Origin of the sequence: Desulfobaculum bizertense DSM 18034 (genome assembly GCF_900167065.1) — a bacterium.
Classification (GTDB): Bacteria; Desulfobacterota; Desulfovibrionia; order Desulfovibrionales; family Desulfovibrionaceae; genus Desulfobaculum; species Desulfobaculum bizertense.
This window is the reverse complement of the sequence record NZ_FUYA01000005.1, coordinates 1-229,261: the sequence shown is the minus strand read 5'-3', so window position 1 is coordinate 229,261 and position 229,261 is coordinate 1. Positions and strand designations below refer to the sequence as shown.

Below are 229,261 nucleotides of genomic sequence, written 5' to 3'. Positions count from 1 at the left end.
ACCACCTCCCGCTGGGGTGGCCAGAGCCCGTTCACCAACTTTACCTTTGACATTGTGCCGCCCAAGCACATGGAAAAGGAAGCTGTTATCCTTGGCGGTAAGCTGATCGATTCCACCTATGGCGAGTACGCTAAGGAAATGGAAATGATCAACCGCGCATTCCTCGAAGTTATGCTTGAGGGCGACGCTGACGGTCGTATTTTCTCCTTCCCGGTTCCGACCTACAACGTGACCAAGGACTTCCCGTGGGAAAGCGATGCTGGTCATCTTTTGCTGAAGATGACTGCCCGTTACGGCGCTCCGTATTTCCAGAACTTCATCAACTCCGACCTGAATCCGGAAGACGTCCGCTCCATGTGCTGCCGTCTCCAGATGGACCTGCGCGAGATCCGCAAAAAGACTGGCGGTCTCTTTGGCGCTGGCGATCTGACCGGCTCCGTCGGTGTTGTGACACTGAACTTGCCCAAGCTGGCGTACCTTGCTGACAACGAAGAAGACTTCCTTGATCTTGTCAAAGAGTATGCTTGTCTCGCCAAGGATTCTCTGGAGTACAAGCGTAAGCTCATTACCCAGAACCTTGAGGCTGGCATGTTCCCGTATTCCCGCCGTTACCTCAAGAATGGCTACAAGGGCCATTTCTCCACTATCGGCGTGATCGGTGGTCATGAAGCGTGCCTGAACCTGCTTGGCAAGGGCATTGAGTCCGAAGCTGGCCTGCGACTGATGCGCCGTACCCTGAAGCACATTCGTACTCTGCTCGTGCAGTTCCAGGAAGAAACAGGCAACCTCTACAACCTTGAGGCTACTCCGGGTGAGGGAACCTGCTACCGTCTGGCAAAGATCGACAAGGATCTCTACGAAGACATCAAGACCTCTGGTTCTGACGTCCCGTATTACACCAACTCGACTCTGCTGCCTGTGGGCAAGACTGATGACGTTGTTATGGCTCTTGAGCACCAGAATCAGCTCCAGACCGTGTACAACGGTGGTACCGTATTCCACACCTTCCTCGGTGAAGCTGCTCCGAGTGAGGAGAGCGTGAAGAGCTTCCTGCTCCGCGCAATGGGCAACACCAAGATTCCGTACATCTCTGTGACTCCGACGTTCTCGGTGTGCGAAGAGCACGGCTACATCTTTGGTGAGCACTTCAACTGCCCCAAATGCGGTTCTGAGACGGAAGTCTACACCCGTGTTGTGGGCTACTACCGTCCTGTGAACCGCTGGAACAAGGGTAAGCAGGAAGAGTACCGGGATCGTAAGGAATACTCTATGGATTCCTTTTGCGAGACCGATGAAGAGCTTGCAGAAGAAACGGCCACAGCATAAGCTGAATTTACGGGAACTGGAGGGAGATTCCCTCGTTCAAACTGGGAAGGACTGTTGACGTGATTTTGAATGCACAGCAGCTGAAGGCACTTCGCCAGCGGAATGACGAGGAATTGCGAAAGGGACAGTATGCAAAGCATGGCTATCCCGCCCATACAATTCGAGACCTCTTGCAGACCGTAGAGGCCGTCAAAAAAGAAAAGAAAAAATGGCAACGCTTGGCCTCGGCTCGAGGTAAGACTTTGGAAGAAATACTGAGTCTTATTGAAAAGCAAAATTCTGGGTCCATGTAAGTTGCGAAATAAATAACAAAAGGCTGAAAGATTTTTCTTTCAGCCTTTTTTCATGTCGAAAATTTATCGTGTAAAATTTTTTGATAGAGACAATTTAAAGCGTCAAAATTTTTTCCAAAAAGGTCGTTTTGAGGTGGTTGGGCCGGGAATATCCTTTTGTACCAGGGGCTAAAAGAAATTTTAGAATTGATTTGAACCTCTATTCAGACAGCGCTATGCTCTCCTTAGATCATGTGATTTAAATCACAAAAAATAGAAGGAGGTCGAGCCATGAAAATAGCTGTAGAAATTACAGTGTTCGACCAGGTTATCACGAAAGTCGTCGACTATCCTGGTAGGCCGACAACACATGCGGAAGTCATCCAGTGGCTGATGGGCCAGACGGATTTTAAGTGGGCGGATTATGAACATGCACCGCTCGAAGATAAAATGATGTTCCATTACACAGATGGTCCGACACAATAAGCTGGACCTTTCCACACGGGAAAGAGAAAGCCCTCGCGTTGAGTGGGGGCTTTTTTTGTGGGGAAGTGGAACTGATTTTTGAACCTGAGGGATTTTAGCGGTGTTTATGGGGGGCAAGGTAAACAGACATGAGCTGATGCGAGCAGGTGCGTGTTTTTCGGCGTGCGCATTGCGTCCCTTTGGAGAATGCGAGAAAAGGCAGCGTAGCAGGGCGCGAAATTGAGAGAAGGAGAAAAGGCGGGCGCCAGTCAGGTGTGTCTGCTCTGGCAGGGCACAGGCATAAGCGGAAAGGTCTGCTCCATTCGCATAAAAAAGCCCCCGTGTGGGGGCTTGGTCGCTAGAAAAAAATAAAACTTTGCCGTTCGTTGGGAAGTGACCTGTTGCTTTGCAAAAGCAGTGAATTGTCCCGAATTTCCATTTTCTGGAGCAGGCTGTTTTCCCAGAGGAAAACCAGTGCCTTTTCGAGGCGCTCCGAAAATTTCTTTTCTGGATAACTCAGGTTGGCCAGTCTCCTGATTCGGTCCAGACTGATGCTACACGGATTGCCAGAAGCAAAGGCGAGTCCGTGGAGCCACTTGCACATGCCCCGGGCACCAATTTCATCTCTCTCCCGCAGGAACATACGAAGGGCGAGCCTGTCTCGAAAAGCGGCGTCTACGGCTGGGTGGATTTCGAGGAAGCAGCTTTTGCTATGGGTATCAAAAAGCAGTGAGCTGATGCACTGCATCCACATGCAGTACCGGGCGTTTTCTATGAGAATACGCGAGGATTCCAAGCGCTGGAGGCTTTGGGTAATACGCTCGCGACTTTTGAGACCGGGCCGAAGGCCCAGCTCATACTGCATCTCTTTGAGATCAAGGCGTGCAACGGCCTTTTCTGCGTTCCCCTGTCTGTGCCCGTGGTCTATGGCGTTGAGCAGAACGTCCAGATCGAACTGGTCAAATGCTTGCCCCGTAAAAATAAAACGCCGGGACGTCGAGGGAATATTGAGCGCAAATTGTTGATTGTCGTTTCGCTTTCGTCCCCAGCTTGCACGAAACAGGTTCGACGCAAGAATACTCACTGGAGTCAAAAGCAAAAAACGGTTTTCAGCAGGAGTCAGCCCAGTCTGGGCTGTGTTCTGTGACGCGTTGCTTCCGGCAATGTACCAGCCGGGGCTTTCAAAGTATCCGTCATCAGCAAAGAACATGGCTCACACTCCTTTGCACCTTTTTGCGGCGGCGTTCCGAAAAAAGGGAAAAGCGTGACAACCTTGAGTGCCGCTCCAGCGGGTCAGGCGAGCCTTATCCTGACGCGTGCATCTGGCAGCCAAAGTCAGGGAAGAGTCCCCGCCAGCACGAGGCTGGCAGGAACTCTGTAGTGACACTTACATGTCTGCGGGGAGGTCCTTGAGTTCTGCATAAGAGAACACCGGGCCGTGCACGCAAACGTATTTGGAACCGAGGTTGCAGCGACCACACAGGCCAACACCGCATTTCATGCGGCGTTCCAGTGTCGTGATGATCTGCTCATCCTCGAAGCCAAGCTTTTTGAGTGCCTGAATCGTGAACTTAATCATGATAGGCGGTCCACAGGTGATGGCGACCGTATTTTTCGGTGTCGCGTCCATCTTTTCCTGCAGGACGTTCGGAATCAGGCCAACCTCGTGGTCCCAGTTCTCGGCCTCGCGGTCGATGGTCAGGACGGTGTGCATGTCTTCGCGCTCCAGCCAGTCAGGAAGGTCAGCCTTGAAGGCCATGTCCTGAGGGCTGCGAGCACCGTACAGCAGAGAGATTTTGCCGTAATCCTTACGATTATCCAGCATGTACATAAGCAGGGTACGCATGGGAGCCATACCGATACCACCACCGATGAACAGGATGTCTTTTCCTTTCATGTCCTCATAGGGGAAGAAATTCCCCAGAGGTGCGCGAACACCAATCTGGTCGCCAGCCTTGAGCTGGTGCAGGCGGGTGGTCACTTCGCCAACTCGCATGACCGAGAACTGGAGGTAGTCCATTCTGGTCGGGGAGGAGTTGATAACAAAAGTTGCTTCACCAACGCCAAAAACAGAAAGCTGTCCAACCTGACCCGGCTCGAAGTGGAAATTCTTCATGCGCTCCGGGTTATTCAGGGTGACGCGGAACGTTTTGATGTTTCCGGTTTCCTCAATCACTTCCTGAACTGTTGCCATTTCAGGGAGGTAGAGGTTCTTCATCTTCTGTTCAGGATTACTAGTCATTGACGGCCTCCTTTGCGGCAGGCTCGCTCTTCAGCGCTTTTTTGAGAATCTCGCGGATGTCCATGCCAACCGGGCAGCTCCGTACGCAGCGGCCACAGCCAACACAGGCAAGAGCGCCATCATGATCTTCCGGATAGTAGGAGAATTTGTGTCCAACTCTGTTGCGGAAACGTTTCAGCTTGCCAGCTCTGGGGTTGTGTCCACTGCCTTCGAGGGTGAAGAGTGCGGACATACAGTTATCCCAGGAGCGGATACGAGTGCCAACGTTGCCCTTGCTTTCATCAGTGATGTTGAAGCAGTAGCAGGTCGGGCAGACGTAGGAGCAGGCACCACAGCTCAGGCATTTTGAGGTGATGTCGGTCCAGAAGTCTTCGTCCTCAAAGAGATCAAGAACTTTTTCCTGAATATTGGAGAGATCTGTTTTTTCTCCCAGAGCTTCGCGTGCGGCCTTGTGGGCAGCTTTGGCGTCAGCAAGGTCTGTGTCGTCAGCCGCACGGAAGTGCTCCGTGTCGACCAGCTCCTGACCAAGGGGAGAAATGGCGTCTGCAACATAGCCGCCAGTAACGGGGGTCAGCAGAACATCGACACCGTCGGTGCCTGCCGGGTCGCCACCAACCCAGTTGCAGAAGCAGGAAGAGTCAGGCTGCGTGCAGGCAAGAACCACAAACGCGGCTTTGTCGCGGCGTGCAGCATAGTATTTGTCGGTATGTTCCGGGTCTGTGTAGACACGGTCAATGACCTTGAATCCTGCGACGTCACAGGGGCGGGCGCCCACAATGACAGTTGGCTCAGCTTTGACAGTTTCCTGAACGTCCAGTTTGACCTGTCCGGGATTTTCCGGGTCCTTCACATAGCGGAATGCCATAAGCGGTTCGCTGCGAGGGAACAGGATTCCTTTTGGAGAAACCGTGCTGACTTTCTCAAGGCAAAGCGTGGCGTCGGTGCTGTAGGGGCGGAAAACAACGGCGTCGTTTTCTTTGACCGGAGCAACAACACGGCGCTTTTCAGAAAGCTTTTCAAGCCAGGGACCGAGGTTTTCTGTGCTGAGGAACTTGGCTGTAGACATTACCAGCTCCTTTCCTTGATGTTTTCTTCTTCCTTCTTGAAGCAGAGCAGCGGCGGCGTTGCTTCAATGTCGGTACCTGCCTCATAATCAAAGATGCGCTTCACTTCGCGATTCATCTTCTGACGCAGGGACAGAAGCGGGATGCCTACAGGACAAGCGCGTTCGCATTCGCCACATTCCGTGCAACGGCCTGCGGTGTGGAAGACGTGCATGATCTGGAACATCAGTTTTTCGCGAGGAGAATCATCCTGGCTGATCCAGTGCGGCTCGCGGCTGTCTGCGGCGCAGTGGTCGCGGCAGACGCAGAGCGGACAGGAGTTACGGCAAGCGTAGCAGCGAAGGCAGCGGGACATCTCTTTTTCCCAGAACTGGAAGCGTTCTTCGAGGCTCATGTCCTCAAGCTCTTCCAGAGTCTTGCAGCGGGCTTCCGGGTCAGTGCCTTCGGCTGGGGCCTTGCTTCCGGCGAATTCGTCGGAAATCAGGGCGTCCGGGTAGGCACAGGTCAGACATTTGTCTGCGGCAACCTGCTCGCGGGGGAAGTCATGGACTTTGTCGCCACAGGTGGCGTGTACCGTTGTGCCGTCCATTTCGATTTTGTCGACCTGTGCGCCGTCCAGAAGGTGCTGGAGTTTTGCAGTGGAGACAACACCATCACAGTGGAAACCGAAAATGGTGAGGTCTTCACGGGAGATCAGGTCTTCCTGGAGCAGCTCAATCACGGTGCGGCTGTCACAGCCCTTTACCACGATACCAACTTTTTTCCCTTTCAGGTCGGGGAGGTAACGGGCGAGGTTGTGGACACAGCTCGGTCCAAGCACGAGGTCCTCAAGGTCCTCTTCTTTACGGATAAACAGCGGCGAGGCGTGCAGTGCATCACGGCCTTTGCCCCATGCAATGATGAGGTCGAGGTCGGGCAGCGCCTTGCGCAGCATTTCTTTCAGTTCGGCAGAGCTAGGCACTTTGCGTCTCCTTTTCTTCCACAGGCATGCTTGCCTGGGCCATTGCCTGGAACTTGGCAAGTTCCTTGGCAACTTCTCCGGCTTCAAATGTCGGAATGGGGCCAAGCTCGTGAATCTGTTCGGTGAACTTGGTCACAACTTCCTGCCAGCGCTGGCCCTCGGACGCGGAGACCCATGTGTACTCAAAGCGTGCGGGGTCAATGCCAATGATGGGCAGGAACGACTTGAGCAGCTCAAGACGGCGACGGGCATAGAAGTTGCCCTCGGAATAATGGCAGTCATTGGGATGGCAGCCAGAAACGAGAACACCGTCAGCACCGCTCAAAAGTGCCTTAACAACAAAGAGTGGGTTCATTCTGCCGGAGCAGGGAACTCGGATAATACGCAAGTCAGTTGGCTGAGTGAACCGGCCAATACCAGCAGTATCTGCACCGCCGTATGAGCACCAGTTGCACAGGAACCCAACGATGCGTCGTTCTTTACCTTCTAAAACTGGCATAAGGCATCGACCTCTGCGAGAATCTGGTTATCTGTGAAGTGCGAAAGCTGAATGGCACCCTGCGGGCAGGTGGATGTGCAAATACCACAGCCCTGACAGACCGTTTCAATGACAGATGCTTTGATCTGGCCACGGAATTCGATCATTTCGATAGCACCAAACGGACAGGTCTTTGCGCATTTACCGCAGCCAACGCAGCGGGTCATGTTGACGCTTGAGACCTGAGGATCGCTTTCGAGCTTATCCTTGGAAAGGAGTCCAAGAACTTTACCCGCAGCGGCACTGCCCTGGGCAACAGAGGACGGAATGTCCTTGGGACCCTGACAGGAACCTGCGAGGAAAACGCCAGCCGTATTTGTTTCAACTGGGCGCAGCTTGGGATGGCCTTCCATGTAGAAGCCATAGCTGTCGTAGGAAATACGCAGCTTTTCGGCGAGTTCAGAAGCACCTGTTGCTGCTTCGGCACCAACGGCCAAAACAACCATGTCAGCTTCGACCTCAACCTGAGAACCAAGCAGGGTGTCCGCGCCACGGACAATCAGTTTGTCTCCGCTGGGGTAAATCTTGGAGACGCGGCCTCGGATGTAGTTTGCTCCGTATTCTTCCTGAGCACGGCGGACAAACTCATCATAGGCCTTTCCTGGGGCACGGATGTCCATGTAGAAGACGTAGGACTGGGACTCCGGCAGATGGTCTTTTGCCAGAATAGTCTGTTTTGCCGTGTACATGCAGCAGAAGCCAGAGCAGTAGGGGCGGCCAACAGAAGGATCTCTGGAACCAACGCACTGAATAAAGACAATGTCTTTTGGCGTCTTGCCATCAGAGGGGCGCTTGATGTGCCCGCCCGTCGGGCCAGAAGCCGAGAGCATGCGTTCGAACTGGAGAGAGGTGATAACATCAGGATAGCGGCCTGCACCGTATTCGCCATAGACAGTCCAGTCGAAGAGATCAAAACCGGTAGCGGCAATGATGGCGCCGACTTTTTCGGTGATGATTTCGTCTTTCTGGCTGTAGTCAATAGCGTCGGAAGGACAGACCTTTGCGCAGACACCGCATTTTCCCTTGGTCAACTTGATACAGTAATCAGGGTTGATGGCTGCCTTTTTGGGGATAGCCTGAGGGAACGGAATGTTGATTGCCGTTGTGGGGGCAAGGTGCTCGTTGAAGGGGTCGTCGGTCTTTTTGGCCGGGCACTTTTCAGTACACAGACCACAGCCCGTACATTTGTTCCAGTCAACGTAGCTTGCTTTTTTGCGGATCTGAACGTCGAAGTTGCCGACGTACCCGTCTACCTTGTCTACTTCGGACAGGGCATAGAGCGTAATTTTGGGGTGCTGGGCAATCTCAACCATACGTGGTCCAAGAATGCAGCTTGAACAGTCAATGGTTGGGAAAGTTTTGTCGAGTTTAGACATCTTGCCACCGATGCTCTGGGTCTTTTCGACCAGAACAACATCGAGGCCAGCGTCAGCACAGTCGAGCGCAGCCTGAATGCCAGCAACACCACCGCCAATGACCATGACCTTATGGGTCACGTCAAACTGGCTGGACTGGAGCGGGCGGTCATTACGCAACTTCGAAACAGCCATCATCACAAGGTCAATAGCCTTGTTGGTGTTGGCTTCCATATCTTTGCCAATCCACGAAACGTGTTCGCGGATGTTTGCCATTTCAAACATGTAGCGGTTCAGCCCGGCGCGCTCCACAGTCTTGCGGAATGTGGCTTCGTGCATGCGGGGTGAACAGGAAGCAACGACAACACCATCAAGCTGGTGTTCCTTGACTGCTTCCACAATGGATTCCTGTCCGGGTTCGGAACAGGTGTACATGGTATCTGTGGCGAAGACGACTTCCGGAAAACTCCGGGCAGCCTCGGCGACTTGTTTGGTGTCCACAGTGCCAGCGATGTTGCTGCCACAGTGGCACACGAATACTCCGATTCTCATCTGCGCTTCTCCTCAGGTCTCTAGCGAGCCGCAGCCGCTTCCGCAGTCTGCTTTCCCATGTTTTTGAGCACCCGGTCTGGGCTGACGTAGAGCTTGTCGAGAGCGAGAAGCTTTTCGTCGAGGCCAAGGGCCAGCCCAATGAGCTGGGTGTAATAGAATACGGGCATTCTGTGGTGGGACTTGTTGGCTCTGTTAATCTGACCCTGCCGCATGTCGAGGTTCATCTGACACAGTGGGCAGGCTGTGACGACTGCATCGGCACCAAAGGCCGCAGCCGTATCCAGAATGCGTCCAGAAAGCGTGGTCACGACCTTTTTGCGAGTCATGGCAACGGATGCACCACAACACTCGGTCTTGAGCGGGAACTGGACGACTTCGGCCCCAAGGGCCTCCATGAGAAGATCAAGCGCCATCGGATTTTCCGAATCACCAAAATCCATCAGCTCTTCTGGACGGTTGAGCATACACCCATAATAGGGGGCAACTTTCAGGCCTTTGAGGGGCTTGACCGTGCGGGATTTCAGTTCTTCTGGACCAATCTCTTCAAAGATAATCTGGAGGACGGATCGAGAATCAATGTCTGTGGGGATAGAGCCATCAACAAGCTTTTCCACACGGGCACGGAATTCATCATTCTGCAACTTGTGCTGGGTCGAGCGCAGGTTTTTGAGACAGCTCGGGCACGGAGTTGCAATTTTCTTGTGGCCCATCTGGCCAGCAAGCATGATGTTTCGTCCTGTCAGGGCAGCGGAAAGTGCGGGGTCCACGGCGTGTGCTGGCGTGGAACCACAACAGCTCCAGTTAGGAATTTCTTCAAGTCCAACGCCAAGCCGTTCGCAAACAGCCTGGGTGGAGATTTCGTACTCTATGGATGATCCTTTGTTGGAGCAACCGGGGTAGTAGGCGATTCGACTCATTATGCGTTCTCCTGTTCGTAACGTTCGAAAATCTTCTGGATTTCCTCACGTCCCTGAATGTCTTCCGGCTTAAAGGACATTTTGCCCTTGAGCAGGACCGACGGTCCAAGGTCGGCGTTTGCGAGCAGGCGGCCTGTACGCGTCATCCACGCTGTCATGAGTCCGATTTCGAAGATGCGTCCGTGTTTCTTTACGGAGTCGAGGAAGCATTCCCAGAACTTGCGAATATCTTTTTCTGCGACAATGCCTTCCTTGCCTGCGATGTTACGCAAGGTGTCCATAATGCGGGCCACATCGATGTCGTTGGGGCAGCGCGCCGTGCAGGTCTCGCAGGACGCACAAAGCCAGATCGAGCGGGATTTCAGAACTCGGTCGCGCTGACCGGCCTGAAGAAGCCGCATAATCTGGCTGACGGGAATGTCATAAGCAAAGTCAACGGGGCAACCAGCTGTACACTTGCCACACTGGTAACAGTGCGAGAGCACCTGGCCACTTTTACGTTCAACTTCGTCCACAAACTCCCGGTCATATGAGCTGTTTACTCTGACTGGTTCCATCTGTGTTTCCTGATCTGATTTGTGGGAGAAGACCCACCTTCAATAAAGCGGGTCTTCTTCCTGCCAAAAATCAACGTATGCTTCCCAAGTGTGGGGCACTTGAGAGGTACGTTAGAGCCTTAGAAGGCTTCTTCGTAAATCCGGTGAACCTCCCGGTCGGTTGGACGGCGGGGATTGGTCAAAGAACAGGCATCCTTCTGGGCGTTCTGCGTCATGATTTCGATATCCTTGGGGGATACCTTCTTGCCATAACGGGTTCCGAGTTCGGAAATGGTCGCCGGAATGCCAACGTCCTTCGACAGCGTCCGGATCGATTCGATGAAGACTTCTGCCGCGTCTCGCTTCGACATACCTGTGATGTCCTCTCCCATCCAGGTAGCCATCTCAGCGAATTGGTCAACACATGCAATAAGGTTGTATTTCTCAACGTGAGGCAACAGGATGGCGTTGCATTCGCCATGGGGCAGATCGTAGAATCCACCGAGCTGATGTGCCATTGCGTGTACGTGGCCAAGGCTGGCGTTATTGAAAGCCATGCCAGCCAGGTACTGGGCATAACACATTGCCTCACGAGCCTCTATATCCTGGCCATTTGCGACCGCGCGGCGCAGATTGTGTGCAATCAGGCTGATTGCTTTCTGTGCGCAGGCGTCGGTCAGCGGGGTTGCTGCTGTAGACACATAGGCCTCAACAGCGTGAGTCAGGGCATCCATGCCAGTAGCTGCGGTCAGCGCCGGGGGCATGCCCATCATCAAAAGTGGGTCATCCAATGCAATGCCAGGAGTAACGCGCCAGTCAACGATTGCCATTTTCACCTTGCGGCTGGTGTCCGTAATGATGCAGAAGCGGGTCATTTCGGAGCCAGTACCTGCCGTGGTGTTCACTGCAACGTAGGGAGGCATCGGGTTCGAGGATTTATCAATGCCTTCGTAATCGTGAATCTTGCCGCCATTGGCGACAACCAGGCCAACACCTTTGCCGCAGTCATGTGAGCTGCCGCCGCCAAGTGTGATGAGCGAATCGCACTTGTGGTCCTGATAGGCCTTGACGCCTTCAGCAACGTTTGTGTCGGTCGGATTCGGCACTGTGTCATCATACACAACACAGTCCATACCATTATCCTTCAACAAATCAACAATCTGCTTCGTGATTCCAATCGCTGTGATGCCCTTGTCCGTCACTAACAGGGGCTTCTTGCCACCGAGAGCCTTGATGCGAGCAGGAATTTCCTTGTGTGCACCAATACCCACCAGAGTCACGCTAGGAATAAAGAAACCGTTAACTTCTTCGCGTACTGCCATGTCACACCGTCCTTGTATTGAAGATAATGTTTCAGCATGCCGTTATTTCTCATGAGTACTTTTCTATAGGCAAGTATCGGGCCAAAGTGAAAAGTGAGGAAACACGCGGGTTTTGTGAAAACAGCAATGGACAAATTGTCTCATTGTTTACCTGCAAAACATGGAATCGGGTGCATTTGGATGCAAAAATATGTCAAAGAACCTTGGGAAGGGGCGTGGTACAAGCTTTTTGGAGTGGTGTATCGTTTTGATCCACTCTTTATCGATACTGTGTCATGCCGTCTCTATGCAATAAGTATATACTATGTTTCGTATATATTTCAAAAAATAAAAAACAGCCAGCAATAATTTCTTTTTTAGAAAAAATTACTGACTGTTTTTTACTGTTACAGGGTTTTACAGAGCTTCAGCATAGATGTTTTGGACATCGTTCAGGGTCAGCTTGCGTGGGTTGGTCAGCACGCAAACGTCTTTCTGGGCATTTTCTGCCATTGTTGGAATGTCTTCGGAGCGCACATCCTTTCCATAGCGTTTGCCGAGTTCGGTAATGCTCGTTGGAATGTTTACATCACGAGACAGAGTCTTGATTGCTTCGAGGCAGAGTTCTGCGGCCTTGCGTGCAGACATGCCGTGGGTGTTTTCTCCCATCCATTCTGCCATTTCTGCGAAGCGATCAAGATTTGCAATCAGGTTGAACTTCTCAACGTACGGGAGGAGGATGGCATTACATTCGCCGTGCGGCAGATTGTAGAATCCACCGAGCTGATGTGCCATGGCGTGTACGTGGCCCAGGCTGGCATTATTGAAAGCCATACCAGCCAGGTACTGGGCGTAACACATGTCTTCACGGGCCTGGATGTCTTGTCCATTTGCGACTGCGCGACGCAAGGACGAGGCAATGAGCTTGATAGCCTTTTCGGCACAAGCATCCGTCAGAGGAGTGGCCGCAGTGGAAACATATGCTTCGACAGCGTGGGTCAGAGCGTCCATACCTGTTGCAGCCGTAAGTGAGGGCGGCATGCCGACCATGAGCAGCGGATCGTCAAGGGCAATGCCCGGAGTGACGCGCCAGTCAGCAATAGCCATTTTCACCTTACGGGAAGTATCTGTAATGACCGCAAAGCGGGTCATCTCGGAACCAGTACCAGCGGTGGTATTGACCGCAACATACGGGGGCATGGGCTTGCTTGCCTTGTCGATGCCTTCGTAGTCGTGGATGCATCCACCATTGGAAGCGACAAGGCCAATGCCCTTGCCACAGTCATGGGAGCTGCCACCACCAAGGGTGATGATGGAATCGCAGTCCGCGTCGCGATAGACCTTGAGGCCTTCCTCGACGTTATGGTCAGTCGGATTCGGAACGGTTTCGTCATAGACAACGCAGTCCATGTCCTGTTCCTTCAAAAGATCAACGATCTGCTGGGTAATACCCACGGAGGTGATACCCTTGTCCGTGACCAGCAGAGGCTTCTTCCCACCAAGAGAACGAATGCGAGAGGGAATTTCCTTGGATGCACCAATACCGATGAGAGTTACACTAGGAATAAAGAAACCGCTTACGTTTTCCTGCACTGCCATGATCTACCTTCCTTGTATTGGGGTGGAGATTTTTATCTACAGAAAGAGTGATTTGTTCCGTCACTTTTCTCTAGGCATAAACCGGGCCAACCCTGAAAACACAAGGAATAGCACCAAATGTGTTCTTAACAGCTTGTTTCTGTGTGATTTTTCCGTTGCCTTCTGACGCAGTCTTTTATGCTGTATCAAGCTCGTGAAAAGTTCCACGTGGGATTTGCCCCGCCAGCTATGCAAAAAGCTGGATCGTGTCGAAATGGGACAGTGAAAAAACAAGCTGTGTCAATGCGACCCAAACCGGTGAAAACCGTTTTCTCATAGGGCCAAATAAAAAGAAAAAAAGTAATAAATTTGTGTCTACAGGTGAAATTTTTCGATTTTTCTGTAGAGCGTTTTTCTGCCAATCCCAAGGGCCTGCGCTGTTTTTTGGCGATTGCCATTATAAAACTCCAGCGCTTTGGAAATATGCTCCCGTTCCATGCGCTCCAGAGAGAGAACTCCAGCTTCCTGATCGGCTGCGGACTGGTCTGCAATCTCCTGAGGGAAGCACTTCCGGGTGATGGTGCCATTTTCGGAAAGGATGATGCTCCGTTCCAGCACATTGCGAAGTTCGCGGACATTGCCTGGCCAGTCATAGGCCAGAAGGCACTGCATGGCTCGTTCGCTGACAGTGTAGGGGCGCTGCCCCATCTGTTCACTCAGCTTGCCAAGGAAGAATTCAACGAGCAGGGGAACGTCTTCGCGGCGATCCTTGAGCTGTGGAATATGAATATTGAACACGTTGATTCTGTGGAACAGGGCTTCATGGAACCGGCCTTCTTCGACCTCGAGAGCAAGGTTTCTGTTGGTCGCAAACAAAAAGCGGATATCAACGGTTCGCTCTTCCTTTTCTCCCACGCGCCGGTAGGTGTGGGCTTCCAAAACGCGCAGCAGTGAGGCCTGAACTTCGATGGGCAGTTCGCCAATTTCATCAAGAAAGAGGGTGCCGGTGTGCGCAAAGGTCATCAGACCTTCTCGGTTTTCCGTTGCGCCCGTAAATGACCCACGGGTGTGTCCAAACAACTCACTTCGGGACAGCTCGCGTTGCAGGGTGGCGCAGTTTTTGACGACCAGCGGCTTGTTGGAGCGGGTACTGGCGAGATGCACGCTTCTGGCGACGACATCTTTGCCTGCACCAGATTCACCTGTAATGAGCACCGGAACTGACGTGGGCGCGACTTTGTCGATAAGGAAGCGAATGCGTTTGATGGATGATGAACATCCAACCAGCTGCGCACCTGTACTGTCCTTTTGGGTGTGCTTGTAGCTTCTGTTTTCTCGCTGGAGGCAGCAGCGCTGCCATGCGCGGTCAACAAGCAGCTCCACCCGGTCAAGACGGAATGGCTTGGTAATATAGTCGTACGCTCCGCAGCGAATGGCTTCTACAGCATTATCAATATTGCCGTGTCCGGTGACCAGAATGACTTCCACATCCGGGTCCATGTCTTTGAAGTCTGTCAGCAGTTCCAGACCGTCACCGTCAGGCAGTCGGATGTCGGAAATAATGACGTCAAAGTGTTCCTGCCGGGCGTTTTGCCGGGCAGATTCTGCGGTGCTTGCAGTGACAATGATTCTTTCCGGGCTGCTGAGTTCTTTTTGCAGCAGGCGAAGAATTGGCTCTTCATCATCAATAATCAAAACTTTATATGGATCAGACACGGTTACCTTCCGTAATGGTTGGAAGTTTCACAGTGAAGCATGAGCCTTGATCCGGGCAGCTTTCCACAAGAATCTCTCCGCCGTGGTCCCGCACGATGGTGTAGCAGGTGGACAGGCCAATACCGATGCCCTTGCCCACGGGCTTGGTGGTAAAAAATGGCTCAAAGAGCATGTCCCGGTTTTCCGTCGGGATGCCGCAGCCTGTGTCTCGAACCTGGAGGCAGACAAAGTCGTCAGCAGCAGTGGTTTCAAGATGAACTTCACCTTTTGGCCCAATGGCATCCAGAGCATTGGTCAGCAGGTTGAGTGTCACCTGTTTGAGCTGTGCTTCGTCTCCCATGATGAGTGGCAGAGATTCATCGAGCTGCATGTCGTGGCGGACGTTGGGAAGCTTGCGGAACTGATGGTGCAAGAGCTTCATCGTGTCCGAGGCCACCTGATTGAGGCTCACAGGCATAAAGTCAGACATCACAGGGCGGCTAAACGTGAGCAGGATTTTAACGATTTCCTGACAGCGAAGGCATTCTTTCAGGATGGTATCGGTGTAGTCACGCAGGTCCTCGGCAAGGTCATCAGGAACGGTTTCCTTGAGCCGGGCCAGTCGGCGCTGAATGCCTTCTGCGTAGCCTGCAACAGCCGCAAGAGGGTTGTTGATTTCATGAGCAACACCAGCCGCGAGAACGCCGATGGTTGCCATTTTTTCTGCCTGATAAAATTTGGCCTGAAATTCTTTTTGCAGGGTCACATCACGCTTAAAAATAAGAATTCTGTGTTCAGAGAAATCAGGGCTTTTGAGTGGTGAGGCCACCATGTCGAACTGCATGTTCCGGCCATTGATACGAAAAATTGCCGTCTCCCGACACACCGCATTGGTCGAGAGAGATCGAAAAGCCGGGCACTCCGGGCAGGGGTGGTCGCAATGCCGAAAAATACTGTGACAGGTTTTCCCAATGGGGTTGATGCCCGGGAAAAGCTGCTCAAAAACGTGGTTTACGGAGATGATGGTCATGTCTTCAGAGAGCACCATCATCACGTCGGTGATGCCATCAAGAATTGCGGCAATTTCCCGGCGCTGATTGTCCAGCTCCTGATTGCTGGATGTCAGTTCCTTAATTGTTTTTTGCAGTTCCTGAAAAAAGTTGAGCTTGCTGTGCTCAATACCAATAAGGTCTTGGAGTGAGGTCTTGTTTGGCATTACCACGCCTCCAGACAAATATTGAGCAGGTCCTGCCAGTCTGCTTCGCGGGGATTGGTGACCGCGCATGCGTCATGGACTGCCATTTTGCAAATCTGTTCGAGATACGACCTGTCTGGAACAATATCCCGAAGGCGAACCGGTATTTTCATGCGCTCAAACATAACCGCGAGGCTCTCGCAGCCCTGTTCGGCAAGGGTTTGCGATGATTCCATGCGAACGCCCACAATGGTCCGGGCAATGTTCGCCATTTTTCGCGTACAGCTTGGAATGTTGTAGCGCATGACCGCCGGGAGCAGGATGGGGTGAACCATGCCGTGCAAAACGTCAAATCGACCACCAAGAGAGTGGGCCAGAGCGTGCCCAATACCAAGACCAGCGTTACTAAACGACATGCCCGCTTCGGTGCTGGCGATGGACAGGTTTTTGAGCGCATCAAGATCTTTGTCCTCTGCTGCGCGGGTGATGCTGTCCAGAATAAGCCCTATGGCATTGAGCGCCTGAGATTCCGTAAAGGGTGAAGCGAGCCGCGAAACATAGGATTCGATGGCGTGTGAAAGTGCATCAATGCCAGACGCCAAAATCAGTTCGCGAGGGTTGGTTGCCAAAATCTGCGGGTCAATGATCGAAATGTTTGGGACCAGAGAACGGCTGATGATGGACATTTTTACGTGCCGTTCCATATCTGTGATGATGGCGTACTGCGACACGTCCGAACCACTGCCTGCGGTGGTCGGAATAAAGATCATTGGCGGAAGAGGGCGCATGATTCTGTTTGCGCCTTCGTAGTCCCGAATTCGTCCCCCATTGCTGACGATGGTTGCAATGCCTTTTGCCCCATCAATAGGACTTCCACCACCTAAGCCAATAATGGCATCGGCGTTTTGCTCAAGGTAAAGCTCTGCGCCCTTGTGAACCTGCCAGTCGCGGGGATTGGAGGAAATTTCATTAAAAAAGACACACTCCAGCTTATCCTTCCGGAGTATATCAATAATGCGTTCAACCCAGCCGGAAGCTTCCAGACCGGGATCGCTGACCAAAAAAATGCGCCTGGCTCCAAGCCGGTGCGCACAGGAGGCAAGGTATTTGATGCTGCCGTTCCCAAAAATAACTTCGGGAATGGCAAACTTGGTGATCTGCATGCTCTGCTCCTCTCAGGAAAATCTCTCACCCATAGAAATTTTTCCATGAAATTCAAACTTATTCCTATAACGAAGTGTGAAGTCAAGTCAGGAAATTGGAAAGCCAACACCTGAGAGATACGAATTTTCTTGCAGAGTGCAGAACTTTTCTATGCTTTAGAAAAAAATACGGGTGCCAAAGGATGGCGAAGAACTTCTTCATCCAAGGAGCAAATGAGAGAGGGCTGGGACGTATGTCAGCACCAAAACCGTCAAAAAGAGCAAAAGGAAAAACGGGATGGTGGAGCGGTAAATGGTGAGAATGGAACTTTCGAAGCGATAGCTGGCAATGAACAGATTCATGCCAATGGGTGGAGTGAGGTAGCCAAGCTGCATGTTGGCGAGAAAAATGATGCCCAGATGGATGGGGTCAATGCCATAACTGAGGGCGATGGGAAGCAGGATGGGCACCACAAGGACGAGAGCTGAAAAAATGTCCAGTACCGCGCCGAGCAGAAGCAGGAAGATATTGAGCAGGAGTAAAAAGGCCATGCGAGACTGGATGCTGCCCTGTACGAGAGAAAGTAGCCGTTCCGGGACTCCGGCATCAATGGCTGCATTGGTGGATGCAAAGGAAAAGCCCAGAATAACGAGGATACCTCCAACAAGTAGCATGGAGCGGCGCGTCAGGTCGACCAGCTCCCGAAGGCTGATTTCGCGCAGGAGAAAGACTTCAACAAGGACAACATAGAGCGCGGTAACGGCTGCGGCTTCGGAAATGGCAAAGTAGCCACCATAGATGCCGCCAAAGATGAGGAAGGGGAGCGGAAGTTCCCAGATGGATTCTTTGAGGGCGAGTCCAATGCGCCGAAATGAGAATATTTTGAGTGTGCTTCGGCGGTCCCGGTTGACCCAAAAACTCCAGAGGCACAGAACGCCAACCATGAGCACGCCGGGGATGATGCCTGCCAGAAACATTTGGTCCATTGTGAAGCTTCCGGCGAGGTTGCTTTGCTGAACAATAACGCCATAGAGGATGAGCGGAAGAGAGGGCGCGAACAGCAGGCCAAGGCTTCCAAGGGTCGTGACCAGACCAAGGCTGAAACGTGCCTGATAGCCGCCCTGAATAAGCGCCGGGTGCAGGAGCGCCCCAAGGGCAATAATGGTTACGCCAGAAGCTCCGGTAAAGGCTGTAAAAAAGGCTCCCAGAATAAGGGAGACAATGGCGAGTCCGCCGGGCATCCAGCCGAGCAGGGACTCAGAGAGTCGCATAAGCCGTCCCGGTGCTCCTGATTCGCTCAGGATGTATCCCGCGAAGGTAAACAGCGGAATGGCAAGAAGCACAGGCATTTCAGCAAGGCGGTAGAACTCAATGGGCAGGGCAACAAGCTCAATGCCGTTTGCCGCATAGTTGAGCATGGCGCCAGCGGCTATAACTGCGAAAAGAGGCGCGCCAAAGAGCGCTATGAGTATGAGACCAAGTCCGAGAAGCATCATCATGACGATTGTGGCCTGTGTTGGGCGCAGCAGAGAAGCGCCCGGCTGTGCTTGATGAAAAAGACAAAATAGCGCCACGAAATGGCAGCAAAGCCTGCGGGCAAAATCCACTGCACGGTCCACGCTGGAACGTATCCAAGAATGAGTGAGCCAAATTCTTTTTCGAGCAGGAAGAACTGCAAGGCGTACCACGCAGCCAGCGCCATCACCACTGTGGTGAAGAGGTCTGTTATGACACGGACAAGGAGCATGGCCCGGTAGGGCAGGATGTGTGAGACCACATCAAGAGCGATGTGCTTGTCGTCTCGGCTTGCTGCAACGGCTCCGGCAATGGCAACGGCAAAGAGCAGCAGGCGCAGAAGTTCATCCATCCAGACAAAGCCGCCGCCTGTGGTGTTGCGCAGGGCAATGCGGAGAAAGGACAGGACCAGCATACTTAGGAGCACGAGCACAATGCTCCAGTTTTCTATGCTGCGGCCCAGTCGTTCCAGCGGACGCTTGCGCTCCATGCCTACTGTCCTCCTCGCATGGCGGACAGTTTCTTCTGGATTCTGGCATAAAGCGTGGCGTCAAAGGCTCCCTTGTCTGCAAGGTCCTGCATGACTTTTTCTGTGATACCCCGGATTTTGTTCACATCCTGTGGCGTCAGCTCAACGATGTCCATGCCGCGGGATTTCAGAACCTTGAGCGCTTCGGTGTTGTCATGCGCCGTTCCAGCATCAAAGGCCCGCATAGTGGCATTGAGTTCTTCCCGGACAATGTTCTGGTCTTTAGGACTCAGCTTTGCAAAAGCCTTTTGGGCAATGCCCAGAACGCCAAATGTGTAGGTGATCGGCGTCTTGGTCAGAGCCTTGGTTCGGGTGTGCCACTGCATAACAATTGCTCCCAGAGGGGGCGCTGCAATGATGTCCACGAGTCCTGCCTGCAAACCTGTCAGAACATCGGTGATGGGAAGGGTGACAGGGGCAATGCCAAGAGCATCCATGACGGCGTAGGACATGGTGTCGCCCTGCGGAATCCAGACTTTCTTTTTGCGCAGTCCATCGAGCGTGGTCATTGGTTCATCGCTCATAATGAACGCAGCACCGCCAGCGGCAAAATGGAAGGTCTCAAAGCCTTTACTTTTCAGCTCCTTGTGCAGAATGGGGTCCAGTTCTTTTCTGACAGCATTCATTTCTGCGTCATTCCGATAGATAAATGGCAGGCTGTAAAGCCGCAGGTCAGGGCAGACATCCGAAAGCTGCCCAAAGGTGAACATGCTTCCCTGAAGCTGTCCGATGCGGATTTTGCGCAAAACATTGTTGCCATTTCCCATGACTCCGCCACCAAAGTATTTGATCTGTACACGTTTTTCTGTGCGGAAGGCGATGCGGTCAGCAACGGCCCGCATGTCATTCATCCATGCAGTCCCTTCGGGGGCATTTGAGGCAATCTTGAAGGTCACGGCCTGTGCTGGGAGCGCGAAAATGCAGGTCAGGATGCACAGGGTAAGACACTGGAAAAAGCGGCGCATAAAAGCCTCCATCTAAAAAATATTGGCAGCAGATGCTGCAAGTTCTTTTGCCTGTCTTTGGGCCAGTACATTGAGCAGAGTCAGGCCCGGTTCATGAGGATTGGCTTCGAGAATTTCGGAGATAAGCCTGTCAAAGAGGGGTTTGTCATAGGTCCCTATTGCATAGGATTTGGCATAGGCGAGCTTGGCTCCGAGGTCGCGCCCGGATGAAATGTGGAGTGCCCGGTCAAAGTGTTCTTTTGCCAGCTCTGGTTTGCCTCCAAGAGAAGGCGGACGAAGCATAAGCAGGATGCCAGACCAGACATGTGCGGCACCAGAGGCATAGCGCTCATCCAGGGCGAGCATACGGTCGAGAGCAACCTGAATATTGGGGAGTCTGGTTAGGGCTGCGAGGTCTGTTTTGTGCGCATCAAGCCAGACAAGCTGACCAAGAACATAGGCATAAAGCAGCGGCAAATCGTCGCGGTCCAGAGTTGAGAGGTCCTGAGTAAAATCGTCGAGAGGAGCGTCTGGGGAACTGCGTTTGCCAAGCCGGAGCGACAGGGCCGTGAGTCCGTAGTGCTCTGCCTTGTCTGCGAGCAGGCGCTTTTGTTCTTCGTTTTCGGCAAAGGCGTTTGCATAGAGTGCATAGAGTTTGGTCCCGGAGGCATGGAGTTCTGCATCGTCAGGGTTCTGAGCTATCATGCTGTCGAGTAGAATCATGTAGGCCGGGGCACCTGCTTTGACGATGGCTGGGTCATCTTGCTCCAGGATGGCACCAGAGAGGGAATCGCCAATGCGTGCAGGTCGGAACGGTGAGCAGGCCATCACGAGGAAAAGAACTGGAACGAGCGAGAGAATCGCCCGAGCACCAGCCGTGTGGAAAAACCTGTGTGCTTGCGTCATGAAAAGCCCCTTGCAAAGGAATTGAGAGAGGCACTCAGAATACATGAAAATGAGGAGCAGAGGCAAGGTGCGAAGGGAAAAAGCTGAGCGAGAAGCGCGGAGGGCATAAAAAAGGGAACCCTCACAAGGAAGGTTCCCAAAAGAGATGTGCGATATACAGAATTTATTCTGCGCACAGTGCGTCGTCGTTGCACGCGGCCTTTTTCATGGCGAAGTAGTTGCGGGTTTCGCGAACAACAACACCAGACAGGCCAAGCACACCAATCAGGTTCGGGATAGCCATAAGGCCATTTACGATGTCTGCCAGCACCCAGATTGTTTCGAGCTTAATGAAAGAGCCAGAGGCGATAAGCATGATGAAAACAACCTTGAAAGGCATGATGCCTTTGACACCAACGAGATATTCTGTGCAGCGCTCACCGTAGTAGTTCCATCCAAGGATGGTGGTGAAGGCAAAGAAAATCAGGCCGATGGTGACGGCATACTGGCCGAGCTGTGTTCCCAGACCAAGATTGAATGCTTCGTTGGTCATGGCTGCACCAGCGAGGTTCGGATCGTACAGTGCTCCGGTCATGACCAGAACAATACCGGTCATGGAGCAGATCACGATGGTGTCGAAGAAGGTACCGGTCATGGAAATGAGTCCCTGACGAACGCAGGAATCAGTTCTGGCGGCAGCAGCTGCAATAGGAGCGCTACCAAGGCCGGATTCGTTCGAGAACACACCACGGGCAATACCATTTCGCATTGCCATCATCATGGTGATACCAACTGTTCCACCAAAAGCAGCCTGTGGGTTGAATGCGGATTCAACGATGAGGCTGATTGTGGGGATGATCTGGTCTGCATTCAGCACGAGCACCACAATGGATGCAAGGATGTAGAATACAGCAGCAAAAGGCACGATGCGCTTTGCTGTCTCGGAGATGCGCTTGATTCCGCCAAGGGTAACCATCGTGACCAGAATGGTCAGAACAGCAGCGGTGACGATTTTGGGAAGCCCAAAAGTGCCAGCGCTTGCCTCAGAGATGGCGTTTACCTGAGCGAAGGTTCCGATACCAAGGAATGCGACGCCGATGCCAAAGACGGCAAACATACGGGCAAGAAACTTATTCCCCAAACCGCGTTCGATGTAATACATCGGACCACCAGACATCTGTCCGTTGGCGTCCTTAACGCGGTATTTCACTGCGAGCACGCCCTCAGCGTACTTCGTGGCCATGCCAAAAAAGGCAGCGAGCCACATCCAGAGCAGAGCACCGGGTCCACCCGCCTTCAGGGCAGTGGCAACACCGACGATGTTACCGGTACCGATGGTGGCGGAAAGTGCGGTACACAGCGCTGCAAAGGGTGACACATCACCGCTGTAATGCGAGTTTTTTTCACGTGTGAACACGTACTTGAGGGCCAGAGGCAGTCGCAGGATCTGAATGAGTCCCAGCCGCAGCGTAAGAAATACTCCTGTTCCGAAAAGCAGGAGGAGAAGCGGGGGGCCCCAGACAAATGAGTCAATACGTTCGAGTAGCTGCAAAACGTCCATTTCTGATGTTCCTTCATGGGATACATGGTTAAACAATCAGGAAATGAATGATGCGGCCACTGGAGTGGGAAAGTAATGGGGAAAATACAAGAGAACAGGCACAAGGACGTGCCTTCCTAAAGCTTTTCTCCTCTGTCCTTTTGCCTGAGAGTTTGACCGGGGAGGGGATCTCCCGGTTTGCTCCTTCGGCGCTTCCTTCGTGGAAGTCTCTCCAGAGGCTCGTCAAGTAGCAGTCCTTTTGCCTGAAAGATTTACTTCTTCGGCGCTCCCGCCTGGGGAGTCTCTCCTACTACTGTCATCCGATTTCCGAGTCAGATTTGAGCTATACGCTCGCACTTTTTGCTTTGCAAGAAAAAAGAGAAAAATTTTTCACATAATCTTTTATAGCTTGTTAAAGTTATTGGGAAAAAATCTGCTATCTCTGGCTTTTCCCGGCATCCTCCTCTGTCCTTGTCCCTAAAAGAACTAAAGATAATTTTTACAAAAGCCGATAGGGAAGCCTAGGGGAAATATTCCAATTATTTTGCTTTGTTATTGGACATCCTTTGGTAATGCGATATATAATTTTTTTCAAAAAAAATGCTAATATGTTGTTTCCTAAGGGAAAAGCTCGCATCACGCAGCGCCATAATGCGCTGCACACATCTGAATGAGTGAGGGGTTTCATGAGGCTTAACTTCAATCGGAAGCTTATGCTTGGCATTAGCTTGATTATCATTCCGTTAATCTTGCTTGTTATGCTCATGAATCTGCACGTGGCAAAAAAAGCACTGACACTTGTGGGTTCGGAATTTTTGCGCAACACCGCGCAGGAACTGAAATATGCCGCAAAAATGCGGGATGAATCCTTACAGACCTCGCTCTCAAACGAGATCGTACGGCTCAAAAAAGACACTATGCGGCGAGGGGTATTTGTTCTTGAACCGACCAGAACCCGTACCGTCAACATCACGAATCAGAAAACAGGGCGAAGTGAATCCGCGACTTTTGGCGCGCTCAGCTATGGCGGGCAGGATGTCTTTGAGAACAACCGCTATGTCGACGAAGTCTTTTCTCTTTCTGGTCATCACTGTACAATTTTTCAGGTACTTCCGGGCAAGCTGTTGCGCATTGCTACAAGTATTCGCAAAGCTGACGGGAGTCGGGCTATTGGTACCTACATTCCAGAGTCCAGCCCCGTGTACAAAGCCGTGACAAACGGTCAGACGTACACCGGACGGGCCAAGGTCATTGGGCGCGATTTCCTTACGGCCTATACTCCAGTGCAGGATACAGAAGGGCGCACAAGCGTCGTGCTTTTTGTTGGCATGGAGATTATGGCTCCAAGCCTGCATGACATGATTAATTCCGTTTCTGTAGCCGGAAAGGGCTATGCCTATATTGTGGATGAGTCAGGCAGGTTTGTTGTGCATCCCCGCTCCGAGGGCAAGCGTTTTCAGGATGTGAATCCCAAGGGCTGGGCGGCAATCAAGGCCACTGACACTGGGGAGCTGCACTACACGAGTTCGCAGAACTCCAAACGCGTTGCATTTGTCGAGCATTTCAAGCCTTGGGGCTGGTACATCGTTGTGACGCTCAGCAAAGAGGAGCAGATGCTTGGTGCTGACAGGCAGCTTATATATGCCTCTCTCGGAACTGGAGCTGTGGGGCTGGTTCTCGCCTTATGCGCCTTTGCAATTTTCCTGAGGCGGCAGCTTCAGCCTCTGGAGCAGCTCTCTCACGCAACGCAGGCCATTTCTGAAGGAAATTTGGATGCCAAGTGTCATTATGATGGAAACGATGCCATTGGCACCACGGTCCGATCTGTTCGCAAGATGGTCGTGCAGCTCAAGGACCGTTTGAGTTTTGGTCAAGGTGTCCTTGATGGCATTTCGCTTCCCTGTTCTGTCGTGAACGCCAAGAATGAGATGGTGTTTATTAACCATCAGAAAATGGACCTGATGGAGCGGACCGGGAAGCCTGAGCAGTTTTATGGTAAAAGTTCTGGCGAGTTTTTCTTTTTTGATGCCTCCAAAAAGACGCTTGCCATGAAGTGTATGGAAGCCGGAAAAGTTTTGAGTGCTGACATTAATATGACGACAACCTCCGGCCAGACCTTCGTTATTAATTCAACATGTGCCCCAATGTTTGATCTTGATGGAAACCCTTTTGGGGCGCTTGTGATGTGGTTCGACCTGACTGAAATCAAGCAGAAAGAAGCGCAGATTGTTGAGCAGCGTGATCGCATTGCTGAAGCGGCTCGACTTGCAGACAAGGTGGCAGAGCAGGTCTCGTCTGCCTCTGAGGAGCTGGCTGCGCAGATTGAAGAATCGAACAATGGTATTGAGTTGCAGCAGCAGCGCACCAGTGAGGTTGCGACTGCCATTGAGCAGATGAATGCGTCTGTTCTTGAGGTCGCCCGCAATGCTGGCAATGCCTCCGGGCTTGCTGACGACACCCGGCGGACAGCACAGGATGGATCGCGTCTTGTGACAGAAGTTTCTGCCATTGTTGAGGATGTTTCGTCCTCTGTCGATGAACTCAAGACAGATATGGCAGAGCTTGGCGAGCAGGCAGAAGGTATTGGTACTATCATGGGCGTTATTTCCGACATTGCAGACCAGACAAATCTGCTTGCCCTGAATGCCGCCATTGAGGCTGCGCGTGCCGGTGAAGCTGGTCGCGGGTTTGCCGTCGTCGCTGACGAGGTGCGCAAGCTTGCAGAGAAGACCATGAATGCGACCCGCGAGGTTGGCCGCTATATTGAAAGTATTCAGTCAAGCACGAATAGGAGCATTCGCAGCAGTGCCGAGACCGTTGATGCGGTCAAGGAAAGCACTGTGAGAGTTAAGGACTCTGGTGATGCTCTCAACAGAATTGTTGAGATGGTCGAGTCAAGCGCGGATCAGGTTCGCGCTATTGCAACTGCCGCAGAAGAGCAGTCTTCCGCGAGTGAGCAGATTAACCATTCTACAGAAGAAATTACCACCGTCGCCCACGACAACGCGGAAGCAATGTCTCAGTCTGCTCAGGCTGTCGTTGACCTCGCGAAGCTTGCCGAAGAACTTAAGCAGATTATCTCTGACATGCGTCAGTAAGCATGTTTGTGTTGGATGGATGGTGGATGTTGGTTGGGGGGGATGTTGGTTGGGGGGGATGTTGGGGGTGCTGCCCCCAAACCCCGGCCGGGGCCAGCCCCGGACCCCGCGTAAGGGAATGATTCCCTTACGTATCCTCATCGAGTTTAAAAGCCGTGCAAGCTTCGCTTGCTCGGCTTTTAAACTTGGGTGAGAATGCGATAAGAACGTCTTTCTCTTCTGCGAGTTCGCCACCGTTTTCTTTCTGAACGCTCGCGTTCAGAAAGAAAGGGGGTGAGGCAGAAAAAGGCAGAAGAACACGCAATCGGGAAACGCCACTAGGCCGAAAAAAGGGGCCGGATGAAGGGGAAAGCCAAAGGCTTTCACTCATCCGGCCCCTTTTTTCGGGCGAAAGCGGGATTCCCAAGGGCCTCGTCCTTGGGCGGGGTCAAGGGGCAGCGCCCCTTGCAGAGGTGCGGGGACAGAGTCCCCGCCCACCCCAGCGCCCCTTGCAGGGCTTGGGGCAGCGCCCCAATAAAACACAGCCCGACTTAGCTCCATAAAATGAGTTGTGTACTTGAAAAAGGGTGAGAACTGCGGTTTAGTAGGGGAGCGTTCTGGAATTTCCGAGGTTAACCGGTAGCATCTACAAGAGGTGACCATGATTGAGAAGGTTGTCATAATGGGAGCAGCGGGACGGGATTTCCACAATTTTAATGTCTATTTTCGGGACAATCCGCGCTACCACGTTGTTGCGTTTACTGCTGCCCAGATAGAAGGGATAGAGGGTCGGCGGTATCCAGCGGAGTTGTGTGGTGCGGGGTATCCTGAGGGCATTCCCGTTGTGCCGGAAGGTGAGATTCGAGAAGTTATACGGACGCATAAGGTGGATCTTGTTGCGTTTTCGTATTCTGATGTTCCATACCAGCAGGTGATGCACCGAGCTTCCGAAGTGATGGCAGAGGGTGCAGATTTTATAATGATTGGCGCGAGCTATACAATGCTCAAGTCGAAAAAGCCTGTTGTTGCGGTGTGCGCTGTGCGTACAGGCTGCGGCAAATCGCAGACGACGCGTAAGGTGTGCGAGATTCTGCAAGCGCGGGATAAACGCCCAGTCGTGGTGCGCCACCCAATGCCATATGGGGACATCCCGCAACAGATCGTACAACGCTTTGCGAGCATCGAAGATATTGATCTCCATGATTGCACGGTTGAGGAGCGGGAAGAGTACGAGCCTCTGGTAAGCATGGGCGTCGTAGTCTTCGCAGGCGTGGATTACGGACAAATCCTAGCAGAAGCGGAAAAGGAAGCGGACGTGATTGTGTGGGACGGGGGCAATAATGATACCTCGTTTTATAAGCCTGATGTGCAGATTACGGTCTTTGATCCTCATCGCGCGGGGCATGAACTCCTGTATTATCCGGGCGAAACCAATATGCTACTTGCAGACATCGCAGTCATTAATAAGGTACATACTGCGGAAGTTGAAGGCGTGGAGCAGGTGCGCGCGAATATCCAGAAGGCGAACCCAAAGGCTGAGATTTGCCTTGCTGCATCACCTGTGGACGTGCAGGCGGCTTCACTCATTAAGGATAAGCGAGTGCTGGTTGTTGAGGACGGGCCTACCCTGACTCATGGCGAAATGGGATTTGGTGCTGGCGTGCTGGCTGCCGAGAAATTCCAGGCCGCAGAATGCGTTGATCCGCATCCCTTTGCTCAGGGGGGAATCCGTGATGTTTTTAAAAAGTATCCACATATTGGGGCTGTGCTTCCGGCAATGGGCTATAGCCCAGAGCAGTTGAAAGATCTGGAAGCAACAATAAACGCTGTGGACTGCGATATGGTGCTTTTTGGTACTCCGGCACGACTGGGGCGCTTCCTGGAAATCAAGACGCCATACCAGCATGTGAGCTACGGATATGAAGATACCGAAGAGCCATTCTTGGAAGATATTCTTATGAAGAAACTCCAGCCTGTTCTGAAAGAAAAGCTGGGAGACTAGAAAAAGATGAAAAGGCCGCCAAGAGCGGCCTTTTTTTATATGCCAAGTCCTCGGGCTGTGGTGACAAGAAAGTCCTGAACATTGGTCAGAATGGAGCGGGCAGAGAGGGACCCGCGATTGGCGAGTTTGTTGATGACAAATTCACTCATGTCGACGCTGTAAAAGAAAACCGGCCGAATTTGACCTTCTTTGGTGAATGTATAGCTGGGGGTCATGTTGCCGACGGCGATGGTGTGAAGCTGGGTTGCAAGAGCCATGACTGTGGTTGCTTTCTGAACGATGTTTCGCATGGCATCCTGCGCGGCATAACAGTCCGCATAGACCTCAGGCAGTGGGCCGTCGTCGCGGATTGAGCCTGCAAGGACAAAGGGAATGCCCTTGTCGTGCAGGGCGTTCATGACGCCATTTGTAATGCTGCCGTTGTCGATTGCGGCTTTGATTGAGCCTGCTTTGCGAACAACGTTGAGGGCATCAAGATGATGATAGTGACCGTGCGGAGAAGACTGCTTGGTGTAGATTTCCTGTCCGAGGGCGGTGCGGTAAAGCGAGGCTTCAATGTCGTGCGTTGCAAGGGCATTGCCCGCAAGGAGCGCATCGACAAAGCCTTCCCGGACAAGATGCTCAAGAGCTTCCCGCGAGTCATGGTCAAAGACGACAGCAGGACCCATAACCCAGACGATGGAACCATGCTTCCGCTCATGGCGGAGCAGGCTGTAGAGTTCGTCGTAGTCGATGGAAAAAGAGCTTTCACGAGTCATGCGGGTCCGAAAGGCAAACTGGGCTGTGCTTCCGGGTGGGGCAGGAAATGGTTCGCTGTGAACGTAAATCCCGTCTTCGCCGTTTTCGTGGCGGCCAACGCAAACCATGTCGCCCTGGCGCAGGCGCCGAGGTTCGACAACGGAGAGCGCTCCGTCGAGGTTGACCACAACGCAGTCCATGCGAGAACATACAGGCAAAGACCACTGCCCTTGGTTCGTCTGGAAATATTCAGGGAAAATAGATGTTGCGTGAAAGTCGTCAGGGGCGACGCCATCACATGGAGCGGGTTCAAAGCGGGCGCACGGAGCGTTTTTGAACGTCGGCAAAGAAAAGTCTGGCTCCTGATAGCGCGGCAAAGAAAAAGACATACAACCTCCTTTGACTTGTGCAGTGCGGGGCTGCGAAAAAGGCGCTGCAAAAAAAGGGACTCTGTGTCACTGTGAGGCAGTTCTAAGAAAAGTGCAAGGCAGTGGAATTGTTTTCATGATCGCATGTATGACCAAAAAAGTCGGATTGCGAACAACGTCAAATTGGAGTAGCTCTTCGTCCTGCTATGAAAAAGAAACTGTTTTGGGAAAAGTATTGCTCTTCCGAGCTTGCACAGCTTCGAGACTCGTCTGCACTCCGGGAGCTTCCACCTGTGGAAGATGGGGCAGACCTGAGACTTCGGTTCGATGGCAAAGAGTTGTTGAACCTTGCCACGAATAACTATCTGGGGCTTTCCACACACCCCGCGGTGTGCGATGCAGCCTCTCGTGCAGCTCGTGAACAGGGGACAGGCAGCGGAGCCTCGCGCATTGTCACGGGGAATTCTTCTCTGTACGAAAAGCTGGAGCGGGAGATTGCCAGCTTTTTGGGAACAGAATCAGCGCTCGTCATTGGCTCTGGCTACGCTGCAAATCTTTCATGGCTTGGAGCACTGGCCGGACGAAACACTGTGGTGTTTTCGGACCGCCTGAATCATGCGAGCATTGTTGATGGCATCCAGTTGTCGCGGGCAAAGCATGTGCGGTACCGCCATTGCGACATGAAACACCTTGCGGACTTGCTGGAGAAGCACCGCGATGTGGAACAGAAAATTTTGGTCACGGATTCCGTGTTTAGCATGGATGGTGACTGTGCGCCGCTTCGGGAGATTGTGGACCTGTGCGAAGAGCATGGGGTTCTGCTGGCCCTTGATGAAGCTCATGCCTCAGGAATCTGGGGTGAAGGTCGTGGCCTTGCTCATGCTCTGGGCCTTGCTGATGCCGTCGACATCCATATGGGAACGATGAGTAAGGCATGGGGCGGTTATGGGGCATACGTTGCAGCACGCGCTGACATTGTTGCTCTTGTCCGAAACCGGGGCCGTGGATTTGTTTTTTCAACGTCCCTGCCGCCGTCAGTTATTGCAGGCAATTTTGCCGCACTCTTCCGCATTCGCCAAAACCCGAATGAAGGCCAACGCCTTTTGGGTATGGCACAGGAACTGCGCGAGGTGCTTGGCAAGCTTGGATTTGAGACTGGCGGTTCCGAAACTCAGATTATCCCTGTGCTGATGGGACGCAATGAGGATGCGCTTTTTGCGAGAGATTTCCTTTTGACCAAAGGCGTTTTCGTGTCTGCAATCCGGCCACCGACAGTTCCGGCAGGAACCGCACGGCTGAGACTTTCGCTTCGTGCTGACATGGTGCAGGAGGATCTTGAACTGGTGAAATCCGCGTTTACAGAGCTTGCAAAGGAAATTCAGAGCCATGAATAGGCTGACATTTGTCTCGGGCTGGGCTGGGCACCCGGATTTGTTTCCGCGTCTGAGTCAGGCTGCACAGTTCCTTCATCCCTTTGTTTTGCAGACTCCAGAAGAGATTCAGGACGCACTGCGCGCAGGCGAGGGGGAAATGCTTGTGGGTTGGTCCACGGGGGCACATCTTGTGCTCAAGGATTTGCCAGAGTTGAGCAAGCGCTATGAACAGATTGTGCTTATTGCACCGTTTTATCAGTACACGCGATGCCTGTACCGAAGCACAGTGCTGAAGATGATTGAAAATTTTGACAAGAATCCCGTGCGAACTGTGCGGGCCTTCTATCGGACCTGTGGCGTGCGGGGTGCGGATGCTTCATGGTGCGATGCGTATCGTGACGAACTGCGCGCAGGACTAGAATTTTTGCTGGATTCAGAGGCCGTGTTTGCACCAGACAAAGAGTACCCTCATGTGCTGGTACTGGCAGGGCTTTCTGATCAGATTGTGCCCGTTTCTGAGGCTGTAGAAATCGCAGGCAAATTGCCTCGGGCACAGTACCGGGCGCTGACAACTGGGCATTATGTCCCAGAAGAGGAATTAGAGAAAAGTGTTGAGGAAGCCACTGGTCGCTCGCTCTTTTAGTCGAGCTGGAGCGCACTATCGTGAGGCTGCAAAGGTGCAGCGCAAAGTCGCACAGGACTGTGCTGCCAATGTCCCTGCCGGAGAGTATGACCGGGTCATCGAACTCGGTGCGGGGCAGGGGCTGCTTGCCCAGTACCTGCATGGCCGTATTTCGTGGAAGCAGTACCTTGGGCTGGACATTGCCGAGGGGATGCTCCGTGAAGCTCCGGACCGTGCGGGAAATGAGCTTGCAGTTGTGGCGGATGGTGAAGAATTGCCCTTGCCGGAAGGCTGCACAGATCTGCTGCTGAGTTCGTCAATGTTCCAGTGGTATCGAGATCCAGCGCATTCACTGCCAGCAAATTTGCGTTTGCTGCGGCCCGGTGGCGTGTTTTCTTTTGCCATGTTTGTTTCGGGAACACTTTCCGAGCTTGCGGCTGTGAGTGAACATACGGGCTTTGGCCGTGTTCTGCCCATGCGAGATGAGCAGGAATATCTGTGGAGTATCTCTGGGACGCCGGGCATTCGGTGCTCTGAGCTGGTCTGGGAGGTGCAGGAAAGCTATGCTTCTGCGCGGGACATGCTTCGGCAGCTCAAGCAGTGTGGCTTTACGGGAGCTGGAGCAGGAAGAGCTTTTCCTCGTGAGCAGTACCTGCGCTTTTTGCAGGAGTACAGCCGACACTATTCTCAGCCAGACGGGAGTGTTCGCGCAACGTGGCGAGTTCTTTTTGTGTGGGGCGAGCGAAAGCCAGAAGAATAGGCAAAGAGAAATTTTAAAGAAAAAACGGCGCAGTCAGGAGATGATCCTGTGCGCCGTTTTGTGCGTTATGCAAAAGCGTTGGCAAATGCTGCGGCAAGTGCGTGGGGGCTGAGTTCGAGTTGTTCGACCTGAGCCAGAACAGGAACTTGTCCGTATTCTTCGATGGCCTCTGCATTTTCCGGATGCCGTGGGCCATTGAGAACGACACCCGCAATGGGAATGTCGCTGGCTCGGAGCGCATGCAGGGTCAGCAGGGTGTGATTGATGGTTCCAAGGCCTGAACGGGCGACGACAAGCGCCGGGAGTTCGAGTTTTTTGACAAGATCAATGGTCAGGACTCCGGGGGCAAGAGGAACCAGAATGCCACCAGCACCTTCGACCACAAGCGGCGTTTCTGCTGGAAGTGAGGTGAAACTCGTGGGCAGCTGGATTGTGTCCAGATCAATGCGTACCCCGTCGCGAACCGCAGCCTCGTGCGGAGAGAGCGGCTCAGTGAGCCGGTAGCTTTCTGGCAAAAAGTGTTCGTCAGAAAGGCCCGTGAGTTCCTGCACAGTTTTCGTGTCGGAATCAATTTCGCAGCCACTTTGGACAGGTTTCCAGTAGTGGGCCTTGAGTCCAAGGGTCAGCAGAGCGCTGATGACTGTTTTCCCCGCGTCGGTGTCTGTGCCTGTGACAAAAATGCGGTGTGGGAGTGTGCTCATCCAAAAAACCTCGAATCTGATACCGCTTCACAGACCGCAGCGCAGAGCTTGGACAAGTCTTCCGGGCTGATGATGTACGGCGGCATGATGTACACAAGTTTGCCAAAGGGACGAATCCAGACGCCTTTGTCCACAAAGAATTTTTGCAGACGGGCCATGTCCACAGCCTTGTGCGTTTCCACGACGCCAATGGCACCAAGGGCGCGAACATCGGCAACCGTAGGCATAAAGCTACAGGGGGCAAGTTCTTCCCGGAGCTGTTTCTCAATGGCGAGAACGCGTTTTTGCCATGGCGTCTTTTCCAAAAGGGAAAGGCTGGCATTGGCAACGCTACAGGCAAGGGGATTTCCCATAAATGTTGGGCCGTGCATGAGGACGGGCAGACTGCCTTCTGAAATACCGCGAGCAACTTTTTCGTTGGCAAGGGTTGCGGCCATGCTCATCATGCCGCCAGTCAGAGCCTTGCCTACACACATGATGTCTGGTTCAATTCCTGCGTGCTCGCAGGCAAAGAGCTTGCCACTGCGTCCAAAACCTGTGGCGATTTCGTCTGCGATGAGCAGAATATCGTTCTCATCGCAGAGTTCGCGCACCCGGCGCAGATAGTCTGGCGAATAGAAGCGCATTCCGCCTGCACCCTGTACAACAGGTTCCAGAATGAGAGCTGCAATGTGGTCGTGATGGGAGAATATTTGTGCCTTGAGTGCATCAAGGTCGTCTTCGGTACACGCTTCGTCAAATCTGGGGCGGGGAGCCGGGGCAAAATAGTGCTTTGGCAGGACGCGCGAAAAGACGCTGTGCATGCCGTTGACCGGGTCGCAGACGCTCATGGGCTGGAAGGTGTCGCCGTGGTAGCCACCGCAGACCGTGAGTAGGGAACTGCGTTCTGGTTTGCCCTGAGAAATCCAGTACTGAAAGGCCATTTTAATGGCGACTTCGACAGAAACGGAGCCGGAGTCACTATAAAACACGTACTGTAGTGATTCTGGAGTCATGCGGACAAGCTTTTCCGCCAGCTCAACTGCTGGGCGGTGCGTGATGCCGCCAAACATGACGTGGGACATTTTTTCGGCCTGAGAACTCAGGGCCTGCACGAGTGCTGGGTGAGAGTAACCATGAATGGCTGCCCACCAGGAACTCATCCCGTCAATAAGTTCCTCTCCTGTTTCCAGCGTGAGGCGAACGCCTTGTGCGGAACGGACCGGATAGACCGGCAGGGGGGCTTTGAGCGAAGTGTATGGGTGCCAGATATGCGTCTGGTCAAAATCAAGTAGTGATTGCAAATCGTCGAGCATGACGTGACTCCTTTTGGGCTGTGCCCGTCATGGTTGTGGGCGATGCAGGGCGATATGTCAACAGCCTTGTCTGGATGGCACTTTGTTGAAAAATGAAATAATTTTATGTTCGTACAGTCTGTTTTTATGGCTTGGTGCGGGCACGTGTGAATATGGAGTTCGACAGAGTGAAGATTCTTCTTCTTGATAACTACGACAGTTTTACGCGAAATCTGGAGCATCTGCTTGCAGTTTCGCTGAATACTCGGCCAAGGATTGTGCCGTACTCTGCGATTGCGCAGGAGCAGCCAGAGCCGTGGGACATGATTGTGCTTTCGCCGGGACCGGGACGACCAGAAGAGTATCCCGGGTATGAGCGTTTCCTTGATTCGGGCACGCCCGTGCTCGGCATCTGCCTTGGTATGCAGATTATTAATGTCCACTTTGGGGGAAAGGTTTCCCGACTTGCGGGCTGTGTGCATGGCGTTGCGGATCGGATTGTCTGGCAGGGGGGCGAAACAGACGTCGCCCGCTATCATTCGCTGTATGCTGCAAAGCCTGCCCCTGAGCTTTTGGTGACGGCAAAAAACGCGGATGGTGTCCCCATGATTCTTGAACATCCAACGCGTCCTGTTCTTGGCTTCCAGTTCCATCCAGAATCGTTTTTGACCACTGACGGAGGAAAGTTCATTGAATACGCCTGTTCGTATTTCGCACGTTTCGCATGAGGATTTTGTGCGCTTTGCTGCATGGCTGGTGCGTGAGCGTCAGGCGGATGCGTTCCTGTCTCACCCAGAGCCGAAGCATGGTGAAACGTGTTGGGTTGGGGTGGACGTTTGTGCAGAATGCCCTTTGCCTCAGGGGACGCCTCGCGAGAGTGTTTCGGCATTTCTTTTTGATACGCCCGGCACTGCTCTTGGCTGTGTGCCGTATGAATTTGGCCTGCCTCAGTGGGACATAAAGAGTACCAAGCCTCAGGCTGCACCAGATGGATGTTTTCGAAAGTATCGTCTGCTTGTGGTCTATGACTGTGTCACTGGCGAGCTGTGCGCTGAGGGGGATGAGGTCCTCGCTCGGGAGCTTTTGGAAAAGGGGGACTGGCGACACGTTTCTCCTCCTGATGCCGTGTGCTGCGCAAAAGATCTTGAGGCGTCAATGGGTGCCACAGCGTATGAGAATGGGGTTCGAGAGACTCTGGAGCGCATCAAGGCTGGGCAGGTCTATCAGCTCTGTCTGTCCTCGGCCTACGAAACAGTTTTGGACGCGTGCGATCCCGTTTCACTCTTTTTTGCCCTGTGGCAGGAGTGCCCGGCGCAGTATTATGCGTATTTTCATCTTGGGGAAGAGCGGGTCATAAGCTCTTCTCCAGAACGATTTTTGAGCGTTCGCGATGGTAATGTTTTGTCTCAGCCTATTAAGGGAACGCTGGCTTTTGAGGAGTACAGCCCAGAGCTGGACCGGCTGGTGACGGATTCGCCCAAGGAAAGTGCCGAGCTGTCCATGATTGTGGACCTGATTCGCAACGATATTTCTGCCAACTGTGAATACGGCTCTGTGCAGGTGGATGGGCACAAGTCCACGTTTGTCGTGGACTCGCTTATCCAGATGTATAGTAATGTGCGGGGGCGGCTCCGTCCTGACCGCAGTTGCTGGGATCTTTTTTATGATGCCTTTCCCGGTGGCTCTGTCACGGGCTGTCCCAAGCGTTCTGCAATGCACTGCATTGAGGAACTGGAACCACATTCCAGAGGTGTTTACTGTGGCAGTATGGTGCTGATTCGGGATAAAAAGACAATGGAATCCAGTATCATCATACGCACAGCTCTCTATAACACCCAGTCCAACCGTTTTGTTTTTCATGCAGGCAGTGGTATTGTTGTTGCATCTGAACCAGAGGCGGAACATCAGGAAACACTGGCAAAAGCAGAAAAATTCTTTCAGGTGGTTCAAGAGTGATTTTTTATGATGGGCACAATTTTGTTGATGGCGGGCTGTCGCTTCCTGTAGACGGCGCAGCATTTCGCTATGGAATTTCTTTTTTTGAAACGCTGCTGTGGGATGGGGACCATGTGTGTCAGCTTGAAGCACACTGTGCCCGTATCCATGCCAGTCTGCGTACATTTGGCTATGCGTATGATGCTCCAGACTATGCGCAGCTTTTGACTGAACTCGCAAAGCGAAACGGGTTTGGGGGCAAGAGCGGACGCCTTAATATTATTTATGCCGTCCGCGAGGGACTTGGTGTGACGCAGACCATGCGGCCTGTTTTGACCATTGCTCCTTACACGATTGCGCCAGCAGAAACAGTGCAGAAGCTGTGTTTTTGCCCTCAGGTCCATCAAAGTTGGCTCGCAGCACACAAGACGGCAAATTACCTGCCGTACATTCATGCTCATCAGCAGGCCAATGCAGCAGGATTTGACGATGCCATTTTGTTGACTGCTGATGGATACGTTTTGGAAAGTTCGTCGTCTGCCCTGTGTTTTTTTGACGGCGAGCAGTACATAAGCCCGCTTGCCCCGCCAGAGTCTGGGGCCGCAATCCTTCCTTCAACAGCGCTCGCCTCTGTGCGGGACATGCTGCATCCTGTTTTTCGTCCGGTGCATCGCTCTGAGCTGGCGAATTTTCAGCATGTCTATGTGCTGAATTCGTTGCGTGCGATGTTGGCCGTGTCTCAGATTGAAGGACACGACTTTGCCATTGATGTGACGCCCTGTGCTCCTGCGAGGGCATTCATCCACTCCCCAGACCAGAATTTTCTTCTCGACTAAGGGTTCTCCCTGCAAGTATGGCGCATTGCGCCCCCTTTGTGCTATCCTTTTGATGGATCATTTTCTTATGCTGCATGCTGTTTTTAAAGCGCGGAGGCTATGGTGAAGAACGGTGTATTTCAGAGCTGGAAAAGCTTGCGTCGCCTGCATAAAATTCTTTTGGTGTCTTTGCTGTGCTTTGTGGTGTACGTGCTGGTGGGCTTTTTTGTCGTGCCGCCAGTGACGCGCTCTGTTGTGGAATCACAGCTCACCAAGGCCCTGAATCGTCCTGTTACCCTTGAAAAGGTGCGTTTTAATCCTTTGACTCTGCATACGCAGGCAGAGGGGCTGGACATCAAGGAACCATCAGGGGACACAACCTTTGTGTCTTTGGGAATGCTTGATTTAGACATTGCGTGGCTCTCAGTTCCCAAGCTGGCGCTGGTGGTGCAGACCTTGCGTTTGGTCGATCCCTATGCACGCATTGTGGTTGATGGGGAGCAGAGTAATTTTGCAGACCTGCTTGTTTCTGATGCTCCAGAGGAGCCAAAGGAAGCTTCTGGGCCTCCGCCGCTCGTCATTCATACAATTGAGATTGAGGGGGGAAGCGCAGACATAGACGACCGTGTACATGGGGTTGAAAACAGTCTGCGAAAGCTCCACCTGTTTATTCCTTTTGTGTCGAGCCTCGAAAAAGACAGACAAACATTTGTGCGCCCAGAGTTGTCTGGTGTGCTCAATAATGAACCGTTTCGACTGGATGGAAATACTCGTCCCTTTGACCCTGCGCTGACTTCGCGTTTTGTGATTGATCTTACTCAGGTCGATTTGCCGTATTATCGAAAGTACATTCCATACACCACGCCGCTTGAATTGACGCGGGGCAAGCTTGATTGCCGTATTGCTGTTGATTTTGAGTTTTCGGAAGAAACGCTTCCGGCCATCATCGTGAGCGGAACTGCCAACGTGAAGGACTTGGCATGGCAGGAAAAGGGCAAGGATATGGTCGGACTGTCTTCGCTGGACCTCCAGATTGATCGGCTGGACTTGCGCCGGAATGTTGCCCGAATCCGTAAGTTTGGGGTTGATGGGCCTTTTGTGAACCTTGTGCGAAATGCTGATGGAACGCTGAACGTTCAGAGCTGGACACCGGAGCAGCCTGCTCCGGTTGCCAAAACGAAAAGTGATGATTCGGTAAAGCAGAAGACAAAAGCGCAGCCAAAGGCAGAAATAGATGCTCAGCCAGAGCCAAAAAAAGAGGCTCCAATCGCTCCGGAGCAAAAGCCAGAGCCGCAGACTTCGCTTTCTCTGACGTCGAGTGCTTTTGCAGCCGAGGCCGAAACTGCCCCTGCTGCCGCTCCTGAGAATCCTCAGCATTCAGCCAAAAAGGCCGGACCATCCAAAGCTGGACCGTCAAAGGCTGGGCCGCCAGCAAAAGCAAGGGCGAAGGGTGTACCAGCCTCAGAGGCTGAAAAAGCAAAAGATGTTGTCACGAATTCTGAAGTGACTGCGAAATCTCCAAGCCCTGCGAAGTCGGCTGGAACTGCCGAGGAGGCTCCGCAAGAGAACCCGGTTGCCCCTGCTGAAACGCAAGGTGGAGCAGCAGAGCCGGAGGATAGTGCGGAGGCCCAGGCTTTCCGCGTGATACTGAATGATTTTTCGGTAACGAATGGGCAAATTTCGTTTACTGACCTTGCTATGGGGAAGTTTACGAAAAAGATTTCACCTCTCGCCATTCACGTGACCGATCTTGATACGAAAAAGGGCCACCTCACCCCGATCAAGGTGAATTTTGGTTCTCCCAAGGGAGAATATTTTGAGCTGAACGCGTCTGCTGACGTGGGTGAGCTGACGCACAGCGGAACCGTGACGTTGCGGGGGCTGAATATTCCTGACTATGCGCCGTATTTGAAAGCGGCAGTGCCTTTGACCATAAGCAAGGGTATTTTGGGTGCGCAGGCTTCTTGGTCCGGTGGGACAGACCCCAATTCCATTCGCATCAAGGACGCAGGGGTCACGCTTTCTGATCTGCTCATAAAAGATCCCAAGGGCAAGACCACTCTGATTCAGTCAAAGACTCTTGCTGCAAAGGGGGCGAAAGTGAGCCTCAAGGCTCAGCAGGCATCCATTGCAGAGTTGCTTGTTCAGGGGCTGGATGCTCGCCTGACGCAGACAAAGCAGGGCATTGATCTGGTGAATTATTTTGTGCCACCTGCGGGGAAGGGGAAAAAGAGCGCTTCCGCGTCTTCGTCATCTTCCAGCAGCGGTTTGCCGTGGAAAGCAACGCTGGGCGTGTTGCAGCTTAAGGATTGTGCCGTAAAGTTTCGCGATGCGGCGCTCATGCGGCCAACGGATGTGGCGCTGAGCAAAATTTCTGGCACCGTGAAAGGCATTTCTGCGGCTATGGATGCTCCGCTTGATTTTTCCATACGTGCAACGGCCATGCGGGGTGGAAGTATTGAAGCCGCAGGGCAAGGCACTGTCAGCCCGCTCAAGTTTGCAGGCAATGCACAAATCAAGAATTTGTCGCTTGCAGCCCTAACAGGATACCTGCACGAAAACGTGGATATGGATGTCGCGGGAGGTCGACTGTTTGTCACAGGCGACTGGTCCTTTACTCAGACAGACAAAACCAATGCGACATTTACGGGGGCAGCGACTCTGTCGCGTCTGCGCCTGCGTGATGGGCAGACCCGTGAGCGCTTTGCGAGCCTTGGCAAGCTTGATGTACGGGATGTCGATTTTCGGCTTCTGCCGCTTCGGGTTGATATTTCCAAGATTGAAATCAAAGACCCAAACGTGAAAATTGAGCGGGAAAAAGATGGGCGCATCAATCTTGCCCGGATGGCGGGTAAACCTGCTCCTCCGGCAAGTGATCGCCTGAACGTAAAAGAGCTTGCTCCTGACGTGGACCTCAAGGACGAGCTTCATGTCTATAAAACGGCTCCGGGGCAGGATGCTCTTGAGGCAGAGTTTGCGGCAGAACGACGCGCACGGCAGAAGAAGACAGAGCGACCGGCTCAGAGCACAGGTGCTGTGCTGAAGGCTCCTGCTCAGACCGATGAACTTGATTCTGCCGCAGTGGAGGTCCCAACGGGATCGATGCCGCCTGTGACCATCAATGAAATCGTGCTTTCAGGCGGTGAAATCGCTTTTGAAGACAAGACGATTAGCCCGAGCTACGCGACTGCACTGCATGAAGCAGAGGGAAATATCACGGGCTTTTCGACTGTGGCTGAAGCTCCTGCTGAAATCGTTGTGAACGCGCGGCTTGGTGTGGGCGCTCCGCTGAATGTCTCCGGCTCCATAACGCCTTTTGGCTCAGAATTTAAAACCAAGCTGAACATCAAGGTTCAGGGGGCAGAAATGCCGCCTGTTTCGCCATATACACTGGAGACCATTGCGTATCCCTTTGCGACTGGAAAGCTGACTGCGGATATTGACGTGGAGCTGACAGGGCCGAACATCAAGATTGAAAATAACATGCTCTTTACCAATCTTGATGTAGGAAGCAGAGTGGATAATCCTGATGCCATCAGTTTGCCCATGCAGCTGATTCTTTCGCTTTTGCGTGGGCCTAGTGGGGATATTGATTTGAATATCCCGGTGAGTGGTCGGCTCGATGACCCGCACTTTAGCCTTGGGCGAACCTTCCTCAAAACTTTGTTCAACCTGCTCTTTAAGGTTGTGACCTCGCCGCTGACGGTTTTGGGCAGTATGTTTGGTGGAGGCGAAGCTGCAAACGTGGTGGCCTTTGATCCGGGATCATCATTCCTGAATCCTACGGCGATAACCAAGCTTTCGGCTTTGGCCAAGGCCATGACTGCCAAGCAGTCAATGAAACTGGAACTGGCGGGCTATGCTGATCCCAAGATTGACAAGGCCTCTTTGGGCAATGCAACGATTCGTGAAGCCGTCCGCCACGAAAAGTATCTGGAGCTTCAGGAGCAGGGAAAGGCCCCGGCTTCGGAGCTTGAGGTCAAGGTGAATGAAGACGAGTATCCCAAATTCCTGCGCATTGCGTACGAAAAGGCACCGTTTGCCAAACCCGGATTCCTTGGCATTGACTCTGAGCAGCCTGTCGAAAAAATGGAAGAGCTGTTCAAGGAACATGCGAACAGACCGGGCGCATTGAACGAACTGGCATTCCGCCGAGGTGAGGCTGTCTTGCGCTACCTCAGAGTCGAAGGAAAGATTGATCCGGGGCGGCTCTTTATGAAAAAGCCTGCGGCCATTGATAAGGCTCCGGTCAAAAACGGTACAGGGAATGTTGTTGTGCTGGATACGAACTAGAGTTGGCACACACAGAAGAAATATAGCCCCGTGGCAGAAATGCTGCGGGGCTTTTTTGCGGAGAAAAAAGGCCCCCCGGCAGAAGCTGGGAGGCCTGGAGTGTTTTGGTCTTGGCTAGATTTCGAAGAGCATTTCGAGATCGTCGCGGGTCAGATTCTTAAAGGAATCCTTGCCCGGAATGATTGCGTCGGCAATGCCTTTCTTTTCCTGCTGGAGAGTCAGAATCTTTTCTTCAACAGTACCGGAGCAGATCATCTTGTAGGAGAAGACCTGTCTGGTCTGGCCAATACGGTGTGTTCGGTCAGTTGCCTGAGCTTCCACAGCCGGGTTCCACCACGGGTCGTAGTGGATAACGTAGTCTGCGGAGGTCAGGTTCAGACCCGTACCACCTGCTTTCAGCGAAATCAGGAAGATTGGAATTTCTGGGGTGTTATTGAATCTGTCAACCTGATCAAAACGGTCCTTGCTGGAGCCATCAAGATAGCAGAACGGTGTCTCGTTGATCTGGAGCCACGATCTGATGATGTGAAGCATGGAGACGAACTGGGAGAAGACCAGAACCTTGTGGCCTTCTTCGATGATGTCGGAAACCATGTTCTTGAAGGCGTCGAATTTGCCCGAAGGCAGGTTGGTCGAGACACCCGGAATATCCAGCTTGAGCAGGCGAGGGTGACAACAAATCTGGCGCAGCTTGAGCAGTGCGTCCAGAATGGACATTTGGCTCTTGGCCATGCCCTTTTCGTCCACGTCTGCCAGAACCTGATCGCGAAGCTTTTTGGCGAGCATGGAGTACAGCTCCATCTGCTCTTCGGCCAGCGCGCAGTACTGCACGCTTTCGATCTTCGGCGGAAGGTCCTTTGCCACCGCGCTCTTGGTACGGCGCAGAATGAACGGCTTTACGCGGGTCCGCAGGTAGTCCAGTGTTTCTTCATCGCCATCCTTGATGGGTTTGATGATGCCACGCTGGAACGAATGCTGGGAACCGAGGAAACCGGGCATCAGGAACTCGAAGAGACTCCACAGCTCAAAGAGGTTGTTCTCGATGGGCGTACCAGAGAGGCAGATGCGCAGATCAGAATCAATCATGCGGACCGCTCTGGAGGTGATGGTGTTCGGGTTCTTGATGTTCTGTGCTTCGTCAAGAATAAGCGAGGTGAACTCGTAATTTTTCAGTTCCTCAAGGTCTCGGCGAAGAAGTGCATAGGTCGTGAAAACGAGCTGTGCCTTGGGAATTTTTTTGAACAGGTGGTCGCGGCGAGCACCATAAATCGTCAGACGCTTGAGCTGGGGAACAAATTTTTCTGCTTCTCGCTCCCAGTTGGGCAAAACAGAGGTCGGCACAACGATAAGGCTGGGCTTGGTGGCTCCATTTTCAGTAAGATGCAGCAGGAATGACAGGGTCTGAATGGTTTTACCAAGACCCATTTCGTCAGCCAGAATGCCACCAAAGCCGTATTCGTTCAGGAAGTTCAGGAAGGATACACCCTGAACCTGATACGGGCGAAGCGTTGCATTCAGCGTCTCAGGCTGGTTCACCGGAGTGATCTGCTCAAAGCTATGGATTTTTTCTTTCAGGTTATCCCAGAAACCGTCGGTGACAGCATCGGGAAGATCTTCCAGAATTTTGTCCAGCACAGGAGCTTCGTACTGCTTGAACTCTTTTTGCGGCGGCTTTTCAGGATCGAAGCCCATAGTCTTGAGCTTGTGTCCAAGCTTTTCGAGCCACTTTTCAGGCAGGCTTGTGTAGGAGCCGTCCTTGAGCTGAACGTAGCGCTTTCCGCTGGTCCATGCTTCCCAAATGATGTCGATCGGCACCCGGTGGCCGTCGTATTCGACGTTAAGATCAAGGGTGAACCAGGAATTGTTTTCCTCTTCCTGTTCATCACTTTTGACCTCGGCCACGATGTTCGGGGTGCTCAGGCGGACCTTGTAGCGGGTGAGATTCTTTTCACCGTAGACGCGGTACTTTTCGACAAGGGCAGGGTAGTTGTCGAGCAGGAAACTAATGGCTTCTTCTGGTTCGAGGAACCATGTATCCGTGTCTCTGGGCTGGAACCCCATCTCCAGAAGCGTCGCAGTCAGTTCCGCTTCTTTTTGCTGCTGGCGCAGGATGAGGTAAGACTTGCCCTCATAAGAGTAGCTGCCTGTCTGGAGGTCCGGATCTGGTCCGGGAAGCGCTGCTTCGCCGTGTTCTGTCTCGTAGGCGTTGTGAATGCGCAGGGTCAGCAGACTTCCTTCCTCATCAAGGAAGAGCTTTGGTGCGTATTCTGCCGGGATGAAGAACGGACTCATTTTTTCGATGAATTCGTCCTGTCCGTGTACGTCCGACGACGGAAGTTTGGTCCAGACTCGATCAAGAAATTCGGAAATGTCATTGTTTTGAATGACAGGGCTGGACTGGGTCATGTCCCGAATCAGCTCAGGAGACAAGCCTGTCTGAACCGGGTAAAAAGTCTGTTTGTAATATGCCCAGATAGGAAGCTGCCCATAGAAGTAGACCTGCTCGTCACGGATGGAAAAGGGAATTTTCCCTTCGTGGTCAAGCAGGACGTCGAAGGCGACGCCGTCTTCGCTGATAACGGGGGAGAGCTTGAGGCGCATTGTGCGTGGCTCAATGCGAATAATCTGCTCGGAGTCTTCCCGGAAGATGTAATATTCATCTTGAATAGCCCAGAAAAACCAGGAGATCAGACCTTCGGGAATGTCAACGCGGTGTCCTGCGTAATCAAGGTAGCGGCTGATTTGCTCGGCAACCTGAGGCAGACGAGGAGAAACCTCGCACCAGTCGTCATTGTTGATGATCTGCTCAAGGGTCACTTCATTTTGCACGGTGGACAGGCCAGATTTGTTTTGGCGTGCCCGGTAGAATGCGACCTGAAGTCGGCCCGGTTCTGGGAAAAATCGAAAAATGAGGTAATGTTTACCAGCTTCTGGCTCCGGCTCGGTAGCAAAGTACGAGCGGAAGCACTGCCGCCAGTCCGAGCTTTGCTGCGGGGCGGTGCCTTCTTCTTTGACTTCAAAAGTCTGGTAAAGTTTGAGTGCGGTTGCTCCGACGTGCTTGCACACGCCAGAAAAGGAATCCGGGCAGTTACAGTAGAAATTAACAGTTCCCTCAGAGAGGTTAAGACCAAGCTCAGAACTATAGGCCTGAAAGTCTTCTCCTTCTATCTGTCCTTCTACGTCCCAGTATCCTTCCCGTTTGTTAAGGGAAAGTTTCTGGACGCCATTGTTGCTCACAATCTGTCGAGCGCCGTCCAGAATGTAGTCGGGTACGGTAAAGTTGATGAATTCCTGAAGAAGATTTTCTACAATCTTCTCATCAGCATTGTCCATAATCTTGTTAGCCTCTCACTTCTCGCTGGATTGAGCTTCGGCACCCTTCGGCGGGTATGCGGACCTTGGAAGAGCCTTTGAAGCCTGCGCGATTATATACATCTGCGTATGTTTTTCAAGGGGCCTTGGCATTTTGCTGACTCTGCTTCATACTCATGAACAGACGTATGAGTTGGCAGAGTGTCAAGTTTACCCTCTTTTGATCAATTCGGAAAGCACACAAGGAAAATGATATGGCTGCCCGCAGCTTGGCTATTCGTGTATTTATTGTTCTAATATCCTGTTTTCTTTGCGCTTGTGGCTCAGGCGCGGAGCAGGATAAATCTGCATCGTCAGCCTCTGGTTCCCAAAGTGCACAGACTGAGTCTGACGCACAAGGTGGTCAGGCAAGTGCGCAAATCCCCTCTTCTCCCGAGCAGGGGGGCATGCTTGTGCGTGGTCTTATTGGAGAACCTTCCAATCTCCTTTCTCCACTGGCCTCAGATTCTGCATCAATGGAAGTGACTTCAATGCTCTATGTGTCTCTTGTTCGCTACAACAAAGACATTGAGCTTGAGCCGTATGCAGCCAAGTCGTACGAGGTCCTTGATGGGGGCAAACGTCTTCGCTTTGTCTTGCGGCAGGGCATCCTGTGGCAGGATGGTCAGGAGCTGACCGCTGATGACGTCGAATTTACGTGGCGAATGATGGTTGACCCCAAAACACCGACGGCATACTCAGAAAATTATAAGCGGGTCAAAGAATTTCGGAAAATTGACCGATATACTTTTGAGATTGTGTACGACAAGCCCTTTGCCAAGGCGCTTGTTTCGTGGGCAATGGACATTATGCCCAAGCATATTTTGCAGGGCGAAAACCTCATGAATACCCGCTACAGCAGGAATCCTGTTGGCGCTGGTCCTTTTGTCCTCAAGGAATGGAAAGCCGGACAGTCTCTTGTTTTGGCTGCCAACCCTCAGTATTTTCTTGGCCGTCCACATCTTGATGGCATAGCATTCAAGATTATTCCAGATAGCGCAGCCATGTTTCTTGAACTGGAGTCCCAGAATCTTGATTATATGGGGCTGTCTCCGCAGCAGTATCTTTTCCAGACCAAAGGTCCGTCCTGGGAACAGAACTTCAAAAAGTTCAAATACTTGTCCTTTGGGTATAATTTTGTGGGCTGGAATTTTAAAAAGAAACTGTTTCAGGACAAGCGGGTTCGTCAGGCCCTTGCCTATGGCGTCAATACAGACGCGGTTATCAAGGGTGTCTACATGGGCTTTGCCGAGCCGACCGTTGGCCCGTATAAGCCGGGAACATGGGTGTATAATACAAAGCTGAAGCCGTATCCGTATGATGTTGCCAAGGCAAAGGCGCTTTTGGCGGAAGCTGGTTGGACCGATTCGGACGGCGATGGAGTTTTGGATAAGGACGGCAAGCCGTTCTCGTTTACGATTCTGACGAACCAGGGCAATGAGCAGCGAATTAAAATAGCTACGATTGTGCAGGCAAATCTTAAAGATTTGGGCATCGTGGTGAAGATGCGGACTGTGGAGTGGGCCGCGTTTTTGAAGCAGTTCCTTGATACCGCGAACTTTGATGCGGTGGTTATGGGCTGGACCATTCCGCAGGACCCGGATATTTATAATGTTTGGCATTCTTCAAAAGCGGTTGCTGGTGGCCTGAATTTTATTCGTTACAGCAATCCGCAGCTTGATGAGCTTGTGGCCAAGGGACGAGACCTGATGGATCAGGCCGAACGCAAGGCTGTTTATGACAGGGCGCAGGAGATTCTTTATAAAGAGCAGCCCTATCTGTTCCTGTGTGTCCCACAGGCTTTGCCTGTTGTTTCATCCCGTTTTCAAAATGTTTCGACGGCACCCGCGGGGATTTCTCATAACTTGGAATGGTGGTGGGTGCCGAAAATGATGCAGCGCCATACTCTGGAGCCGTGATCTCAAAGGAAGCACTGGCATAATGATACGAATTCACGAAATACTTGAAAAAACAAAGGGCTTTTTACCTGAAAAAGATCAGGCCCTTATTCAGAAGGCGTACGTGTATTCTGCAACGGCTCATGCCGGGCAGACGCGACGCTCTGGTGAACCATACCTGTCGCATCCTCTGGAAGTCGCCAACACACTGGCAGACATGCGACTGGATGGGGCGACCATTGCGGCTGGCCTTTTGCACGACACAGTAGAAGATACCAAAGCTTCCATTGAGGACATCGACAGTCTGTTTGGGGAAGAGGTTGCAGACATTGTTGATGGTGTGACCAAGATTAGCCGGATGCAGATGTCGTTTGATTCCAAGGAAGCTGCACAGGCCGAGAATATTCGCAAAATGGTGATGGCCATGAGCGAAGATATTCGCGTGCTGATGGTGAAGCTCTGTGACCGCCTGCATAACATGCGGACCATGCAGTTTATGCTTCCACACAAGCAGCGGTCCATTTCCCGCGAGACCTTGGATATTTATGCTCCGCTAGCGAACCGTCTTGGTTTGCACCGCATTAAGGTTGAACTGGAAGACCTGAGTTTGCAGTATCTGAAACCGGATGTGTACACCCAGCTGAGCAAGGGCTTGCATGAACGGTCTCAGGAAGGGCAGGCGTACATTGATCGGGTTATCGCCCTGATTTATAAAAAGCTGACGTCAAATAGCATCTCTGGTCGAGTGACAGGGCGCATCAAGCATATTTACAGCACCTATCACAAGATGCAGCAGCAGGGTCTGACTCTGGACAAGGTTCACGATATTATTGCTTTTCGTGTGATTGTTCAGAGCATCAAGGACTGCTACGCGGTGCTTGGCCTTGCTCATGCAGACTGGAAGCCTGTTCCCGGGCGCTTCAAGGATTACATATCCATGCCTAAGGCGAATATGTACCAGAGTCTTCATACGACGGTCATTGGTCCTGAGGGTGAGCGCATTGAGATTCAGATTCGTACGGAAGAAATGCACCGTATTGCAGAATATGGTGTGGCGTCGCACTGGAGCTACAAGGAAGGGAACAAAGCGCAGTCCAAGGACATGGAGCGCTTCTCGTGGTTGCGGGAAATCATGGACTGGCAGAAGGAAGAATCTGATCCCAAGGAGTTTATGAAGTCATTGCGCTTCGATCTGTTCAAGGACGAAGTGTACGTTTTCACACCCCGTGGTGATGTGAAAGAACTTCCTGATGGGGCCACCCCTGTGGACTTTGCGTACCTGATTCACTCCGAAGTTGGAGATCACTGCGCAGGTGCACGAGTCAATGGCCGACTGGTTCCGCTGGCGAGAAAGCTTCGAAATGGCGATACGGTTGAGGTTATTTCTGACTCGAATCGTCGTCCGAGCCGGGACTGGCTCAAGTTTGTCAAAACAGCAAAGGCCAGAACTCGCATTAAGCATTTTATCCGGACTGAGGAACGGGCGCGTTCCATTGCTCTTGCCCGTGAGATGCTGGAGAAAGAAGGCCGAAAAATGGGCCTGAATGTGGCCAAGCTCATTAAGTCAGGTGATCTGGAAAGCGTTGCCGCAGAATTTTCGTTCAAGACTGTGGACGAGCTGTTTTCTGCGGTGGGGTATTCCCGTCTGACGCCGCGTCAGGTTTTGAACCGTCTTATGCCCGCGCCAACGGCGACCGTGGCAGAGACAGATCTTTTGCCGGATGAGCGTTCTGCTCAGCCTCAGCAGCAACAGGAACAGCAGGAGCGGGGCACAGACAATATTAAAATCAGTGGCGTGGATGATGTCCTGATTCGTTTTGCAAAGTGCTGTAATCCTGTCCCTGGTGATCCGATTATTGGATACATTAGCCGAGGAAAAGGCGTGACGGTTCACACTGTGGACTGCCCGAATACCTCGAACATGGAGCCAGAGCGTTTGCTGAATATTTCGTGGGAGAATGAGCAGGATCGCTTGTATTCCGCGAAGATTCGCATTCTGTGCAAGGATGAGCCGGGGATGCTTTCACGCATTGCCAGCAAGTTGTCTGCTCAGGAGGTGAATATTGATTCTGGGAATTTCCGTTCCAATGTGGATGGGAATTCAGAACTGGTGTTCATCATTGGGGTTCGAGACTCCAAGCATTTGTATAAGACGCTGGATGTCATCAGTGCAATTCCGCACGTGATTGAAGCCGTTCGTGTGACAACACGGGCGCCATCCTGATAGCGCGTCGTCTACAAAAAAATAAAAGGCCCGGATTACCGGGCCTTTTTTGTGTCTGGAAAAGGACAGGGTGACGATGCTGGAGAGAGGGAGAGAAGGATTGCGTTTCTCTCGAAGTGCTTTACCACCGCCGCGGTGTCCTCTGAGGAGCTCCAGTCACATGTGGACTCGCCTAAACGTTTGGACACAATACCAGTTCATCTATATGCCGCACGCCACGCAGGAAGAGAGCAGTGCATGGCAGAGGACAAAATTTGACGGAAATATACTTCGGTGCAGGTGGGGGACAAGGTGGGGGAATCGTCTGGGGGAACCCACCTACACCGAAAAGTTTTCTGACGAGACCTTGTTTTGCCGCTCAGGGTCTATGCCGCCAGAATCCCAAACTGCGGAAGAATGCGTCGCAAAACATCATACTGATGCGCTGCGAGAGCATCGTGGAACAGTTTCCAGCTACTGCGATAAAAACCGTCCCACATATGGAACTCTGGACCTTGGGGCGTGCTCGCGACGGCACGGCCAAGAGCCTGGAATTGCCACGAATTTGGACCCTTGTGAATGTACTGAGGTACGACTTCATAGCCAAAGTCTTCACGAAGGGAGCGTAACCAGTTTTCGTGGCGAGAGTTGCCATCTTCCTCAGTAAATTTTTCAAAATTCATGCGAATGAGGGCCAGAGCTGAGTCTGAGAGACCCTCGGTGTTTTCAAACTGGGCATTCCGGGTTCGGAATGCGCGGGCAGCGCGGCACATCATGTCAGCGGCATGAAGAAATTCCAGCGTATTGTTTCTTGTATGCCGATGACCATACGCGTCCTGATATGACCAGCTGAGGTATGGCAAATCAGGGTACGATAGTGCTGCTCCGTGCCCAAGTGGGAGCGCATCTCCCACGAATTGGCCTGTGGCCTTGTCAAAGCAGTCGCCAAAGTAGGTGCAGATTTTTTGGAACCACGGCCGGGTTGCATCGGATTCGTGGCGAATGTCACGAATGTCGTTATGGGGATGGTTGATTCCTGCAAATTCTTGATGTGCCCATGTGTCCGCATACACATGGAGAGTGACTCCAAGGCGCATCAGGGCGTACTGTGCATCAGCATCGCGAATGCAGGCCCGAACCATTTCCCGGGCAACCTCACTGTCTGGCTTGCAAACAAAACGCTCTGCTGGATGTCCCTGCTCGTTCGTATTGCCGGGCAGGAAGTGAAAAGGAATCCAAACAAGATGGTTCGCAAGTTCCTTAAAGTTCCGGTAATCAAGCATCTCGTGTGCGGAGCAGATGCGTGCAAACATCTCTCCATCATCAAAACGCACGGGATGGGAATTAACCGCATCATCAACATACTGGGCAGCATACGCAATCTGGCTTGCATCTTCATGCCCAAAACCAGCCTCGCGGGCGACGACATAGCTGACAGTATGGTGAAAATCTATCTGCATAGCACCTTCCCAGTGAGAAAGAGAATATCTAAAGGTCTATATTGCAGAAAGTGCTGTGTCAAGGTGGTTCCAAAAGATTACGAGAAAGTAGGCTCTTATGTAAAAAAGGTAGGGAAGGTAGGGTGTTTTCTGCGGGAGCTGTGGGTAGGGCAAAAAAAGACTGCCTGCATCCAGAAGGCACAGGCAGTCGAATAGGACTTTGGATATTTTAGCGCGCGTCGAGCAGAGCCTCGGCGAGCTGGGCAAATCCATAACCTCCACGTTCTGGAGTGATCCAGCTTGGTAGTGCATCCATTTCCTGCTCAAGGTCTTTGACGTTGGCGACGCCTACCCCATGAGGGAAAAAGGAGAACATTGGGCAGTCATTGGGAGAGTCGCCACAGAACACGACCTGTTCGCGGATTGCATCGAGATCTTCGCCGTAGACTTCTTTGAGGAATGTTCTGGTCATGGAAAGCTTGTCATAGCCGCCAAACCAGCCATTGACGTGGATAGAGCTGATTTTTGCCTCGGCACCAACTTCTGAGAACATCTCTGCAATGTGGCGAACTTCAGTCATGGGCAGGGCTGGAACGTCTTCACAAAAATCAATGGCGAGATCTGCCTCGCGGTAGGCCTGATCCGCTGCGACTGCGCAACCGGGAATTTCTTCCAGAATTTTGCATTCCAGAGCCTTGAGCTTTTTGCGATCCTCGATGCGTTCTGTTTCATTCTTAAAATAGCGGCGAACCATTTTGCGGGACTCCGCGTCATAGCGGAAATAAAAGGCACCGTTTTCTCCAACCAGTCCGTCAACGGGCCACATGCGGGCAATGTGATCGCACCAGCCAGCAGGGCGGCCTGTGATGGGAATAACTTTGATGCCTGCGGTGTGAAGCTTTTCCATTGCCATGTATGCAGCGGCCGGAAGCTGGCCGTCGTTGGTCAGGGTATCGTCAATGTCTGTGAGCACGTAGCGGATTTTGGCACGTGCCTCGCGGGAAAATTCGATAAGAGGGCGCATTGCTGTTCCTTTCAATTATCAGATGAGCGTTGGCAAGTCCGTGCAGGGGACTGGCTCTCGAGAGAGTATACAAATTTTATTGAGAAATATCCGAAAAGAGCGGTAGCCAAATTTGAGCCGAAGGAAAAGGAAATTTCGTAAAAAAAGGCGGACAACCCAAAGGTTATCCGCCTAAATAGCTAAGTGGCAGGCTTATTTGCCCAGCTCAATGCTGCGCAGATAGGCTTTGTTGACAGCTTCAACAATCGTTGCCCGAACGGCATTCGCATCCATGTGATTGGTTGCTGCGATTGTTGTCCCTGCGGGCGAACAGACCATTTCGCGAAGTTCGGAAATGTGCTTGTCGCTTTGCTCAACCAGTGCGGTTGAGCCTGTGCACAGGGCCTGTGTCATTGCTGTGGCCTGTGTTCGAGACAGACCCAAGGTGACGCCTGCTTCGATCATCGCTTCCATGAAATAGAAAACATATGCAGGGCCGGAGCCAACCAGTGCGGTAAACGCGTCAAACTGCTGCTCGGGCAGGACGTTGACCTGACCAAGGCTTTCCAGAGCGCTGACGATAAAGTCTTTTTGCTCCTGGCTGAGCTTGGCGTCATCAAGGCAGACCGCAAAGCAGCCCTTGCCAATCATGGCCGGGGTGTTGGGCATAATCCGCACCACTGGGACAGTGGTTCCAGAATCCTCGCGCAGCTGGTCCATGCGGATACCTGCGGCGATGGACAAGAGACACTGGTTCTCTTTGTTGAGCACCGGGCCGATTTCAGCAAGGAGTGGCTTCATGTACTGCGGCTTGACGGCAACGATAACGTAGTCAGCCTTGCTGGCCAGTTCCGTTGCAGAACGCGCAGTCACCATGCTGCATTTTTCTCCAAGGCATTTCATGCTGGCTTCGTTCACGTCGAAGCCCACGATGGTCAGGTCGTCGCGGCAGGAAAGGCCTTTTACAATGGCGCTTCCCATGTTGCCAAGGCCGACGACACCCAGAACGGTTTTCATACAGCTCTCGCTTTAGCCCACTATCTCCAGTTGATTGAAGAAATAGGCGATTTCTGTAGCAGCGGTTTCGGGGGCATCGGAACCGTGGACGGAATTCGCTTCAATGTTTTTAGCAAAACGCTTGCGGATTGTCCCCTCTGCGGCATTTTCCGGATTTGTGGCACCCATCAGCTCGCGGTAGCGGCTAATGGCATTCTCGCCTTCGAGTACAGACACAACACAGGGACCAGAACACATGTAGTCCGTCAGGTCATTGAAGAACGGACGGTCTTTGTGCACGGCATAAAAGCCTTCGGCCTGCGCCTTGGTCATGTGAATCTTTTTGGTGGCAGCAATGCGCAGTCCGCTGTCCTCAATCATGGCAAAAATTTTACCAATGAGGTTTCGTTCTACGGCATCGGGTTTCACAATCGAAAAGGTGCGTTCTGTCGTCATAAGCTCTCCAAAAGGTATGAGTGGATGTCCAGAAGTCGGACACCGCCCTGAAAGAGCCTCTTAACTCAGGAGCATTCTGTCAGAGGAGAAATCTTCACCCTTGACCGCGTAGAAGCGGGCCAAAAGTTCATTGACGGTGAGCGCCTGTTTTGCTTCTCCAGACACATCAAGGATAACCTCTCCCTGGTGCAGCATGATGAGGCGATTTCCCATTTTAATGGCCTGATTCATGTTGTGCGTAACCATCAGTGTGGTCAGCTTCAGGTCCTCGACAAGAAATTCCGTGAGTTTGAGAACAGAGTTGGCAGTCTTGGGATCAAGCGCCGCCGTATGCTCGTCCAGAAGCAGAATGTCCGGCCGTACCATCGTCGCCATGAGCAGGGTCAGAGCCTGTCGCTGGCCTCCAGACAGCAGACCGATTCGGTCATTGAGCCGGTCCTCAAGCCCCAGTCCAATCTTGTGAACTTCTTTGCGGAAGTAGGCCTTGTCCGCAGCGGTAACGCCGGGGCGAAAGCTCCGTTTTGAGGAGCGTCGACGGGCAAGGGCAAGATTCTGGGCAATGGTCATGGAGGCACAGGTCCCCATCAGAGGGTCCTGAAAGACTCGTCCCATATGACGTGCGCGGCGGTACTCCGGCCAGCGCGTGATGTCATTTTCCATGAGGACGATCGAACCACTATCAGGAAAATACGTCCCCGCCAAGGTGTTCAGAAGAGTAGACTTTCCTGCTCCGTTGGAGCCAATCACTGTAATGAAGTCACCCTCGTGAATGGTGAGGTTCAGCGAGTTCAGCGCCTGAACCTCGTTGACGCTTCCTTTGTGGAAGCTGAGGCAAATATCTTCAAGTCGCAGCATTACGCAAACCTCTTTTTGAGTTTGGGAAGAGACAGGGCAGCAATAACCAGAACCGCAGTGATGAGGTTCAGGTCACTTGGAGTAAAAGAGAAGCTGCCAATCTTCAGACCAAGGGCCAGCGCAATGGCAACGCGGTACAGAACAGAACCGGCCAAAGCTGCAAAGATAGCCCGAGGGATGCTGCTGGAGCCAAACAGGGTTTCACCAACAATAACAGAGGCCAGTCCGGCAACAATGGTTCCAACACCCATGTTGACATCTGCGGCTCCCTGATTCTGGGCGACGAGTCCGCCGCACAGGGCAACCATCGCATTGGACAGGCCAACGCCGATGATAATGATTTTGTCGGTATCAACACCCTGACTGGTAATCATCTGCTTGTTGCCACCTGTGGCAAGCAGGGTCTGGCCATGTTCTGTGTAGAGGAACCACACAAGGCCGACGCAAACCAGAATGGCGACAATGCCAAAAAAGACAGGAGAGGCAATGTAGGCAGGAAGCCCAAATGCACTAATGGAATCCATAACCGTGTCGACGCCAAGCAGGGCGATGTTTGGTGCGCCCATGATTCGGATATTGATGGAATACAGCGCCGTCATGGTTAGAATGGATGCCAGCAGGTGCAGAATGCCGAACTTGGTATTCAGGATGCCTGTGACGGCACCTGCGAGGAATCCGGCAAACATGGCACAGACAAGAGAGAGCGTCGGGTCAATGCCGTGCGTGATGGCAACGGCAGTGACAGCAGCGCCAAGAGGCAGACTGCCGTCGACGGTCAGATCGGGGAAATCGAGAATTCTGAACGTCAGGTATACGCCCAGAACCATAATGCCGTACACGAGTCCCTGTTCGAGGGCGCCGAGTAACGCAAAAAGGGTCATGCTTTTTCTCGTAGAGTAAGAGTTTCGAGAAGAAGGGGGGCACTGCGACGGCCCCCCAGAGTGTCTTGAGAGAGATTATTTCAGTACCTTGTCAGCTTTTTTCAGCATGGCTTCCGGGACATCGAGACCCATAGCCTTGGCAGAAGACAGGTTGATCTGAAGAGAAAGCTCTTTTTGGAACTCAACGGGAAGATCAGCGGGAAGAACGCCATCAGCGAGGATGCGCTTTGCCATTTGACCAGCCTGAACACCGTGCTGGAAATAGTCAAAGCCAAGCGCTGCGACTGCACCACGTTCCACAGAGGAGACGTCGGCAGCATACAGCGGCATCCGGTTCTGGCGGCAGACGCGCACCAGAGATTCGATGGCAGAGATAATGGTATTGTCAGTGGGGGCGTAGATGGCATCCACACGGCCAGCAAGCGTCTTGGCGGCCATGTAAATGTCACCGGAGGTGGCGACAGTTGCTTCCTCAAGACCAAGGCCGCGCTCTTTGCAGGCAGCGCGGAGCATGTCGACCAGTGTTTTGGAGTTGGTTTCACCAGCGTTATAGACAACGCCGAGGGTTTTCAGCTCTGGCTGGAACTCGCGGATCATGTCGACGTGGCGGCCAACAGGGCTTTTGTCGGAAACACCCGTGATGTAGCCACCGGGTTTTTCGATGTTTTTGACCAGTCCGGCACCCTGAGGATCTGTGATAGCGCCAAAGATCAGTGGCGTGGTTGCCATGTGCGGAACTTTTTTCATGACCTGGGCACAGGTCTGGGCGCTGGGGGTGGCGATGGCAAGCACGAGATCGGGCTTTTCACCCGCAATGGCCTGCGCAATCTGGTTTGCAGTGGAGATTTTGGCCTGTGCATTGTGCACGGAGTATTCGACCTCGACACCACTGTCTTTGAGTGCTTTCTGGAAACCAGCAAGAACGGCGTCAAGGGCCGGGTGCTCTACGAATTGGCTTACAGAAACGTGAAATGTTTTGGCCTGCGCCGCGCTAAGCGGCATGGCTGCCAAAAGAAGTGCAGCCAGAAGGCAGAGAGTCAGACGCTTCATCGGTATCCCTTCCTGAATTAGCGTAATGGTTCGAGAGCAGAAATAGGCACCATAGTGATGGCCTTGTTATGGATTTCTGCCCAGTCTTGCAGCGCTTTGAGCGTTTCCGGGTAGGGGTGCCCAATGGCAATGGCCTGCCCTTTGCGTGTTGCGACGCGCTGCGCCTTATCCAGTTGTCTCAGGATGGCATCTCTATCACGGACATTATCAAGAAAAATGTCTCGCTGGTAGAGGACCAGTCCATCGGCACGACCTGTTTGAATAGCCACACTTGTGGGGGAGGTCAGGCTGTCCAGAAAGAACAGGCCCTGTGACTTGAGTTCGCGAAGCACTGTATCCATCCCTTCTGGATACGAGGTGAAGCGAGACCCCATGTGGTTATTGACCCCAACAGCCCGCGGCATTTGATCCAGATCAGCGCGAAGTGTGTCAAGAATTTCCCTCTGCGACATGCGGACGAAGAGTGCTCCCGGACCGGGCCGGACTTTGGGGTATGCCTTTGGCTCCATTGGCAGGTGAAGCATGACGTCGAGTCCTGCCTGTGCAGCATGGTCTGCAACCTGCGCGGAGTGTGGCATTTGCGGCAGAATAGAGAATGTTACGGGATATGGCAATTGCGAAAGTTGCCGTGCAAAATTGAGGCTGCGGCCCATATCATCAATGACAATGGAAAGTTTTCCCTGTTTTTGGGGCTGGTTCAGAGGCCCAAGAGGAATGGGAAAGCTCAGTTCATGTGTTTTAAGGCCCAGTAATGTGATGAATATTTTTTCTTTTTCGCCCTGCATGCGGGCTTCTGGTGCCCATTTTTGCAGTTCTCTTTTCAGCTCGAGCAAAAAGGCCTGAGGTTTCTCATTGAGCTCAATGTTTTGGCGCTGAAAAAGATATGGTTCGCCGTGGTAGGTGTGTAGCGAAACTTCATCCAGCTCAATGTGGGCTGGACCGTAGTTTTGGGCGATAAGACTGTGCAGAATGGCAAAGTCGACACGGCGGATGAGCTGCTCAAGTGGAGCGCCCAGCGTTTCCTCATAGAGGTGGGCGAGGTTGTCATCATGAACAGGGCCTGTGGCGGCTTCTGCTGCATGCTGCTGTGGGGCCTTTGCGGAGGAGGGCTGTACTGCTGCGGCCTGTTGCGCTGCCTGTGGAGTGGGGTCATCAGAACCCTGAAAGAGCAGGAAAAGCGTCAGAAAGAGGGCAACAAGAAGAATGGCAGTGGAGCCAACAAGATATGCTGGCTGGACAGTGAACTTTGTCGTTTTTGGGGGAGTCGGTGTCTGTTCGGGCATACCTAAAAAAAGAGCGCCGGACCATAAGGTAGCCCGGCGCTCGATGTTATGTGCTATTTGATGTTCTTTAACTTGGGCAGGCTCTTGACCATTTGCAGGGCAAGTCTGAGCTGGTTGTCACGTTCCAGCATTTCGGAAGCTTCGACGTTGGACGCCTTGGCTTTGTCACCCATTTTATCCTTGGAGTTCTTGATGTGACCTTCAAGATCGCGTTCCCGCATGATGTGCAGGACCGGGTCTTTTTTCTCAACCGGAACTTCAAAAGGATAGACAAGATCAGGCTCAATGCCTTCGGCCTGAATGGAACGGCCGCTTGGCGTGTAGTAGAGCGCTGTGGTCATCTTGATGCCGGAACCGTCAGAAAGCGGGATAACGCTCTGAACGGTGCCCTTGCCAAAGGAGCGTTCGCCAATCAGCAGGGCACGGTGGTGATCCTGCAGGGCGCCTGCAACGATTTCGGATGCAGAGGCAGAACCTGCGTTGACCAGGAGGACCATGGGAACCTTCACGTCACGGGAAGAGCTGTGCGCGTTGAAGTCCTTGCGGCTCCGCTTGTCGCGACCCTGAATGTACACGATGTTTCCATCAGACAGGAAGGTGTCGGCAACAGAAACAGCCTGATCCAGCAGTCCGCCGGGGTTGTTACGCAGGTCAAGGACGATGCCTTTGAGCGGCTTGTCTTTGCTGTACTTGTTAATCAGCGCACGCATTTCCTTGGTGGTGTGCTCATGGAAGCGGGTCAGCCGGAGGTACAGGTACCCGTCTTCAAGCATGGTGCCCTTTGCGCCAAGGACCGGAATGGTGTCACGCTTGAGCGTGATTTTTTCTGGAGTGCTGCTGCCTTTGTGCAGGACAGAAAGCGTAATGTCGGAGCCTTTGGGGCCACGAATGCGCTTGACGGCTTCAATAAGCGACATGTCCTGTGTGCTTTCACCATTAATTTCAAGAATGGTGTCTCCAGCCTTGAGGCCAGCCTTGTATGCCGGGGTGTCCTCAATGGGAGAGATAACGGTCAGCCAGCCGTTTTTGAGAGAAATTTCAATACCGATTCCACTGAATTCTCCAGAGGTGCCAATGCGCATCTCTTTGAATTCTTCGGGGTTCATAAACGCAGAGTGCGGGTCAAGCTGCTGGAGCATGCCCTTGATGGCTCCGTTTATGAGTTCGTCACGGGTAACATCCCGGACATACTGGCGTTCAATCATATCCATAGCCTGACTAAAGCGTTTGAGCGGGCCATAGAGGTCTTCGCCCAGAGCTTGTGGTGTCCCGGTAGAAATGGACATCACGAACAGCAGGATGGAAGTGAAAATCCAGACGGTAAAACGCATGTAAGCCTCCGGCTAAGTGAAGTAAAACGGCCCTGACAAGCCGTGTCTGGCACGTATGAGAGTTGTCGAAACCTGAGTTTTTATCGACGTAGAGTAAGCCACTTGTCAGGATTAATTGCTTTTTGCCCAAAACGCAATTCAAAATAGAGTCCCGGACCATCCACAGCGGGGTAGGTTCCGGTCCATCCAAGTGTCTGCCCCTGCTGGAGATTTTGTCCAACAGAGACATTGCTTTCAGACAGAAAGGCGTAAAGGGAATAATACTGGTCGCCATGCGAAAGAATAACGACCCGGCCATAGCCTCGTAAGATATTGTTATGAACAACGCGCCCGGCAAATATAGCGTTTACTGGTGCACCGTCAACGGTGCGGAAACTTAGGCCATGTCGTCCGGGTGCGGCCTCAAGTCTATCATGGGAAAGCTGGCGTGACGAGAGCCGTTTTCCCGATACTGGGCTGGGAAGCAAGCCTTTTTGTGCCTTGATGTTCCCGCCAGTGAGCGCCTTGATGCGGTAGTTCATAGTGCTAATGGCTGAAATAACAGAAGAAAGCTCTTCTTCATGGCTCAGCCTTTCTGCACGAACTTTTCGAAGATTTTGTGCAAACTGAAGTCGTTTTTGCAGCAGTCCGTCTTTGGTTGCGTTGATGCTGTCGAGCTGTTTTTGGGCATTTTTGAGCAGGACTGTGTGGGTTTCTTCCAGCTCCGCAAGGGCCTTGTGCTGTGAGTCCAGCTTTTCGAGAACCCGTCGCGTTTCGGCATATACCGAAGAACTCCAGACAAAATGCCGGTCAGATTCAGCCCATGTTTCCGAGCGTTTTTTGCCTTTGAGGGCGTCCAGCTTGAGCGGCCACATGGCCTGTACAAGTTTGCCGAGGGCTTTTTCCGCTTCGGCAATGCTCTGTTCTGTTTTTTCGCGCTGCATCTGTGTACGGGCAAGCTGTGACTCGGTTGTGTCGAGATCTTTTTCTTTTGCGGCAACAGAATTGCGCAGGGACTTGAGTGAGTGTTCCAGCTTGGCGAGGTCTTTGTGCAGACGTTTTTCCTGCTGGCTGAGTTTTTGAGCCTGCGAGCGAAGTTTGTTCGCCTGCTTTTTTTGTGAGCTGACGTTTTTTTTGAGCGTGGAAAGCTCATTGGATTTTGCCTGTGCAAGGCTGGGGGCAAGGCTCCCGACTCCAAGGGCAAGGCTCACAAGGCAAAGAACGATGGCACGCAGTGCAGTGTGTATCATGGCGGTCACGGCAAAAAAGTTGCGAGAGGGCATTCGTCACACAGTGGCTTGGATTTGCGGCACCACTGTTTGCCAACCCTGACAATCAGGGCATGAAACTCATTAAATAGTGAGGCATCTTCGGGCAGGACGTCCATGAAAAAGTCGCGAAGCTCATCATAAGGGACATCTTCTGGAAGAAGACCGTGGCGGCTCAGAATGCGGCGGGTGTAGGCATCCACAACAAAGGACGGTTGCCCAAGGGCGTAGAGCAGAATGCTGTCTGCCGTTTCGGGACCAATGCCGTTGACGGCGAGGAGTTTCTCGCGGGCAGTGGCACAGTCTTCCTGCGCCAGCGCCTCAAGCTGTCCATCATACTCGTCGTTGAGCAGAGCCAGAAAGGCACGCAGGCGTTTTGCCTTAAGCCGAAAGAAGCCTGACGGCTGAATGAGTTCAGCAAGGCGCTCTGCGGAGAGGGCAGACATGGCGTCAACGCTCAGGGCATTTGCAGCCTTGAGCTGGTCGATGGCTTTGGCCACGTTTTTCCAGTTGGTGTTTTGGGTCAAAATTGCGCCAACGGCAATTTCGAAAGGCGTTTCTCCGGGCCACCACTGGCTGGGGCCAAGCTCGGAAAGCATGCTGGAGTAATACGACTCTAAAAGTGAGGTGCGGTCCATTGGATGTCCTGAATTCTATGCGCATTAAAGGGACAGCATAAGCCTACGTTTTGAGGCGCTATTATGCAAGGGACGAAGCCGGGTTCTTGTCTTCACCGGGATGCATCAAAGAAAAAAGCGGCCCCCAAAGAGGCCGCCTTGTGCGCTTTAGCGGGCGATTTTTCTCCAGACCAGCGCGCCCCATTCATTTTGGGTCCGTCTTTCAGGCTCAGCAAGCCCAAGGTTGACGTACACAGAGGCAACGCCGTCCAGCTGCTCCTTGAGCAGGCCAGACAGAATCAGGCTTCCACCTGTTTTGACGCTGTTGACGATGTGCTCGGACAGCTCTTTGAGCGGGTTCGCCAGAATGTTGGCAATAACGAGATCAAAGGCCGCACCGTCAGCCGCTTCGACAGAGCCAGTCTTGAGGGTGAAAGCTTCTGCCACGTTGTTGTGCTCGGCATTTTCGATGGCATTTTCAATGGCCACGGGATCAATGTCCGAACCAAGGCCAGTCAGTCCCAGCTTGCAGGCTCCAATACCCAGCACGCCAGAGCCGGTGCCAAGGTCAAAGAAGCGGGCATCGCGGGCAATGGTGCCTTCTTCAACGAGGTCAGAAATGGCCTCAAGGCACAGGGCGGTCGTGCTGTGATGACCTGTTCCAAAAGCAGTCTTGGGTTCGATTACGATGGGGATATGCTTGTCAGAAGCCTCCTGCCTGCGCCACGGAGGGAGTACAACAAAGTCCGCGGCTTCGACCGGAGTGAAAAATTCGCGCCATGCAGCGCCCCAGTCCTGTGCCTCAATGCTTTCCCGCTTGATGCGCAGTTCAGACCAGCGCTCGGAAAGCCCCTTGAGACAGGTCAGGGCCATGTCGGCGTCTTCAAAGTAGATGGTGAAAAGGACTGCTTCTTCATCATGCAGGAGCTTTTCCTGCCAGCCCTGTGGTGCACGAATGGTCAGGTAGAAATTGACGTCATTAACCAGCCCGTCAGGGACAATACATTCGATCTGTAGAAGCGTGCTCATGATATGTGTATCTCGTTTTTCTGTGCAAAGCGCCCGGGCAACCGTCCAAAACAGACGAAAAACCCGGGCGCGTCAATGGCGTATATGCTGCGCTGTGTTTCGGAGCTATGCAAGCAGGGCTTCAAGCTCTTTGGCAAAGCGCTCCAGCTCTGTCTTATCAATGATGAGAGGCGGGAGCAAACGCAAAATGTTTCCCTGGGTCAGGTTGCAGATAAACCCTGCTTCCAGAAGTTTTTCCCAGATTTCCTGTCCGGGGAAACTCAGCTCGACAGCCATAATCAGCCCAAGGCCGCGAACCTCTGCCACTTTTTCGGGGTGGCGTTTCTGAATGTCTGCAAAAAGTGACAGGGCATATTCGCCTGTTTTTGCAGCATGTTCGCAAATCTGGTCCCGCTCCATGATCTCCAGCACCTTTTTGGCGACGGCGCACACAATGGGGCCTCCGCCAAAAGTTGTGCCATGAGAACCAAAGCTGAACGCCTTTGCGATGTCTTCACGGGCGAACATCGCGCCCATGGGAAGCCCATTGGCGAGAGGTTTTGCCGTCGTGAAGATGTCTGGCGTAATGCCATAATGCTGATGCGCCCAGTACTTGCCTGTTCGGCCAAGTCCGGTCTGGACTTCGTCCACAATCAGCAAAATCTGTTTTTCTTTACACAGGGCAACAAGCTCGTCCACGTAGCCTTGGCTCAGTGGGCGCACGCCGCGTTCTCCCTGAATAAGTTCAACCATGATGGCGGCTGTTTTGTCGGAAATAGCGTCCCGAAGGGCGTCCATATCCATGAAAGGAACAGTCTTGAAGCCTTCGGGCAGAGGGTCAAAGCCTTCCTTGACCTTGGCCTGACCTGTTGCGGTCAGCGTGGCAAGGGTTCTGCCATGAAAGGAGCCATCAAGGGTGATAATTTCATGTGCGTCGCGTCCTGCAACTGTATGCATGTAGCGCCGGGCCAGCTTGAGTGCGGCCTCGTTTGCCTCTGCTCCAGAGTTGCAGAAGAAAACCTTGTCGGCATCGCAGGTGCCAAGCAGCTGTTCTGCGAGTTCAATCTGCCATTCCTGATGGAAGAGATTGCTGACATGGTCCACTGTGTTCCACTGTTCAACGAGAGCCTGAAGAATTTCCTGATTGGCGTGGCCGAGGTTGCTTACGGCAATGCCCGCAAGCAGGTCGACGTATTCTTTGCCTTCGGAATCATACAGGTGAACGCCCTGAGCCTTGCTTATGGCAAGAGGGTAGCGGGCGTAGGTGTTGCAGATGGAATGAAGGTCTCTTTCTTTCAGTGCGTTGAACGCTTCGGACATGATAATTCTCCCAGTTCTTTAAAATACAGTTACATTTTACCCGTGTGACCAAAACCGCCTTCGCCGCGGTCTGTGGAGGAAAGTTCGTCAACTCGTCGGAGGCGGGCCTGCCGAATGGGCTGAAAAACCAGCTGCGCGATGCGCTGGCATCGTCGTAGCGTACGGGGTTCACGTGATGTATTCAGAAGGGAGACAATGATTTCTCCACGATAGTCAGGGTCAATAACGCCTACTCCCTGACTGACGGTTAATCCCTCTTTGGTGCCCAGTCCACTCCGGGAGTAGACAAAGGCTGCAACCGACGGTGTTGTGATGTCGATTGCAAGACCAGTGGGAATGGCGAGGCGGTCGCCCGGTGCAATGGTAACGGTTTCCTCGTCGAAGCAGGCGCGAAGATCAAAACCAGCAGAGCCGGAAGTGGAGTATGCCGGGGGCATGTCTTCCAGGACAGGGCGCAGAATTTTGAAATTGACGTCGATGCTTTCGGCGCAGGTACCGTCGCAGGTACTTTGCATGGCAATATGCTCCGTGTGGGGCCTCTGAGTTAATGATACCAGCTACTAGGCTGAGGGAAAAAGAACTATGCCACTGTGAGGATGAAGTCAAAGCCATTCATGTTTTTTCTGCAAATTCCCTGTGCTGTTTTGCAGAGAGGCTTGCTATTTTCTCCTTGCATGGGCATTCTAACAAATGGAGCCATCCTGTACTGACTTTAGGACGAGTTTTCTGGAGGAACATTACATGCAGCCATTACGCAGTTTCAGTGTTGTTCCAAGACTTCCCGAAAATTTACAGCCTTTGTGGAAGCTTGCGTACAATCTGCTGTTTTCATGGAACGGAGATATTGTTGATCTTTTTGCCCGCATCGATGCTCGTTTGTGGCGCGAAAGTGAAAATAATCCGGTGGCCTTTATCAATAGTCTGCCTCAGGACGTACTTGAAGAACTCTCCCAAGATGAGATCTTTTTGTCGCGACTTGATGAAACACTCGAAGAGCTGGACGGTTATCTTTCTCGAACCGGTTCAGCTTTTTCTTTTGCGAACCAAGACTCGAGTCAGCCTGTTGTCGCATATTTCAGCTTTGAGTTTGGTGTCAGCCCTTGTCTGCCAATCTATTCTGGTGGTCTCGGTATTTTGGCTGGCGATCACCTCAAGTCTGCAAGTGACTTAAATATTCCGCTCATTGGCATTGGTCTGGCCTATCAGCAGGGCTACTTCCGGCAGTCCCTGTCTCCTGATGGCTGGCAGACCGAGCGCTATCCTGTGTATGACTTTGAGCAGATGCCGATGAACCTTGTGAAGGATGAGCAGGGGCAGGCTGTCCGCTTTGATGTCAACATTGGAGAGCAGCGGGTCGAGGTGCAGATCTGGCAGGCCAAGGTTGGGCGAGTGGATTTGTATTTAATGGATACAAACATTCAGGAAAACCCGACGGAATTTCGCCAGCTCACAACGCGCCTTTATGGAGGCGATGTCGAGATGCGTCTCCAGCAGGAAGTCCTGCTGGGCATCGGCGGCATGAAAGCACTCAAGGCCCTTGGGCTTGAGCCAAAAATTATTCACATGAACGAAGGGCACTCTGCCTTTGCTGGGCTTGAGCGTATCCGTGTGTTCATGCAGGAACAGGGACTGAATTATGAGGCCGCTGTGGAGCTGGCTGCTTCGAGTTGTGTGTTTACCACGCATACGCCCGTTCCTGCGGGGAATGATCGATTTTCGCCAGACCTGATGCGCCGTTATTTTGAAGGCTATGCGCAGCAGCTGGGGTTGGCCTTTAAGGTCTTTTTGGCCCTTGGACGTGAAGATCCGCGGGATGATGCAGAATCTTTCTGCATGACGGTTTTGGCCTTGCGCCTGTCTCGGTTCAACAATGGTGTGAGTCGTCTGCATGGGCAGGTCTCCAGAAATATGTGGCAAAAAGTCTGGCCGCAGTTCCCAACGGAAGATGTTCCTATTGGCTCCATCACGAACGGCGTGCATCACCCGTCGTGGGTGGCAGATGAACTGACGTTCCTTTTTGATCGCTACCTTGGCAGTAACTGGCGAGAGGAAGCGGACTGCGAAAAGGTGTGGCGTAATGCTGAGACCATCCCGGATGGTGAGCTGTGGCGAACGCATGAGCGGTTGCGCGAACGTCTTGTTTCCTTTGCCCGTGAGCGCCTGCGTCATGAGCTGTTGCTCAAGGGCGCGCGCCAGAGTGAAGTTGATGCCTCGGAAGATGTGCTTGACCCTCAGGCTCTGACCATTGGTTTTGCTCGGCGTTTTGCGACGTACAAGCGTGCGAATATGATCCTTTCTGACAAGGACCGCCTGCTTCGAATGCTGGAGAATACTTCACGGCCTGTGCAGTTTATTTTTGCAGGCAAGGCTCACCCGCAGGATAACGAAGGCAAAAAGCTGATTCAGCAGATTGTTCAGTTCTGCCGGGAAAGCAATTGTCGATCCCGCATGGTGTTCTTGCAGGATTATGACATGGAAGTTGCGGCCCACATGCTGCATGGCTGTGATGTGTGGCTCAATAATCCGCGTGTTCCGCTGGAAGCCTGCGGAACCAGTGGCATGAAGGCCATGGTTAACGGTGTTTTGAACCTGAGTACCCTTGATGGCTGGTGGGCAGAGGCCTACAAGCCTGACAACAGTGTGGGCTGGTCTATTGGTCGTGGTGAGATGTATGACGACCATCGGCATCAGGACTATGTCGAATCTCAGATTCTGTATACGCTTCTTGAGCGGGACATCATTCCTGAATTCTATGATCGTGGACACGGGAATCTGCCTCGAACATGGGTGCATAAAATGAAACAGGCTCTTGTGGAGCTTGGTCCCATGTTTACTTCACACCGGATGGTCGAAGATTATGTTCGGGTTGCGTATCTGCCTGCGTACAAGAATTTCCTTGAGTTGACCGCTGACGGTGGGCAACGGGCGCAGGAGCTTGCTCACTGGCGCATGGATATGATGACCAAGTGGGACGGCTTGCAGCTGCGAAATATTCAGACGCAGGATGGCGGCGAGCTATATGTGAATGAAAGGGTGCAGGTGAGTGCTGAGGTGCAGCTCAACAGCATTGCCCCAGAGAATGTGATTGTGGAAATCTACTCTGGCGCCTTGGATCAGGAAGGGTCGTTTGTGCAGCGTGGAGCTGTGGAAATGACGTGTTCGGAATACACGGAAGATGGCTGGGCCAAGTACAGCGGAACCTTTGCTCCGGGCAAACCCGGACGCTTTGGCTTCACTGTTCGAGTCCTGCCACGGCATCCGAACTTGCTGGACCCGCATTCACTTGGACTTATTCACTGGGCGAGTTAGCTCTTCCAGAGAAAAGCGTATGAAAAAGCCCCTGAAAAGGGGCTTTTTTTATGCGTCAGAAAAGGGATGTTTTATGGAAGATCGGTCATGGCTTCTTCGAGATGATCGAGCCAAAGAGCAGGGAATCCACCATATTCTGCTGTGCCCATAAGCACACAGCGGGGGGTGATGCCTGCGGCCTGGAGACGGTTGACCCATGAGCCTTCGTCTTCGCCACACATGTCTTTTTGGACGTGGCGGCCGGGGACGGCAAGCAGGGGAATTAGCCATGCGCTTGTGATGCCGCGTTCTGCAAGGTCTTTGGTGACGTCTTCGATTACAAGACGGCCTTCCATTGTGGCGACGTAAACATTTTTGTCGCGGGCTTTGAGTTCATCATAAAGCAGATCATACATGGAATCGCCGGGGTGCCATGTGCCGTGGCCCATGAGGACAACAGCTTCGTGGGGCTGGCGTTCTTCTGGCAGCGCGTCCATCACTGCGTCGGCAGCGCTGGAAACATCGGCTTCGGTGCCTATCAGGGGGCGGCCAAGGACAATATTTTCAAAAGCCTTTTCGCCTTGCTGGAGGCGTTCCATGTCTTCCACAAGGTCATGGTACTCGTCGCCGGGGATGACGTGCAGGGACTGAATAGCGACGTGGGTATATTTTTCAAACCACATCTTTTCCAGTGCCTTGGTCACGGAATCTGTCTTTTTCCCTTTGGTCGCAAGCTTGCCGCGAACCACGCCGGAGGTAAATGCCCAGCGGGCCGGGATGTCGGGAAAGCGCTCGTGTACTGCATCATCAAAACGTTTGAGCGAGAGATGTGCAGACTGTCGGCTGGAGCCAAAGGCAACCAGAAGTATTCCTTTTTTCATGCTGTGTCTTTTGGGAGAAGCTAGAGAGTCGTGGGCATGGCCCTTATCCCATATCTATAGCAAATAAATGGGCAATGGAGAAGGGCCGGACCACCAGGGATTTCTTATGAGTCGCCGTGAACGTGGGGCGTGCTGCCGTGGCTGTGGGCGTGGACGTGCTGATGAGTCTGCGTGTCACCATCAAGAGTGATTTTCCCGTCTTTCATGGAATAGATGCTCTCCGTGGTCTGGGCCAGAAAATCCCAGTCGTGGGAGATGATGACCAGAGCCTTGTTCAGGGAGTTGAGAATCTCTACGAGGTGAGCGCGGGTTTTGGCATCAAGGGCATTGGTCGGCTCATCAAGGAACAGGGCTTCCGGGTCCATTGCCAGAACAGCTGCGAGAGAGACGAGCTTTTTTTCACCACCAGAGAGGCGGTGTGTAATGCGGTTGTCAAAGCCTTCCAGCCCTAGCTCGGAGAGGACTCTGAGGGCAATCTCTTTTGCTTCCTGCGAGGATTTGCCCATGTTGAGAGGCCCAAAGGCGACATCTTCGAGCACCGTGGGGTAGATAAGCTGGTCTTCGGCATTTTGGAAAAGCAGGCCAATGCTTTGGCGCAGGGGGAGAAAGTCCCGCTCGGCACTGACTGGCTCGCCGTGAAAGTGGATGCGGCCCTTGGAAGGTTTGACCAGTCCCATAAGGATATGGGCCATTGTGGTTTTTCCTGTCCCATTGGGACCAATGATGCCGATTCGTTCGTGGGCATGCAGGGAAAAATTGAGACCACTCAGGACCTTGGGTCCGTTGAGATATTCAAAGTGAATGTCTGTCAGTGAAAAAATTGGTGTGCTCATGAGAGGGTATATTCTCCGGCTGCAAGTGCACAGCTCAGGGCCAGCATAAAGAAGACAAAGACCCTGTCTGAGAGTGTGAAGCGGAAGCCATTGAGGGAGCGGAATGTGCCACGAAAACCACGGCAAAGCATGGCGTTGTAGACACGTTCGGAACGCTCCCAGCTTCGGATAATGACCATGCCGAGCAGAGACGCATAGGCTCGGTAGGTATGAAGGTTGGTCCGGGGGACAAAGCCTCGGATTTTCATCGCAGCATGGAGGCGCTGATATTCTTCGGCAATGAGAAAGATGTGTCGGTAGGCAAAAAGAAGAAGCAGGCTCAGCTTTTGTGGAACCTTGAGCCGCAGGAGTGCGTGCCCGAGGTCTGGTATGGGTATTGTGCTGATGAGCGCAATAAAAGCCATGATGATGGCGTTTGATTTGATGCTGATGTCTGTTGCGAGCTGGATTCCTTCCAGACTCGCGGTGAATTTCCAGACCTGAAAAACTGGAGTTCCGGGGACCGAAAAAGGCAGGAACAGCCAGAGGACAAGGACAAAGATATTCACCAGAAGCAGGCGCCGAAGCACTGAGGACAGGGAAAGCCGTGCGCAGAGCAGGAGGCAGAGTCCACAGGCAAGGGCGATGTACAGAGGGAGGCGAATATGCAGCAGAGCGACAACACAGGAGAATGCGCATGCCGCAAGGATTCGACCCCGAGGGTCAAGGCGATGGATGGGGGAATGCCCCAGCGAAAAGCTCTCGTCGATCATTTTTTGCGTGAATTTTTTACAAGTGCTGCGACTCCAAACAGACCAAAGATGTAACCAATACCGGCGAAGATGTCTCGGGCCTGTGGTCCGGGCTGTTCGGCCTTGGCGATGAAGCGAAGCACGGGAGTCATTTCCTTTCGGACGGCTTCGCGGACGATGCGCTCAATGTCTGTGTCTGATTTTTGAGGGAGCTGTACGGCGTTAGGCGCTGTGCTCTGCTGGTGCAGAGGGGTAGGCGCAAGCTCTTCTTCAAGATAATCAGCAGGTTCAAGCGTCAGCGTACTGACATGACCTACACCGGCATCAAGGTGGATGTGAAGGGGCTGGCCAGATTTTTTTATGCTTTGTGGCAGTTCAAAGGAGAATTCACCGTGGCTGTCGGTCGTTCCTGAGATAAGGATTTCTTTGGACGAGCCTGCGGTGACGGTAATTTTTGAGTTTTGAGCTTTTTTGCCGCCACTAAAGGTACTCTCTGTGTGAATGGTACTGTTTTCTGGCCATGCAAAGACATTGACGCGGTGGGCAAAGGCTGGGGTACTGATAAGTCCGCAAAGGCAAAGACAGAAGAGAACACGGAGTGTTTTATGGAACATTGACGACATGGCAGGCTCCTGAGGCACTGTGTAGAGGGTGAATGAACGATGCCTGTTGTCGTAATATAAATTTGAAAAAAGTGCTACTGGCTCGACCATGTTCGAAGTTTGCCCAAAATAAAAAAAGCGGCGCACAGAAAACTGTGCGCCGCGAGAGTGCAAAGAGCGGATCGCTTATGCCTCTTCACCAGTCTGGAGATCAGGATGGCGGGCGAGGATTTTGACCAGCTGTTCACTTCTGCGATCCAGTCGCATCTTGAGGAGCATGTACATGCGGTTCATGAATTTGTAACCAAAGCTCTGGTTTTCATCCATGAGCATGCGCAGGCTGTCGCCGGGGATCTCAATGATCTGGCTTTCCTCAGTTGCGCGAGCGCTAGAGAAGTGGTGCGTGCTCGGAACCAGTGAGTACCAGCCAAACACGTAACCGGGCTTGAGGGCGGAGTAGGACACCGTGATGTTGTCGCTTACTGCACCTTCGAGCAGTGCCTTGCCGCTGTAGACGATAAAGAAGTTATCGGCTTCAGCTTCAGAGCGGTAGATGAGTTCTTCGGCCTTGTAGGTTTTCACCGTGGCCATATCGATGATCTTTTGCAGGACGTCGTTTTCGAGTCCTTCGAACATCTGGAACTTTTTCAGTTCGTCGAGAGTAATCATGTATGTCACCTCGTCAGTAATGGCGAATCGTTATCGGTTCAGGGTAAAGACGATCATCCCGAACAGATACAGCATGGAAACAGCAACCGAGAGTCCGACAGGAGAAAGTCCGGCCTTGAACTGCTTGGTCAGGCGTTCACGCTGTGCTCCTTTGAGCACGGGGAACAGAATCAGCTGCGTGATCCGCAGGGGTGCATTAACAAATGCAGCAGAAGCCAGCTTGCTGAGACCCTGAGCAAAGACGAGATCGCAGACTGCGTTCACGCCGTTGAGAATCTTGTCCATCAGCCAGTAGAAGCCGCGGCCACCAAGACGCCAGATGATGTCTGTATCAATGGCGATGGTGTCGGTACGCTTCAGAAGCTTCAGGAAGACGAAGAAGGACAGGGCAGACAGCATAAGAAGCTGGAACTGCTTGACCACACCACCAAACGAGTAGACCACGCGAGCAGGCATGTCGTAGGGCAGCAGGTTATACAGCGGCTGCGGGTAGAGGCCGAGACCAATGCACAGGAAGGCCATGATGCCCATTGCAATGTGCATGCTCTTGTGCGGCGGCTCGCCCGGGCGCAGTCCGCGGTCTTTGTTGAAGAAGACGAAGTATGGGAACTTGATGCCAGCGTGGAGGAAAACACCTGCGGAGGCGATTTCCAGCACCAGCCAAGCCCATGTGAGGTGCTGGTTCACAGCAGCTTCCATGATCATTGGCTTGGAGGTGTAGCCACTGGTAAACGGCACGGCCGAGATGGCGAGCGCGCCGATTGTCCCGAGTATCATTGTCCACGGCATGGTCTTGTAGAGACCACCAAGCTCCGTGCACTTGCTTTTGCCTGTCATGTACAGAACGCTACCGGCGCTCATCCACAGCAGGGACTTGTAGATAATGTGGCAGAAGGCGTGAGCTGCGGCACCGTTCAGAGACAGGGCCGTGCCAATGCCAACACCACAAATCATGAAGCCGACCTGGTTGATGATGGAGTAGGCCAGAATGCGTCGCATGTCGTTTTCCAGCAGGGCGTACATGATGCCGTACAGAGCCATGAAACAGCCAACAACGATCAGCACTTCGTAGCCAGCAAATCCGCGAATCAGGGTGTAAACCGAGGTTTTCGTGGTGTATGCAGACAGAATGAGACCGCCGGTAACGGTTGCTTCCGGATAGGCATCGGAAAGCCATGCATGGAAAGGCGGAGCGGCTGCGTTAATCAGCACACCAGCCAGAATCAGGTAGGAGGCGATGCCGCGGGTTTCGAAAAGCTCGAAAGACACGGAGCCTGTTGCCTGAATATGGAGCATCAGGCCTGCAAGCAGGACCAGACCGCCAAACATGTGAATCATGACATATCGGTATGCAGCGCCGTATGCCTTTTTGGTCTTGCGGGCCAGAATCAGGAAGGTAGACGTTACCGCCATCCACTCCCAGAAGAAGTAGAGGGTGACAAGGTCGCCAGCAAAAACAACACCCAGTGCGCCGCCAATGTAGCCAAGGGCTGCAATGTGCTGCGTATTGTCCTTCAGGTAGAAGGCAAAGATGAACGCAGCAAAGGCATTCAGGGTGAAGATGTAGCCGAAGATCTTCGAGAGTCTGTCGACGCGCAACAGCGTCAGGTCAAAACCAAAGAAGTGGACGTGCAGAAACTCACCAAGTGGCAGCTGGGAGATGACCCAGAATGCCAGAGCTGGGAGAAAGCAGACGTACAGGTTTTTCAGCTTGCCGCGGAAAAACGGGACGAGAAGTGCTCCCAGAATCAGGATGGAAAAAGGAGGAATATTAGCGATCATAAAAGTCCTCCCGAACTTTCAGCACGTATCCCAGCAGTTTTGCCAGAACGATCAGAACGGTGCAGGAGCCAAAGCCAAGAAGGGCAGAGAACCCAAAGAATCCGTCCCAGCCAAAGTGGCCGTGAACGTGGGCAAAAGGCTCCAGAATCAGCGTCAGCGCGCATGTCCCGTACAGAAGCTTCCACAGAAGCTTTCTGTTTTTATCATGGTCGAACCAGTCGAATTCTTTCTTTTGGCTCATGAATCCATCTCCTTAGGGGGTCACGCCCGTGGCCAGTGCGGCCAGTTTCAGGAACACGTCGGGGTAGAAGAAGAGGATAACAGAGCAGGTGGCTGTGATAACAAGCGGAGCCACACATGCGACCGGAGCTTCTTTGACCCCGTCGTTGAACATGCACTCTTCTTTGGTGCAGAAGAACGCCTTGTAAACGATGGGCAGGAAGTACGCGGCGTTCAGGATGGAGCTGACAAGCAGCACAACCATGAACGGCCACTGGTTAGCTTCCATGGTGCCAAGCAGCAGATACCACTTGGAGAGGAAGCCACCCGTCGGAGGAATACCAATGACCGAGAGCGAACCAACAAGGAACGCAAACATGGTCACAGGCATGCGCTTACCTATGCCGACCATTTCGCTGATGTTCTTTTTGCCAGTGGCAACAAAGATGGCACCAGCGCACATGAACAGCGTGATTTTACCAAAGGCGTGCATTGCGATGTGCAGGCCAGCACCCATGACGGCGTGGGGGGCCAAAAGGCCAAGACCCAGAACGATGTAGGCAAGCTGACCAATGGTCGAGAAAGCCAGACGTCGTTTGAGGCCATCCTGCGAGAGTGCAATGAGCGAAGCCGTGATGACCGTGACACTGGCGACTGTACAAATAAACCACGAGAGGTTCATCTGGGCGAGGAGATCCACGCCAAAGACGCCGGTGACAACACGCAGAATGGAGAAAGCACCAACCTTAACAACTGCCACTGCGTGAAGCAGAGCAGAAACCGGGGTCGGAGCAACCATTGCTGCGGGCAGCCATGAGTGGACGGGCATGAGGCCGACCTTGGCGAAACCAAACAGGAACATTGTCAGCAGCACGGCAGCCATGGTGGGCGTGATGTGGCCAGCAAGGAATCCGTTGGGGCCAAAGTCCAGCGTTCCGGCCTGGAAGTACGCAATCAGCATGGCCGGGAGGGCCAGACCAATGGATGTTCCCATGATGTACATGAGGTACTTGCGGCCAGAACTGCGAGCTTCGCGGTCCTGATGGTGCGTGACCAGCGGGTACGTGCTCAGCGAAAGAATTTCGTAGAACATGTACATGGTCAGCAGGTTTGCAGAGAAAGCCACGCCGATGGTGGACGACAGTGCCAGAGCGAAGAAGCAGAAATAGCGTGTCTGGCTGTGTTCATTTTCGGCGCGCATGTAACCAATGGAATAGAGCGACGTCACAATCCACAGGGAAGAGGAAACCAGAGCGAAGAGCAGGCCAAAGGCATCAACCTTGAAAGCCAGCGGAACGCCGGGGATAACCTCAAAGATTTCACAAGTGAACTGAATGCCACTCAGAACTGCCGGGACCATTGAGGCAATGATCGCCAGCTTGATACCCGCAGCAATGAAGGTCCATGCTTCGCGCGCATTAGGGGATTTCCCGCATGACGCAATGATGGGCATAACACCCAGCGAAACACAGACAGCCAAGAGCGGTCTAATGGATTCTATAGTTTGCATGCGAGTCCCCTAGACGATGTTTGCCGGAATGGCGAAGTCGATAACGTGAGTCACGATGTCGCCGGAGAGGAAGCCAAGGACGATGAGTCCGGCAGCAACCACCAGCAGCGGCACAACCATGCTCCACGGTGCATCGTGGATTTTGTCATGGTGACCGTGACCATGCCCCTCGGTGAACGGTTCGAAGTGGGCAATCTCAAAGACTCGGAAGAACAGCACGATGTTGATCAGGCTGGAGAGAATGAGAGCGCCAACGAACCAGTAGTGTCCTGCATCCAGTCCACCAAGGATAAGATACCACTTGGAGAAGAAGCCGCAGGTCGGAGGAACGCCAATCATGGCAAGAGCGCCAATAACGAGAGCCGTCATGGTAAAGGGCTGTTTGCGGAACAGTCCCGGAAGGTTCTCAAACCGGGTGCTCTGGTTGCGGTATTTGATGCAGCCAGCGCACAGGAACACGCAAAGCGTCATTGCTGCGTCGTTGACGATGTGCAGGATGGAACCTGTCATGCCAAGACGGTTGCCCAGCCATGCGCCACCAACCATGTAGCCTACTTCGGAAAGCAGGACGAAGGTCAGCATGCGTTTTAAGTCACGCTGGGCAAGGGCGAATGCCGCACCAGCCAGCATGGCGATAATGGCGAGCCAGACAATGGCTTCGTTGAAGACAGCAGATGCAAACACGAAATCGGGAGTGAACACGGTCAGCATCATGCGGATCATCACGTAAACCATGACCTTGGTGGTCATGGGCGCAATAAGGCTGGATGCTGGGGACCCTGCATCACCATAAGCATTCGGCAGCCATGCGTGCATGGGGAAGAATGCCATTTTGGTGAAGACACCTGCCATGATCAGACCAAAGGCCGCAATGATTGCTGGGTTGGTGTAAAGATTCGGCAGAATGCTTGCGAGGTCCTGCATGTTCAGACTACCGGTCATGATGTAGAGGAAGCCTACACCAAGCAGGTAGAATGACGCTCCCATCGTGCCCATGAACAGGTAACGCAGGGTGGACAGGGCAGACTTGGCGTCTCCCATTGCCAGCAGTGCGTAGCCGGACAGGGCTGTGATTTCGAGCAGTACGTAAAGGTTAAAGGCATCACCGGTGACCACCAGTCCAAGGTGGCCAACAACAGAAAGCAGGTACAGGGTGTAAAACACCGGGACCTTGCCTTCATAGGTACGTTCTACGTCCCGTCGGGTTGCAATAAGGTTCAGGAGGCCGATGGAAGTCATCAGCAGGAGTACTAAGGCACTGAGGTAATCAATGTAATACTCGATGCCGAATGGCGGCATCCAGCCACCGAGACGGTAGCTGAAGGGGCCAGTGGCCATGACCTGAATGAGCAGCCCAAGGGCGGAGCACACGGAGACGCCCAGCGCGGCGACGGCGACCGGGAAATAAATCCGCCGGTTGAACCATCCGCCGATAGCGACGACAAGAGCCGACAGCAACGGTGCGATAACAATAAGCGCAGGATATTGGTTCATTATTCGCTGAGGTGTTTTAAGATTTCGTCTTCTTCAAGCGTCTTATGCTTCTTGTAAATATTCAGCAAAAGAGCCAGGGCCACACCAAGGGTTGCCACAGACACAACGATTGCGGTCAGCATAAGGACATGAGGCAGTGGGTTGATGTAATCCGCTGCATTAATGGCCATGTGCTCGCCGCCGTGTGCGTGCATCAGGATCGGGATAGTCCCGCCCTTTTTGGAACCGATGGAAACATAGAACAGGATGATGGACGTCTGGAAGATGCTCATGCCAATAACCTTTTTGACGAGGTTATTTTTGCCGATCATGGCCCAGATGCCGATCATCATCAGGACGGTATACGCCCAGTAGTTGTACTTTGCCGCAAAGGCGACGTCGAAAAGCTCATACATGACTACAGCCCCTCGTCGTATTTACCGGCGGATGCGACGTTGTTGTAAATGATAATCATGGTAGACATGACTGTCGTTGCAACGCCAATTTCGACGATCATGATACCCAGGGAACGGGCGGCGATAGGATCAACGCCAAGCAGTCCCGCAAGGGCAGAGTAGTCGAGGAAATTCCCACCGTAGCACATGGCCAGGAAACCCCAGCCAGCGTAAATAAGAACACCAACTGCGGACATAATTCCCAGAGTCTTGTTGGAGATTCTGCCGATCATGTCGCGCAGGTTATGGCTCAGTCCAAAGAGCAGGAAGCTGGCGGCGAGAATAACGCCGCCCTGGAATCCACCACCAGGGCTATGGTGACCGTGGGCAATAACGTAGAGACCATAAATCTGAATAAACGGAATCATGATCTTGGCCACACGGGAGACAATCATGTCATACGGTGTCCAGTCGCTGTCGATGCGTTCAAACGCACCATTCTCTTTGGGGTCCTTGGCATCACCACGAAAGCGCATAACAACGCCGGTCTGGATGTGGCGATAGATGCGGACATTGGACTTAATCTCGCGGCCACCGGAGTTGCCGAGCAGGAAAAAGCAGGCCATGCCAGCGCAGAAAACAACCGTGGTTTCAAACATGGTGTCAAAGCCACGATAGTCACCAAGAACAGCCGTAACGATGTTCGGTACGGACGTTTCTTCGTAGGTTTTTTCGATGTAGTGGTTAGAAAGATGCAGGCTCGCAGGGGACTGCGGGTCACCCCAGTCCGGAAAGCTACCTGTGATAAAAATCAGCAGCAGTCCGCAGATGGTGACGGTCGCCAGACTCAGATGTTTCATCATTAGTCCTTTGACCTCCTGGAAGTCCGGAATACTGCGCCAATGAGCAGAACTGTACTGATGCCAGCACCTACGGCAGCTTCCGTAAATGCGACGTCAACAGCGCCCATAGACGTCCAGAGCAGGCACATCATGAAGCTGAATGCTCCAAAGACAATGCCTGCGCCAAGGAGATCCTTGATCTGAAGCGCGCCGATGGCACAGATCATGACAAGAATCAAAATGGCCTCGTCAATTTGCCAAATCATGCGGCTATCTCCTTTTTTCTCCCTTCACCCAGGGCTTGAGTCCAGCTCGGAAGCCTGCGTCGACCAGAGCGTGGGTCGCGGTCGGGCTTGCGATGAACACAAAGACCAAAATCAGAACGATTTTGAGACTGGTGAGAAGGGTAGCGACATCAAAGTGGTGCAGGTTGTACACGGCCAGTCCAAACAGCATGAGACCCGAGGCAAGCGTGTCCATTTTGCCAGCGGGATGCAGTCTGGAGTAAAAGTCGGGGAAGCGCAGAATTCCAAGAGCTGCCCCGGCAAAGACGATAATGCCGCAAATAAGGCATACCATTGCGATGATATTGATAATCATACGAATGCTCCGTCCTAATAGGGTTAGTTCGTGGAAGTCTCGTGCAGTCCCTTACGCTTCTGGAAGTAACGGCTGGCAGCAAGCACGGCGATAAAGTTCAGCATGCCGTATGCCAGAGCGATGTCGACAAACATGTCGATGCGCTTAAATCCGAATCCAAGAAGCACCAGAAGAACAACTGTTTTGGAACCGATGGCGTTGACGCCAAGGAAGCGGTCCAAAACCGTTGGTCCTACAACTGTGCGATACAGCGTCGCAATCATGATGACGATGAGGCACAGTGCGCAGACGAGAAAAAACGTATCCATGTGTTATTCTCCGAAAGTCTTGGCGACCTTCTCTTCCATTTCGCCGGGAAGGCCTTCAGCAGACTTGTTGTCGATGGCGTGGACCGTGTAACGGCCATCCACGTCAACATAGGCTGTGATGGTGCCAGGGGTCAGCGTGATGGAGTTGGCGAAAGTGACCCGTGACATGGTCGACTTCAGCCGAGAGTCGAACTTGATTACGTGGGGATTGATCTTGTCCATCATCCGGGGATGGAAGACGAGATACAAAAGCCAGAAGTTCGCCTTGACGATTTCAAGGAGTAGCCAGGGAATGTAGGCCAGGAACCGGAACCAGGTACAGGTGGGGCAACCTTTTTCCTTGGAAGGAAAAAGGAGGTCACTCGAAAACCAGGCAACGATTGCGCAGGAAATGACCCCAAGAGACATGTGGAAGGGGTCAAACTGGCCCGAGAGAATAACCCATGTGATCGCCATGATAACAAAAGTTGTTATCATAGGACCGATCCGCCGTTTTTTGGGCACGGCAGAGTCACCAGTCTCTCCAGCGGTACAACACCGCCCAGAGGGACGGTCATGCGATATTGCCATGAGCGCATCCTTAGTTTGAACGATTGAAAACAAATCCTCTCCTACCTCTCAGAAGAACCATCTTCTGAGAGACCAAAAACTCTGTAACGTATTTGTGCAAGATTTTGAATAGCAATGACGTCGAAAAATCCTGAATTCGTACGGCATTTCAAGCTTTCACGTAAAATACGTCCGGGCAGAGAATCCCGGTGTAATGCATATTTTTCATCGCCTTTCCGATGCCAATTGCGAGGGAAAAGGCCATGTTCTTCATATATCAAGGTTATCGATTAACGCATTTTTTAAGCTTTTTCGAGAACAAAAACCAAGATTTCTGTGGCAAGTGGCGTCGTTTCTCATTCTAAAAAAAGCTGAAAAAATCAGCAAAGCGATGTGCTTGTGCGCAAAATGGCAGAGCTTTGGGGGAGGGGATGAGGCAGGCAAGGGGGCCTAGTCCCAGACCCCCTCGTTGTATGTTTAGTCGTCGATGTGTGCGAAATAATCGAGAGAGGTTGGGCTAATTTCAAGGCCTGGGTACAGTCCCCGAAGTTGACCAGACGGGTAGGGCTGCATGGTGTTGAAGGCCATATCGTGATTTTTCTGGGCATGGCCTGCACCGTTTTTGCCGTTCTTGCCGTCGTAGAATGCGCCATTTTCTTCCAGGATGTGCTGAATCCTGTGCCGGAAGACATCGGCAAACATTTTTCCTTTTCCCGAGAATTTCATGCTGCCCATCTCAAGTTCGCCATCAACTTTTTCCATCTCTTCAAGGGGGATGGAGTTTTTGGCGAGATCGTCAGCATTTTGGATGTAACCCCAGACAAGGCTGTTGGCCGGGATTTCCAGCGGCTCTTCAGCGTCAATGATTGTGTGGGGCATGATGATTGAGTTGTCACCGACCTGGAGCGGATTCTCTGGGGACCCGTGCAGGAAGGCATTGAATCCAACAAAGATGTGGCGGCCAAGGTGCGTGTGGATAATTTTCCCACCATGAGCCGTGACGTCTTCACCTTCAAGACTGGAATGGACGATATAACAGTTTTCCTGTGCGTTCGAGCCTTCTCCCAGCCATGCCTCTTCGAGATATGCGCGCTGTGCAACAAGCACGTTGCGGTCGATTCTGGTCTGACCCTTGACGACTGCATAGGGTGAAAGAGAGGCGCCCGGTGGCACTGGTACAGGGTTTTCCTGTACGGAGCTGTAAATTGGAATGAAGTCGCCCTTGCGGTCTTCCACGTAGTCCATGAGCAGACCTGTTGGTGCAGAGCCTGTTTCATAGGCAATGTACTTTTCGAGAACCTTGTCATCAAACTGATAGGTAAACTCGAAGCCGTTTTCGACCTTGATCCAGATGCGTCCTGGGGGAACATAGACATTGGAAAGGTCGCTGGCCTGCGTATAGGAATATGCGCCAAACACGCAGTTGTGGGAGCTGGTCAGGTCGACAGTGGCGAATGGTCCGAGGAAGCAGCCTTCCATTGTGGAGCCATGGATGTTTGACCAGTGCAGGGCAACAGTGTTGCGGATGGAGAATTTTTCGAGGTTCTCCGGGTCGTGCGAGTTGTTGTGCACCAGCGTTTTGAGCAGGAAGGAGTCGCGAATGAAAATGATTTCGTCATCGTAGATGCGGATGTTCAAACCATCCACGCTGACGACATCACCGCGACGTTTGAGTTCGTCGCCGCGAATATCGCTTTTATATATGATGGAACGGGTGGCAACACATTTGCCAAGGAAATAGGTTCCGGAAAGACAGGATTCCGTGAATTTGAAGTATAAAGGGTGGTGCGGAGTCAGGGCATAGAAGCCATAGAAGTTTGCCAGCTTGTCGTTATCAACGAGATGCCGGATGTGTGGCCCAACGTCGACGAATTCACGCAGATTAACGTTAACGTGGGCGATGATGCTTTTGAGAAGATTGTCCAGCTGATTCATGTGTATCCTCCAGTGAAACCAGTTCAGGGCAAGAGCCCCGGCCACTAGGACCGGGGCGTTTTTTTCTCGTGCAATTCTGTGCTTTGGCTAACCGCCAGCGGGCAGGGTAATGGGCATGCCCATTATCGGCCACAGAACGAGCACTGCAAACGCAGTGACAGCCATAAGCAGGATGCTTGCAGGGATACCGTATGCAAAGAATTCACCACTTGTAAACTGCTTTGAGTTGTATGCAATCGCATTTGGCGCTGCTCCAACCAGAAGGAGGAACGGCATGCCAGATACAACCAGCGAGGAAAACAGAATAACTTCGCCAGCAACACCGAGGTACGGTGCAATAACAAGGGCGACTGGGAGCGATATGGCAATGGCCGCGACGTTCATGATGAAGTTGGTCATCATCATAACGAAGAAGGCGATGCCCATAACGAAAACAAACCAGTGAGCGTCCTGGAAGAGGACAAGCCAGTTGACGGCGAGCCAGCGTGCTGCGCCGGTCTCCCAAAGACAGAAACCAATACTCATTGCACCGGAGAACAGGAGAACGATGTTCCACGGGACCTCTTCAAGATGCTTAAGGTCGAGAATCTTAAACACATAGAAGAGAACGGTGGAGCAAAGAATAATGGCTGTTTTGTCAATGGGCTTGAGCGCGGGAATAAAGGATCGCAGGCTCATGACAAGAATTGCCAGTCCAACAATGACTGCGGCGAGGATCTCGTCGCGAGAAATTGGACCAAGCTTGCTACTCAGCTCTGCTGCCTTTTGTCGAAGTCCAGGAATGGTCTTTCGCTCTGGTGGCAGAAGCAGCATAAAGAAGCCCCACAACAGGAAGGTCATGAGCCAGCCAATGGGAGCCATGTAATAGGTGAGGGTGAAGAAGCTGATGTCCTGTCCCATGATGTCCTTGAAGAAGCCAAGGGCAACCGCACCACGGGCAGCACCGAGCAGGGTGATGATGGAACCTGCTCCAGCGACGTAGGCCATCCCCATAAACAGTGCCTTACCGAATTTGGTCGGCTTGGTTTCGTCAGTATACAGGCTGTAAATGGCGATGAGCAACGGATAGAGTGTTGCCGCCACAGCTGTATGTGCCATTATGTGGGTGAGGACGGTACAGACCACAAACGTGCCGAGAAGAATCATTGATGTTCGTTCACCAACGATTTCCAGCATTTTGTAGGCGAGTCGTTTGGTCAGGCCGGTTTTGGTGAAAACCGTACCAATAACCAAAGACGCAAAGATGAACATGACAGAGGGGTCCATGAAGTCCTTGAAGGCGACTTTTGCCGGACGAATCAGGAAAAGAGCCTGGAGGATACCAATCATGAGTGAAGTCACACCAATTGGGACGACTTCGAAAACCCACCATGTGCCAGCCAGCAGAAAGACGGCGAGAGCGCCTTTTCCTTCTCTGGAGAGGATGAAGTGTTTACCTGCCGGGTCAACAGCATCTGGCCACATGGGTGACCAGTAGACTATTGCAAAGAGAAGGACGCCCGTAAGCATCGCAACAAAACGAAGCGTATCAAATTTCTTCTCTTTAACGGCGGCCTTTGCTTTGTTAACCATCGATTTCCTCCGTTTTTAGAAAAACAGCAATCATTAGAGGGGTGGCCAAGCAAACAGTCGTCGTTTGCCGGTCCAACTGGTCATATATTCTCAAGGGGGAATTCTTTACGGAGAAACCCCGGTTGCGTGCTTGTGCAAATATTGAAAACAGGGCCTGCACGCTGGCAAAAACCAAGAGAGTGGCGCTGGGGCGGACCAGCACCATGAGAACAGCTCGTGCACTTGGCGGAATGCGGAGCGTTTGTTCTCGGACCTGTTTTGCGCACAGCTGCCGGAAAAAACTGGCATCTGCACGTCCTTGAGAAAAAGAGAACAATTGGCGGTGAAATTCTTTTGGCAGTTAATGAGAAAAAAAGCAATTGTAGAATGCTGGTTTTTTTCTTCGACCTAGAATATTCGTAGCATTTTAGAGGGTTTTTGAAGTTGTGAAAAAATAAACTATCGCGCGGGCGATACTTTGGTTTTTTGAGTGAAAATCGAAGAAAATTCGCGTTTGGCGGGTGTGAAATTGGCCTCTTTTGTGTACCTTTCCCTTTGGGGCAAAAACGTGTATTGACCCCCTCACACGAAAAGCGGCCATCCTGTTCAGAATTCTTACGATGAGGGAACTCATGAAAAAGATAGCTCACTGTCGTACGCCAGAGCGTAAGGCTCGGATGCGTTCTGTTATTGAACGCAGGCAAAGTGATCTTTCGCTTGTAATGGCAAATATCTGGGATCCACATAACGTGTCAGCAATCCTTCGGAGTTGTGATGCGTTTGGTGTTCAGAAAGTGCATTTATACTACACTGATAACACATTTCCTAATCTTGGGAAAAAGTCTTCTGCATCTGCCAAGAAGTGGATTGATATGGAACGGCACTCGGACCCCAAAGTTATGATTCAGGGGCTTCGTGATGCAGGACATCAGATTTTGTCGACAGGGTTTTCTGAGCGTGCCCGCCCGCTTTTTGATTATGACCTGACCAAGCCCACAACAATTATTTTGGGCAACGAGCATCGTGGTGTGGATACCGAGCTGGAGGAGCTTGCTCCTGACCAGATTTATATCCCCATGCAGGGCATGGTCCAGAGCCTGAATGTTTCAGTTGCTGCTGCCCTGACCCTGTATGAGGCATTTCGTCAGCGACAGGCTGCGGGGATGTACAACACACCGTCTTTTGATGCGAAGACTGTTGACGCAATGGTGGAAGACTGGTGCACCAAGTAGATCATGAATTTGAAAAAGCCTGTGAGGCTTTGCGCCGTGGGGATGTGATAATTTATCCCACGGAAACCTTGTATGCCATTGGCTGCGATGCGTTCTGTGCCGAAGCCGCTGCACGGGTTTATGCCTTTAAGAAACGCAGTCACGCCAAGCCCTTGCCTGTGCTTATTGGTGATGCGTCCCAGCTTTCGCAGGTGACTGACTGGCATTCAGAGGATTTGGAGAAACTGGCCCGCCGTTTTTGGCCCGGTCCGCTTTCTGTTATTGTCCCTGCACGCGAGGGGCTGCCCCGTGAGGTTCAGGACGCCGAGGGAACGACATCCGTTCGTGTGACCCCGCATCCTGTTGCGGCCCGGCTGTCGCGTGAGCTTGGACGTCCGCTGGTCGCCACAAGCGCAAACCTGAGCGGTGAGCCATCGGTTGCACGACCAGACGCCCTGTCCAAGGCTCTGTGTCAGAGCGTTTCCTATGTTTTTCGCTCCGAGCCGTGGCCCGGCGGAGGGGAGCCTTCGACGGTGATTGCGTTTGCCGAGCCTGGCGTGCTTGTTTTGCACCGCGAGGGGGCAATCTCCAAAGCTGCGCTTGAGGCCGAGGGATTTGTCATTCAGACAGTATAATTTTTTGAACAACGCAGCCAAGAACAGAACGCACGCAGAGATATGTCTCCTCTGCGTGCCTTTTTTTTGCGAAAATCATCCTGAAATTGTGAGGTCTTAGCATTACAGAGAGCGAGCGAATGCTTTGCGGGCCTTGCTTCGCAGTTTTTGGGGATGGAGAAGGAAGGCGCGCGGGTTTTTATTCTTTTTGGGGTTAAAAATTTTAAACACTGGACCGCGGGCAGGGGGCCTTGAGAAGGGAAGGTTTAAAATTTTTTACCTCGGCGTGAGGATTTGAGTGTGGGATGGAGAAAAAGAATGCTGTATAACTATCTGGAATACATGAATAATAAAATAAATCACACACTGCTCAGAGTTTTGGCCCGCCCTTTGCTACATAAAAAGCATCCTTCTTTGTTTTGCAGAAGCCGGCTTATCGGGTTGCGCCCCGGTAAGCCGGTTTCTCTTTTCTGAGCGTGTCTTTCGCGCGCCCCTCCCCAAAGTCCATTCTTCATTTCCTTTGATGTTCTTTTTATGTAATAAAGAGAGTGCCTTGTTTTAGGTGCCGACTTGTCTTATGACAAAAGAGAACGCCAAGAGACTGGCGTCTTGTTATAAACACGATACAAACGTGCAATACAAAAGATACAATACAGGTTGAATAATGTATAAAGATGTGACGTGCCCGCACTGTGGCAAGACGTTTGAAACATACTGCAACCCCGTCCCGACTGTTGATATGCTTATTTATCAGCAGGGTAAGGGTGTTGTGCTCATCAAGAGAAAGAATCCACCGTATGGCTGGGCACTTCCCGGTGGCTTTGTGGATTGTGGAGAGACAGTCGAGCAGGCTGTTGTTCGTGAAATGAAGGAAGAAACAGACCTTGACGTGACGATACAGGGGATGCTTGGTGTGTATTCTGATCCAAAGCGTGACCCTCGAATGCACACTATGAGTGTTGTTTTTATTGGGAGTACAGAAGATCCTGATGCTCTGTGTGCCGGGGACGATGCTGGAGAAGCCCGGTTTTTCCAGCGTGGCAAGCTTCCTGAAAGCATAGCCTTTGATCACGCCACAATTCTTCAGGATTTCTGGCGCTGGCTCGATGCTCGGGGTGGAGTAGTGTAGATTTTCAGAAAGGACCTTCTTTCCTAGGAGAGGCATTTCCTATGACCGCAATGCCTTTTGTGGTTCATATCGCGTCAGAAATGTACCCATTTTCAAAAACCGGGGGTCTTGCCGATGTCTTGGGCGCTCTGCCCGCAGAGCAGCGGCGACAGGGTGCTCAGGTTGCTGTGATTACCCCGCATTATGGGCACATGTCCGAGATGAAGCGGCTTCGCCTTGTGCATTCTGGGATACCTGTGGGGTATCCGTGGGCACCAATCACGGCTCAGGTGTACCAGGGCGTGGAGCAGGGCGTCACTGTCTACTTCATTCATCGAAGTGAATACTTTGACCGTCTTGGCTATTACAATTCTTCCTATGGTGATTATTTTGATAATTGTGAGCGCTTTATTTTCTTTTGTCGGGCCGCACTTGAGTGGTGCCGACATTTGGATCGTGCTCCAGATATTATTCATGCGCATGACTGGCAGGCCGCACTTGTTTCTGCCTACGTGCATTTTTGGCGTCAGACAGATCCGTTTTGGGCCACAACCAGAACGGTTGTGACGTTGCACAACCTTGCCTTTCAGGGACGTTTTTCTTCCCGCCTGTTTTGGAACTCGGGCCTTCCAGATTCTGCATGGAATTTGGATGGTGCCGAGTTTTTTGGTGATTTTAACGTGCTCAAGGCTGGCATTGCCTATGCTGACCAGATCACGACGGTCAGCCCGTCCTATGCCAAAGAAATTCAAACTCCAGAGTTTGGCTGCGGCCTGGACGGTATTTTGCGAAACCGTGCGGATGCACTCACCGGTATTTTAAATGGTGCGGACTACACCGTCTGGGACCCGACGCATGATCGCTTTTTGCCTCATGCTTTTTCCGTTGGACACATGCGGGGCAAGCGTATCTGCAAGGAGTGGCTTATTCACAAGCTGGGGCTGGACCCGGCCGTTGCAAAATACCCGCTCCTTGGCTTTATTGGTCGGCTTCGGGGGCAGAAGGGCGTTGATCTCCTCGTGGATATTTTGCCTGCGCTGATGAAGATTGGTGTTGGCGTCGTCGTCTTGGGGGAGGGTGACCCTGCTCTTGAGGCGAAGCTCCAGAATCTGATGGAAGAGCACCGGGGAAAATTTGCGGCCTGTATTGGATATACCGAAGAGCTGGCCCACGTGATTCAGGCTGGAACGGATGTGTTTTTGATGCCTTCACGGTATGAGCCGTGTGGTCTGACTCAGATGTATTCACTTCGTTTTGGAACGGTCCCCGTGGCAAGTTCTGTGGGAGGCTTGCGGGACACTGTTCGGGCGCATCCGGATGCGGAAAGCACAGGGTTTTTGTTCCGCGCTGGTGATCCCAGTTCCTTTTTGCGGGCCGTGATGGAAGCGTTGAGTGTCTGGGAACGCCCGGTGCTGTGGAACAGGATTCGGGCGCGCGCCATGCGGAAACGCTTTTCTTGGGTCCAGTCAGCGCGAGAATATTTTTCAGTGTATGCAGCCGCACAAAAAGAGCTGACACAGGATGTCCAAACAGAAAAGACAAAGAGGTCTTGAGGAAAAAAACAGAAAAAGGATATACTGAAACAAACTGTAATGGAGGTTGGCGTATGTCCCTGAAAAAGCGCTATCTCCGGTCAAAGCCAGTGTGCAAGGTGACTTTTTCGTTGCCCAGGGGGGCAGCAGAAGGAGCGCAGTGCGTGAGTTTGGTCGGCGATTTTAACGACTGGAACCCGGAAGCAACCCCAATGCGCAAGCTGAAAAGCGGTGAATATCATGCCACCATCGATCTCGCGCAGGGGCGCTCATACCAGTACCGGTATCTTGTGGATACGTGCCGTTGGGAAAACGACTGGAGCGCAGACACCTACGTGTGGAGCATGTTTGGTAACTGCGAAAACTCCGTTGTTACGACATAGTTTTCTAATTTCCCCTCAACACGCGGTGGCCCACATTCGGAAGCAATTCTGGACTGTGGGCCTTCCTTTTATTACAAAGCGATTGTTATGTCAGAACAAACTCTTCTCGTCACTCTTGGTGATCCAAATGGTCTTGGTCCCGAACTCGTTTGTCGCAGTTTGGGCAATGGTGAGCGGGCCTGTACATCTCGTCCCGTCTTGGTCGGTCCAGAACCGTCGCTTGCATATCATGCCAAGCGTCTGGGGCTTCCTCAGTTCTGGAAGAAAATTGAACATGTTGCTGATGAGACAGAGGGGAAAATAGGACTGCTGGTCCCCAAGGGACTGGAGCAGTTTGAAATGCACCCCGGTGAACCTCATGTTGAAGGTGGTCGCGCCGCGGGGCTGACTCTGGAACTCGTTTGCGAGCTGCTGAAGAGTGGTCAGGCGCAGGGTGTTGTGACCTGTCCTTTGAATAAGGCTATGCTTCAGGATGCGGGATTTGATTTCCCGGGGCATACAGAATTTTTTGCAGAGCGCCTCGGCCCCGGACGAGACAATATCTGCATGCATCTTGGTGGGCCACGCCTCAAGGTGAGCCTTGTGACAACGCACCCCAAGCTTGCTGATGTTCCTGCTGGAGTTACGCATGAGCGAGTCTTGCGCTGCCTTGAGCTGACAGATGAGCTGGTCAAGGCTCTGGGCTGTGCAGGCGCTCCCATTGCGGTGTGCGGTCTCAATCCTCATGCTGGTGAATCCGGAAAGATTGGGCACGAGGAAGAAGAGATTATTGCTCCTGCCGTGGAAGAGGCGAAACGCAAAGGGATTTCTGTTGTTGGTCCGCTTCCGGCGGATACTCTTTTTTATTTTGCAGCGCAGGGCAAATATTCTGCCGTGCTTGCCATGTATCACGATCAGGGACTTGGACCGCTGAAGCTTTTGCATTTTTCCGAAGCGGTGAATGTTACGCTTGGACTGCCTGTGGTGCGCACATCTGTAGATCACGGCACAGGCTATGACATTACAGGAAAAGACTGCGCCGATCTGGGAAGTTTTCACGCAGCGTTTGACTGGGCAGAAAAGTTGATTGCTGCAAAAAACGCGTAGCCGCAGAACGCGACACGCCTTAGCGAGAGGATGTTATGGAACGAACCAGGATTCTTGTGACAGGTGGTGCGGGATACATCGGAAGCCATACCTGCAAGGCGCTCTCCGCGGTGGGCTTTGAGCCGGTCACGGTGGACAGCATGGTCCGTGGTCATGAGTGGGCTGTGCAGTGGGGTCCCTTGGTCAAGGCGGATATTCGAGATGTCGACGCCATGACTGCGACTTTTGAGAAATATCGTCCGGCTGCGGTTATTCATTTTGCGGCGTTTATTGAAGTCGGTGAGTCTGTGGCTGATCCGGCTACGTTTTATGACAACAATGTCTGGGGAACACTCTGCCTGCTGCGAGCCATGCAGCGTGGCAATTGCCCAAACATTGTGTTTTCCAGTTCTGCTGCTGTGTATGGAACCCCGGAGCAGACACCTATTCGGGAAGATCATCCCCTGAACCCGATTAACCCGTACGGCCGCACAAAGCTCATGATGGAGCAGATTATGGCGGATTTTGATCCTGCCTACGGCACGCATCATGTGGCCTTGCGGTATTTTAATGCTGCGGGAGCAGACCCGGATGGGGGCATTGGCGAGGCGCATAATCCAGAAACTCATCTTGTGCCGCTGGCAATTGGCTCAGCACTCAAGACCCGTGGGCATCTGAAAGTTTTTGGTCAGGATTATGATACTCCTGATGGAACCTGTGTTCGTGATTATGTGCATGTCAGTGATTTGGCGCAGGCACATGTTGCGTCAGTGCGTTACTTGCTGGATGGCGGTAAGAGTACTGCCTTGAACTTGGGCACCGGAACAGGGAATAGTGTGCTGGAAATCATTGAGGCTGTGCACCGTGCTGGTGGTGTGGCCGTGCCGTATGAAAATGCCGTTCGTCGGGCAGGGGACCCTGCACGTCTGGTTGCGACATCGACCAAGGCGCAGAGCGTTCTTGGCTGGGAACCAAAATATACGGATATCGACACCATTGTGCAGACTGCATGGCGCTGGCATTTGAGCCGAAAAGACGCGTAGAAAATTTTGAACGTGCCAGAATATGGCAAAAAGAAGGGCCGTGGCCCGAAACACTAATCGTTTCGAGCCGCGGCCTTTTTGATTTTTTTCTGCGCAAAGGCATACATCTTTTGCGCTTCTTCAAAGTCTGGCGAAATCTTGAGAGCAACGGAGGCGACGCGCGCCACCTTGTCCCATTTTTTCCAGTCAATGTAGAGGCGCCCAATGTTGAAATACAGCCCAGGATCTTCCTTGGCCAGTTTCAGCGCCTTGGCGTAATATTTTTCTGACATTTCAAACCGGGTCAGCTTGCGCAGAACCATGCCCACTCTGTTGTATAGATGGGCAGACTCAGGGAATTCCTTGAGGGCCTGAGTGAGGTAATGCAAAGCATCTTCCAGTTTTCCAGCTTTCAGCAGCATCTCTGCGATCTGTGTCTTGAGATCTGTGTCGTCAGCAAACTGAAGAATAAGCTGGTCAAAGATGTGCCGGGCCTCTTTGGTTTTGCCGAGCTTTAAAAGCTCCTCGCCACGCGTCAGGCCAAGGCCTTTGCGTTTTTCCAAAGCGGCCAGCATCTCTTTGGCTTCTTCAACAGAGCTGTCCTGCAGGTCTTCAAGTATGCCCGCCAGGACTCTGAGCAAGGCTTTTTCTTGCCCTGCCTTGTATTCCAGAACTATTCCACAGGTGCGTTTATAATCTGGATTGCTGTTGAGAGCATAGAGTGCATGTTCTAGCGCAAGACGAAATTCCTTCTTTTCATGAGCCATAAGCGGCGTCTCAAGAATGATGCGCAGGGCATCATGGAGACTCACAATGGCAGGAAGAAGTTTTTTCTGCTTCAGATACCGGGAAATGCCGGATATCTTGGTGCGCGCTTTAATCAGTTTTGTGGACATGCGTCTCTTTCTAAGCTCCAAGGGCTGGTATGTACAGAAAAAAACCGGGAAAAACCGAGACTAAACGCCTGTTGCTTCCTGAATCATATCCCGGAAGCGACGGAAGAAATACTGGCTGTCATGCGGTCCCGGTCCAGCTTCTGGGTGATGCTGAATGGCCAGAATAGGTTTCTTGGTGTGGCGGAAACCTTCCAGAGTCTGGTCGTTCAGGTTCACGTGGGTGATTTCAAGATTTTCGATGCCTTCAATATCAACACAGAAGCCGTGGTTCTGGGAAGAAATTTCAATGCGTCCGGTGGTGAGGTCCTTGACCGGGTGGTTCAGGCCGTGGTGACCAAAGGCGAGCTTGTAGGTCTTTCCGCCAAGAGCCTGACCAAGAATCTGGTGACCAAGACAGATACCTGCAAGCGGGTACGTGTCGGCAAGAACAGCCACGTTTTTGACAACTTCGGTCAGGGTTGCCGGATCGCCGGGACCGTTGGACAGGAACACGGCGTGTGGTGCAATTTTGTCGACCTGTTCTGGAGTAAAGCTCGGCGGAACAACCAGCAGGTCCAGACCTTCTGCGGCCAACAGGCGCAGGATGTTCCATTTGATACCAAAGTCATACACCAGAACACGAGGTCCTTTGCCTTGCCAGTCGTAGCTTCCATCGCTGTTCAGGCTCACAGGTGCCGGGCGACCTTCTTCGCTCCAGATGTAGGGTTCGCTGGGGCAAACCTGTGTGGTGAGGTTCTGACCTTCCATGGAGGGCAAAGCTTTTGCGCGTGCAACAAGCTCTTCCGGCGTCACGTCGTCAGTACTGATGATGGCACGCTGCGCACCGTGAAGGCGCAGGTGTCGGGTCAGGGCGCGGGTGTCGATGCCCTCAATGCCCATAACATTATGCTCTTTCAGGTAGTCCGGCAGGCTTTGCACAGATCTCCAGTTGCTTGGAGTCTTGCAGCATTCCTTAACGATGAATGCGCCGACCTGGACTCGGGACGACTCGACGTCCTCAAGGTTCACGCCGTAATTTCCTACAAGGGGGTAGGTCATACATACCAGCTGGCCCGCATAGGACGGATCAGTGAGCACTTCCTGATATCCGGTCATGCCGGTATTGAAAATGGCTTCACCACCGGCGTTTCCTTTGCCGGTAAAAGAACGGCCCTCAAAGCAGGTGCCGTCTTCCAGAGCTAAAATGGCTTTCATTAGCTGTTCTCCGATAGCGCGTTGATGACGTGAGAGATGTCTTCGGGACGATCTACGCCGTGCGTGCGATACAGTGTTTGAACAACATACAGAGGTATGTCGTTTTCGAGCAGCCGAAGCTGTTCCAGTTTTTCCTTTCGCTCAAGCTCACTTTGCCCAAGGGCGACAAAGCGCTTTAAGGTTCGCATGCGGTAGGCGTACAGCCCGACATGTCCAAGAAATCCCGCGTCCCCATCGTCCCGGACAAAGGGGATGGGAGCGCGGGAGAAATACAGTGCCCTTCCGCTGGCACTAACAACAACTTTCACCTGGTCTGGCCGTTTGGCTTCTTCGCCAGTAATAGGCGTCGCCAGAGTTGAGACCTCAACGTGTTCCTTGTCGAATGGAGAGAGTAACTCGCTGAGCATGTCTGGCTCAAGCAGTGGCTCGTCTCCCTGAATATTTACCACAACGGCGTCGTCTGGGATATTCAAAAGCTGTGCGGCTTCCAAAACCCGGTCACTGCCACTGGGATGATCAGCTGCGGTCATGACCACAGGGACGTCAAGGTGCTGTGCTGCATCAAAGATGCGCTGGTCATCTGTCGCGAGCACAACGTCCGTAAACAACGGACATTTTTTGGCACGCTGGTATACGTGCCAGAACATGGGGAAACCGAGAATATCGGCCAGAGGCTTTCCCTCAAAGCGGGAAGAAGCGTAGCGCGCTGGAATAATACCGTAGCAGACTGGGCGTTTGGACATGACTAAAGATGCCTGAGTATGCAGGCGACAGCTTGTGCTGTTCCGCCGGTGCGTGCAGAGATATATTCTGCGGCACGCTTCTGGACAGCATTCTTTGGTTGAGGATTTTCCAGACTAACGATGACCTGCCGGGCAAGCTGACGAGCATCCGTCACCTCGCAGACGAGTCCAGATTCGACGATTTCGCGCCCAACCCAGTCGAAGTTTTTCCAGTGCGGTCCAATGACAGGGACAAGACCATGTATCAGTGGCTCAAGAAAATTCTGTCCACCAAGAGGCTTGAGGCTTCCTCCCACAAATGCCGCTGATGCAAGGCTGTATGCAGCACCGAGTTCTCCGAATGCATCCCACAGGATAATGGTTCCCGGAGCAGGTGCTGTTGTAAGCTGCGAGCGTAGTACAACGGGCAACCCGGTTTCATATAGGACTTTTGACCAGAAGTCGAGCCTTGTCATGTGTCGGGGAAAAAGCGCAATGGTTGTTTTGGGGCGTTCACGGTGCAGAATCTGGAGAGTTTCAAGTATATCAGGCTCTTCTTCTTTGCGTACTGAACCAAGAACAAGAACCTCGTCCCCAACGCCGAGAAGCCTGGAAAGAGGATGATCTTCAGGAAGAACGGGGGCTTCTGTTGGGCAACGGTCAAATTTGATATTTTGCATGGTTTCAACCCGTTCGTGCCCAAAAAGGACAGCATAGCGCTGGGTTGATTTGCCATTGAGAGCAAGAATTTTTTTGGGGCCAATGTCCCGTAAAAAGTCCTGAATGCCCACATAGCCCGCAAAGCTTCCTGCACTCATGCGTCCATTAATGAGCAGAACTGGAATGTTCTGCTTTTTGGCCTCGGCAAGGAATCCCGGCCACAACTCTGTTTCGAGGGTGACCACAAGACGGGGGGCATAGTGGCGCAAGGCTTTCTTCATGAGAAAAGGTGCGTCAAAGGGGAAATAGGCGTGCTCAACATCAAGAAGCTTCTGAGGTTTTAGCTCCTCGCAGGTGCGGCTCAGAATGTCCATGCCCTGTGTCGTGCCAGAAGTGACCAGAACTCTGAGAGGTGTATCGCTTGGTAGGGAAAGCAGAATCTCGCGGGCAAGAAATGCTTCACCCGCGGAGGCGGCCTGTATCCATATATCAACAGGCCCGGAATGGACTTTGGACAGCGTGCGTTCACGCCAGCCCTCGCGAAGTCGGGAAGACAGGGCGAGAGCTGGCAGTGCCGCAGGCCAGAGGAGGGAATACATTCCCATGACTGCTCTGGTCGATATTTTCATGGTCATTACTTCTGTGCAGCGTGTTCCATTCCCAGCTCAATCAGTCGGGCAATGAGGTCATCAAAGCTCATGCCTGCTTCGGCTGCGGACTGTGGAACAAGGCTGTTGGGGGTCATGCCCGGAAGTGTGTTGACTTCCAGCAGGTAGGCTTTGCCGTCAGGGGTGAGAATAAAGTCACCACGGCTGTAGCCAGTCAGCCCAAGGGCCTTGTGCGCTTTCAGGGTTGCAGTTTGTATGATTTTGGCCAGCTCGGGATCAATAGGCGCTGGGCAAATTTCCTGCGCTACGCCGGGCTGGTATTTGTTCTCGTAGTCAAAGAAGCCTGCGTCGTCTGCCGGTTTGATAAGAATCAGGGGCAGGGCCTCATCGCCAAGAATGGGGCAGGTGACTTCAACGCCTTTGATAAGCGGCTCAATAATGGCCTCTTCGCCAAGGTCAAAGACCTTCTGGAGGGCCGGACGCAGTTCTTCTGCACTGTGTATCATGCTCATGCCAAGGCTGGAACCGCCAAGGTTGGGCTTCACAAAGATCGGGTATGAAAAGTCTGGTGTCCAGTCCGCTTTGGGCATCTCGGTCACAAGTTCCCAGTCTGCGGTGAGAATGCCGTTTTCTCGGAAAACGCATTTGGACACGGTTTTGTTCAGGGCAAGGAAGGACGCCGCAGGGCCTGCACCCTGGTATGGGCAACCGACTGTTTCCAGCATGGCCTGTACCATGCCGTCTTCTCCGGGAGAGCCGTGCAGGTGAATAAAGGCAAAGTCATGAGCGCGGGCTTCGGAAAGCAGCGTGTTCATGGAAAATTTGAGATCAAGAACGGTCACGTCGTGGCCGAGCTGTTCCAGAGAAGTCTGGACGGCTTTTGCGCCCATGAGGGCAACGTCGCGCTCAGTCGACCAGCCGCCCGTTATCAAAAGTACACGCATGCAGGTTTACTCCAAGGTGTTGTATAAAATTCTCTTCGATTGCTTGTGACTGTTCCATAGACATTTTGATGCGGCCGCGGGCAAAGTCATTTGCTCCGTAGCGGTCAAAAAGATCCGTGAATCTGTCGTGAATCGAAACGATTTCGTCATGGCGCACCCGTTTATCTGCATAGAGCACTGCCAGAGGCAGGAAATAGCGGGTGCAGTCAATTTCATATGGCCACCACACATGGTGCAGTACGCCGTGCGCGAGCATCGGGTTGCCCGTGTGTTCCATAACCCAGGCTGCACCAAGCTGGCTGTGATGCCCGCCGTAATTGATGCAGTACATTTTTGCAAGATCATGCAGCAGGGCAGAGGAGCGAACTTCCTGCACTGCCGCGTCTCCGGCAATGATGTTTTTTTCTGCCGCCCGTCGGGCCAGCGCCGTGGCGATATTTGCCACCTGACTGCTGTGACGGCCTATGTGTTCTGGCATGTCACGCTCTTTCCAGTAAGCATAACATGTTGCGTCATCGGGGACAAAAAATTCTGACGGGTCAAAGGGGACCTGAATATTCATTTTGTCGAGTGACGGGAGTCCATCCTGAGAAGCTTGACTGGAAGCTGCGCTCCTCGGGGAGGGAGTGCTCTGTGAAGATTGCATAGCGACAGATTCCTTAACATATGAGGTGATGTCCGAAGCTCCGGACGTGGGGGACAGTAGTAGCAGCAGGCGGCCTAAAAATAAAGTGGGACTTGTGCTTGTGCACCTCGCGTAGTATGTCCCACTTATCCCAGTAAGGCGGGACCAAGTGTTTGAAATGTTATGTGCTGAACTTTGCGCACGTCGATCAGCATTGGTAGAAATTTAGAGATCAGGGAAAGGGTGCCGTAGTGAATATGCTCAAGAGCTTTAGTGACCCAAGGCTATGCCGTTCGCTTCTGGATAAAATCCATGAAGAACTCCATGACGAACTGCGTTTTATGGAAGTTTGTGGCTCACACACTGTTTCTATCTTCCGTAGTGGCCTGCATTCCCTGCTACCCAAAAATATTATTCATCTTTCTGGACCGGGCTGTCCAGTTTGTGTCACTCACGAAAGTGAAGTGGGAATGTATCTGGATCTTGCAGCCCGTGAGGATGTGATTGTTGCGACGTTTGGTGATCTGATGCGGGTGCCGGGACCAGAGGGGCGCAACCTGAAAACGGCGCAGGCTGAGGGCTCCAGAATCAAGGTGGTGTATTCGCCTTTTGATGCGCTGGAACTCGCCCGGCAGAATCCTGATGCAAAAGTGGTCTTTTTGGGCATTGGTTTTGAGACCACGGCGCCTGTTGTTGCGGCAACGATTCACATGGCCGAACAGCAGGGCCTGAAAAATTTCTTTGTTCTGTCATTCCACAAGCTGGTGCCACCAGCGTTGAATGCCTTGATGAGTGACCCGGAAATCAAGGTCAATGCGCTTATAATTCCAGGGCACGTCGCGGTTGTTGTGGGGACGCATCCCTATGATTTTCTGCCGCAAAAATTTCAACTGCCTGCAGTCGTCACGGGCTTTGATCCGCTGGATATTCTCCAGTCTTTGCTGGAACTGGTGCGACAGCATAATGAGGGGCGCGCCGCAGTGGTCAATCATTATACACGAGCAGTGCAGGAAAACGGCAACCCACGCGCAGTAGAATTTATGGAAAAGGTCTTTGAGCCAACAGATGCTTTGTGGCGAGGGATTGGGCTGTTGCCCATGAGTGGGCTGAAAATTGCCCCTGCCTATGAAGCCTTTGATGCCAAAAAGGTGCTTGGCTTGGAGCTGCATGAAGAAAAGCCTATCCCCGGCTGTCGCTGTGGAGAGGTACTCAAGGGGAAACTCGCTCCGAACAAGTGTCCCCTGTTTGGCAAGGTCTGCACACCTGCCAGCCCTGTGGGACCGTGCATGGTCTCCACGGAAGGCTCCTGTGCCGCATACTTCAAATATAATACGGAACTCTAGGCCATGAGCGATAAAAAAGTTTTATTAGACTACGGCAGTGGTGGACGTGCCTCGCAGCGACTGATTTCCAGCCTGTTTAAGGCACATTTTTCGAATCCGATTCTGAACCGGCTGGATGATGCCGCGTTTTTGGATGTGACAGGCCCACTGGCTATGAGCACGGATACGTTTACCGTGGATCCTATCTTCTTCCCGGGTGGAGACATTGGTTCTCTGGCTGTGCATGGCACCGTGAATGACGTGGCGATGCTTGGTGCCAAGCCGCTGTATCTTTCCTGTGGCTTCCTTATTGAAGAAGGACTGGATTTTGATGTGCTGGAGCGCATTGTGCAGTCTATGGGTGAAGCCGCCAGAAATGCTGGTGTAAGCATTGTGACAGGCGATACCAAGGTCGTGCCCAAGGGAATGGCAGACAAAATTTTTATTAATACCACAGGCGTTGGAACTTTGCTGACAGAGGACCATCCCGCAGGTGACAGGGCCACAGTCGGTGACGTTGTGCTGGTGTCCGGCACGATGGGAGATCATGGCCTGACCATTTTGGCCCAGCGCGAAGGGCTTCCGCTGGAAACCTCTATTGAGAGTGACAGCGCGGCCCTGAATCATTTGCTTGGAAAGCTTGTGACGCAGGTTGGAGACGTTCATGTCCTGCGTGACCCCACACGTGGCGGTCTGGCAACGACGCTGAATGAAATTACGGAATCCTCGGAAGTTGGCATTGTGCTGGAAGAGGATTTGGTGCCTGTCCGGCCGGGCGTGCAGTCTGGCTGTGATGTGCTGGGCCTTGATCCGCTGTATTTGGCGAATGAAGGAAAATTCCTGTGCATCCTGCCGGAAGAGAAGGCGGAGAAGGCGCTGGAGATTATGCGCGCAGATGACAAGGGGCGTGATGCCTGCCGTGTTGGTCGCGTTGTTGCGGACCATCCGGGCAAGGTTGTGCTCCAGACTCCACTTGGTGGAAAGCGTCTGCTGAACATGCTTGAAGGCGAACAGCTTCCTCGAATCTGCTAGCTTCTTCCATATGACAAAAGAAAAGCCCCCGTTCTGAATGAGCGGGGGCTTTGTTTTAGTACATGTACTTTGCGGCAAGCGGCATGCGCCAGCCTGTCCCAAAGGCGCGGTCAGTAATTTTGAGACCCGGAGCAGCCTGTCGACGTTTGAATTCGGCTCCGCGCAGGAGGCGGCGCACATGGTCGATGGTGTCTCGGTCATAGCCCTTGGCTTCAATCTGTTCAGGAGACTGTCGGAATACGACGAGCTGTTCCAGAATAGCATCAAGCGTTTCATAGGGCGGCAGACTGTCTTCGTCCTTCTGGTCGGGACGCAGCTCGGCTGACGGGGGCTTGGTGATTACGGTTTCCGGGATAATCTCCCGGCCCTTGTGTTCATTCAGCCAGCGACACAGAGAAAAGACCAGTGTTTTGGGGACGTCGGAAATGGCCGCAAGACCACCGGACATGTCGCCATAAATAGTGCAGTAGCCAACGGCTAGTTCAGATTTGTTGCCTGTGGTCAGGAGCAGCGAACTGAATTTGTTGGACATGGCCATAAGCAGGTTGCCACGAATGCGGGCCTGAATATTTTCTTCGGTGACGTCTGCCGCGTATCCAGCAAAGGCCTCGGAAAGGCTGCTGTCAAAGCTCTCCATGATAGGCGCAATGGGAACCGTTAGCGTCTTGATGCCAAGAGAGGCTTCAAGAGCCTTTGCATCGCTCAGGCTTCCTTCACTGGACCACGGAGAGGGCATTAATACGCCGAGAACATTGTCTGCACCAAGCGCCTCAACTGCAACTGCGGCGACAAGAGACGAGTCGATGCCACCGGAAAGGCCAAGCAGGGCACGGCGAAAGCCACATTTTTTGACGTAGTCACCAAGTCCAAGCACAAGGCCCCGCCATGCTTCACTCTCTGGACAAAAGTCGTCATCTTCGATGCGACCATTCTGTGTGTCGGTGTCGACGAGCAGAATATCTTCCTGAAAGGATGCTGCGCGGGAATGAAGTGTGCCGTCTGCGGAAAATGCCATGCTTCGACCTGCAAAGATCAGGTCGTCATTGCCACCGATCTGATTGGCATAGACAAGAGGTGCTTCCAGAGCCTTGGCAACCTGCGCGAGCAGGGTTTGACGGACTTTCTGCTTACCCAGAACAAAGGGAGACGCCGAAAGGTTGATAATGATGTCGGCATGTTCCTTCTGGATACTCTTGATGGGGTCATTGGCGTAGTGCTGGGTATCCCAGAATGCGGAATCATTCCAAACGTCTTCGCAAACCGTGACCGCAATCTTTGTGCCGTTCAGGTCAAAAAATCCTGGACCTTCGGAGGCTTCAAAGTAGCGGTCTTCGTCAAAGACATCATAAGACGGCAATAGCGTTTTGCAGAAGTACTCCACGACCTGCCCGTCTTTGAGCAGGGCCGCGCAGTTGTGAAAAGGCTTTCCACAGCCTTCATTGCGACGGGCAGTTCCGACCAGCGTTGGCGGCAGTTCCGCCAGCTCTTTTGCAAGGGCCGTGAGCTGCTGCTCGGCCTGTTCAGCAAAATTCCCCTGAAGAAGGAGATCGCGGGGAGGGTAGCCCATGATGGCGAGTTCGGGACAGACGCAAAGTTCTGCCCCTGAGCGAGCGGCAGTTTTGACTGCGGTGGCGATTTCCTGGGCATTGCCAGCAAGATCACCAACTGTGGAATTGATTTGCAGCAGAGCGATTTTCATTCGTAGCATTCACCGGCCTAAGGCACCGGATTTTTCTAATATCTCAGGGATTAGGCGAGGGCCTTATCCTCTTCCATTTTTTGTTCAATAAGTTTTTTGGCTCTCAGGGCCAGCTGGGACACTTCGGGCTTCGAAATCTGGTCGTCAGCTCCAACAGAAAGTCCCTTGTGGCGGAGCTTGTCCGTGATGAGTGACGAGAAGAGTACTACCGGAAGCTTGCGCAGGGTCCGGTCGTTTTTGACACGAACTGTCAGGTTGTGACCATCCATGCTTGGCATTTCAATATCAGAGACCAAAACATTCAGGTAGTCCCAGATTGGCTTGCCTTCGCGCTCGGCTGTGTCGCGAATTTCTTCCATGCGGTCCCATGCTTCTCGGCCGTTGTCGACAACCTCAACAACAAAGCCTGCTTTCTGGAGCAGGTCTTTGAGCATTTCGCGGACGAGCACCGAGTCATCAGCAACAAGGGCCTTGTAATTTTCTGGGTCGCCCCAGGCAATGGTTTCATCCAGTCGCAAGCCAAGAGCAGGGTTCAGGTCTGCGACGATCTTTTCGAGATCAAGAATGAAAATGATATGGTCATCCATTTTGACAACACCTGTGATGGAATTGCCAGACATGGACATGACATATTTTGAGGGAGATTCAACGTCTTCCCAGCTAATGCGGTGGATGCGGGTTACGCCAGAAACCTTGAAGGCCGTGCTGACCTGATTGAATTCCGTGACGATAACCTTGGGCGCTTCCTTTTCAACAGGGTACTTGTTGAGCCATGTTGCAAGGTCGACCAGCGGGATGACCCGCGAGCGCTGATTAAATGCACCGAGAATAGACGGGTGAGAGACTTCGGGCATTCCCGTCACCTGTGGCATTCGGATAATTTCCAGAACCTTGGCGACATTGACGCCGTAATAGCCTTTGTAGCTTGTGCCATCCCCATTGTCTTCATCGAGATAAAATTCGACGATTTCCAGCTCGTTTGTTCCTGCTTCCAGCAGAATATTGGTCTGGGACATCTGAGACCCTCCACCGCTTTTATGAGAAAGCGTTTGAAATTTAGAAAGATTGCAGCGTTTCGTAGATGGAGCGGATGATTGTGTCTGGTGTTGACGCACCGGCGCTTAAGCCAACGGTTTTGGCGCTGGAAAAGTCTTCTGCCCGAAGCTCGTCGGCGGTTTCAACGTGAAAGCACTCCGTGCCCTGTTCTTCTACGACCTGAACAAGACGCCGGGTATTGCCGCTATTTCGGCCTCCGGCTACAACCATCTTGTCGACCTTACGGGCAATTTCTATAGCCTCTTGCTGTCGTATCTGCGTGGCATCACAGATTGTTTCCAGAATGGGCATGGCTTCGGGGAGTGTTTCGAGCAGGTATTTTTTGATGCGCTCAAAGAGCTTGCGGTCCTGCGTGGTCTGCGCAGCCAAAAAGTATGCTGTTCCGGGTTTGAGAATATTTTTTAGCTCTTCAAGGGATTCAAAGACAATGGCGTCGTCATTGGCATAGGACAAAAGCCCGCGTACTTCTGGATGATCTGCTTCTCCAAAGAGCAGCAGCGTGCGTCCTGCCGCAGCCTGCTTGGCGATAAGCAGCTGTGCCTTTTTGACTTTGGGACAGGTGGCGTCATGGATTTTGACGTCTTTGTTGCGCAGGCACTCCTCAACGGTTCGTGGGATGCCGTGCGCACGGATGACGACGGTATCGCCAGAGTTTGCGTCGTCTGGGGAGTCGATGACGTCAACACCCTGCTGGCGGTAGTGCTCCAAAACCTGCGGGTTGTGGATGATGGGACCCAGAGTGTTAATCTTGTCCCCGTTTTCTTTTTCCCCCACAGTTTTGTCGAGTTTTTTCAGCGCAAGGCCAACACCCATACAAAAACCAGCTGTTTCAGCTAAAATGACTTCCATGTCCTCTCCCTTGAGAATATCCGGGTAGAATGAGGCCTTATGCCTCGTCTTCAGGTTCTGGCTGATGACATAAAAATTCGTGGACGCAGTCAGACAGTGCTTCCCATGAATCACAGGCTACGACCTGCGAGCGTAAAATACGTGCTCCGGGCATGTTGCGAACGTAGCGCGGAACAATGGTTCGCATTTTAACCAGTGCTTTTTTCCCGGGGAAATGCTCCTGAATGAGCTTGGCGTGGCGGCTAATCATTGCCGCAAGCATTTCTCCTGTCTGTGGCGCAGGTGTTTCGCCGCGCAAAAGCGTATTGTATTCATCAAAAACATATGGCGCATACAGCGCACCCCGCGCAAACATGACGCCATCAACGCCTGTTTCCGCGATGCAGCGCTGGGCATCTGCGGCCGTGAACAGGTCGCCGCTTGCAATGACGGGGACGGTGACGGCCTGCTTGAGCTGGGCCAAGGCATCCCAGTTTGCTGTGCCTGCATAGCCCTGCCGTGCGTAGCGGGGGTGAAAGCTCACCCAGGCTGCGCCTGCCTGCTCAACGCGTTTGCCAACTTCGAGGTAATTCTCTTCCTCGCCATCCCAGCCAAGGCGAAACTTGACGCCGCTGTTTCCCGGTGCCTTGTCGTGCATGACACGGATTATGGACTCCAGACGGTCAAGGTTTTTATGAAGCCCTGAACCTGCGCCTGTCTTTGTCACTTTTTTGACCGGGCAACCTGCGTTAAGATCGAAATATTTGAAACCACGCTCAAGAAGAATGTCCATAGCTTTTTCAAAGAATTCTGGCTCACTGCCAAAAAGCTGGACCACAAGCGGGCTGTCTTCGGGAACGGTGTCCAAAAGGTTTCCTGTGCCGGGACCACCGTACACAAGGCCTTTGGCGCTGACCATTTCTGTGCACGCGACCTTACAGCCGTACTCTCGGCAGAGCAGGCGAAATGGCAGGTCGGAATATCCGGCAAGCGGTGCCAGCCAGGGGCTGTCTGCCGCAATAAGGGGGTGCGTTGTTCTGTTCATGCAATCTTTGGGTTCTGGTGAAGGAAAAAAGCGTCGGCAAAGTCCTGCCGCACGCCTTCAAACTGCCCCGTGTCTATCATTGTGGGGCGCTGAATACAAGAGAGCTAAACAGTAAGGCGAAGATGTCCAGAGGGGGCTTTTTGGATGATGCGGGCGATGCTGCCGTGCTGGGAGGACGGGGGGAGAGGCACCGCTGCCAGAAAAATGGTGTGGTTGGGATGGGGGAGGAACAGGCTGGCCAGCGCCGTGATGTCTGGGCGTTCTGCGGGATGTTCCATTGCTGGCTGGCACTGGGCATGTGGGTCCAGCAGGTAGTTTCTGATTTCGAGTTTCCCGCAGTCTGGGTGCAGGGCCGAAAGGGCAGCTTCTCCGCGAAGTCCTGAACTGTACTGGGCATCCTGCACACATTCGGATTCCGTCATGCCGGGGAACTGCCACGGACGATATGCCATTTCCCACGGGCCAACTGTTTTGAGTTCCTGTCGAAGCGTGGCGCAGCTTGCCCAGACCGTTTTCCATAACTCTGGAAGCTCTGGAGCCGCGTCTATTTCGTTCATAAAAAACGTATGGCGCTTTGCGGGAGGGCATTGCGAAAGCTTGGGGCTAAAGAGAATTGGTCGGGCGGCTTTTTCAAAGAGGCCACGAGTGTGATGAAAGGAGGCGAGGGCTGTTTCCAGTGCCGATGCCGGGGCGTGAGAAATGCCTTTTTCCTGAAGAATAATTTCGGGAGTGAGCTGGAGAATGCGAAAACACACAAGGTTCCCCGGCTGTGGGGCCGGGAGAGAAGTAATCTGGGCGGTCAGCTCAATACCTTCGACGGTAATGAGCGCAAGCTCTGGGCGAATATAATAGCGCAGACGGCCGTGGATGTTTTCGCCAACACGAAAGCGGCTACGGAAGACTCGGCGGTTATATTCCGGCGACCCCGAAGGGTTGCCACCGCTGAATCCGCTTCCATAGCCGCCAATACGCATATTTTTCGCCTCTATGCTCCGGCCTGTTCAAGGATGAGTTCGACCTCATCAAAGGACAGACCAGTGGAAAGGGCCAGCGCCTGAGCAGATTTGCCCTGACGGTGCCCAGACAGAATAACTTCTCGCAAAAACTGTGGAGAACGGGACAGGGTTTTGGCCTGATCGATGAGCTTTTGCAGCTCTTCTGTACGTTCTTCCAGCTCAGTATCCAGTTTTGCCAGTTCTGCCTGCCGGTCCTCAAAGCTCGAAACAAGTTCGTGCTCCAGCTCGGCATTCATGTGCAGACGGCGCAACAAAGATTCCTGATTCTTTTGCAGGGCGTTAAGGGTGGATTCCGAACGCTTGAGGCGCAGGAAAAAAATAAACAGCAGGCCGAGCAAAATCAGCTCGAAGATACTCAGTGTAAGAAGAACAATAAACGAAGTCATGGGCGAAATCTGTGCTCTGTCAGCTGACGTATGTCAGATTTTGACGTTGATGATGTTCCCTGCCCACGGAGTCTGAATAGGCTTTGCGTCCTGTTCCTCGGAGTTATCCTCGTGGTCTTGGTGCGCGCGGTCTTTCAGCTCGTGGTGGTGCGAATTCTGGTTCTCATGGCTTTCGTTATCGACAGCCTTGGTCCCTGTCTTGGGATCAACGTTGGCCACAGAGCTTTTTTCGCGCTGGGCCTCTTCCTGAGCAAGTCGTTCGGCAAAGGCGGTTTGTGTTTCCGGCTTTGTCTGCTCTTCACTCGTGAGCTTAGACAGATATGGAAGCTGCCCAAGCAAAACAGGAAGGTTGATGCCTGTCGACATTTACTTCACCAGATATTCCTCAATAAGCAGGGTTTCGATCTGTCCGTTCCCCAAATACTGGTTGATGACTGAGAGAACATCTTTTTTGAGTTCTTTGACGTTCTTTTTGTCAGCAAGGTATTTGAGATCCTTGTTGTGCAGGTAGTAGAAAATGGCATCGCGCAGGATGACTTTTTTCTGCTGAACTTCATACGACAGCTTTTCACTCTGCGTTACCGTAGAGAACCTGCAGACAAGGAAACGGGTTTTGGAATCCTTGGCCTTTTGCTCCACCCAAAAAGGTTCGAACGAGACAATGAATTCATCGCCGTTTTTTTCAAGTTCCGCAGGTGATTTTTGCGACTCTGTGGAGCTTGCCGTCTCTTTGGGTTGTGCTACGGATTCCTTTGCAGGCTTTGTGCCAAAATATATGCAGAGGGCAACCGCAATGAGCACTGCAACAGCTGCTGCAATGATGATTTTGGGCTGGCGATACAGTGGCTTGGCATGGTCTTTCTGAGAAGATTCCGAAGTTTCTGCGGGCAGATTTTCTGTGTCTTCGCCCTCGTCATCATCTTCATCGTCCTCAAGAAAAGGTGCGTCTTCAAGGTCGAGTTCAACTTTTTGAGCTTCGCGAGATGAAGACGCAGTCTGCTCTTCGGATTCAGCGTCTACGAGTTCTGATTCGTCGTCGCCATTTAGAAAATCATCAAGTTCATCAGTCATGATCTTGGCTCAGCTCTCTCCCGCTGAAGTTATGCCTAGTTTTCGAAGATTTTTTCGATCTTCTGGCTCAGGGTCTCGGCGGTAAAGGGCTTGACGATGTAGTTGGAGACCTTGGCCTGAACTGCTTCAATGATATTTTCCTGCAAGCCTTCAGCAGTGACCATCAGGAAAGGAATGGCTGCAAATTCTTCACTGGCGCGAACCTTGCGCAGCAGGTCGATGCCAGACATCTGAGGCATATTCCAGTCAGACACAATAAAATCGATGCTGTCTTTGTTCAGGGCTTCCCATGCGGTCGTGCCGTCATCTGCTTCAACGATGTTGGTGAAGCCAAGTTGACGGAGAATGTTTTTGATGATGCGGCGCATGGTAGAAAAATCATCAACAACGAGGATACGCATGTTTGTATCGAGAGCCATGGAAGTTCTCCTGATCTTTAAAAGTTAATCCTGACCGTATTGTTTACGATACATTGATTTCAGTTTGTGTAGGGACTGTGAGTGGAGCTGCGAAACCCGGCCTTCGGTAATCCCCATGACCTCGGCAGTTTCACGCATATTGAGCTCTTCTTTATAGTAGAGGGACAATACCAGCTTCTCTCTGTCCGTCAACTGGTCGATAAGATGGGCGATTTTTCCGATGATGTCTTTAAATGCGACGTTTAAAAACGGCTCGTCCTGATTCTGCGTTTCCGGAGATGGGGAGAAGTGGTCATCCACAGCGTCAATACTCAGACAGAGCTGATTCTGTTGCGCTGTGAGCGCAGTATCGACGTCTTTTTCAGACAGACCAGTTGCTTCCTGAAGTTCTTTGTTGCTGGCGCGCTGGCCAGTGGTACGTTCGATTTTTCTGGAAGCGTCTTCCAGAAGCCGGACGCGTTGGCGTAGTCCACGCGAGAACCAGTCCATTTTGCGCAACTCATCAAGCATTGCGCCTTTTATACGATTCTCTGCGTAGGTTGAAAACTTGATTTTCAGCTCGGGATTAAATTTCCCAAGGCACTCAATGAGACCGAGCGTGCCCGCGGAGAGCAGTTCGTTTAACTCCACCTGTTGTGGCAGCTTCCCTTTCATTCTGAGCGCCAGAATCTTGATCTTGGGAGCGAAGTGCCGAACGATGAGTTCCTGATGATAGGGACTAAAATCGTTCCAGCGCACTTCTCCCGACTCAAGCTGCTTCCAGGGCTCAGCTTTGGAACAGGAGCTTTTTCCAGAAGAATTTAATGTTTCCATCGAGCTGTGTCGGTGCTTTCCAAGTGTTGATCTTGCGGGAAACATCTGCAAGGGCGATGCTCGCCGCGCTGTGAGGAAATTCTCGGGTAAAGGGCTTTTGCCGAACAATTGCATTGCGGACGTTTTTGTCCACGGGCAAGACTCCGAGCAGATCCAGAGAAATACCAGACAGGAACTGATCGCAGGCTTTGTGTAGCTTGAGGTAGACCTCTTTTGCTGCAGCCATGTCTTTTGCCATGTTGACCAGAACCCGGAAGCGATCGACGCCGTGGCGGATTTTGAGCACCTTGATAAGTGCGTAAGCGTCCGTCAAAGACGTTGGTTCCGGAGTCAGGACAAGAATGCGTTCCTGCACTGCAAGATTAAAATACAACATATTGTCATTGATGCCTGCGCCAGTGTCGACGATCAGGTAATCAATGTCGTTTTCCATTGCGTCTACGGATTCCAGAAGGTCGAGCTTTTGACCCGTGTCGAGTTCCAGCATCGAGGAGATGCCGGAGCTGGCTGGAAGTATCTGAAATCCATAAGGCGTTTTACACAAAACATCTTCGAGTGAGGCATTTTCGTGGAAAAGGTGGAACAGATTCCGCTCGGGAGTCAGTCCCAGAACCACATCCACGTTTGCCAGACCCAAATCTGCATCCATCAGCACAACCCGTTTGCCCATGTCTGCAAGCAGACAGGCCAAGTTGACACTGATGTTCGTTTTGCCCACACCCCCCTTGCCCGACGTTACCGAGATAACGTGTGGAAAGGAGCTGTTGTGTGGGGATGCGTTATTGTGCGTCGTTGCCACGTTTTTCCTCTAGGGGGCTGTCAGGAAGCTGGTGCTTGAAGACGAGTTTCCACAGCATGACAGTTTCGGCCGGCACAAGAGTTCCGCGCAGACCAGTTCCAATCGAAAGGGCAGCCACAGGAAGTCCAGTGGCGTATGCCGTGTTGAGTACGGCGCCGAAATTACAGGCTTCATCAAGTTTCGTCCAGATAATGGACGCGCATTTTGCAGATGCGAATCTGCGAGTGAACAGTTCGAACTGTCCGGGCGCGTAGTGGGGCGAAAGAACCAGATGCACAGCCATATCCCGTACTTCACCCATACCAAGGAGTTCTAGCTGTCTGTCAAGCCGCAGAGAGTGAGAACTGCTCGGCAAGTCTATGAAAATCCTGTCAAATTTTTGAGATTCCGAGAGCAGCGCGCGTATGTCGCGAGCGTTGCATATGTCTTTATACGTCATCCCGGAAAGCTCCGCAAAGTGCCGCAGATAGTGGCGGGTGCGGCCGCTCAGGGCGTCCGCGTTGGCAATGCAGATCTTGGCGTTCGGGCGTTCTGCGTGACAGGCCATTGCCATACGAAGTAGTGAGGTTGTTTTTCCGCTTCCGCTAGGTCCTGTCAATACATGGATTTTTTGATGATAATTTTTCCAGCCCCATGCCTTGGTGGTGACGCATTTGCCCAGAGGCTGAAGAATGGACATCCGGGAGTCTTTCTTGAGCTGGTCAAAAAGTCCAAGAGTGACACCTTCGCTCACGCCTTCGCGCTCCAGAAATTCCAGCGCCTGACGCTGGCGGGGGGCGAGGCTGCCCAGATCAAGCTGAGGCTTGATGAGGGTCATCATGTGTTTTTTGATGACGTCCCATTCTTTGTGAAATTCATTCCAGCCGGATGCAGCGTCCCTGTTGTCCAGCAGAGTGCTGTCGTCGGCCTCAGCATCCATTGCCGCTGTAATTTCACACCACTTCTTTCCATCTTCAGAAAAGTTTTTGGTGTCGAGGATGACAGCGTCAGAGCCGAGGGTCTGTTTGACACGAGAGAGAGCTTCCGAAGAGTTCTTAGCACGAAATGTTTTAACCTGCATAATCGATATCCACGTTTGCCAGAGTTACGAGTTTGATGTCTGCGGGAATTTCAGCCTGAGAAATTACCGGCAGGTTTGGAACGAAGCGAACAAGCAGCTGCGAGAGGTGCGGCCGGATAACCGGGGAACTCAGCAGGACGGGCTGACCGTCTGTTGCAACGGCGCGTTCAGATGCGCCATTGATTTCCTGAATGATGCGCTGGGCAAGGCCCGGCTCCATCGCAAGGAATGTCCCCTGTTCGGTTTGGCGAAGGCTTTCTGTAAAGGCTTTATCCACGTTGTGGGAAAGCGTGATAATTGGAAGAACGCCTTCGCTGTCCAGATATGGTTTGATAATGGTCCGGCCCATCTTGGAGCGGACGTATTCTGTAAGCTGTTCAGAATCCTTGATTGCTGTTCCATAGTCGGCAAGAGTTTCAACGACTGTGAGCAGATCACGGATGGAGATGTTTTCACTCACAAGGTTCTGCAAGACTTTTTGCACAACACCAAGAGAGAGTGTGTTGGGAACCAGTTCTTCCACAGCCTTGGGCGCGCGGGTTGCCAGATTGTCCAGCAGGGACTGGGTTTCCTGACGGCCAAGGAATTCGGAAAGGTTGCGGCGGAAGACTTCGGTCAGGTGCGTTGCCACGACAGTTGCCGGATCGACAACCGTGTAACCAGCAAGCATGGCCTCTTCTTTCTGGCTTTCGGGAATCCACAGAGCCGGGAGATCAAAGGCTGGCTCGCGGGTTTCCAGACCCTGAATGCGATGCTTGGCATCACCGGGGTCAATGGCCAGATAGTGGTCAATCATGATTTCGCCAGTGGCAATGGAGTTGCCCTTGACCAGCACGGAGTATTCACCGGGCTTGAGCTGGAGGTTATCCCGCAGATGCAGAGAGGGGATCACCACACCCATGTCCAGAGCGAACTGTCGGCGGATGGAGCGGATACGCTCCAGCAGGTTGCCGTTTTGTGATTCGTCAACCAGCGGAATGAGTCCGTAGCCAACTTCAAGTTCAAGTGTATCCAAAGGTAAGAGCGTCTGTACTTCTTCTGGGCTGTCTGGAGAGGGGACATTGGCGTCGCCGCCTGCGCTGCTTCCAGACTTGGAGCCAGAACCAGCCTCTGCACCGTCTGCCATTTCTTTGTGGTAGCGGCCAGAAAGGATAGACACGCCAAACACGATTCCTGCCAGGGCGAGGAATGCCAGAGTCGGCATGCCCGGCACCATTGCGAAAACGAGCAGAATGGCACTGGTCAGCTTGAGAGCCTTGGAATGGAATGTCAGCTGGCCAATAAATTCTTCACCCATGCGAGCCTCTGCAGCTGCGCGGGACACAATCAGACCGGAACTGGTCGAAATAATCAGTGAGGGGATTGTGGAGACAAGACCATCACCAATCGTCAGCAGGGAATATGTGTGGGCGGCTTCGGTCCATGGCATGCCTTTCTGGCAGACGCCGATGACGATGCCACCGATGATGTTAATAAACGTGATGAGGATACCGGCTTTGACGTCACCAGAAACGAACTTACCAGCACCATCCATTGCACCGTAGAAGTCTGCTTCCTTTCGGATGTCGTGGCGGCGCTGAGTCGCTTCTGCCTCAGAAATAATGCCTGCATTCAGGTCAGCCTCGATTGCCATCTGCTTACCTGGGAGAGAATCCAGTGTGAAGCGTGCGGCAACCTCGGCGATACGGGTTGTACCGTTGACGATGACCATTTTGTTCAGGGCGAACAGAATCAGGAAGATGATGATACCGATAATGAGGTTACCACCAACAACGAACTGACCAAATGCCTCAATGACCTTACCTGCGGCATCGGTGCCCTGATCGCCATGCATGAGAATCAGGCGGGTGGACGCGACGTTCAGCGCCAGTCTGGTCAGGGTTGCAACCAGCAGCAGGGTAGGAAAGATGGAAAACTCAAGAGGTGAGGTCATGAACATGGAAGTAATCAGGACCACAAGACTCAAGGATATGGAGCAGGTCAGCATGAGATCGAGTATGATCGTCGGCAGCGGGATGAGCATCACAAAGAGAATTACCATAACACCAACGGCGAGCATGATGTCGCCCTGCTTGGCGAAGCTCTGGTAATTCATTTTTGCGAAGGAAGGTGACTGTGCCATAAAATTGACGTCCTCTGTCTACGTTATCGGGAAGTGTTTCGGCTGAATTTGTGAAGCTGGGCCAGTATTGAAGCCACTGCCTGGTACATTTCTTCGGGGATGATGTCCCCAACTTCTACAACTTTATACAAAGCCCGTGCCAGAGGCTTGTTTTCCCGCAGAGGAATATCATTTTCTCGTGCGATTTTTTTGATCTTTTCGGCCATGTGATCCACGCCCTTTGCCAAAACAATTGGAGCTGGAGCCTGCATGGCGTCGTACTTGAGCGCGATGGCAATATGTGTAGGGTTACAGATGACGACGTCTGCTTCCGGGACCTGCTTGAGCATACGGGAGTTCATTGTCTTCATCATCTTTTCGCGCTGCTTGTTTCTGATGTGCGGATCACCTTCCATCTGCTTGAACTCGTCCTTGACGTCCTGCTTACTCATTTTGATGTTCTGTTCGTAGTCCCAGAAGGTGTAGATGGTGTCACCAATGCCGATAGCAAGCATGGGGACAAGAGCGTAGAGCGTCATTTTTGCGCCAGTGGAGAGCATGTATGCAGAAATGCCCAGCGGATTATTGAAGAACAGGGGGGCAAGGTTGGGGATCTCGTCGCGCAGGACGATGTATGGCGCAAGACCAATAGCAAGGGCCTGCAAGATGCTTTTTGCCAGACGAACAAAGAGTTTTGGGTCAAAAAGCAGGCGCTGAACACCTTTGGGGACGTCAAACATTTTGTCCCACTTGGGTTCAAAGACTTTGGTCGTCCAGAGCTGTCCCACCTGCAGGCGCATGGTCAGAAAACCAACGACAAAGAGAACGCCCATAAAGGGGAGGAGCATTGTGGCAAGACTGGCTGCGAGGGACTGAAAGAGCATGTAGACGGACTCTGAGGTCAGAGAGAAGGTAAACGCCTCTGTGCAGGTCCATGTAAAGATGTCGTGCAGCTCTTTGGCGATCATGCCATGAAACATGTACAGCGCGGCAAGTCCTCCAAGAAGGGTTGTCGCTTTGCTGAGTTCCTGACTTTTTGCGACATTTCCTTCTTCACGAGTTTTCTCTCGTTTTTTCGGTGTCGCTTTTTCTGTTTTACTCGGATCATGTGCCATTGTGTTTCGCCTTAGTGCTGCATGAGCTGGAACAGCGTTGTGAAGGCTGGTCCCATTGTGGAAATAAATTCTTCTACGTGTCTGGACAGATACGTGAACAGAATGCCCATAAAGAAGAAGCCGACGGCGATCTTGATGGGAAAGCCCAGAATCAGCACGTGCATCTGGGGGGCGGCACGACCAACAAGGGCAAGGGCAAGGTCAACCATGAACAGGGCTGCCATAACCGGGGCTGCAATACGGATGGCCATAACAAAGATGTTCCCTGCCAGCTTGAGCATGCCGGTGGCGAGTTCTGGCTGGAGGAAAAGGCTCCCAGGGGGGATGAGAGCAAAGCTGTCTGCTAGACCTCGTATCAGGTAAAGGTGCCCATTGAGGGCTAGAAAGGTGAGCAGAGTGGTCATGTACAGAAAGTGTGATGTGATAATTTCTGAGGCACCAGTCAGGGGGTCCGCGATGTTAATCATGGAAAAGCCCATCTGAAAGCCAATGATCTGACCGCCCATTTGAACGGCGGCAAAAAGAAAGTCCACGACAAGGCGCATTGTCAGACCTATCACGAGTTCTCCGCCAATCATGATTGCGATTTCCCAGAGGTTTTTGGGAAAGAGGATGCCAGAGAAAGACAGGTGCGGCCAGAGTGCCCATGACAGGACGAGGCACAGTGAGAATTTCACCATGTTAGGAATGGATTTGCCGCCAAAAAAGGGCAGGACAAAGAGAATGAGACTGATGCGAAAAAGCGTCAGAAAAAAGCTCAGGATATGTTCCGGGTTGAGACCAAATATCTGCATGGGGTGAAGTTTTGCAAAACATGGGCCATGCGTGGGAAAGCCCAGATGAGTGAGGAAGGCTGGGCATGTCTGGACTTTGGGCAGAAAAAGTGAGGCGCGGAGGGCCAAATTTTTGGCAGAAAAAAACCGCCCCGAAAAATCAGGGCGGTTTCAAATTCTTTTGTGTGTTGGCTAGTTCAGAACATAGCGCATGGGGTTCACCGGGACACCGTTAAGGCGCACTTCATAGTGCAGATGAGGTCCGGTGCTGCGGCCCGTGCTTCCGACGTAGCCAATAAGCTCACCTCGGCTGACTTTCTGGCCACGCTTGACCACAAACGAATGCATGTGGGCGTAGCGGGTCTTGATGCCTGCGCCGTGGTCAACCATAAGGCAGAGACCATAGCCACCTTCGCGACGGGCCAAGGTGACGGTTCCGCGTGCCGTGGCATAAATAGGTGTGCCAATGGGGGCGGAGATGTCGATGCCTTTGTGGAATTCCCGTGCCGTGGTGAAGGGCGAGGTTCGCGCTCCAAACGGGGAAGAAATCCAGCCCTGCGTCGGCCAGATGCTCGGCGTTGCGGCCCAGAGGTCCTTGTTTTTGCGAATGGCCTGCATCAGCTGCTGCTGGCGGACCTCTTCAAGACGGACTTCTGTGTTGAGCTGGTTTAAGAAACCATGCATCTTTCGCGCAAGGAGTTCCTGTTTGTGCATGGGAAGATAGTTGTCTTCAAATGCAGGTGCAGGACCACCAAGGGAAGCGTCCGAGACTTTTTTGTTTTGGTCGAGGTTGACCATAACGCGAAGTCTGGAGTCGAAATCTCTGATGCGGGACAGCCCATCCTGCAGGCGCTTGAGCTTGGAGGAGAGAGCGAGCATCTGGGTTTGCTGCTGCTGATTTTGTTGTTCGGCAGACGCGAGGCGTTGTTCCGTATTGTTCAGACAGAGCGTTTTTTGCCAGAGATAACCGCTACTTGCGGCGAGACCAGCCAGAATGAAGAAGAGACAAAGGAAGGCCCAGCCTCTCAGCTGGAATTTTTTTGAGATTCCCTCGTCTTCTTTGAATACGACAATTTGGTATTTCCGGAAGAGCATGGTGTCTATCGGTTCCGTACCTAGATAAAGTTGATGAGAAATCGGAACACAATACTGCCCAAGAACTAGTGGAATTATGCGGTCAAGTCAAGCTGCCAGCGCTGTAACGCACGCATCACATTTCGTTTGACATTCTTGTTGCTCCCGTAAATTTCGGTCAGCAGTTCTTCGGTTCGGCTTCGCTCTGTTGCTCCGGCGGAGGGGCAGGGGTTCTGCCAGACAGGGAGCTGGAAATCTTTGGCAGCTTTAATGATTGTCTTTTTTTCCAGATACATGAGCGGGCGAATGACCTTGAGCTTGCCCCCAAAGAAGTCCTCTGCCATAGAAAGCCCATAGACATTTCCTGTCTTGAAAATATTCATGAAAAAGGTCGAGGCAAGGTCGTCGGCGGTGTGCCCAAAAGCAAGGTGCGTCAGGTTATACTGGCCGCAGAGTTCAAAGAGGCGTTTGCGGCGAAGCATGGCGCAGTAGAAACAGGCAGAGCGCTTTTTGTTTTCGTCGGAATGGGCACGCATGCCATGGTCGGTAACTTCAATGTGAGCACTGATGCCATTTTCGCGTGCCCAGTCAACCAGCGGACTGTGGTTGGTGCTGTCAAAACCGGGGTTCACGTGCAAAATCATAAGTTCTACCGGAAAGGGTAGAATGCGTTGACGCATGGCGAGAATTTGCAGCATGACCCAGCTGTCGACACCGCCAGAACATGCAATTCCAATACGCGCGCCTTCGGAAATCATGCGCGCATCCATCATAAGCTTCCCTGTCGCGCCCAGACACTGCTTCTGGGCATATGTGAGTTTTCCCCACTGTGCCATTTTATATCCTCTTAAAATGGTATGAATTATCTTTTCTTCAAAAAAAGAGAGGGCGCAGAATGCGTTCCCGTAACGGGTTATGGATAATAAAAGGACCAGTGGAGTGCAATGAGAAATGCGCGAGACCGGCACTGAATAACTTGACAGGAAAGCTTTGGCAGGGATAATAGAACGATTTTAAGACCACGCATTGTGCGTGGCTTTTTCGTTTTTTTCTGGGTAACGCACTGGAAAGGTTTATTTTTGTGAAAGGGAAGCGACGTCTCATACTGCTTGCGCTCGTGTGTGCATTCCTGGCGGGAGCAACGCTCGTCGCCGTGAATTTGCCATACCATTTTGTGCAGCAGGGCATGCAGGCCACATTGAGCGATACGGACAAGGTCCAGCGGGTCGACGTGTCGAATCCTGTAGGCGCGTTTTCGCTTGTGCAGCTCTCCCGAGGAAAATGGCAGGTCCAGTGCGAGGAAAAGAATCTTGAATATCCTGCGGACAGGGAGCGGGTCGAAGCCTTTTTGCAGGTTTTGCGCGTTGCCCGAGAAGCAAGTCAGGGGCTTTCGAGTCGACCTGCCCAGCCAACCCGGACCGGGGAAGAGCGTCAGGCAACGGTGACTGTGAATGGCTCTATGGCGTTTTCTGTACAAATTTCTCCCACTCAGGTTCTTGTTGATACTGGTCAGGGCGCAAGCCTTTTGCCCCAGTGGCGGGGCGAGGCATTTTTGCGCGATATGAACTGGTTCCGCGATCTGCATCTTTTGCGTTTTGATGTGGATAGCGTGAAGCATGTTGCCGTGTCTCCACTGGCCGGGGATTTTTGGGAAGCAGAAGCCCGGGACGGCGGCTATGTTTTTTTGGCTCCAGAAAAGCTGGAAAACAGGGCTGTACTTGAAGACAGGCTTGAGCTGTTTTTGCACCGGTTGACCCTCTTGCAGGGCAAGGTGGAAGAAGCACTGGGCACGCCGCTGTCTACAGTGCCAGACCTTCGGGTCGAGCTTGAGACCTTCCGGGGGCACCGCCTTGGACTGGATATTTTTTTGCAGGAAGACCAGGACCCTGTCGTCAAAAGCTCCCAACAGGAGGAGCGTCTTGGACTTGACCGCAGTGCCTTCTATCAATTAGACTTAAATGCTTTTTCTCTGGTTGACAGAAGGCTGGTTCCTTTTGCACCCGGAAAGATAACGACGGTAAGCATTTCTCACGGAAAAAGACGCCTTCATGTTGAGCGTGCGGCCAAGGGCTGGAAAGACAAAAATGGATTTCTGAACCGCCCGGGTATTGACATGCTCCTTTGGAAGCTTACTTCACTTCAGTATGAATATGGCCCTGTTGAACTGCCCGGTACAGCTGTCTCTGCTGTGCGGGTTGTTTTGCAAAATACACAGGACGCCACGCAGTTTGAACTGGAGTTTTTCCGTGATCCAAAGCTGCCAAAAGGGCAGTGCTGGGTGCACCCTTCACCGGGCGAAGCCAGCTTCCCTGTTGACGAAAAACTGATGAACGAACTGGAAAGCTTCCTTCCTGCCGAAGATGGCGGAAGTGAGGCTTTGTAATACATTCCGCCGTGCGCACGGGGCGCCGGTGAAAATCAAGGAGACCTACATGGCACGCATTACAGTCGAAGACTGCCTGCAAAACGTTAATAATCGTTTCATGATCGTGCAGATGGCCATCAAGCGCGTGAAGCAGTTCCGTGAAGGATATGATCCCCTGGTCCAGTGCAAAAACAAGGAAATTGTTACCGCACTGCGTGAGATCGCTGCTGGCAAGGTCGTACCCAATGAACATCCGGAAGAAGTCAGCGACACTGCCGCAAGCAAGTAAATTATGTCTCAAAGAGATTATTACGAAGTCCTAGGGGTTTCCCGGGATGCCTCTGAGGACGAAATTAAAAAGGCGTACCGCAAGCTCGCTTTTCAGTATCATCCTGACCGCAATCCCGGCGACTCCGAAGCTGAAGATAAGTTTAAGGAAGCCGCAGAGGCCTACGAGGTCCTGAGCAACGCCCAGAAGCGTGCCCAGTTTGACCAGTTTGGCCATGCAGGGATGAATGGTGGCGGATTTGGCGGTGGTGGTTTCCACAATGCCGAAGACGTGTTTTCTTCATTTGGCGATATTTTTGGCGACCTTTTTGGATTTGGCGGTGCTGCTGGTGGCAGCAGAGGCCCTCGCCCCACTGCGGGTGCAGACCTTCGCTACAATCTGAAGGTGTCGTTCCGTCAGGCTGCCAAGGGCGATGAAATCACCCTGAGCATTCCTCGGAAAGCCCACTGTCCTGAATGTCACGGTTCTGGTGCCGCAGAAGGTTCCGAGCCTGAGACCTGTCAGCACTGTGGTGGATCTGGTCAGGTGACCCAGAGTCAGGGTTTCTTCCGTGTTTCTGTCCCTTGCCCGGTGTGTCATGGCCGTGGTCAGGTGATCAAGAACCCATGCCCCCGCTGTAAGGGTGAGGGCATTGTTCAGGAAACCCGTGATCTTTCTGTCCGTGTTCCTGCCGGTGTAGACAATGGCTCCCGCCTGCGTCTGCGCGGCGAAGGTGAACCCGGCGAGTTTGGTGGACCTCCCGGAGATCTGTATGTGGTTATTTACGTGGAAGAAGACGATGTCTTTGAGCGTGAAGGCCAGCATCTGATTTACCGTCTGGATGTGAGCTTTACACAGGCTGCACTGGGCGACACCGTGGAGATTCCTACTCTTGACGAGCCGACCAAGCTGCATATCCCTAAGGGAACCCAGAGCGGCAAGGTCCTGCGCCTGCGTGATCTTGGTATGCCCGGCCTTGGTGGTCGTCCCCGTGGCGATTTGCTTGTTGAGGTTCAGGTTAAGACGCCAAAGGATTTGACTCGTGAGCAGGAAGATTTGCTTCGTGAGTTTGCCCGTCTCGAGGAAGAAAAGCAGAAAAAGCCCCTGCACAAGGTGAAGTCTTTTTTCAAAAAGACCGCAGATAAAGTCATGGGAGAGTAAGGCGTGACTGCAAAGCTTTCGCACATTGATGAATCCGGAAATACGAGAATGGTGGACGTGGGTCAGAAAGCCGTAACCCAGCGTGTCGCCATTGCAGAAACTCAGGTTGTTCTCTCGGCTCAGACATTTGCCATGCTTTCGGAAAATGCACTGCCCAAGGGTGACGCCCTTGCCACAGCGAAGATTGCCGGCATCATGGCTGCAAAGCGCACCGCAGATCTCATTCCTATGTGTCATCCGCTGCCGCTGTCATACGTAGACGTCCGTTTTTCTCCCGATGCAGAACGCTCGACGATTCGCATTGAGGCAGAAGCCCGTACCGCCAGCCAGACTGGTGTTGAGATGGAGGCGTTTACTGCGGCACAGGCCGCAGCACTGACAATTTATGACATGTGCAAGGCTGTCCAGCGCGATATCGAAATTACAGGCTGTCGCCTGCTTCACAAGAGTGGAGGCAAAAGCGGCACCTATAATGCCCCGCGCTAGACTGCTGCTGCGATACTGTTTTCAAAGGTCCGTACGTGTTTGTACGGGCCTTTTTTGTGCTCTGGCGGGCGCAAACGTAACATATTAGGACAAATTCCTGAAAAGCTTGAATCCATTTTGTGTTTGCGTGTAAACTGGTGCCTCTTGCGCAGTGGCGCAGTGTCTAAACGTTTCACATGGAGAAGAGAGAATGAGCAAAACCAGTAAGAATCTGGAAATGGCATTTGCCGGGGAATCTCAGGCAAACAGAAAATATCTGGCATTCGCAGACAAGGCAGACAAAGAGGGCTTCACTCAGGCTGCAAAGCTTTTCCGTGCTGCTGCGGCAGCAGAAACCATCCATGCCCATGCCCATCTGCGCCTGATGAAGGGCATCGGTTCCACCAAAGAAAATTTGGTGAGCGCGCTGAATGGCGAGACCTATGAATTTAAGGAAATGTATCCGGCCATGATTAAGGAAGCACAGGAAGAAGACGAGCGTGCTGTTGCCCGGTATTTTTCCTTTGCCAATGAGGTCGAGGAAGTTCACGCCTGTCTGTATGAAAAGGCTTTGAATGACACAGAGAATATGCCGAAAGTTGAGTACTACGTCTGTAGTGTCTGTGGGCATATTCACGAAGGAAAGCCCACAGAGGCGTGTCCTGTCTGTAATGCCAAAGTTGAGGCATATTTTTTGTCTGAGTAGTGAGTAGGAACAGAACGTAAAAAAAGAACGGCGTGGAGAGAGAGCTTTCCACGCCGTTTTCATAGAGGAGGGTGGCCGACTAAGCTGAGGCTAAGAAATGTCTTTTTTTGAAGGGCCTACCAGTTGCGGCGTCCGCCACCACCCATGCCACGACCGCCGCCGCCCATACCGCGGCCAGCGCCCATTCCACGACCCATTCCCATGCCACGACCGGCTCCAGCACCCATTCCGGCACCTCGGCCAAGGCCCATGCCCATACCAGCACCCATGCCAACATTGGCCTGAGTTGCGGTTCCGGGCTGCATGGGCTGCGCACCAGCTTCAACCTGCTGGACGGCATTTTCTACTGTCGATGCAGCAACAAGATAGATCGGGATGCCTGCACGGTTAAGTGCAGCTTCCGCATTGGGACCAACACGACCAGTGATGACGGCTTCTGCGCCAGCATCAATGACAGCCTGTGCGGTCTGAATTCCTGCGCCCTGAGCCATGACGGAAGCTCCGGCATTGCTGATGGGCGTGTATGTCTTGGCGTCAGAATCATAAAGCAGGAAGCTGCTTGCTCGACCAAAACGCATATCCATAGCGCTGTTGGGAGTACTTCCCATACTGCTGATTGCATATTTCATATGTGAACTCCTTGTTTACCTCTTCTTAGAGGCAACAAGTGTGCCGAATATGAAATATGAATAATTTAAGTATGTTAGCAAAATATGCTCGAAGGGAGGGGGCGAGAGTCGCGCCACAAAAGAAGGGATAGGGCGAGAATTGCGCCCTGGACGAAAAAAAAGACCCTACAAAAGTGTAGGGTCTTTTGTGTTTCTGGAGTTTACCAGGATTCGCGGACCTTGACGCCGTGCGATTTCATAACGTCTTTGCATTGGCGAATGGTGTACTGGCCGTAGTGCACAATAGAGGCGATAAGTGCAGCAGAGGCTTTGCCTTTGGTGATGGCATCAGCCATGTGCTCGGGAGAGCCTGCGCCACCAGAGGCAATGATTGGAATACCAACTGATTCAGAAATAAGTCGGGTCAGGACCAGCTCATAGCCGTCGCGTGTGCCATCTGCGTCAATGGAATTAATGCACAATTCGCCTGCACCGAGCTGTTCGGCTTTGCGTGCCCATGCTATGGCGTCGAGTCCTGTGTGCTTTCTGCCCCCGTGGATGACAATTTCATAGCCTGAGGGGATTTTTTCGGAAACGTCGACTCGGAGCACGTCCATGCCGACAACGATGCACTGTGCGCCAAATGCTGCGGCACCCTCAGAAATTAGCTCTGGTGTTTTGACGGCAGCAGAGTTGATGGAAATTTTTTCGGCACCAGCAAGAAGAACATCGCGCATGTCTGCAACCGTGGAAACGCCACCGCCAACACTAAACGGAATGAAAATCTGGCTGGCGACATTTTCAACGACCTTGAGCATGATGCCGCGGCCTTCGTGGGATGCTGTAATATCATAAAAGACCAGTTCGTCAGCACCTTCTTCGGCATAGCGTCGGGCCGTTTCAACGGGATCGCCAATGTCGACGTTGCCCTGAAACTTGACACCTTTTGTCAGTCGTCCATCGCGGACATCCAGACAGGGGATAACGCGTTTACTCAGCATTGGAGGCCTCCATGCAGTAGTCGTGGAAATTTTTCAAAAGCTGTAATCCGGGTTTTCCACTCTTTTCGGGATGGAACTGAACAGCCCAAAGCCCGTTTTTTCCGTGCATGGCGCAAAATTCCTGCCCATAAACGCTGGTGGCGAGGCAAAATTCTGGTGCAGGTGCAGGATAATAGCTGTGCACATAGTAGAATTCTGTACCAGAACTGATACCACGAAAAAGTGGTTCGTCATCGTGGAGGGGAGTTACTGCATTCCAGCCCATATGGGGAATGCGGACAGGGGTTCCGTCCTCTTCCCTCATTCCGGCGGAAAACAAGCGGCACTCGCCTGGGATGATGCCCAGAGTTTCGCAGTCGTTTTCTTCGGAATGCTCAAGCATGATCTGGCAGCCAACGCAGATGCCAAGCAGGGGCTTGTGTTCTGCGATGAGGTCTTTGAGGACGGAATCAAGACCTGTTTTCGTGAGTTCAGACATGGCCTGCCCAGCAGCTCCTACTCCGGGAAAGATAACGCCGTCAGCATGGCGCAGCGTGTCTGCGTCTGCGGTGATGACGTTGTCAATGCCGAGGTGTGTGAGTGCACGGGAAACAGATGTCTGGTTTCCTGCCTTGTAATCGAGAATCGCGAGCATATAATTTCCTCCGTAGAATAGGCAGAAATAGCGAAAATTTATTTTTTGTACAAGAAAAACCCCGTTACGACGTATGATTTTTGTCTGTGAAAGCTGCGCTACAGCTTTTTCAAAAAATGTTATGCTCTATAGAACTGGGTGTCAGAAGAAAGAAAAAGGAGAATCCATATGATTGTTGTCACCGGTGGCGCGGGTTTCATTGGCAGCGCTTTTGTCTGGAAACTCAATCAGATGGGGATAACAGATATTCTGATTGTGGATGACCTTGGATCTGGAGAAAAGTGGAAAAATCTCGTCAATAGATCGTTTAGTGACTTTTGTCATAAAGACGAGTTTCTCAAGCGTATATGCTGTGAACCCCTTCGGGGCCTGGATGCTGTTGTGCATATGGGCGCATGTTCCGCTACAACAGAGCGAGATGCGAATTATCTAATGGAAAATAATTTCCATTATACAAAGACCCTTGCAGAATATTGCCTGAAACATGGCGTTCGTTTTGTGAATGCTTCCAGTGCGTCGACCTATGGTGACGGAAGCCTTGGTTTTGATGATGCACCTTCGCAGGTATCGGCCTTGCGGCCGCTCAACATGTATGGCTACTCCAAGCAGCTTTTTGATGTCTGGAGTCTCAAAACAGAGAATGCAGACCGTCTGGTGAGTCTGAAATTTTTCAATGTGTTTGGCCCGAACGAGTATCACAAGGGCGATATGCGCTCTGTGGTGTGTAAGGCTTTTCAGCAGATTGCCCAGACCGGAAAAATGAAGCTCTTTCGTTCGGAGAATGAAAAGTACCCGGACGGCGGCCAGATGCGTGATTTTGTGTATGTTAAGGACTGCGTTGACGTCATGTGGTGGCTCCTGGAGCATCGGGACGTGAATGGCATTTTCAATTTGGGAACTGGGCGTGCTGAAACATGGAATGATTTGGTAAAAGCCGTGTTTGGAGCAATGAATCAGCCTGTAAATATTGATTACATTGATATGCCTCTGGAGCTTCGGGGCAAGTATCAGTATTACACGCAGGCTAATATGCAGCGCCTGAAAGACGCTGCTTGTCCGGTGGCATTTATGCCGCTGGAGAAAAGTGTTGAAGATTATGTTCGGGGCTACCTGATGGCTCCAGACCATTACCTTTAGAGATGAAGAGAAAAAAGGCCAGTCGCTGTGCGGCTGGCCTTTTTATGTGTGTGAAAAAGTCTTTCACCGGGCGTGATCGTGAACCCGACAGCTGCAGTCCAGCGGAGGCAGGTCCGCGAGATTGAACTGGAGGCCCAGCGATGAGAGAAAACATGGGTCAATCATTTTTTGTTCCTGACTTTCGCCAGACAGGTTTTCAAAATGCTGACCGCAACAGGTGATGTCTTTCAGCAGGGTTTCCCCGAACCCAAAGCCTTCAAAACTGTCGATGCTCAGATCAAGCTTTTGGGGCAGGTCCTGAGCTGAAATCCCCTCAATGCTCAAAGTTTGGCGGGCTTTGTTGACCGCCCCCATGAGCACAAGCACACTATTTTTGTCTGTGTCAGCAAGAAGCTGTTCCGTTGGGAATGGCTGGATAGAGCAGTCACAGTTCTCAAGATGCAGCTCGCGAACTGGCTCATTTCCTTCAAGCAGTTTGAGCGAAAGCGACGTCTTTGTGCTAAAGCCTTGCTGCCTGTAGAGTTGATGAGTATTTCGCCAGCCGTTCCAGTCAAAGCCTGCTTCTTCTGCAAAATGCGAGGCAAAGGTGTTGTCAAAGTAGAGAATACCCTTGAAGCAGGTGTTTGCTGCATACGGTGTGCTGTGTTTGCCGAGGCAATGACTGTAAATCCTGTGAATAAATCGTGCAGGAAGTGCGGTTATCACTATGTCATTTATATATCCGCTGAGTTCGACCCGTAACATAACGCATACTCCTTGTTGCGAATCGTCATTGAGTTTTAACGCACAGGGCTTTCGTGTATCTGAGCGTAAACGAGACGTTTTGGCAAGGAGTATGGGAAATTTTTCTCAAAAAGCGATTAGGCCCTTCTTTTAAAGAGCTTTTCCAAATCGCTCAATCCCCACTGGACCCTGACAGGGCGACCATGCGGGCAGTAGTCCCGGTCTGGAGTCGCAAGCCATTCTTCGAGCAGTGAAAGCGCTTCATCATCCGCCAGAATCTGATTGGCCTTGATGGCTGCTTTGCAGGAGAGCATTGCCCAGAGCTGGCTGATGTCTTTGGCCTGTTCGCTGAGCGCGGCTCGCAGGTAGTCGCGACCTTTGGAAATAGAGAGCAGGGCTGGGATACCTGTGATTTCAAGGCTCGTTTCGCTGTGTTCGCCAAAGCTGAAACCAAGTTGGGTCAGCTCGTCCTGTATTTCGGCAAAAAGGTTGCTTTCAGATGGGTGCAGCGACAGCTCCAGCGGGATTGCAAGAGGCTGTGTGTCGCCTCGTTTCCCGGCTTTCTCAAAGCTGTGATACAGGACCCGTTCATGCGCGGCGTGCTGATCGATAAGGGCGAGTGTCCCGTCTATGTAGCGTAAAATAAGGTAGGTGCGGGCAAGCTGGCCAAGATATTCACCTCCGTCAGAAGCGCTGAGCGTTCGCCATGGTGTTTCTGTGACGGCGTGCCTAAGCTGTGCGGCCGGGCCGGGTTCGTGTAGGCCCATGTCGCGACTGACGTCGGGCGTCAGGTCCAGATATGCTTCTTTTTCTGTGACGGCGTGGTGGTCACGGAAATTGGTGAAGCTGGGGCGAGAGAGTGGCTTGGAGCGTTCCGTAAAGGAAGACGTTCCGGCTCCGCGTGATGGGCTGCGCACAGAAGAAAGTGATGCATTTGTGTGGTCCGAAACTGAGCCTGCAAGCGGGCTTCCTGCCCTGCGGGAAAGGGCTGAGCCGTGGAGTGCTGCCGCAGAAATGCCTTGAGCTGATGATGCTTCATTTTCTTCGGCGTTATCGGATGCACCGAGTCCGAAGCTATCTGCGTCATGGCTCTGGGATTCAAGGTTTTGCTCAAGGGCAGAGAGCACCGCGCTTCTGATGACAGAAAAAATGGTTCGTTCATCCCGAAAGCGAACTTCGGTTTTTGCCGGATGGACGTTGACGTCGATGTGCTCCACCGGGACCTCAAGGAACAAAACGCATTGCGGATATTCGCGGCTGAGCAGGCGGCCAGAGTAGGCGTCGCGTACAGCGCTGAGTAAAATTTTGTCAGACACGGGACGGCCATTCACATAGAAAAGCATCTTGTCGCTTCGCGCCTGTGTGCTGTTTGGCGTGGAGGCTACGCCTGTGACCGTGTATCCGTGGCGCTCGTGGTCGATGGGCAAAAGATGTTCCGTGACAGCAGGCGGCCATGCTGAGGTCAGGCGCTGTACAAGGTCCTGACCATCGCGGAAGCTGTACATTTTTCTGCCACCAATGGTCAGCTTCATCCGGACATCCGGGCGGGTGAGTGCCAGCCGGAAAAAGGCATTTTGGCAACGCCGGGTCTCGGTTGTGGTCGTCTTGAGAAATTTGAGCCGGGCCGGAACATTGGCAAAGAGTTCCCGGATTTCAATGCGGGTTCCTTCGCGCATGGCTGCCGGACCAGAGTCTATGACTTTGCCTGCCTCCAGCTCAACAAAAAAGCCTGTATCGGCACCACGGGCAATGGAACTGATTTTCATGCGGGAGACTGAGGCAATAGACGGCAGGGCTTCTCCACGAAAACCAAAGCTCGCAATGCTGTTCAGTTCGCTGGCGTCAGCAAGCTTGCTGGTAGCGTGGCGGGTCAGGGCAAGGTGAATCTCGTCTGGAGTCATGCCCCAGCCATTATCCTGAATGTCTATTAGGCCCTGTCCACCCTGTTCAATTGTAACAGAAAGGCGTGTTGCACCTGCGTCGAGGCTGTTTTCCATGAGTTCTTTGAGAACACTTGCAGGACGTTCGACAACTTCACCTGCTGCAATCTGGTTTTGCAGCTCTGGTGAAAGCACCTGAATGGGATGTCTTTTTTCTTGGAGAAGGCTGTTTGTCATGCTCCCGTTGTATCGCAAAGTGCAGTGCTTCGCCAGACTTGACCTGTGGGTGTAACGCAAAAAAAAAGCGGTGCGAACAGAGGTTCGCACCGCGTGAGAGCAAGGAATGAGAGCTGGCCTAGAGCGTCAGACCCAAAAGGGTAACGCGGCCCTCAACACGGGTTTCGTTGTCATCGGCATCCAGACGAAGCTCAAGGCCGTAGCACTGTTCTCTGTAGAGCAGGCGCAGGGTCTTTTCGAGGTCTTTGGAATGTTCGATGTCGGCACGATATTCCATGCTGACGAACCAGTTTTTGTTGATTGCCCAGTCAATGCCAAGGCGGCTCTGGCGCAGGCGGCCCCGGTTCTGGCGTTTGTATTCATCAATTGCTTCCTGGAAGTCCAGCCCAAAACGAACCTGGAAACGGTCGATGGGGCGGTAAGTCAGGAAGTGCTCATGCTCTGTGACATCGCCAATGTATGGCGAAATCTGGGAGCGGCTTGTCCAGCTCAGTTGAGAGTTGAAGTTGAAGATTGCTTCGATCAGCACATCCGAGAATGGGCGGCGCTCATATTTGTCGCGCTCATTGTCTCGAGTTGCTTCTCGCTGGTCATAGCTCTGCTGAACCCGAAGGTTAAAGAAGTCCAGATAATCAGCGACACGAATGTAGCTCAGGTCGTCACCATCTTTCTTGGCGATGACGCGCTCTTGCTTACGGTCAAGCACGTTGGTCAGAGAATAGGTGATTTCGTTTGAGGCAGGCAGACGGTCCACATCATCAAAGAAGGGATTGTCTTTCTGGCTCAGGTAGGGCGTCAGTGTGTAGTCGATTCTGGGCTGGATGGCATGGCGGATTGCGGTCCATCCACTGTTGCCAACGTTTTCGGCAGAGGGGACAAGCTTGTCGTTGTCCAGCTGGAAAACCCGGGCCATTTCTGTGAAAGCCGTCACTTCGTAGGTTGGGAGGTGGCGGGCTTCAAAAGAATCAGCCTCTGGATTGTCCTCGTATGTTCCTTCCATGTACAGGGTTTCGCGGAAGGCGACTGAAGGGATGATCGAAATGGGACCAAGCTCCAGTGGGGCACTCAGGGCAGGCGTCATGTCAATGCGGCTGCCAGAGTCACCCTTTGCCCGGTAGTAATACCCTGCGGAAGAGTCCAGCATGAATTCAACGGGGATGTCTTTGAAGAGACGGTCTTTCCAGACAAAGCCATACAGTTCTGGCAGTCGCTGGAGGGTTGGGTCGTCTTCGTCACCGCCGTTTCCATTCATGAAGCGGAAGTCCTGAGTGTATTCAATTTTGGTGGCAAGACCAACGCGGTTCCAGGACCGGGTTGCCAAAAGAGTTGAAGTTCTGGTCAGGGAATCAGAGTCATCGATATCCCGGCCAAACTCCCGTTCAAAAAGATCGTCAGTCTTTTCAAAGCCTGTCAGGTCGTTTTTGAACTCACGCAGATAATCCTGGTCAGAGGCATAGTCGACGTTCATGCGCAGTTTCCACTGCGGATCGAACACATAACCATTATACATGCCCCGGAACCAGAAGCGGTTTCGGTTCGGACGGGTCAGCCCGTCATTCTGAAACTGATCGTCTGCCTGCTCTTCGGTTTTTGCCACCTTTTTGTCGTTCAACCAGTCAAAGCGCCACAAACCCTTTGTGTTGGCGTTCGGTGTGTGACGGTACTCAATGCCCTGATTAAGGCCGCGCAGATTCATGTAGTTCTCATAAAATGTCGCATCCGACTCTTCGTCAATGGCCCAGTAAATGGGCTGATTGTAGAAGAAGCCATTTCGAGAACTGGTACCAAAACTTGGCATAAGCAGACCGCTTTGCCGTTTGGTTTTTGCAGGCAGGATCAGGTACGGAGAGTAGGCCACAGGAACGTCGGCAACGTTGAACGTTGCCCCCTCGAGCCAAGCATATCCCTCAATGGTGATTTCGCCCTTGTCGAGGTCAAAGGACCACGCGTCTTCGGGCTTGTCACAGGAAGTGACTGTGGCATCGCGGAACGAGTAGGTGTCACCCTCATGCTTTTCGATGCGGGCACCAGAGAAATACAGGTGCGCATCGTCGATGTAGACGAATCCATCCTTGAGCCAGCCTTTGCGGCTGTTCAGGTCAAATTCTGCTTCATCGGCAGTGAGGCGGTCTTTGGACCAGCTGATATCGACATTGCCCTTGAGATACACCCAGCCAGTCTTGCGATAGTACCGTGCGTAATCCGCACGCAGGGTCCGCTTTTCCTGAATAAGCACCACGTGCCCCTCGGCTTCGATAATCTCGGGGTCGTGATCGGCAGAAATTTTGTCTGCCTTGAGCTGCCAGGGCTCGGTACCTTTTTCACCTTCGGAGTTTGCCACTTTGTCAGACAAAATGTCTGCGCTGGCAGGTGTCGCAACAAATCCGGAGAAGACAAAGGCAAGAGCAAGCAGAATTGCGGCGGTCGGTGAAAGAACCGATTTTTTAAGAAGCTGCAAGCTGACCATTGTAATTATTAACGTCCATGCGTTATAGGGTAGTGTGAAATCGGGCCAATGGGTCACAGATGCGACCTGCTGGAAATACCACAGCTTGTGGAAAATGAACAGTAGGCATCACCCCGGAAATCCTTTATAAAAACTGCCGTTCGAAAAGATGCGTACGGCCATCTTTTCTCGAAGAGGAGAGTATGACGATACCTTTCAACCATTTGGAAGCAATCATTCACCCCGATCGAATTGTGCAGAACTGGCGAAAGCTGGAGCAGATTGGGGGAAAAGCGTATGCCGTGATCAAGGCGGATGCCTATGGTCATGGCGTGTTGAAAGTCACCGAGGCGCTGGAGCGCGCGCATGCGCACACCATTTGTGCAGGCTCTGTGGAAGAGGCTGTCGCGATTCGGAAAAATGGCTTTTCTGGCCGCATCATGTCATTGCTTGGCCCTCAGCTGGACCAGGATTATGCCTTGTGCGCCACTTTTCAAATTATCCCCTTTGTGGGGCAGGTGCCTCAGTTGCGGCGGCTCGATGCCTCCGCAGCAGCTGCTGGATTGCGGCAGCCTGTGGCGCTCAAGTTTGATACAGGAATGAACCGGCTGGGTTTTGTCCCAGAGCAGGTTGCTTCGGTTTTACCAGAAATTCAGTCATGCTCGCACGTGGATGTGTGCATGGTCTGCTCGCACCTCGCGGTTGCAGACGACAGCTCGGAGCAGAATTTTACCCACAAGCAGGGACAACGATTCTCGACTGTTGTCAATTACCTTCGTGACGCTGGTCTCCAGTTTGAAGCCAGCCTTTCCAGTTCTCCGGGGCTTCTGGCGCATCCAGAACTGCGTTTTGATGCGCAGCGCCCAGGAATTTCTCTGTATGGAGGGAATCCATTTTGGGGAACAGAAAACGAGGCTCTTGGTGAAGGCTTTGTGCCGGCAATGGAGCTTCGGTCACGCGTGTACCAGGTTCATCCCCTGAAAAAAGGGGAAACCGTGAGTTACGGGCGGACATTCAAGGCCGAACACGATATGCAGGTTGCAATTGTTGGAGGCGGATACGCCGATAATATTTTGCGCTGCCTGTCGAACCGGACCCTTGTTACCATTCATGAAAAACGGGCCAGACTCCTGGGCCGTGTGTGCATGCAGATGGCTGCTGTAGACGTGAGCCATATTTCGGGTGTACAACCCGGTGACGACGTCTGGTTTCTTGGCGGACCAGGAGAAAATCCCGTACGCGTCGAAGAAATCGCAGATTGTTGTGGAACAATCAGTTACGAAGTCCTGTGCCTGTTTGGGCAGAATCAACGCCGATTTGCTTGACAGGACAAGGGGCTTCGCATAATGACTGCGTTTTGCCTTGCTCTCATCATGTTGGTGAGGGCCAATAGACCATGAGGAGGACTTATGAGAAAATTGGAAACTTTGCTGCTGCTCTCTCCTGAGCTTGCAGCCGAAGAGCGCCAGTCTCTTGTCGACTCCTTCAGCGCTATCATTGAGCGCGAAGGCGGCAAGGTGGAGCTTGTTGACGATTGGGGTCTGCGTGACCTCGCTTACGCTGTAAACAAGAAGACCCGCGGTTACTACGTACGCCTTGAGTACGTTGGCCCCGGTGCTCTCGTTGCTGAGCTTGAGCGTAACATCCGCATCACCGATGGTGTTTACAAGTTCGTTACCGTTCGTTTGGCTGACAAAGCTGAAGTCGAGGAGGAAGCATAATGGCTTTTCGTAAGAAGTTTACCCCGCGGAAGAAGTTCTGCCGTTTTTGTGCTGATAAGGACCTCCCCATCGATTACAAGCGCCCTGATATCCTGAAGGATTTCATCACCGAGCGCGGCAAGATCATTCCTCGCCGCATCACCGGTACCTGTGCGAAGCATCAGCGCCGTCTCACCACGGCTATCAAGCGTGCTCGTCAGATGGCTCTTCTGTACTACACAGCTGTGCACAGCGCTTCTGTGAAGAAAAGGACGCTCTAGGGGAGGCATGGTATGAAACTGATTCTTCGAGCCGATATCGACAATCTGGGTCGCCTGGGTGACATTGTAGAAGTGAAACCCGGCTTTGGACGTAACTACCTTCTGCCTCAGGGCCTCGCTATGGTAGCTACCGAAGCTAACATCAAGGTTTTCGAACTGGAGCGCAAAAAGCTTCAGGAGAAAATGGACAAAATCCGCTTTGAGGCTGAAGAACTCGCCAAGAAGCTGGTTGAGTCCCGCGTGGTCCTCCGCGTGCGTGTTGGTGAAGGCGATAAGCTCTACGGTTCCGTCTCCAACGCAAACATCGTTGAAGCTCTGGCCGAAATGGGCTTGGATGTTGACCGTAAAAAAGTTATTCTCGAAGAGGCTATTCGCTCTCTTGGTGAATATGCTGTTCCCGTCAAGCTGCACCCCGACGTTCGCTGCGAGCTGAGCGTTGCTGTTGTACGCCACGACTGGGTTGAAGGTCAGCCCATCACCTCCGAGGAAGCAGAAGAAGTTGCTTCCGAAGAAAACACTGAAACTGTTGCAGAGGCTCCGGTCGAAGCAGCAGAAGAAGAAGTAAGCGATGACGCAGGACAGGTCAGCGAAGCTGAACAGGCCTAAGACGCATTCTTCCTCCCGGTCCTCTGAAGAGGGGACCGGGGGTTTTGCCGTTGCCAGAAGCCTCGAAAGGGCCTCTGGTGATGTGTTGCGAAAAGTTCCCCCCCACAACCTGGAAGCTGAGCAGGCTGTTTTGGGGGGTGTTTTTTTAAAGCCCAACGTGTTCCACGATCTCGTGGATCTTTTGGGTGAGGATGACTTTTACTCTCCCGCCCACCGTATTATTTTCCGCGCATTTCAGGAGTGTTTCCGTAAATCCATTCCAATGGACCTTGTGACCGTTGCCGAAGAGCTGCGAAGCATGGGCCTTTTGGATGACGTCGGCGGCCCTGTTTATCTTGCAGAGCTGGCTGCATCCACGGTAAGCGCCTCCAACGCCTTGTTCCACGCCCAAATCGTGCGAAACAGGGCTGTACAGCGCCAGCTGATTGGCGTCGCTTCTGGCATCATCGAAAGTTGCTTTGACGAGCGTTCAGATGTGGAAGGTCTGCTTGACGAATCCGAACAGCAGATTTTTGCAATTTCTGAGCAGCGCTCCAACAAGAGCTTTGTTGCCTCCAAGGAGCTGGTCAATCAGGTTTTCCAGAAGTTGCAGGAACTCTACAGCCGAAAGGAAGTCGTTACCGGCGTTCCGACAGGCTACTACAAGTTTGACGAGATTACGGCTGGTCTCCAGCCCACTGACCTCATCATTATTGCTGGTCGTCCTGCAATGGGTAAGACCTCGTTTGCGCTGAACCTTGGTCTTCGTGCTGCCTCTGATTACGGAACACCCTCGGCTGTGTTCTCCCTCGAGATGGGCATGGACCAGTTGATGATGCGTATGCTGTGTACCAAGGCCCGTGTCAATCTTTCGGACATGCGCCGAGGCTTTATTGATGATGAAGCCTGGGCCCGGCTTTATGACGCGGCAGAGGATATGTCTTCTTCCCCAATCTTTATTGATGATACGCCGTCAATCAGTACTCTGGAGCTCCGTGCCCGCTGCCGTCGACTCAAGGCAGAAAAGGGTCTCGGCCTGGTCATTGTTGACTATCTCCAGCTGATGCGCGCAGGGCGTAACATCGACTCCCGTGAACAGGAAATTTCTGAAATCTCCCGTTCGCTGAAGGCGCTGGCAAAGGAACTCAAGGTGCCAGTCATTGCGCTTTCGCAGCTGAACCGTAAAGTTGAAGAACGTACGGACAAGCGTCCCAAGCTGTCTGACCTTCGTGAGTCTGGCGCTATTGAACAGGATGCTGACATGATCGTTTTCCTCTATCGTGACGAAGTGTACAACAAGAGCGAAGACAATCCCAAAAAAGGCATTGCTGAGATTATTATCGGCAAGCACCGTAACGGTCCAACAGGTGCGGTTGAACTGATGTTCCAGAAGGAATACACAGCCTTTGAGAATCTGACCCAGCAGGTTGAACCTTCCGAATACGCTGGCTCCTCATAACAGTTTTCGTGGCATTCACCTCGTCGCAGGCAGGAGAGACAAATGACGCAAGTTTTCGCCATTCTCTTTGTTGTCGCGTGCTTCGGTACGCTGCTTTTGCACGTCTTTTCACTCCCCGCAAACTGGGTCGTCTTGGGCCTTGTTGCTCTGTGGAAAGCAACGCATCCAGAGATGAGCATGACGTGGCTCGGCTTTGGTGGTCTTGCACTTCTCGCTCTTGCGGGCGAAATTATTGAGTTTGTCATACGACTGAAAGGAGCCGAGCGCTACGGTGCGTCGTCAAAAGGCAACTGGGGTGGCGTCTTGGGCGCTATCCTCGGTGCAATTTTTGGCGCAGGCTTTCTGTTTGGAATCGGAGCACTCCCCGGTGCACTGCTTGGTGCATTTGGCGGGTGTCTGGCTGTGGAACGCCTTCAGGGACGTGACTTCGCGGGTGCTAAAAAGGCCGCTATTGGTGCCATGTATGGCACCTTTTTGGGCCTTGTCGCAAAAATCGGCATCGGCGTCGTCATGGCGGTAATGGCTGCCCAGAGCGTGTGGAGTGCTTAGGCTCTGTATATTTTATTTCTCTAGCTGAAAGGACTTGAAGTGATGGCTGATAAAAATGCATTCCCCACATATCGGGGTGATATGGAATATTTCTGTCTCGGATGTGGTGCCCGCTACGATACGACGGAACTGCATTACACCTGTCCAGACTGTGGGGGCGTGTTCCTGCTTCAGGACAAGAATTTTGATGCCCTTCGCGAGACTTCCGGCGAAGAGTGGCGAGAAATTTTCGATACCCGCGCAGGCTCCAAGAATGACCCACTGCGCGGCATCTTCCGTTTTTATGAGCTGATGGCTCCTGTCATGGACGACAAGGATATTGTGTTTCTGGGCGAAGGAAACACCCCCATCGTTCAGTCCAGCCCGCAGCTTTCTGCTGAGCTTGATGGCCAGAAGCTGGCTTTCAAGAATGATGGCCAGAACCCTAGCGCATCCTTTAAGGATCGCGGCATGGCCTGTGCCTTTAGTTTTTTGAATTATCTGATTCGTACTCAGGGCGCTGATGACATTCTCGCCGTGTGTGCATCGACAGGTGATACTTCTGCCGCCGCTGCCCTGTATGCGTCGTATGCCAGCGACAAGATTAAGTCCGCCGTGTTGCTCCCTCAGGGAAAAGTGACGCCTCAGCAGCTTGCCCAGCCTCTTGGCAGTGGTGCAACTGTTCTTGAGATTCCCGGTGTTTTTGACGACTGCATGAAGGTTGTTGAGCATCTTGCGGACAATTATCAGGTTGCTTTGCTGAACTCCAAGAACGCATGGCGCATTCTCGGTCAGGAGTCATATGCATTTGAGCTTGCTCAGTGGTATGACTGGGACCTCGAAGGTAAGGCTGTTTTTGTCCCCGTTGGCAATGCAGGCAACATCACCGCCATCATGAGCGGTTTCCTCAAGATGTATGACCTGGGCATCATCACTGCGCTTCCTCGTATTTTTGGTGTGCAGTCTCATCATGCTGATCCGGTCTATCGCTATTACGCAGAAGCACCAAAGAAGCGGAAGTATGCTCCCGTTGAAGTCGAGCCGAGTGTTGCTCAGGCTGCAATGATCGGCAATCCTGTGTCCTTCCCTCGTGTGCGTTACTTTGCCGAGAAGTTTGAAGCCATTGCTGGCGAAGGCAGTTTCCAGGTTGTGCAGGTTTCTGAGCAGGACATCATTGAAGGTATGCTTCTTGCCAACCGTCACGGCCACATTTCCTGCACGCAGGGTGGCGAGTGTCTCGCAGGTCTGGTTAAGGCCCGTCAGCTTGGTCTCATCTCTGCTGATGAAACCGCTATTCTTGACGCAACTGCTCACATGTTGAAGTTCATTGGCTTCCAGAACATGTATTACGAGAACACCTATCCCGCTGAGTATGGTATTACCCCCAAGCCCGAGCTTGCGAACATGCCTGAGCTGGTCATTGACGCAGAGTCTAAAGAAAAACTCAGCGCTCAGGATTACACTGTCGCTTGTGCAAGCAGCATTGTTGAAAAGCTTGGCCTTAAGCATAGGTAGTATGTTTTTTGGGGGGCCTGTTTCAGCGCGGTTGTGCTGTATGGGAAGGGATTTTTTTGGGGGCCAGCCCCCAAACCCCCGCGTAAGGGAATGATTCCCTTACGTATCCTCATCGAGTTTAAAAGCCGTTCAAGCTTCGCTTGGACGGCTTTTAAACTTGTTGGGGCTGCCTAAAGCGGCTTCTTTCCCGTGCGTTGCCACCATTTTCTTTTGAACACTTGCGTTCAAAAAGAAAAAGTACGCTCAGGAAAAGGCAGAAGAACACGCGATCGGGAAACGCCACTAGGCCAAAATTTTAGGGCCGGATGTAGGGGAAAGCCAACGGCTTTCACACATCCGGCCCTAAAATTTTGGGCGATAGCGGGATTCCCAAGGGCCTCGTCCTTGGGCGGGGTCAAGGGGCAGCGCCCCTTGCAGAGGTGCGGGGACAGAGTCCCCGCCGCCCACCCAAGCGCCCACCGTGCTCCATTCCCACAAAGCTTTAGAGCTTGAGGGAAAGCGAGTGATGTGTCATGTCTGGACGATAATTTGGTGATATGTGTAACATAAGAGTAAGCAAGTCTAACGATGGCAAAGAAGAAGATACGAGCGGACCAGCGGCTTTATGAGCTAGGTCTTGCTGAGAGTGCGGAAAAGGCGACGCGTCTTGTAATGGCGGGCCTCGTGTACGAGGAGCGAAAGGGCCAGCAGGTTCGGATAGAGAAGCCGGGCCAGCAGGTGAGTGCGGAGTCCTTTTTGGAAGTGAAGGGGATGAAGCGTTTTGTTTCTCGTGGGGCGTATAAATTGCTCACGGCGATAGACCATTTTGGGATATCGTGTGAGGGCAAGATTGCGCTGGACGTAGGTGCGTCGACGGGTGGTTTTACCGACTGCCTGCTCCAGCATGGAGCGAGCAGGGTGTATGCTGTTGATGTTGGTTATGGCCAGCTTGACGGGAGTCTTCGTAATGATCCCCGGGTGGTGAACCTGGAGCGCACAAATATGCGACTTGCGCAGGACGATTTGATTCCAGAGCTTGTCGACATGATCGTTGCGGATGTATCGTTTATTTCTTTGCTCAAGGTTATTGCGCCGAGCATGCGGTTTTTGAAACCGGGTGGCGAGATTGCCGTACTGATTAAGCCTCAGTTTGAGGTCAGCTCTGACCAGACGGTCAAGGGTGTTGTCCGAGACGATGCTCTGCGAAAAGAGACCGTAGCGCGGGTGATTGGAGACCTTGAGCGGGTGTGCGGGCTTGAGTTTATCGGGGAGATACCGTCCCAGATCAAAGGCCCGAAGGGTAACCAGGAACATATCGTCTATATGCGACGTCCGCAGGAGCAGGGCGAATAAGCGAGGACGGCGCACGGAGGTCGAGCTGTGAAACACTTGCAAGATGTTCCAGAGATTCGGCACCTGATAGAGGAGGCTGATTTTGTCACGCACAGGTCTGTTGCGGGGCATGGCGGCCTGCGGACTTTTTTGTCTGGAATGTGCACACAGTCCCCACGCTGGATGAGTGTTCGAGCGCCAAAGCTGCATTCTGGAGAGAAGGTTTCTTTTGAAACACTGCGCCGTTCTGTCGAAAAAAAAGCAGGAGACGAAATTGCCCTTCCGGGTGATCGCCTCCTGTGCTTTGTGACTGTTGCCGCGTCAGATGTCTTCTGGATTGGCGAGCAGTCGCACCGCAATCTGCGAGTTTTTTTCGCTGTCGCGGTGGAAGACCGTGAAGATGGACCAGAGCTTTTTCATGTTGCGAACGTGGTTCGGTTTAAAAATGTGCTTGGACTGCTTCAGTTCTTTTTGCTGCGACCATTCCATGCGTGGATATCGCGAAAGCTGATGATTGCGGGTTCGAGAGCCGTGTGCTCCTAGCTGTGCTGCATCTTGTCCATGAGCGTTGCCAAGGCCTTGAGATGCCGTTTTTCTTCTTCGGCGAGCTTGTAAAAGAGCATTTTGCTTTCTTGCCGAGGTGGGCGCTTTGAGCAGCGAAGATAGAGATCTAGAGCCTGAGTTTCAAACATCATTCCGGTTTCAATGATCGAGAGGCTGTCTGAAAGCGCGGGACGGTTGTACTCAATAAATTCCTCGGCAGTGAGTCCACCTTCGAGTGCTTCTGTGGGCGGGATGGATTCGGTGAGGAGATTGAGATCAAGTTCATGCCCCATAAGCTGCCGATACGTAATAAGAAGCCAAGACTTGTGTTTTTGTTCAAAAGATGCGAGCCGCGTGAGTGTGCCGACCAGTTCTGCGTCGGTATTTTCTTTGGCAAGCTGAGAATAGAAGCGTGAAAGCTGCTCTTCCATGCGGCAGGCAACGGTAATAATTTCAGCTTCGGTTGCATCTGGGGTAAAGACGGCAAGCCCGGCGCTTGAAGGGCCGACGGCAGAGATGCCAAGCCAGCTGTTCATGCCGCCTGTCATGTTGGACACGTCCTCAAAGTCTTGCGCCTTGAGGAGCGTTGCGGCAGCTGCACTTCGTGCGCCAGAGCGGCAATAGACAACAATGGGGCGATGGAGCGGAAGTTCATCCAGACGCTGGGTTAATTCTGGCAGAGGGATGTGCAGGGCGCCGGGAAGGTGCTCTTCCTCGTATTCCCAGTCCTGCCGGATATCGAGCAGAATCATGTTTTGGTTGCCACGTTCGGTGAGTTGCTTGCGGATCTGTTCGGAATCAACACGTTTAACATATTCTGACATGTGATTATCCCGTTTTGTTGTGTTATCTGTTTGAGATCGTATGATAACACAGGGTGAAGAAAGCTGTCACCCTGCACAGGGGCAGCTTTGCGAAAAGAGAAATGGCTGAGGATGTGGTTTAACTGCGTGATGAAAGGCTGGTTATGATGCGAGTGTTTTCACCGAAACTGACTGTGTGCTACGAAATTCTTTTTCTTTGTGCTCTGGCATTGGGGCTGGCGTACATAGCCAACATGCATAATCCCAAGGGATTGAGCTGGGAACAGGTTCCACTAAAAACAACAACAGTTGTGCAACAAAACGACGGGCTTCCAGAAGCGGGGACCGTTGGCGTTGTGACAACGGAGCAGGCACTGGATCTGTTTACTGAAAAGGGTGCTGTTTTTGTTGATGCCCGTTTCCCGGAAGATTTTAGTGAAGGGCATGTCCCCGACGCGGTAAACATATCGCCTGGGATGTTCTCCGAGGATGCAATGGAGCTTTTGGGTCCGGCAGAAAATCAGACCCTGCCCCTGATTGTGTACTGTAGCTCACTGAGTTGCCGAATGAGTAACGAGCTTGCGGAAAACCTGCTGATGTTGGGCTATTCCAATGTCTATGTGTATGAGCAGGGCTTTGAAGGCTGGATTGAGGCTGACGGACTTGTGGAGATGAGCCGATGAGAACATGTGCTGCATGGTTTTCCCGAATTCTTGGCGTTCTGTTTATCCTTGCCTCGGTCGATAAAATTCTGCATCCGGAATTTTTCGCACAGGTTATCGTGAATTATCAGGTGATTCCTGTCGCCTTTGTTAATCCTATTGCGATAGTGCTTCCGTGGCTGGAACTTGTGTGCGGTATCGCGCTTATGTTCCGGGCATTCCGAAGAGGCGCGGCATTGATTGTTGTGCTGATGCTGCTGACCTTTATTGGCCTGATGTGGTTCAACGTTGCCCGCGGGCTTGATGTGAGCTGCGGATGCTTCTCTGTTCGCCCTGATGCAAAGGGCGATATGATCCACTCGGTGTGGCGCGATACAGTTTTGCTGCTCATGGCGGTGGTTGTCCTGTGGCGTGGCTTTGTTGAACAGGCCGAGGCCAAGGCTTTGGCCCTGCTGATGGAAGACATTCGGACAGGCCGAACCCGCCCGCAAACAGCTGACTCCGAAGTTTTTACTGTTGGAAATTTTGGAGCTGATGAGCCTCAGCCAGAACGCGCTGGAGTCTCTGCTGCCCGCGCACGCTGGGGGGCACTGGGAAATGTCCCTGAACACTCCGATTCCACAGAAGAGCGCAGGCCAGAATCCTTGCTGCATGATGTGCCTGATGAAAATCAGGATACAGAGAAGCCAAAAGAAGAGCCTGAGCCTGGGGCTGAGCCGATTGCAATGCCCCTAGATCCAGAGGTTGAGCCTGAGCTTGAGCCAGAGGTCGAAACCGAAGCTGAAGAAGAGAGCGTACAAACCGGAAAAGAGGAAAGTACGAAGCTCGATTCAGAAGAAAAGAAATAAAAAAGGACGCGCCGTGGAATTTTTCTGCGGCGCTTTTTTGTTTCCAAATATTTTGATGGATAGCACAGAATCCTTGCGAAACGAGTGGTATATGCTATGAATCGGACACGCTGAATTGACAGCGTGTTACGGTCGGTGTACCGCCCTTGTGATAGCCGCATTCTGCGGCGTTCTGAAAACAAGTAGAAAAATCATGGTTCAGCAGGAAACAGGCTCTGTTTTTGAGCGGCTGGGGACGACGACTCTTCGCGTTGACTGTGCCGGAAAAACATGGCCCCTTCTTCGCCCGTCCAATTTTGAAGCTCTGTGGGAGAGCATTGGAAAGACTGGCGAAGAGGAACGAGCACCGTACTGGGCTGAACTCTGGCCGTCGAGCCTTGTGCTGTGTGAATGGCTTGAGGCGCACAAAGAGTGCATTCAGCACGCACGGTGTGTTGACATGGGCTGCGGCCTTGGGCTTTCGGCACTGTGTGCTGCACAGTGTGGGGCGCAGGTCTTGGCGTTAGACTATGAGTTTGAGCCACTGGTTTATGCGGCAGAGACTCAGCGGCGTCTTGGTATACCACGGGTAACATGGGCTGTGATGGACTGGCGAAAGCCTGCCCTTGCGCAGCATTCCGCAGACTTTGTCTGGGGCGGAGATATTGTCTATGAGCCGTCTTTTGTGGAGACTGTGGCAGAATTTTTGGACTGGAGTCTTGTTCCCGGAGGCCGGGCATGGATTGTAGAACCCAATAGAGTTGTTGCAAGACCATTTAAAGGGGCTATAGAGCAGCGGGGCTGGGATTTTACACGGGTGTTTACCCGTTCTCTGGAGTGGGAAAAGCATTCCGTTACCCTGCATTTGCTTGAGATTGTAAAAAAGGCTTGACCCTAAGTGGTTAGCATGAAAAACACCAGAATTCGCGGAGGATGTAATGGGAAAGACAATTCGGTTTGGAGTCTCACTCGATTCGGACCTCCTCGACAAATTTGACCGGCACTGTGAAGAAAACAGTTATCAGACCCGGTCTGAGGCTATTCGTGACCTCATCCGAAATACCCTCGTCAAAAACGAGTGGACTGACGAAAATCACGAAGTCGCCGGGACGCTGACCCTGGTCTATGACCATCATCAAAGTAACCTTTCACAGCGTCTCACAGAATTGCAGCACGAGGCTCATCATCTGATTATGTCTTCGCTGCATGTTCATCTGGATCATTTCAATTGCCTAGAAGTTCTGGTGCTCAGAGGCACCGCAGGCGAAATCCGTAATCTGGGCCAGCGCCTTGTTTCCACCAAGGGAGTGAAGCACGGCAAGCTGAGCCTGACAACGACTGGACAGGATTTGGTATAGTTTCCATGCAGGATGTTCAAAATGGCCCAGCAAAAGTGGCCATGCCTATTGATCGTGTTGGCGTGAAGGAATTGCGTACTCCTATTCTGGTTCGCAACCGGGATCACAAAGAGAATGTTCAGCACACTGTTGCAAGTGTTGACCTTTCTGTGGATCTTCCTGCAGAGTTCAAGGGCACCCACATGAGCCGATTTGTGGAGGCTCTTGAAGCGTGGGACGAAGAACTGGACTACAAGAGCTTCAAACGCCTTTTGGGTAATGTTCGCGAAAGGCTTCAGGCCAAGCGCGCCCATTTGACCTTCCGATTCCCATATTTTCTGGAGCGCACGGCTCCGAGTACAGGAAGCAAAGGACTGATGGATTATCAGTGTGAACTCACAGGTGTTCTCGAAGGTGATCAGCTGAGCTTTGTGCTGGGCGTCGAAGTGCCTGTGATGACTGTCTGTCCGTGCTCTTTGGCTATCTGTCACGGTGGAGCGCACAGCCAGCGGGCCATTGTAACAATTCGTACCCGGTCGACAGGACTGGTGTGGATTGAAGACCTGATTGCTGTTGCTGAAAAAGCTGGCTCCTCCCCGGTTCATTCTGTGCTCAAGCGCGAAGATGAACGAGACGTGGTTGATTCTGCTTTTGCCAATCCGGCTTTTGTGGAAGATGTGGTCCGCTCTGCGGCGCATTCTCTCCAGAAGATGGAGCAGGTTTCGTGGTTCCGGGTTGATGTGGAAAGCCAGGAGTCTATTCATAATCATAGCGCGTATGCGAGTATCGAGATGGAGAATACTCACTAAGATACTTTGTCCCTTTGACTTTTTTGTCTGGGGGCCGTAAAACTGCGCTTTAAAGCAGTTGCACCGGCAACTGCAGGGTTTTTCTTAAGGAGATGGTATGCAGTGCGCTGGGGGGCCACTGCAAAAATCAGGACTGCTTGGGCTGTAAGCGATATCCTGATTTGTAGCCAGAGGGGGCTTGACCAGCATGTGCTGGAGGCCTTCGGGGTCTGGCTATGAGGAGATGAAACCTTTTTACGTGTTCGTTTCATGCGCCTCTGATAGAATAGAGAGACATCCCATGCTCTCTAGGAGGGGCGCGTGTTCGCATCGATCAGGCCTACGATTCCATCCTATCGGGATCCTTTACAGGATTTTCCGATCGTCTGTTGCCGCGCCCGGTATGAGAAGGAAGAGCGTTATCATGATGTCTTTGTCATGAGATTGACACCAATGTGCGGGCAAAGAATTTCACACGAGTGTGGAAGACACGCCGAATGTGGGGGAGTGTTCGCACAATTGTGGAGGATGCATGGATATCGATAAAAGCGGAATCATAGGTCAGAGTCCCGCCTTAAAAAAAGTTTTCAAGGTTCTGGCCAAAGTCGCGCCTACTGATAGCACGGTATTAGTGACTGGAGAATCCGGGACCGGTAAGGAACTTCTTGTTCGTGCTCTGCACGCGAATAGCAAGCGAAAAGGAAAGCCTTTCGTTCCCGTCAACTGCGGAGCAATACCCGCAGAACTTCTCGAATCAGAACTTTTTGGACATGAAAAGGGTGCCTTTACGCACGCAATCCGTTCCCGGGCTGGCCGTTTTGAGCTTGCCGAGGGCGGAACAATCTTTCTTGATGAAATAGGCGAGCTTGACCTCTCGCTGCAGGTCAAAATCCTGCGAGTTCTTCAGGAAAAAGAGTTTGAGCGTGTGGGAGGAACCAAAACCCAGCAGGCCGACGTTCGTGTCGTTGCCGCAACAAATAGGGATCTGGAAGTCGAAGTTCAGAAGGGAAACTTTCGCGAAGACCTTTTTTATCGTCTCAACGTCATTCCACTTCATTTGCCATCATTGCGTGACCGCGGCAGTGATATTTCACTGCTGGCAGATCATTTTCTTGGAGGCTTCGCAGCGTCACAGGAGCGGAAGCCCCTGGCTTTGACTGCCGAAGCTCGCCGGATGCTTTTGGCATACGACTGGCCAGGAAATATTCGCGAGCTGGAAAACTTCATGGAGCGCCTGTCCATTCTTTGTGACGGCGACATCATTACACCGGATGAACTTCCTGAAAAGATCTGGCGCTGCGTGGGCAAAACTCCGCCACCACAGCCCAGTGAAGAAGCTCTTGCGCCGGTGGGCTTTTCTTGGCCAAGAATTCAGGACCTTCAGGAACGGGAGCTGGATCTCAAAAGCTTTTTGGATGCTGTTGAAGAGCGTTTGCTCGTGGAAGCCCTGGAGCTTTCTAACGGTGTCAAAAATCGGGCTGCCGAGATTCTTGGTATCAAGCGGACCACGCTGATCGAGAAGCTCAAGAAGAAAGGTCTCTAGTCTGTCTTTCTGGTATATCCATTGAATTGAGAGGCTTTTATGCTTTGGAAGTAGAAGAAATTCTGTTTCCGGTTGGAAGTCTGCACGCAAATTGCAAGAAGAGCCCTCGTGAAGAAACGAAATGTCCGCAGCAAGGTCTGCACGCTTTTCCTGATGGGAATGATCTGGTGCTCTCATCCTTTGGATGCAGATGCCATGAACCTTCGGTTCGGCATCCATCCTGATAAGGAGCGCCTTGTCTTTACTTTTCCTAACTCTGTTCCGCAGCATACGCTCAAGCGGACTGGTCGAAATGAGCTGCAACTTGTTGCGCCACAAGGACTGGGTCCCTACACGGGCAAACGGCCGCGTTTTGGAAATTCCAAGCTTGTCCGGGCGGTGAACGTCTCGAACAAGAGCGCTGGTATTCGGCTGGGAACAGATGCCTTTGGCTATGTCAGCTTTACCCTGAAGTCTCCTTCTCGTCTTGTGGTGGACGTTTTTCGCGATCCGCTTGGGGCGCGCTGGAAAAAGGCAAAAGATCAGGGTGCAAAAAGTTCGGCAGCTGCCGCAAAAAAAACTCCTGCTGCTCAGGCACAGAAGCATAGGGCGAAAAAGTCGTCTGAGTCTGTGAAAAAGCCTGCTGCTCAAAAAAAACGGACGCATTATGAAGTGCCTAATGTATTCCGTGGAGAGCTGGGCAAAAAAGGCGGAGTTTCTCCTACCAAAAAAGAAATTGCATCTCAGGCCGTGGCCGCATCGACGGCCCAGAATCCCGATGCTCAGCCGCAAGTGAAGGCAGAGAAAACTGCTCCTCAAAAAAAGGCGGCGATGCCCAAAGAGCTTTCGCAAAAGCCGTGGTCATTCCGTGGAAGCATTGATAAAGCTGACGGGAAAAAGAACGCAAAAGAGGCGAGAGCAGAGCGCTTGTCGCAGACTCGTCCTGCGTCCAAAGACCTGCCTCAGCCCCTCGTGGATGCTCCAGAGCCAGAAAGCCTGAAAAAAGCCGAGAAAGCCCCTGCTGCTGGACCAGATTTTGGCAAGCTCATGAATGCTGCGATCATTGCCCAGAACGGCAAGCAGTATGATGCAGCTCTTGAGCAGCTTGGGCACATTATTTCTGATAAGCGTGCGCCAAAGGACATGCGTGAAGAGGCCTTGTATATGAAGGGTGATGTGCTGTACGCCAAGTACGGTGATGACCTCGCAGGGCATTTTGATGAAGTGAACGGCGCATACGAAATTGCCATGAACGCAAACCTTGATTCGTCCCGGGTCCCGGCGGCGTTGCTCAAGCGCGGCGTGCTGAACCTGCGCGTGGATAATGTCCCTGAGGCCAAGGCCTTTTTCAAGATTCTTCGTGACAAGTACAAGAACGATCCCAACGTCCCACTGACCTATTATTACTGGGGCGACTATCATTTTAAGAATAAGGACTATGAGCGGGCAGCTGATGAATTTCAGTATCTGGTCCAGGTCTACCCAGACTGCACCTTTGTCCGTGAAGCTTCGCTTGGTCTGGCCCGTTCTCTGAAAGAACTTGGCTATGACGAGCAGGCCTACAAGATTGTCGACTTCATCGAAAAGCGCTGGCCTCGATTTTACATTGAGTTCCCGCCGTTCCTGCAGCTTGAGGGTGACGCCGCTTACGCGGTTAAGGACTACGAGGCTGCCAAGGATTTTTACTGGGCCTATTACAATATAGATCCTCGTGGCGATGATGCGGACATTATTCTTGCCCGTATTGGTGATGCCTACGTCAACATGGACCGCTTTGATGCGGCTCGTGAGATTTATGAAAAGGCAGTGAGCGATTTCCCGGACCGGGAAGGCGGGCTGGTGTCCAAAATGCGTCTTGCAGAAGAGGGCATTTATGACGAGCCGTCTTTGGCGCAGATGTATTCCATCTTTGACCGTCCGCTGACGCTTCGCCCCTCCCGTATCTACAAAGAAATTATTAAGGATCATCCAGAAAGCAAGCTGGCTCCGCTGGCACAGCTTAAGCTGGCCATTTGGGAGCTGTGGAACAAGCGCTACCTTGATGGACTGAAAGCCTCGAGTGATTTTGTAAAGAACTATCCAGAGAGCGAGTTGTTGCCTCGGGCTGTGGATGTTGGCATGCAGTCCTTTAGCGCGATGTCCAAGGCTCTGGTTGCGGAGGAAAATTATCCGCTGATCGTGAAGCTTTGGGAGAAGTATCCATTCTTGCGTGAGCACAAGGATCAGCTTTCACCGGGGGCGTGTATGGCCCTTGGTCTGAGTTTCTGGAAAGAGGGGCAGCCCGGCAGGACTTTGGCCCTGACTGAGCCGTACCTGAAAAAGCCTCAGATTCCCGAAATTTCTGAGATGGCCATGAGCCTTGCCCTGTCTGTGTATTTGGATAATCAGGCATGGGATAAGGTCGTTGAGGTCGCAAAGGATGTGAAGAATTGGGAGCTGACCCCTGAGCATCAGCGCGAGCTGAATTATGCACAGGGACTGGCTTTTGAGAATCTTGGCAAGATGGACAAGAGCAAGAGTTTTTGGAAAAAGCTTGCACAGGACAAGGAGCTTGATCCTCGGCAACGCGCATATGCCCAGAATTTCATGGCTCAGTCTCTTTATGATGATCGCAAGTACAAGGAAGCGTATGAATATGCGCAGGAATCCTTGAGTCTGCTGCTGGATACGCAGGGGAATGAAAACCGCATCCGTGATGATCTTCGGATTTTAATGGATGTGACTGAGAAAACAGGTCGTATTCCAGAAACCTTGAAATGGGCTGCGGAATATGAAAAACATATGAAGAAGGATGATCCCAGCTATCCTGCGCTCAAGTACCGGGTTGCCGGACTGTATCGCAAAGCTGGGGACACCGACCGTTGGAAGAACATGCTGAAAACTCTGGCAAAAGAATCTTCGGATACACTGTACGGGCGAATGGCGTCCTCAGATCTGGAGCTTGCTGCGCTGGAGGAAAACGCTCAGCAGTATCAGCCTGACGCACAGCTTCAATAATTCCACCGCCGAGGGAGTGGCGTCAGGACAGGGGGCAGAAATGCAAAGAAATCCTGTTGTCGCCGGACGTTTTTATCCAGACTCTCCCGAAGCGCTGAACCACGACCTTTCGATACTTATGCGCGGGGCAGGGGAGAAATCCTCTGCCCCGACGCTTTTGGCAATGGTCCCCCATGCTGGATACATGTTTTCCGGGCAGGTTTGCGGGCAAACACTTGCCCAGGCAAATCTGGCGAAAAAGCTTGTTTTGCTTGGCCCAAATCATACAGGGAGGGGAGCACGTCTTGCGGTTTGGCCAGATGGAAGCTGGCAGATCCCCGGTGCAGATGTCCCTGTTGAGAGTGAGCTGGCGCACAAAATTATTGAACAGCATCCCGCGATTTTTGCGGACCGTTCGGCACACCTCATGGAGCATTCGCTTGAGGTTGTTCTGCCGTTTTTAGCCTACCAGAATTGTGACCTTTCTATTGTTCCCATCAGCGTTTCCGAGCCTGATTATGGGCTGCTTGAACAGGCAGGAAATGCTCTGGGTGATCTTTTTTCTTCGATCCCAGAGGCAATATCCATTGCCGTAAGCTCTGACATGAGCCATTATATTAGTGCAGAAAAGGCTCGTACGCTTGACGGGGATGCCTTGGATGCTGTGATGGCCCTGAACCCAAGGGCGCTTTACGATGTCGTACGTAAGAAAAATATATCTATGTGCGGTATGTTGCCTATGACGCTCGGAATGATTATTGCCAAAAAGCTCGGCGCCCATTCGGCCCGGCTTGTTGCATATTCCAATTCGGGAGATGTGACGGGCGATTTTGATCAGGTCGTGGGCTACGCTGGGGTTCTTATCAGTTAACCATCCGACAAAGGATTGCCCATGACAATAAAAAAAGCATTCACCACATTGGGGACGCTTCTCGTGGCCGTGGCAATGATTGCGACCACTGCATGTACACCGACTGGACCTCTTCCGCAGCCTCGCCGGGTTGTTGAGCCGTCTAGCGTAGCGGGTGGAGTTCAGACTCCTCAATGGGATATTGCCGCTGTTGCGTATGAGCATCAGGGGCAGGGGCTTGATTATCAGGATGCAGATCTTGAACCTATTTATCTGGTGTTCAAAAACAAGAGCAACATGAACCCGCGCGTTCTCATTGACCAGACTCGCGGCGTGGCTCGTGATGGCGAATACCTTGCTTATGACGTTAACGAAGCTACCCAGCTTGTGTTCTCGTCTGAAGCCTTTACCAACAAGGCCAAGGGGGCAGGAAAGACCGCTGCTGTGAGTACGCTCATTGGCGCCGGACTTGGTGCTTTGCTTGGAACCATTGGTGGCGGGGATAATATTTGGAAAGGCGCTTTGATTGGTGGTGCTGGTGGCGCTCTCGCTGGCGGTACGGCTGGTGGCGTGGCAACGTCTGATGCTGAATTCAAGCAGACAATCCGTCAGGAACTGGTCCGGTATGGCTGGTCTGATGAGCCTATCCCGTCCCAGTACACCAAGGTAGGATATTTGTACTTCCCGGCTCGTGGCATTTCTTTTGTTCGAGTCGTGGTACGGGCTGGCGGAAAGATACAGAACTTCAATGTTCCGGTGACCTTCCAGTCTCGCCCAGCAAATTAGTACTCATACACACTCCTTTGGGTACGGCTCTGTCTCTCTCGCGAGGGGCAGGGCCTTCTTTGTTTTGGGCAGGAGGAAGACGTAAAAAAAGACCACCCTTTGTGCGGGTGGTCTTTTCGCTTTCACTTTAAGGAGAGAATGACGATTAGCTTTTCAGGATGCGGCGGGCAACTTCGTCCTGAATGTCGGTGATGAACGGAACGCCGGTTTCGCGCTCGGTCTCACGGTTTGCAGAGGCAATGTCATCGCGGGTGATTTTGTCCACGTTGAATTTGCGTGCGCCAGCCAGAAGCTGCTGGAGTCCTGCGGAGAGTTTGTCGACCAGAGTCCACATAGCGATTGCACCGTAAGGAATTTCTCCCATGCTTGCTTTGCCAATGCGGTCTTCGACAGCATGGTAGCCAGCAAAGATTTCTTCTGGAGAGTTGCCAAGCTCGCGGATTGCCGGGGGCAGGGTGTCCCAGTTGCCGTTGACTTTTGCGCGGCGTTCAGGGTGAAGCACGCCCTCGATGTTGGAACCGAGGAAGCCGGGAATCATCATACCGCGGCCCATGCAGACCATCTTGGTGTATGGGGCACCAAGGGCAAGAGACTTAAAGATGTTGGAGCACTTGGCAAAACCACCAGCAAAGCTGAGGTCAACCACGTTTTTGCCCTGAGCTGCGAGCATGGAGGCGTATTCGTATGCCTTGGAATGCAGCAGCAGAGATGGAACACCCCAGGTTTCCATCATGTTCCAGGGGCTCATGCCCGTTCCGCCACCTGCACCGTCAATGGTCAGCAGGTCGAGCTTTGCCTCGGAGGCGAGCTTGATGGCCATTGCGAGAGCTTCCATGCCATACGCACCGGTTTTCAGGGTGATGCGGCGGAAACCAAGAGAGCGGAGGTATTCCACAGAGTGCATGAAGTTTTCACGAACCTGATCAAAGGAATTCAGGTTGGTGTAACCAAGGCGGCTGTGGCGGGCAAAGGAGTGGATTGCACCGGAGCGGAAGCCTTCCTGCACTTCTGGGCGTTCGGGATCGGGGTCCACAAGGTAGCCGCGCTGTTTCAGGAAGCTTGCATACTCAATGCTGCTGACTTCGATTTCACCACCGATGTCTTTTGCGCCCTGACCCCATTTCAGCTCAATGATAACTTTGTTGCCGTATTTTTCTGCGATGTATTCGGCAACGCCGTTGCGGGTATCTTCAACGTTCATCTGAACGATGATGGCACCGTACTCGTCGTGATAGCGCAAGTAGGTATCAATGCGGCGTTCCAGCTCAGGAGCGCTGCTAATGCGGCCGTTTTTCAGCTCGGATTTGCGGTCAATACCAACAACGTTTTCACCAATAACAATCGGAATGCCTACGAGGGCGCAGCCGATTGCAAAGCTGTCCCAGTACTTGGCAGCGATGAAGGTTGAACCCAGCGCGCCGGTCATGAACGGAACGCGGCAGCGGGTCTTTTCTTCGGCACCAAAAGAGGTTTCCAGAGAGACATCAGTAAAAAGGCTGTCGCCGTTTTCTGCTTTTTCACCACCACAGCATGCACCGTAGTTGGCGCCCTGAATGCGCAGGGAGTTGTACGAGACACCAACGTGGCAGGTGTTGCCGCTGCCAGCGGTGACGGTACCAAAGTCCCTGGGGTACAGCATTTCACGGCCTTTGAGGCAGGAAAGCCATGTCTCACACTTTCCCTTGCAGTCGGCTCGGCACAGAGTACACAGACCGGATTCAATCGCGTTTCCGCGGTTCGTGCTGCCCAGAACGTCGTTATTTTTTGGCCACTGCATGATAACGCTCCATTGAAACTGAATTTTTTACATAAATGGAAAATATTTTCGATATCCCTTCCACGCGCATTTGACGAAAAAAATGCGTTGCTTACCATCAGCTGTTTCGAGAATGGCAATGAATTGTGAGTAATCGCTTTAGAACCTCGCGTCAATACGGTGTTTTCGCAAAGTGCCCCAAGTTTTTGGCTTTTTTGGACTTGAATACTAGGAAATAGAGAGAAGGAATGGAAACAGGAAAAGCCTGAGAGTGCCCGTCAGATGGACGTTTTATGAAAAGACTCGATTTTTGAGGTAGTGCAAATGACCGAGAAAAGGGCCATAAAAACTTTTTTTCACTTTTTTTCTGAAACTATTATCTTTTTTGTCATCACAGAAATAACAAAAACGTAGAGAAAGAGGTTTTGTTTTGGAAGGGAAAGACTAGTGCAAAAGCAAGGGAAAAGGGGAGCTGTAGACACAAAAAAGCGCCGCTCCGGAGTGAACCAGAGCGGCGCTACTATGTCGTATGCGAAGTGCGTCGACTAGCGGCGGTTACGATCACCACCGCGACGGTCGCCACCACGGCCACCACGACGGTCACGGTCACCACCGCGGCGGTCGCCGCCACGCTTGGGCTTGCCAAAGGTAGCGAGGTCGATGGTCTCACCGGCTTCTTCCATAAGGACAGCCTTGCGAGACAGGCGGACACGGCCAGAAGGCTCAACTTCCAGAACCTTGACCTTCATGCTGTCGCCAACCTTGGTCACATCGCTGGGCTGCTCAACACGCTGAATGTCCAGCTGGGACACGTGGACCAGACCGTCGAGGCCAGGAAGGATTTCAACAACAGCACCGCAGTCGATGACGCGGGTAACGCGACCTTCGTAGTCTTTGCCCACTTCTGCGGTCTGGTCATGGTACTGAACCATTTCCTTGGCCTGAAGCAGAGACTCACGAGTCGGAGCAAAGATGGAAACGCGGCCATCGTCTTCGATGTCGATGTCAGCACCAGTCTCGGCGGTGATGGCTTTGATGTTCTTGCCACCGGGGCCGATGATGGAGCGGATCTTGTCCGGATGCACGTGGACAATCTCAAGCTGCGGAGCATGCTTGGAGACCTGACCGCGAGATTCGGGCAGAACAGCGTTCATGTTCTCCAGAATGTGCAGGCGGCCTTCTTTGGCCTGTGCCAGAGCACTGCGGAGAATTTCGGAAGGAATACCAGTGATCTTGATGTCCATCTGAATGGCGGTAACGCCATCTTCGGAACCAGCGACCTTAAAGTCCATATCGCCGAGTGCGTCCTCGTCGCCGAGGATGTCGGTCAGAACCAGGTATTCGTCGTCTTCCTTGATAAGACCCATTGCAACACCTGCGATGGGGCACTTCACCGGGATGCCAGCGTCCATCAGTGCGAGGGAAGAACCACACACGGATGCCATAGAGGAGGAACCATTGGATTCCATGATCTCGGAAACGACACGGACGGTGAAGGGGAACTCTTCTGCGGGCGGCAGGATCGGGTGGATTGCGCGCTCTGCAAGAGTACCGTGACCGATTTCACGACGGGAAGGTCCACGCAGGAAGCGGGCTTCACCGACGCAGTACGGCGGGAAATTGTAGTGGAGCATGAAGCGCTTGACGCAGTCACCAACCAGAGAGTCGGTGCGCTGCTCGTCGCGGGAGCTACCCATGGTTGCAGTAACCATAGCCATGGTTTCGCCACGAGAGAACAGGGCGGAACCGTGGGTGCGGGGCAGCAGGCCCACTTCGATGCCAAGCGGACGAACGGTGGTGAGGTCACGACCGTCGATGCGCTTCTTGTGGTCCTTGATGCTGGAACGAACGATTCGTTTGGTGATGGCGTTAATCATGTCGCCAGCGCCCTTGATGCGTTCCGGCTCTTCTGCAAAGCGCTCGTTCAGGACGTCCATGACTTCCTGCTTGATTGCGTCCTTTGCAGCATAGCGCTTCAGCTTTTCAGGGATGAAAAGTGCTTCTTCGAGCTTGGGAGTTGCGATCTCTTCGACAACTGCCTTCACTTCGGCGTCTTCAACGTGCTCTGCGATCTCGATTTTGGGCTGGCCGCACTTTTCGCGAAGCTCTTCCTGAGCCTGCAGTACAGGCTGCATCTGCTGGTGACCCCATTCGATGGCGTCAGCAATCAGGGATTCGGGCAGGAAGTCTGCGGAGCCTTCAACCATGACGACTGCGTCCTTGGTACCAGCGATAACAAGATTCAGTTCGCTCTGCTTAACCTGTTCGTAGGTTGGGTTGTACACGAACTGCTTGTTGATGTAGCCGATGCGGGCACCAGCGATGGGGCCGAGGAACGGAGTCTTGGAGATGCCAAGAGCAGCGGAAGCGCCGCAGATGGCGAGCACATCAGGATCGTTCTCTTCATCAGCAGAGTGAACCTGGGCAATGATCTGGACTTCGTCACGGAAGGTCTTGGGGAACATGGGGCGGCAGGGGCGGTCGATAAGACGGCACACCAGAACCTCACGCTCGCTGGGACGGCCAACTTCGCGGCGGAAGAAGCTCCCGGGGATGCGGCCAGCAGCGTATGCCAGTTCCTTGTATTCAACGGTCAGCGGGAAGAAGCCGCGATCTTCGGGGAGGGGCTGGGTAACAACGGTAACCAGAACAACGGTACCGCCGCACTGCACCCAGATGGAACCGTGAGCCTGCTTGGCAAGCTTCCCGGTTTCAAAGATGATTTCCTTGCCATCAGCGAGCTTGGCGCTGGTACGCACGGGAGAAAAAGTCTGTGTATTCATGAATACCTCGTGAATAAGTGATGCCTCAGTGAGGCAGAAAACTCTCTTCCCCCAAAAACGAGATGTCGGCTGCAAAGTTGTAAGAATAGGACGTGTACGACGCCCCACTGTCGCAACCTCGCAGCATGATAAAGTTTTCGGGGAAAGTCGGAGAGGCCGCAAAGCGACCTCTCCATTTTTAAACTACTTGCGCAGGCCGAGACGCTCGATGAGGTCTCTGTAACGCTGAACGTCCTTGCTCTTAAGGTACTTCAGCAGGTTACGGCGCTTACCGACCAGCTTCAGAAGACCAGTGCGGGAGTGGAAGTCCTTCTTGTGAGTCTTGAAGTGACCAGTAAGGTACTGAATGCGTGCAGTCAGAAGGGCGACCTGGACTTCAGGAGAACCAGTGTCTCCCTCGTGCTGCTTGTATTCTTCAATAATTTTGGCTTTTGCTTCAGCAGTCATTACCACAGCGGCAACCTCCGGGGTTGTAAAATGTGTTTTTGCCGCAACGTGCGACAGGTGCGGGGTCTGCAGTGCTACCAGAGTCCACGCAGAATTGACCATAGCAGTTTGTCATTCCGTTTCGCTGATTCCACCAGGGCAAGCGGCGTTCCGTCGTGACCAACAAGCAGGGCATGCTGCCCTGTCTGTGTTGCGGTCTCGTCGGCTGCAACTTCCGAAACCGGAAGCCACGTTCCATTCTTGACCTGCGCGCTCTGTTCCTCTGTCAGCACAAGGCTGGGCCAGTGGGGGAGCGCCTTTGCCAGAGGGATGACCCGGTCAGCAAGCTTTTCTGGCTCTTTGATTAGGCTGTCCATGTCATATGCGTCCTCAAGTGAGAACGGATGGCAGTTTTCCCGGATTAATTCCGTAAGCACTGCACCAGAACCAAGTCGAATCCCCAAGCTGTGGACGAGGGACCGTACATAGGTTCCGGCGGAACATGTAACCCGGAAACGAACCCACGGCAGGTCCAATTCAAGGATTTCTGCGTGGGAAATTTTCATATCGCGAATTTTGACTGGAACTTCCTTGCCTTCGCGAACAAGGGCATACAGGGGCTTGCCCTGAAATTTTGCCGCAGACACGGGAGGGACTTCCTGTGTCGTTTGGTTCATCCAGTCGAGAACAGCTTCTTGTACCTGTTCTGGACTCAGGTGGTCAAACGTCTTTTCTTCGACAATGGTGCCTTCTGCATCATATGTGTCTGTTGTTTGACCCAGTCGCAGTTGTCCCTGATACGTTTTTTCACCACTTGTCAAGTAAGGAGCGAACTTTGTTCCATGTCCCAACAAGACGATGAGCACCCCCTGTGCCATTGGGTCCAGCGTTCCACCGTGTCCAATGCGGCCCTGGTCAAGCTCTCTGCGAATGGTGTTGAGGCATGCCGCAGAAGTCGGGCCAGAGGGTTTGTTCAGGATGAGCACGCCATCCATCTGATTTTTGCTGCGTTTTCTTTTTCTACCCATACGCGTTTATGCCTCGCCGTCAGGAAGGTATTTGCTGGCGGTTTCCAGCAGGAGCGCCTTGGCGTCTTCCAGCGAGAGATTCAGCTTGATACCCGCAGCATTTTTGTGTCCGCCACCGCCAAGTTCAGCACTGATTGCCCGAACGTCAAGCTCTCCGGCTGCACGAAGACTCACCTTGGTGAGGCTTGGCCTTTCTTCCCGGAGGCTTATGGCACCTTTGACACCACGAATTCTGCGAATGCTGTTTACCAGATCGCCGCAGTCTTCGCGGGTGCTTCCGGTTTCATCCAGCATGGCCTGCGTGACTTCGATGGTCGCAATCTGACCAGCAAAGTGCAGTTCTGCACGTTCGTATGCCTTGGATGTGAGGTGGAGGCGGCTCAGTGTCCACTGGTTCTGAAGGCGGGCGTTGAATGCGCCAACATCCAGACCACTTTCAATGATGCTTGCAGCTAGGCGCATGGTGTCGGGGCTGGTATTGCCATAACTGAAATGGCCCGTATCCGTGACCATTGCCAAGTATACAGCTTCTCCGAGTCCGTCGACAAGCGGAACGTCAAGTTCCTGTGCCAGCTGACCAATCATTTCGCCAACAGAGGATGCTGAGGGATCAACCCAGTTGATTTCTGCGTACTCAGGATTGCCAAGATGGTGGTCTATATTGATGCTGCCGCGGCGGGAGAAGCTTTCTGCAAACTCGTCACCAAGGCGGTCAAGGTCGCCGCTATCAAGACAAATGACCCACTCAGGTCGCATTTCCGGGAGTTCGTGAACAACAGGGCAGGGGAGAGAAAGCCAGCTCAGGTAATCCGGGATGCCAGAAGCGTTATACACGATAACGTCCTTGCCGAGTTCCGTCAGAACATGGGCAAGAGCAACACTGGAACCCAGCGCATCACCGTCTGGATTTTCGTGGGCGGCAATAAGAAAGCTACTTCCGCCCGAAAGGATGTCTTTAATCGTTGTTCTGGGGGTGGTCATAGACCATGTCCTCCAGATAAGAGTCATAAACAAAGCGCAGCTCAGGGACAAACTTGCTCCTGAGGCGTCTGCCAAGCAGAGAGCGCATAAACCCTGCGGCCTTACGCAGGCCCTTTGCAGCGTCCTTCTGTGCTTCTTCGCCACCGGGGATGGTGTACAAAATTTCCGCAATGGACAGGTCTTTGTTCATGCGGACGCCACTCACGGTCACCATCTCAATGCGAGGATCAGACACGTCCTCAATGAGCATGGTTGCGACTTCGCGCATGACCTGGTCACCAAGGCGGTGAGACCTTCTGGAATCTGAACGATGCATGTTTTTTATCCTGAAAATGTTTCTCGTAGAGCATACCATGCCCGCGCCAGTGCGTCAGAAAAAAAGGATGCTCAGACATGAGCTGCGCCCAGAGTGGAAGAGTATCCACCCTGGGCGAGCATGATTATCTATTCAGTCCCTGCCGGGGCAGGGTATGGAACGGGCGGCTGGAGCTAGTCCAGAGTTGCCTGCTCTTCGACTTCTTCGAAGGCTTCGATGACGTCGCCAACCTTGATGTCGTTGAAGTTTTCAAGGCCAGCACCACATTCGTAGCCCTTGCGGACTTCGCGTGCATCGTCCTTGAATCGCTTCAGGGAGTTGAGCTTGCCGGTGTAGATAACAACACCGTCGCGCAGGAGGCGGATGCCAGCGTTGCGGCGAAGTTCGCCGTCAACCACAAAGCAACCAGCGATTGTGCCGACGCGGGGGATGCTGAAGGTCTCGCGGACTTCGGCCTGACCGAGGTATTTCTCGGAGATAACCGGAGCGAGCATACCTGTCATAGCGTCCTTGATCTCGCTGACGAGCTTGTAAATGATGTCGTAGAAACGGATTTCCACGTGCTCGTGTTCAGCAACGTCCTTGATCTTTGCAGTCGGACGGACGTTGAAGCCAATGATAATGGCCTGAGATGCAGCAGCAAGCAGGATGTCAGATTCGGTGATGGCACCGGCACCGCTGTGAACGATGTCGACCTTGACCTTTTCTGTAGACAGCTTGTTGACAGCTTCGGAGATAGCTTCCAGGGAACCCTGCACGTCAGCCTTAAGCACGAGGTTAAGGGTCTGGGTGTCAGAGTGGGGGTTGGAAGCAAGGAAGCTTTCCAGGGTAACTTTGCTTTCGCGAGCCAGAGCACGTTCGCGCTCTTTGATCTGGCGATCATTAGCAATGCGGCGTGCGACTTTTTCGTCTTCGACGCAGATGAACTCGTCACCAGCTTCGGGCACACCGTCAAAGCCCTGAACCTCGACCGGACATGCCGGACCAGCTTCTTTGATCTTTTTACCCTTGTCACTCAGCATTGCACGAACGCGGCCGTTGTGTGTGCCACAAACGAAGGAGTCACCCTGGTGCAGGGTACCGCCCTGAATAAGGACGGAAGCAACAGGACCACGACCCTTGTCGAGGCGAGCTTCGATGATGCGGCCAACAGCGCGCTTGTTCGGGTTAGCCTTCAGCTCGAGCACTTCTGCCTGAAGCAGAATCATCTCGAGGAGGTTGTCGAGGTTTGTGCCAGTCTTGGCAGAAACGTTGACGAAAATGGTTTCGCCACCCCAGTCTTCGGGAACGAGGTCGAGTTCAGCCAGTTCGCGCATAACGCGTTCCGGGTTGGCCTCTTCCTTATCGATCTTGTTGACTGCAACGATGATCGGAACACCAGCAGCCTTGGAGTGGTTCACAGCTTCGCGGGTCTGGTCCATAACGCCGTCATCTGCGGCGACAACCAGAACAACAAGGTCAGTAACCTGAGCACCGCGAGCACGCATAGCAGTAAATGCTTCGTGACCGGGGGTATCGAGGAAGACAATCTTGCCGCGATCGGTCTGTACGTCGTATGCACCGATGTGCTGGGTGATGCCGCCAGCCTCACCAGAGGTGATCTTGGACTTGCGGATGGCATCCAGCAGGGAGGTTTTACCGTGGTCAACGTGACCCATGATGGTCACGACAGGAGCGCGGGACTCCAGATCTTCGGGCTTATCCTCGTTTTCGGTCGGAGCAAGGTAGGCATCTTCGGAGAAGCCGACCTTTTCGACGTCATAACCAAATTCGGAAGTAACGAGCACGGCAGTATCATAGTCGATAGACTGGTTGATCGTTGCCATGACGCCAAGGCCGAACAGAACTTTAATCAGAGCCTGTGCTTTGACGCCCATCTGCTTGGCGAGATCTGCCAGGCGGATGGCTTCTTCCATCTTGATTTTGCGCTTTGCTGCCTTAATGGGCTGGGTGTTGGATGCGTGCTGAGACGGCTGTCCGCCCTTGCGCTTCTTTTTGTTGAAGCGCTTGTTAAAGCCCATATGGTCTTCGTTGGACTTGCGGGAGAAGTCAACAACGCGCTTGTCCTTCTTGCCACGGCGACGGCGTTCGTCGTTGCTCGGAGCAGTAGGCTGAGGCGTAAAGCGTCCACCAGGAGCGCCACCTGGGCGACCACCACCGGGACGACCGCCACCTGGACGACCGGGGCCACCTGGGCGACCTGGTCCGCCGGGACGGGCACCATTCGGGCGACCACCGGGACGTCCGCCGGGACGATCTCCACCTGGGCGACCTGGGCCACCGGGACGGCCACCTGGGCGTCCACCGGGACGGCGGTCATGCTGGGGGCGTCCATCACGACGGTTACGGCGTTCAGAAGCGGCGCGTTCTTCGCGCTCTTTCTGCTGGCGAACTGCAGCCGGGTCAGGGCGAGAAATAACGCGGACCTTCGGGGCAGCAGTAAATTCTTTTTTCTTAGGCTTAGCCTTTTTGGCTCCCTTTTCTGCATCTTCTGCAGCGTCTTTCTTGGGAGCGGCCTTCTTTGCAGGCTCGTCTTTCTTTGCAGCGGTCTTGGGGGCGGCGTCTTTCTTGGGAGCAGCCTTCTTCGGAGCAGCTTCTTTTTTGGCTGCGGCCTCTGCTTTGGGTGCTGCCTTCTGAGCCTTAGGCTCGGCAGCCTTCTGAGCTTCTGCCTTGGTAGTGGGGGCCTTCACAGCCTTGGCGGCGGTGGAGGGCTTTTTAATTTCTTTTGCTTCGGGCACTATCTCGGTTTCTTTCTTGGGCTTCGTGATAATTTTGGCCTTGGGCTCGGCCTTTTTCACGGGTTTAGCAGCGGTATCGGCAGTTTTTTTGGCAGCACCAGAAGATTTCTTTGCAGCAGGAGCTGCTTTCTTCGCGGTCTCTTTTTTGGTGCTGGGTTCCTCGGACTTTGTCTTTTCAGTCTTTGCAGCAGGGGTGGCGGAGTCTTTCTTGGCCTTGGGGGAGTTCTCGTCTTTATCAATCTTTTTTCTGCGACGACGAACAACGCCAGGCTGAACTTCTTTTTCTACGAGTCTGGTAGAAGATGCTGTCTCTTTGACCTTGGTGCGCAGTGCATTCGCCTGGTCTGCATCCAAAGGAGACGCAGCAGTCTTGGCTTCGACGCCAGTCTCACGACAGACGTGAAGAAGTTCCTTGGGGGTCATCCCAAGTTCTGTAGAAAGATCCTTAACCCGAAGTTTATTTGCCATGCTTTCCCCCCTGGCATTTTCGGCGCCAGCCCTTATATTTCGGAAACCGTTTGCCGCATTCTTCATCAAAACAGACGTAAAAACCCCGACCCGGAAGCGTGCCCTTGTCGTCCCGGATCAGTTGCGGCGTGTCCCCGCCTGAGCAGACGTAGCGCGTCAGCTCAGGCTTGGGAAACCGACGTCCGCAAATGATACACTTGCGGAGCGGAATATGTCTGTCTTGCGTTTCCATCATCACATTTAACAGTCCACTGGGTGAGTGGATGTTAGTCCTCGTCGCTTTCGTTTCCGTGCTGGGCGTCCATGTCTTCTTCTTCCACAGCGCCTTCAGCCTCGTCGGCTTCTGCTGCGTGGAAAGAGCGAAGAAGGTTAATGGCAGAGCGGACATCAGCAATTTTAGACTCGGTCATGCTTTCGATGGAGAGAAGTTCTTCATCGTCTGCTTCATCGAGCTTTTCTACTGTGTCGAAACCGCTGGCGAGGAATTCGTCAACGGAAATTTCGGCAACACTGGCGACCTGCTCAAGATGCTGCAACTCAGCGTGCAGCTCTCCGTAACGGCTTTCTGTGAAAATGTCGATTTTCCAGCCGAGCAGTCTGGCGGCAAGCTTGACGTTCTGTCCCTTGCGGCCAATGGCCAGAGTCAGCTGGTCGTCGGGCACGACAACTTCCAGCATTTTTTCTGATTCATCAATAGCAATGCGGGTGACAACAGCCGGAGCAAGAGCGTTGACGGCGTAGGTCGCCATGTCTGGGCTCCAGACAACGATGTCGATGCGTTCGCCACGCAGTTCCTGCACAATATTCTGAATGCGGGAACCACGGATGCCAACACATGCACCCACTGGATCGACGTCTCTGTCGCTAGACTGAACTGCGACTTTTGCGCGGCTGCCCTGGTCACGGGCAATACCCAGAATGCGGACGGTACCGTCTGCGATTTCGGGAACTTCACGCTTGAAGAGCGCCTTCATGTAATCGGCATGACCGCGCGAGACGATAACCTGCGGACCACGACCTTCGCGGCGAACGTCCAGGAGCAGGGCCTGAATGCGGTCACCACGCTTAAAGCGTTCGCGAGGAATCTGCTGGTCTTTGGGCAACAGGGCTTCAGTGCGACCAAGATTGACAATCATGCCAGCCTTGTCACGGCGCTGAATAATGCCACTGATGATTTCACCCTGACGGTCTTTAAATTCTTCATAGATGGTTTCCTGTTCAGCATCACGCATGCGCTGAATGATGACCTGCTTTGCAGACTGTGCTGCAATGCGGCCAAGGTCTTCGACCTTCAGGCGGAAACCAAGTTCATCATCGACCTGAGCATCGGGATCGTGGTCTTTAGCATCTTCAAGGGTGATTTCTGTGGCGGGGTCTTCGACCTCTTCCACAACAGCCTTGAACTGGTAGACCTCAATCTCACCGGTCTCATGGTTGAAGCTTACTTCGATATCAATGTCGTCTCCATATTTGCGAACGACGGAAGAACGAACAGCTTCCTCAAGAGTTTCAATGAGCAGCTCGCTATCGATACCCTTGTCTTTGCTAATCTGGTCGATGGCTTTCTTCAGTTCCATATTCATGGAAAAACCTCCAACACGCTTGACCCTAAAGCTCGGTCAAGGCGGTTATGGCTGGTGCTAGCCTTTTTTTCCCTTGGTTCGTTTTTCTGGGAAAACGTAACGGACATTCGCTTTTTTGACCTCGTCAAAACGCACGGAGAGAACTCCGTCGCTTTCTTCGATGGTGATTTCTTCGCCATCGACAGAGACGAGCTTTCCAGTGAAACCCTTGCGACCTTCAAGAGCCTTGAGCAGGGTTATGGAGACGTTCTGTCCAACATATGACTGCATCTGTGCAGCCGAGAAAAATTTCCTGTTCAGTCCCGGCGAGGAGACTTCGAGGGTGTAATGGCCGGGGATGATGTCTTCGACGTCGAGTGTGAAACCAAGGTCTCGCGACAGTCGTGCACATTCATCAATAGTAACTCCATCCTTTGTGTCCACAAAAATGCGGAGGATGGAGCGGTTTGGTGCGGAGGCGAACTCCAGTCCCCAGAGTTCCAGACCCTGCGCCTCGGCCATGGGCCTGATCAGGTCATCAAGTTCCTGAATCAGTGTTGAGCTCATAGATTGTCCTGAAAAAAAAAGTGGACCGCGAGGTCCACTCGTCTCATTTAAGGTATAGATCCGAGGGGTTAGAGGTTTCTGGAGCGGGTGACGAGATTCGAACTCGCGACTCCAAGCTTGGGAAGCTTGTACTCTACCAACTGAGTTACACCCGCGCCTCGGAATGCGATGAATTACCAAATTGGAGCATCATGTCAAGTGTTCGGTGGAAAAACTGAAAAATTTGCAACAGTATGAGTAAGCTATTGACTCTTTGGCGACAGTTTCGCACCGGGCGCGTCTCACGGCGTGCTTGCTATCCAATATCATAAGTACCGTTCGCATAAAAGGGGTGAGGCCGGATTTTTCAATTTCATTGGAAAAAGCCAAGATTCAGACACTCATCGCAGGCGGGTTCTCCGTCTTTTGATTCTCTCTTTATATAAAGGAAACAAAAAGAGCCTCATTGGGTCCGGCAGAAATGCTTGGCGCGGCACTTGCAAGTACTGCTGCCAAGATAGACGTCCAAGGAGACCCATTTATGCAGGATTCTATGTATAGCGCCCTTTTTGGGGCATTAACGCAAGAACACCGAATGGATATCATCGCCAATAATTTGGCGAACGTGAATACAACCGGTTTCAAACAGGACCGCGTGGCGTTCAAGGATGTGTTCGTTCGCTTTGCTCATGACAGAGTTCGGGAACCCATCATGAACCTTCGGGACAAGGCTCTTTTCCCAGAGGCCACATATCTTTCCAAGGTTCGTATTGCCGAGTCGCAGATTGATTTTTCTCAGGGAAGTCTCAAACGCTCCGACAATCCTTTGGACCTGGCCATTTCTGGCGAGGGCTTTTTTAAGGTGCAGGACGAAAACGGGACGAGTTTTTATACCCGTAACGGACACTTTGGCCTGAATGCAGAAGGGGAGCTGATTAATGGCTCCGGACTGCGGGTCATGGCAGACGGCGGGCCTGTGGAAATTCCGGAAAATGCCCGTGTCGAGGTGACACCGGACGGCAGAATTTTAGCCAATAATGCGGAAGTCGGAACTTTGGACATCGTGACGGTGTCTGACCAGAACGCTTTGCGCAAGATTGGCAGCAATCTTTTTGAAATCCATCCAGAAAAAAATGCGGAAGAGATGCAGGCTGCCGAGGCAACGGTGCAGCAAGGCTTCTTGGAAGCACCCAATGTCGAAATTGTGACTGAGATGGTGAACATGATTGAAACCCAGCGGTCTTTTGAGGCGTACCAGAAGACGATGACGACCGCCAAAGAAACAGATTCAAAGGCCATTAATTCGGTCGGTAAGGTCTAAGGAGGACGTGTACCATGATGCGCTCACTCTGGACAGCAGCAACGGGCATGGTGGCCCAGCAGCTGAACATTGACGTAATTTCGAACAACCTCGCCAACGTGAATACGATTGGCTTCAAAAAAAGCCGCGCCGAGTTTGAAGACCTGATTTATCAGGATTTGAAAATTGCAGGTTCTCCGACAGAAGACGGCGGCAAGATCCCAACAGGTATGCAGGTCGGTATGGGTGTCAAGCCTACGACGGTGCACAAATTTTTCTCTCAGGGCGATTTTATGAACACCGACAACCCGCTTGATTTGGTTATTCAGGGTGACGGGTTCTTTCAGGTCGATATGAATGGTGAAGAAGCCTACACCCGCGCTGGTGCCTTTAAGCTCGACAACGAAGGTCGGGTCGTGACGGCTGGTGGCTATCCCTTGCAGCCTGAGTTTGTTGTTCCTCTGGAAACAAAGAATGTGGTTGTGAGCGAGAATGGACACATGGCTGCGCTGGATAAGAACGGGGATGAACTCGCATCCGTCGACATCCCGCTCTACACATTCATCAATCCCGCTGGCCTGAACAGCATCGGCAAGAATCTGTATCGGACGACAGAAGCTTCTGGCGATCCCACAGAGGGCGTGCCGGGTGAAGATAATGTCGGCACCGTGGCGCAGGGCTTCCTTGAGATGTCCAACGTCGAGATCGTGGACGAAATGGTGCAGATGATTGTTGGCCAGCGTGCCTATGAAATTAATTCCAAAGCCGTAACAACATCTGACCAGATGTTGCAGACTGCCAACCAGCTCAAGCGCTAGGTATGACAGGGGAGAGAGGAGATGAGAGTTCTGTCAAATTCAGCAAACTGGAAACTGTGCACTCGCATATTCATGCTTGTGATGCTGGGGAGCATCATGTGCTGGCATGGTGTTGCCCGTGCCGCGCAGGGAGTCGATATCGCCAGCGCTCAGTGGCGCCTTTCAATTAAGAAGGCGGCCACAGTCGAGCAGGATGTTGTGCGGCTTTCTGACATTGCAACGCCTGTAGGGCCGCTGTCACAGGCTGATTGGCAGGTCTTGGGCACAACAGAACTCTGGAAGTCCCCTCGAAATTACGGCGGACAGATGGACATTTCTCGCGAAAAGCTGCGCAACCTTCTTGGCTATTATCTGGAAGATATTGTCCGCCTGTGCATCATCCCCGGGCATCTGACCATCCAGAAGGGTGGCCGGATCGTGGAAGGCGCCGAGCTGCAAAAGATGCTTGTCGAATCTTTGACGCCACAGCTTCGTTCCCTCCCCGGTGAAAACAGCCTGCGCGACTTTCGGGTTCCAGAATTTGTGTTCCTGCGTGATACCCAGAACACTCTGGATACGTCCATTAAGGGACAGCTCAAGCCCGGTCGGGTGTCTTTACGCATTCAGGAAAAAGGCCTCGATGGGCACGTTTTTCGCAAGTTTTCCGGGACCGCGTTTCTGGACTCCTGGCGGACTGTTGCCTGTGCTGCAACTCCGCTGAACAGCAAAGAAGAGCTGAGTCCTGAGAATGTGACCTTTGTTCGAAAGAATGCCGCGTTTTTGCGCGGGACGCCGTGGGATGGCAAGCGCTTTGGAATGCGCGTCATGCGTCCCGTTGGCGCAGGTCAGGTCATCTATGCGGACGTGCTGGACAATGTTCCAGTTATTGCCCGTGGCGACAGGGTGACCGTGGTTTATCAAAAAAAGCACATCCGTCTGACCATGACCGGAAAGGCAATGGAAGACGGGAGCATTGGCGACAGCATTCTGGTCAGGAACATGCAAAGCCGGAGAGATGTTTCCGGTGTTGTTCAGGGCGCCGGAACTGTGGTGATTAAATAAGGTTTTAGGATTTGAGGAGTGATTTCATCATGAAGAAAATATGCATTTTCACACTTGCAGCAGCACTGTGTGCCGGGTGCACGCCTCACCAGCAGGTGAGCAAGCCCATGCCTGTGCTGACGCCGCCAGTAGAGCAGGCTCCTCCGCCACAGGATAATCCCGGCTCGCTGTATTCACCGGGGGAAGCTGACTATCTGTTCTCGGATAACCGTGCCCGCCGTGTTGGTGACATTGTTCTGGTCAACATTGTGGAGACCTCCAGTGCCATGCACAAGGCCGAAACCACGGCTGACCGTGATGCAACGGTGAACATGGGTGTTGGCAACTTCTTTGGTCGCAGCAAGGTTGAGCTGCCGCTGGTGGGAAGTATCGGAAATACAGGAACCACACCTATTTTGAGCGCTGGAGTGAACAACACCTTTGATGGTGAGGGCGAAACAAAACGCTCCTCCAACGTGACTGCAACCATTGCCGCACGCGTTATTCGTGCCATGCCCGGTGGCATGCTTCAGATTGAAGGCGCACGGGAAGTGAAGGTCAATGATGAAAATCAGGTCCTTGTTGTGCGCGGCCTTGTTCGGGCCAGAGATGTTGCCAGAGACAATTCCATTACATCAAACCAGATCGCAGATGCACACATTGAATACTATGGTCGTGGCGTTCTGGGTGACAAGCAGCGCCCTGGCTGGCTGACCCGTCTTTTGGATCAGGTATGGCCCTTCTAGCTCAAGCTGTTGTGTGCGGAGTGAAATGATGAATCAGACAACGAAAATTTTGAAAGCACCCAGATTCCAGACCCCGGCTTGGACACAGGTCCTGAGCGTGCTTTGCCTTGTCGCTTTTGCGCTTACCATGATGCCTCGGGCTGCTCAGGCTGCCCGCATCAAGGACATTGCGAGCTTTGCGGGGGTGCGAACCAACGAACTCGTGGGCTATGGCCTCGTTGTTGGTCTGAGTGGCACTGGTGACAAAAAGAAATCCAAGTTCACCATCCAGTCCATGGCCAACATGCTGGAACGAATGGGAGTGGCTGTTGACCCTTCGACGCTCCAGCCCAAGAACGTTGCCGCAGTTATGGTGACATCCAAAATGGCTGTTTCCGCCGTGCCGGGTTCCCGGCTTGACGTCACAGTTTCTTCCATTGGTGATGCCTCCAGCCTGCTGGGTGGCGTGCTTCTGATGACGCCTTTGAAGGGCGTTGACGGAAAAGTCTACGCTCTTGCTCAGGGGCCGCTGGTTATTGGCGGTATTTCTGTGCAGGGCGCAGCCGCGAGTGCGCAAAAGAATATTACGACTGTTGGGGCTATCCCCAATGGTGCAACAGTTGAGCGCGGTGTGCCGTTCAAGTTCAATTGTCAGGACGTCATGACCCTGCACATGAACAACCCGGATTTTTCCACCACCATGAACGTGGTGAAGAAGATTAACGCCACAATGGGCAACCGTTTTGCCCGTGCTGAAAATGCCGCAACGATCAAACTCAAAATTCCTCGTGAATTTCGCGGGAATATTGTTCCGCTGATGGCATCACTGGAAAATCTGGATGTCAGTCCTGAGGGCAAGGCCAAAGTGGTGGTGGACGAAAAGACGGGCACGGTTGTGCTTGGTCGTAATGTTCGCCTCTCCAAGGTGGCTGTTGCTCATGGCAATCTTCAGATTGTTGTGCAGGAAGGACAGGACGTGTCGCAGCCGACCACACCGTTTGGTGGTGGGCAGACTGTGGCGACCCCAACAACCGACATTGGGGTGAATGAAGAGAATCGCAGACTCATGCTTATGGAAGGCGCAACCCTTCAGGAACTGGTGGATGGACTGAACGCAATGGGCGCAACGCCTCGCGATCTGATTTCCATCCTGCGGAATCTGAAGTCAGCTGGCGCTCTCCATGCTGATCTGGAGGTCATATAAAATGATAGGCCCGAAGCTGGATGCAGGTGCTGCGGCAATGAACGCCGCGCAGAGCGAGGAACTGAAACACAAGCTTGGTCTTGATCAGCTTCGCAGAAATTTAAGCTCGGGAAAAGCCGAGGAAAAGAAGCTGCGTGAAGCCTGCGAAGGCTTCGAGGCCGTATTCATGAACAAGCTGTGGAAGCAGATGAGGCAGAATGTTCCGCAGGACGGCTACCTTCATAGCAAGGAAGAAAAGTTCTATGTGGGAATGTTTGACCAGAAGCTTTCGGAGAAAATGGCTGCTGCTGGTGGAATGGGTCTTGGAGACATGCTTTTTGAGCAGCTCCGGGAGCAGCTTGTTCACAAGAGCGCGTCAACCCGGGTGGCGCATATTCCAGCAGAAGAATTGAACCCGCTGCGTGGTCCTCAGAAAGAGGTGAATACAGAGATTCAGCGAACATCGTCATTTTCTTTGCCGCACAAGCCCGCCCGTGACCTTGAGATCGAAGGAACGGGTGGGGTGAACGTAGCAGACAATGGGCCGGGACGTGTTGCGGCCCCTGCACAGCCCACAGCTCCGGAGGCGACGATGCCGTCGACAGTGGGACCTGTGGCCGCGTCTCGCGTAGAGGCGTCACCAGAGTTGATGAGTAAGGCTATGGAGCTGGCTGTGCGCATTGAATACGAGCATATGCGCACAGAATCCGCTCCTGCCGCTCCTAAGCTTCTGGCAGAGAATTCGCCCGCACCTGGGACGCTTGTGTGGCCAGCACAGGGCGAGGTCACAACAGGCTATGGCTGGCGGACAGATCCACTGACCGGAGCGCAGGAAATGCATTCTGGGGTGGATATTGCCGGGCAGCCCGGTGATTCAGTGACGAGCTGCTGGGACGGCAAGGTTGTTTTTGCCGGAGACCGCGGCCGCTATGGGCAGACCGTTGTCATTGAACATGCCGACGGATGGCGCAGTATGTATGGACATACTGAAAAAATTTCAGTCCGCGAAGGACAAACCGTTAAGGCTGGCGAGAAAATTGCAACGATGGGCAGTACTGCGGGCAAAGACGGAACAAATATCCACTTTGAGGTGCGTCACGGCGGGCAGGCTGTGAACCCAGAAACTCTTCGCAGTTCAATGCAGGCTTCTCGAGCCTTGGAAGACTACTAAGTAATACGGAGCAGAGATATGCTGAACCAGATTCACAATAACATTCGCCGTCAGGAACGGGCGCTGGACGTCCTCGCAAAACTGCTTGAAGAGGAATTCTCCTGCCTGACCGGTCGCGACCCACAGGCCGTGACGGGTGTTGAACTTTCACTTCAGGAGTTGCTGCGGCAGATTGCCGAAGAGCGGCTTGCTTTGAAAAAACTGGTTCAGGCCGTGATTCCTGGCGCCCGTGGGCTGGCAGAATTTGCCGATGCTCAGGACGCAGCGACACGGACTGCATTTGAACAGATTTTGCGTCGGATAGACCAGAAGGAACAGCATTGTGCTGTTCAGGCTGAGAAAAATGCTCAGCTTGCTTTTGCCCTCGCAGAGCAGAGCCGGGACATGCTGGATTTCATGCATAAGCAGGTTCAGCCCCGTGATCGCGAAACGTATGGCCGGTCTGGCCGTTTTGCTTCGCACCATCCGCAGGCAGCCATCCTGCAGGGGAGACTGTAACCATGTCCATCGGTACCATTTTTGACATCGCCAGAAAGGGCCTTTTTGCGTCTCAGTCAGCAATCAACGTCACCGGCAGCAACATCTCCAACGTTAATACTCCCGGCTATAGCCGACGCCGGGTGAATCTTGAAGAATCCCTTTCACTTGATTTTCGTCCCGGCCAGCTTGGTACCGGTGTGGATTCTGTGGAAGTTGCCAGATATTTTGATGATTTCATTGAGCACCAGTACACAGTGAAAGTTGCAGAACGCAACCGCTACGATGCCTTGTGGCAGAACCTGCGCTCTGTGGACAATCTGTTTAACGAGAGTGAAACCCGGGGCATCAATACCACGCTGGACCAGTTCTGGAGTGACTGGGATACCCTGTCTTCTCCCGGCGCGGATTCCGCCAAGCGTGAGCAGCTTATTGGGAATACTCAGAGCCTTCTGAATTCAATTAAATCGACGCAGGCAGACCTTGAGCGGATGAAGCAGCAGATGAATGGCTTCATCGGTCAGGAAGTCGGGGAAGTGAATCAGCTTTTGGAGCAGATCGCAGACCTGAACAAGCAGATTGCCATGCATCACGATCCCGGCCGCAATAATGCCAACGCTTTGTTGGATCAGCGTGCACAGCTTGTCCGTGAAGTTTCTCAGCGTATTGATGTGAGCTACATCGATAACGGAAGCGGCGACTTTAGCGTGATTACCAAAGCAGGTCAGACACTTGTTGATGGTGGAGAGGTCTACAGCCTGAGCTTTGAAGGGCCACGGGCAGAGAAGAGCCTGAGTTCTGCATCGAGCTTTGATGGCGACATCTATTTTGAAGGGCTGGACGACGAAGAATACACCATTGAAGTTGTGAAGGGTGGTGCCCCTGGAGCTGGTGCAGAATTTCGCGTGTCACTGGACGGTGGCAGAACGTGGATGACGGACGAAGGTGGAAATGAGAAGCATTTTGCCGCTCAGACAGACGCTGACGGCCGGGTGCAGGTCGGTGATTTGAAAATCTGGTTTGGTCCCTCCGAAGGCAGTTCCACCATGAGTGGAAACCTCGCCGCAAAGGATACCTTTACCATTACCCCAAAGAATGGCCTGTACTGGCACCAGACAACGTCCAAGGAAGTCAATATTACGCCGCTGATGACGCAGAACGGCATTGACGACAGCTCTCGGCTCACGGGCGGAAGTCTCGCAGGATATTTTAATTTCCGTGACGAATACGTTGGAGATTATCAGGACCGTCTGGATACTCTCGCCAACACGCTGATTTGGGAAGTGAACCGTCAGCATTCACAGGGCGCAGGAACAGAAAAGTTTGCGAGTGTGACTGGCACCTATGCTGCTGAACATACAGATGTTCCGCTTTCTGCTGATGACTCTGGTCTGGACTTTGGCAAGCGCCTCCAGTCCGGTAACCTGCAAATTTTTGTCTATAACAAGAGCGACGGTTCGGTTGCGACAAGCGGCTCGCTGAATTTTTCCTCGACCCCAGGCGCAACGGAAAACTTTGATCCAAGCAAGCATTCCCTTGAGGATGTTCGGGACGCGGTAAACCGAAGCTATGGTGGTAAGGTGCAGGCCAAAATCACAGACGGTCGGCTTCAGATTTCTTCAACTGACCCGGATTCAGAAATTGCCTTTGGCTCAGATACCACAGGCCTTTTGGCCGGGCTTGGCATAAACACGTTTTTTGATGGAACCAGCGCGAATGACATTGCCATGAATTCTGTCATCGCAGCCAATACAGGGTTCATTGCCACAGGACACATCAATGGTGGTGGCGAAGCCAACCTTGGTGACAACACAACTGCAAAGAACATTGCGGGACTGCGCATCAAGCAGGTGGACTTTGGCGGGCACATGGAAACACTGAACCAGTTCTATGGCGATCTGGTTGGCCGGGTTGGTTCTGATACCGCTGGCGCCAAGTACAACTTTGAATTCCACAACACCTTGGCCACAGAGCTTGGAACGAGGCAGGATGAAGTTGCTGGCGTTAACCTTGATGAGGAGCTGAGTAACCTTATTCGGTACCAGCATTCATATACTGCGGCAGCCAAGCTGATCACAACCGCAGACGAGCTTATGCAGACCATTATTGGCCTGAAGAACTAGAGAGGGCACTATGTCTATTCGCGTATCACACCGCAATCAGTACAGTCTGTTTAATCAGAATATTAACGATGCCTACTCAAAGCTGGTGGACCTTGCCAATCAGGGTTCCACACAGTCGCGAGTGAACAAGCCCTCGGATGATCCTTCTGGTATGGTTCGCATCCTTGGTCACAGAAGCACACTGAATGGCATTGGGCAGCATATGGTCAATGTGAAGACCGCAACAGGTTGGCTCGGCATGGCGGATAATACTCTGAATGCCATGAGCACAACGCTGACTCAGCTGCGTCAGCTTTCTGAGGAATCTGCCACAGGAACACTGACTGCGCAGAACCGTGAGCAGATTGCCGTTCAGGTCCGTCAGCTTATGGATCAGCTTATTGGACAGGCCAATGTCGAATACGAAGGGGAGCATGTTTTTGCTGGGCACAAGACTGACCAGTCTCCTTATAAACGTGCGCTGTGGCTTTCTGATAACGATGGCTCAACCCTGAATGCTCGTGGAGAGGCCCAGTTTGGCATCACTGGTGATCTGGAACATTCCGCAATGATTCAGTTCAACACCTCAGGAAAGATTGGCGATGGAAGTCCCATTGATTACCGTTACTCAACAGATGGTGGAAAGACATTTACCAGCGGGACTTTGACCAATGGCTCTGGCGATCAGAAAATTGTCATTCAGGGCGCAACAATTACGCTCAAGGATGGCATGAGCGTTAACGGTGGATCGGCAACAGATGATTCTATGGCCAAGACGAATGGCACGTGGCTCACTGTTCGTCCGACAGCCCAGTATGTTGGTGACGATCTTGATGGGGTCAAGGTCGAGAAAATGGGTGCTCATCCCGCCGCAAGCACGGTGAGTGCAAGCGGAGTTTTTTCCGGAAATATTTCTGTTCGCTACGATGAAGACACTGCGCTGACAGCTGGCGAGACCGTAAAATATTCGTATTCGCTGGATGGCGGAGCAAGCTGGGTCTCAGGACAGACTGCTTCTGTGACAACGGATGGCGAAGTGCAGCTTCTTGTTCCCGGTGGACATGTGGATGTCTCTGCAAATCCGGGCGATACACTCCCCAAGGATTCACAGCTTCTGGTGCATCCGCGTACCGCTGGCATTGAAATCGAAATAGGGAATAACGAGTTTGTTCAGCTAAATACTGTTGGCAAAGACGTGTTCGGAGGTGTATATAGCGACCCAGACGGAAACTCTGCTCAGCTTGCTGGTGCAATGGGGACCTCGTCGAATCTCTTTGACGTACTTGGTCGTTTTGTTGGCTATCTGGAAACAAACGATCAGCAGGGATGTCAGCAGATTGTCGAAGATCTGAAAGATGTTTCAAGCCACGTCCTTGATGAGGCCGCACGAGTTGGTGCACGCGAAAATCGTGTGCAGATGACAGAAAAGACTCTGGGAACGCTGAAAGACAATGAGACAAAACGCTTGTCCGCTGTCGAAGACGTTGATTTTTCAGAATTGCTGCGTGACCTCATGATGCAGCAGACGATTTATAAAACCGTGCTGTCATCTTCCTCGCAGATTATGAAATTGAGTCTGGCCGACTTTATGTAGCCCCATCCCGTTGTTCTCTCTTTCGCAGGACGAAAGAAGGGCTGCGGTCCCTAAAAAACCTTCAGCCTTCTGGATGGCATGCTTATATTAACCAGACGCCCGGGAGAAAGTATTTATCTCGGCGATGACATTAAGATCACAGTCCTTGGTGTGCAGGGCAAGCAGATCAAGCTCGGGCTGGAAGTGCCCGAGGATCTCCCCGTGTACCGAGAGGAAGTGTATTTACGGGTGCAGGAGCAGAACCGCCTTGCACTCCAACTGTCCGACCAGGATCTTTTGGCAGCAACACAGCTATGGCAGACGGAAAAGAACAAAAAGTAGTGAAGACGCGTTTTGGCGAGTTGACAGTCGATATGGAGCGGGTGATTCACTTCCCCCGTGGACTTATCGGTTTTGAGGACTGCAAGGACTTTAGTCTTGTCCAGCTGTCTGAGGATTCCCCGTTTATGCTCCTCCAGAGTGTCACGCATTCGGAACTCGGCCTTTTGGTGACCGATCCATACGTGTTTATGGAAGAGTATCGGGTGAAGCTTGGGAACGCTGAGCAGAAAATCCTTGGGGTGGCGCAGGCCGAGGAGGTCGCTGTCCTCGTGTCTGTCAGTATCCCACAAGGTCATCCGGAGAAAACCGCGCTGAACCTTATGGGACCTATTATGATTAATTATGCGGCTCGGCAGGCATTGCAGGTGCCGCAGGTTGACTCAGGCTTCCCAAGCCGGTTTTATATTCATCAGGACGCGTAAGCTTCGCGTTGTGATAGCGTAAAGTGTGCCCCGGCGGGGTCTTGGCGTGTGCCATGCGAAAGCATGTGTGCCCGCATTCAGAGCGAATGCAGCAAGACACCTGACTGGGGCTGTCTTTTTGCATAAAAAAGGGACCAGCAGTGTGGTCCCCATAAATTCAGTGCGTGGTTCCCCCTCAGGATCACGCAGAACGCTTTTTTAGGAATACAGTTCAAGGTCGGCTTCGAGAAGCTTCTGTGCGATTTCCTCGGAGTCGATACGATAGGTTCCTGCCTGAATGTCGTGCTGGAGTGACTGGACTTTTGCTGTCCGTACGTCTGGCGCATCCAGTGCGCTTCGCATTGCAATGGCAGAAAGCTTGCCTGCTGATGAAACTGACACCTGATCTCCTCTTTGCGCAGATTGAGCCTCGCGCTCTTCGTTCTGGAGACGCTTTTGCCGCGGTGCGGCAGCTTGTTGTGCTTCGCTCATGCCCACGAGCGTGTATATTTTCATGGCCTCTCTCCTCAACTCATCTCATCAAAACATGGTTGCATCGACTTTTTCCTGCGTGATTTCCCAAAGCCTGCGGAGAATTTGATTTCTGTCGCGTATAGGTACAGGAACAAAGCCGACTTCTGACTCTTTGTAGACGTGCATCCCTGCCTCGCCCGGCGGGTAAACAAGTTCAAACTTTTCTTTGAATTCTTGCTCAAGGTCCTCCATAATTTCGAGAACAATGGGATTTTGACTGTCAGAAGGTATAAGGTTTTCAACAATCTCTGCGGAAATCTGTTCGACCAGTTCTTTCCGCCGTTCGGCACGCAGTGCGGCTTCCTCTTCGCTCACGTCATAGCCCCCCGCTGCAAGGGCAGAGCGGGCCATAAACCGGGCGTACAAAAGCTGTTGCCCATAATGACGGAGCATAAGCTCAACATCTTTGTCGTGAAAGTGTGCCGACACTGTGGTGGATCCTTTTGTCAGTTTATCGGACTTGTTTTGGCAAAACTTTAGTCCCCGGTGCTAACTTTTTCTCACCAAGAGAATATACTCTGTGTGTATTGGCTTGAATCCTGGGCTGCTTTTGTCTAAAAAAGGAAACCTATGCTCAAGGATATAAAAAATATTTACGTAATAAAAAAGGCTGCTGACCAGCGTGCAGCAACCTTGGCGGAAGATATTTCCAGCTGGCTCGCAGAAAGGGGCATCCGTGCCACTGTGCTTGAGCATCATCAGGGAAAGGGAGAATTTCCTTGTGGGGTTCAGGCCTGCGATCTTGTTCTTGTACTTGGTGGCGATGGTACCATGCTGAGTGTTGCCCGCGAAGTGCAGGGGAATTCCCCCATGCTGGGACTGAATCTTGGACACGTTGGTTTTTTGGCCGAACTGTCTGTCGACGTGTGGAAACCGTTTTTGCAGAAGCTTCTGGCGCATCGGATGCGTGTTCGCGAAACTCTAACCTTGGCCTATGAGCTTGTGCGTGACGACAGCGTAGAGGCTTCAGGGCTTGTCATTAACGACGTCGTCATCAACCGGGGTTGCCTTGCCCGTCTCATTCGTCTTGATGTGAGTGTGGACGGGGAAAACATAGGCGAAATCCGGGCTGATGGGCTTATTATTTCTACACCAACAGGTTCAACAGGCTACTGTGCTTCGGCCGGGGGACCCGTTTTGTCTCCTGAGCTTGATGCCATTGCCTTGACGCCAATCTGTCCATTCCTGGATAGTTTTAAGCCTGTTGTGCTTTCTCCCCGGCAGTCTATTCTTGTTGAGGTGCGTCAGCCAGACGCAGAAGTCTGCCTGTCTTTGGATGGGCAGAAGTGCCTTCCTGTGCAGATTGGGGACAAGATCCGCATTACTGCCGTGTCTGGTGGACTCAAGCTTGTTGAGCCACGTACTTCAACGTATTTTGCCCGCCTTCGTGCCCGGGGAGTTATTCACTCAAATTGATGTAAAACAGTTTAGGAGAAGGAAATGTTCCGAACGCTGTGGCTTATTGTGCTCACAGGTGTCCTTTTTGCGTCTGGGTGTGCCGCTCCAAAAAAGCAGCCCCCGCTGACGCTTGTTGAGGCCCCACAGGATGCAGGGAAGCTTGTTAAGCAGCTTCACCCTGCGGGACAGCATCTTTCTTCTTGGACAGATATGCAGGGCGCTGTGGATCAGAGCCTTGCCTTTGTGTCGGTGAAGCCACAGGCCCGTGTTGCTCTGCAAAATGGTGCCGTACGGCTGACTTATGGTGACCTTCGGGAAACACTAGTGGAGCTGAAACAGGTCCTGCCGCAGCTTGACCGCAATCCCAGGCTCCTGAAAGAACGGTTTACGTGGCTCCGTCTCACGGGTGGCGCGCTGATGACTGGCTATTATGCGCCATACATCGAAGCCAGCCCAAAGCGAACTCCTGAGTATAGGTATCCACTCTACGGGGTGCCTCAGGATTTGCAGACAATGGACCTCGCAAAGTATCACCCTCGCTGGAAAGGTCAGAAACTGGTCTACCGTATTGAAAACGGTGAGCCTGTGCCGTATTACTCCCGTGAAGAAATTGACTACGAGGCCAAGCTTCGTGGCCGTGGGCTGGAACTGGCGTGGGCAAAAGACAGTGTTGATGTCTTTTTTCTCCAGATTCAGGGTTCCGGTTTGCTCAAGTATCCAGATGGAAGCATGCACCACATTTTGTATGCGGGAAAAAATGGCCGTCAGTACGTCAGCCTGGGCAAGGTGCTGATTCGTCGGGGTTTGCTGGACCCCAAGGCCGTGAGCATGAAGAGTATCCGGGAATATCTTGCAGCACATCCTGATGAAATTCCTGATTTGCTGTCCACCAATCCAAGCTATGTTTTTTTCCGGGTAGGGGACAATGGTCCCTATGGCGCAATGGGGAAACTGTTGACGCCACGGGTGAGCATGGCTACAGACCCAAAGGTCTTTCCTCTTGGCGCGGTTATGGCGTTTGATGCCAAGCTGCCACCAGAGGCACCGGGGGCCGCTCCCGGTGAGGTTACAGGCATTGGCCTTGCGCAGGACACAGGTGGAGCCATTAAGGGTGCTCGTCTGGACTGGTTCTGTGGCAGTGGAACCAATGTTGAATATTTTGCCGGGCACATAAAGTCTCCGGCGTCAGTATATATGCTTGTTAGCAAAGAGGTTCTGAAACGATGACTCAACCCGGTCTTTCCGAGATCAGGAATGCCCTCCAGAGCTGTTTTACACAGCAGCGAGAGGCTGTTGCCGCGTGGCATGACAATGAACCAGAAGAAATCGAACTGGACGGTGAAGAGGTCTCTCTGGAGCGCCTTGCTTCGCTGATTGCGCGCGAAAATTTGCGAAACTTCCGCCTGTGGCACGTTGAAGATCAGGCGCGGAGAAAGGACGTTGACGCAACGGTGATTGCATCCTGCAAGCAGCAGGTCGACGCTCTGAATCAGTCTCGTAATGACTACATGGAAAAAACTGACGCCTGTCTCGTGTCCCTGCTTTTGCCGCTGTTGCCAAAAGACGCTGCTGAGCGCTACAACACCGAGTCCCTTGGCGCAGCCATAGACAGACTGTCCATCCTTTGCCTCAAAATTTTCCATATGCAGGAACAGACCGAGCGCACGGATGTCGACGCTGACCACATTGCCAAATGCCAGCAGAAGCTTGCTGTTCTGAACGAGCAGCATGGCGATCTGTGCCGGGCAGTGGACGAGCTTGTGGAAGAATACGCCGATGGTCGCAAGCGCCCCAAAGTCTATTACCAGTTCAAGATGTATAACGACCCCAGTCTGAACCCGGCCTTGTACAAGGCTGGCCAGACCGTGTCCAAGTAGCGGAGGTTCCTCAGATGGCCGATTATGAAGCCGTTATTGGGCTTGAAGTCCATGCACAGCTCAAGACAAAAACAAAGCTCTTCTGTTCCTGTTCCAATGAATTCGGTCAGGAGCCTAATACCAATATTTGCCCTGTGTGCACGGGGCAGCCGGGCAGCCTTCCCGTTCTGAACAGGACCGCTGTGGAGTATGCTGTCAAAATGGCTCTTGCCATTGATTGCTCTGTGAATGAGCGCTCCATTTTTGCCCGAAAGAACTATTTTTATCCTGACCTCCCAATGGGCTACCAGATTTCCCAGTTTGACCTGCCGTTCTCTGAGCACGGTTCTGTGGAAATCGAAGTCGGCGGAGAAAAGAAAACAATCGGCGTAACCCGCATTCACATGGAAAACGACGCTGGCAAGAATATCCACTCGCATACCGAGAACGCCAGCTTTGTGGACCTGAACCGTGCCGGAACGCCGCTTATCGAGATTGTTTCTGACCCCGACATGCGCTCTCCGGAAGAAGCTGTTGCTTACCTCAAGTCGCTGCATTCCATTTTGCTCTATCTGGGCATTTGTGACGGCAACATGGAAGAGGGCAGTTTCCGCTGTGACGCAAACGTGTCTATCCGTCCTCGCGGGCAGAAAGAGTTTGGTACCCGTGCCGAGCTGAAAAACATGAACTCGTTCCGTAATGTGCAGCGTGCTATTGCCTACGAGATTGAGCGTCAGGAAGACCTGCTGGAAGACGGCGAGGAAGTCATTCAGGAAACCCGTCTTTTTGATGCTGACCGTGGCGTAACTGCGTCCATGCGAGGCAAGGAAGAGGCTCATGACTACCGTTATTTCCCTGATCCGGATTTGCTGCCTCTGATTCTGGAGCGTGACTGGATTGAGAAGCTGCGGTCCGAGCTTCCTGAACTGCCTGCCGCCCGTTTGGTTCGTTTTGAGGAGCAGTACAGCCTGCCTCAGGCTGATGCCGAAGTCTTGACTGCTGACCGTGAGCTTGCTGACTACTACGAGGCTGCTGTTGAAGCCTATGCAGAGCCACGCAAGGTTGCGAACTGGGTACAGACTGAAATGCTGCGCATGCTCAACGAAACCACGGGGCATATCTCTGCCTGTGGCATGAGTGCCGCGCATTTTGCTGCTCTGGTCCGCCTTGTGGATGAGGGCACCATTAACCAGAAGGTCGCAAAGAAAATTTTTACCGAGCTGTTCAAGGATGGCGGTGATCCGGAAGCCTACGTGAAAGAGAAGGGCCTTGTGCAGATCTCTGACACTGGCGCACTGGAAACTGCTGTTGATGATGTGCTGGCAGCCAACCCGTCTGAGGTTGAGGCGTACCGTGGCGGCAAAAAGAAGCTGATGGGCTTCTTTGTCGGTCAGGTTATGCGCCAGACTCGCGGACAGGGTAATCCGAAATTGGTAAATCAGATTCTCTCGAAAAAACTGGGCTAGACCGGAGGCGACTCATGGATTGGCATATTCGGTTTTCTGACGAAAAGGACTGCCTGGTTCTTTTGGACCAGCGGGTGCTTCCCACTCGTGAAGAGTGGTTCGAGTGCACAGATACCACAAGCACTATTTATGCGCTCCAGACGATGGTTGTGCGCGGCGCTCCCGCTATTGGCGTGACTGCGGCGTATGGCTGTTATCTTGCGGCTCGCGAAGCTGCGGGTGAGGGCTGGGAAGCCCGGCTTGAGACGTTGCTTGCGGATTTGGCTGCGGCCCGTCCTACAGCCGTCAATTTGCGCTGGGCTGTGAATCGTATGCAGGAGGCCCGTGCGGCTCGTCCTGAGCTTGATTACGATGGCCTGTGTGCATTCTGGCTTTCTCTGGCCAAAGAGATTCACGAGGAAGACAAGCGGCTGTGTCGCCAGATTGGCGTGCACGGGGCAACTGTCCTTGAGGACGGCGACACCGTGATGACTCACTGCAATGCTGGAGCATTGGCTACTGCCGATTATGGAACCGCATTGGGTGTGATTCGTGGCGCAGTGGACGCTGGAAAGAAAATTGATGTCATTGCCAACGAGACCCGTCCGTTTTTGCAGGGCGCACGTCTGACTGCCTACGAGTTGCAGGTGGACGGTATTCCGGTTCGTGTTGCCTGTGACAATGCCTGTTCTCTTTTGATGAAAAAGGGCATGGTCGACAGGGTTGTGGTCGGTGCTGACCGCATTGCGGCCAACGGTGATGCGGCCAATAAAATTGGCACCAGTGGCGTGGCGCTGCTGGCAAAGCACTACGGTGTGCCGTTTTATGTTGCGGCACCGCTTTCGACCATTGATCGTGACACAGCTGATGGGGATGCTATTCCCATTGAGAACCGTCCGGCCCGAGAGGTCACGCATGTCGGCGAAACCCAGATCACTCCCGATGGGGTAGAGGTCTTTAATTTTGCCTTTGATGTGACTCCGGCTGAACTTATTGCTGGTATTGTAACGGAAGTCGGGGTACTCCGCCCTCCGTACACAAACGCCATTGCCCAGGCATTCGAGAAGAAGGCGCAGGAAGAGAACGCAGAAAAATAAGAATTTCTGCGGTGTTGCGCCTTGGACAACTTTGCTGAAAAGCGGGCCAGAGCAAGAGTTTGATGCTTCTGGCCCGCTTGTTATTCAAACTTTTTATATATTCGAGTATAACGAAAGCTATGTTACCCACCATTGCACTCATTGGCCGCCCCAACGTGGGCAAGTCAACCCTGTTTAACCGGCTTATACGTCAGCAGAAAGCGCTGACTCATGACTTGCCGGGTGTGACCCGCGACCGCATTTACGGCGTGGTTCGTCAGTCTGACGTGCCTTTCGCTTTGGTGGATACGGGCGGTTTGGTCATGGACGAAGACCAGAACTTTGAGCAGGAGATCATGCAGCAGGCTCAGGAAGCTATTGCAGAATCTCAGGTCATCATGCTGGTCGTTGATGGCAAGAATGGTCTGAATCCTGTGGATGAACAGGTTGCTCGTGACCTGCGCGAAAGCCACAAGCCCGTGCTTCTCGTCGTCAACAAGATTGATGGCTATGAGAAAGAAGGCAATGCCTCGGAATTCCACGCTCTTGGCATGGACATGCTGAATGTGAGTGCTGCTCACGGGCACAACATCCCGGCTCTTCTGGATCGCCTGAATGAGCTTCTGGAAAAAGAAGGCTATGACGCCGAGACCGTGAAGGAAGACGATGACGCAACAGGTCTCCGCCTTGCGCTGATCGGTCGCCCAAATGCTGGCAAGTCATCCATTTGCAACCGGATGCTGGGCGAAGACCGCATGATCGTGAGCGACCGTGCAGGTACGACCCGTGATAGCGTTGATGTCACTGTTGAAGTTGACAAAAAGCGTTATACCTTTGTGGACACCGCTGGTATTCGCCGCAAAAGCAAAATTTCTGAAAACCTTGAGCATTTTTCTGTGCTTCGTTCCCTGAAAGCCAGTAAGAACGCTCAGGTCGCTGTGCTGGTGCTTGATGCTGTTGAGGGACTCACCATGCAGGATAAGAAGCTGGTATCTTTCCTTGACCGGGAAAAGACGCCGCTGATTATTATTGTGAACAAGATGGACCTCATCCCCAAAGGCAAGGTCGACCAGCTCAAGAAGTACTTCTATGACCAGCTGCGCATTTGTCCCCATGTGCCCAAGCTGTTCACCTCTGCGCTGTCTGGCCAGAACCTGCGTCACCTCCTGCCGCTTGCCCAGAAGCTGTGGAAGGAGTGCCAGATTCGAGTCACCACAGGTATTCTGAACAGAACACTCAAGGACGCGATCACTCGTCACCAGCCGCCGATTATGAAACATCGTCGTGCAAAGTTCTACTACCTGACTCAGGCAGGCATTACGCCTCCGACCTTTGTTTTTTTTGTGAACGACCCTGAGTTGGTGAGGGACTCCTATGTGCGTTATCTGGAAAACCAGTTGCGTAAGTCTTTTGGTCTGAAAATGGCTCCGATGGCTGTCCATTTTCGTGGAAGCCACAAGAAAAAGTCCAAAAAAGGCTGATGTTTCCGAATCATTTCGAGCAGACTTCTTGACCGGGGATGTGGAATTGCATACCGTGTCGGAATCGCACGAAATGTGCACGTTTCAAGGCTCTGGAGTAGTCCTTCAGAGCCTAAACCTGACTCGCATAGGGAGAATTAACGTGCAAACTACGGAATTTATCTGGTTTGATGGAAAACTGGTGCCTTGGGATCAGGCCCAGGTCCACGTCATGACACACTCTCTGCACTATGGCTGTGCAGTTTTTGAAGGGATTCGCGCATACAAGACGGCTGACGGTGGCTCTGCCGTATTCCGGCTCAAGGAACACGTCGCCCGTCTGTTCAATTCCGCAAAGATCATGGAAATGGAAATTCCATTTTCTGAGGAAGACGTCTGTAATGGCATTCTTGAAACGCTGAAAGTCAACAAGCTGGATGAGGGGTATATCCGGCCGTTGTCCTTTATCGGTGCAGGAGCTATGGGCGTTCATCCGTCCACGAATCCGATTCAGACCATCATTGCTGTGTGGCCGTGGGGCGCATATCTTGGCGCCGAAGCTCTGGAACAGGGCATCCGGGTAAAAACGTCGACCTTTACCCGTCTGCACGTCAACGTGATGATGACAAAAGCCAAAACCAGCGGAAACTACGCCAACTCCATCCTTGCCAAGCGTGAGGCTGTTGCAGATGGCTATGATGAAGCCCTGATGCTTGACACAGAGGGCTATGTTTCCGAGGCCACTGGCGAAAATATTTTCCTGGTCCGTAATGGGGTTATCAAGACTCCGCCGCTGACGTCTGTTCTGGACGGCCTGACCCGTAACAGCCTGATTACGCTGGCACGTGGCCTTGGCTATGAAGTGGTAGAGCAGCGCTTTACCCGAGACGAACTGTACTCGGCAGACGAAGCATTCTTCTGTGGCACCGCCGCAGAGGTAACTCCCATCCGTGAGGTTGATCGCCGGGTTATTGGCGCTGGCCATGCTGGCGAAGTGACCAAGCACCTCCAGAAAGAATACTTCAAGCTTGTTCGGGGTGAAAATCCCGAATATGCTCACTGGCTGGATGCCTACAGCCTGTAAGCTCAGACTGTCAGGCGTTTTTGCAAAATGATTCTAACGCGCCGCATCCGTTCTTCGGGTGCGGCGCATCAGCAGCAAGGGTTCTATGAGCCAGTCACACCTGACACACAAGTATCGTCCCCAGACATTTGCCGATGTCGCCGGGCAGGAAACCATTAAGGCTATTCTGTCTCGCGCTGCGGCTACCGGTGCAATCGCACCTGCCTATATGTTTTCTGGCACTCGCGGAGTTGGTAAAACCACCATCGCCCGTATCTTTGCCAAAGCTATCAACTGTGAAAAGGGTCCCGCCGCCGAGCCATGCAATGAGTGCCTGCATTGTCGCCAGATTTCTGCAGGTGCCGCTGTTGACGTGGCCGAGATTGACGGTGCATCCAATACTGGTGTTGACGATGTACGAAGCCTGAAAGAAGACGTAGGCTTCGCTCCCATTGACTGCCGATACAAGGTTTTCATTATTGACGAAGCGCACATGCTCTCTAAGAGTGCATTCAATGCGCTTCTGAAAACCCTTGAAGAGCCGCCTTCACACGTCACTTTTATTTTGGCGACCACCGAGCCGCACAAATTCCCCCAGACCATTATTAGCCGCTGCCAGCATTATACCTTTAAGCGCCTGACGCAAAAGGAGCTTGAGGCTCATTTGACGCGCATTCTGGAAACAGAGGGCAAGCCCTTTGATTCTGCGGCAATTTCGTTGATTGCTCGCCGTGGTGCGGGAAGTGTGCGTGATTCCATGTCCCTTCTGGGGCAGGTGCTCGCCCTTGGTGGGGAAACGCTCACTGCTGACGACGTTCGTACAGTGCTTGGTCTTGCTGGCCGGGATATTCTTTTCCGGCTGATGGATGCCTTGCACAAGCAGGACTGTGTTGGTGTCAGCGGTATTGTCGCGGAAATCCTCGATCAGGGTCTGGACCTTGGCTTCTTTATGCGCGAGCTGACCGAAGCATGGCGTACCATGTTCCTGCTTTCGCAGGCAGGGGACAAGGCCTTGGCTATTCTGGATCTCCCGGATGAGGAAGCCGCGCAGTGGAAGGAATGGACAAAGAAATTTTCAATGGCGCACATCCATGCGTGCTGGCAGCTGACCCTCGAAGGACAGCAGCGCGTACGGCAAAGCCTTGAGCCTGCGCTTGCCTTGGAGCTTTTGCTTCTGAACCTGACCTATCTGTCACAGCTTGTGGGACTTGAAGGCGCTGGCAATGCTGGTGTGCCTTCTGCCCCGGTTCCGGCCGCAGGGCAGGGGGGAGCTGCTCAGGGAACACCGCCAGCAGGGCCTGCTTCTGGTGCTGCACCGGCATCAGGTGGTGCGGGGATGGCTCCCCGTCAGCCGCAGCAGAATGTTCGGGCGTCACGACCGGCAGCACCTGCGCCGCGAGTGCAGGCGGCAGCGCAGCCCGTGTCTCCGCAGGGGGATACCATGACGGCTGCCCGGCCTCAGCCCGCGCGCCCCGCTCCGCAGCAGAGACAGGCTGCTCCGGCCGCTCGTCAGCAGCAGGGGCAGGGAGGATTCCCACCTGTTCCGGCAGGTCCCAAAACCTGGGAAAATTTTTTGGATTACGCAACCCAGTGCAAGGGCGCGACAGGCCGAAGCATAAATGGTATCCGCCACGTCCGCGCGCATGTGGGAAACGGTGCTCTGATTCTCCAGTGCAACAACAAGTTCCACTGTGAGCAGATCAAGGCCAACAGTTCCTATTCTTTTTTGCAGGAACTTGTGCGTGAGTATTTTGGTTCAGACTGGAAGATTGAATTCCAGTTTCAGCAGAAACAGCGGAAAAACCGCTCTCAGATTAAGGATGAAATGAGCGAGCACCCTCTGGTTCAGAATATCGTCAGCGAGTTCGATGCGCAGATTATGAGCGCCGGACCTCGCACCGACGTGAAGCAGAAAGCCTAGTCGGGCAAGATTCGCACGCATCCACGCATTGAAGGAGTAAGAGAAATGAAAGGCATGAATGATCTGGTTCGTCAGGCTCAGATGATGCAGCGTAAGATGAGCAAACTTCAGGAAGATCTGGAAGACCGTGTTGTTGAAGCCAGCGCTGGCGGCGGCATGGTGACTGTTGAGGCTACGTGCTCTGGTAGCGTGAAGTCCCTCAAAATTGATCCTGCTGTTGTTGACCCGGAAGACGTTGAAATGCTTCAGGACCTCGTCCTTGCTGCCGTGAACGAAGCAGTGAAAAAGGGCAAGGAAACCATGGAAAGCGAAATGGGCAAGCTCACCGGCGGCATCAACATCCCCGGAATGTTCTAGGAGGCGCGTTGTGCAGCAGCTCCCGGAACCGCTCAAGGCGGTTGTGGACCAGTTGGCCCAGTTGCCCGGCCTTGGCCCAAAGTCTGCCCTTCGGGCCGCGCTGGAGTTGCTCAAGTGGCCTCAGCCGCGGGCAACCGCGTTGGGACAGAGTATTCTGGACCTTCGTGAGAAACTTTTTTTCTGTGATCGGTGTGCCAGTTTGTCGGATAGCAATCCGTGCTCAATCTGTACGGACCCCGGCCGCTCGGATGAACAGCTTATGGTTGTTGCCGAGTGGGATAGCCTGATTACCCTCGAAGAGGGTGGCTTTTACAAGGGACGCTATCTGGTGCTTGGTGGCCTTTTGGCTCCTCTGGAAAACGTGAACCCTCAGCAGCTCGAAATAGCTCGGCTGCGGGAACGACTTAAAGAGGGACAGGTGCGGGAGCTTATTCTTGCGCTTGGCACCACCTTGGAGGCAGAGGCAACGGCGACATATCTCAAAGATATGGTGGAGCGGGATTTCCCGCAGGTACAGGTCTCTCGGCTTGCTCAGGGCATTCCTCTGGGTGCTGAGGTCAAGTTTATTGATCGCGAGACGCTGCGCCAGTCACTCCAGTATCGCCAAAAGCTGTGAATCTGCCTGTGAGTCTTGACGCACCGGGCCGCACATGAGACGAAGCCGGATGAACCCCCTTCGCTGGGGGGCATCCGGTTTTTTTGTATGATTGAGGAGTCTTGCGGAAATGTCCGATACACTCAGAGCCGAAATAAAGAACATCGTCTTTTATAATGCTGAAAACGGCTACCTTGTGGCTCGTGCCAATGTGGAAAACGAACCGGGTTTGGTAACCGTTGTGGGCAATATGCCTGAGCCAAACCCCGGAGAACTGCTTGAGCTTACTGGAGAGTGGACCGAGCATCCGCGCTTTGGCCGACAGTTCCGCATTGCTTTTTCGGAACAGGTGATGCCCGCAACCCTGAATGGCATCCGCCGTTATCTGGGGTCTGGCATGATTAAGGGTATTGGCCCTGTTCTGGCTGGACGGCTGGTCGATACCTTTGGAACGGATGTGCTGACCGTTCTTGAAGAAGAACCCAAAAAGCTTTTGACTGTCGAAGGGCTTGGCAAAAAGAAGCTCGATAAGATTTTGGCCTCGTGGGATGAACAGCACGAGGTGCGCAATCTGATGATTTTTTTGCAGACCCACGACATCCCCCCGACCTACGCAGCACGAATTTTCAAAAAATATGGCAATGGTGCGGTTTCCCGCATTCAGGAAAACCCGTACGAGCTGGCCTATGAGATTCATGGCATTGGCTTCAAGCTTGCGGACCGTATGGCCCTGCGGCTTGGCTTTGCCGAAACTGCGCCTGAGCGTATGGCTGCGGCCGTGCTGTATGCTCTGGAGTCTGCGGCAGACCACGGCAACCTCTTTTTGCCGCTGGATAAGCTCATTGATGGCGTTGATCGCCTGATTCCGGGTGTTGATCCAGAGGCAATTCATGACGCGGTGAATTCACTCTCGGCCCGAAAGCGGGTGCATGTGGAGTCTTTGCCTCACCAGAATATCGAACACGCTGTGTACCTCATGCATTTTTACAGGCATGAGAAGGAAATCAGCTCTCGGTTCTATGCCTTGTGTGAGCATCCCACACCAGTTGATCTGGAAAAGATCAGCACGCTTTTGCCCCGGCTGGAAGCTGAGGAGTCCATCGAACTTTCCGAAGAGCAGCGTGAAGCTGTTTTTGGTGGCTGCGAAAACAAGGTCTTTGTCGTTACAGGCGGTCCGGGTACAGGTAAAACCACCATTACCCGCGTGATGGTTCGGGTGCTGGACAAGCTTGGATTCAAAATCAAGCTGGCCGCTCCAACGGGGCGCGCAGCAAAGCGTCTTTCCGAAGCCACGGGCTATACTGCCTCAACCCTGCACCGTCTTTTGCAGTATTCGCCGGGCGGTGGCTTTGGCATGCACGAAGAAAACAAGCTTGAAGCACAGGTCGTGGTTGTGGACGAAGTGTCCATGCTTGATACCTACCTGTGTCTAGCTTTGCTTCGGGCTTTGCCTCTGACCTGTAGGCTGGTGCTTATTGGTGATGTGAACCAGCTCCCGTCTGTTGGTCCCGGCAACGTGCTTGCAGATATTTTGAACAGTGAGGCCGTGCCTAGTGCCCGGCTGACACGAATTTACCGTCAGGCGCAGGAGAGCTTGATCGTGACCAATGCGCACCGCGTGAACAGCGGAGAACTGCCCATTGTGTCGAGCAAGCCTGCCCCGGAGAACGATTTTTTCTGGGTAAAGCAGGAAGATTCCTCGCGCATTCAGCATCTGATGCTTCAGCTTATGGAAAGAATTCCTGCCATGTATGGACTGGACCCTGTGCGTGATGTGCAGGTGCTGACGCCTATGCACAAGGGTGATCTTGGGACGCAGTCACTGAATCACCTGTTGCAGGAAAAGCTGAATCCACGAAAGGGCGGAATCACGCGCGGAAGCGTGGAGTTTCGTGTGGGAGACCGCGTCCTCCAGACCAAGAACAACTATGACAAGGACGTCTTTAATGGTGACCTTGGATGGATTTGTGAGGTTGAACCTGTTCGCGGCGAGCTGATGGTTGATTTTGAAGGGCATATGGTCAGCTATGACATGCAGGATATTGATGAACTGACACCTGCCTATGCGATCAGTGTGCACAAGTCGCAGGGCAGTGAATATCCGGCGGTTATCATTCCTGTGGTGACCCAGCACTATATGCTTTTGCAGCGAAATTTGATTTATACAGCACTGACCCGAGCCAAAAAGCTCGCGGTGCTGATTGGTGGACAGCGGGCCATGAGTATTGGCATTGCGCGTGCGGACAGCAACCAGCGTTTTACGCATTTGCAGTACCGCTTGCAGGAAATTTTCAACGGGTCCTAGGGCCAAGAAAAGGACGAATATGAGCAGTCTTCCCTGTGTGTTGACGATTGCTGGTTCCGACTCTGGTGGCGGAGCTGGCATTCAGGCTGACCTGAAAACTATGACCATGCTGGGTGGTTTTGGCATGTCTGTCATCACCTCCCTGACTTCTCAGAACTCGCTGGGAGTGGACGACATCCATGCTCCTGCACCTGAGTTTGTGGTGAAGCAGTATAATGCCGTCACCAGTGATTTTCCTGTTGCAGCTGCCAAGACTGGGATGCTGTTTTCGCGTGGAATCATTGAGGCGCTGTGTACGCGCCTGAGTGAGCGTGATTTTCCTCTGGTTGTTGACCCTGTGTGCGTCAGCCAGAGTGGACATCGACTTTTGCAGGAAGACGCTGTCGACGCCATTCGTGAGCATCTGATTCCTTTGGCAGATATTTTTACGCCAAATCGTCCAGAGGCCGAGTTGCTGGCTGGGATGAGCATCTGTTCTGATGAAGATATTCAGCAGGCAATCGCAAAGCTTCTGGATATGGGCGCAAAGGCTGTGTTGTTGAAGGGCGGTCATTTTGATGGCGAGCGTATGGTGGACTGGCTGGGCGTGAAGGGGCAGGACCCCATTGCGATTGAGCAGCAGTACATTGAGACGAAAAATACGCATGGCACGGGGTGCACGCTTTCTGCCGCTATTGCCACGGGCTTGGCCAAGGGACTGAGCATTGAGGATGCCGTACTGGAAGCACAGAGTTTTCTGAACAGTGCGCTTGCCGCAAGCTTCACTCCGGGACACGGGTGCGGACCTGCAAATCACAGCGTAGAGCTGATGCGTTTGCAGGCACAGGATGCGTGTGGTGCAGAACTTGCCCGTCTTGCGGACATTCTTGACGTAGAAGATACGCCTTTTGTGGACGCTGGGCTGAGTGTGGAAGCTGTTGCAGTATCCCTGCCGTGGGCGAGAAAAACAGAACATGTTTTGCGATATGCTTTGAGCCATACAGAAATCGAAGCAGAGCAGAGTAGCCGTTTTCGCTATCCAGAAAAGGGTGGAGACGAGCTGATTGCAGAAATTGCCCATACGGCAACGGTTTTGTATCCTGAGGGGGCTTTTGTTTGTGAGCTTTGCGCAGACTCAGAAGTCATGAATGAGCTTGTTGCATTGAAGGAAGAAAGTTCTGAGCTTGGAACTGATTTTTTCGTGGAATGTAGCGAACCTACGGGTGAAAAAACTTTTTCGGAAAAGCTCAGATATCGATTGACTTCTGGTGCCGAAATGGTGCATGTGGTGTGCGTGCCCGACTCCGATGGTTTTACACGACTTTTTGTGGTGGAAAAAACCGTGGAAGACGTCATGCGTACACTGGGTGCACTTGTGACGGCATAGCGGAGCAAACCTGAATATTCCTCGGCCTGAGTATTTGTTTGAAACCCTTTGGGGATTGACAGAATACCGCCTGGGGATTAGGGTTTGCCACTTTTGTGAGGCATTGAAAAACGTTCCGCTTTGGCTTTGGCCAAAAGGTGGCGCGATTTTGTCGTTTTGACGATGGAAACGCCCGCCGGAACGGAGTATTCGGTCATACATGTGTCCGGCTGTTCCCGATAGTTACACAAATATGCGGCGGTGGCGAAATTGGTAGACGCGCTGGTCTTAGGAGCCAGTGTCTTTCGACGTGCGGGTTCAAGTCCCGCCCGCCGCACCACGAGAATACAGCACAGGGCCTCGGCCCATTAAGAATACTATTCTGGCTACTGCCGCTTGGCACGGCCATCGACGAACCAAAAGGGTATGCCGTACAGGCGAAGAAGGAGTGCATCCAATGGAATATAAAGTCGAGGAAATTTCCCCGGTAGAACGCAAGATTGTTGTTGATATCCCTGTTGAGGAAGTCAACGCATCCATTACCGCTACGGTCGCTCTGTACAAGACTTCTGTAGACATCAAGGGCTTCCGTAAGGGCAAGGTCCCGAGCTCTCTGATCGAAAGCCGTTTCCGTGACAAAATTTATCAGGAAGCTACTGGCGACCTGATCAACTACCAGCTCAACGAAATCCTCGGTGAGACCAAGCTCCAGCCGCTTTCCCGCCTGGACGTGGACGCCAAGGAACTCGTGCGTGGTGAGTCTTTCACCTACACCGTGAGCTTTGAAGTTGCTCCTGATTTCGAGCTGCCGGAATACGGCAAGCTTGAGGTTGAGCAGGAAGCTGTTGCAGTTGACTCCAAAGAGATTGAGGACGTCATCGAGCGCATCCGCACCAATCTCGCTGAGCTGAAAGACGTGGAAGAAGACCGCGTGGCTCAGGATGGCGACGTTGCCATCATCAACTTCAACGCATGGCAGGAAGACAAGGCTCTTGACGAGATCAAGGCTGACAACTTCCAGCTTCCCCTTGGCGATGGTCAGGCCCTCGAAGGCTTTGAAGACATCGTGAAGAAGCTCAAGAAGGGCGAAAACGGCGAAGGCGACATCACCTTCCCCGAAGACTTCATCAACAAGGACTACGCTGGTCAGACTGTGACCATGCGTGTGAAGCTCGTGAATCTGAAGCAGCGCATCCTCCCTGAGGTTGACGACGAGTTCGCCAAGAAAGCTGGCGGATTCCCCTCTGTTGAAAAGATGCGCGAAGCTATCGAAAGCTCCTACATGACTTCCCGCAAGAATCTCGTGAAGGCCGCTGCTGAGAAGAAACTTCTCGACGGCCTGATGGAGAAGACTGACTTCATGCTGCCTCCGGCACTGGTCGAAGAAAACATCGACCGCATGATCCTTGACCTCAAGGCTCGTGTTGAAAGCCAGGGTCGCCGCATCGAAACTCTGGGCAAGACTCCCGAGGAACTCCGCGAAGAGTACAAGCCCAAGTCCGAAGAACTCGTCCGCACCCAGCTCTTCCTTCTGGCTGTTGCCAAGAAAGAAGAACTCAAGGTCGAGAATCAGGAAGTCGACACCTACATCTATCAGGAAGCACTGCGCCAGCGTCAGGATCCCGAGACCCTGCGCCGTCAGTACGAGGACAACAACCTTATGTTTGCCCTCCGTGACCGCCTGCTGGCCGACAAGGCTATGGAACTGATTTACTCTCAGGCTGAGGTAAAAGAAGTTCCCGCTGCTGAGCTGAAGAAAGAAGAAAAAGAAGAAAAGTAGCATCATATAGCGGGGAATGCGCTCGCGTTCCCCGCTTTTCATCCCTTCCTGCCTATCCTGGCCCCGGCCTTTTTGTCGGGTATTCCTCCTGATTTTCCTCTTCTTTGATGGATTTCTGGCGCAAGCCCCCGTCAAAATACCGAATTCCGCCATGTGCTTTGGATTTGGCAGTGGACTTGCCAAGTCCTTTTGGCGTATTATTCTTCTGATGACATCATGTCATCGCGTTATTTTATTCTGCACACAAGGGAGAGCAATATTCATGGGCACAATTCCCATTGTAGTCGAGACAACAGGACGCACTGAACGTGCTTACGATATCTACTCCAGACTTCTGAAAGATCGAATCATTGTGTTGAGCACCCCCATTGACGACAACGTCGCCAGCCTCATTTGTGCTCAGCTCCTGTTCCTCGAGTCCGAAAGTCCCGAGAAAGATATTTACATGTATATTAATTCCCCAGGTGGTTCCGTAACTGCTGGTTTGGCGATTTATGATACTATGAAATATATCTCATCGCCCGTGAGCACCCTGTGCATGGGCCAGTGCGCCAGCATGGGGGCTTTTCTGCTTTCTGCAGGAGAAAAAGGGAAAAGATATTCATTGCCAAATGCCCGTATCCTCATTCATCAGCCACTTGGCGGAATGCAGGGTCAGGCTTCCGATATTGAAATCCACGCCGCAGAGATCCTTCGGCTCAAGCAGCATCTGAACGAAATGCTGGCTGAGCACACCGGACAGGACCTCAAAAAGATTTCTCACGACACAGACCGCGATTACTTCATGAGCGCAGAAGAAGCTCGCGAATATGGCTTAATTGATAAAATTTTAGTATCCAGAAAGGATATCATCGAAGAGACCAAGGAGTAATACGCGTATGTCCAATTCTCAGATGAGCCTTCCTCGGGAACTTTGCTGCTCCTTTTGCGGTAAGCATTCGGACGAGGTGAAGCGGCTCATCGCTGGTCCCGACGTGTACATTTGTGATGAATGCGTCGCGCTGTGCAATGAAATCATTGCAGAAGAGAGTGTTTCCAAGGAAATTGAGGAAGGTAAACTCCTCACTCCGAAGGAAATTAATGTGTTGCTTGATGACTACGTCATTGGTCAGCCCAACGCTAAAAAGACCCTGTCTGTAGCGGTACACAACCACTACAAGCGTGTCTTTTTCTCCAGCAAACTGTCCGGCGACATTGAGCTCGACAAAAGTAATATTTTGCTGATTGGTCCTACTGGCTCCGGCAAAACTCTTGTTGCTCAGACCCTTGCACGAATCCTTAAAGTTCCATTTGCTATTGCCGATGCAACCACGCTGACCGAAGCTGGTTACGTTGGAGAAGATGTAGAAAATATCTTAGTGCAGCTTTTGCAAAATGCTGAATATGACATCGAAGCCGCATCCAAGGGCATCATTTATGTCGACGAAATCGACAAGATTGCCCGAAAGAGTGACGGTCCCTCTATTACCAGAGACGTTTCTGGTGAGGGCGTTCAGCAGGCCTTGTTGAAAATCATCGAAGGTACCGAAGCGAACATCCCGCCCAAGGGTGGCAGAAAGCACCCCCAGCAGGAATTCATTCGCTTGGATACGTCGAACATTCTTTTTATTCTTGGCGGTGCATTTATTGGTCTGGAAAAGATCATTCAGCATCGGCAGGAGGGTGGTGGCCTTGGCTTTGGTGCTCAGGTCGCAACCAAAAAAGAAAAGAGCTTGAGTACCCTCATCCGGGACGTGCACCCCAACGATCTGATTCGTTTTGGTCTCATCCCTGAGTTCGTCGGTCGTATCCCGATCGTGGCAACTCTTGAGGAACTCACAGAAGAGGACCTTGTCCGCATTCTGACGGAACCCAAAAATGCGCTGGTGCGCCAGTACCAGAAACTCTTCGAACTTGACGAGGTACAGCTTCGGTTCACGAGCAACGCGCTGAAGGCTATTGCCAAGAAAGCGCTGGCCCGTAAAACCGGTGCCCGTGGTTTGAGGAATGTCTTAGAGAGCATTATGCTCGACATTATGTACAAACTTCCCTCCCTCACGGGCGTGAAAGAGTGCGTTGTTAACGCTGCTGTGGTAGAAAAGGGTGTTGAACCCCTGCTCTTTTTCCGGCAAGAAGTAAAATCCGCATAGTCCAATAAGGGAATCCACGCCCCGGTAGGAGTCCTGCCGGGGCGTATTTGCAAGCAGTTCCTGACATTTCATTCAACACAGCGGATTCGGATTCCAAACCTGGTCGCCTGCTTTTGGTGAGGCGGCACCTGACGCCGAAATGGAGGAAGACATGTCTGAATTTCGTATAACGGACAACGATTCCCGCACACCTCAGTTGCAACTGCCGCTGATGTCTCTGCGCGATGTGGTCATGTTCCCGCGCTCTATTGTTCCTCTGTTTGTAGGACGAGACGCTTCGGTCAAGGCCATTGAAACGGCATTATCTGATTTTAATAAAAATATTTTCCTTGTCGCTCAGCGTACCCCGGAAGTTGAAAAACCACTTCCCGGTGATCTGTACGTTATTGGTACCGTCAGCAAAATTCTTCAGCTTTTGCGCCTGCCCGACGGCACCATCAAAGTCCTCTTCGAGGGCTTGTATCGCGCCCGCTGGTCCCCAGAAAAAGGCTTTGAGCCGCTCCCGGATGATCTGGAACAGGATGGTCTGGATTTCCCCTTTGTGAGCGTTAGCCGTCTGGAAAAGCGCGAAGCAGAAGGACCGGAAGTCGATGCTCTTGTGCGTACTGCACACGAAGCACTTGAGCAGTTCGGCAAGAGCAACAACAAGATTCCTAGCGAATCGCTCATGGCAATCATGTCTCTGAATGAGCCGGGACGTCTTGCTGATGCGTTGATGCCGCATCTTTCTGCGGATTTTTCCCGAAAGCAGGAACTTCTTGAAGAACTTGATCCTATTGCCCGTCTTGAGCAGGCATATCAGCTTCTTCAGGGTGAAATTGAAATTGCTTCCCTTGAAAAGAAGATCAAGAATCGCGTCAAAACCCAGATGGAAGGGAATCAGCGCGAGTATTATCTGAATGAGCAGCTCAAGGCGATTAACAAGGAAATGGGGCGCGAAGAAGACCCCATGGCCGAAGTCGCCGAGCTTGAGGAAAAGCTCAAGGCCAAGAATATGCCCGAAGAAAATCGGGAAAAGGCCATGCGCGAAATCAAGAAGCTGCGTCAGATTCCTCCGTCTTCCGCTGAGTACACGGTTGTCCGAAATTATGTTGACTGGATTTTGGACCTGCCGTGGAACACCTTGAAAAAGACAGATCTCGATATTGAGAATGCACGTGAAATTCTCGAAGCCGATCACTATGGCCTGAAGAAGCCCAAGGAGCGCATCCTTGAGTATCTCGCTGTACAGAAGCTGGTCGAGACTGTTCGTGGCCCAATTCTTTGCCTTGTCGGCCCTCCCGGAGTCGGCAAGACCTCTCTCTCCAAATCTATTGCCCGGGCAACGAATCGTGAATTTGTCAGGCTCTCCCTTGGTGGCGTGCGTGATGAAGCTGAGATTCGTGGTCATCGCCGGACGTACGTTGGCGCGCTTCCCGGCAAGATTATTCAGGCCCTCAAGCGTGTGAAGTTCAACAACCCTGTGTTCTGTCTCGACGAAGTCGACAAGATGAGCACGGACTTCCGCGGTGATCCGTCTGCGGCTTTGCTTGAGGTTTTGGACCCAGAGCAGAACTATTCTTTCAATGACCACTATTTGGATATGGATTACGACCTGTCCAAGGTCTTCTTCATTACCACGGCAAACAGCCTGCATTCCATCCCGCTTCCGCTTCAGGACAGAATGGAAATCATTGCTTTGCCGGGCTATCTCGAAACTGAGAAAATGAAGATTGCAAAGCAGTTCCTCGTGCCAAAGCAGATCAAGGCTCATGGCCTCAAGGAAGAGAACATTGTTTTCTCCGACAACGCTGTGCAGGACATCATTCGTCGCTACACTCGCGAGGCTGGCGTTCGTAACCTGGAGCGCGAGCTTGCCGCTGTGTGTCGTAAAACGACCATGAGGCTTGTTGAAGAGGACGACCTTGAGCGTTCCGTACGTGTCACCATGCAGAACCTTCCCGGGATGCTTGGTGTGCCGAAGTTCACTCATGGTGAGAAAGAAGAGAAGGCCCTTGTGGGTGTGTCTACCGGTCTTGCCTACACCGAAGTCGGCGGCGAGATGCTGATGGTAGAGACTGCGCTCATGGCAGGAACAGGTAAGGTTGTCATTACAGGCAAGCTTGGCGAAGTTATGCAGGAGTCTGCAAAGGCTGCGTTCTCGTATCTTCGCACTCGTTCCGACCTCTTTGGGCTGAAAAAGGATTTCTACAAGGAAATCGACATTCACGTCCATGTGCCCGAAGGCGCTATCCCCAAGGATGGACCGTCTGCTGGTATTACTCTCGCTACATCGATGGCCTCTGCGTTATTGAATTTGCCCGTCTCCAACGACGTTGCAATGACTGGTGAGATTACCCTGCGTGGGCGTGTGCTTCCTATTGGCGGCCTTCGCGAGAAGTTGCTCGCCGCGCATCGTGGCATGATTAAAACCGTTCTCATTCCTGAGGACAATGCAAAGGACCTCAAGGATGTGCCTGCAAGCATTTTGCGTGATCTCAAGATCATCAAGGTCGGCAGCATGGATCAGGTTCTTGAGCATGCCCTCGTTTGTGACGATCCAGAAAAAATATTCTCCGGGCGGGAGGACGCTATGTGTCCCATCGCTCTCAGCTTGCAGAAAGATCGGCAGGATGAGGCCCGGCATCAGTAATACAATGGGAGAGGAAGAATTGGGGGTCAGCCCCCAAACCCCCGCGTAAGGGAATGATTCCCTTACGTATCCTCATCGAGTTTAAAAGCCGTTCAAGCTTCGCTTGGACGGCTTTTAAACTTATATGGGGCAGCGTCGAGAGCCTCTTTCTCTTCTGCGAGTTGCCACCATTTTCTTTCTGAACGCGAGCGTTCAGAAAGAAAGGGTTGGAGCGCAAAGAAAAGAACACACGCCCAGTTAATTAGGCCGAAAAAAAGGGGCCGGATGAAGGGGAAAGCCAAAGGCTTTCACTCATCCGGCCCCTTTTATTTCGGGCGAAAGCGGGATTCCCAAGGGCCTCGTCCTTGGGCGGGGTCAAGGGGCAGCGCCCCTTGCAGAGGTGCGGGGACAGAGTCCCCGCCCATGGCCTGCCTATACCCGCATGCTATTTTTTAAGGCGCCGTACTCTTGGGAGGCTCAGTTTCCAATGCATGGCGACAAGCCTGATGCCGGTTGTAGAAACGATAGTCACGAGGAGGAGCACGGGTTCTGGAATGTTGAAGACGTAGAGGATTGCAAAGAGGGAGCCACCGATAATGGCGGCGGTAGCGTAAAAGTCGGTGTGAACGATAGCGGGCACATCATTAGCGAGGACGTCACGAATAACGCCGCCCCCGACAGCGGTCATGGAGGCCATGAAGATAATGCCCATAGGTCCGAGGCCGAAGTGTGAAGCTTTTGCTGCGCCGATAGCGGCGAAGACGCCGAGGCCGAGGGCGTCGGCAGCCATAACCATGTTCCATTGCCGGGCAATGTACGGCGCGATGAAGATAACGAGAGTTCCGCCACAGAGACAGACGATGAAATAGAGTTCATCCTGAAACGCGGCAGGCGGAGTCGCTCCGAGAAGCACATCGCGGACAATGCCGCCGCCCACCCCTGTAGCGACGGCGAGAATAAGTGCACCCAGTACGTCAAGTTCCTTTTGTGATGCTTTAAAAGCCCCGGAGATGGCGAAGATGAGAGTACCAAAGATGTCAAGCAAATAGAGCACGGACGCCTCCCGCATGCTGTGGAACCGTTCAAAGAAAAAGCCCTTCATAATTCTATACGAACATAAAGGGCTTGGTAAGCAAAGTGCGGTGCTGTCGTCAACTGCGTGATCGCAGTTATTTGCATTACTTAGTAAAAGGCAACTCCTCGGAGTCCTCATACAGAGGATTGGTGTACGCCTGAGCGCATTCATCGCGAGTAATGATTGAAGCTCGAACGGAAGGCTTGACCTGTGAAGCGGCATATGCAGTCACGGAAGGTCCAAGAAGCTCGGCTAATTCCTGAGTTACAGGCACAGTTGTACTCGCCATTGCAAGCACTTCGCTGGATCGTGCATCAATGAGGCGAATGTTGAAACGAACATTCTTGCTTGTGTGTGAGTAGGTTCCGGCAAGAACGAGGGATGCTTTCTGTACACGTTCATCAACGAGGTTGATGTCGCGGGTGAGCAAAAGTTCGCCAACTTTTGGACGCAGAAGAATGTTGCGGCCTTTGCGGATTTCTTTGAGGCGGAAACCGTGATCCACAAGAGTGGTGGCAAGTTCTTCACCGAGGGCACGACCGAGTGGGGAGCTTTGCTCAAGGTTGTTGATGTCCACGGGCGTTGTGACGAGTACAGAACAGGCGCGGGGGGAAATTCCGGCTTTGGTTCGAATCTGCGAGCTGAGGGTGGAAGAGAGCTGCTGTGCGGCACTTGGGATGCTGCCTTGAGCAAAGGCAGAGCTGACGCCAAGAGTCGCGCAGAGCAGGCTCGCGAGGGCAAATTTTGCAAGATTCATAATGACGACTCCTAACGCCTGCTGCGGATGATTCTATCCGTGCTGGCAATTTCTTCTTTGAGTGTGGCCTTGAGTTCTGGATTCTTGGCAGCCATGAGACCATCAACAAAAGTCTGGCGGGCAAGTTCATACCGTCCCTGTGCCTGATACTCCCGCCCCTGGGCAAGGCTGCTGAGGGCTGTTTGAGAATAGGGCAGGGTGTCCAGCCTGTCGCCGTATGCTCGCGGAGAACTACTTGTGCTACAGCCAGAGAGCGCCAGAACACAAACAGCGGTGGTGGCGAGCAGGAAATGTTTTTTCATGATCAGCCTCCTTTAATGCAGGTCTTTCTGGTCGAGCACGTAGCCAAGTCCTCCGGAGTCCTTCATCTCATCAAAGGATCGGAGTTCAATTTCTGCTGCCCGGAGCTTTCGCATTGGGCGGTTTTGAGACTTGAGCAAGGCGAGAGTCGTTGCATTCTGAGGGATGGTGATAGACCCGGTGCCAAGCACCTTGCCGTCAGCTTTTTGGAAGAGGCGGCCATTCACGAAAATTGTATTCGCATCATAATAATATGTGCCAGTGAGGATGGCGACGGTGCGCTTCTGATTCAGTTCCGAGATGTCTCGAGACAGGGCAAATTCTCCCTGCTGCGGACGAGGGCGAACTCGCTCCGAGCTGCGGAATTCGACAACGTTCATGTGCTGACGTTTCAGCTCGTTGTACATTTGTTCGGCTACGAGCCGACCAAATGGAGAACTTTGCTGCAAGTTGTCCTGATGCACAAAGGAAACGGGGATCGTGACGCACGCGGTCAGATCCACATCAGAGTCCAGTATCTGCTGTGCAAGTTCTCGAATTTTGAGGCGCAGCTCCTGCGCTGCCTGCTGGTTGACATCTGGGGCCTGAAGAGGATTGGCAGAGTGAAGCCAAATGTAGCCGCCGTCTCCATCAGGAACCATAACACCGGGGTGAATTTTGCCCTGTGAGCGAAGGCTTCGGGTTTGCCCGTCTTCGTGTATCCATCCATCTCTTTCCGAGCTAACTCCAGTTCCGGGGTCAACAGGCCGGGCGTCTTTTTGCGCCGTGCCCGAAGAGGGACTGTGCGTATTTTCTATTAAAAGAGAGTCTACCGCACTTGCTGACTGCGGGGCGCAGAGCGCCAGCAGCAAAGCGGCTGAAATCCATTTCTTTTTGTTCATGTGCGTGCGTCTCCAGAATCAAAATCCCAGCACGGGACGAAGCTGTCCCGCCTGTGTATGTGTTATCGACCTGAGAAGTGTTTTCTTTAGGCAGGAAAAAGAATGGATGGGGGATGCCTTTTTTTACATCCAGAAAATCGTTACGATCTTGGGAAAAATGAGAAGACTCGAAGGGGTGACTATGAAGAAGCTTTGGAAAAGTGTTGTGCTGTGTGTGGCGTGCCTGTGGATGTCGCATTCTGCGGCCGCAGGGCCTGTTGATAACAGCCAGTATGCGGAGCTGCTTTCTGCACATGTCCGCAACGGTGTTGTGGATTACGCGGGTTTGAAGAAAAAAGAGGCGACGCTTGATGGGTACTTGGCTGTGCTGCAAAAGGTGCACGCTGAAGTGCTTTCAGAAAATGAACAGATTGCGTACTGGATCAACGTGTATAACGCGTGGACGCTCAAGCTGATCCTGAAAAATTATCCCGGAATCTCGAGTATTCGCGATATAGGCGGGGTGTTTCAAAGCCCGTGGAAGATTCGTTTCGTCAAGGCAAATGGGACGACGTTGCATCTCGATGAAGTCGAGAAGGTCATTTTGCATCGTTTCAGGGAACCACGGATTCATTTTGCGATCAACTGTGCATCAAAAAGTTGCCCGGAGTTGCTGAATGTTCCGTACGAGGGTGCACAGCTGGAAAAACAGCTCACGCAGCAGACAAGGACGTTTTTGAACGATGAACGCTTTAACAGACTGGAAGGGAAGAAGCTGTATGTGAGTAAGATATTCGACTGGTACGAAGATGAATTAGGGGACGCCGCCTCCTACGTTTCTCGCTATGCCAAGGCAGGTTTGGCACAAAAGATTCAGGCTCTTGGGGACGACGTCCAGGTACGCTATTTGAAGTATGACTGGTCGCTTAATGGAAAGTGACCGGCATAAGCTAGATACGGTCAAGCGGAATGTTGGAGATGAAGTTTTCTAGCTGATCCAGAAATTCCGTGTAATCCGTGAGCGGAAATTTCTCTCCGCAAGTGTCGCAAAACAGGTAAACTTCTTTGCAGGCACGAATAACCCGTAATTGGGCGTGACAGTTCTTACAGGAGATATGGGTTCCTGTCTGTCGGGGCTGGCCAGAAAAAAGAGGGGCAGCTTGCATCCAATGGTCCTCCTGGTGATGCGATCGAAAACAGGTCCGCACAGCCGCGTGCGGAGATGTTTTCTTGTGCACCAATTGTCCCGCAAGAGCAAGCCCTGATTCCCTCAAATTGAGGAGAGTGGCGGCTTCCTTCATGTTGGGTTTTCTGAGTGAGTGCGCGCTTTCGTGAGTATTTCTTTCAGCTTTTTCTGCGGCATGCTATACTCGCGCCAGTGCTATATTTATACTGAAGAACCTGCCCACAAGGAGGATATAATGCTGAAGAAGAAGGTTGAGAAGGCCCTAAACGATCAGATTAAATGGGAACTGTATTCCAGTTACCTGTATCTTTCCATGTCTGCTTTTTTTGCAAAAAAAGGTTTGCCTGGGTTTAGCCACTGGATGCGTATGCAGGCTCAGGAAGAACTTATGCATGCAACCAAGATGTATGATTATGTTTTGGAACGTGGCGGCGAAGCAAAGTTGATGGCTATTGATGCCCCTCCGAGCAAATGGGATTCTCCACTCGATGTGATGGAAGAGACGCTGAAGCATGAGCAGCATGTGACAGACCGTATCAACAAGCTGGTCGATGTGGCCCAGAGTGAAAAAGACCACGCCTGTAATATTTTCCTCCAGTGGTTTGTTGAGGAGCAGGTCGAAGAGGAAGACAGTGTTGGTGAGGTTCTCGACAAGCTTCGCCTTATTGGTAAAGAAGGAAGCGGACTCTTTATGATGGACCGTGAGCTTTCCCAGAGGGTCATCACTCCTCCTGCTGATTCCGCACAGTAAAGACGTATTGGGTGCCTCGGCCTTTGGCTGGGGCACTTTTTTATGCGCTTTTCAAAAGCGCTTTAAGTTTGGCGCGTATCTGTGTAACAATAGACTCCATTATTCTACTCACTGAACCCGCAACACGCTTTTGCCTTGGCAGAATGGCGTTTTCGCAGGAGGTATCATGTCAGACAAGCTCGTCACGATTCTTGTGGGCGGAGCCGCTGGGCAGGGCCTTGCGACCGTTGGGCAGCTTTTGTCAAAAAGTCTGTCTCGTAGCGGTTACCACGTGTCCGTAACGCAGGTGTATATGTCGAGGATTCGAGGTGGATTCAATACCTTTGCCATACGGGCCGGAGCAGAGTGCACAAATGCCCCTGATGAGCTTGCGGATATTGTTATTGCTTTGAATCAGGAAGCTGTGGAGCAGTGCGCGTCGACCTTGCGTCCCGGAGGGCTTCTTGTCCTTGGCGATGGACTCGATCCGCAAGGGCACAGGAGTATACGAATCCCGCTGGCCTCGCTTGCTCCAAAGCCTATCTATTATAATGTGGCGGGCAGTGCGGTTGTCGGGGCGTTAATTGGGATTCCTCAGATTGAGATCGCTCAGCTTTTGGAAGAAAGCTTTTCCCGGAAAGGTGAGGATATCGTTAAGCAGAATTTGGATGTCTTACGCGATTCTTATGCGTGGGCGCTTGGGCAGGAGATAGCCTGCCGTCCATTACCAGAGTCTCCAGAAATTCCGTGGCTTCTTATGAATGGTAATGAAGCTATTGCGCTTGGGGCTTTGGCTGGTGGCTGCAATTTCTGTTCGTTTTATCCCATGACACCGGGGACTTCCATTGCCCAGACGCTTATAAGCAAAGGGGCTGAGCTTGGTGTTGTGGTTGAACAGGTTGAGGATGAGATTGCGGCTCTCAACATGGCTCAGGGGGCATCTTATGCCGGTGCTCGAGCCATTGTCCCGACGTCTGGTGGTGGCTTTGCGCTTATGACCGAGGCAATGAGTCTCGCGGGAGTTGCAGAGACTCCTGTCGTTGCGGCCATTGCGCAGCGGCCCGGGCCTGCGACAGGGCTTCCGACGCATACAGAGCAGGCTGACCTCAATCTTGCGCTCTATGCCGGGCATGGCGAGTTTCCCCGCGCAATTTTGACTCCCGGGACTGTTGAGGAATGTTTTCAGGCTGGTTTTCAGGCGATGAATCTTGCCGAGAAGTATCAGACTCCAGTTGTCATTCTTACAGACCAGTACTTAGCTGACAATATCCATACTGTTGAGGCTTTTGATCTTGAGGCGCTTCCGCCTCTTCATCGTCCAGCCGAGCACTCAGAGTTTCCAGAGGGAGCGTATCAGCGTTATGCACTCACAGAATCAGGTATTTCTCCTCGGCTTATCCCCGGATTTGGTCCGCATTGTGTCGTTGCTGATTCTCACGAGCACTTGGAGAGCGGCAAGATTACCGAGGACCCCGTGATGCGCAACGCCCAGAATGAGAAGCGGATGCGCAAGGAGCAGGGGATGTTGGCTGAGGCACTTAGCCCTGTGTGTGCCGGAGATGAGCATCCAGACCTTTTACTCGTTGGCTGGGGTTCCTCTCTTGGTGCAATCAAGGAATCCGCAGAGCTTTTGCGCGAGCAGAATGTCAGGGTTGCGGTGATGCATTTTCGGCAGGTCTGGCCCCTCCCAACAAGAAAACTTTTGGACTGGGCCTCTCGCGCTCGTGTCACCGTATGTGTAGAGAGCAATATCACTGGGCAGTTTGCCGGGCTTGTGCGCAAGGTGTGTGGGCTTGATTTTGATCTCAGGATTTTGCGCTATGATGGCTTGCCGCTGACAGCAGGCTACATTTATCGAGCGCTTGATACGTCTGACCTTCAACTGGAGCAGAGGGGGTAGCTATGGTTCGTCTCGAAGATTATGGCGATTTTGAAACATCATGGTGCCCTGGTTGTGGCAATTTTGGTATTCGGCAGGCCATTATGCAGGCCCTTGTTGCCCAGAATCTTGCCCCGCATGAGGTCATGATGGTTTCCGGGATTGGGCAGGCGGCAAAGATGCCTCACTATTTGAATATTAATTTTCACAATGGCCTGCATGGGCGTGCTTTGCCCGTTGCGCAGGGGGCACATCTCGCGAACCCCGGCATGAAGCTTTTGGTATGCAGTGGCGATGGGTGCAATTACGGCGAAGGTGGGAATCATTTTCTCGCTGCGGCCCGGCGCAACATGGACATAACACTTCTTGCCCACGACAATCAGATTTATGGTCTCACAAAGGGGCAGGCGAGTCCGACAACAATGTTTGGGCAGAAGACCAAGACGCAGCCTCAGGGGGTTCCCTCTCATCCGTTTAACCCCATTGCCGTTGCTATTTCTATGGGAATTGGCTTTGTCGCGCGTGCCTTTTCCGGTATGCCCGATCATCTCGCAGCGCTTATTCAGAAGGGTATGGAGTATCGTGGTTTTGCCTTGATTGATATTCTCCAGCCCTGTGTTTCTTTCAACAAGGTCAACACCCATGCGTGGTACAAGGAGCGGTGTTACGAGTTGCCAGAAACCTATGACCCCTATGATCGCGCGCAGGCCTTACGCAAAGCTTTTGAGTTTGAGGAGCGTATTCCTCTTGGTGTGATTTATCGTCACAGTGGGCCGCCCTATGACGACATTTCATCGCAGGTTCCGGCTCAGCCTCTTGCCACGCATATGCCTGACCATCAGGGACTGGTGCGTGTATTACAGTCATACAGGTAGTACGTCTTTAGTGGGGCCTGTGTGGGTGGGAAGATTGGGGCCAGCCACAGCCCGTGAGGGCTGGATGGGTGGGAAGGGAAGAGGACCGGGGCCAGCCCCGGACCCCGCGTAAGGGAATGATTCCCTTACGTATCCTCATCGAGTTTAAAAGCCGTGCAAGCTTCGCTTGGACGGCTTTTAAACTTATGGGGCTAGCGTAAAGAACGTCTTTCGGCGTTCAAAAGGAATAAGTGCGGCAGAAAAAGGCTTAAGAACACGCGATCGGGAAACGCCCACTAGCTCAAAAAATACGGCTGATGGAGAGGAAAGCGAAGCTTTCATCCCATTCAGCCGTATTTTTTGAGCGAAAGTGGGATTCCCAAGGGCCTCGTCCTTGGGCGGGGTCAAGGGGCAGCGCCCCTTGCAGAGCACGAGACGGAGTCTCGTATCATCCTGCCATGCCATAAAAAAAGCCCCCTTACAGAGTAAGAGGGCTTTGGATGCGTCGTGAGATTCTAGTCGTATTTTACGGAAGAGAATCGCATGAGCTTATCCCACTTATGCTGTGCGTCGATGTACCGGATTGTGCCGGTTTTGCCACGCATAACGAGAGAGTGGGTGGTCGCGCCCTGACCAGTGTAGGTCACGCCTTTCAGGAAGGTGCCGCCGGAGATACCGGTAGCGGCGAAGAAGGTGTCGTCGGTTTTGACGAGGGTGCGAACGGTGTAGATTTCGCGGATGTCGATACCGGCGTCAATGAGAGCCTGCTCTTCTTTTTTGGAGCGGGGGTCGAGACGGGCGAGCATTTCGCCGCCCATAGCGCGGATAGCGCAAGCGGAGAGAACGCCTTCTGGGGTACCGCCGGTGCCCATCATCAGGTCGACTTCGGAGCGGGGGTCGATGGCCATAAGGGAGCCAGCGACGTCGCCGTCGGTGTGGAGCTGAATACGGGCGCCAGTTGCGCGAATCTCAGAGATAAGCTGCTTGTGTCGGGGCTTGTCGAGGACGAAAACGACGAGGTCGTTAACGTCTTTGTCGAGAGCCTTTGCGATGTTGGTCAGGTTGTCTTTCACAGGAGCGTCGAGGTGAACGACGTCTTTTGCTGCTGCGGGGACAACGAGCTTCTGCATGTAGAAGCTGGGACCGGGGTTAAACATGGTGCCTTTGGGAGCTACGCCAACGACGGAAATTGCGTTGGGGCGGCCGTAGGCGAGAAGGTTGGTACCTTCAACGGGGTCGACAGCGACGTCAACTTTGAGGGCTCCACCAGCGCCGACATGCTCACCATTGTAGAGCATCGGTGCCTTGTCTTTTTCTCCTTCGCCGATGATGACGGTGCCATCAATGGGGAGGGAGTTAAAAGAGAGGCGCATTGCGTCGACAGCTGCCTGGTCTCCGGCTTCTTTGTCGCCTTTACCAAGCCAACGGCCAGAAGACAGCGCTGCTGCTTCCGTAATGCGGACCAGATCCAATGCGAGATTGCGATCAGGAGCTTCCACTGTGTTTCTCCTTTCTTGCGCCAAAAAATTAGCCAAGTTTTTCAGTAATAATACGAGTCAGATTCTCAGGTGTAAATCCGTATTCTTTGGCAAGCTCGCCAGCGGGGGCGGAAGCACCGAAGTGGTCGAGGCCGAAGACAATGCCGTCGAGACCTGTGTACTTGTACCAAAGGCCGGATGCGCCGGCTTCGACAGCGACACGGAGGCCGTTGCCGAGAACGGATTTTTTGTACTCATCGCTCTGTGCATCGAAGATGTCCATGCAGGGCACGCTGACGACGCGGACCTTTCGAGGTGCGAGCTGAGCAGCGGTGTCGAGTGCGAGGGAGACTTCGGAACCAGAGGCGATGATGGTGATTTCTGCTTCACCTTCGGCGTCCTTAAGGATGTAGCCACCCTTGGACGGGCCGTCGACAACGCTGGGGAAGGATGCAGGAGCCAGAACCGGCAGACCCTGACGGGTGAGGAGCAGGCAGCTGGGGTGCTCATCTTCCTTGATTGCCATTTCGAGGCAGGCGCGGGTTTCGTATGCGTCTGCGGGGCGGAAAACATTCAGGTCGGGGATCAGGCGCAGAGAGCTAGCATGCTCGATGGGCTGGTGAGTCGGGCCGTCTTCGCCAACGTAGAAAGAGTCGTGCGTAAAGACGTGCAGGACTGGGAGCTTCTGCAGGGCGGACATTCTGAGGGCATTTCTCTCGTAGTCGGAGAAGACGAGGAAGGTTGCGCCAAAGGGAACGACGCCACCGTGTGCAGCCATACCGTTAAGGATAGCGGCCATGGGGAACTCACGAACACCAAAGGACAGGTTACGCTTGCTGTGGTCGTCTTTGCAGAACACGCCGACAGTTTCGCGGAACTTTGCAGTCTGGTTGGAGGGGTCGAGGTCAGCGGAGCCGCCTGCGAGCAGGGGGAGCTGGTCGGTGATAGCGTTGAGGCATGCACCCCAAGCCTTACGGGTCGCAACGGAGCTTCCGTCTTCGAACTCAGGAAGCTCGAAAGAGAGGCCGGAGCGAGGTTCGCTGACCTGCTTCCAAAGAGCTTCGAAATCAGCGTCGGATTCGATGCGCTGGACGAGCTGGCGATGCCACTGTGCTGCGGTAGCTTCGTATTCGCCGAATTCGCTGCGGAAGTGAACCAGAACGTCTTCAGGCACCTGGAAGTCGGCCTGAGGATCGAGTCCCCATTTTTCCTTGGTTGCAGCAATTTCTTCTGGCGGAAGCGGAGCACCGTGAGTCTCGTGGTCGCCTTCGCGGGTTGCGGTGCCTTTTGCCATCACGGTGTGGCCGATGATGAGAGTGGGGCGGGGGTCAAGCTGTGCTTTTTTGACAGCTTCGCGAATTTCTTCATGGTTGTGACCGTTGATTTCGAGAACCTGCCAACACATGCCCTCGAAAACCTTAACGTAGTCGATACAGTCGCAACGGGAAGTCGGACCAGCGAGCTGGACGTCGTTCTTGTCGTACATCACGATGAGCTTACCGAGGCCCCAGAGGCCTGCGAGGGAAGCTGCGCCAAGAGCGATAGGCTCCTGGAAGTCACCGTCAGAAGCGAGAACGTAGGAATAATGATCCTGAACGTCTTTGCCGAGCTTGTTGCGAAGCAGAGCTTCTGCAACAGCTTCACCAACGCCCATGGCAAAGCCCTGACCAAGAGGACCGGTGGTTACTTCGACACCGGGAATTTCGATTTCGGGATGGCCGGGGGTGCGGCTACCGAACTGGCGGAAGCCCTTGAGGTCTTCAACGCTCAGGTAGTCACAGAAGTGCAGCAGACCGTACAGGAGGGAAGATTCGTGACCTGCGGAAAGGATGAAGCGATCGCGGTTGAACCAGTTAGGATTGCTGGGGTCAAAGCGAAGGAAATCCTTGAACAGGATGTAGGTCATATCTGCAGAAGACATGGGGCCGCCGGGATGGCCGGAGTTAGCCTTGCGGGTGGCGTCCATGACAAGCGCCTTGAGCACGTTAACTGCTTTGGCGTCCATTTCGGGGTTCACCTGAGATTTCATGGTGGTCAAATTCCTTTGCGCCGCGATTGCGGGCTTGAATGAAAAGAGGGGAGCGACCCTCTAACAGAAATGTTTACTTGTCGTTCTCGATGAGTTCGATGCGGCGCAGATGGCGTCCACCTTCAAACTCAGTGTCGAGGAAAATGTCGAGCAGTTCCACTGCCACGCCGGGACCGGTAACGCGTTCACCAAGGCAGAGGACGTTTGCATCATTGTGCATACGGGTCATGCGAGCGTGAAAGCTGTTGGTGCACAGAGCTGCGCGGATACCGGGGATGTGGTTCGCGGTCATGGACATGCCAATGCCGGTGCCGCAGATGAGCACGCCGGGGCAGCCTTCTTCCAGCACGTGCTGGCAGAGCTTTTTTGCATAGATGGGGTAGTCGACACTGCAGGTGTCAAAAGGACCAACGTCCTTGACTGCATAGCCGCGTTCTTCAAGATGCTTGATGAGCACTACCTTCAGTGCATAGCCAGCGTGGTCGGAGCCGATGGCGACCGTTTTCTGTGACATTTTGCCACCCTTTGGGAAAATGGTTTAAGGGTTTACGAAGTCCGTTGGCCAGAGCCTAGGAATTCATTTTGGAAATTCTTTCGCTAACGAGAGACTCTCGTTTTTTGGAGCATTCCTTGCGCAAGAACGCAATTTCTTCCTGAAGGAACTCGATCTGCTTGAGGCAGAGAGTCATGTCGGAGCTGATGGCGACAGTCTGTGTGGCCTCAGCATCCGAAGCCTTTTCAGGAGAAAGCTCACTGTGCATCGCCTTTCCGAGGGCGGTGTACTCTTTTTCGAGGCGTTTTTCCATCTGGCGGATTTCGATGGAGCGCAGAGCTTTGATGCATATCCATTTCAGTTCGTCGCCGAGGACGGAAAGGCCAGTCCTGAGTGTATCAAAAAGTCCGGAGGCAGAGTGCTCGGATGTTTTGTCGGATTGAGGCATAGTCATACTTCCTTGCAGGTCAATTTTCAGGTTGCAGACGAGAATCCATAGGCCGCAGAAGCGTCTCTGGAGGAAGCTCCAGAGCAAGGGCTTTGGCATTCCACTGTGTGGAATCAAGCGAGAAATTTTTAGTCCGTAAAATCGCAATATCACCGGTAGAAAGGCGAAGTTCGAGCTTTTTGGGACGAGGACTTTGACCCTCTTCGTCTGTATACCGCCCAAGAAGAAGGGTCCAGCCCAGAGTTTTGTGCTGCCCGGTGAGTTCCACAGGTTGGCCTATGGAGTCAAGTGTAATGCTTGCGACAGTTCCATGACTAAAGAAATATTTCCAGTTTCCATTGGGCTGAATATCGGCCCTGGAATACTTTTGTGCGGCAAGGCTGGGGTATGCACCAGCCATGAGCAGAGCAAGATCCTGAAGAGTGAAAGGCAGGGGAAGTCCAGCGTCTAAAGCTGCCTGTGGGCCTGTATGCGAGTAGAGCGCAAGTTTGTCCTGTGGGTAGTAGCAGACGAGACGGGATGCATCTTCGCGAACAAGGGCAACTGTGGTGCCAAATCCAGCAGAGAGGTCAAGACGCAGTGGTCGGGAAAAATCTCCCCAAAACCGGACGTTGACCCGTCCTGCTCGACGCCCTTTGTACTGGAGACTTGCGGTGGCGTCGAGTGTCTTTGGAACAAAATTTTTGGCGTGAGTTTGTGTAAACTGTGACCAGAGCGCCTCGGCATTTAGGCCAGGTCCAACCAGAGGAGTCTGGGGTGCTTTTTGTGCACAGCCAGCGAGCAGAAAGACGCCTATACAGAGCAGAAAAGCGGCCCGAAGAAGCTTCTTCGGGCCGAGACAGTGTATTTTCATAAGGCCTTAAGTTTTTCCTGTACGCTTGAGTTGTTTGGAGCGAGTTCCAGTGCGTTGGAGTAGCCTTCGCGGGCCTTGTCTTTGTTTCCTAGTGAGCGGGCGATGTCGCCGTAGTGTTCCCAGAGGGTCGCGTCGTCGGTCACCCGGTCCACCGCACGCTGAATCTGCTCCCATGCTTTTTCAAACTGCCCGATGCGCAGATAGAGCCAGGCCAGTGAGTCAATAATATATCCGTTTTCAGGATCAATGGAGAGGGCTTTTTTGATGAGCACCTCTGCCCGTTCCAGATCCTTGTTCTGTTCAACAAGACTGTACCCAAGGAAGTTCAGGGCATCAGCATGTTCTGGGTCCTTGAGGATAATTTGGTCCATGATTTCCCGGCTTCGCTGAGAAAGCTGGAGTTTGTCATAAATCACGCCAAGGGCGTACAGCAGTTCTGTGTCGTCAGGCCACTTGGTAATGGCCTGTTCCAAAACCCGGCGCGCGGCACGGTGTCGGCCTGCGCTCTCAAGAAGGTGCGCTTCCAGAGTCCAGTATGGACGAATGTCCGGGTTCTCCTGCTTCTGCTGTCGAATCAGATACAGGGCCTTATCCTTGCGGTTTAGCTCAATCAAAAGCTGAACACGGAAACGAACCGAGCGTTCATACAGAGGGGAGTCCTCAGGGATTCGCTCAAGGTAGTCCAGAGCCTTCTGGGAATTGCGGTCTCCCTCGTAGGCCAGAACCGCCATGTAAAACCATAGGCGCTGTGGGGTTCCTTTGACTTTCTGAAGCGGTGCGAGAACCGTTTTGGCGTGATCGTAAAATTTTTCTTCAAGGAAAAGTGTTGCTGCTTCCAGTGCATACTGGGTGTCAGTGGCTGGTCCCTGCTGGAAGATGACAAGAGCCTTGTCAGGGGTGTTCATCTTGAGGTTCAGGCCAATGAGGCGCAGGCGAACGTCTTTTTCAGACACGCCTTTTTCAAGCAGTTTTCCATAGGTCTTTTCGGCGGCAACGAAATTCTTTTCGCGTTCGTACAGAACCGCCAGTTCAGACAGGGCGTCCAAAAAGTCAGGGTCAAGCTTGAGCGCGCGGTGCAGCATGTTTTCTGCCTGCCGGGTTTTTCCCAGTCCGGCAGAAGCCCGGGCACCGTAATACAGACTTGTTGCGGTCTGCTTGTCGTGAGGAATTTTCTGGATGGCTTCGAGTGCTTCAGGACTTTTTCCATCGGCAAGATAGATAACCGCCATTTCACGGTAGGCTATCCATTCTTTCGGGTGGTCGCGTAAAAATTCCTGAATGGTCAGAATGGCATCCGGGTAGCGCTTTTCTGCGTAGTAAGTCGTAGACAGGGACAAAACGAGGTCCAGACTGTCTGGAAATTCGGCAATGCCCTGTTTCAGGACTTCGCGAGTGCGACCAATGTCGTTGCGTCGCCAGTAAAAATTGGCACCCTCCAGAAAAAGCTGGGGGCTATGTGGACCTTTAAGCAGGGTTTCCAGTGCGCTTTCGGATTCCTGCGGGTCTTCCTGCATAAGGGCACTCTGAAAACGGAGATACTGAAACGTAGAATCAGCGGCACCAGTCAGATCCCACTGAATTTTTTGCTGGGGGGCGGGCGCAACAGCCTGAGTTGGTTGGGATTGGACGCAGGAGCAGAGCAGGGCAGTGAGTGCGGCGCTTGCAAGTGGCGAGGCAAATCGGGGCATGATAGGCATCTGTCTCCGTTTTGAAAGGATATTCCTCATGCAGTTGGCGAAGAAATACCACCATCACAAAGTGCGATTGTGGGAGTAAAATACAGAATACTGGAATTGGGGCGCATCCGCAAAGGACACGCCCCAATGGGTATTTTAAAGACTCAGAATGTCCCGTTTCTTTTCGTTTAGGTGAGCAGGGATTTCTGTGACAAGCTTGGTGCCGATTTCAAGAAATTCGGGACCATACAGTTTGCCTGTACTGGACCGGAATGTGTCATCAAGTTTTTTGATGATTTCTCCGCTCTTTTCAAAAAGAGCCAGCGCTTCGTCAAACTCAAGCTCGTTGTAGTCGGAGAATTCCCACAGGGTTGTTGAGTAGAGGTCGAGTCCCCAGCGGAAATTGACTGCGTCGTACAGCGCGTTTGCAATGATCTCTGCGTCCTTGTTTGGGGCAGGGAGGCGGGGTTCAAAAGGTCTGTGATCGCGGATGGCAAAGGCGACAAGATCTCGATCTTCATCACTGATCTCGTATTCTTTGAGTACCATCAGTGCGACTTCTGCGCCTTTTTCTCCGTGCTCCTGCTCCAGCCTGCATGTGCCATGCAAAAGCCCGCTGAACTGGGCAAGATAGGCGAGGTGGCGATGGTGTGCGATGTCGTTTTCTGGTGCTTCGTGCAGGATGATTGCTCCTGCTTCGATGGCACTTTTTTTGGCGTGATAGACCCCATAGCTGGCGTCATCGTACAGAAAAGGAATTACGTCTCCCTGAAGGCGAAGCAGATCAGGGTGGTCGAAGAAGCTTCTGGAACAGAAATTCAGCTCAGAGGAACAGTCCCGGTAGAACCGGGGAAGAGTATACTGTGCCGTTACTGCCTTGGCCTCATTTTTCATCTTTCGAAGAGTGCTGTCATTCATCCGTATGAATCCATTCGTCTGAAAAGTCTGCGATGTGCTCCGCCATGTGCTTTTTGAGTTTTTGCAGCAGGCGGGCCTCAATCTGTCGAACCCGTTCCCGGGTAATGCCATATTTTTCGCCGATTTCCCGTAGGGTCACGGGATTATCGGACAGGAGGCGCTGATTCAAAATATCCTGCTCTTTCTCATTGAGCTTGGGCAGAATGGCCTTGATGTGCTCCCGTATCATCAGAGAAATTTCGTCCTGAGCGACATTGTCCTCGACGCCCGGTTCGAGCGCGGGCAAAAAGTCCATTCGGGTGGCACTGCCACTGTCGTCGGTGCTGAGCGGAGCGTTGAGCGACATGTCTTGCCGGGCAAGGCGCTGGTCCATTTCGATGACGACCTCTTCTGAGACGCCAAGGTTTTTGGACAGGGTTGCGGGGTCGGGGTCAAACCCGAGTCGCTGGAGGCGCTGCCGTTCCTTGTTCAGGTTATAAAAAAGCTTACGCTGGGTCTGTGTGGTGCCGATTTTGACCAGCCGCCAGTTGTCCATAATGAACTTGAGAATATACGCCTTGACCCAGAAAGCAGCGTAATATGAAAATTTGATACCCTTGTCAGGGTCGAACTTTTGGACAGCGCGCATAAGCCCAACGTTTCCTTCCTGAATGAGGTCGAGAACGTTTTGCATCCAGCGGCGCTGAAAGTCCATTGCAATCTTGACGACAAGGCGCAAGTGTGAAGACACGATGCGGAAGGCCGCTTCGTTATCTCCTTCGTCCCTGACCCGTCTGGCGAGTTCTTTTTCTTCGTCAGGCTCAAGCAGGGGGAAACGGCTGATTTCGCGGAGGTACATCCGCAGAGGGTCGCGGGGGGCGATGTCCGAGGATTTTGCAGGCTTCAGGATGAGTTCGCCCTTGCCTTTTTTCTTGGCTTTGGGCGCGTCGTTTATATCATGAATTTCGTGGAGTTCTTGTGTCTCTTCATTGAGGACGTGCTCATGCAAATCGTCAGGGTGTTCCCACTCGCCCCGTGGCTCCTCGGAGTCAACATTGATATCGTTGGGGTCGATGATAATATCCTCTCCCGTGTTCATAGAAGAAAAACCAGCGAAAGCGCGTAACAAAGTTGCCAGCGCGCCTGCCGGTGAAAAAGCAAAGAGTTTTCTCCCACTTATGTGAAAACTGTCAAACCCGGTTCAATATGTGTCAACTATAGAGTTTTTATTTGTTCTTTTCAATGTTTTTAAGTACTGAACACGAACCCCACAGGCCCCACAATGTGCGGTACAAGGGGAATTCATAAACAGTGAGCTATCCATAAAACCGGAGTAGAGCCTTGCCTGATTTCCGTCGCTTTTTAAAAGAAAACCGTATGTTCGCCTTTGATGGCGGCATGGGAACGCTTTTGCAGGCCAGAGGCCTTCAGCCGGGGCAATCCCCGGAATCCTTTGGTATTGCGAACCCCGAAGTTGTGATCGGTATTCACCGGGACTACATTCAGGCTGGCGCAAAAGTCGTAACGACCAATACCTTTGGCGGAACGGCATTTAAGCTAGACCCAAGTCTCGACCCTGTCCACTTTAACCGCGAGATGGCCGCCGCTGCCAGAAAGGCAGCTGGAGATCACGCCTTTGTTGCTGGTGATGTTGGTCCTACAGGAAAATTTTGCAAGCCTCTTGGTGAATATGACTTCCGGGAGCTTGTCCAGGCATTCAAGCAGCAGATAACAGGACTGGTGCAGGGAGGGGCTGACCTTATCCTTGTGGAAACTCAGTTTGACCTCGCTGAATGTCGAGCCGCAGTCATTGCCGCTCGTGAGGTCTGTGATCTGCCTGTCGCCGTGTCCATGACGTTTGAAGAGGGTGTCAGCCTGACAGGGACCACACCTCTCACGTATGTTGACACCATGCAGAACCTCGGCGTTGAGCTTATTGGTACCAACTGCTCCGCCGGACCTGAGGGAATGCTCAAAGTTGTTGAGGCAATGCTTCCCCGTCTGCGTACACCGTTTTTTGTTGAGCCAAATGCTGGCCTTCCTGAGCTGGAAGGCGATCAGACCGTTTTCCGGCTTGGACCGGAGGACTTTGCCGAGCAGATTAAGCCACTGGTGGAAGCTGGCGCAAAAGCTGTTGGCGGTTGCTGCGGGACAACGCCAGAGCACATTCGCTGTGCCTGTAGTGTCTTTGCCGATCGTGCATGGAGCCTGCCAGAGGCCCCGGAGCCGAGTTGCCTTGTTGTGACTTCCCGTTCCCAGTCTGTGGCCGTTGCGCCGCACCTGAGCAGCAAAGTTATTGGTGAGCGCATCAATCCGACAGGGAAAAAGGTCCTGACTGCGGAATTGCAGGCGGGGCAGTACACCGAAGCATTTCGTCTTGCCAAAGAGCAGATTGCAAGTGGCGCCCACATCCTTGACGTGAACGTGGGTGCGCCTATGGTCGACGAAACGCAGCTTTTGCCCGATCTGTCGCTTGCTCTTGGCTCTCGTGTTCAGGCACCCTTGTGTCTGGACTCGACAAACATTGACGCCCTTGAGGCCGCGCTGAATGTGTATCCCGGCTCCCCGCTGGTCAATTCCATCAGTGGAGAACCCGGACGCATGCAGAAGCTTGGACCGCTGTGCAAGCATTACGGTGCTCCGTTTATTCTGCTGCCTTTGCTTGGCCGCAAGTTGCCTGTGACGGCTGTAGATCGTCTCAAGGTGATTGAGCAACTCCTTCTTGAAGCTGATGAACTGGGTATCCCCCGTCACCTGATTATGGTGGATGCTTTGGTTCTGACGGTTTCTTCCAAGCCGGAAGCCGCAAAGGCCTGCCTTGAGGTTATTCGTCACTGCCGTGATGAGTGGGGGCTGGCGACTGTGTGTGGTTTGTCGAATATCTCATTTGGCCTGCCTGCCCGTGAGCTGCTGAATGCCTCCTTCCTTGTGATGGGCATGACGCAGGGGCTGTCAGCCTTTATTGCAAACCCCGGTTCTCAGCGCCTGATGGAAAGCCGTGCCTCTTCTGAGGTCCTTTTGGATCGTGATCCGCAGGCTCGTGACTTTGTCGCGAACTATGCAGAGTGGAAGCCCTCTGGTGGTCCTTTGCCGGGGCGCGAAAGCAACATGAATGGCCAAAGGTCCTCTGTTGCCGTGGAAACACCGTCACAGGCTGTTATCACTGGCGCAAAGGATGAAGTTGTCGCACTGGTCAAGGTCGAGCTGGACAAGGGGCGTGACCCTTTTGACATCGTTGACTCTGACCTGATTCCTGCCATCACTGAAGTGGGCGAAAAGTACGAGAAAAAAGAGTACTTCCTGCCGCAGCTTCTCCAGTCTGCCGAAACTATGCAGACGGCTTTTGAGCATCTGCGTCCGCTTTTGGAGTCTGAGGGTGGGGCCAAGGAAAAGACCTGTGTGGTCATGGCAACGGTTGAAGGCGACATTCACGACATCGGCAAGAACATTGTGACGCTGATGTTGCAGAACAATGGCTTTGAGGTCATTGATCTGGGCAAGGATGTCCCGGCCGAGAAGATTGTTGCGACGGCCCGGGAGCATGGCGCTCGGGTTATTGGCCTGTCTGCGCTTATGACGACCACGATGGTCCGCATGGAAGAGACCGTTTCTTTGGTGCGAGAGCAGGGGCTTGACTGCAAGGTTATGGTCGGTGGTGCTGTGGTTACGGAAGAGTATGCAGATCGCATTGGTGCGGATGGGTACTCTCGTGACGCGGTAGAAGCCGTCAAGATTGCAAAGAAACTGAGCCAGCGCGCTTAGAAAAATACTTTGGGCTGGGGAGGGCGTGGTCTCTCCCCGCTTGTTTTGTCCATCTCCCGTTGCGGTCCAGATAAGACTCTGGCCGGGCGATTATTGGCTGCTTCGAATTTTTTCGTGCAGCCTTTTGGCTTTGGGCGAACGGAATTTTTACGCTATATTTGAAGACGTCCTGCGGACCTTTTCTGCAAAAAAAGACGATTCAGGGCAAAGAGCAAAGGAAAATGGAATGGATTTCTACATTCGGAAAGCAAAAATGCAGGATGTTAAAAACATCCATGCGCTGCTTATGGACTGTGCTTCTGCTGGTCAGCTGCTGCCTCGGTCTTTAAATTCTCTCTACTCTCATCTGCGAGATTTTTATGTGCTCGTGGACAAGGAGAGCAAAGAAATTCATGGCTGTTGTGCCCTGACCATTTACTGGGAAAATCTTGCCGAAATTCGTTCGCTTGCAGTAAGCCCAGAACTCAAGAAGCATGGTTTAGGACGAAAACTCGTCGAAGCCTGCCTTTCTGAAGCTGTCACGCTGGGGGTTTACAAGGTCTTCACCCTGACGTATGTCAGCGGCTTTTTCGCCCGCCTTGGATTTGAAGAGGTGGAGAAGGAAGTCCTGCCGCAGAAAATTTGGGCAGATTGTCTTAATTGCCCCAAGTTTCCGGACTGTGATGAAACCGCCATGCTCATCAAAATGTAGAGTGTGGCAACAGTAGATAAGGAAGTCTGAAAAGACTGCAAAACAGAGGGATTCAGGTGAAAGAACTTACCCCCAACATGAAAGTTGTTGTTTCTGCCGAAGAAATTCAAAAGCGCATCGACGAGCTTGGTGCGGAAATTACCGAGCATTTTCAGGGCGAACCCGTGACTGTGGTTTGTGTTCTGAAAGGTGGTTTCCTGTTTTTTGCTGACCTCGTCCGTAGCATTAAGCTCGATCTTGAGTTAGACTTTGTTCGCCTCGCAAGCTACGGAAAAGGCACGGAAAGCGGTGAACTCGTTTTCTCCAAAGACCTCGAGACCAGCATCAAGGGCAAAAACGTTCTGATCGTCGAAGACATTGTCGACACTGGACACTCTATGGACTTCCTGCTCCGTACCCTTGATGAGCGGAATCCCAAGCGTCTTGCTCTTGCTGCTCTTGTCGACAAGCATGAGCGCCGCGAAGCTGACGTGAAAGTCGATTTTTACGGCTTCCACCTCGCCGAAGGCTTTATCATTGGATACGGCATGGATTTTGCTGAAAAATACCGCGAACTGGATGGAATCTACGAGCTTGTGGACTAGCTGACACAGGTTTTTTCTTGCTGACTGCATTGCCCACAACGGGTTGAAAGGAGAGTGTTTCGCATATGGTCATTGAATGCCCGAAGTGTCATACCACCTACAGGTTTACCGAGGAACAGGAAAACTCTGGAGCTAAAGTACGGTGTGCCGTGTGCGAATACGTTTTTGAGCCGGCCTCCAACACTGTTGGGGATGAGGTTCAGGAAGCCCCGGAAGGGACTCCAGTCAAGACAGACGTTGAAAAGGACAGGGCGTTTGAGGAAAAGTTCTCAACAGAGAAAGACACCAAAAGTTCGCTCGACATTGGTGCTACAGAAATTCCATCAGCAAAAAGCAACAAGACCACCGTCTTACTTTTGACACTGATCTTGCTCGTGCTTGTGGCTGGGTTTGGAACCTATTTTCTCGCTCCACAGTTTTTCCCAAGCTCACTCTTTCCTTTCATCGAAAGTTCCGAAACGCAGAAACAGGAAGAATCTGCCGCCGTCATGCAGGAGCGAATCAAGAGTATCTCTCTTGAGGACGTTCGCCAGTACTACGTAGATAATGAAAAAACGGGACGGATTTTTGTCGTCGAAGGGCGTGCCCTGAACAATGGCGAATCAGCCGTTGAGCTGATTAAGGTCGAAGCGAGTCTGTTTGACGCTCAGAATACGGCTCTTGAGACCAAAAGCTTTTTGTGCGGCAACACTCTGTCCCTTTTCCAGCTTCAGATGCTCGGCAAGGAAGACATCATCTCTGCCCTTGATGACAAGGCAGGCATTGGCTCCAACAACGTCAATGTGCGCCCCGGGCAGCAGGTGCCATTTATGGCTGTCTTCTTTTCTCCCTCTGATGCTGTTTCTGAATTTGCGGTTCGCGTTATTTCCGTTCAGGATGTGAATCTGTAGACCCGACCGATTCCGTTCCTTTCTGAATCTTCGGGTCTGCGGATGTGTCATGAAACAGAAACGAATTTTTGTCTGTGCTGAGTGCGGGGGCATTAGCCCCCGTTGGCAGGGACAGTGCCCGCACTGCGGTGCCTGGAACTGCCTGCAGGAAAAAGCCGCTCCAAAGAAAAGCGGCTCATCTCGCCCCGGAGTTGCCTCCGCCCCCCTCCACGCCTTTCGTAATCCCGTCCCCATTTCGGAATATTCCGAGCAGAATGCAACACCGTATAGTTCTGGCCTGTCCGCTCTTGACCGTATTTTAGGCAAAGGCCTTATGCCCGGCGGTGCTATTCTTATGGCAGGTAATCCCGGCATAGGTAAGTCCACGCTCCTTTTGCAGCTCGCAGGGAGTGTTGGCGCCATGGGCCATTCTGCGCTTTATGTTTCCGCTGAGGAATCGCTTGGGCAGGTTCAGGCCCGCGCCAAGCGTTTAGGGCTTTTGTCCGACAACCTTCTTGCGCTGTCGACAACACGTCTGGAAGATGTCCTGAGCATTTTTGATAGCCCTGACTGCCCCGAGATCATGGTGGTGGACTCTGTGCAGACTTTGTCTTCCGAAGGCATTGACGGTATGCCTGGCACCGTAAGTCAGGTGCGTGCTGTATCTACCTCCCTTATTGAACGGGCCAAGGAAACTGGCACGACGTTAGTCTTGGTCGGCCATGTTACAAAAGATGGACAAATTGCCGGGCCAAAGCTCCTTGAGCACATGGTCGACACTGTCCTTTCGCTCGAAGGTGACCGGCAGCATCTTTTTCGCATTTTGCGCGTCATGAAGAACCGTTTTGGTCCCTGTCACGAGCTTCTCGTTTTTGAGATGCTGAGTTCTGGGATGCAGGTCGTTGACGACCCCTCTACCTTTTTCCTTCAGGATCGCGATCCTCATCTTTCCGGGACCTCGCTTGTCATGGCTGCAGATGGCCAGCGTCCTTTTGCCGTCGAAATTCAGGCGCTCGTGAGCAAATCGTTTCTCGCCATTCCCCGGCGTACGGCCTTGGGTTTTGACGCGAACAGGCTGCATCTCTTGCTTGCTGTGCTTGAAAAACGGTTGCACCTTAATTTGTCGCAGGTCGATATTTACGCCAAGATTGGCGGCGGGATGCGCATGACAGACCCCGGGCTTGATGCCGGTATCGTCGCTGCCGTCCTTTCGTCTTTTTATGACAAGCCACTCCCAGAAGCCGCTGTCGTTTGGGGCGAGATCGATCTCAATGGGCAGGTGCGACCCGTTAGCAGCCACGACATCCGCATGAAGCAGGCTCAGCGTCTTGGCTATGGGCCTATTGTTGCCCCCTATGCCGAAGGCTCCGGCGTTCGCACTATTGCAGAGCTACAGAACCGACTCTTTGGCGGTGGGCGAAAGTAATGGGGGCCAGCCCCCAAACCCCTGCGTAAGGGAATGATTCCCTTACGTATCCTCATCGAGTTTGAATTCCATCCACGCTTCGCGTGAATGAAATTCAAACTTGGGTGAGAAGGCGTAAAGAGCTTCTTTCTCTTTCCCATGCGTTGCCACCATTTTCTTTTGAATGCCATATGGCATTCAAAAGAAAGGGTTAGAGTGCAAAGAAAAGAACACACGGGACGCCCACTAGGCCAAAATTAAAGGGCCGGATGTAAGGGAAAGCCAACGGCTTTCACACATCCGGCCCTTTAATTTTGGGCGATAGCGGGATTCCCAAGGGCCTCGTCCTTGGGCGGGGTCAAGGGGCAGCGCCCCTTGCAGGGGTGCGGGGACAGAGTCCCCGCCCAACAAAACATATGCGACGATTATAACACGTCCCATTCCTGCCCAGCGGGGGAGTCCTTAACGGCAATGCCGAGAGCGGCGAGTTCGTCACGAACGGCGTCGGAACGTTCGAAGTCCTTTGCTTTTCTGGCTTCGAGACGCTGGGCCAAAAGTTCTTCAACCTTGCTGAGATCGATGTCCTGACGCTTCACGCGAGTTGCTTTCAACTCCGCGAGAAAGTCAGCAGAGTCCTGCTGAAAGACACCGAGGACTTCGCCCCAGCTGGAGAGAAGCTCAAGTCCCTTGGTCCACAGCTTCTGAGCGCCTTCGGATTTCTTCCAGCTCTTGTTCTCTGCAACGCGTCCCATGAGACGAATGAGGCCGAAAACGTGGCCGAGGGCTGCGGCTGTGTTGATGTCGTCAGCCATTGCCTGATTCCAGTCGGCTTCGAGCTTCTTGAGTTCTTCGACCAACTCGGCGGGCAGCTCTGCTTTGGACCACTTGGCACGCTCAAGAGCAAGCTGTGCGTCCTGCTTTGCAGAGTAGATGCGCTTTAGGTTCTTCTCGGCATCGAGCATGTTCTCAGGGGTGAAATCAATTGGGCTTCTGTAATGCTTGGTCAGCAAAAAGTAGCGCAGGGTTTCAGCCTGATAGCTGTCGAGGATGTCGCGAATTGTGGAGAAGTTGCCAAGAGACTTGGACATTTTCTCAGAGTTGACCTGAACAAAGCCATTGTGCACCCAAAAACGGGCCATGTCCTTTCCGGATGCGGCTTCGGACTGGGCGATTTCATTCTCGTGATGGGGGAAGATAAGGTCCTGACCACCGCCGTGAATGTCGAAGGGCAGAGAGAGCTGCTTGTCGCTCATGGCAGAACACTCAATGTGCCAGCCGGGGCGCCCTTCACCCCAAGGGCTTTTCCACTTGGGTTCGCCGGGCTTTGCAGCTTTCCACAGGGCAAAATCAAGTGGGTCTTCTTTTTCATCGCCGGGCTGAATGCGGGCGCCGGAACGCATGTCGTCAACATCGCGACCAGAGAGCTTGCCGTAGTCATTGAAAGAACGAACGCGGAAATAGACGTCACCGGACTCAGTGGAATAGGCATGGCCCATGTCGATGAGTTTCTGAGTGAGGGCGATCATTTCTTCGATGAATTCTGTTGCACGAGGCTCGATGTCCGCGCGGGTCACATTCAGTCGGTCCATGTCCTCATGGAAAGCGCCGATGAAGCGCTCTGCGAGGGCGTGGGGATCTTCGCCGTTTTCGTTTGCACGGTTGATGATTTTGTCGTCAACGTCGGTGAAGTTGCGGGCAAAGGTAACATTGTATCCAACGTGACGGAGGTAACGCACCAGCACGTCAAAAACGACAGCAGAACGAGCATGTCCAATGTGACAGTAGTCGTAAGCGGTGATGCCACAGGCATACATGCGGACATGGTTATCGTCGAGAGGGGTGAACTCTTCCTTGCTGCGTGTCATTGTGTTGTAGAGCTGCATGTGCTGTACTCCGTTTTCACTCGGTTTATCAAAAATTTGAGTAATATAAGAAGCTTGTCCATCATTATGGGCAAGGGTGTATTGTGCACCAAATGTTTCATCTCGTCAAAGATTGCGAGGGGAAAGCCTTTTTATGCCTGCTGGTTCGCTGGGTACATGGCACTGACACAGGCAACAGCCTTAATGCCTTTTTTTGCACCGGTAAATCCAAGCTTTTCTTCGGTCGTGGCCTTAAAATTCACGTGAGATTTGTCTATGCGCAGCAGGTTCGCCACGTTTTTTTGAATTCGCTCACGGTAGGAGGCGAGTTTTGGACGCTGGGCGATGACGGTCAGGTCTACGTGTGTGATGGTGAGAGCCTTTTTTTCGACTTCCTGTAAGACTTCGTTGACCAGAATGGAAGACTCAATGCCTTCAAATTTTGCGTCAGTATCGGGAAAGTGCTTGCCAATGTCGCCAAGGCCAAGGCAGCCGAGCAGGGCATCTGCAAGAGCGTGGAGGAGAACATCACCGTCGGAATGGGCAATGACTTCAATGTCTGTGTCGACGGGAATCCCACCGAGGCGGAAGGGGCGGCCTGCTCCATAACGATGAACATCATAGCCCCAGCCGACACAGGGAAGCATGGTCTGGGGAGCCTGAGCGTTAAGCATAGACAGGTCCTCGGGGGTTGTAATTTTGATGTTTCCGGCTTCACCGGGAACGATACGCACAGTACCACCTGTCGCTTCAATCATGGATGCGTCGTCCGTGACGGAAAGCTGCTTTTTTTCGCAGGCAAGGTGGGCGCGAATAAGCGCCGCAGTGTCAAATGCCTGTGGAGTCTGGACCGCGCGAAGCTCACTACGGTTGAGCGTCTGGGTGACGGTGTCGTCCTGGTCAATGACTTTGATTGTGTCTGTGACGGGAAGGCCGGGGATGGCAGCTTCTGCACCGTGTTCCAGCGCAGAGATGAGCGCCTGCGCGAGTTTTGCAGAGGCAAAAGGGCGGGCCGAGTCGTGAACAAGGACTTTGCTGCATGCCTTGGGGAGAGCCTGCAGACCTGAAAAAACGGAATCCTGACGACGTGCTCCACCTGCCACACAGAGGCAGGGCATGCTGAGGTCATCGGTAGAACTCAGGCTTTCGACGTCTTTGGTGCAGGCGTCCAGCTCTTCTGGCGGGAAGACAAAGACAAAGCCTTTGATTGCAGGGACGCTTGCCAGCGTCCGTACACTCTTCCAGTAGAGCGGGGCACCTTCGTGATGAAGGAACTGCTTTTTGGTGTCGAGTCCTGCCTGAGCAAGGCGAGAGCCTTGGCCAGCGGCAAGGATAATGGTCCAGACTGACATGATGGTATCCTGCGGAGAAGTGTAAAAAAACGGCGCAAAGGATGAACCTCTGCGCCGTCTGGAAAAAAGGGAGTCGGACGATAAGCCGGGTTTTGTCCCCTTGCGGGTGACTGTCATTCCTCTAGGACCATAGTTACCTGTGGTCTCCAGCAACCTACCCGAAAGCTTCGACCGGGCCGGCCTCAAGCGCTTTCCTATTTGGTCTTGCTTCAAACGGGGGTTACCTAGCCTGCTGTGTTACCACAACAGCTGGTAGGCTCTTACCCCACCTTTTCACCCTTACCAGCCGAGGCTGGCGGTTTGTTTCTGTGGCCCTGTCCGTGGGTCGCCCCACCTGGACGTTATCCAGCGTCTTGCCCTATGAAGCCCGGACTTTCCTCCCCGGCTCAATGAGCCGCGGCGACAGTCTGTCTGACTCCCGAATATATGTGTCAACGCTACGCATGCGCAGCGGACGTTTTATTTGTCGTCTTCTGCTGTCTCAGGAGAAAACTTCTTTCCCCAGTAAATGAGGCGCTGGCAGTTGGGGCAGCTCAAAATCTGCTCACCTTTCTGCAGTTCATTGTATTCCTGCGGAGGAATCATGATGTGACAGCCAGTACACACGGATTCTTCAACCGGAACGATAACCGGGTGAGAAATGCGTGCGCGGATGAACTCGTAACGGCCAAGGATGCGGGGAGGAATAACTTCGCATGCAGCGTTACGTTCTTTCAGAAGCTTGTTCAGGCGTTTTTTGGTGGAAGTGGTGCGCTTTTTCAGGGTCGCAGCAAATTCCTCAACTTCCTTCTGAGACGTGGCGAACTGCTCTTCGAGGCGAATAACAACCTGGTTCTGCTCTTCCATTTCGCCAATGAGGTTGACCTTGTCTTCCTCGCGGGCGCGGTTGATCTTTTCCAGATTATCCATCTCGCGAACAACAGCCTGGTACTCGCGGGTATTGCCTGCGAGCATCATTTTGTCTTTGCTCTTCTGAATTTTTTCTTCGTTGCCTTCAATCTCTTCGCTCAGAACTTTGTTCTGGTGGCTCAGAACCTCAGCGCGATCTTTTGCATTGTCGAGCTGCTGTTTGATGAGGGCATTATTTTCTTCCAGCTCAGAGAGTTCCTTGGGAAGGCTCTCAAGTTCTTTTTCAAGAATGATGATTTCGTCATCGACTTTTTGCAGAACAATGAGCTGTTCAATCTGCTTGAGGTACATACTCAATGGGGTTTCCTCCTCGGCAGTAGCCTTTGGCGGCCGTCTGGCGGCTGCCGTGAATGTATGCAGTCCCCAATAGGGGCTGATGTCAGTAAGAAAGCATATCAGTTCCCGGCGTGAAGAGCGAATGGCTCAGTGCCAGGAATGAAATGCACGCTGATGCCGCTTTCGGACAGAGAGGCAGACAGCTCGTCGGCAAAAATATGGATCATCTTTTCTTCGAGGGAAAAATGTCCGACATCCACGAAGAAGAGAGAGGCATCAAGGGCCTGATGATATTTGACGTCGCCTGTAATGTGAACGTCTGCTCCTGCGGCGCTTGCCGCATCAAGTAGGGATGCTCCAGAACCGGTGCAGTATGACACGGTCTGTATGAACTCGGGATGCGTACGCCCTGTGACCCAAAAGTCACGGGGAACACAGTGTCCAAGCTCTTTGGCAAAGTCGTCCCATGCAAGGGGAGCTGGAAGATCACCAACAAAGCCAAAACCAACGTTGGCATTGTTCGGATCTGTTTGTTCCAGCACACTCAGGTTCAGCAGTCCAAGCTCACGAGCCAGCCAGCCCGCAGGGCCATCTGGCTGTGCATCCAGCGAAGTGTGGCTGGCATAGAGCCACGCGCCGCGAGATAAAACCATTCGGGCAACATCGAGGAACGGGCCGGGAGTATCCAGAAAACGAGGAGACATCGCCAATGGGTGATGCGTCAGAATGCAATCAGCCCCCCAGTCCAGTGCCTCTTGAATGGCATGAGGAGTGGGGTCGAGGGTGACTGCAAGCCGTTTTACTGAATCAACGCTTCCAGCAATCTGAACGCCGCTTTTGTCCCAGGAAGCTGCACCAGAAAGCGGTGCTGTTGCTTCGATGAGGGAGAGAACATCCGTGATATGCATTTGCGCTCCTTCAAAAAAGAAGGCGCTTCCTCACTCAGCGCGGGAGGAAAGCACCTGGCTTGATAATGCGAGTGGCATGTTCAAAAGCGTGCGGTGCGTTCGAGGAAAGACCTCGAAAACGCGCAGAGGAAGTACCAGAGGCTGTATTTTTTTGCAAGAAAATGAGCCAAAGGAGTTTTGAAAAACTTCAGTCTCACGCTCAAGAGCCAAACAGAGCAAATTTATGCCACAGTTTTGGGGTACTGGTCAAGATTGCAAGAGGGGAAATCCTGGAGCAATTGCGCGTGGTTTTGGTCGTGTGAGTTTTTATGCTGAGCGCTAGGTCAAGTCGCGTTCAATACGGTTTCGCCCATTGTGTTTGGCCTGGTACAGCGCCATGTCTGATCTGTGCAAGGCGCTTGCAAGCGTTTCTCCTTTCTGGAGGGTGACGAGCCCTATACTTACGGAAATAAAATGATTGCAGGCTTCTTCTGTTGGAACACACAGCTGGGCAATGCGTTTTCTGATTCGTTCGGCAACGCTAAGCGCACCGTCAGAGTCGGCCTCAACAAGGAGAATTGCGAATTCTTCACCGCCAATGCGTCCAAAAAGATCGTTTTGCCGAAGCTCTTTTGTGCAGTTTTCAGTAAAGAGCTGAAGCGTGCTGTCTCCGGCTTTGTGTCCGTAGATGTCATTAATCGTTTTGAAGTTGTCCAGGTCAAGAAACATGAGTGAAAGGGGAGATCCGTAGCGGTTTGCCCTGTGGATTTCCTCTTCTGCACGAGTCATGAAATGCTTTCGGCATGAAATATTAGTGAGGGAATCTTTTTGGCTCTGTGCCTTGATGGTTTCGTATGCGTTTTGAAGTTCCCTGTTTTTTTGCGTTAGCTCCCGTTGCATTTTGGCCATCTCATTGTTCAGCTTCATGATCTGGAACAAGAATTTTTCTGCATCTCCTGTGCTGGGGGCTGGCAGTGGAAGCTCTTGGGCACATAAGGAGGGATGCGGGATTTTTTCTCGTGCGGATTGAAACGACGACAGAAGAGAAAAAGCGGTACCCTTGTTCTGCATAAGAAAAACATACACAGCGTCTTGGGTCTGGATTCCACACAGGGCATATTCAGGACTGGGCGTGTCCTGAAAAAAACGGATTTTGTCCGCCGTGCTGATGCCAAAAGCGATGCTGTTTTTCCAGAAAGTAAAGAATGCGTATCTGGAAGAGGGGTGGAGAAATTCGACGAATTTTTTCCCTACGGAGTCTTTGAGCTGTTTAATGTCGCAAAAAAGTACACAGGTGATTTCTCCTTTTGAGGAGCACTGAATGCAAGCACATGACTCGTCCATAGTGTCCTTCTTTGGCTCACGCGATGAAGCGCTCCGCAGTTTCGACTGCATGCTGGGCATTGTAGGTCATTGCATCTGCTCCGACCTTTTCGCTCAGATCAGGATTGATAAGAAAGGCAACGCCACCAACAAGCGTCTTCGGCTGTACGGAAAGATCCCGATTGGCAAGCTCGTGAATGAGCGTTTTGGTTTGGGGGACTCCGCGAGACATTGTTACGGAGATGCAGATGATTTCTGGTTCTGTACGCTTAATGGCATTGAGCAGGTCTTTGAGTGGGGTTGCCGCGCCATAAAATGACGTTGTCCAGCCCTCAATTTCAAAGAAATCATTCACCATGCGCAAGCCAAGGTCATGAAGTTCTGAACCAAGACAGCAGCCAAGCATTTTGTGCCCATTACGTTCATTGGTCTGAGTGTAGGAATAGAGCTGGGCCATAAGAAGCTGAATAATGCCTGTACAGTAGTGCTCTGCCGCGACGTCGATTTTGCCAATCTGCCAGAGTCGTCCAATTTCATACATGACGGGCTGGAGTATGTGCAGATAGACATCCTTGATGGAAATTCCAGACTCGAGAGTTTCGAGTACAAGTTTGAAGGCTTTGTCTTTTTGTGCTGTGAGCAGAAGATGAATCAGTGTGTTTGCCAGCTGGGTCAGGTTTTCAGATCCCTGTAATTTCTGTTGCATGAGCTACTCCTATTCCTTCAAGGGGCTAAGAGCTTCGTAAAATGAGATTTCTTCAGAACAGAGCGGGACGAGGTGGTCTAAGTTGTCAATAAGCCACTCGTACATTGCCGCGACGTACTGGGAGAGTTGCGTGTCCAGTTCCGAGAGGATGTAGTTCTCGGCTTCCGGGAACATGGTACTCCAGTATTGGGGCTGAAAGCCCCGGGCAAGGTGGGTTCTGAGGTCCCAGATGGTGTTCTCGACGAATGATTTTGCGTCAAAAAGTTCTGAAATGGCGGAAAGATTGTGAATATGGTGCCGGTGATATGACTCCATAAGGTCAAAGTTCCCCTCGCCAATAAGTGCCTCCAGCTCAGGATGAGCCGCGAGAGATTGACTGAGGCACTGTGCAATGTAGTCGCTTTTTGAAGAAAGAAGCTGTCCCGCGATTGGCGGTGGCGGTGCAAGCTGCTCTGCAGAAAGAATAAGTTGTGATTTTTGCATGGGTGCCTTCCTTTAAAAAAATGAAAACAGAGAGAGTATCCTGTTTAGTATATTTTATTTTGAGCGGTTTTATCAACCTGCAAGGAAGAACTCTGGGTGCTGCTTGGCACTGCGTGTAAAAAAGTTCAAAAGGATGGCGTCGTGTTAGAATTATTTTGGAGGAGAACCCTGCGGAGGCGCGAGAGCTTTTTGAAGTCGTTTTTGTTCTGCGGAAGACATGAGCGGAAGAGCGTGGGCAATTTTCTTCTGGAGGCGTGTGTATTCCTGTTGGGTCTGAACATTGGGAAGCATGTTCAGATACAGGGCCGTCTGGGCTGGCCAGTGTTGGGTAGAGGCATAAAGGAGTTCGAATGCTTCGGATTTTTTTTGAGATGCGGCAAGGCACTGTGCGAGAGTCAGGGTCGCGCTGAGTGTTGGGGCATGGGTGTACGCGTCTTGGGCATAAACCAAAGCCTGTGGCACTGAGCTTGGGATGCTCATCTGGGCTAGTTTGAGCGTTGCGGGCCAGAACTGCGGGTCGATTTTTAGTGCACGCAGAAAGTGGCCGTGAGCTGAATGCCAGTTATTTTCCATGAGGCTGATATCCCCAAGAGCAAAATGGAGTTCGGGCTTGTCTCCTCCAAGTGAAAGAGCATGGCTCAAAAGCGTTGTTGCTTCGTGGGGTTTCCCTGTTTGAGCGAGAAGATAAGCTTTGTGCAGGGAGGGAGGTATCGCTGTTGGAGCGAGCCAAAGTGCTGAAGAGTATGCTTCAAGAGCTTTGGGTATGTTTCCTTTTTTTAGAGCGTGGTTGCCCTGATTGAAGTGGCTGCTCCATGTATCTGGGCGCAGACAAAGCATGGTTTGTAGTTCTGTGTTTGCTGTGTGGAGCTGCTGGGTTTGCTTTGGTGAAAGTCCTGCAATTCCTGTGAGAGCAGACGCCGCTCTTATGCGAACAAGGCGGGTTGGGTCTTTTGCTGCATGAAGAAGCTCCGGAAGAATGTCTTTGGGAGCTGGGTAAAGTTCGAGAGCATGAACTGCGGCAGCACGGACAAGTGGGGAACTGTGCTTCGTAAGCGCCAAAAGAGGTCCCCATTTTTGAGGGTAGGGGCATGAGCGGCTGAGGATTCGAATAAGAGAAGTGAGAGCGACGGGGTCAGAATCAGGAGCTGAAAGGTAGCTCAGCATCTCCTCGAAATGCTCCCAGTTTTGAGCACGTGCATATATAAGGACATGGGCGAGATGCAGACGTTTTTTGATTCGTGTGTTTTTGCCCCAGCGTTCGAGCTGGCGGGATGCCCATTGTGGAGTTTGCTTGGCGTGGCAACTCGTGCAGGCATTGGGAGAGCCGCAGAGCGTTGTGAGCTTTGGCGCAGGTGCGCGCATAGAATGATCGCTGCGGTCCATGCGCGCAAACTGAGTTTTGAGCATGTGGCAGGAAATGCACTGTGGAGAATTTTTTGAGTGAGGGTGATGCGTGTGCTGTTCTGGAGCCTGAACGTATTTTTTGTGGCATGGGGCACAGGCTTGGTTGGGATTATCCTTCTGCCGGAAGCGGCCACTTGATGTATGACAGTGCAGGCATTGGAGCTTTCCTGACTGAACACAGGGAGAAAGGCTCCACGTGGTGTATGTGTAGTTTTCTCCGAGGTCCTGTCCATCAGGATAAAAATCAGGATCTTCCATGCAGACGAGATCAAAGTGGTCATAAAATGCTTCGCCAGGAATATAGCGGGCTGTTAGTGCCATGCTTTTGGCGTGACAACTGGCGCAGGCTTCTGTTTGCCTTTGGGGGGAACTTTGTGTGTTGCCTCCCTTGATTTGGAGGTTTGTCCTAGCGTGTTCAGAGAGACGGCACACGGCATTATGTTCTGATGCTGGTCCATGACAGCTTTCACAGGCAACACCTTGAGCGACCCAGTGTGTCGTGTACGCTTTTTTTTCGAGTGAAAATTGTGTCGTGACATGGCTTGCATGGCAGCGGGAGCAGGACGCATTAAATCGCCAGATTGGGTCTTTCCATGAGACAGGGGAATCTTGCGCGTGGCGAATTCCCGTGAGGGGAATATTGAACCACTCGTGTTGCCGCGTATCAAAACCGAGAGGAAGGGTTTGTAATATCCCTCGTTCTAGCTCAGTAATGAAATAATAAACGTATTTGCCCCCAAGAACATACTTTATGGGATAACGAGCTAAGCGCTTACCGTTTTGCCATTCGCTGATGCACCCTGTTTCGTCGTATATGTACTGAGCATTGCCAACCGGAATTAGACCGTTTTGAGGGCGAAGGTTTTTTGTAGCAAATTCCGGAGTAAAGCTTTGCATTGCTAATGCGTGATGCGATGTGCTCCAAAGCGTATATGCTTTGGAGTGGCATTCTCTACATGTTTTGGCTCCCGCAAACGTGGGTGCTGAGTCTGCGGCCATGACGGGAGACCCAGCACAAAGGGCAGCAAACACAACAAGAAAAACACGCAAGAGCATGAGCGTTTCCTTTTTGTTCAGCGAAAGGTGAGGCTAACGGCCAATTCCATCAGCATCTACAGGAGCTTGCTGTTGCTCTTTGGGAACTGAGCTTACTGGAGGCCACTCCTTGAAGGTCATAAGATGGCGTCGGACAATTTCTTGAATCGGGCCAAAGGTCCACATCTTTTTCCCCATCCAATTCAGGTACATGCCTGATTCGTCCGCAGCTCTTTCAAATGGATCGCGGCGCAGGTTGTATAACAAAGGGGCGTTGAGTTGTTCCTTGGGGCCAGCCCAGCCGTGTCGCTGGACAATAAAGTGTGCCTTCCAGTCGTTGTAACGGACGGCCTGAAGTTGGTCGCGTTCGTAATAAATGATTTCGGTTCTTTTGGAGGCCTGTCCCTGTGTCAGAGTTTCAAGCTGGTTATAACCATCAAGGTGGGCCTTGAACCCTTTGTATCCTTCCTTCATCTTTTTTTTCATGTCCTGAGGACCGCCAGCAGCAGCAACCAGTGTTGGGAAGAAATCCATGCCGTCAAAAATACCATTGTTAATGGTGCCTGCTGGAATTTGTGCGGGCCAGCTGATGAGCATGGGTGCTCGGACGCCGCCTTCCCATGTTGAACCTTTTTCTCCATGGAAAGGGCTCATGCCACCATCGGGCCAGGTCATAATTTCCGGACCGTTGTCAGCAGTAAAAACAACAATGGTATTTTCTTTGATCTTGAGTTCTTCCAAGAGCTGGAGAAGTTCGCCGATATGGTCATCAAGTTCTTTCATGACAACTTCTTGCAGCCCCCAGCCGTTTTGACCGAGCATTGCTTCGTAGTGTGAGGAGAGGTGAGTCCAGACATGGCCGCGGGAAGGACAATACCAGACAAAAAATGGAGTTTCATTCTCAACCGCATCTCGGATGAAACGAAATGCGTGTTTGTTGACTTCGTCATCAAGCGTTTTCATCCGTTCTGGAGGTAGGGGACCATCGTCTTCGATTTTTTGAGTCCCTTTCCCCGTGCTCCAGGAGTGGATAAGATTTCTTGGAGTAAACTTTTTGATTTGTGGGTTTTTGGCCGGCCAGTCTGGATCGATGGTGTATTCCATTGCATTGAGGTGGTAGAGCCATCCCCAGTATTCATCAAAGCCATGCATGGTGGGCAAAAATTCATCGCGATCACCAAGATGGTTTTTTCCAAACTGTCCTGTTGTGTACCCTAATGTTTTGAGAACTTCTGCGAGTGTGGGAGTGTCGGGAGTGAGTCCGACGTAACTTCCTGGCAGGCCAACAGTGTGGAGGCCTGTGCGGACAGGATACTGGCCTGTCAAAAAGGCAGAGCGTCCGGCAGTGCATGAGGGCTGAGCATAGTAGTCTGTGAAAAGCATGCCGTGTTTTGCGATGCTGTCTATGTGTGGGGTTTGGCTACTCATGAGTCCCCTGTGGTAGGCGCTGACATTTGAGACGCCGACGTCATCAGTGAAGATGACAATAATATTGGGGACAGGATCTTTTGCATAAGCGCAAAACGGAATACTGCAAAAAAGCAAAAAGAAAAGAATATATTTTCTCATAAGGTCTTCTCCTTGTGAGATTTTTTGTTTCGTAAATAGAGCCAAAGCCCAACGGAACCAAAAGCGATTTCCAGAAGCGTATAGAGAAAGAGAAGCCAGTGGGGGAAACCATCAATGGAGATGCTGAGAAGTCGTCCGGCTGCGAGGCCAAACATAAAGACAATGAGAGAGACGAGAGCGTGTTGCTGGAGGCGTTTTATAAATGCACCAAGAAGCCAGAGGGCACTCAGGGCAAGGTAGAGGCCCATGATTGCGCGGAAAATATGGCGACCATTGATGTTTTCTATAGAAATTCCAAAGAGCCAGCCAAGGGAGACAGAGGGAATCAGACCATAAGAGAGTGCAATAGGAGTAAGGCCTGCGGCCGCAAGGATGAGAAATTTTGATGTGTTGTCCATGCGTTTCCTCGTTTTTTTTAATAGTGGCTCATAGCATAGCATAACGAGGATTTTTGGGGAAGACAGGGAGGTTTCTGGGCCGTGGTCTTGCGTCAAAATGCAGCAAAAAGGGTCCGCAGAATTCTTGTCAATTTTGCGGACCCTTTGCGGTCAATGGTGGGCCAGGTAGGATTCGAACCTACGACCATCCGGTTATGAGAATCTTTTTTTTGGGGGCGGTAGATGTGCAGGGAAGAAAGTTCTTTTATTTGATATACTTATATTGAAATTGAGTAAAGCCCCGGCCTCAAAAAAAGGCCCAAGTTCGATAAAAGATAGCACGGAAAGTAGCAGTGAAAGAAAAAGAGACAGAGATCCAAAAAGGTAGGGTGAAAACGCGTTTTCCGGGGGTGTATTCCCGTATGTCCACGAAACGCCGATACGCAGGCCGACCAGATGTCGCATTTGATATTGTGTACTCCCTTGGCCGCTCCAAGAAGTGGGAAATGGTCGGCTGGAAGAGCGAAGGTGTGAATGCACAGTATGCTTCAAAGCTTCGTTCCGAGCGGGTGCTGGAGATCCGACAGAAAGGCTCCATTGCCTCATTAAGAAGTCTGACGCTGGATGACGCATTCGAGACCTATCGGGCAAATCATCTTGTTACGACGAAAAGTGAAGCCCGGATTGTGAGCATGTACAAAGCGAGCGTTCAAAAGACCTTTGGGGGGCGCAAGCTTCACCAGATCACAACCTTTGATCTCCAGCGTTTTGCTACCTCGCTCACGGGCAAGCGTGCCCCGGCGACTATTCGCCATTATTTAAGCATTATCCGAAGCGTCTATAACAAAATGATCGTCTGGGGGCTGTATGCGGGCAAGGTCCCAACCTATGGCGTTGTCGTTCCTTATATAGATAATGAACGCGACAGGTTCCTCTCACGGGAAGAGGCAAAGGTCCTTTTGGATGAGCTGCGGAGTCGGAGTGAAGACACGTACCGCGTCGCGCTGCTCTCGCTGAATACTGGAATGCGTGCAGGGGAAATATTTAAGCTGAAGGGCGAGGATGTCGACCTTGAGGACGGGACGATTCGCATCCGGGACCCCAAGAACCGGAAGTCTCGGATTGCGTATATGTCGGATGCGGTGAAGACGATGCTTGAAAAGCTGGAACTGCGCAGAGGACGCTATGTGTTTCCGGCCCGTGGTGGCGGAAAACGGGTCTGGGTTCCTGCAACCTTCGACAGGGCCGTTGAGCACCTTGGGCTGAACCGGGGAGTGAAGGACGCGCGGGATCGGATTGTCTTTCATTCGCTGCGGCATACCTTCGCGGCGTGGCTCGCATCGGAAGGCGTCCCGCTGTATACGATCTCCAAGCTGCTCGGACACTCAACGATCAAGATGACAGAGCGCTACGCAAAGTTGATGCCCAAGGCCAAAAAGGAAGCCATTGATCTTTTGAATAACGTGGTGTCGCTGGAGTAGGCTTACCGCCTAAAGAGACTCAAATCCTAAGTAGTCGCTTGGATCTCGAGCTTCGCCATTCAGTTCTTTCCAGAAGTCCATAAAGCGGATAAAGCCCGTGCGGAATTTTTGCCGGAGATAGAAGGCAAGCTGGTACAGATCTTCTTCAAGACCTGAATCGTCGTCAGGGGTAGGTTTCTGAGCGACGGCTTCGTAAAGGTATTTTGTCGTTTTGTGTGTGGAGTTGTCGACAACCCATATTTCAAAGGAACGATTCAGATCAAGATCGGTCAGATATCCGCCAAGGATAGCAGCATTCCACCAGAGGCCTTGCCATACTCCACCCCCGGATGGCTTGCTAGGCTTTCGATATGCGCCTCTTTTTTCGAGGGTATTCTGATTTTGGATGAGGGTTGTGTAGAAACGATTCTTGGTGAAAGACTCAGGGGTCTTGCCGAAAGTATAGACATAGAACTGTCCATAGCTGAATTGAAAATTGAGATTGCAGAGTTTGCGCCTGAGTTTTTCGTCAGACCAGTGGTGCTCGTAAGAATCGTTGGCGAGGGTATAAACGAGATCTGTATAGGGACTGTAGATAACTTGAGTCAAAGGCCCACGCTGGAGCACATGAGGAACAAAGGTATGTCCTGCAATCGTAATGGGGTTTGTGATCTCGTTTTCGAATGGTGCGATTTCATTAGCCCTGAGGGTAGCGGCTGAGCTGGAGAGCAAGAATAACGAGGCCATGAAAATGATGGGGAATTTTCGCATGGAGTCTCTCTTTTGGGCTTAGATAGTGAAATGTGCTTCACCTTTGCCCAAGTGGTTTTGCAGGTCTTTTCGAAGCCTTTCGTCAAGATGACCGCTAAGGTGCATAAAGCCTACGCGAAATTTGTGGCGGAGTTTAAAAGCAAGTTGATACAGCGCTTCAAAGCGGCCTGTTCTTTGGGGTTCGAGTGTGGGACCGCTTGCTTCATAAAGGTATTTCGTGGCCTTGCCCGTTTCTCTGTCCATGATCCACAATTGAAAAGACTGGTCGAGGTCGAGGTCGGTCATGGCTGTGCCAAGAAGTGTTTTGTTCCACCAAAGTCCTTGGCCGAATCCTTTCTGGAGAGGACCTGCGGCGTTTTTCCAGCGTGTTACGTGCAGTTCAATGGCATCATTTCCCTGAATGAGAGCTGCAAAGACGCGTTGCCCTGCAACAGATTCAGGAGTTGAACCGTGGGCATAAACGTAGAAGATTCCATAGTTGAACAAAAAGTTAAGCTCACACAGCTCACGCCTTAGCCGTTCGTCGGGCCAGTGGTCTTTCTCTGCTTTCTTTGTCGCTCTCTGAACTAATGATGTGTAGGATCTGTAATGTACTTGAGCTATGAGTTCACGCTGGAGGACATGAGGAACAAAGGTATGTCCTGCAATCGTGATGGGGCCTGAGATCTCGTTTTCGAATGGTGCGATTTCATTCGCCCTGAGGGGGGCGGCCAAGTTGAGGCTCAAGAAGAACGCGACCAAGAAGGTGAGGAGAAGTTTTCGCATGGAGTCTCTCTTTTGGGGCTTGCAAAGGAACTTGAAGTGTGGAAGCCCGTCGATATTGTGCTAGAGGCAAGAGCGGGTAATGTCTTGGGAAAAATGACTTTATTGCTTCTGTATTTTGAAGAAGCTGTACCATATGATGGGCGCTAATGAAAACACGTAGCGAGCGTAGGAATAAGCCCGTAAGAGAAGGAAATTATGCCAAATAAGGTTTTTATTGCGACGAGTTTGGATGGATATATCGCTGACCGAAACGGTGGGCTTGATTTTCTTGAGACAGTTCCCAACCCAGAAGGGCTTGATTTGGGGTTTGTCCCACTTATGAAGAGTGTGGACGCCTTGCTCATGGGGCGAAAGACTCTGGACGCCGTACTCAGCTTTGATGTGCCGTGGCCGTACTCTAAGCCTGTGTTTGTGCTCAGCTCGACGATGAAGGCGGTTCCGGAAGCTCTTGCCGGGAAATTAGAAATAGTCTCTGGGGATGTTCGGGATGTGGTGAACGATTTGAACGCCCGGGGATTCAAGAAGCTTTATGTGGACGGCGGCACGTTGATCCAAAGCCTTTTGGCCGAGGATTTGATTGATGATCTCATCGTGTCGCAGATCCCTGTGCTACTTGGGGGCGGCGTTCCGTTGTTCGGCGCGCTTTCCAAGCACCTTGAATTTGAGCTGGTCAAAAGCGAGGTCTTTTTAGACGCGATTGTCCAGTCTCACTACAGGCGGAAACGATAAGAAACGAAAAAGCCATGTCCCTCATTTGCGAAGGGCATGGCTTTTTTCTGTATGAACCTTGGGCATACTCTATCTATTGTACACTTTGACTTGGCACTGCCGAATAAAAGCGACAATCCCTTCGTGCGAGTACAGGCAGGCCGCACCTATTTTATAATACTCTGGCGGTTCTCCGCTGTTTCTTCGGCGGCTCAGCGTGTTGGCCCGGATGCCATACAGCTCAAAGACTTCGCTCGCTGTGAGCATCTTCTTCCGTGAAAGCTCTTCAAGCCGAGCAGGTCGGGAGAAGCTCTTTTCAATGGCTTTGGTCATGATTTTGGAGAGGCGAGTGGTGTTGATGTTCGCCTGATTCTCTTGATCAAAGTGATCCTGAATAAGCTTTTCGAGCTTCTCCGCATGGAGAAACGCGTCGCTTATCGCCTGCTTAATATCCTCATTCCCGTGTATCTTCATGTTTGTTCCTCGTGGTGCTGGCGTCCTGGCATTCGGTTTCACACGTGGTGAACCTGTATCCACATTCCTTGCAGATCCGCCTGCGAACTATCTTGTATTCATTCGTCTTTGTGCGGCGAACAAACGTCACTCCCTCGCATTCTGGGCAAGCAAACATGTTTGACCTCGTGGCTATCCGTGAAGGTGTTTCCAACCAAAGATTCGAATATGCTCTTCGGTGCGCATTTTTTTGTGTGAAACAAGCCATTCAAAGGTCTTTGCCTACTTGCCGGGCGTACCGCGGACTTTTGGCTACGGCCTAGGTTCAGCCTGTTTGATGAAGAGACGATAGCCGAGAATCGGCCGTAATGCAATATCTGGAGGGCCGATTCTCGGCGAATAATTGAGTAAAAAAAATAATTGAACTTTTTATGAAAAATAAAAAATTTGATAAAAGGTAATATTTTTAGTGAGAAAGCTCAGTGCCGGAAATGTAAGATTTGATAAAAAGGCAAAGAGAAGATGAGTACAACAAGTCTAACTCATTAAAGAAAAGCCTGATAGATTTAAAAAGTCCCCACGAGGTCCATGACGTCTTGGAATTTAGAGATAAAGGGTGCTATTGAGTTTCGCTCGACATTTGATCTGAATCTCTAAATCTTAGCGTAAATGGAGTTTTTTGATGTTGGACCCCATTTTGGAGTTGTTGCGAGTTGCGTCTGCAATGGAAATGTTGTCGAAGCTTAAGAAAGGCTCTGAAGGGAAAGCGCTTTGTGAAGAGCTACTGGGGGAATATTTGAAGAGGATCGCCCAAGATTTAGAGGGAAAAGAAACTTGGGCGGCACAAATAAAAATGATGCAGGCGCAAATGACTGAAGCACCTGTTGAAAAGAAGTCGTGACCTAATAGGGAACTAAGATTCTATCTTTGTTCCCTATTTTTCTGCCTTAAGTCGCTGTTCTACAGTGAAACACAGCTCTGGGTAGGTTTTGCCCAAGACTTCAGCCATTCGCCACGCCTCTCCTACGGTCAGCCTTTGGGGGCGGCCTGTTGCCGAAAATGCGTTTCGCATGCGTCGCCATTTGACAACGGAACCATCGGTCTCTCCGAAGGTCTTTTTGGCAAAATCTGTATGATTCATACCACTTAGAATAACCATTTCGGTTATCACTTCGATAAATTTTCTTTCAAAATCTAAACCTGTCTTCATATTTATATCTATAGGCTATTTTTACTCTAGCTAAAAGAGCCGAAATTCCCCTTGCTAAAACCGCCGATAAATGTCTAGCATAAAGGCATGAAAACAATCCGGTTTGCAAAACAGCTTGAATTACTCCGTGAGGAGTACCGAAGCCAGCGAGCAATTGCGAGGCTCTGTGGATATTCCGTCTCAGGTTGGAAAACCGCGAGAAGGGGATCTAATCAGAGAGTTCGAGCAGTTGTTCGGCTGGCTTTTATTGTGCTCTGTCTACGCCGAAAGAACTGCGAGCTGAAAAAGCGACTCTGTGAGTTGGAAACGCTGCGTACTCAAGCTGTGCAGTAGAATTTGTTGTATGGGAAAAGTCTTTCCCAGTTGTTTTCGTAAGTAAATGATAACGTTCAGAGATTTTACCGTGGGGGCAGTCATGACAATAGGGCACACATTTATCGAAACGCTAAAGAATGCCGTGTGCGAGAGCTTAGGTGCTCAGGCTGCCGCCGATTGCCTTGGCAAGTCGTATTCCTCTCTCATGAGCGAGTTCAACGAGAATATTCCAACTCATAAGCTTGGAGTTTGCGATGCCCTGAAGCTTATTGAATTGAGTGATTCCGAAGCTTCGCGGGAGCAGTTGGCTCGGGCTATGGGTGGTGTGTTCGTCCGGGTGCCGGATGCAAACTGCTTGGACCACAAGGCAAGCCAAACTCAGGCCCTCGTAGCTGTTCAGGATTTGGGCGTGGCGATTGGTGAATACAACAAGGCAATTGATGACATGGTTATTACTGAACAGGAGTTTCGGACTGTAGAAAAGGAGGTCTATCAGGCTATTACCGCTATTCAGAGTTTTTTGTTCGCTGTTCGTAGCGAGACACGATTCTGTAGCTAACCACATGGACCGGGCACCGGTTAGGGATAACGAAAAACGTAAGAGCCATCACTGCAAAAAAGTCCCGGTCCACCAACTCTTCGGAGTCTCAAGAGGCCAGCTCCTTCATACTGATCCTGAGGCGCGATAGGCGGGAGTTTAACCCTTGCTCCCGCCGCCTCTTGAGACCCCGACCCCCCAAATGGAGGCCACATGCAAATCCCACTCATTTCTCTTCGCGAGTACGAGCGACACGTGCTTCGGCTCCTGGGTGAAATGGCTGATCACCCGGACGCTACAAGAGGCACGAGGGATATTTTGCATGTGGCCTCACTTGGTATTCGCCGGGCCGTTGAAAAAGCTGCTCAAGCCAAGCAGTCGCCCGCCGGGGTCTTGATGCGCATCAATCGCGAACTCAAGCGGTAGATGCTTTTATTTTCGTCTTTTTTTCCGGCACTGGGTCAGGTTAGCCCCCCGATCCCCCCACAGGAAGAGTGCCGACCAAAAATCCAAAGAGCCTGAATCGC

At 52.5% G+C, this 229,261-nt stretch carries 211 protein-coding genes, 2 tRNA genes, 1 other RNA gene, 1 pseudogene and 2 riboswitches (1 of these 217 cut by a window edge); of the genes and pseudogenes, 90 read left to right on the top strand and 125 right to left on the bottom strand.

All coding sequences use genetic code 11. The annotated features are described in order from the left end of the window. The 3 genes from B5D23_RS09285 to B5D23_RS09275 form a co-directional block, all read left to right on the top strand. A protein-coding gene (locus tag B5D23_RS09285; protein WP_078685151.1) for a ribonucleoside triphosphate reductase crosses the window boundary here: on the top strand, nucleotides 1-1,326 show its 3' portion. Its footprint begins 774 nt before the window's first position; 1,326 of the gene's 2,100 nt are visible here — the last part of the coding sequence; its start codon lies off the left edge, out of view; the stop codon is at nucleotides 1,324-1,326. 59 nt (nucleotides 1,327-1,385) lie between these two features. Further along, complete coding sequence (locus tag B5D23_RS09280) at nucleotides 1,386-1,619, top strand: hypothetical protein (protein WP_078685150.1); 234 nt, start codon at nucleotides 1,386-1,388, stop codon at nucleotides 1,617-1,619. A 270-nt stretch (nucleotides 1,620-1,889) separates the two neighbouring features. Then, a complete protein-coding gene (locus B5D23_RS09275; protein ID WP_078685149.1) occupies nucleotides 1,890-2,084 on the top strand; it encodes a hypothetical protein in 195 nt (64 codons plus the stop codon). Between the two features lie 337 nt (nucleotides 2,085-2,421). Here B5D23_RS09275 and B5D23_RS09270 read toward each other — a convergent pair whose 3' ends face one another. The 18 genes from B5D23_RS09270 to B5D23_RS09185 form a co-directional block, all read right to left on the bottom strand. After that, on the bottom strand, nucleotides 2,422-3,273 hold the full coding sequence (locus tag B5D23_RS09270) for a hypothetical protein (protein WP_078685148.1): 852 nt from the start codon (nucleotides 3,271-3,273) through the stop codon (nucleotides 2,422-2,424). 177 nt (nucleotides 3,274-3,450) lie between these two features. Then, entirely contained in the window at nucleotides 3,451-4,305 is an 855-nt protein-coding gene (locus B5D23_RS09265) for an FAD/NAD(P)-binding protein (RefSeq protein ID WP_078685147.1), read from the bottom strand. After that, nucleotides 4,298-5,371 carry a 4Fe-4S dicluster domain-containing protein gene (locus B5D23_RS09260; RefSeq protein WP_078685146.1) on the bottom strand — a complete coding sequence of 358 codons (1,074 nt, stop codon included), beginning with the start codon at nucleotides 5,369-5,371 and terminating at the stop codon, nucleotides 4,298-4,300. Before B5D23_RS09260 ends, B5D23_RS09265 begins: the two co-directional genes overlap by 8 nt. Continuing rightward, nucleotides 5,371-6,330, bottom strand: a complete 960-nt coding sequence (locus B5D23_RS09255; RefSeq protein ID WP_234985079.1) for a 4Fe-4S dicluster domain-containing protein — start codon at nucleotides 6,328-6,330, stop codon at nucleotides 5,371-5,373. The genes B5D23_RS09260 and B5D23_RS09255 overlap by 1 nt, the downstream gene beginning before the upstream one ends. Continuing rightward, nucleotides 6,323-6,829, bottom strand: a complete 507-nt coding sequence (locus B5D23_RS09250; protein WP_078685145.1) for a hydrogenase iron-sulfur subunit — start codon at nucleotides 6,827-6,829, stop codon at nucleotides 6,323-6,325. The genes B5D23_RS09255 and B5D23_RS09250 overlap by 8 nt, the downstream gene beginning before the upstream one ends. After that, complete coding sequence (locus B5D23_RS09245; protein WP_078685144.1) at nucleotides 6,817-8,775, bottom strand: CoB--CoM heterodisulfide reductase iron-sulfur subunit A family protein; 1,959 nt, start codon at nucleotides 8,773-8,775, stop codon at nucleotides 6,817-6,819. The genes B5D23_RS09250 and B5D23_RS09245 overlap by 13 nt, the downstream gene beginning before the upstream one ends. 20 nt (nucleotides 8,776-8,795) lie before the next feature. Further along, a complete protein-coding gene (locus tag B5D23_RS09240; RefSeq protein WP_078685143.1) occupies nucleotides 8,796-9,692 on the bottom strand; it encodes a CoB--CoM heterodisulfide reductase iron-sulfur subunit B family protein in 897 nt (298 codons plus the stop codon). Beyond that, nucleotides 9,692-10,249, bottom strand: a complete 558-nt coding sequence (locus tag B5D23_RS09235; protein ID WP_078685142.1) for a 4Fe-4S dicluster domain-containing protein — start codon at nucleotides 10,247-10,249, stop codon at nucleotides 9,692-9,694. Before B5D23_RS09235 ends, B5D23_RS09240 begins: the two co-directional genes overlap by 1 nt. A gap of 119 nt (nucleotides 10,250-10,368) precedes the next feature. Next, a complete protein-coding gene (locus tag B5D23_RS09230; protein WP_078685141.1) occupies nucleotides 10,369-11,550 on the bottom strand; it encodes an iron-containing alcohol dehydrogenase in 1,182 nt (393 codons plus the stop codon). Between the two features lie 396 nt (nucleotides 11,551-11,946). Then, nucleotides 11,947-13,128, bottom strand: coding sequence for an iron-containing alcohol dehydrogenase (locus B5D23_RS09225; protein WP_078685140.1), 1,182 nt, complete (start codon nucleotides 13,126-13,128; stop codon nucleotides 11,947-11,949). A gap of 354 nt (nucleotides 13,129-13,482) precedes the next feature. Beyond that, nucleotides 13,483-14,823 carry a sigma-54-dependent transcriptional regulator gene (locus tag B5D23_RS09220; RefSeq protein WP_078685139.1) on the bottom strand — a complete coding sequence of 447 codons (1,341 nt, stop codon included), beginning with the start codon at nucleotides 14,821-14,823 and terminating at the stop codon, nucleotides 13,483-13,485. After that, entirely contained in the window at nucleotides 14,816-16,018 is a 1,203-nt protein-coding gene (locus B5D23_RS09215; RefSeq protein ID WP_078685138.1) for a two-component system sensor histidine kinase NtrB, read from the bottom strand. The genes B5D23_RS09220 and B5D23_RS09215 overlap by 8 nt, the downstream gene beginning before the upstream one ends. Continuing rightward, the gene (locus B5D23_RS09210; protein WP_078685137.1) at nucleotides 16,018-17,160 is read right to left on the bottom strand and encodes an iron-containing alcohol dehydrogenase; all 1,143 of its coding nucleotides are present in this window, start codon (nucleotides 17,158-17,160) and stop codon (nucleotides 16,018-16,020) included. The genes B5D23_RS09215 and B5D23_RS09210 overlap by 1 nt, the downstream gene beginning before the upstream one ends. A 198-nt stretch (nucleotides 17,161-17,358) precedes the next feature. Then, nucleotides 17,359-18,639, bottom strand: a complete 1,281-nt coding sequence (locus tag B5D23_RS09205; protein ID WP_200803647.1) for a TRAP transporter large permease — start codon at nucleotides 18,637-18,639, stop codon at nucleotides 17,359-17,361. Beyond that, nucleotides 18,636-19,145, bottom strand: coding sequence for a TRAP transporter small permease (locus B5D23_RS09200; RefSeq protein WP_078685136.1), 510 nt, complete (start codon nucleotides 19,143-19,145; stop codon nucleotides 18,636-18,638). Before B5D23_RS09200 ends, B5D23_RS09205 begins: the two co-directional genes overlap by 4 nt. Before the next feature lie 2 nt (nucleotides 19,146-19,147). Continuing rightward, entirely contained in the window at nucleotides 19,148-20,149 is a 1,002-nt protein-coding gene (gene dctP, locus B5D23_RS09195; protein WP_159445963.1) for a TRAP transporter substrate-binding protein DctP, read from the bottom strand. A gap of 12 nt (nucleotides 20,150-20,161) precedes the next feature. Continuing rightward, nucleotides 20,162-21,034, bottom strand: coding sequence for a TRAP transporter TatT component family protein (locus tag B5D23_RS09190; RefSeq protein ID WP_159445962.1), 873 nt, complete (start codon nucleotides 21,032-21,034; stop codon nucleotides 20,162-20,164). 163 nt (nucleotides 21,035-21,197) lie between these two features. Then, a complete protein-coding gene (locus B5D23_RS09185; RefSeq protein ID WP_078685133.1) occupies nucleotides 21,198-22,574 on the bottom strand; it encodes an alanine/glycine:cation symporter family protein in 1,377 nt (458 codons plus the stop codon). Nucleotides 22,575-22,703: 129 nt separating this feature from the next. Continuing rightward, nucleotides 22,704-22,792, bottom strand: a riboswitch (glycine riboswitch). Between the two features lie 2 nt (nucleotides 22,793-22,794). Next, nucleotides 22,795-22,873, bottom strand: a riboswitch (glycine riboswitch). A gap of 366 nt (nucleotides 22,874-23,239) precedes the next feature. Between B5D23_RS09185 and B5D23_RS09180 the strand changes: the two genes are divergently transcribed. Both B5D23_RS09180 and B5D23_RS09170 read left to right on the top strand, forming a co-directional pair. Then, nucleotides 23,240-25,651, top strand: a complete 2,412-nt coding sequence (locus tag B5D23_RS09180; RefSeq protein ID WP_078685132.1) for a methyl-accepting chemotaxis protein — start codon at nucleotides 23,240-23,242, stop codon at nucleotides 25,649-25,651. 640 nt (nucleotides 25,652-26,291) lie between these two features. After that, nucleotides 26,292-27,632 carry a cyclic 2,3-diphosphoglycerate synthase gene (locus tag B5D23_RS09170; protein WP_078685130.1) on the top strand — a complete coding sequence of 447 codons (1,341 nt, stop codon included), beginning with the start codon at nucleotides 26,292-26,294 and terminating at the stop codon, nucleotides 27,630-27,632. A 35-nt stretch (nucleotides 27,633-27,667) separates the two neighbouring features. On the opposite strand, the gene B5D23_RS09165 is transcribed toward B5D23_RS09170, so the two are convergent. Then, nucleotides 27,668-28,759 carry a putative NPN-dependent ornithine cyclodeaminase gene (locus B5D23_RS09165; RefSeq protein ID WP_078685129.1) on the bottom strand — a complete coding sequence of 364 codons (1,092 nt, stop codon included), beginning with the start codon at nucleotides 28,757-28,759 and terminating at the stop codon, nucleotides 27,668-27,670. A gap of 185 nt (nucleotides 28,760-28,944) precedes the next feature. Between B5D23_RS09165 and B5D23_RS09160 the strand changes: the two genes are divergently transcribed. From B5D23_RS09160 to B5D23_RS09150, 3 genes are read left to right on the top strand one after another with little or no spacing between them, the layout of a single operon-like run. After that, a complete protein-coding gene (locus tag B5D23_RS09160) occupies nucleotides 28,945-30,132 on the top strand; it encodes an aminotransferase class I/II-fold pyridoxal phosphate-dependent enzyme (protein WP_078685128.1) in 1,188 nt (395 codons plus the stop codon). Beyond that, complete coding sequence (locus B5D23_RS09155; RefSeq protein ID WP_078685127.1) at nucleotides 30,125-30,754, top strand: alpha/beta fold hydrolase; 630 nt, start codon at nucleotides 30,125-30,127, stop codon at nucleotides 30,752-30,754. Before B5D23_RS09160 ends, B5D23_RS09155 begins: the two co-directional genes overlap by 8 nt. Further along, complete coding sequence (locus B5D23_RS09150) at nucleotides 30,723-31,493, top strand: methyltransferase domain-containing protein (protein WP_159445961.1); 771 nt, start codon at nucleotides 30,723-30,725, stop codon at nucleotides 31,491-31,493. The genes B5D23_RS09155 and B5D23_RS09150 overlap by 32 nt, the downstream gene beginning before the upstream one ends. Nucleotides 31,494-31,558: 65 nt before the next feature. On the opposite strand, the gene bioD is transcribed toward B5D23_RS09150, so the two are convergent. Then, nucleotides 31,559-32,194, bottom strand: a complete 636-nt coding sequence (bioD, locus tag B5D23_RS09145; protein WP_078685125.1) for a dethiobiotin synthase — start codon at nucleotides 32,192-32,194, stop codon at nucleotides 31,559-31,561. Then, nucleotides 32,191-33,489, bottom strand: coding sequence for an adenosylmethionine--8-amino-7-oxononanoate transaminase (bioA, locus tag B5D23_RS09140; protein WP_078685124.1), 1,299 nt, complete (start codon nucleotides 33,487-33,489; stop codon nucleotides 32,191-32,193). Before bioA ends, bioD begins: the two co-directional genes overlap by 4 nt. A gap of 167 nt (nucleotides 33,490-33,656) precedes the next feature. Between bioA and B5D23_RS09135 the strand changes: the two genes are divergently transcribed. From B5D23_RS09135 to B5D23_RS09120, 4 genes are all read left to right on the top strand, one after another. Beyond that, nucleotides 33,657-34,196 (top strand): aminodeoxychorismate/anthranilate synthase component II, encoded by a 540-nt coding sequence (locus tag B5D23_RS09135; RefSeq protein ID WP_144012594.1) that lies wholly within the window; start codon nucleotides 33,657-33,659, stop codon nucleotides 34,194-34,196. Then, a complete protein-coding gene (locus tag B5D23_RS09130) occupies nucleotides 34,159-35,424 on the top strand; it encodes a chorismate-binding protein (protein WP_078685122.1) in 1,266 nt (421 codons plus the stop codon). Before B5D23_RS09135 ends, B5D23_RS09130 begins: the two co-directional genes overlap by 38 nt. After that, nucleotides 35,421-36,239: an aminotransferase class IV gene (locus tag B5D23_RS09125; protein ID WP_159445960.1), complete on the top strand. Its 819-nt coding sequence runs from the start codon at nucleotides 35,421-35,423 to the stop codon at nucleotides 36,237-36,239. Before B5D23_RS09130 ends, B5D23_RS09125 begins: the two co-directional genes overlap by 4 nt. 99 nt (nucleotides 36,240-36,338) lie before the next feature. Next, nucleotides 36,339-40,511, top strand: a complete 4,173-nt coding sequence (locus B5D23_RS09120; protein WP_078685120.1) for a DUF748 domain-containing protein — start codon at nucleotides 36,339-36,341, stop codon at nucleotides 40,509-40,511. A gap of 114 nt (nucleotides 40,512-40,625) precedes the next feature. Here the strand turns inward: B5D23_RS09120 and B5D23_RS09115 are convergent, their stop codons facing one another. Further along, complete coding sequence (locus tag B5D23_RS09115) at nucleotides 40,626-43,844, bottom strand: DEAD/DEAH box helicase (RefSeq protein WP_078685119.1); 3,219 nt, start codon at nucleotides 43,842-43,844, stop codon at nucleotides 40,626-40,628. 233 nt (nucleotides 43,845-44,077) lie between these two features. Here B5D23_RS09115 and B5D23_RS09110 point away from each other — a divergent pair, with 233 nt between their 5' ends. Next, complete coding sequence (locus B5D23_RS09110) at nucleotides 44,078-45,781, top strand: peptide-binding protein (RefSeq protein WP_078685118.1); 1,704 nt, start codon at nucleotides 44,078-44,080, stop codon at nucleotides 45,779-45,781. Between the two features lie 22 nt (nucleotides 45,782-45,803). Next, complete coding sequence (locus tag B5D23_RS09105; protein WP_078685117.1) at nucleotides 45,804-47,984, top strand: RelA/SpoT family protein; 2,181 nt, start codon at nucleotides 45,804-45,806, stop codon at nucleotides 47,982-47,984. Nucleotides 47,985-48,349: 365 nt separating this feature from the next. On the opposite strand, the gene B5D23_RS09100 is transcribed toward B5D23_RS09105, so the two are convergent. The 14 genes from B5D23_RS09100 to dut form a co-directional block, all read right to left on the bottom strand. Then, nucleotides 48,350-49,423 carry a DUF6765 family protein gene (locus B5D23_RS09100; RefSeq protein WP_078685116.1) on the bottom strand — a complete coding sequence of 358 codons (1,074 nt, stop codon included), beginning with the start codon at nucleotides 49,421-49,423 and terminating at the stop codon, nucleotides 48,350-48,352. Nucleotides 49,424-49,631: 208 nt separating this feature from the next. After that, nucleotides 49,632-50,426, bottom strand: coding sequence for an HAD-IIB family hydrolase (locus B5D23_RS09095; protein ID WP_078685115.1), 795 nt, complete (start codon nucleotides 50,424-50,426; stop codon nucleotides 49,632-49,634). A 192-nt stretch (nucleotides 50,427-50,618) separates the two neighbouring features. Next, entirely contained in the window at nucleotides 50,619-51,422 is an 804-nt protein-coding gene (proC, locus tag B5D23_RS09090; protein ID WP_078685114.1) for a pyrroline-5-carboxylate reductase, read from the bottom strand. 12 nt (nucleotides 51,423-51,434) lie between these two features. After that, nucleotides 51,435-51,857: a nucleoside-diphosphate kinase gene (gene ndk, locus B5D23_RS09085; protein WP_078685113.1), complete on the bottom strand. Its 423-nt coding sequence runs from the start codon at nucleotides 51,855-51,857 to the stop codon at nucleotides 51,435-51,437. Between the two features lie 60 nt (nucleotides 51,858-51,917). Beyond that, nucleotides 51,918-52,712 carry an ABC transporter ATP-binding protein gene (locus B5D23_RS09080; RefSeq protein WP_078685112.1) on the bottom strand — a complete coding sequence of 265 codons (795 nt, stop codon included), beginning with the start codon at nucleotides 52,710-52,712 and terminating at the stop codon, nucleotides 51,918-51,920. Beyond that, nucleotides 52,712-53,593 carry an ABC transporter permease gene (locus B5D23_RS09075; RefSeq protein WP_078685111.1) on the bottom strand — a complete coding sequence of 294 codons (882 nt, stop codon included), beginning with the start codon at nucleotides 53,591-53,593 and terminating at the stop codon, nucleotides 52,712-52,714. Before B5D23_RS09075 ends, B5D23_RS09080 begins: the two co-directional genes overlap by 1 nt. A 75-nt stretch (nucleotides 53,594-53,668) precedes the next feature. Continuing rightward, complete coding sequence (locus B5D23_RS09070; protein WP_078685110.1) at nucleotides 53,669-54,643, bottom strand: ABC transporter substrate-binding protein; 975 nt, start codon at nucleotides 54,641-54,643, stop codon at nucleotides 53,669-53,671. Between the two features lie 17 nt (nucleotides 54,644-54,660). Continuing rightward, on the bottom strand, nucleotides 54,661-55,926 hold the full coding sequence (locus B5D23_RS09065) for a divergent polysaccharide deacetylase family protein (RefSeq protein WP_078685109.1): 1,266 nt from the start codon (nucleotides 55,924-55,926) through the stop codon (nucleotides 54,661-54,663). Nucleotides 55,927-55,979: 53 nt separating this feature from the next. Continuing rightward, entirely contained in the window at nucleotides 55,980-57,257 is a 1,278-nt protein-coding gene (locus B5D23_RS09060; protein WP_078685108.1) for a S41 family peptidase, read from the bottom strand. 80 nt (nucleotides 57,258-57,337) lie between these two features. Beyond that, entirely contained in the window at nucleotides 57,338-58,486 is a 1,149-nt protein-coding gene (locus B5D23_RS09055; RefSeq protein ID WP_159445959.1) for a murein hydrolase activator EnvC family protein, read from the bottom strand. A gap of 5 nt (nucleotides 58,487-58,491) precedes the next feature. Beyond that, nucleotides 58,492-59,142: an endonuclease III domain-containing protein gene (locus B5D23_RS09050; protein ID WP_078685106.1), complete on the bottom strand. Its 651-nt coding sequence runs from the start codon at nucleotides 59,140-59,142 to the stop codon at nucleotides 58,492-58,494. Between the two features lie 147 nt (nucleotides 59,143-59,289). Beyond that, complete coding sequence (locus B5D23_RS09045; protein WP_078685105.1) at nucleotides 59,290-60,150, bottom strand: 50S ribosomal protein L11 methyltransferase; 861 nt, start codon at nucleotides 60,148-60,150, stop codon at nucleotides 59,290-59,292. A 105-nt stretch (nucleotides 60,151-60,255) separates the two neighbouring features. Continuing rightward, nucleotides 60,256-61,449, bottom strand: coding sequence for an aspartate aminotransferase family protein (locus B5D23_RS09040; RefSeq protein WP_078685104.1), 1,194 nt, complete (start codon nucleotides 61,447-61,449; stop codon nucleotides 60,256-60,258). Nucleotides 61,450-61,478: 29 nt separating this feature from the next. Next, entirely contained in the window at nucleotides 61,479-61,964 is a 486-nt protein-coding gene (gene dut, locus B5D23_RS09035) for a dUTP diphosphatase (RefSeq protein WP_078685103.1), read from the bottom strand. 226 nt (nucleotides 61,965-62,190) lie between these two features. Here dut and glgP point away from each other — a divergent pair, with 226 nt between their 5' ends. Continuing rightward, nucleotides 62,191-64,758: an alpha-glucan family phosphorylase gene (glgP, locus tag B5D23_RS09030; protein WP_078685102.1), complete on the top strand. Its 2,568-nt coding sequence runs from the start codon at nucleotides 62,191-62,193 to the stop codon at nucleotides 64,756-64,758. 71 nt (nucleotides 64,759-64,829) lie between these two features. Here the strand turns inward: glgP and B5D23_RS09025 are convergent, their stop codons facing one another. The 17 genes from B5D23_RS09025 to B5D23_RS08940 form a co-directional block, all read right to left on the bottom strand. After that, a complete protein-coding gene (locus B5D23_RS09025; protein ID WP_078685101.1) occupies nucleotides 64,830-65,618 on the bottom strand; it encodes a sirohydrochlorin cobaltochelatase in 789 nt (262 codons plus the stop codon). Nucleotides 65,619-65,722: 104 nt separating this feature from the next. Beyond that, on the bottom strand, nucleotides 65,723-66,451 hold the full coding sequence (locus tag B5D23_RS09020) for an energy-coupling factor ABC transporter ATP-binding protein (RefSeq protein WP_078685100.1): 729 nt from the start codon (nucleotides 66,449-66,451) through the stop codon (nucleotides 65,723-65,725). Then, nucleotides 66,448-67,203 carry a cobalt ECF transporter T component CbiQ gene (gene cbiQ / locus B5D23_RS09015; protein ID WP_078685099.1) on the bottom strand — a complete coding sequence of 252 codons (756 nt, stop codon included), beginning with the start codon at nucleotides 67,201-67,203 and terminating at the stop codon, nucleotides 66,448-66,450. The genes B5D23_RS09020 and cbiQ overlap by 4 nt, the downstream gene beginning before the upstream one ends. Beyond that, nucleotides 67,200-67,805 (bottom strand): hypothetical protein, encoded by a 606-nt coding sequence (locus B5D23_RS09010; protein ID WP_078685098.1) that lies wholly within the window; start codon nucleotides 67,803-67,805, stop codon nucleotides 67,200-67,202. The genes cbiQ and B5D23_RS09010 overlap by 4 nt, the downstream gene beginning before the upstream one ends. A gap of 165 nt (nucleotides 67,806-67,970) precedes the next feature. Then, on the bottom strand, nucleotides 67,971-68,453 hold the full coding sequence (locus B5D23_RS09005) for a Crp/Fnr family transcriptional regulator (RefSeq protein ID WP_078685097.1): 483 nt from the start codon (nucleotides 68,451-68,453) through the stop codon (nucleotides 67,971-67,973). 30 nt (nucleotides 68,454-68,483) lie between these two features. After that, nucleotides 68,484-70,235 (bottom strand): Na(+)/H(+) antiporter subunit D, encoded by a 1,752-nt coding sequence (locus tag B5D23_RS09000; protein ID WP_078685096.1) that lies wholly within the window; start codon nucleotides 70,233-70,235, stop codon nucleotides 68,484-68,486. Then, nucleotides 70,225-70,476 carry a hypothetical protein gene (locus tag B5D23_RS08995; protein ID WP_078685095.1) on the bottom strand — a complete coding sequence of 84 codons (252 nt, stop codon included), beginning with the start codon at nucleotides 70,474-70,476 and terminating at the stop codon, nucleotides 70,225-70,227. Before B5D23_RS08995 ends, B5D23_RS09000 begins: the two co-directional genes overlap by 11 nt. Before the next feature lie 12 nt (nucleotides 70,477-70,488). Then, nucleotides 70,489-71,964 (bottom strand): monovalent cation/H+ antiporter subunit D family protein, encoded by a 1,476-nt coding sequence (locus tag B5D23_RS08990; protein WP_078685094.1) that lies wholly within the window; start codon nucleotides 71,962-71,964, stop codon nucleotides 70,489-70,491. A gap of 9 nt (nucleotides 71,965-71,973) precedes the next feature. Next, a complete protein-coding gene (locus B5D23_RS08985) occupies nucleotides 71,974-73,458 on the bottom strand; it encodes a complex I subunit 5 family protein (RefSeq protein WP_078685093.1) in 1,485 nt (494 codons plus the stop codon). After that, on the bottom strand, nucleotides 73,458-73,853 hold the full coding sequence (locus B5D23_RS08980) for a cation:proton antiporter subunit C (protein WP_078685092.1): 396 nt from the start codon (nucleotides 73,851-73,853) through the stop codon (nucleotides 73,458-73,460). The genes B5D23_RS08985 and B5D23_RS08980 overlap by 1 nt, the downstream gene beginning before the upstream one ends. Nucleotides 73,854-73,855: 2 nt before the next feature. Next, nucleotides 73,856-74,695, bottom strand: a complete 840-nt coding sequence (locus tag B5D23_RS08975; RefSeq protein ID WP_233815027.1) for a Na(+)/H(+) antiporter subunit B — start codon at nucleotides 74,693-74,695, stop codon at nucleotides 73,856-73,858. Further along, on the bottom strand, nucleotides 74,695-74,940 hold the full coding sequence (locus B5D23_RS08970) for a Na(+)/H(+) antiporter subunit B (RefSeq protein WP_078685091.1): 246 nt from the start codon (nucleotides 74,938-74,940) through the stop codon (nucleotides 74,695-74,697). Before B5D23_RS08970 ends, B5D23_RS08975 begins: the two co-directional genes overlap by 1 nt. A 4-nt stretch (nucleotides 74,941-74,944) precedes the next feature. After that, nucleotides 74,945-75,274, bottom strand: a complete 330-nt coding sequence (gene mnhG / locus B5D23_RS08965; protein ID WP_078685090.1) for a monovalent cation/H(+) antiporter subunit G — start codon at nucleotides 75,272-75,274, stop codon at nucleotides 74,945-74,947. Nucleotides 75,275-75,297: 23 nt separating this feature from the next. Continuing rightward, the gene (locus tag B5D23_RS08960) at nucleotides 75,298-75,582 is read right to left on the bottom strand and encodes an MrpF/PhaF family protein (protein ID WP_078685089.1); all 285 of its coding nucleotides are present in this window, start codon (nucleotides 75,580-75,582) and stop codon (nucleotides 75,298-75,300) included. 3 nt (nucleotides 75,583-75,585) lie between these two features. Next, nucleotides 75,586-76,152 (bottom strand): Na+/H+ antiporter subunit E, encoded by a 567-nt coding sequence (locus tag B5D23_RS08955; RefSeq protein WP_200803646.1) that lies wholly within the window; start codon nucleotides 76,150-76,152, stop codon nucleotides 75,586-75,588. A gap of 456 nt (nucleotides 76,153-76,608) precedes the next feature. After that, nucleotides 76,609-78,066 (bottom strand): transferase, encoded by a 1,458-nt coding sequence (locus tag B5D23_RS08945; protein ID WP_078685087.1) that lies wholly within the window; start codon nucleotides 78,064-78,066, stop codon nucleotides 76,609-76,611. Between the two features lie 87 nt (nucleotides 78,067-78,153). Continuing rightward, entirely contained in the window at nucleotides 78,154-79,638 is a 1,485-nt protein-coding gene (locus tag B5D23_RS08940) for an SLC13 family permease (protein WP_078685086.1), read from the bottom strand. A gap of 611 nt (nucleotides 79,639-80,249) precedes the next feature. On the opposite strand from B5D23_RS08940, the gene B5D23_RS08925 reads away from it, so the two are divergent. The 7 genes from B5D23_RS08925 to galE all read left to right on the top strand — a co-directional run bounded on the left by B5D23_RS08925 (nucleotide 80,250) and on the right by galE (nucleotide 86,573). Then, the gene (locus tag B5D23_RS08925) at nucleotides 80,250-80,849 is read left to right on the top strand and encodes a TrmH family RNA methyltransferase (protein WP_200803645.1); all 600 of its coding nucleotides are present in this window, start codon (nucleotides 80,250-80,252) and stop codon (nucleotides 80,847-80,849) included. Beyond that, on the top strand, nucleotides 80,837-81,463 hold the full coding sequence (locus B5D23_RS08920; protein ID WP_078685083.1) for an L-threonylcarbamoyladenylate synthase: 627 nt from the start codon (nucleotides 80,837-80,839) through the stop codon (nucleotides 81,461-81,463). The genes B5D23_RS08925 and B5D23_RS08920 overlap by 13 nt, the downstream gene beginning before the upstream one ends. 643 nt (nucleotides 81,464-82,106) lie before the next feature. After that, complete coding sequence (locus tag B5D23_RS08915) at nucleotides 82,107-82,571, top strand: NUDIX domain-containing protein (RefSeq protein WP_078685082.1); 465 nt, start codon at nucleotides 82,107-82,109, stop codon at nucleotides 82,569-82,571. A gap of 50 nt (nucleotides 82,572-82,621) precedes the next feature. Further along, entirely contained in the window at nucleotides 82,622-84,103 is a 1,482-nt protein-coding gene (gene glgA / locus B5D23_RS08910) for a glycogen synthase GlgA (RefSeq protein WP_078685204.1), read from the top strand. Between the two features lie 53 nt (nucleotides 84,104-84,156). Next, nucleotides 84,157-84,465, top strand: coding sequence for an isoamylase early set domain-containing protein (locus tag B5D23_RS08905; protein WP_078685081.1), 309 nt, complete (start codon nucleotides 84,157-84,159; stop codon nucleotides 84,463-84,465). Nucleotides 84,466-84,552: 87 nt separating this feature from the next. Continuing rightward, nucleotides 84,553-85,551, top strand: a complete 999-nt coding sequence (gene pdxA / locus B5D23_RS08900; RefSeq protein ID WP_078685080.1) for a 4-hydroxythreonine-4-phosphate dehydrogenase PdxA — start codon at nucleotides 84,553-84,555, stop codon at nucleotides 85,549-85,551. Nucleotides 85,552-85,586: 35 nt separating this feature from the next. Continuing rightward, a complete protein-coding gene (gene galE / locus B5D23_RS08895) occupies nucleotides 85,587-86,573 on the top strand; it encodes a UDP-glucose 4-epimerase GalE (protein ID WP_078685079.1) in 987 nt (328 codons plus the stop codon). A gap of 53 nt (nucleotides 86,574-86,626) precedes the next feature. Here galE and B5D23_RS08890 read toward each other — a convergent pair whose 3' ends face one another. From B5D23_RS08890 to B5D23_RS08865, 6 genes are read right to left on the bottom strand one after another with little or no spacing between them, the layout of a single operon-like run. Further along, a complete protein-coding gene (locus tag B5D23_RS08890) occupies nucleotides 86,627-87,448 on the bottom strand; it encodes a tetratricopeptide repeat protein (RefSeq protein ID WP_078685078.1) in 822 nt (273 codons plus the stop codon). Nucleotides 87,449-87,508: 60 nt separating this feature from the next. Beyond that, nucleotides 87,509-88,642 carry a glutamine-hydrolyzing carbamoyl-phosphate synthase small subunit gene (carA, locus tag B5D23_RS08885; protein WP_078685077.1) on the bottom strand — a complete coding sequence of 378 codons (1,134 nt, stop codon included), beginning with the start codon at nucleotides 88,640-88,642 and terminating at the stop codon, nucleotides 87,509-87,511. Next, nucleotides 88,642-89,385 (bottom strand): 3-deoxy-manno-octulosonate cytidylyltransferase, encoded by a 744-nt coding sequence (gene kdsB, locus B5D23_RS08880; RefSeq protein WP_078685076.1) that lies wholly within the window; start codon nucleotides 89,383-89,385, stop codon nucleotides 88,642-88,644. Before kdsB ends, carA begins: the two co-directional genes overlap by 1 nt. Nucleotides 89,386-89,387: 2 nt before the next feature. Beyond that, a complete protein-coding gene (locus tag B5D23_RS08875; protein ID WP_078685203.1) occupies nucleotides 89,388-90,653 on the bottom strand; it encodes a 3-deoxy-D-manno-octulosonic acid transferase in 1,266 nt (421 codons plus the stop codon). Nucleotides 90,654-90,658: 5 nt separating this feature from the next. Then, complete coding sequence (locus tag B5D23_RS08870; RefSeq protein WP_078685075.1) at nucleotides 90,659-91,576, bottom strand: D-alanine--D-alanine ligase family protein; 918 nt, start codon at nucleotides 91,574-91,576, stop codon at nucleotides 90,659-90,661. Beyond that, nucleotides 91,539-92,222, bottom strand: a complete 684-nt coding sequence (locus tag B5D23_RS08865) for an HD domain-containing protein (RefSeq protein ID WP_233815009.1) — start codon at nucleotides 92,220-92,222, stop codon at nucleotides 91,539-91,541. The genes B5D23_RS08870 and B5D23_RS08865 overlap by 38 nt, the downstream gene beginning before the upstream one ends. Before the next feature lie 230 nt (nucleotides 92,223-92,452). Between B5D23_RS08865 and hypD the strand changes: the two genes are divergently transcribed. Continuing rightward, complete coding sequence (hypD, locus tag B5D23_RS08860) at nucleotides 92,453-93,544, top strand: hydrogenase formation protein HypD (protein WP_200803644.1); 1,092 nt, start codon at nucleotides 92,453-92,455, stop codon at nucleotides 93,542-93,544. A gap of 3 nt (nucleotides 93,545-93,547) precedes the next feature. Continuing rightward, the gene (gene hypE, locus B5D23_RS08855; protein WP_078685073.1) at nucleotides 93,548-94,555 is read left to right on the top strand and encodes a hydrogenase expression/formation protein HypE; all 1,008 of its coding nucleotides are present in this window, start codon (nucleotides 93,548-93,550) and stop codon (nucleotides 94,553-94,555) included. A gap of 55 nt (nucleotides 94,556-94,610) precedes the next feature. On the opposite strand, the gene B5D23_RS08850 is transcribed toward hypE, so the two are convergent. The 17 genes from B5D23_RS08850 to B5D23_RS08770 form a co-directional block, all read right to left on the bottom strand. Then, the gene (locus B5D23_RS08850; protein WP_078685072.1) at nucleotides 94,611-96,254 is read right to left on the bottom strand and encodes an NAD+ synthase; all 1,644 of its coding nucleotides are present in this window, start codon (nucleotides 96,252-96,254) and stop codon (nucleotides 94,611-94,613) included. 50 nt (nucleotides 96,255-96,304) lie between these two features. Further along, complete coding sequence (locus tag B5D23_RS08845; protein WP_078685071.1) at nucleotides 96,305-97,270, bottom strand: chemotaxis protein; 966 nt, start codon at nucleotides 97,268-97,270, stop codon at nucleotides 96,305-96,307. A 40-nt stretch (nucleotides 97,271-97,310) separates the two neighbouring features. Next, nucleotides 97,311-98,159, bottom strand: a complete 849-nt coding sequence (ispH, locus tag B5D23_RS08840; RefSeq protein ID WP_078685070.1) for a 4-hydroxy-3-methylbut-2-enyl diphosphate reductase — start codon at nucleotides 98,157-98,159, stop codon at nucleotides 97,311-97,313. A 37-nt stretch (nucleotides 98,160-98,196) separates the two neighbouring features. Next, nucleotides 98,197-99,183 carry a tRNA dihydrouridine synthase gene (locus tag B5D23_RS08835; protein WP_078685069.1) on the bottom strand — a complete coding sequence of 329 codons (987 nt, stop codon included), beginning with the start codon at nucleotides 99,181-99,183 and terminating at the stop codon, nucleotides 98,197-98,199. 104 nt (nucleotides 99,184-99,287) lie between these two features. Then, nucleotides 99,288-100,157 (bottom strand): hypothetical protein, encoded by an 870-nt coding sequence (locus B5D23_RS08830; protein ID WP_078685068.1) that lies wholly within the window; start codon nucleotides 100,155-100,157, stop codon nucleotides 99,288-99,290. 11 nt (nucleotides 100,158-100,168) lie between these two features. After that, entirely contained in the window at nucleotides 100,169-100,585 is a 417-nt protein-coding gene (locus B5D23_RS08825; protein WP_078685067.1) for a hypothetical protein, read from the bottom strand. A gap of 33 nt (nucleotides 100,586-100,618) precedes the next feature. Further along, nucleotides 100,619-100,951 carry a hypothetical protein gene (locus tag B5D23_RS08820; RefSeq protein WP_078685066.1) on the bottom strand — a complete coding sequence of 111 codons (333 nt, stop codon included), beginning with the start codon at nucleotides 100,949-100,951 and terminating at the stop codon, nucleotides 100,619-100,621. Further along, entirely contained in the window at nucleotides 100,952-101,656 is a 705-nt protein-coding gene (locus tag B5D23_RS08815) for a flagellar basal body-associated FliL family protein (RefSeq protein ID WP_078685065.1), read from the bottom strand. A gap of 35 nt (nucleotides 101,657-101,691) precedes the next feature. Continuing rightward, on the bottom strand, nucleotides 101,692-102,075 hold the full coding sequence (locus tag B5D23_RS08810; RefSeq protein ID WP_078685064.1) for a chemotaxis response regulator CheY: 384 nt from the start codon (nucleotides 102,073-102,075) through the stop codon (nucleotides 101,692-101,694). 24 nt (nucleotides 102,076-102,099) lie between these two features. Then, nucleotides 102,100-102,888: a FliA/WhiG family RNA polymerase sigma factor gene (locus B5D23_RS08805; protein ID WP_078685063.1), complete on the bottom strand. Its 789-nt coding sequence runs from the start codon at nucleotides 102,886-102,888 to the stop codon at nucleotides 102,100-102,102. Beyond that, on the bottom strand, nucleotides 102,842-103,606 hold the full coding sequence (locus B5D23_RS08800) for a MinD/ParA family protein (RefSeq protein WP_233815001.1): 765 nt from the start codon (nucleotides 103,604-103,606) through the stop codon (nucleotides 102,842-102,844). The genes B5D23_RS08805 and B5D23_RS08800 overlap by 47 nt, the downstream gene beginning before the upstream one ends. Before the next feature lie 61 nt (nucleotides 103,607-103,667). Beyond that, nucleotides 103,668-104,747, bottom strand: a complete 1,080-nt coding sequence (locus B5D23_RS08795; RefSeq protein WP_078685061.1) for a flagellar biosynthesis protein FlhF — start codon at nucleotides 104,745-104,747, stop codon at nucleotides 103,668-103,670. Beyond that, entirely contained in the window at nucleotides 104,737-106,869 is a 2,133-nt protein-coding gene (flhA, locus tag B5D23_RS08790) for a flagellar biosynthesis protein FlhA (protein WP_078685060.1), read from the bottom strand. The genes B5D23_RS08795 and flhA overlap by 11 nt, the downstream gene beginning before the upstream one ends. A 23-nt stretch (nucleotides 106,870-106,892) precedes the next feature. Then, nucleotides 106,893-107,963, bottom strand: coding sequence for a flagellar biosynthesis protein FlhB (gene flhB / locus B5D23_RS08785; RefSeq protein ID WP_078685059.1), 1,071 nt, complete (start codon nucleotides 107,961-107,963; stop codon nucleotides 106,893-106,895). A gap of 11 nt (nucleotides 107,964-107,974) precedes the next feature. Then, nucleotides 107,975-108,757: a flagellar biosynthetic protein FliR gene (fliR, locus tag B5D23_RS08780; protein WP_078685201.1), complete on the bottom strand. Its 783-nt coding sequence runs from the start codon at nucleotides 108,755-108,757 to the stop codon at nucleotides 107,975-107,977. Between the two features lie 171 nt (nucleotides 108,758-108,928). Continuing rightward, nucleotides 108,929-109,831, bottom strand: coding sequence for a M23 family metallopeptidase (locus B5D23_RS08775; RefSeq protein WP_078685058.1), 903 nt, complete (start codon nucleotides 109,829-109,831; stop codon nucleotides 108,929-108,931). Nucleotides 109,832-109,905: 74 nt separating this feature from the next. Beyond that, a complete protein-coding gene (locus tag B5D23_RS08770) occupies nucleotides 109,906-110,646 on the bottom strand; it encodes a tRNA lysidine(34) synthetase (RefSeq protein WP_078685057.1) in 741 nt (246 codons plus the stop codon). 245 nt (nucleotides 110,647-110,891) lie between these two features. Between B5D23_RS08770 and B5D23_RS08765 the strand changes: the two genes are divergently transcribed. From B5D23_RS08765 to B5D23_RS08745, 5 genes are all read left to right on the top strand, one after another. Continuing rightward, on the top strand, nucleotides 110,892-112,193 hold the full coding sequence (locus B5D23_RS08765) for a hypothetical protein (protein WP_078685056.1): 1,302 nt from the start codon (nucleotides 110,892-110,894) through the stop codon (nucleotides 112,191-112,193). Between the two features lie 49 nt (nucleotides 112,194-112,242). Beyond that, the gene (rpoZ, locus tag B5D23_RS08760) at nucleotides 112,243-112,464 is read left to right on the top strand and encodes a DNA-directed RNA polymerase subunit omega (protein ID WP_078685055.1); all 222 of its coding nucleotides are present in this window, start codon (nucleotides 112,243-112,245) and stop codon (nucleotides 112,462-112,464) included. A gap of 3 nt (nucleotides 112,465-112,467) precedes the next feature. Next, complete coding sequence (gene dnaJ / locus B5D23_RS08755; RefSeq protein ID WP_078685054.1) at nucleotides 112,468-113,604, top strand: molecular chaperone DnaJ; 1,137 nt, start codon at nucleotides 112,468-112,470, stop codon at nucleotides 113,602-113,604. 3 nt (nucleotides 113,605-113,607) lie between these two features. Continuing rightward, complete coding sequence (gene moaC, locus B5D23_RS08750) at nucleotides 113,608-114,090, top strand: cyclic pyranopterin monophosphate synthase MoaC (protein ID WP_078685053.1); 483 nt, start codon at nucleotides 113,608-113,610, stop codon at nucleotides 114,088-114,090. 190 nt (nucleotides 114,091-114,280) lie between these two features. Continuing rightward, nucleotides 114,281-114,775: a rubrerythrin family protein gene (locus B5D23_RS08745; protein WP_078685052.1), complete on the top strand. Its 495-nt coding sequence runs from the start codon at nucleotides 114,281-114,283 to the stop codon at nucleotides 114,773-114,775. Nucleotides 114,776-114,891: 116 nt separating this feature from the next. Here the strand turns inward: B5D23_RS08745 and B5D23_RS08740 are convergent, their stop codons facing one another. From B5D23_RS08740 to hisH, 3 genes are all read right to left on the bottom strand, one after another. Then, nucleotides 114,892-115,404 (bottom strand): NifB/NifX family molybdenum-iron cluster-binding protein, encoded by a 513-nt coding sequence (locus B5D23_RS08740; RefSeq protein ID WP_078685051.1) that lies wholly within the window; start codon nucleotides 115,402-115,404, stop codon nucleotides 114,892-114,894. A 200-nt stretch (nucleotides 115,405-115,604) separates the two neighbouring features. Continuing rightward, entirely contained in the window at nucleotides 115,605-116,384 is a 780-nt protein-coding gene (hisF, locus tag B5D23_RS08735; protein ID WP_078685050.1) for an imidazole glycerol phosphate synthase subunit HisF, read from the bottom strand. Further along, entirely contained in the window at nucleotides 116,374-117,018 is a 645-nt protein-coding gene (gene hisH / locus B5D23_RS08730) for an imidazole glycerol phosphate synthase subunit HisH (protein WP_078685200.1), read from the bottom strand. Before hisH ends, hisF begins: the two co-directional genes overlap by 11 nt. 168 nt (nucleotides 117,019-117,186) lie before the next feature. Between hisH and rfaD the strand changes: the two genes are divergently transcribed. Further along, the gene (rfaD, locus tag B5D23_RS08725; protein WP_078685049.1) at nucleotides 117,187-118,155 is read left to right on the top strand and encodes an ADP-glyceromanno-heptose 6-epimerase; all 969 of its coding nucleotides are present in this window, start codon (nucleotides 117,187-117,189) and stop codon (nucleotides 118,153-118,155) included. Between the two features lie 63 nt (nucleotides 118,156-118,218). On the opposite strand, the gene B5D23_RS08720 is transcribed toward rfaD, so the two are convergent. The 3 genes from B5D23_RS08720 to B5D23_RS08710 all read right to left on the bottom strand — a co-directional run bounded on the left by B5D23_RS08720 (nucleotide 118,219) and on the right by B5D23_RS08710 (nucleotide 123,462). After that, nucleotides 118,219-118,899: a hypothetical protein gene (locus B5D23_RS08720; protein WP_078685048.1), complete on the bottom strand. Its 681-nt coding sequence runs from the start codon at nucleotides 118,897-118,899 to the stop codon at nucleotides 118,219-118,221. A gap of 116 nt (nucleotides 118,900-119,015) precedes the next feature. After that, on the bottom strand, nucleotides 119,016-120,995 hold the full coding sequence (mutL, locus tag B5D23_RS08715) for a DNA mismatch repair endonuclease MutL (protein ID WP_078685047.1): 1,980 nt from the start codon (nucleotides 120,993-120,995) through the stop codon (nucleotides 119,016-119,018). 118 nt (nucleotides 120,996-121,113) lie between these two features. After that, nucleotides 121,114-123,462: an LPS-assembly protein LptD gene (locus B5D23_RS08710; protein ID WP_078685046.1), complete on the bottom strand. Its 2,349-nt coding sequence runs from the start codon at nucleotides 123,460-123,462 to the stop codon at nucleotides 121,114-121,116. 182 nt (nucleotides 123,463-123,644) lie between these two features. Between B5D23_RS08710 and alr the strand changes: the two genes are divergently transcribed. From alr to B5D23_RS08665, 9 genes are all read left to right on the top strand, one after another. Next, nucleotides 123,645-124,766, top strand: a complete 1,122-nt coding sequence (gene alr / locus B5D23_RS08705; protein ID WP_078685045.1) for an alanine racemase — start codon at nucleotides 123,645-123,647, stop codon at nucleotides 124,764-124,766. Between the two features lie 84 nt (nucleotides 124,767-124,850). After that, nucleotides 124,851-125,162 (top strand): 30S ribosomal protein S6, encoded by a 312-nt coding sequence (rpsF, locus tag B5D23_RS08700; RefSeq protein WP_078685044.1) that lies wholly within the window; start codon nucleotides 124,851-124,853, stop codon nucleotides 125,160-125,162. Beyond that, the gene (gene rpsR, locus B5D23_RS08695) at nucleotides 125,162-125,422 is read left to right on the top strand and encodes a 30S ribosomal protein S18 (RefSeq protein WP_078685043.1); all 261 of its coding nucleotides are present in this window, start codon (nucleotides 125,162-125,164) and stop codon (nucleotides 125,420-125,422) included. Before rpsF ends, rpsR begins: the two co-directional genes overlap by 1 nt. Before the next feature lie 12 nt (nucleotides 125,423-125,434). After that, on the top strand, nucleotides 125,435-126,028 hold the full coding sequence (rplI, locus tag B5D23_RS08690) for a 50S ribosomal protein L9 (protein WP_078685042.1): 594 nt from the start codon (nucleotides 125,435-125,437) through the stop codon (nucleotides 126,026-126,028). Beyond that, a complete protein-coding gene (gene dnaB / locus B5D23_RS08685) occupies nucleotides 125,991-127,466 on the top strand; it encodes a replicative DNA helicase (RefSeq protein WP_078685041.1) in 1,476 nt (491 codons plus the stop codon). The genes rplI and dnaB overlap by 38 nt, the downstream gene beginning before the upstream one ends. Before the next feature lie 42 nt (nucleotides 127,467-127,508). Beyond that, nucleotides 127,509-128,015: a DUF456 domain-containing protein gene (locus B5D23_RS08680; protein ID WP_078685040.1), complete on the top strand. Its 507-nt coding sequence runs from the start codon at nucleotides 127,509-127,511 to the stop codon at nucleotides 128,013-128,015. Between the two features lie 42 nt (nucleotides 128,016-128,057). Continuing rightward, nucleotides 128,058-129,509: a threonine synthase gene (gene thrC / locus B5D23_RS08675; protein ID WP_078685039.1), complete on the top strand. Its 1,452-nt coding sequence runs from the start codon at nucleotides 128,058-128,060 to the stop codon at nucleotides 129,507-129,509. A 567-nt stretch (nucleotides 129,510-130,076) separates the two neighbouring features. Further along, complete coding sequence (locus B5D23_RS08670) at nucleotides 130,077-130,841, top strand: TlyA family RNA methyltransferase (RefSeq protein ID WP_078685038.1); 765 nt, start codon at nucleotides 130,077-130,079, stop codon at nucleotides 130,839-130,841. A gap of 27 nt (nucleotides 130,842-130,868) precedes the next feature. Beyond that, nucleotides 130,869-131,363, top strand: coding sequence for a DUF2867 domain-containing protein (locus B5D23_RS08665; RefSeq protein WP_078685037.1), 495 nt, complete (start codon nucleotides 130,869-130,871; stop codon nucleotides 131,361-131,363). On the opposite strand, the gene B5D23_RS08660 is transcribed toward B5D23_RS08665, so the two are convergent. Beyond that, nucleotides 131,360-132,187, bottom strand: a complete 828-nt coding sequence (locus B5D23_RS08660; RefSeq protein WP_078685036.1) for a rhodanese-like domain-containing protein — start codon at nucleotides 132,185-132,187, stop codon at nucleotides 131,360-131,362. The two genes, B5D23_RS08665 and B5D23_RS08660, sit on opposite strands and share 4 nt — an antisense overlap. 143 nt (nucleotides 132,188-132,330) lie before the next feature. On the opposite strand from B5D23_RS08660, the gene B5D23_RS08655 reads away from it, so the two are divergent. The 9 genes from B5D23_RS08655 (at nucleotide 132,331) to B5D23_RS08615 (ending at nucleotide 141,914) form a co-directional block, all read left to right on the top strand. Next, a complete protein-coding gene (locus B5D23_RS08655; protein ID WP_078685035.1) occupies nucleotides 132,331-132,849 on the top strand; it encodes a rhodanese-like domain-containing protein in 519 nt (172 codons plus the stop codon). After that, a complete protein-coding gene (locus B5D23_RS08650; protein ID WP_078685034.1) occupies nucleotides 132,846-133,676 on the top strand; it encodes a MauE/DoxX family redox-associated membrane protein in 831 nt (276 codons plus the stop codon). The genes B5D23_RS08655 and B5D23_RS08650 overlap by 4 nt, the downstream gene beginning before the upstream one ends. 193 nt (nucleotides 133,677-133,869) lie before the next feature. Then, a complete protein-coding gene (locus tag B5D23_RS08645) occupies nucleotides 133,870-134,547 on the top strand; it encodes a class I SAM-dependent methyltransferase (protein WP_078685033.1) in 678 nt (225 codons plus the stop codon). Nucleotides 134,548-134,593: 46 nt separating this feature from the next. Further along, nucleotides 134,594-135,013: a nickel-responsive transcriptional regulator NikR gene (nikR, locus tag B5D23_RS08640; RefSeq protein WP_078685032.1), complete on the top strand. Its 420-nt coding sequence runs from the start codon at nucleotides 134,594-134,596 to the stop codon at nucleotides 135,011-135,013. 5 nt (nucleotides 135,014-135,018) lie between these two features. Continuing rightward, nucleotides 135,019-135,801: a GTP cyclohydrolase FolE2 gene (gene folE2, locus B5D23_RS08635; protein WP_078685031.1), complete on the top strand. Its 783-nt coding sequence runs from the start codon at nucleotides 135,019-135,021 to the stop codon at nucleotides 135,799-135,801. Between the two features lie 511 nt (nucleotides 135,802-136,312). Next, complete coding sequence (locus B5D23_RS08630) at nucleotides 136,313-137,323, top strand: sigma-54 interaction domain-containing protein (RefSeq protein WP_078685030.1); 1,011 nt, start codon at nucleotides 136,313-136,315, stop codon at nucleotides 137,321-137,323. A 108-nt stretch (nucleotides 137,324-137,431) separates the two neighbouring features. Continuing rightward, nucleotides 137,432-140,299, top strand: a complete 2,868-nt coding sequence (locus tag B5D23_RS08625) for a tetratricopeptide repeat protein (protein ID WP_078685029.1) — start codon at nucleotides 137,432-137,434, stop codon at nucleotides 140,297-140,299. 40 nt (nucleotides 140,300-140,339) lie between these two features. After that, complete coding sequence (amrB, locus tag B5D23_RS08620) at nucleotides 140,340-141,149, top strand: AmmeMemoRadiSam system protein B (RefSeq protein ID WP_078685028.1); 810 nt, start codon at nucleotides 140,340-140,342, stop codon at nucleotides 141,147-141,149. Between the two features lie 21 nt (nucleotides 141,150-141,170). After that, nucleotides 141,171-141,914 (top strand): hypothetical protein, encoded by a 744-nt coding sequence (locus B5D23_RS08615; protein ID WP_078685027.1) that lies wholly within the window; start codon nucleotides 141,171-141,173, stop codon nucleotides 141,912-141,914. Nucleotides 141,915-142,059: 145 nt separating this feature from the next. Here the strand turns inward: B5D23_RS08615 and B5D23_RS08610 are convergent, their stop codons facing one another. From B5D23_RS08610 to B5D23_RS08560, 11 genes are all read right to left on the bottom strand, one after another. After that, entirely contained in the window at nucleotides 142,060-143,691 is a 1,632-nt protein-coding gene (locus tag B5D23_RS08610; RefSeq protein WP_078685026.1) for a glutamate synthase-related protein, read from the bottom strand. Nucleotides 143,692-144,215: 524 nt separating this feature from the next. Next, nucleotides 144,216-146,453, bottom strand: coding sequence for a polyribonucleotide nucleotidyltransferase (gene pnp / locus B5D23_RS08605; protein ID WP_078685025.1), 2,238 nt, complete (start codon nucleotides 146,451-146,453; stop codon nucleotides 144,216-144,218). A gap of 183 nt (nucleotides 146,454-146,636) precedes the next feature. Further along, the gene (gene rpsO, locus B5D23_RS08600; protein ID WP_078685199.1) at nucleotides 146,637-146,906 is read right to left on the bottom strand and encodes a 30S ribosomal protein S15; all 270 of its coding nucleotides are present in this window, start codon (nucleotides 146,904-146,906) and stop codon (nucleotides 146,637-146,639) included. Between the two features lie 68 nt (nucleotides 146,907-146,974). Next, nucleotides 146,975-147,907, bottom strand: a complete 933-nt coding sequence (gene truB, locus B5D23_RS08595) for a tRNA pseudouridine(55) synthase TruB (RefSeq protein WP_078685024.1) — start codon at nucleotides 147,905-147,907, stop codon at nucleotides 146,975-146,977. Nucleotides 147,908-147,913: 6 nt separating this feature from the next. Next, nucleotides 147,914-148,888, bottom strand: coding sequence for a DHH family phosphoesterase (locus tag B5D23_RS08590; RefSeq protein ID WP_159445958.1), 975 nt, complete (start codon nucleotides 148,886-148,888; stop codon nucleotides 147,914-147,916). Beyond that, nucleotides 148,863-149,204: a 30S ribosome-binding factor RbfA gene (gene rbfA / locus B5D23_RS08585; protein WP_078685022.1), complete on the bottom strand. Its 342-nt coding sequence runs from the start codon at nucleotides 149,202-149,204 to the stop codon at nucleotides 148,863-148,865. The genes B5D23_RS08590 and rbfA overlap by 26 nt, the downstream gene beginning before the upstream one ends. A 173-nt stretch (nucleotides 149,205-149,377) precedes the next feature. Next, entirely contained in the window at nucleotides 149,378-152,410 is a 3,033-nt protein-coding gene (infB, locus tag B5D23_RS08580; RefSeq protein ID WP_078685021.1) for a translation initiation factor IF-2, read from the bottom strand. Next, nucleotides 152,400-152,642 (bottom strand): YlxR family protein, encoded by a 243-nt coding sequence (locus B5D23_RS08575; RefSeq protein WP_233815321.1) that lies wholly within the window; start codon nucleotides 152,640-152,642, stop codon nucleotides 152,400-152,402. Before B5D23_RS08575 ends, infB begins: the two co-directional genes overlap by 11 nt. Nucleotides 152,643-152,676: 34 nt before the next feature. Beyond that, on the bottom strand, nucleotides 152,677-153,993 hold the full coding sequence (nusA, locus tag B5D23_RS08570) for a transcription termination factor NusA (protein WP_078685019.1): 1,317 nt from the start codon (nucleotides 153,991-153,993) through the stop codon (nucleotides 152,677-152,679). 57 nt (nucleotides 153,994-154,050) lie between these two features. After that, nucleotides 154,051-154,539: a ribosome maturation factor RimP gene (rimP, locus tag B5D23_RS08565; protein ID WP_078685018.1), complete on the bottom strand. Its 489-nt coding sequence runs from the start codon at nucleotides 154,537-154,539 to the stop codon at nucleotides 154,051-154,053. 79 nt (nucleotides 154,540-154,618) lie between these two features. After that, nucleotides 154,619-154,694: transfer RNA gene (locus tag B5D23_RS08560), tRNA-Gly, on the bottom strand. Nucleotides 154,695-155,059: 365 nt separating this feature from the next. On the opposite strand from B5D23_RS08560, the gene flgF reads away from it, so the two are divergent. The 11 genes from flgF (at nucleotide 155,060) to fliW (ending at nucleotide 165,651) form a co-directional block, all read left to right on the top strand. Further along, nucleotides 155,060-155,839, top strand: coding sequence for a flagellar basal-body rod protein FlgF (gene flgF / locus B5D23_RS08555; RefSeq protein WP_078685198.1), 780 nt, complete (start codon nucleotides 155,060-155,062; stop codon nucleotides 155,837-155,839). 14 nt (nucleotides 155,840-155,853) lie between these two features. After that, nucleotides 155,854-156,636, top strand: a complete 783-nt coding sequence (gene flgG / locus B5D23_RS08550; protein WP_078685017.1) for a flagellar basal-body rod protein FlgG — start codon at nucleotides 155,854-155,856, stop codon at nucleotides 156,634-156,636. Nucleotides 156,637-156,657: 21 nt separating this feature from the next. After that, nucleotides 156,658-157,677: a flagellar basal body P-ring formation chaperone FlgA gene (gene flgA, locus B5D23_RS08545; RefSeq protein WP_078685016.1), complete on the top strand. Its 1,020-nt coding sequence runs from the start codon at nucleotides 156,658-156,660 to the stop codon at nucleotides 157,675-157,677. 26 nt (nucleotides 157,678-157,703) lie between these two features. Further along, a complete protein-coding gene (locus tag B5D23_RS08540; protein WP_431830567.1) occupies nucleotides 157,704-158,402 on the top strand; it encodes a flagellar basal body L-ring protein FlgH in 699 nt (232 codons plus the stop codon). A 127-nt stretch (nucleotides 158,403-158,529) separates the two neighbouring features. Continuing rightward, entirely contained in the window at nucleotides 158,530-159,585 is a 1,056-nt protein-coding gene (locus B5D23_RS08535; RefSeq protein WP_233815319.1) for a flagellar basal body P-ring protein FlgI, read from the top strand. Between the two features lies 1 nt (nucleotide 159,586). Further along, nucleotides 159,587-160,735, top strand: a complete 1,149-nt coding sequence (locus B5D23_RS08530; RefSeq protein ID WP_144012592.1) for a peptidoglycan DD-metalloendopeptidase family protein — start codon at nucleotides 159,587-159,589, stop codon at nucleotides 160,733-160,735. An 18-nt stretch (nucleotides 160,736-160,753) separates the two neighbouring features. After that, on the top strand, nucleotides 160,754-161,233 hold the full coding sequence (gene flgN / locus B5D23_RS08525; RefSeq protein ID WP_078685012.1) for a flagellar export chaperone FlgN: 480 nt from the start codon (nucleotides 160,754-160,756) through the stop codon (nucleotides 161,231-161,233). Nucleotides 161,234-161,235: 2 nt separating this feature from the next. Beyond that, the gene (flgK, locus tag B5D23_RS08520) at nucleotides 161,236-163,335 is read left to right on the top strand and encodes a flagellar hook-associated protein FlgK (protein ID WP_078685011.1); all 2,100 of its coding nucleotides are present in this window, start codon (nucleotides 161,236-161,238) and stop codon (nucleotides 163,333-163,335) included. Nucleotides 163,336-163,345: 10 nt separating this feature from the next. Then, on the top strand, nucleotides 163,346-164,908 hold the full coding sequence (locus B5D23_RS08515) for a flagellin N-terminal helical domain-containing protein (protein ID WP_078685010.1): 1,563 nt from the start codon (nucleotides 163,346-163,348) through the stop codon (nucleotides 164,906-164,908). Nucleotides 164,909-164,986: 78 nt separating this feature from the next. Further along, a complete protein-coding gene (gene csrA, locus B5D23_RS08510) occupies nucleotides 164,987-165,229 on the top strand; it encodes a carbon storage regulator CsrA (RefSeq protein ID WP_078685009.1) in 243 nt (80 codons plus the stop codon). Further along, complete coding sequence (gene fliW, locus B5D23_RS08505; RefSeq protein ID WP_078685008.1) at nucleotides 165,202-165,651, top strand: flagellar assembly protein FliW; 450 nt, start codon at nucleotides 165,202-165,204, stop codon at nucleotides 165,649-165,651. The genes csrA and fliW overlap by 28 nt, the downstream gene beginning before the upstream one ends. A gap of 198 nt (nucleotides 165,652-165,849) precedes the next feature. On the opposite strand, the gene flgM is transcribed toward fliW, so the two are convergent. Continuing rightward, a complete protein-coding gene (flgM, locus tag B5D23_RS08500) occupies nucleotides 165,850-166,146 on the bottom strand; it encodes a flagellar biosynthesis anti-sigma factor FlgM (RefSeq protein WP_078685007.1) in 297 nt (98 codons plus the stop codon). Between the two features lie 24 nt (nucleotides 166,147-166,170). After that, a complete protein-coding gene (locus B5D23_RS08495; RefSeq protein ID WP_078685006.1) occupies nucleotides 166,171-166,593 on the bottom strand; it encodes a DVU0524 family FlgM-associated protein in 423 nt (140 codons plus the stop codon). A 141-nt stretch (nucleotides 166,594-166,734) separates the two neighbouring features. On the opposite strand from B5D23_RS08495, the gene B5D23_RS08490 reads away from it, so the two are divergent. The 17 genes from B5D23_RS08490 to lon all read left to right on the top strand — a co-directional run bounded on the left by B5D23_RS08490 (nucleotide 166,735) and on the right by lon (nucleotide 187,526). Beyond that, entirely contained in the window at nucleotides 166,735-167,580 is an 846-nt protein-coding gene (locus B5D23_RS08490) for an NAD(+)/NADH kinase (protein WP_078685005.1), read from the top strand. Nucleotides 167,581-167,604: 24 nt separating this feature from the next. Next, nucleotides 167,605-168,789: a murein transglycosylase A gene (gene mltA / locus B5D23_RS08485; RefSeq protein WP_078685004.1), complete on the top strand. Its 1,185-nt coding sequence runs from the start codon at nucleotides 167,605-167,607 to the stop codon at nucleotides 168,787-168,789. Then, nucleotides 168,786-169,439 carry a DUF4254 domain-containing protein gene (locus B5D23_RS08480; protein WP_078685003.1) on the top strand — a complete coding sequence of 218 codons (654 nt, stop codon included), beginning with the start codon at nucleotides 168,786-168,788 and terminating at the stop codon, nucleotides 169,437-169,439. Before mltA ends, B5D23_RS08480 begins: the two co-directional genes overlap by 4 nt. 14 nt (nucleotides 169,440-169,453) lie before the next feature. Continuing rightward, on the top strand, nucleotides 169,454-170,884 hold the full coding sequence (gene gatB, locus B5D23_RS08475; RefSeq protein WP_078685002.1) for an Asp-tRNA(Asn)/Glu-tRNA(Gln) amidotransferase subunit GatB: 1,431 nt from the start codon (nucleotides 169,454-169,456) through the stop codon (nucleotides 170,882-170,884). Between the two features lie 14 nt (nucleotides 170,885-170,898). Continuing rightward, a complete protein-coding gene (gene mtnA, locus B5D23_RS08470) occupies nucleotides 170,899-171,960 on the top strand; it encodes an S-methyl-5-thioribose-1-phosphate isomerase (RefSeq protein ID WP_078685001.1) in 1,062 nt (353 codons plus the stop codon). 119 nt (nucleotides 171,961-172,079) lie between these two features. After that, nucleotides 172,080-173,420 carry a ribosome biogenesis GTPase Der gene (gene der / locus B5D23_RS08465; protein WP_078685000.1) on the top strand — a complete coding sequence of 447 codons (1,341 nt, stop codon included), beginning with the start codon at nucleotides 172,080-172,082 and terminating at the stop codon, nucleotides 173,418-173,420. A gap of 142 nt (nucleotides 173,421-173,562) precedes the next feature. Then, nucleotides 173,563-174,483 (top strand): branched-chain amino acid transaminase, encoded by a 921-nt coding sequence (locus tag B5D23_RS08460; RefSeq protein ID WP_233814958.1) that lies wholly within the window; start codon nucleotides 173,563-173,565, stop codon nucleotides 174,481-174,483. Nucleotides 174,484-174,568: 85 nt separating this feature from the next. Then, nucleotides 174,569-176,383, top strand: coding sequence for a DNA polymerase III subunit gamma/tau (dnaX, locus tag B5D23_RS08455; protein WP_078684998.1), 1,815 nt, complete (start codon nucleotides 174,569-174,571; stop codon nucleotides 176,381-176,383). 45 nt (nucleotides 176,384-176,428) lie between these two features. Then, nucleotides 176,429-176,740: a YbaB/EbfC family nucleoid-associated protein gene (locus B5D23_RS08450; RefSeq protein WP_078684997.1), complete on the top strand. Its 312-nt coding sequence runs from the start codon at nucleotides 176,429-176,431 to the stop codon at nucleotides 176,738-176,740. A 10-nt stretch (nucleotides 176,741-176,750) separates the two neighbouring features. Beyond that, complete coding sequence (gene recR / locus B5D23_RS08445; RefSeq protein ID WP_078684996.1) at nucleotides 176,751-177,356, top strand: recombination mediator RecR; 606 nt, start codon at nucleotides 176,751-176,753, stop codon at nucleotides 177,354-177,356. 109 nt (nucleotides 177,357-177,465) lie between these two features. Next, nucleotides 177,466-179,640 carry an SF1B family DNA helicase RecD2 gene (recD2, locus tag B5D23_RS08440; RefSeq protein ID WP_078684995.1) on the top strand — a complete coding sequence of 725 codons (2,175 nt, stop codon included), beginning with the start codon at nucleotides 177,466-177,468 and terminating at the stop codon, nucleotides 179,638-179,640. Between the two features lie 19 nt (nucleotides 179,641-179,659). Further along, on the top strand, nucleotides 179,660-181,006 hold the full coding sequence (thiD, locus tag B5D23_RS15320; RefSeq protein ID WP_078684994.1) for a bifunctional hydroxymethylpyrimidine kinase/phosphomethylpyrimidine kinase: 1,347 nt from the start codon (nucleotides 179,660-179,662) through the stop codon (nucleotides 181,004-181,006). A gap of 234 nt (nucleotides 181,007-181,240) precedes the next feature. Further along, nucleotides 181,241-181,325: transfer RNA gene (locus tag B5D23_RS08430), tRNA-Leu, on the top strand. 117 nt (nucleotides 181,326-181,442) lie between these two features. Then, nucleotides 181,443-182,765, top strand: a complete 1,323-nt coding sequence (gene tig, locus B5D23_RS08425; protein WP_078684993.1) for a trigger factor — start codon at nucleotides 181,443-181,445, stop codon at nucleotides 182,763-182,765. Between the two features lie 262 nt (nucleotides 182,766-183,027). Then, nucleotides 183,028-183,636 (top strand): ATP-dependent Clp endopeptidase proteolytic subunit ClpP, encoded by a 609-nt coding sequence (gene clpP, locus B5D23_RS08420; protein ID WP_078684992.1) that lies wholly within the window; start codon nucleotides 183,028-183,030, stop codon nucleotides 183,634-183,636. Between the two features lie 7 nt (nucleotides 183,637-183,643). Then, nucleotides 183,644-184,894, top strand: a complete 1,251-nt coding sequence (clpX, locus tag B5D23_RS08415) for an ATP-dependent Clp protease ATP-binding subunit ClpX (RefSeq protein ID WP_078684991.1) — start codon at nucleotides 183,644-183,646, stop codon at nucleotides 184,892-184,894. A gap of 151 nt (nucleotides 184,895-185,045) precedes the next feature. Then, on the top strand, nucleotides 185,046-187,526 hold the full coding sequence (gene lon / locus B5D23_RS08410; RefSeq protein ID WP_078684990.1) for an endopeptidase La: 2,481 nt from the start codon (nucleotides 185,046-185,048) through the stop codon (nucleotides 187,524-187,526). Between the two features lie 424 nt (nucleotides 187,527-187,950). On the opposite strand, the gene B5D23_RS08405 is transcribed toward lon, so the two are convergent. The 4 genes from B5D23_RS08405 to B5D23_RS08390 form a co-directional block, all read right to left on the bottom strand. Next, nucleotides 187,951-188,559 (bottom strand): trimeric intracellular cation channel family protein, encoded by a 609-nt coding sequence (locus B5D23_RS08405; protein ID WP_078685197.1) that lies wholly within the window; start codon nucleotides 188,557-188,559, stop codon nucleotides 187,951-187,953. 124 nt (nucleotides 188,560-188,683) lie between these two features. Continuing rightward, nucleotides 188,684-189,337 carry a FlgO family outer membrane protein gene (locus tag B5D23_RS08400; protein ID WP_078684989.1) on the bottom strand — a complete coding sequence of 218 codons (654 nt, stop codon included), beginning with the start codon at nucleotides 189,335-189,337 and terminating at the stop codon, nucleotides 188,684-188,686. Between the two features lie 11 nt (nucleotides 189,338-189,348). Beyond that, a complete protein-coding gene (locus tag B5D23_RS08395; RefSeq protein ID WP_078684988.1) occupies nucleotides 189,349-189,639 on the bottom strand; it encodes a hypothetical protein in 291 nt (96 codons plus the stop codon). Nucleotides 189,640-189,651: 12 nt separating this feature from the next. Continuing rightward, on the bottom strand, nucleotides 189,652-190,518 hold the full coding sequence (locus B5D23_RS08390; RefSeq protein WP_078684987.1) for a FlgO family outer membrane protein: 867 nt from the start codon (nucleotides 190,516-190,518) through the stop codon (nucleotides 189,652-189,654). A 181-nt stretch (nucleotides 190,519-190,699) separates the two neighbouring features. On the opposite strand from B5D23_RS08390, the gene B5D23_RS08385 reads away from it, so the two are divergent. Then, nucleotides 190,700-191,437, top strand: coding sequence for a DUF547 domain-containing protein (locus tag B5D23_RS08385; protein ID WP_234985078.1), 738 nt, complete (start codon nucleotides 190,700-190,702; stop codon nucleotides 191,435-191,437). A gap of 10 nt (nucleotides 191,438-191,447) precedes the next feature. On the opposite strand, the gene B5D23_RS15350 is transcribed toward B5D23_RS08385, so the two are convergent. Beyond that, nucleotides 191,448-191,663: a dual CXXC motif small (seleno)protein gene (locus B5D23_RS15350; RefSeq protein WP_078684986.1), complete on the bottom strand. Its 216-nt coding sequence runs from the start codon at nucleotides 191,661-191,663 to the stop codon at nucleotides 191,448-191,450. 255 nt (nucleotides 191,664-191,918) lie between these two features. On the opposite strand from B5D23_RS15350, the gene B5D23_RS08375 reads away from it, so the two are divergent. The 3 genes from B5D23_RS08375 (at nucleotide 191,919) to B5D23_RS08365 (ending at nucleotide 195,167) form a co-directional block, all read left to right on the top strand. Then, complete coding sequence (locus tag B5D23_RS08375; protein WP_078684985.1) at nucleotides 191,919-192,434, top strand: ferritin; 516 nt, start codon at nucleotides 191,919-191,921, stop codon at nucleotides 192,432-192,434. A gap of 166 nt (nucleotides 192,435-192,600) precedes the next feature. Continuing rightward, entirely contained in the window at nucleotides 192,601-194,313 is a 1,713-nt protein-coding gene (locus tag B5D23_RS08370; RefSeq protein WP_078684984.1) for a 2-oxoacid:acceptor oxidoreductase subunit alpha, read from the top strand. Between the two features lie 2 nt (nucleotides 194,314-194,315). Continuing rightward, nucleotides 194,316-195,167 (top strand): thiamine pyrophosphate-dependent enzyme, encoded by an 852-nt coding sequence (locus tag B5D23_RS08365; protein WP_078684983.1) that lies wholly within the window; start codon nucleotides 194,316-194,318, stop codon nucleotides 195,165-195,167. Nucleotides 195,168-195,661: 494 nt separating this feature from the next. Here the strand turns inward: B5D23_RS08365 and glpX are convergent, their stop codons facing one another. From glpX to B5D23_RS08320, 8 genes are all read right to left on the bottom strand, one after another. Next, nucleotides 195,662-196,645, bottom strand: coding sequence for a class II fructose-bisphosphatase (glpX, locus tag B5D23_RS08355; RefSeq protein WP_078684981.1), 984 nt, complete (start codon nucleotides 196,643-196,645; stop codon nucleotides 195,662-195,664). Nucleotides 196,646-196,673: 28 nt separating this feature from the next. Next, entirely contained in the window at nucleotides 196,674-198,653 is a 1,980-nt protein-coding gene (tkt, locus tag B5D23_RS08350) for a transketolase (RefSeq protein ID WP_233814945.1), read from the bottom strand. A gap of 73 nt (nucleotides 198,654-198,726) precedes the next feature. Then, a complete protein-coding gene (gene rpiB / locus B5D23_RS08345; protein ID WP_078684980.1) occupies nucleotides 198,727-199,167 on the bottom strand; it encodes a ribose 5-phosphate isomerase B in 441 nt (146 codons plus the stop codon). Nucleotides 199,168-199,222: 55 nt separating this feature from the next. Next, nucleotides 199,223-199,594 carry a hypothetical protein gene (locus B5D23_RS08340; protein WP_078684979.1) on the bottom strand — a complete coding sequence of 124 codons (372 nt, stop codon included), beginning with the start codon at nucleotides 199,592-199,594 and terminating at the stop codon, nucleotides 199,223-199,225. 19 nt (nucleotides 199,595-199,613) lie between these two features. Further along, on the bottom strand, nucleotides 199,614-200,447 hold the full coding sequence (locus B5D23_RS08335) for a hypothetical protein (protein ID WP_078684978.1): 834 nt from the start codon (nucleotides 200,445-200,447) through the stop codon (nucleotides 199,614-199,616). Further along, on the bottom strand, nucleotides 200,444-202,135 hold the full coding sequence (locus B5D23_RS08330) for a tetratricopeptide repeat protein (RefSeq protein ID WP_159445957.1): 1,692 nt from the start codon (nucleotides 202,133-202,135) through the stop codon (nucleotides 200,444-200,446). Before B5D23_RS08330 ends, B5D23_RS08335 begins: the two co-directional genes overlap by 4 nt. A 144-nt stretch (nucleotides 202,136-202,279) precedes the next feature. Beyond that, complete coding sequence (locus tag B5D23_RS08325) at nucleotides 202,280-203,041, bottom strand: HD domain-containing protein (RefSeq protein ID WP_078684976.1); 762 nt, start codon at nucleotides 203,039-203,041, stop codon at nucleotides 202,280-202,282. Continuing rightward, on the bottom strand, nucleotides 203,034-204,119 hold the full coding sequence (locus B5D23_RS08320; RefSeq protein ID WP_078684975.1) for a sigma-70 family RNA polymerase sigma factor: 1,086 nt from the start codon (nucleotides 204,117-204,119) through the stop codon (nucleotides 203,034-203,036). The genes B5D23_RS08325 and B5D23_RS08320 overlap by 8 nt, the downstream gene beginning before the upstream one ends. Nucleotides 204,120-204,361: 242 nt before the next feature. Between B5D23_RS08320 and B5D23_RS08315 the strand changes: the two genes are divergently transcribed. The 5 genes from B5D23_RS08315 (at nucleotide 204,362) to radA (ending at nucleotide 210,352) form a co-directional block, all read left to right on the top strand. Further along, nucleotides 204,362-206,782 carry a homocysteine S-methyltransferase family protein gene (locus B5D23_RS08315; RefSeq protein ID WP_078684974.1) on the top strand — a complete coding sequence of 807 codons (2,421 nt, stop codon included), beginning with the start codon at nucleotides 204,362-204,364 and terminating at the stop codon, nucleotides 206,780-206,782. Between the two features lie 226 nt (nucleotides 206,783-207,008). Further along, a complete protein-coding gene (locus tag B5D23_RS08310) occupies nucleotides 207,009-207,473 on the top strand; it encodes an N-acetyltransferase (protein WP_078685194.1) in 465 nt (154 codons plus the stop codon). Nucleotides 207,474-207,550: 77 nt separating this feature from the next. Further along, the gene (gene hpt, locus B5D23_RS08305; protein ID WP_078685193.1) at nucleotides 207,551-208,057 is read left to right on the top strand and encodes a hypoxanthine phosphoribosyltransferase; all 507 of its coding nucleotides are present in this window, start codon (nucleotides 207,551-207,553) and stop codon (nucleotides 208,055-208,057) included. Between the two features lie 65 nt (nucleotides 208,058-208,122). After that, nucleotides 208,123-208,947 (top strand): zinc-ribbon and DUF3426 domain-containing protein, encoded by an 825-nt coding sequence (locus B5D23_RS08300; protein ID WP_078684973.1) that lies wholly within the window; start codon nucleotides 208,123-208,125, stop codon nucleotides 208,945-208,947. A 49-nt stretch (nucleotides 208,948-208,996) separates the two neighbouring features. Continuing rightward, complete coding sequence (gene radA, locus B5D23_RS08295) at nucleotides 208,997-210,352, top strand: DNA repair protein RadA (protein ID WP_078684972.1); 1,356 nt, start codon at nucleotides 208,997-208,999, stop codon at nucleotides 210,350-210,352. Between the two features lie 404 nt (nucleotides 210,353-210,756). On the opposite strand, the gene cysS is transcribed toward radA, so the two are convergent. The 12 genes and pseudogenes from cysS to B5D23_RS08235 form a co-directional block, all read right to left on the bottom strand. Further along, entirely contained in the window at nucleotides 210,757-212,214 is a 1,458-nt protein-coding gene (gene cysS, locus B5D23_RS08290; RefSeq protein ID WP_078684971.1) for a cysteine--tRNA ligase, read from the bottom strand. 131 nt (nucleotides 212,215-212,345) lie between these two features. Continuing rightward, nucleotides 212,346-213,545: a 2-C-methyl-D-erythritol 4-phosphate cytidylyltransferase gene (gene ispD / locus B5D23_RS08285; protein WP_078684970.1), complete on the bottom strand. Its 1,200-nt coding sequence runs from the start codon at nucleotides 213,543-213,545 to the stop codon at nucleotides 212,346-212,348. A gap of 65 nt (nucleotides 213,546-213,610) precedes the next feature. After that, an RNA gene (rnpB, locus tag B5D23_RS08280) (RNase P RNA component class A) lies at nucleotides 213,611-213,964 on the bottom strand. Between the two features lie 40 nt (nucleotides 213,965-214,004). Then, nucleotides 214,005-214,745 (bottom strand): zinc ribbon domain-containing protein, encoded by a 741-nt coding sequence (locus B5D23_RS08275; protein WP_078684969.1) that lies wholly within the window; start codon nucleotides 214,743-214,745, stop codon nucleotides 214,005-214,007. A gap of 104 nt (nucleotides 214,746-214,849) precedes the next feature. Then, on the bottom strand, nucleotides 214,850-215,638 hold the full coding sequence (locus B5D23_RS08270; protein WP_078684968.1) for a Nif3-like dinuclear metal center hexameric protein: 789 nt from the start codon (nucleotides 215,636-215,638) through the stop codon (nucleotides 214,850-214,852). A 318-nt stretch (nucleotides 215,639-215,956) separates the two neighbouring features. Next, nucleotides 215,957-216,961: a GGDEF domain-containing protein gene (locus B5D23_RS08260; RefSeq protein ID WP_159445956.1), complete on the bottom strand. Its 1,005-nt coding sequence runs from the start codon at nucleotides 216,959-216,961 to the stop codon at nucleotides 215,957-215,959. Nucleotides 216,962-216,977: 16 nt separating this feature from the next. After that, entirely contained in the window at nucleotides 216,978-217,646 is a 669-nt protein-coding gene (locus tag B5D23_RS08255; protein WP_078684965.1) for a cobalamin B12-binding domain-containing protein, read from the bottom strand. A 9-nt stretch (nucleotides 217,647-217,655) separates the two neighbouring features. After that, a complete protein-coding gene (locus B5D23_RS08250; RefSeq protein ID WP_078684964.1) occupies nucleotides 217,656-218,129 on the bottom strand; it encodes a hypothetical protein in 474 nt (157 codons plus the stop codon). A 150-nt stretch (nucleotides 218,130-218,279) separates the two neighbouring features. Continuing rightward, nucleotides 218,280-219,854, bottom strand: a complete 1,575-nt coding sequence (locus B5D23_RS08245; protein WP_234985077.1) for a HEAT repeat domain-containing protein — start codon at nucleotides 219,852-219,854, stop codon at nucleotides 218,280-218,282. A gap of 144 nt (nucleotides 219,855-219,998) precedes the next feature. Beyond that, nucleotides 219,999-220,532, bottom strand: a pseudogene (locus B5D23_RS15345) (multiheme c-type cytochrome); the annotation flags it as partial. A gap of 90 nt (nucleotides 220,533-220,622) precedes the next feature. Further along, on the bottom strand, nucleotides 220,623-222,137 hold the full coding sequence (locus tag B5D23_RS08240) for an arylsulfatase (RefSeq protein WP_078684962.1): 1,515 nt from the start codon (nucleotides 222,135-222,137) through the stop codon (nucleotides 220,623-220,625). Then, nucleotides 222,134-222,535 carry a DUF4345 domain-containing protein gene (locus tag B5D23_RS08235; RefSeq protein WP_078684961.1) on the bottom strand — a complete coding sequence of 134 codons (402 nt, stop codon included), beginning with the start codon at nucleotides 222,533-222,535 and terminating at the stop codon, nucleotides 222,134-222,136. Before B5D23_RS08235 ends, B5D23_RS08240 begins: the two co-directional genes overlap by 4 nt. Before the next feature lie 401 nt (nucleotides 222,536-222,936). Here B5D23_RS08235 and B5D23_RS08230 point away from each other — a divergent pair, with 401 nt between their 5' ends. Next, nucleotides 222,937-223,995 carry a tyrosine-type recombinase/integrase gene (locus tag B5D23_RS08230; protein ID WP_144012591.1) on the top strand — a complete coding sequence of 353 codons (1,059 nt, stop codon included), beginning with the start codon at nucleotides 222,937-222,939 and terminating at the stop codon, nucleotides 223,993-223,995. 9 nt (nucleotides 223,996-224,004) lie between these two features. Here the strand turns inward: B5D23_RS08230 and B5D23_RS08225 are convergent, their stop codons facing one another. Then, entirely contained in the window at nucleotides 224,005-224,745 is a 741-nt protein-coding gene (locus B5D23_RS08225; protein WP_078684959.1) for a hypothetical protein, read from the bottom strand. Nucleotides 224,746-224,763: 18 nt separating this feature from the next. After that, nucleotides 224,764-225,510 carry a hypothetical protein gene (locus B5D23_RS08220; protein WP_078684958.1) on the bottom strand — a complete coding sequence of 249 codons (747 nt, stop codon included), beginning with the start codon at nucleotides 225,508-225,510 and terminating at the stop codon, nucleotides 224,764-224,766. Between the two features lie 195 nt (nucleotides 225,511-225,705). On the opposite strand from B5D23_RS08220, the gene B5D23_RS08215 reads away from it, so the two are divergent. After that, nucleotides 225,706-226,239, top strand: coding sequence for a dihydrofolate reductase family protein (locus B5D23_RS08215; RefSeq protein WP_078684957.1), 534 nt, complete (start codon nucleotides 225,706-225,708; stop codon nucleotides 226,237-226,239). Nucleotides 226,240-226,308: 69 nt separating this feature from the next. Here B5D23_RS08215 and B5D23_RS08210 read toward each other — a convergent pair whose 3' ends face one another. Then, entirely contained in the window at nucleotides 226,309-226,692 is a 384-nt protein-coding gene (locus tag B5D23_RS08210; RefSeq protein WP_078684956.1) for a MerR family transcriptional regulator, read from the bottom strand. Between the two features lie 661 nt (nucleotides 226,693-227,353). Here B5D23_RS08210 and B5D23_RS08205 point away from each other — a divergent pair. Continuing rightward, nucleotides 227,354-227,572 carry a hypothetical protein gene (locus B5D23_RS08205; protein WP_078684955.1) on the top strand — a complete coding sequence of 73 codons (219 nt, stop codon included), beginning with the start codon at nucleotides 227,354-227,356 and terminating at the stop codon, nucleotides 227,570-227,572. A gap of 33 nt (nucleotides 227,573-227,605) precedes the next feature. Here the strand turns inward: B5D23_RS08205 and B5D23_RS08200 are convergent, their stop codons facing one another. Next, entirely contained in the window at nucleotides 227,606-227,881 is a 276-nt protein-coding gene (locus B5D23_RS08200) for a hypothetical protein (protein ID WP_078684954.1), read from the bottom strand. A 415-nt stretch (nucleotides 227,882-228,296) separates the two neighbouring features. Between B5D23_RS08200 and B5D23_RS08195 the strand changes: the two genes are divergently transcribed. Both B5D23_RS08195 and B5D23_RS08190 read left to right on the top strand, forming a co-directional pair. Continuing rightward, on the top strand, nucleotides 228,297-228,755 hold the full coding sequence (locus B5D23_RS08195; RefSeq protein ID WP_078684953.1) for a phage regulatory CII family protein: 459 nt from the start codon (nucleotides 228,297-228,299) through the stop codon (nucleotides 228,753-228,755). Nucleotides 228,756-228,947: 192 nt separating this feature from the next. Further along, nucleotides 228,948-229,160 (top strand): hypothetical protein, encoded by a 213-nt coding sequence (locus tag B5D23_RS08190; RefSeq protein ID WP_078684307.1) that lies wholly within the window; start codon nucleotides 228,948-228,950, stop codon nucleotides 229,158-229,160. Nucleotides 229,161-229,261: the final 101 nt, after the last annotated feature.

Bases quoted from the DNA above. Each gene is read 5' to 3' on its own strand.
- B5D23_RS09250 (WP_078685145.1), bottom strand. From the start codon at position 6,829: ATGCCAGTTTTAGAAGGTAAAGAACGACGCATCGTTGGGTTCCTGTGC.
- B5D23_RS08450 (WP_078684997.1), top strand. From the start codon at position 176,429: ATGAAAGGCATGAATGATCTGGTTCGTCAGGCTCAGATGATGCAGCGT.
- der (WP_078685000.1), top strand. From the start codon at position 172,080: ATGTTACCCACCATTGCACTCATTGGCCGCCCCAACGTGGGCAAGTCA.
- glgP (WP_078685102.1), top strand. From the start codon at position 62,191: ATGCAGCCATTACGCAGTTTCAGTGTTGTTCCAAGACTTCCCGAAAAT.
- B5D23_RS08610 (WP_078685026.1), bottom strand. From the start codon at position 143,691: ATGCAGTGGCCAAAAAATAACGACGTTCTGGGCAGCACGAACCGCGGA.
- B5D23_RS08590 (WP_159445958.1), bottom strand. From the start codon at position 148,888: ATGACCACCCCCAGAACAACGATTAAAGACATCCTTTCGGGCGGAAGT.
- B5D23_RS08745 (WP_078685052.1), top strand. From the start codon at position 114,281: ATGAGCAAAACCAGTAAGAATCTGGAAATGGCATTTGCCGGGGAATCT.
- csrA (WP_078685009.1), top strand. From the start codon at position 164,987: ATGCTTATATTAACCAGACGCCCGGGAGAAAGTATTTATCTCGGCGAT.
- B5D23_RS09165 (WP_078685129.1), bottom strand. From the start codon at position 28,759: ATGTCTTTTTCTTTGCCGCGCTATCAGGAGCCAGACTTTTCTTTGCCG.
- ispH (WP_078685070.1), bottom strand. From the start codon at position 98,159: ATGGAAGTCATTTTAGCTGAAACAGCTGGTTTTTGTATGGGTGTTGGC.
- flgK (WP_078685011.1), top strand. From the start codon at position 161,236: ATGTCCATCGGTACCATTTTTGACATCGCCAGAAAGGGCCTTTTTGCG.
- rplI (WP_078685042.1), top strand. From the start codon at position 125,435: ATGAAACTGATTCTTCGAGCCGATATCGACAATCTGGGTCGCCTGGGT.
- B5D23_RS09240 (WP_078685143.1), bottom strand. From the start codon at position 9,692: ATGAGTCGAATCGCCTACTACCCCGGTTGCTCCAACAAAGGATCATCC.
- B5D23_RS08890 (WP_078685078.1), bottom strand. From the start codon at position 87,448: ATGTCCACAAAACTGATTAAAGCGCGCACCAAGATATCCGGCATTTCC.
- ispD (WP_078684970.1), bottom strand. From the start codon at position 213,545: ATGTCAGTCTGGACCATTATCCTTGCCGCTGGCCAAGGCTCTCGCCTT.
- B5D23_RS09065 (WP_078685109.1), bottom strand. From the start codon at position 55,926: ATGCCCGAACAGACACCGACTCCCCCAAAAACGACAAAGTTCACTGTC.
- B5D23_RS08830 (WP_078685068.1), bottom strand. From the start codon at position 100,157: ATGCGTATTGGCGGCTATGGAAGCGGATTCAGCGGTGGCAACCCTTCG.
- clpP (WP_078684992.1), top strand. From the start codon at position 183,028: ATGGGCACAATTCCCATTGTAGTCGAGACAACAGGACGCACTGAACGT.
- thrC (WP_078685039.1), top strand. From the start codon at position 128,058: ATGGCTGATAAAAATGCATTCCCCACATATCGGGGTGATATGGAATAT.
- B5D23_RS08335 (WP_078684978.1), bottom strand. From the start codon at position 200,447: ATGAAAATACACTGTCTCGGCCCGAAGAAGCTTCTTCGGGCCGCTTTT.
- B5D23_RS09050 (WP_078685106.1), bottom strand. From the start codon at position 59,142: ATGGACCGCACCTCACTTTTAGAGTCGTATTACTCCAGCATGCTTTCC.
- B5D23_RS09215 (WP_078685138.1), bottom strand. From the start codon at position 16,018: ATGCCAAACAAGACCTCACTCCAAGACCTTATTGGTATTGAGCACAGC.
- hypE (WP_078685073.1), top strand. From the start codon at position 93,548: ATGAGCGATAAAAAAGTTTTATTAGACTACGGCAGTGGTGGACGTGCC.
- B5D23_RS08680 (WP_078685040.1), top strand. From the start codon at position 127,509: ATGACGCAAGTTTTCGCCATTCTCTTTGTTGTCGCGTGCTTCGGTACG.
- B5D23_RS08205 (WP_078684955.1), top strand. From the start codon at position 227,354: ATGTTGGACCCCATTTTGGAGTTGTTGCGAGTTGCGTCTGCAATGGAA.
- truB (WP_078685024.1), bottom strand. From the start codon at position 147,907: ATGGGTAGAAAAAGAAAACGCAGCAAAAATCAGATGGATGGCGTGCTC.
- flgN (WP_078685012.1), top strand. From the start codon at position 160,754: ATGCTGAACCAGATTCACAATAACATTCGCCGTCAGGAACGGGCGCTG.
- hisF (WP_078685050.1), bottom strand. From the start codon at position 116,384: ATGCTGAGTAAACGCGTTATCCCCTGTCTGGATGTCCGCGATGGACGA.
- B5D23_RS08370 (WP_078684984.1), top strand. From the start codon at position 192,601: ATGTCAGACAAGCTCGTCACGATTCTTGTGGGCGGAGCCGCTGGGCAG.
- B5D23_RS08575 (WP_233815321.1), bottom strand. From the start codon at position 152,642: ATGGAAACGCAAGACAGACATATTCCGCTCCGCAAGTGTATCATTTGC.
- B5D23_RS09060 (WP_078685108.1), bottom strand. From the start codon at position 57,257: ATGCGTTTTACCGTCTGGATTTTCACTTCCATCCTGCTGTTCGTGATG.
- B5D23_RS08390 (WP_078684987.1), bottom strand. From the start codon at position 190,518: ATGAACAAAAAGAAATGGATTTCAGCCGCTTTGCTGCTGGCGCTCTGC.
- dnaJ (WP_078685054.1), top strand. From the start codon at position 112,468: ATGTCTCAAAGAGATTATTACGAAGTCCTAGGGGTTTCCCGGGATGCC.
- B5D23_RS08770 (WP_078685057.1), bottom strand. From the start codon at position 110,646: ATGGCACAGTGGGGAAAACTCACATATGCCCAGAAGCAGTGTCTGGGC.
- B5D23_RS08325 (WP_078684976.1), bottom strand. From the start codon at position 203,041: ATGAATGACAGCACTCTTCGAAAGATGAAAAATGAGGCCAAGGCAGTA.
- cbiQ (WP_078685099.1), bottom strand. From the start codon at position 67,203: ATGATCGACGAGAGCTTTTCGCTGGGGCATTCCCCCATCCATCGCCTT.
- B5D23_RS09000 (WP_078685096.1), bottom strand. From the start codon at position 70,235: ATGATCGCTAATATTCCTCCTTTTTCCATCCTGATTCTGGGAGCACTT.
- B5D23_RS08720 (WP_078685048.1), bottom strand. From the start codon at position 118,899: ATGTTACGGGTCGAACTCAGCGGATATATAAATGACATAGTGATAACC.
- fliW (WP_078685008.1), top strand. From the start codon at position 165,202: ATGGCAGACGGAAAAGAACAAAAAGTAGTGAAGACGCGTTTTGGCGAG.
- B5D23_RS09075 (WP_078685111.1), bottom strand. From the start codon at position 53,593: ATGACCCTTTTTGCGTTACTCGGCGCCCTCGAACAGGGACTCGTGTAC.
- B5D23_RS09120 (WP_078685120.1), top strand. From the start codon at position 36,339: ATGGTGAAGAACGGTGTATTTCAGAGCTGGAAAAGCTTGCGTCGCCTG.
- B5D23_RS09235 (WP_078685142.1), bottom strand. From the start codon at position 10,249: ATGGAACCAGTCAGAGTAAACAGCTCATATGACCGGGAGTTTGTGGAC.
- B5D23_RS08940 (WP_078685086.1), bottom strand. From the start codon at position 79,638: ATGGTTAACAAAGCAAAGGCCGCCGTTAAAGAGAAGAAATTTGATACG.
- B5D23_RS08515 (WP_078685010.1), top strand. From the start codon at position 163,346: ATGTCTATTCGCGTATCACACCGCAATCAGTACAGTCTGTTTAATCAG.
- dnaX (WP_078684998.1), top strand. From the start codon at position 174,569: ATGAGCCAGTCACACCTGACACACAAGTATCGTCCCCAGACATTTGCC.
- B5D23_RS09160 (WP_078685128.1), top strand. From the start codon at position 28,945: ATGAAAAAGAAACTGTTTTGGGAAAAGTATTGCTCTTCCGAGCTTGCA.
- rimP (WP_078685018.1), bottom strand. From the start codon at position 154,539: ATGAGCTCAACACTGATTCAGGAACTTGATGACCTGATCAGGCCCATG.
- B5D23_RS08850 (WP_078685072.1), bottom strand. From the start codon at position 96,254: ATGAAAATCGCTCTGCTGCAAATCAATTCCACAGTTGGTGATCTTGCT.
- tkt (WP_233814945.1), bottom strand. From the start codon at position 198,653: ATGAAATCTCAGGTGAACCCCGAAATGGACGCCAAAGCAGTTAACGTG.
- B5D23_RS09205 (WP_200803647.1), bottom strand. From the start codon at position 18,639: ATGATGATGCTTCTCGGACTTGGTCTCATACTCATAGCGCTCTTTGGC.
- lon (WP_078684990.1), top strand. From the start codon at position 185,046: ATGTCTGAATTTCGTATAACGGACAACGATTCCCGCACACCTCAGTTG.
- B5D23_RS08215 (WP_078684957.1), top strand. From the start codon at position 225,706: ATGCCAAATAAGGTTTTTATTGCGACGAGTTTGGATGGATATATCGCT.
- hisH (WP_078685200.1), bottom strand. From the start codon at position 117,018: ATGCTCGCGATTCTCGATTACAAGGCAGGAAACCAGACATCTGTTTCC.
- kdsB (WP_078685076.1), bottom strand. From the start codon at position 89,385: ATGTCCAAACGCCCAGTCTGCTACGGTATTATTCCAGCGCGCTACGCT.
- B5D23_RS08645 (WP_078685033.1), top strand. From the start codon at position 133,870: ATGGTTCAGCAGGAAACAGGCTCTGTTTTTGAGCGGCTGGGGACGACG.
- B5D23_RS08660 (WP_078685036.1), bottom strand. From the start codon at position 132,187: ATGTCAGAATATGTTAAACGTGTTGATTCCGAACAGATCCGCAAGCAA.
- mtnA (WP_078685001.1), top strand. From the start codon at position 170,899: ATGGATTGGCATATTCGGTTTTCTGACGAAAAGGACTGCCTGGTTCTT.
- B5D23_RS08875 (WP_078685203.1), bottom strand. From the start codon at position 90,653: ATGAAAATATCGACCAGAGCAGTCATGGGAATGTATTCCCTCCTCTGG.
- B5D23_RS08385 (WP_234985078.1), top strand. From the start codon at position 190,700: ATGAAGAAGCTTTGGAAAAGTGTTGTGCTGTGTGTGGCGTGCCTGTGG.
- bioD (WP_078685125.1), bottom strand. From the start codon at position 32,194: ATGAGCACACTCCCACACCGCATTTTTGTCACAGGCACAGACACCGAC.
- B5D23_RS08365 (WP_078684983.1), top strand. From the start codon at position 194,316: ATGGTTCGTCTCGAAGATTATGGCGATTTTGAAACATCATGGTGCCCT.
- nikR (WP_078685032.1), top strand. From the start codon at position 134,594: ATGGGAAAGACAATTCGGTTTGGAGTCTCACTCGATTCGGACCTCCTC.
- amrB (WP_078685028.1), top strand. From the start codon at position 140,340: ATGCAAAGAAATCCTGTTGTCGCCGGACGTTTTTATCCAGACTCTCCC.
- B5D23_RS09110 (WP_078685118.1), top strand. From the start codon at position 44,078: ATGGCTGCCCGCAGCTTGGCTATTCGTGTATTTATTGTTCTAATATCC.
- B5D23_RS08490 (WP_078685005.1), top strand. From the start codon at position 166,735: ATGCTCAAGGATATAAAAAATATTTACGTAATAAAAAAGGCTGCTGAC.
- B5D23_RS09095 (WP_078685115.1), bottom strand. From the start codon at position 50,426: ATGCGCCCTCTTATCGAATTTTCCCGCGAGGCACGTGCCAAAATCCGC.
- B5D23_RS08375 (WP_078684985.1), top strand. From the start codon at position 191,919: ATGCTGAAGAAGAAGGTTGAGAAGGCCCTAAACGATCAGATTAAATGG.
- B5D23_RS08710 (WP_078685046.1), bottom strand. From the start codon at position 123,462: ATGGTCAGCTTGCAGCTTCTTAAAAAATCGGTTCTTTCACCGACCGCC.
- B5D23_RS09055 (WP_159445959.1), bottom strand. From the start codon at position 58,486: ATGATACACACTGCACTGCGTGCCATCGTTCTTTGCCTTGTGAGCCTT.
- flgA (WP_078685016.1), top strand. From the start codon at position 156,658: ATGAGAGTTCTGTCAAATTCAGCAAACTGGAAACTGTGCACTCGCATA.
- B5D23_RS08320 (WP_078684975.1), bottom strand. From the start codon at position 204,119: ATGAACACGGGAGAGGATATTATCATCGACCCCAACGATATCAATGTT.
- pnp (WP_078685025.1), bottom strand. From the start codon at position 146,453: ATGAATACACAGACTTTTTCTCCCGTGCGTACCAGCGCCAAGCTCGCT.
- alr (WP_078685045.1), top strand. From the start codon at position 123,645: ATGACGATACCTTTCAACCATTTGGAAGCAATCATTCACCCCGATCGA.
- B5D23_RS08210 (WP_078684956.1), bottom strand. From the start codon at position 226,692: ATGAAGATACACGGGAATGAGGATATTAAGCAGGCGATAAGCGACGCG.
- B5D23_RS08615 (WP_078685027.1), top strand. From the start codon at position 141,171: ATGACAATAAAAAAAGCATTCACCACATTGGGGACGCTTCTCGTGGCC.
- B5D23_RS08260 (WP_159445956.1), bottom strand. From the start codon at position 216,961: ATGGACGAGTCATGTGCTTGCATTCAGTGCTCCTCAAAAGGAGAAATC.
- B5D23_RS08200 (WP_078684954.1), bottom strand. From the start codon at position 227,881: ATGAAGACAGGTTTAGATTTTGAAAGAAAATTTATCGAAGTGATAACC.
- tig (WP_078684993.1), top strand. From the start codon at position 181,443: ATGGAATATAAAGTCGAGGAAATTTCCCCGGTAGAACGCAAGATTGTT.
- fliR (WP_078685201.1), bottom strand. From the start codon at position 108,757: ATGCAGATATTTGGTCTCAACCCGGAACATATCCTGAGCTTTTTTCTG.
- B5D23_RS09020 (WP_078685100.1), bottom strand. From the start codon at position 66,451: ATGAGCACACCAATTTTTTCACTGACAGACATTCACTTTGAATATCTC.
- B5D23_RS08535 (WP_233815319.1), top strand. From the start codon at position 158,530: ATGATGCCTCGGGCTGCTCAGGCTGCCCGCATCAAGGACATTGCGAGC.
- B5D23_RS08990 (WP_078685094.1), bottom strand. From the start codon at position 71,964: ATGCAAACTATAGAATCCATTAGACCGCTCTTGGCTGTCTGTGTTTCG.
- B5D23_RS08975 (WP_233815027.1), bottom strand. From the start codon at position 74,695: ATGATGAAACATCTGAGTCTGGCGACCGTCACCATCTGCGGACTGCTG.
- bioA (WP_078685124.1), bottom strand. From the start codon at position 33,489: ATGCTCGACGATTTGCAATCACTACTTGATTTTGACCAGACGCATATC.
- carA (WP_078685077.1), bottom strand. From the start codon at position 88,642: ATGAAAGCCATTTTAGCTCTGGAAGACGGCACCTGCTTTGAGGGCCGT.
- B5D23_RS09270 (WP_078685148.1), bottom strand. From the start codon at position 3,273: ATGTTCTTTGCTGATGACGGATACTTTGAAAGCCCCGGCTGGTACATT.
- B5D23_RS08275 (WP_078684969.1), bottom strand. From the start codon at position 214,745: ATGTACCTCAAGCAGATTGAACAGCTCATTGTTCTGCAAAAAGTCGAT.
- B5D23_RS09200 (WP_078685136.1), bottom strand. From the start codon at position 19,145: ATGGAGCGCAAGCGTCCGCTGGAACGACTGGGCCGCAGCATAGAAAAC.
- B5D23_RS08655 (WP_078685035.1), top strand. From the start codon at position 132,331: ATGATGCGAGTGTTTTCACCGAAACTGACTGTGTGCTACGAAATTCTT.
- gatB (WP_078685002.1), top strand. From the start codon at position 169,454: ATGGCCGATTATGAAGCCGTTATTGGGCTTGAAGTCCATGCACAGCTC.
- B5D23_RS08225 (WP_078684959.1), bottom strand. From the start codon at position 224,745: ATGCGAAAATTCCCCATCATTTTCATGGCCTCGTTATTCTTGCTCTCC.
- flgF (WP_078685198.1), top strand. From the start codon at position 155,060: ATGCAGGATTCTATGTATAGCGCCCTTTTTGGGGCATTAACGCAAGAA.
- B5D23_RS08795 (WP_078685061.1), bottom strand. From the start codon at position 104,747: ATGCAGGTTAAAACATTTCGTGCTAAGAACTCTTCGGAAGCTCTCTCT.
- B5D23_RS08400 (WP_078684989.1), bottom strand. From the start codon at position 189,337: ATGAATCTTGCAAAATTTGCCCTCGCGAGCCTGCTCTGCGCGACTCTT.
- B5D23_RS08300 (WP_078684973.1), top strand. From the start codon at position 208,123: ATGGTCATTGAATGCCCGAAGTGTCATACCACCTACAGGTTTACCGAG.
- mltA (WP_078685004.1), top strand. From the start codon at position 167,605: ATGTTCCGAACGCTGTGGCTTATTGTGCTCACAGGTGTCCTTTTTGCG.
- nusA (WP_078685019.1), bottom strand. From the start codon at position 153,993: ATGAATATGGAACTGAAGAAAGCCATCGACCAGATTAGCAAAGACAAG.
- infB (WP_078685021.1), bottom strand. From the start codon at position 152,410: ATGGCAAATAAACTTCGGGTTAAGGATCTTTCTACAGAACTTGGGATG.
- B5D23_RS09185 (WP_078685133.1), bottom strand. From the start codon at position 22,574: ATGGACGTTTTGCAGCTACTCGAACGTATTGACTCATTTGTCTGGGGC.
- B5D23_RS08810 (WP_078685064.1), bottom strand. From the start codon at position 102,075: ATGGCTCTCGATACAAACATGCGTATCCTCGTTGTTGATGATTTTTCT.
- B5D23_RS08915 (WP_078685082.1), top strand. From the start codon at position 82,107: ATGTATAAAGATGTGACGTGCCCGCACTGTGGCAAGACGTTTGAAACA.
- mnhG (WP_078685090.1), bottom strand. From the start codon at position 75,274: ATGATTATCAATATCATCGCAATGGTATGCCTTATTTGCGGCATTATC.
- B5D23_RS09225 (WP_078685140.1), bottom strand. From the start codon at position 13,128: ATGGCAGTGCAGGAAAACGTAAGCGGTTTCTTTATTCCTAGTGTAACT.
- B5D23_RS08190 (WP_078684307.1), top strand. From the start codon at position 228,948: ATGCAAATCCCACTCATTTCTCTTCGCGAGTACGAGCGACACGTGCTT.
- hpt (WP_078685193.1), top strand. From the start codon at position 207,551: ATGAAAGTTGTTGTTTCTGCCGAAGAAATTCAAAAGCGCATCGACGAG.
- B5D23_RS08845 (WP_078685071.1), bottom strand. From the start codon at position 97,270: ATGTCCCAGACCAATATTCTGCTGGAAGCAGGAACAAACGAGCTGGAA.
- dut (WP_078685103.1), bottom strand. From the start codon at position 61,964: ATGCAAAGTACCTGCGACGGTACCTGCGCCGAAAGCATCGACGTCAAT.
- flhA (WP_078685060.1), bottom strand. From the start codon at position 106,869: ATGGCACAGTCACCTTCCTTCGCAAAAATGAATTACCAGAGCTTCGCC.
- B5D23_RS08650 (WP_078685034.1), top strand. From the start codon at position 132,846: ATGAGAACATGTGCTGCATGGTTTTCCCGAATTCTTGGCGTTCTGTTT.
- B5D23_RS08195 (WP_078684953.1), top strand. From the start codon at position 228,297: ATGACAATAGGGCACACATTTATCGAAACGCTAAAGAATGCCGTGTGC.
- B5D23_RS08250 (WP_078684964.1), bottom strand. From the start codon at position 218,129: ATGCAAAAATCACAACTTATTCTTTCTGCAGAGCAGCTTGCACCGCCA.
- B5D23_RS08530 (WP_144012592.1), top strand. From the start codon at position 159,587: ATGATAGGCCCGAAGCTGGATGCAGGTGCTGCGGCAATGAACGCCGCG.
- B5D23_RS09265 (WP_078685147.1), bottom strand. From the start codon at position 4,305: ATGACTAGTAATCCTGAACAGAAGATGAAGAACCTCTACCTCCCTGAA.
- proC (WP_078685114.1), bottom strand. From the start codon at position 51,422: ATGAAAACCGTTCTGGGTGTCGTCGGCCTTGGCAACATGGGAAGCGCC.
- B5D23_RS09155 (WP_078685127.1), top strand. From the start codon at position 30,125: ATGAATAGGCTGACATTTGTCTCGGGCTGGGCTGGGCACCCGGATTTG.
- B5D23_RS08220 (WP_078684958.1), bottom strand. From the start codon at position 225,510: ATGCGAAAACTTCTCCTCACCTTCTTGGTCGCGTTCTTCTTGAGCCTC.
- B5D23_RS08245 (WP_234985077.1), bottom strand. From the start codon at position 219,854: ATGGCACTAACAGCCCGCTATATTCCTGGCGAAGCATTTTATGACCAC.
- B5D23_RS08925 (WP_200803645.1), top strand. From the start codon at position 80,250: ATGAAAAAGATAGCTCACTGTCGTACGCCAGAGCGTAAGGCTCGGATG.
- B5D23_RS09100 (WP_078685116.1), bottom strand. From the start codon at position 49,423: ATGCAGATAGATTTTCACCATACTGTCAGCTATGTCGTCGCCCGCGAG.
- glgA (WP_078685204.1), top strand. From the start codon at position 82,622: ATGCCTTTTGTGGTTCATATCGCGTCAGAAATGTACCCATTTTCAAAA.
- B5D23_RS09260 (WP_078685146.1), bottom strand. From the start codon at position 5,371: ATGTCTACAGCCAAGTTCCTCAGCACAGAAAACCTCGGTCCCTGGCTT.
- B5D23_RS08230 (WP_144012591.1), top strand. From the start codon at position 222,937: ATGTCCACGAAACGCCGATACGCAGGCCGACCAGATGTCGCATTTGAT.
- B5D23_RS09245 (WP_078685144.1), bottom strand. From the start codon at position 8,775: ATGAGAATCGGAGTATTCGTGTGCCACTGTGGCAGCAACATCGCTGGC.
- B5D23_RS08970 (WP_078685091.1), bottom strand. From the start codon at position 74,940: ATGATTTGGCAAATTGACGAGGCCATTTTGATTCTTGTCATGATCTGT.
- flgM (WP_078685007.1), bottom strand. From the start codon at position 166,146: ATGAAAATATACACGCTCGTGGGCATGAGCGAAGCACAACAAGCTGCC.
- B5D23_RS08310 (WP_078685194.1), top strand. From the start codon at position 207,009: ATGGATTTCTACATTCGGAAAGCAAAAATGCAGGATGTTAAAAACATC.
- B5D23_RS09170 (WP_078685130.1), top strand. From the start codon at position 26,292: ATGATTGAGAAGGTTGTCATAATGGGAGCAGCGGGACGGGATTTCCAC.
- B5D23_RS08270 (WP_078684968.1), bottom strand. From the start codon at position 215,638: ATGCATATCACGGATGTTCTCTCCCTCATCGAAGCAACAGCACCGCTT.
- B5D23_RS08340 (WP_078684979.1), bottom strand. From the start codon at position 199,594: ATGCCTCAATCCGACAAAACATCCGAGCACTCTGCCTCCGGACTTTTT.
- B5D23_RS08775 (WP_078685058.1), bottom strand. From the start codon at position 109,831: ATGCTCTTCCGGAAATACCAAATTGTCGTATTCAAAGAAGACGAGGGA.
- B5D23_RS08395 (WP_078684988.1), bottom strand. From the start codon at position 189,639: ATGAAAAAACATTTCCTGCTCGCCACCACCGCTGTTTGTGTTCTGGCG.
- rbfA (WP_078685022.1), bottom strand. From the start codon at position 149,204: ATGCATCGTTCAGATTCCAGAAGGTCTCACCGCCTTGGTGACCAGGTC.
- B5D23_RS15350 (WP_078684986.1), bottom strand. From the start codon at position 191,663: ATGCAAGCTGCCCCTCTTTTTTCTGGCCAGCCCCGACAGACAGGAACC.
- radA (WP_078684972.1), top strand. From the start codon at position 208,997: ATGAAACAGAAACGAATTTTTGTCTGTGCTGAGTGCGGGGGCATTAGC.
- thiD (WP_078684994.1), top strand. From the start codon at position 179,660: ATGAGCAGTCTTCCCTGTGTGTTGACGATTGCTGGTTCCGACTCTGGT.
- flhB (WP_078685059.1), bottom strand. From the start codon at position 107,963: ATGGCACATGATCCGAGTAAAACAGAAAAAGCGACACCGAAAAAACGA.
- folE2 (WP_078685031.1), top strand. From the start codon at position 135,019: ATGCAGGATGTTCAAAATGGCCCAGCAAAAGTGGCCATGCCTATTGAT.
- B5D23_RS08835 (WP_078685069.1), bottom strand. From the start codon at position 99,183: ATGAACAGAACAACGCACCCCCTTATTGCGGCAGACAGCCCCTGGCTG.
- B5D23_RS09210 (WP_078685137.1), bottom strand. From the start codon at position 17,160: ATGCAGATCACCAAGTTTGCCATTCCCGAAGTTATTTTTGGGAACGGC.
- rpoZ (WP_078685055.1), top strand. From the start codon at position 112,243: ATGGCACGCATTACAGTCGAAGACTGCCTGCAAAACGTTAATAATCGT.
- B5D23_RS09070 (WP_078685110.1), bottom strand. From the start codon at position 54,643: ATGAAGCGTCTGACTCTCTGCCTTCTGGCTGCACTTCTTTTGGCAGCC.
- B5D23_RS08960 (WP_078685089.1), bottom strand. From the start codon at position 75,582: ATGGATACGTTTTTTCTCGTCTGCGCACTGTGCCTCATCGTCATCATG.
- B5D23_RS08985 (WP_078685093.1), bottom strand. From the start codon at position 73,458: ATGAACCAATATCCTGCGCTTATTGTTATCGCACCGTTGCTGTCGGCT.
- dnaB (WP_078685041.1), top strand. From the start codon at position 125,991: ATGACGCAGGACAGGTCAGCGAAGCTGAACAGGCCTAAGACGCATTCT.
- flgG (WP_078685017.1), top strand. From the start codon at position 155,854: ATGATGCGCTCACTCTGGACAGCAGCAACGGGCATGGTGGCCCAGCAG.
- B5D23_RS08945 (WP_078685087.1), bottom strand. From the start codon at position 78,066: ATGAATCAGCTGGACAATCTTCTCAAAAGCATCATCGCCCACGTTAAC.
- galE (WP_078685079.1), top strand. From the start codon at position 85,587: ATGGAACGAACCAGGATTCTTGTGACAGGTGGTGCGGGATACATCGGA.
- B5D23_RS08240 (WP_078684962.1), bottom strand. From the start codon at position 222,137: ATGAGAAAATATATTCTTTTCTTTTTGCTTTTTTGCAGTATTCCGTTT.
- dctP (WP_159445963.1), bottom strand. From the start codon at position 20,149: ATGCGCCGCTTTTTCCAGTGTCTTACCCTGTGCATCCTGACCTGCATT.
- B5D23_RS08825 (WP_078685067.1), bottom strand. From the start codon at position 100,585: ATGACTTCGTTTATTGTTCTTCTTACACTGAGTATCTTCGAGCTGATT.
- B5D23_RS09010 (WP_078685098.1), bottom strand. From the start codon at position 67,805: ATGTCGTCAATGTTCCATAAAACACTCCGTGTTCTCTTCTGTCTTTGC.
- B5D23_RS08820 (WP_078685066.1), bottom strand. From the start codon at position 100,951: ATGTCGACAGGCATCAACCTTCCTGTTTTGCTTGGGCAGCTTCCATAT.
- B5D23_RS08630 (WP_078685030.1), top strand. From the start codon at position 136,313: ATGGATATCGATAAAAGCGGAATCATAGGTCAGAGTCCCGCCTTAAAA.
- B5D23_RS08670 (WP_078685038.1), top strand. From the start codon at position 130,077: ATGGCAAAGAAGAAGATACGAGCGGACCAGCGGCTTTATGAGCTAGGT.
- cysS (WP_078684971.1), bottom strand. From the start codon at position 212,214: ATGCAGCTCTACAACACAATGACACGCAGCAAGGAAGAGTTCACCCCT.
- recD2 (WP_078684995.1), top strand. From the start codon at position 177,466: ATGTCCGATACACTCAGAGCCGAAATAAAGAACATCGTCTTTTATAAT.
- B5D23_RS09080 (WP_078685112.1), bottom strand. From the start codon at position 52,712: ATGCTGCGACTTGAAGATATTTGCCTCAGCTTCCACAAAGGAAGCGTC.
- B5D23_RS09115 (WP_078685119.1), bottom strand. From the start codon at position 43,844: ATGGACAATGCTGATGAGAAGATTGTAGAAAATCTTCTTCAGGAATTC.
- B5D23_RS08740 (WP_078685051.1), bottom strand. From the start codon at position 115,404: ATGAAATATGCAATCAGCAGTATGGGAAGTACTCCCAACAGCGCTATG.
- B5D23_RS08480 (WP_078685003.1), top strand. From the start codon at position 168,786: ATGACTCAACCCGGTCTTTCCGAGATCAGGAATGCCCTCCAGAGCTGT.
- B5D23_RS08330 (WP_159445957.1), bottom strand. From the start codon at position 202,135: ATGCCCCGATTTGCCTCGCCACTTGCAAGCGCCGCACTCACTGCCCTG.
- B5D23_RS09275 (WP_078685149.1), top strand. From the start codon at position 1,890: ATGAAAATAGCTGTAGAAATTACAGTGTTCGACCAGGTTATCACGAAA.
- B5D23_RS08995 (WP_078685095.1), bottom strand. From the start codon at position 70,476: ATGAGCCAAAAGAAAGAATTCGACTGGTTCGACCATGATAAAAACAGA.
- mutL (WP_078685047.1), bottom strand. From the start codon at position 120,995: ATGACAAACAGCCTTCTCCAAGAAAAAAGACATCCCATTCAGGTGCTT.
- B5D23_RS09040 (WP_078685104.1), bottom strand. From the start codon at position 61,449: ATGTCCGAAGCGTTCAACGCACTGAAAGAAAGAGACCTTCATTCCATC.
- B5D23_RS09045 (WP_078685105.1), bottom strand. From the start codon at position 60,150: ATGAGCACGCTTCTACAGATCGAATGTATTGTCCCTGACGGGCTGGTT.
- clpX (WP_078684991.1), top strand. From the start codon at position 183,644: ATGTCCAATTCTCAGATGAGCCTTCCTCGGGAACTTTGCTGCTCCTTT.
- rpsF (WP_078685044.1), top strand. From the start codon at position 124,851: ATGAGAAAATTGGAAACTTTGCTGCTGCTCTCTCCTGAGCTTGCAGCC.
- B5D23_RS08255 (WP_078684965.1), bottom strand. From the start codon at position 217,646: ATGCAACAGAAATTACAGGGATCTGAAAACCTGACCCAGCTGGCAAAC.
- pdxA (WP_078685080.1), top strand. From the start codon at position 84,553: ATGTCAGAACAAACTCTTCTCGTCACTCTTGGTGATCCAAATGGTCTT.
- ndk (WP_078685113.1), bottom strand. From the start codon at position 51,857: ATGACGACAGAACGCACCTTTTCGATTGTGAAACCCGATGCCGTAGAA.
- B5D23_RS08905 (WP_078685081.1), top strand. From the start codon at position 84,157: ATGTCCCTGAAAAAGCGCTATCTCCGGTCAAAGCCAGTGTGCAAGGTG.
- B5D23_RS08805 (WP_078685063.1), bottom strand. From the start codon at position 102,888: ATGGAAACATTAAATTCTTCTGGAAAAAGCTCCTGTTCCAAAGCTGAG.
- rpsR (WP_078685043.1), top strand. From the start codon at position 125,162: ATGGCTTTTCGTAAGAAGTTTACCCCGCGGAAGAAGTTCTGCCGTTTT.
- B5D23_RS09230 (WP_078685141.1), bottom strand. From the start codon at position 11,550: ATGGCAGTACGCGAAGAAGTTAACGGTTTCTTTATTCCTAGCGTGACT.
- B5D23_RS08870 (WP_078685075.1), bottom strand. From the start codon at position 91,576: ATGCGTGTACTTTTGATAACGGGCGGCTGGTCGACTGAGCGCGACGTT.
- B5D23_RS09005 (WP_078685097.1), bottom strand. From the start codon at position 68,453: ATGATTACTCTCGACGAACTGAAAAAGTTCCAGATGTTCGAAGGACTC.
- B5D23_RS08980 (WP_078685092.1), bottom strand. From the start codon at position 73,853: ATGTATGAGCTTTTCGACGTCGCCTTTGCGGCAAAGTACAACTACTGG.
- B5D23_RS08865 (WP_233815009.1), bottom strand. From the start codon at position 92,222: ATGCAATCTTCACAGAGCACTCCCTCCCCGAGGAGCGCAGCTTCCAGT.
- B5D23_RS09105 (WP_078685117.1), top strand. From the start codon at position 45,804: ATGATACGAATTCACGAAATACTTGAAAAAACAAAGGGCTTTTTACCT.
- B5D23_RS09190 (WP_159445962.1), bottom strand. From the start codon at position 21,034: ATGACGCAAGCACACAGGTTTTTCCACACGGCTGGTGCTCGGGCGATT.
- rfaD (WP_078685049.1), top strand. From the start codon at position 117,187: ATGATTGTTGTCACCGGTGGCGCGGGTTTCATTGGCAGCGCTTTTGTC.
- B5D23_RS08955 (WP_200803646.1), bottom strand. From the start codon at position 76,152: ATGGCAATATCGCATGACCGTCCCTCTGGGCGGTGTTGTACCGCTGGA.
- B5D23_RS09180 (WP_078685132.1), top strand. From the start codon at position 23,240: ATGAGGCTTAACTTCAATCGGAAGCTTATGCTTGGCATTAGCTTGATT.
- B5D23_RS09025 (WP_078685101.1), bottom strand. From the start codon at position 65,618: ATGAAAAAAGGAATACTTCTGGTTGCCTTTGGCTCCAGCCGACAGTCT.
- B5D23_RS08235 (WP_078684961.1), bottom strand. From the start codon at position 222,535: ATGGACAACACATCAAAATTTCTCATCCTTGCGGCCGCAGGCCTTACT.
- B5D23_RS08815 (WP_078685065.1), bottom strand. From the start codon at position 101,656: ATGACTGATGAACTTGATGATTTTCTAAATGGCGACGACGAATCAGAA.
- rpiB (WP_078684980.1), bottom strand. From the start codon at position 199,167: ATGTCACAGAAAACGGTCGCCATCGGCTCCGACCACGCTGGCTATGCA.